This is a genomic window from Aerococcus viridans, assembly GCF_002083135.2.
GTDB lineage: Bacteria > Bacillota > Bacilli > Lactobacillales > Aerococcaceae > Aerococcus > Aerococcus viridans_C.
This window is the reverse complement of record NZ_NBTM02000001.1, coordinates 1499454-1730139: the sequence shown is the minus strand read 5'-3', so window position 1 is coordinate 1730139 and position 230686 is coordinate 1499454. Positions and strand designations below refer to the sequence as shown.

Annotated in this window: 204 protein-coding genes, 1 tRNA gene, 4 pseudogenes and 1 riboswitch (2 of these 210 only partly in view); of the genes and pseudogenes, 47 read left to right on the top strand and 162 right to left on the bottom strand. The window is 39.6% G+C overall.

What is annotated here, in order from left to right; translation table 11 throughout:
* On the bottom strand, positions 1 to 111 hold the start of the coding sequence (locus tag A6J77_RS08065) for an ABC transporter substrate-binding protein (RefSeq protein WP_083069765.1). The gene continues 1101 nt to the left of window position 1, outside the view; only the first 111 of its 1212 coding nucleotides appear in the window; it begins with the start codon at positions 109 to 111; its stop codon lies beyond the left edge, outside the window.
* 361 nt (positions 112 to 472) lie between these two features.
* On the bottom strand, positions 473 to 2620 hold the full coding sequence (locus tag A6J77_RS08060) for a Tex family protein (protein WP_083069764.1): 2148 nt from the start codon (positions 2618 to 2620) through the stop codon (positions 473 to 475).
* Positions 2621 to 2969: 349 nt separating this feature from the next.
* Between A6J77_RS08060 and A6J77_RS08055 the strand changes: the two genes are divergently transcribed.
* The 3 genes from A6J77_RS08055 to A6J77_RS08045 all read left to right on the top strand — a co-directional run bounded on the left by A6J77_RS08055 (position 2970) and on the right by A6J77_RS08045 (position 7520).
* The gene (locus A6J77_RS08055; protein ID WP_083069763.1) at positions 2970 to 5684 is read left to right on the top strand and encodes a cation-translocating P-type ATPase; all 2715 of its coding nucleotides are present in this window, start codon (positions 2970 to 2972) and stop codon (positions 5682 to 5684) included.
* Positions 5685 to 5881: 197 nt separating this feature from the next.
* The gene (locus A6J77_RS08050; RefSeq protein WP_083069762.1) at positions 5882 to 7195 is read left to right on the top strand and encodes a DUF1576 domain-containing protein; all 1314 of its coding nucleotides are present in this window, start codon (positions 5882 to 5884) and stop codon (positions 7193 to 7195) included.
* Positions 7173 to 7520, top strand: a complete 348-nt coding sequence (locus tag A6J77_RS08045) for a hypothetical protein (RefSeq protein WP_083069761.1) — start codon at positions 7173 to 7175, stop codon at positions 7518 to 7520. Before A6J77_RS08050 ends, A6J77_RS08045 begins: the two co-directional genes overlap by 23 nt.
* A gap of 116 nt (positions 7521 to 7636) precedes the next feature.
* Here the strand turns inward: A6J77_RS08045 and gorA are convergent, their stop codons facing one another.
* Both gorA and A6J77_RS08035 read right to left on the bottom strand, forming a co-directional pair.
* The gene (gene gorA, locus A6J77_RS08040) at positions 7637 to 8989 is read right to left on the bottom strand and encodes a glutathione-disulfide reductase (RefSeq protein ID WP_083069760.1); all 1353 of its coding nucleotides are present in this window, start codon (positions 8987 to 8989) and stop codon (positions 7637 to 7639) included.
* Complete coding sequence (locus A6J77_RS08035; protein ID WP_083070286.1) at positions 8968 to 9675, bottom strand: dihydrolipoamide dehydrogenase; 708 nt, start codon at positions 9673 to 9675, stop codon at positions 8968 to 8970. Before A6J77_RS08035 ends, gorA begins: the two co-directional genes overlap by 22 nt.
* Before the next feature lie 205 nt (positions 9676 to 9880).
* Here A6J77_RS08035 and A6J77_RS08030 point away from each other — a divergent pair, with 205 nt between their 5' ends.
* The gene (locus A6J77_RS08030; RefSeq protein ID WP_227645161.1) at positions 9881 to 11092 is read left to right on the top strand and encodes an O-antigen ligase family protein; all 1212 of its coding nucleotides are present in this window, start codon (positions 9881 to 9883) and stop codon (positions 11090 to 11092) included.
* 87 nt (positions 11093 to 11179) lie between these two features.
* Here A6J77_RS08030 and A6J77_RS08025 read toward each other — a convergent pair whose 3' ends face one another.
* The 4 genes from A6J77_RS08025 to A6J77_RS08010 form a co-directional block, all read right to left on the bottom strand.
* The gene (locus tag A6J77_RS08025; protein ID WP_083069758.1) at positions 11180 to 12478 is read right to left on the bottom strand and encodes a uracil-xanthine permease family protein; all 1299 of its coding nucleotides are present in this window, start codon (positions 12476 to 12478) and stop codon (positions 11180 to 11182) included.
* Positions 12479 to 12803: 325 nt separating this feature from the next.
* Positions 12804 to 14504, bottom strand: a complete 1701-nt coding sequence (gene argS, locus A6J77_RS08020; RefSeq protein ID WP_083069756.1) for an arginine--tRNA ligase — start codon at positions 14502 to 14504, stop codon at positions 12804 to 12806.
* Positions 14505 to 14911: 407 nt separating this feature from the next.
* The gene (locus A6J77_RS08015) at positions 14912 to 15253 is read right to left on the bottom strand and encodes an iron-containing alcohol dehydrogenase (RefSeq protein ID WP_193756656.1); all 342 of its coding nucleotides are present in this window, start codon (positions 15251 to 15253) and stop codon (positions 14912 to 14914) included.
* 38 nt (positions 15254 to 15291) lie between these two features.
* The gene (locus tag A6J77_RS08010; protein ID WP_083069753.1) at positions 15292 to 15987 is read right to left on the bottom strand and encodes an iron-containing alcohol dehydrogenase; all 696 of its coding nucleotides are present in this window, start codon (positions 15985 to 15987) and stop codon (positions 15292 to 15294) included.
* Positions 15988 to 16186: 199 nt separating this feature from the next.
* Between A6J77_RS08010 and A6J77_RS08005 the strand changes: the two genes are divergently transcribed.
* Both A6J77_RS08005 and A6J77_RS08000 read left to right on the top strand, forming a co-directional pair.
* Positions 16187 to 16948, top strand: coding sequence for a gamma-glutamyl-gamma-aminobutyrate hydrolase family protein (locus A6J77_RS08005; protein WP_083069751.1), 762 nt, complete (start codon positions 16187 to 16189; stop codon positions 16946 to 16948).
* Between the two features lie 94 nt (positions 16949 to 17042).
* On the top strand, positions 17043 to 17999 hold the full coding sequence (locus A6J77_RS08000) for a MetQ/NlpA family ABC transporter substrate-binding protein (protein ID WP_083069749.1): 957 nt from the start codon (positions 17043 to 17045) through the stop codon (positions 17997 to 17999).
* Positions 18000 to 18102: 103 nt separating this feature from the next.
* Here the strand turns inward: A6J77_RS08000 and A6J77_RS07995 are convergent.
* A pseudogene (locus A6J77_RS07995) lies at positions 18103 to 18884 on the bottom strand (cation transporting ATPase C-terminal domain-containing protein); the annotation flags it as partial.
* A 138-nt stretch (positions 18885 to 19022) separates the two neighbouring features.
* Complete coding sequence (locus tag A6J77_RS07990) at positions 19023 to 21359, bottom strand: ATP-binding cassette domain-containing protein (RefSeq protein WP_083069747.1); 2337 nt, start codon at positions 21357 to 21359, stop codon at positions 19023 to 19025.
* Positions 21360 to 21518: 159 nt separating this feature from the next.
* On the opposite strand from A6J77_RS07990, the gene A6J77_RS07985 reads away from it, so the two are divergent.
* Positions 21519 to 22055, top strand: a complete 537-nt coding sequence (locus tag A6J77_RS07985; RefSeq protein ID WP_083069745.1) for a TetR/AcrR family transcriptional regulator — start codon at positions 21519 to 21521, stop codon at positions 22053 to 22055.
* 118 nt (positions 22056 to 22173) lie between these two features.
* On the opposite strand, the gene A6J77_RS07980 is transcribed toward A6J77_RS07985, so the two are convergent.
* From A6J77_RS07980 to A6J77_RS07965, 4 genes are all read right to left on the bottom strand, one after another.
* Positions 22174 to 22491, bottom strand: a complete 318-nt coding sequence (locus tag A6J77_RS07980) for a glycine cleavage system protein H (protein ID WP_227645160.1) — start codon at positions 22489 to 22491, stop codon at positions 22174 to 22176.
* 28 nt (positions 22492 to 22519) lie between these two features.
* Entirely contained in the window at positions 22520 to 23809 is a 1290-nt protein-coding gene (locus A6J77_RS07975; RefSeq protein WP_227645159.1) for an FtsW/RodA/SpoVE family cell cycle protein, read from the bottom strand.
* Between the two features lie 14 nt (positions 23810 to 23823).
* Positions 23824 to 24804: a YihY/virulence factor BrkB family protein gene (locus tag A6J77_RS07970; protein WP_227645158.1), complete on the bottom strand. Its 981-nt coding sequence runs from the start codon at positions 24802 to 24804 to the stop codon at positions 23824 to 23826.
* Between the two features lie 172 nt (positions 24805 to 24976).
* Positions 24977 to 25705, bottom strand: a complete 729-nt coding sequence (locus A6J77_RS07965; protein ID WP_083069741.1) for a hypothetical protein — start codon at positions 25703 to 25705, stop codon at positions 24977 to 24979.
* Between the two features lie 1115 nt (positions 25706 to 26820).
* On the opposite strand from A6J77_RS07965, the gene A6J77_RS07960 reads away from it, so the two are divergent.
* The gene (locus tag A6J77_RS07960; RefSeq protein ID WP_083069740.1) at positions 26821 to 28161 is read left to right on the top strand and encodes an ISL3 family transposase; all 1341 of its coding nucleotides are present in this window, start codon (positions 26821 to 26823) and stop codon (positions 28159 to 28161) included.
* 251 nt (positions 28162 to 28412) lie between these two features.
* On the opposite strand, the gene A6J77_RS07955 is transcribed toward A6J77_RS07960, so the two are convergent.
* The 9 genes from A6J77_RS07955 to A6J77_RS07915 form a co-directional block, all read right to left on the bottom strand.
* A tRNA-Arg gene (locus tag A6J77_RS07955) sits at positions 28413 to 28486 on the bottom strand.
* Between the two features lie 69 nt (positions 28487 to 28555).
* Positions 28556 to 29788 carry a GTPase HflX gene (hflX, locus tag A6J77_RS07950; RefSeq protein ID WP_083069738.1) on the bottom strand — a complete coding sequence of 411 codons (1233 nt, stop codon included), beginning with the start codon at positions 29786 to 29788 and terminating at the stop codon, positions 28556 to 28558.
* 39 nt (positions 29789 to 29827) lie between these two features.
* Positions 29828 to 30778 carry a tRNA (adenosine(37)-N6)-dimethylallyltransferase MiaA gene (gene miaA, locus A6J77_RS07945; protein WP_083069736.1) on the bottom strand — a complete coding sequence of 317 codons (951 nt, stop codon included), beginning with the start codon at positions 30776 to 30778 and terminating at the stop codon, positions 29828 to 29830.
* A 19-nt stretch (positions 30779 to 30797) separates the two neighbouring features.
* Complete coding sequence (gene recN, locus A6J77_RS07940; RefSeq protein ID WP_083069734.1) at positions 30798 to 32492, bottom strand: DNA repair protein RecN; 1695 nt, start codon at positions 32490 to 32492, stop codon at positions 30798 to 30800.
* Between the two features lie 39 nt (positions 32493 to 32531).
* Positions 32532 to 33347: a TlyA family RNA methyltransferase gene (locus A6J77_RS07935; RefSeq protein ID WP_083069732.1), complete on the bottom strand. Its 816-nt coding sequence runs from the start codon at positions 33345 to 33347 to the stop codon at positions 32532 to 32534.
* Positions 33348 to 33367: 20 nt separating this feature from the next.
* Positions 33368 to 34261, bottom strand: coding sequence for a polyprenyl synthetase family protein (locus tag A6J77_RS07930; protein ID WP_083069730.1), 894 nt, complete (start codon positions 34259 to 34261; stop codon positions 33368 to 33370).
* A 1-nt stretch (position 34262) separates the two neighbouring features.
* A complete protein-coding gene (locus A6J77_RS07925; protein ID WP_069285491.1) occupies positions 34263 to 34508 on the bottom strand; it encodes an exodeoxyribonuclease VII small subunit in 246 nt (81 codons plus the stop codon).
* Positions 34509 to 35870: an exodeoxyribonuclease VII large subunit gene (gene xseA / locus A6J77_RS07920; protein ID WP_083069729.1), complete on the bottom strand. Its 1362-nt coding sequence runs from the start codon at positions 35868 to 35870 to the stop codon at positions 34509 to 34511.
* A complete protein-coding gene (locus A6J77_RS07915; protein WP_083069728.1) occupies positions 35863 to 36714 on the bottom strand; it encodes a bifunctional 5,10-methylenetetrahydrofolate dehydrogenase/5,10-methenyltetrahydrofolate cyclohydrolase in 852 nt (283 codons plus the stop codon). The genes xseA and A6J77_RS07915 overlap by 8 nt, the downstream gene beginning before the upstream one ends.
* 283 nt (positions 36715 to 36997) lie before the next feature.
* On the opposite strand from A6J77_RS07915, the gene A6J77_RS07910 reads away from it, so the two are divergent.
* The gene (locus A6J77_RS07910; RefSeq protein WP_083069727.1) at positions 36998 to 38338 is read left to right on the top strand and encodes an ISL3 family transposase; all 1341 of its coding nucleotides are present in this window, start codon (positions 36998 to 37000) and stop codon (positions 38336 to 38338) included.
* Positions 38339 to 38536: 198 nt separating this feature from the next.
* Here the strand turns inward: A6J77_RS07910 and nusB are convergent, their stop codons facing one another.
* From nusB to comGA, 11 genes are all read right to left on the bottom strand, one after another.
* Positions 38537 to 39184, bottom strand: coding sequence for a transcription antitermination factor NusB (gene nusB / locus A6J77_RS07905; protein WP_083069726.1), 648 nt, complete (start codon positions 39182 to 39184; stop codon positions 38537 to 38539).
* 21 nt (positions 39185 to 39205) lie between these two features.
* Complete coding sequence (locus A6J77_RS07900; protein ID WP_083069725.1) at positions 39206 to 39580, bottom strand: Asp23/Gls24 family envelope stress response protein; 375 nt, start codon at positions 39578 to 39580, stop codon at positions 39206 to 39208.
* Positions 39581 to 39603: 23 nt separating this feature from the next.
* Positions 39604 to 40164 carry an elongation factor P gene (efp, locus tag A6J77_RS07895; protein ID WP_083070283.1) on the bottom strand — a complete coding sequence of 187 codons (561 nt, stop codon included), beginning with the start codon at positions 40162 to 40164 and terminating at the stop codon, positions 39604 to 39606.
* Positions 40165 to 40261: 97 nt separating this feature from the next.
* Positions 40262 to 41341 (bottom strand): M24 family metallopeptidase, encoded by a 1080-nt coding sequence (locus A6J77_RS07890; protein ID WP_102950030.1) that lies wholly within the window; start codon positions 41339 to 41341, stop codon positions 40262 to 40264.
* A gap of 158 nt (positions 41342 to 41499) precedes the next feature.
* Positions 41500 to 42123, bottom strand: a complete 624-nt coding sequence (locus tag A6J77_RS07885; RefSeq protein WP_083069723.1) for a hypothetical protein — start codon at positions 42121 to 42123, stop codon at positions 41500 to 41502.
* Between the two features lie 2 nt (positions 42124 to 42125).
* The gene (locus A6J77_RS07880) at positions 42126 to 42533 is read right to left on the bottom strand and encodes a hypothetical protein (protein ID WP_227645198.1); all 408 of its coding nucleotides are present in this window, start codon (positions 42531 to 42533) and stop codon (positions 42126 to 42128) included.
* 88 nt (positions 42534 to 42621) lie between these two features.
* Positions 42622 to 42876 (bottom strand): hypothetical protein, encoded by a 255-nt coding sequence (locus A6J77_RS07875; protein WP_227645157.1) that lies wholly within the window; start codon positions 42874 to 42876, stop codon positions 42622 to 42624.
* 31 nt (positions 42877 to 42907) lie between these two features.
* Complete coding sequence (locus tag A6J77_RS07870) at positions 42908 to 43357, bottom strand: prepilin-type N-terminal cleavage/methylation domain-containing protein (RefSeq protein WP_083069719.1); 450 nt, start codon at positions 43355 to 43357, stop codon at positions 42908 to 42910.
* Between the two features lie 39 nt (positions 43358 to 43396).
* Positions 43397 to 43714, bottom strand: a complete 318-nt coding sequence (gene comGC / locus A6J77_RS07865; RefSeq protein ID WP_083069717.1) for a competence type IV pilus major pilin ComGC — start codon at positions 43712 to 43714, stop codon at positions 43397 to 43399.
* A gap of 12 nt (positions 43715 to 43726) precedes the next feature.
* On the bottom strand, positions 43727 to 44806 hold the full coding sequence (gene comGB, locus A6J77_RS07860; protein WP_083069715.1) for a competence type IV pilus assembly protein ComGB: 1080 nt from the start codon (positions 44804 to 44806) through the stop codon (positions 43727 to 43729).
* The gene (comGA, locus tag A6J77_RS07855) at positions 44745 to 45764 is read right to left on the bottom strand and encodes a competence type IV pilus ATPase ComGA (protein WP_227645197.1); all 1020 of its coding nucleotides are present in this window, start codon (positions 45762 to 45764) and stop codon (positions 44745 to 44747) included. The genes comGB and comGA overlap by 62 nt, the downstream gene beginning before the upstream one ends.
* 224 nt (positions 45765 to 45988) lie before the next feature.
* Between comGA and A6J77_RS07850 the strand changes: the two genes are divergently transcribed.
* The 9 genes from A6J77_RS07850 to A6J77_RS07810 are packed head-to-tail and all read left to right on the top strand — an operon-like array spanning position 45989 to position 54505.
* Positions 45989 to 46318 (top strand): hypothetical protein, encoded by a 330-nt coding sequence (locus tag A6J77_RS07850; RefSeq protein ID WP_026466164.1) that lies wholly within the window; start codon positions 45989 to 45991, stop codon positions 46316 to 46318.
* Positions 46305 to 47348, top strand: a complete 1044-nt coding sequence (locus A6J77_RS07845) for a V0D/AC39 family V-type ATPase subunit (protein ID WP_083069706.1) — start codon at positions 46305 to 46307, stop codon at positions 47346 to 47348. The genes A6J77_RS07850 and A6J77_RS07845 overlap by 14 nt, the downstream gene beginning before the upstream one ends.
* On the top strand, positions 47345 to 49288 hold the full coding sequence (locus A6J77_RS07840; RefSeq protein ID WP_083069704.1) for a V-type ATP synthase subunit I: 1944 nt from the start codon (positions 47345 to 47347) through the stop codon (positions 49286 to 49288). Before A6J77_RS07845 ends, A6J77_RS07840 begins: the two co-directional genes overlap by 4 nt.
* A 14-nt stretch (positions 49289 to 49302) precedes the next feature.
* Positions 49303 to 49758, top strand: coding sequence for an ATP synthase subunit C (locus A6J77_RS07835; protein WP_083069702.1), 456 nt, complete (start codon positions 49303 to 49305; stop codon positions 49756 to 49758).
* Entirely contained in the window at positions 49758 to 50063 is a 306-nt protein-coding gene (locus A6J77_RS07830) for a V-type ATP synthase subunit F (RefSeq protein ID WP_048729658.1), read from the top strand. The genes A6J77_RS07835 and A6J77_RS07830 overlap by 1 nt, the downstream gene beginning before the upstream one ends.
* Positions 50064 to 50080: 17 nt before the next feature.
* Positions 50081 to 50668 (top strand): V-type ATP synthase subunit E, encoded by a 588-nt coding sequence (locus tag A6J77_RS07825; RefSeq protein ID WP_083069694.1) that lies wholly within the window; start codon positions 50081 to 50083, stop codon positions 50666 to 50668.
* Between the two features lies 1 nt (position 50669).
* Positions 50670 to 52436 (top strand): V-type ATP synthase subunit A, encoded by a 1767-nt coding sequence (locus tag A6J77_RS07820; protein ID WP_083069692.1) that lies wholly within the window; start codon positions 50670 to 50672, stop codon positions 52434 to 52436.
* A gap of 12 nt (positions 52437 to 52448) precedes the next feature.
* Positions 52449 to 53870, top strand: coding sequence for a V-type ATP synthase subunit B (locus tag A6J77_RS07815; RefSeq protein WP_083069690.1), 1422 nt, complete (start codon positions 52449 to 52451; stop codon positions 53868 to 53870).
* 14 nt (positions 53871 to 53884) lie between these two features.
* The gene (locus tag A6J77_RS07810) at positions 53885 to 54505 is read left to right on the top strand and encodes a V-type ATP synthase subunit D (protein ID WP_083069688.1); all 621 of its coding nucleotides are present in this window, start codon (positions 53885 to 53887) and stop codon (positions 54503 to 54505) included.
* Positions 54506 to 54632: 127 nt separating this feature from the next.
* On the opposite strand, the gene A6J77_RS07805 is transcribed toward A6J77_RS07810, so the two are convergent.
* Both A6J77_RS07805 and A6J77_RS07800 read right to left on the bottom strand, forming a co-directional pair.
* Positions 54633 to 55364 (bottom strand): YebC/PmpR family DNA-binding transcriptional regulator, encoded by a 732-nt coding sequence (locus tag A6J77_RS07805; RefSeq protein ID WP_083069686.1) that lies wholly within the window; start codon positions 55362 to 55364, stop codon positions 54633 to 54635.
* 72 nt (positions 55365 to 55436) lie between these two features.
* Positions 55437 to 56342, bottom strand: a complete 906-nt coding sequence (locus A6J77_RS07800) for a diacylglycerol/lipid kinase family protein (protein WP_227645156.1) — start codon at positions 56340 to 56342, stop codon at positions 55437 to 55439.
* Positions 56343 to 56571: 229 nt separating this feature from the next.
* Here A6J77_RS07800 and A6J77_RS07795 point away from each other — a divergent pair, with 229 nt between their 5' ends.
* Positions 56572 to 59103 (top strand): transglycosylase domain-containing protein, encoded by a 2532-nt coding sequence (locus tag A6J77_RS07795; RefSeq protein WP_083069682.1) that lies wholly within the window; start codon positions 56572 to 56574, stop codon positions 59101 to 59103.
* A gap of 415 nt (positions 59104 to 59518) precedes the next feature.
* On the opposite strand, the gene A6J77_RS07790 is transcribed toward A6J77_RS07795, so the two are convergent.
* On the bottom strand, positions 59519 to 60667 hold the full coding sequence (locus tag A6J77_RS07790; RefSeq protein WP_083069680.1) for a zinc-dependent alcohol dehydrogenase: 1149 nt from the start codon (positions 60665 to 60667) through the stop codon (positions 59519 to 59521).
* A 496-nt stretch (positions 60668 to 61163) separates the two neighbouring features.
* Between A6J77_RS07790 and A6J77_RS07785 the strand changes: the two genes are divergently transcribed.
* Entirely contained in the window at positions 61164 to 61985 is an 822-nt protein-coding gene (locus A6J77_RS07785; protein WP_083069678.1) for an aminotransferase class IV, read from the top strand.
* 493 nt (positions 61986 to 62478) lie between these two features.
* Here A6J77_RS07785 and A6J77_RS07780 read toward each other — a convergent pair whose 3' ends face one another.
* From A6J77_RS07780 to A6J77_RS07750, 7 genes are all read right to left on the bottom strand, one after another.
* The gene (locus tag A6J77_RS07780; RefSeq protein ID WP_048729681.1) at positions 62479 to 63309 is read right to left on the bottom strand and encodes an aldo/keto reductase; all 831 of its coding nucleotides are present in this window, start codon (positions 63307 to 63309) and stop codon (positions 62479 to 62481) included.
* 123 nt (positions 63310 to 63432) lie between these two features.
* On the bottom strand, positions 63433 to 64791 hold the full coding sequence (locus A6J77_RS07775) for a PFL family protein (RefSeq protein WP_083069677.1): 1359 nt from the start codon (positions 64789 to 64791) through the stop codon (positions 63433 to 63435).
* Positions 64792 to 64812: 21 nt separating this feature from the next.
* Complete coding sequence (locus A6J77_RS07770) at positions 64813 to 65076, bottom strand: ACT domain-containing protein (RefSeq protein WP_016896993.1); 264 nt, start codon at positions 65074 to 65076, stop codon at positions 64813 to 64815.
* Positions 65077 to 65377: 301 nt separating this feature from the next.
* Positions 65378 to 66742, bottom strand: coding sequence for a CapA family protein (locus A6J77_RS07765; protein WP_083069675.1), 1365 nt, complete (start codon positions 66740 to 66742; stop codon positions 65378 to 65380).
* 111 nt (positions 66743 to 66853) lie between these two features.
* Positions 66854 to 67855, bottom strand: coding sequence for a substrate-binding domain-containing protein (locus tag A6J77_RS07760; RefSeq protein ID WP_048729690.1), 1002 nt, complete (start codon positions 67853 to 67855; stop codon positions 66854 to 66856).
* Positions 67856 to 68131: 276 nt separating this feature from the next.
* Positions 68132 to 68635: a YtxH domain-containing protein gene (locus tag A6J77_RS07755; RefSeq protein WP_083069673.1), complete on the bottom strand. Its 504-nt coding sequence runs from the start codon at positions 68633 to 68635 to the stop codon at positions 68132 to 68134.
* Positions 68636 to 68671: 36 nt separating this feature from the next.
* Positions 68672 to 69214: a DUF948 domain-containing protein gene (locus A6J77_RS07750; RefSeq protein WP_083069672.1), complete on the bottom strand. Its 543-nt coding sequence runs from the start codon at positions 69212 to 69214 to the stop codon at positions 68672 to 68674.
* A gap of 223 nt (positions 69215 to 69437) precedes the next feature.
* On the opposite strand from A6J77_RS07750, the gene A6J77_RS07745 reads away from it, so the two are divergent.
* On the top strand, positions 69438 to 70304 hold the full coding sequence (locus A6J77_RS07745; protein WP_227645155.1) for a mechanosensitive ion channel family protein: 867 nt from the start codon (positions 69438 to 69440) through the stop codon (positions 70302 to 70304).
* A 76-nt stretch (positions 70305 to 70380) separates the two neighbouring features.
* On the opposite strand, the gene A6J77_RS07740 is transcribed toward A6J77_RS07745, so the two are convergent.
* The 3 genes from A6J77_RS07740 to racE are packed head-to-tail and all read right to left on the bottom strand — an operon-like array spanning position 70381 to position 72324.
* Positions 70381 to 70875: a YfcE family phosphodiesterase gene (locus A6J77_RS07740; RefSeq protein ID WP_083069670.1), complete on the bottom strand. Its 495-nt coding sequence runs from the start codon at positions 70873 to 70875 to the stop codon at positions 70381 to 70383.
* Positions 70853 to 71479 (bottom strand): XTP/dITP diphosphatase, encoded by a 627-nt coding sequence (locus A6J77_RS07735; protein WP_083069668.1) that lies wholly within the window; start codon positions 71477 to 71479, stop codon positions 70853 to 70855. The genes A6J77_RS07740 and A6J77_RS07735 overlap by 23 nt, the downstream gene beginning before the upstream one ends.
* Positions 71480 to 71487: 8 nt before the next feature.
* Positions 71488 to 72324, bottom strand: a complete 837-nt coding sequence (gene racE / locus A6J77_RS07730; protein WP_227645154.1) for a glutamate racemase — start codon at positions 72322 to 72324, stop codon at positions 71488 to 71490.
* A gap of 185 nt (positions 72325 to 72509) precedes the next feature.
* On the opposite strand from racE, the gene mgsA reads away from it, so the two are divergent.
* The gene (gene mgsA, locus A6J77_RS07725; RefSeq protein ID WP_083069665.1) at positions 72510 to 72974 is read left to right on the top strand and encodes a methylglyoxal synthase; all 465 of its coding nucleotides are present in this window, start codon (positions 72510 to 72512) and stop codon (positions 72972 to 72974) included.
* A 212-nt stretch (positions 72975 to 73186) separates the two neighbouring features.
* Here mgsA and trxA read toward each other — a convergent pair whose 3' ends face one another.
* The 4 genes from trxA to A6J77_RS07705 form a co-directional block, all read right to left on the bottom strand.
* Positions 73187 to 73498 (bottom strand): thioredoxin, encoded by a 312-nt coding sequence (trxA, locus tag A6J77_RS07720; protein WP_083069664.1) that lies wholly within the window; start codon positions 73496 to 73498, stop codon positions 73187 to 73189.
* 81 nt (positions 73499 to 73579) lie between these two features.
* A complete protein-coding gene (locus A6J77_RS07715) occupies positions 73580 to 75964 on the bottom strand; it encodes an endonuclease MutS2 (protein WP_083069663.1) in 2385 nt (794 codons plus the stop codon).
* Between the two features lie 135 nt (positions 75965 to 76099).
* On the bottom strand, positions 76100 to 76657 hold the full coding sequence (locus A6J77_RS07710; protein ID WP_083069662.1) for a CvpA family protein: 558 nt from the start codon (positions 76655 to 76657) through the stop codon (positions 76100 to 76102).
* 39 nt (positions 76658 to 76696) lie between these two features.
* Positions 76697 to 77260: a cell division protein ZapA gene (locus A6J77_RS07705; RefSeq protein ID WP_083069661.1), complete on the bottom strand. Its 564-nt coding sequence runs from the start codon at positions 77258 to 77260 to the stop codon at positions 76697 to 76699.
* Between the two features lie 263 nt (positions 77261 to 77523).
* A riboswitch (Lysine riboswitch) is annotated at positions 77524 to 77687 on the top strand.
* 103 nt (positions 77688 to 77790) lie between these two features.
* Here A6J77_RS07705 and A6J77_RS07700 point away from each other — a divergent pair.
* Both A6J77_RS07700 and A6J77_RS07695 read left to right on the top strand, forming a co-directional pair.
* Complete coding sequence (locus tag A6J77_RS07700; RefSeq protein WP_083069660.1) at positions 77791 to 79458, top strand: ABC transporter permease subunit; 1668 nt, start codon at positions 77791 to 77793, stop codon at positions 79456 to 79458.
* A gap of 12 nt (positions 79459 to 79470) precedes the next feature.
* On the top strand, positions 79471 to 80229 hold the full coding sequence (locus tag A6J77_RS07695; protein ID WP_083069659.1) for an amino acid ABC transporter ATP-binding protein: 759 nt from the start codon (positions 79471 to 79473) through the stop codon (positions 80227 to 80229).
* Between the two features lie 249 nt (positions 80230 to 80478).
* Here the strand turns inward: A6J77_RS07695 and A6J77_RS07690 are convergent, their stop codons facing one another.
* From A6J77_RS07690 to tsaA, 7 genes are all read right to left on the bottom strand, one after another.
* A complete protein-coding gene (locus A6J77_RS07690; RefSeq protein ID WP_083069657.1) occupies positions 80479 to 81252 on the bottom strand; it encodes a CHAD domain-containing protein in 774 nt (257 codons plus the stop codon).
* Between the two features lie 119 nt (positions 81253 to 81371).
* On the bottom strand, positions 81372 to 82253 hold the full coding sequence (locus tag A6J77_RS07685; RefSeq protein ID WP_083069655.1) for a DUF368 domain-containing protein: 882 nt from the start codon (positions 82251 to 82253) through the stop codon (positions 81372 to 81374).
* A 149-nt stretch (positions 82254 to 82402) separates the two neighbouring features.
* A complete protein-coding gene (locus tag A6J77_RS07680) occupies positions 82403 to 83464 on the bottom strand; it encodes a GGDEF domain-containing protein (RefSeq protein WP_083069653.1) in 1062 nt (353 codons plus the stop codon).
* A 354-nt stretch (positions 83465 to 83818) separates the two neighbouring features.
* The gene (locus A6J77_RS07675) at positions 83819 to 85636 is read right to left on the bottom strand and encodes a DUF2207 family protein (protein ID WP_083069651.1); all 1818 of its coding nucleotides are present in this window, start codon (positions 85634 to 85636) and stop codon (positions 83819 to 83821) included.
* Positions 85630 to 86172, bottom strand: a complete 543-nt coding sequence (locus A6J77_RS07670; RefSeq protein WP_003141927.1) for a LemA family protein — start codon at positions 86170 to 86172, stop codon at positions 85630 to 85632. Before A6J77_RS07670 ends, A6J77_RS07675 begins: the two co-directional genes overlap by 7 nt.
* Positions 86173 to 86317: 145 nt before the next feature.
* Positions 86318 to 87211, bottom strand: coding sequence for a fumarylacetoacetate hydrolase family protein (locus tag A6J77_RS07665; RefSeq protein ID WP_083069649.1), 894 nt, complete (start codon positions 87209 to 87211; stop codon positions 86318 to 86320).
* 10 nt (positions 87212 to 87221) lie between these two features.
* Entirely contained in the window at positions 87222 to 87905 is a 684-nt protein-coding gene (tsaA, locus tag A6J77_RS07660) for a tRNA (N6-threonylcarbamoyladenosine(37)-N6)-methyltransferase TrmO (protein WP_083069647.1), read from the bottom strand.
* Between the two features lie 141 nt (positions 87906 to 88046).
* Between tsaA and A6J77_RS07655 the strand changes: the two genes are divergently transcribed.
* Entirely contained in the window at positions 88047 to 88598 is a 552-nt protein-coding gene (locus A6J77_RS07655) for a hypothetical protein (RefSeq protein ID WP_227645153.1), read from the top strand.
* A gap of 64 nt (positions 88599 to 88662) precedes the next feature.
* Here A6J77_RS07655 and A6J77_RS07650 read toward each other — a convergent pair whose 3' ends face one another.
* Positions 88663 to 89607 (bottom strand): exonuclease domain-containing protein, encoded by a 945-nt coding sequence (locus A6J77_RS07650; protein ID WP_083069643.1) that lies wholly within the window; start codon positions 89605 to 89607, stop codon positions 88663 to 88665.
* Positions 89608 to 89719: 112 nt separating this feature from the next.
* Between A6J77_RS07650 and A6J77_RS07645 the strand changes: the two genes are divergently transcribed.
* Entirely contained in the window at positions 89720 to 90163 is a 444-nt protein-coding gene (locus A6J77_RS07645) for a YaiI/YqxD family protein (RefSeq protein WP_083069642.1), read from the top strand.
* Between the two features lie 4 nt (positions 90164 to 90167).
* On the opposite strand, the gene A6J77_RS07640 is transcribed toward A6J77_RS07645, so the two are convergent.
* Positions 90168 to 90443: a DUF503 domain-containing protein gene (locus A6J77_RS07640; RefSeq protein ID WP_083069640.1), complete on the bottom strand. Its 276-nt coding sequence runs from the start codon at positions 90441 to 90443 to the stop codon at positions 90168 to 90170.
* A 133-nt stretch (positions 90444 to 90576) separates the two neighbouring features.
* On the opposite strand from A6J77_RS07640, the gene A6J77_RS07635 reads away from it, so the two are divergent.
* A complete protein-coding gene (locus A6J77_RS07635) occupies positions 90577 to 91536 on the top strand; it encodes a 2-hydroxyacid dehydrogenase (protein WP_083069638.1) in 960 nt (319 codons plus the stop codon).
* A gap of 94 nt (positions 91537 to 91630) precedes the next feature.
* Here the strand turns inward: A6J77_RS07635 and A6J77_RS07630 are convergent, their stop codons facing one another.
* Positions 91631 to 93814 (bottom strand): amino acid ABC transporter substrate-binding protein/permease, encoded by a 2184-nt coding sequence (locus A6J77_RS07630; protein WP_083070278.1) that lies wholly within the window; start codon positions 93812 to 93814, stop codon positions 91631 to 91633.
* Positions 93815 to 94101: 287 nt separating this feature from the next.
* Between A6J77_RS07630 and ybaK the strand changes: the two genes are divergently transcribed.
* Positions 94102 to 94584: a Cys-tRNA(Pro) deacylase gene (ybaK, locus tag A6J77_RS07625; RefSeq protein WP_083069636.1), complete on the top strand. Its 483-nt coding sequence runs from the start codon at positions 94102 to 94104 to the stop codon at positions 94582 to 94584.
* 48 nt (positions 94585 to 94632) lie between these two features.
* Here the strand turns inward: ybaK and A6J77_RS07620 are convergent, their stop codons facing one another.
* A complete protein-coding gene (locus tag A6J77_RS07620) occupies positions 94633 to 94998 on the bottom strand; it encodes a YccF domain-containing protein (RefSeq protein WP_227645152.1) in 366 nt (121 codons plus the stop codon).
* Between the two features lie 198 nt (positions 94999 to 95196).
* Between A6J77_RS07620 and A6J77_RS07615 the strand changes: the two genes are divergently transcribed.
* Positions 95197 to 96006 carry a Cof-type HAD-IIB family hydrolase gene (locus A6J77_RS07615; protein ID WP_083069634.1) on the top strand — a complete coding sequence of 270 codons (810 nt, stop codon included), beginning with the start codon at positions 95197 to 95199 and terminating at the stop codon, positions 96004 to 96006.
* A 172-nt stretch (positions 96007 to 96178) separates the two neighbouring features.
* On the opposite strand, the gene A6J77_RS07610 is transcribed toward A6J77_RS07615, so the two are convergent.
* The 3 genes from A6J77_RS07610 to A6J77_RS07600 form a co-directional block, all read right to left on the bottom strand.
* The gene (locus A6J77_RS07610; RefSeq protein ID WP_227645151.1) at positions 96179 to 96955 is read right to left on the bottom strand and encodes a Cof-type HAD-IIB family hydrolase; all 777 of its coding nucleotides are present in this window, start codon (positions 96953 to 96955) and stop codon (positions 96179 to 96181) included.
* Positions 96956 to 97030: 75 nt separating this feature from the next.
* Entirely contained in the window at positions 97031 to 97978 is a 948-nt protein-coding gene (locus A6J77_RS07605) for a Gfo/Idh/MocA family protein (protein WP_083069630.1), read from the bottom strand.
* A complete protein-coding gene (locus A6J77_RS07600) occupies positions 97971 to 98834 on the bottom strand; it encodes a MurR/RpiR family transcriptional regulator (RefSeq protein WP_083069628.1) in 864 nt (287 codons plus the stop codon). The genes A6J77_RS07605 and A6J77_RS07600 overlap by 8 nt, the downstream gene beginning before the upstream one ends.
* 214 nt (positions 98835 to 99048) lie before the next feature.
* Between A6J77_RS07600 and A6J77_RS07595 the strand changes: the two genes are divergently transcribed.
* On the top strand, positions 99049 to 100062 hold the full coding sequence (locus A6J77_RS07595) for a Gfo/Idh/MocA family oxidoreductase (RefSeq protein ID WP_083069627.1): 1014 nt from the start codon (positions 99049 to 99051) through the stop codon (positions 100060 to 100062).
* Positions 100063 to 100092: 30 nt separating this feature from the next.
* Complete coding sequence (locus A6J77_RS07590) at positions 100093 to 101067, top strand: Gfo/Idh/MocA family protein (RefSeq protein WP_083069625.1); 975 nt, start codon at positions 100093 to 100095, stop codon at positions 101065 to 101067.
* A 69-nt stretch (positions 101068 to 101136) separates the two neighbouring features.
* Here the strand turns inward: A6J77_RS07590 and A6J77_RS07585 are convergent, their stop codons facing one another.
* The 5 genes from A6J77_RS07585 to A6J77_RS07565 all read right to left on the bottom strand — a co-directional run bounded on the left by A6J77_RS07585 (position 101137) and on the right by A6J77_RS07565 (position 106214).
* Positions 101137 to 101874, bottom strand: coding sequence for a glycerophosphodiester phosphodiesterase (locus A6J77_RS07585; RefSeq protein WP_083069623.1), 738 nt, complete (start codon positions 101872 to 101874; stop codon positions 101137 to 101139).
* Positions 101875 to 101885: 11 nt separating this feature from the next.
* Entirely contained in the window at positions 101886 to 103010 is a 1125-nt protein-coding gene (locus A6J77_RS07580; RefSeq protein ID WP_083069621.1) for an ABC transporter ATP-binding protein, read from the bottom strand.
* A gap of 12 nt (positions 103011 to 103022) precedes the next feature.
* Entirely contained in the window at positions 103023 to 103910 is an 888-nt protein-coding gene (locus A6J77_RS07575; RefSeq protein ID WP_083069620.1) for a carbohydrate ABC transporter permease, read from the bottom strand.
* Complete coding sequence (locus A6J77_RS07570; RefSeq protein ID WP_083069618.1) at positions 103910 to 104803, bottom strand: carbohydrate ABC transporter permease; 894 nt, start codon at positions 104801 to 104803, stop codon at positions 103910 to 103912. The genes A6J77_RS07575 and A6J77_RS07570 overlap by 1 nt, the downstream gene beginning before the upstream one ends.
* Positions 104804 to 104867: 64 nt before the next feature.
* A complete protein-coding gene (locus A6J77_RS07565; protein WP_083069616.1) occupies positions 104868 to 106214 on the bottom strand; it encodes an ABC transporter substrate-binding protein in 1347 nt (448 codons plus the stop codon).
* A gap of 439 nt (positions 106215 to 106653) precedes the next feature.
* Here A6J77_RS07565 and A6J77_RS07560 point away from each other — a divergent pair, with 439 nt between their 5' ends.
* Positions 106654 to 107166, top strand: a complete 513-nt coding sequence (locus A6J77_RS07560; RefSeq protein ID WP_083069614.1) for a GNAT family N-acetyltransferase — start codon at positions 106654 to 106656, stop codon at positions 107164 to 107166.
* A 297-nt stretch (positions 107167 to 107463) separates the two neighbouring features.
* Here A6J77_RS07560 and A6J77_RS07555 read toward each other — a convergent pair whose 3' ends face one another.
* Positions 107464 to 107853, bottom strand: coding sequence for a hypothetical protein (locus tag A6J77_RS07555; RefSeq protein WP_083069612.1), 390 nt, complete (start codon positions 107851 to 107853; stop codon positions 107464 to 107466).
* A gap of 308 nt (positions 107854 to 108161) precedes the next feature.
* The gene (gene guaA / locus A6J77_RS07550) at positions 108162 to 109721 is read right to left on the bottom strand and encodes a glutamine-hydrolyzing GMP synthase (protein WP_083069610.1); all 1560 of its coding nucleotides are present in this window, start codon (positions 109719 to 109721) and stop codon (positions 108162 to 108164) included.
* 203 nt (positions 109722 to 109924) lie between these two features.
* Here guaA and mvk point away from each other — a divergent pair, with 203 nt between their 5' ends.
* The 4 genes from mvk (at position 109925) to fni (ending at position 114219) form a co-directional block, all read left to right on the top strand.
* Positions 109925 to 110923: a mevalonate kinase gene (mvk, locus tag A6J77_RS07545; RefSeq protein ID WP_083069608.1), complete on the top strand. Its 999-nt coding sequence runs from the start codon at positions 109925 to 109927 to the stop codon at positions 110921 to 110923.
* 63 nt (positions 110924 to 110986) lie between these two features.
* Positions 110987 to 112000 carry a diphosphomevalonate decarboxylase gene (gene mvaD / locus A6J77_RS07540; protein WP_083069606.1) on the top strand — a complete coding sequence of 338 codons (1014 nt, stop codon included), beginning with the start codon at positions 110987 to 110989 and terminating at the stop codon, positions 111998 to 112000.
* Positions 111984 to 113168: a phosphomevalonate kinase gene (locus A6J77_RS07535; RefSeq protein ID WP_083069604.1), complete on the top strand. Its 1185-nt coding sequence runs from the start codon at positions 111984 to 111986 to the stop codon at positions 113166 to 113168. Before mvaD ends, A6J77_RS07535 begins: the two co-directional genes overlap by 17 nt.
* Before the next feature lies 1 nt (position 113169).
* Complete coding sequence (gene fni, locus A6J77_RS07530) at positions 113170 to 114219, top strand: type 2 isopentenyl-diphosphate Delta-isomerase (protein WP_193756655.1); 1050 nt, start codon at positions 113170 to 113172, stop codon at positions 114217 to 114219.
* Positions 114220 to 115091: 872 nt separating this feature from the next.
* Here fni and A6J77_RS07525 read toward each other — a convergent pair.
* The 4 genes from A6J77_RS07525 to murB form a co-directional block, all read right to left on the bottom strand.
* Positions 115092 to 115403, bottom strand: coding sequence for an AzlD domain-containing protein (locus A6J77_RS07525; protein WP_083069600.1), 312 nt, complete (start codon positions 115401 to 115403; stop codon positions 115092 to 115094).
* Between the two features lie 10 nt (positions 115404 to 115413).
* Positions 115414 to 116124, bottom strand: coding sequence for an AzlC family ABC transporter permease (locus A6J77_RS07520; protein WP_083069598.1), 711 nt, complete (start codon positions 116122 to 116124; stop codon positions 115414 to 115416).
* A 67-nt stretch (positions 116125 to 116191) separates the two neighbouring features.
* Positions 116192 to 117868, bottom strand: a complete 1677-nt coding sequence (locus A6J77_RS07515) for a DUF3744 domain-containing protein (protein WP_083069596.1) — start codon at positions 117866 to 117868, stop codon at positions 116192 to 116194.
* A 72-nt stretch (positions 117869 to 117940) separates the two neighbouring features.
* On the bottom strand, positions 117941 to 118876 hold the full coding sequence (gene murB, locus A6J77_RS07510) for a UDP-N-acetylmuramate dehydrogenase (RefSeq protein ID WP_083069594.1): 936 nt from the start codon (positions 118874 to 118876) through the stop codon (positions 117941 to 117943).
* Positions 118877 to 119103: 227 nt separating this feature from the next.
* On the opposite strand from murB, the gene A6J77_RS07505 reads away from it, so the two are divergent.
* Complete coding sequence (locus tag A6J77_RS07505; RefSeq protein WP_083069592.1) at positions 119104 to 119343, top strand: TraX protein; 240 nt, start codon at positions 119104 to 119106, stop codon at positions 119341 to 119343.
* A gap of 62 nt (positions 119344 to 119405) precedes the next feature.
* On the opposite strand, the gene A6J77_RS07500 is transcribed toward A6J77_RS07505, so the two are convergent.
* The 19 genes and pseudogenes from A6J77_RS07500 to A6J77_RS09535 form a co-directional block, all read right to left on the bottom strand.
* Positions 119406 to 119945, bottom strand: coding sequence for a GNAT family N-acetyltransferase (locus A6J77_RS07500; protein ID WP_083069590.1), 540 nt, complete (start codon positions 119943 to 119945; stop codon positions 119406 to 119408).
* A 47-nt stretch (positions 119946 to 119992) separates the two neighbouring features.
* Positions 119993 to 120460 (bottom strand): tRNA (adenosine(37)-N6)-threonylcarbamoyltransferase complex ATPase subunit type 1 TsaE, encoded by a 468-nt coding sequence (gene tsaE / locus A6J77_RS07495; protein WP_083069588.1) that lies wholly within the window; start codon positions 120458 to 120460, stop codon positions 119993 to 119995.
* Between the two features lie 472 nt (positions 120461 to 120932).
* Positions 120933 to 121916, bottom strand: a complete 984-nt coding sequence (gene pta / locus A6J77_RS07490) for a phosphate acetyltransferase (protein WP_083069586.1) — start codon at positions 121914 to 121916, stop codon at positions 120933 to 120935.
* Between the two features lie 157 nt (positions 121917 to 122073).
* Positions 122074 to 122838, bottom strand: a complete 765-nt coding sequence (locus A6J77_RS09515) for an FGGY-family carbohydrate kinase (protein ID WP_259799394.1) — start codon at positions 122836 to 122838, stop codon at positions 122074 to 122076.
* Positions 122839 to 123525: pseudogene (locus tag A6J77_RS09510) on the bottom strand (FGGY family carbohydrate kinase); the annotation flags it as partial.
* Positions 123526 to 123744: 219 nt separating this feature from the next.
* Entirely contained in the window at positions 123745 to 126174 is a 2430-nt protein-coding gene (pheT, locus tag A6J77_RS07480) for a phenylalanine--tRNA ligase subunit beta (RefSeq protein ID WP_083069584.1), read from the bottom strand.
* Positions 126175 to 126180: 6 nt separating this feature from the next.
* Positions 126181 to 127227, bottom strand: coding sequence for a phenylalanine--tRNA ligase subunit alpha (gene pheS / locus A6J77_RS07475; protein WP_083069582.1), 1047 nt, complete (start codon positions 127225 to 127227; stop codon positions 126181 to 126183).
* 355 nt (positions 127228 to 127582) lie between these two features.
* The gene (locus tag A6J77_RS07470; protein ID WP_083069580.1) at positions 127583 to 127927 is read right to left on the bottom strand and encodes a winged helix-turn-helix transcriptional regulator; all 345 of its coding nucleotides are present in this window, start codon (positions 127925 to 127927) and stop codon (positions 127583 to 127585) included.
* Positions 127911 to 128567 carry an HD domain-containing protein gene (locus tag A6J77_RS07465; protein ID WP_396122123.1) on the bottom strand — a complete coding sequence of 219 codons (657 nt, stop codon included), beginning with the start codon at positions 128565 to 128567 and terminating at the stop codon, positions 127911 to 127913. The genes A6J77_RS07470 and A6J77_RS07465 overlap by 17 nt, the downstream gene beginning before the upstream one ends.
* Positions 128568 to 128654: 87 nt before the next feature.
* The gene (locus A6J77_RS07460; protein ID WP_083069576.1) at positions 128655 to 129449 is read right to left on the bottom strand and encodes a TrmH family RNA methyltransferase; all 795 of its coding nucleotides are present in this window, start codon (positions 129447 to 129449) and stop codon (positions 128655 to 128657) included.
* Between the two features lie 4 nt (positions 129450 to 129453).
* A complete protein-coding gene (pepV, locus tag A6J77_RS07455; RefSeq protein WP_083069574.1) occupies positions 129454 to 130857 on the bottom strand; it encodes a dipeptidase PepV in 1404 nt (467 codons plus the stop codon).
* 611 nt (positions 130858 to 131468) lie between these two features.
* The gene (locus A6J77_RS07450) at positions 131469 to 132245 is read right to left on the bottom strand and encodes a pseudouridine synthase (protein ID WP_083069573.1); all 777 of its coding nucleotides are present in this window, start codon (positions 132243 to 132245) and stop codon (positions 131469 to 131471) included.
* Positions 132235 to 134055, bottom strand: coding sequence for a polysaccharide biosynthesis protein (locus A6J77_RS07445; protein WP_083069571.1), 1821 nt, complete (start codon positions 134053 to 134055; stop codon positions 132235 to 132237). Before A6J77_RS07445 ends, A6J77_RS07450 begins: the two co-directional genes overlap by 11 nt.
* A 393-nt stretch (positions 134056 to 134448) precedes the next feature.
* The gene (locus tag A6J77_RS07440; RefSeq protein WP_050774136.1) at positions 134449 to 135312 is read right to left on the bottom strand and encodes a pyridoxamine kinase; all 864 of its coding nucleotides are present in this window, start codon (positions 135310 to 135312) and stop codon (positions 134449 to 134451) included.
* A gap of 63 nt (positions 135313 to 135375) precedes the next feature.
* Positions 135376 to 137790: a leucine--tRNA ligase gene (gene leuS / locus A6J77_RS07435; protein ID WP_083069569.1), complete on the bottom strand. Its 2415-nt coding sequence runs from the start codon at positions 137788 to 137790 to the stop codon at positions 135376 to 135378.
* A gap of 329 nt (positions 137791 to 138119) precedes the next feature.
* Positions 138120 to 139022: a shikimate dehydrogenase family protein gene (locus A6J77_RS07430; protein WP_083069567.1), complete on the bottom strand. Its 903-nt coding sequence runs from the start codon at positions 139020 to 139022 to the stop codon at positions 138120 to 138122.
* A gap of 3 nt (positions 139023 to 139025) precedes the next feature.
* Positions 139026 to 140165: a 3-dehydroquinate synthase gene (aroB, locus tag A6J77_RS07425; RefSeq protein ID WP_083069565.1), complete on the bottom strand. Its 1140-nt coding sequence runs from the start codon at positions 140163 to 140165 to the stop codon at positions 139026 to 139028.
* Between the two features lie 55 nt (positions 140166 to 140220).
* The gene (gene aroF / locus A6J77_RS07420; protein ID WP_102950029.1) at positions 140221 to 141090 is read right to left on the bottom strand and encodes a 3-deoxy-7-phosphoheptulonate synthase; all 870 of its coding nucleotides are present in this window, start codon (positions 141088 to 141090) and stop codon (positions 140221 to 140223) included.
* A 425-nt stretch (positions 141091 to 141515) separates the two neighbouring features.
* Positions 141516 to 143957: a LysM peptidoglycan-binding domain-containing protein gene (locus tag A6J77_RS09535; RefSeq protein WP_083069564.1), complete on the bottom strand. Its 2442-nt coding sequence runs from the start codon at positions 143955 to 143957 to the stop codon at positions 141516 to 141518.
* Positions 143958 to 144151: 194 nt separating this feature from the next.
* Between A6J77_RS09535 and A6J77_RS07410 the strand changes: the two genes are divergently transcribed.
* Both A6J77_RS07410 and A6J77_RS07405 read left to right on the top strand, forming a co-directional pair.
* Positions 144152 to 144718 (top strand): tRNA (mnm(5)s(2)U34)-methyltransferase, encoded by a 567-nt coding sequence (locus A6J77_RS07410; protein ID WP_083069562.1) that lies wholly within the window; start codon positions 144152 to 144154, stop codon positions 144716 to 144718.
* Positions 144719 to 145447, top strand: coding sequence for a hypothetical protein (locus A6J77_RS07405; protein ID WP_083069560.1), 729 nt, complete (start codon positions 144719 to 144721; stop codon positions 145445 to 145447).
* 417 nt (positions 145448 to 145864) lie between these two features.
* Here A6J77_RS07405 and cspD read toward each other — a convergent pair whose 3' ends face one another.
* From cspD to A6J77_RS07345, 12 genes are all read right to left on the bottom strand, one after another.
* Positions 145865 to 146065, bottom strand: coding sequence for a cold-shock protein CspD (gene cspD, locus A6J77_RS07400; protein WP_016896897.1), 201 nt, complete (start codon positions 146063 to 146065; stop codon positions 145865 to 145867).
* A 187-nt stretch (positions 146066 to 146252) separates the two neighbouring features.
* Positions 146253 to 146957 (bottom strand): RadC family protein, encoded by a 705-nt coding sequence (gene radC / locus A6J77_RS07395; protein WP_083069558.1) that lies wholly within the window; start codon positions 146955 to 146957, stop codon positions 146253 to 146255.
* 174 nt (positions 146958 to 147131) lie between these two features.
* A complete protein-coding gene (locus A6J77_RS07390; RefSeq protein ID WP_083069556.1) occupies positions 147132 to 148808 on the bottom strand; it encodes a formate--tetrahydrofolate ligase in 1677 nt (558 codons plus the stop codon).
* 219 nt (positions 148809 to 149027) lie between these two features.
* Positions 149028 to 149672: an HAD family hydrolase gene (locus tag A6J77_RS07385; protein WP_083069554.1), complete on the bottom strand. Its 645-nt coding sequence runs from the start codon at positions 149670 to 149672 to the stop codon at positions 149028 to 149030.
* On the bottom strand, positions 149650 to 150894 hold the full coding sequence (locus A6J77_RS07380) for a bifunctional folylpolyglutamate synthase/dihydrofolate synthase (protein ID WP_083070276.1): 1245 nt from the start codon (positions 150892 to 150894) through the stop codon (positions 149650 to 149652). The genes A6J77_RS07385 and A6J77_RS07380 overlap by 23 nt, the downstream gene beginning before the upstream one ends.
* Before the next feature lie 183 nt (positions 150895 to 151077).
* Entirely contained in the window at positions 151078 to 153714 is a 2637-nt protein-coding gene (locus A6J77_RS07375; protein WP_083069552.1) for a valine--tRNA ligase, read from the bottom strand.
* A 1073-nt stretch (positions 153715 to 154787) separates the two neighbouring features.
* Positions 154788 to 155186, bottom strand: a complete 399-nt coding sequence (locus A6J77_RS07370) for a rhodanese-like domain-containing protein (RefSeq protein WP_083069544.1) — start codon at positions 155184 to 155186, stop codon at positions 154788 to 154790.
* Between the two features lie 31 nt (positions 155187 to 155217).
* The gene (locus A6J77_RS07365) at positions 155218 to 156186 is read right to left on the bottom strand and encodes an ROK family glucokinase (RefSeq protein WP_083069543.1); all 969 of its coding nucleotides are present in this window, start codon (positions 156184 to 156186) and stop codon (positions 155218 to 155220) included.
* 103 nt (positions 156187 to 156289) lie between these two features.
* A complete protein-coding gene (locus A6J77_RS07360; RefSeq protein ID WP_083069541.1) occupies positions 156290 to 156862 on the bottom strand; it encodes a 5-formyltetrahydrofolate cyclo-ligase in 573 nt (190 codons plus the stop codon).
* A 10-nt stretch (positions 156863 to 156872) separates the two neighbouring features.
* Positions 156873 to 157544, bottom strand: a complete 672-nt coding sequence (locus A6J77_RS07355; RefSeq protein WP_083069539.1) for a rhomboid family intramembrane serine protease — start codon at positions 157542 to 157544, stop codon at positions 156873 to 156875.
* A gap of 231 nt (positions 157545 to 157775) precedes the next feature.
* Complete coding sequence (rpmG, locus tag A6J77_RS07350) at positions 157776 to 157928, bottom strand: 50S ribosomal protein L33 (protein WP_003141750.1); 153 nt, start codon at positions 157926 to 157928, stop codon at positions 157776 to 157778.
* A gap of 176 nt (positions 157929 to 158104) precedes the next feature.
* Positions 158105 to 160303 carry a peptidoglycan D,D-transpeptidase FtsI family protein gene (locus tag A6J77_RS07345; protein ID WP_227645149.1) on the bottom strand — a complete coding sequence of 733 codons (2199 nt, stop codon included), beginning with the start codon at positions 160301 to 160303 and terminating at the stop codon, positions 158105 to 158107.
* A 243-nt stretch (positions 160304 to 160546) separates the two neighbouring features.
* Here A6J77_RS07345 and A6J77_RS07340 point away from each other — a divergent pair, with 243 nt between their 5' ends.
* Positions 160547 to 163306, top strand: coding sequence for a YfhO family protein (locus A6J77_RS07340; RefSeq protein ID WP_083069535.1), 2760 nt, complete (start codon positions 160547 to 160549; stop codon positions 163304 to 163306).
* Between the two features lie 123 nt (positions 163307 to 163429).
* Here A6J77_RS07340 and A6J77_RS07335 read toward each other — a convergent pair whose 3' ends face one another.
* Positions 163430 to 164035 carry a superoxide dismutase gene (locus A6J77_RS07335; protein WP_016896885.1) on the bottom strand — a complete coding sequence of 202 codons (606 nt, stop codon included), beginning with the start codon at positions 164033 to 164035 and terminating at the stop codon, positions 163430 to 163432.
* Between the two features lie 249 nt (positions 164036 to 164284).
* On the opposite strand from A6J77_RS07335, the gene A6J77_RS07330 reads away from it, so the two are divergent.
* Positions 164285 to 165073, top strand: a complete 789-nt coding sequence (locus tag A6J77_RS07330) for a DUF1189 family protein (protein WP_083069533.1) — start codon at positions 164285 to 164287, stop codon at positions 165071 to 165073.
* A 241-nt stretch (positions 165074 to 165314) separates the two neighbouring features.
* Here A6J77_RS07330 and A6J77_RS07325 read toward each other — a convergent pair whose 3' ends face one another.
* Positions 165315 to 166667: a DEAD/DEAH box helicase gene (locus A6J77_RS07325; RefSeq protein WP_083069531.1), complete on the bottom strand. Its 1353-nt coding sequence runs from the start codon at positions 166665 to 166667 to the stop codon at positions 165315 to 165317.
* 196 nt (positions 166668 to 166863) lie between these two features.
* Between A6J77_RS07325 and zwf the strand changes: the two genes are divergently transcribed.
* Complete coding sequence (zwf, locus tag A6J77_RS07320; protein ID WP_227645148.1) at positions 166864 to 168318, top strand: glucose-6-phosphate dehydrogenase; 1455 nt, start codon at positions 166864 to 166866, stop codon at positions 168316 to 168318.
* A gap of 151 nt (positions 168319 to 168469) precedes the next feature.
* Here the strand turns inward: zwf and A6J77_RS07315 are convergent, their stop codons facing one another.
* The 16 genes from A6J77_RS07315 to A6J77_RS07240 form a co-directional block, all read right to left on the bottom strand.
* Entirely contained in the window at positions 168470 to 169543 is a 1074-nt protein-coding gene (locus tag A6J77_RS07315) for a BMP family lipoprotein (protein ID WP_083069528.1), read from the bottom strand.
* A 260-nt stretch (positions 169544 to 169803) separates the two neighbouring features.
* Positions 169804 to 170766 (bottom strand): DHH family phosphoesterase, encoded by a 963-nt coding sequence (locus tag A6J77_RS07310; RefSeq protein WP_083069526.1) that lies wholly within the window; start codon positions 170764 to 170766, stop codon positions 169804 to 169806.
* 69 nt (positions 170767 to 170835) lie between these two features.
* Positions 170836 to 172155 (bottom strand): DRTGG domain-containing protein, encoded by a 1320-nt coding sequence (locus tag A6J77_RS07305; RefSeq protein WP_227645147.1) that lies wholly within the window; start codon positions 172153 to 172155, stop codon positions 170836 to 170838.
* 39 nt (positions 172156 to 172194) lie between these two features.
* Complete coding sequence (gene dinB, locus A6J77_RS07300; RefSeq protein ID WP_083069522.1) at positions 172195 to 173469, bottom strand: DNA polymerase IV; 1275 nt, start codon at positions 173467 to 173469, stop codon at positions 172195 to 172197.
* Positions 173470 to 173508: 39 nt separating this feature from the next.
* Entirely contained in the window at positions 173509 to 174156 is a 648-nt protein-coding gene (locus A6J77_RS07295) for a metal-dependent transcriptional regulator (protein WP_083069520.1), read from the bottom strand.
* 223 nt (positions 174157 to 174379) lie between these two features.
* The gene (locus tag A6J77_RS07290; protein ID WP_016896876.1) at positions 174380 to 174661 is read right to left on the bottom strand and encodes a post-transcriptional regulator; all 282 of its coding nucleotides are present in this window, start codon (positions 174659 to 174661) and stop codon (positions 174380 to 174382) included.
* A gap of 53 nt (positions 174662 to 174714) precedes the next feature.
* The gene (gene yajC, locus A6J77_RS07285) at positions 174715 to 175098 is read right to left on the bottom strand and encodes a preprotein translocase subunit YajC (RefSeq protein WP_083069518.1); all 384 of its coding nucleotides are present in this window, start codon (positions 175096 to 175098) and stop codon (positions 174715 to 174717) included.
* A 172-nt stretch (positions 175099 to 175270) separates the two neighbouring features.
* Positions 175271 to 176413, bottom strand: coding sequence for a tRNA guanosine(34) transglycosylase Tgt (gene tgt, locus A6J77_RS07280; protein WP_083069516.1), 1143 nt, complete (start codon positions 176411 to 176413; stop codon positions 175271 to 175273).
* A gap of 170 nt (positions 176414 to 176583) precedes the next feature.
* Complete coding sequence (locus A6J77_RS07275) at positions 176584 to 177339, bottom strand: sugar phosphate isomerase/epimerase family protein (RefSeq protein ID WP_083069514.1); 756 nt, start codon at positions 177337 to 177339, stop codon at positions 176584 to 176586.
* A gap of 249 nt (positions 177340 to 177588) precedes the next feature.
* Positions 177589 to 178488, bottom strand: coding sequence for a hypothetical protein (locus tag A6J77_RS07270; RefSeq protein ID WP_083069511.1), 900 nt, complete (start codon positions 178486 to 178488; stop codon positions 177589 to 177591).
* On the bottom strand, positions 178488 to 179495 hold the full coding sequence (floA, locus tag A6J77_RS07265; RefSeq protein ID WP_083069510.1) for a flotillin-like protein FloA: 1008 nt from the start codon (positions 179493 to 179495) through the stop codon (positions 178488 to 178490). Before floA ends, A6J77_RS07270 begins: the two co-directional genes overlap by 1 nt.
* Positions 179488 to 180099, bottom strand: coding sequence for an NfeD family protein (locus tag A6J77_RS07260; protein WP_227645146.1), 612 nt, complete (start codon positions 180097 to 180099; stop codon positions 179488 to 179490). Before A6J77_RS07260 ends, floA begins: the two co-directional genes overlap by 8 nt.
* Before the next feature lie 190 nt (positions 180100 to 180289).
* On the bottom strand, positions 180290 to 182911 hold the full coding sequence (gene clpB, locus A6J77_RS07255) for an ATP-dependent chaperone ClpB (RefSeq protein ID WP_083069506.1): 2622 nt from the start codon (positions 182909 to 182911) through the stop codon (positions 180290 to 180292).
* Positions 182912 to 183060: 149 nt separating this feature from the next.
* Positions 183061 to 183531: a hypothetical protein gene (locus A6J77_RS07250; protein WP_083069504.1), complete on the bottom strand. Its 471-nt coding sequence runs from the start codon at positions 183529 to 183531 to the stop codon at positions 183061 to 183063.
* Positions 183524 to 184885 (bottom strand): Y-family DNA polymerase, encoded by a 1362-nt coding sequence (locus A6J77_RS07245; RefSeq protein WP_083069502.1) that lies wholly within the window; start codon positions 184883 to 184885, stop codon positions 183524 to 183526. The genes A6J77_RS07250 and A6J77_RS07245 overlap by 8 nt, the downstream gene beginning before the upstream one ends.
* A gap of 210 nt (positions 184886 to 185095) precedes the next feature.
* Positions 185096 to 185587: an LURP-one-related/scramblase family protein gene (locus tag A6J77_RS07240; protein WP_083069500.1), complete on the bottom strand. Its 492-nt coding sequence runs from the start codon at positions 185585 to 185587 to the stop codon at positions 185096 to 185098.
* Between the two features lie 139 nt (positions 185588 to 185726).
* Between A6J77_RS07240 and A6J77_RS09375 the strand changes: the two genes are divergently transcribed.
* Positions 185727 to 185894: a hypothetical protein gene (locus A6J77_RS09375; RefSeq protein ID WP_193756654.1), complete on the top strand. Its 168-nt coding sequence runs from the start codon at positions 185727 to 185729 to the stop codon at positions 185892 to 185894.
* Positions 185895 to 186013: 119 nt separating this feature from the next.
* Here A6J77_RS09375 and A6J77_RS07235 read toward each other — a convergent pair whose 3' ends face one another.
* The 11 genes and pseudogenes from A6J77_RS07235 to A6J77_RS07185 form a co-directional block, all read right to left on the bottom strand.
* Positions 186014 to 186442, bottom strand: a complete 429-nt coding sequence (locus A6J77_RS07235; RefSeq protein ID WP_083069498.1) for a hypothetical protein — start codon at positions 186440 to 186442, stop codon at positions 186014 to 186016.
* Between the two features lie 326 nt (positions 186443 to 186768).
* Complete coding sequence (locus A6J77_RS09370; protein ID WP_227645145.1) at positions 186769 to 186939, bottom strand: hypothetical protein; 171 nt, start codon at positions 186937 to 186939, stop codon at positions 186769 to 186771.
* A gap of 23 nt (positions 186940 to 186962) precedes the next feature.
* A pseudogene (gene lgt, locus A6J77_RS07230) lies at positions 186963 to 187808 on the bottom strand (prolipoprotein diacylglyceryl transferase).
* A gap of 71 nt (positions 187809 to 187879) precedes the next feature.
* Positions 187880 to 188500 (bottom strand): adenylate kinase, encoded by a 621-nt coding sequence (locus tag A6J77_RS07225; RefSeq protein ID WP_083069496.1) that lies wholly within the window; start codon positions 188498 to 188500, stop codon positions 187880 to 187882.
* Between the two features lie 131 nt (positions 188501 to 188631).
* Entirely contained in the window at positions 188632 to 190749 is a 2118-nt protein-coding gene (locus tag A6J77_RS07220; RefSeq protein ID WP_083069494.1) for a heavy metal translocating P-type ATPase, read from the bottom strand.
* 138 nt (positions 190750 to 190887) lie between these two features.
* A complete protein-coding gene (gene tcrZ / locus A6J77_RS07215; RefSeq protein ID WP_002294571.1) occupies positions 190888 to 191094 on the bottom strand; it encodes a copper chaperone TcrZ in 207 nt (68 codons plus the stop codon).
* Between the two features lie 84 nt (positions 191095 to 191178).
* Positions 191179 to 193644, bottom strand: a complete 2466-nt coding sequence (locus A6J77_RS07210; protein ID WP_083069492.1) for a heavy metal translocating P-type ATPase — start codon at positions 193642 to 193644, stop codon at positions 191179 to 191181.
* 12 nt (positions 193645 to 193656) lie between these two features.
* Positions 193657 to 194112 carry a copper-responsive transcriptional repressor TcrY gene (tcrY, locus tag A6J77_RS07205; RefSeq protein ID WP_083069490.1) on the bottom strand — a complete coding sequence of 152 codons (456 nt, stop codon included), beginning with the start codon at positions 194110 to 194112 and terminating at the stop codon, positions 193657 to 193659.
* A gap of 394 nt (positions 194113 to 194506) precedes the next feature.
* Positions 194507 to 194965 carry a DUF305 domain-containing protein gene (locus A6J77_RS07200; protein ID WP_083069488.1) on the bottom strand — a complete coding sequence of 153 codons (459 nt, stop codon included), beginning with the start codon at positions 194963 to 194965 and terminating at the stop codon, positions 194507 to 194509.
* Between the two features lie 69 nt (positions 194966 to 195034).
* A complete protein-coding gene (locus tag A6J77_RS09365; protein ID WP_193756653.1) occupies positions 195035 to 196372 on the bottom strand; it encodes a DUF1541 domain-containing protein in 1338 nt (445 codons plus the stop codon).
* Between the two features lie 492 nt (positions 196373 to 196864).
* Positions 196865 to 197089 (bottom strand): hypothetical protein, encoded by a 225-nt coding sequence (locus A6J77_RS07185; protein ID WP_083069486.1) that lies wholly within the window; start codon positions 197087 to 197089, stop codon positions 196865 to 196867.
* Between the two features lie 205 nt (positions 197090 to 197294).
* On the opposite strand from A6J77_RS07185, the gene A6J77_RS07180 reads away from it, so the two are divergent.
* Together A6J77_RS07180 and A6J77_RS09585 are read left to right on the top strand one after the other, a co-directional pair.
* Positions 197295 to 198059, top strand: a complete 765-nt coding sequence (locus A6J77_RS07180) for a (S)-acetoin forming diacetyl reductase (RefSeq protein WP_003141791.1) — start codon at positions 197295 to 197297, stop codon at positions 198057 to 198059.
* A 334-nt stretch (positions 198060 to 198393) separates the two neighbouring features.
* Positions 198394 to 198528, top strand: a pseudogene (locus tag A6J77_RS09585) (hypothetical protein); the annotation flags it as partial.
* A 141-nt stretch (positions 198529 to 198669) separates the two neighbouring features.
* On the opposite strand, the gene A6J77_RS07170 reads toward A6J77_RS09585, so the two are convergent.
* The 16 genes from A6J77_RS07170 to A6J77_RS07095 form a co-directional block, all read right to left on the bottom strand.
* On the bottom strand, positions 198670 to 198930 hold the full coding sequence (locus tag A6J77_RS07170; protein ID WP_083069484.1) for a metal-sensitive transcriptional regulator: 261 nt from the start codon (positions 198928 to 198930) through the stop codon (positions 198670 to 198672).
* Positions 198930 to 199226, bottom strand: a complete 297-nt coding sequence (locus tag A6J77_RS07165) for a rhodanese-like domain-containing protein (RefSeq protein WP_083069482.1) — start codon at positions 199224 to 199226, stop codon at positions 198930 to 198932. The genes A6J77_RS07170 and A6J77_RS07165 overlap by 1 nt, the downstream gene beginning before the upstream one ends.
* A 537-nt stretch (positions 199227 to 199763) precedes the next feature.
* On the bottom strand, positions 199764 to 201527 hold the full coding sequence (locus tag A6J77_RS07160; protein WP_083069480.1) for an ABC transporter ATP-binding protein: 1764 nt from the start codon (positions 201525 to 201527) through the stop codon (positions 199764 to 199766).
* Complete coding sequence (locus A6J77_RS07155) at positions 201520 to 203295, bottom strand: ABC transporter ATP-binding protein (protein WP_083069478.1); 1776 nt, start codon at positions 203293 to 203295, stop codon at positions 201520 to 201522. Before A6J77_RS07155 ends, A6J77_RS07160 begins: the two co-directional genes overlap by 8 nt.
* A gap of 28 nt (positions 203296 to 203323) precedes the next feature.
* Entirely contained in the window at positions 203324 to 203773 is a 450-nt protein-coding gene (locus A6J77_RS07150) for a MarR family winged helix-turn-helix transcriptional regulator (RefSeq protein ID WP_083069476.1), read from the bottom strand.
* A 257-nt stretch (positions 203774 to 204030) separates the two neighbouring features.
* Entirely contained in the window at positions 204031 to 205284 is a 1254-nt protein-coding gene (purD, locus tag A6J77_RS07145; RefSeq protein WP_083069474.1) for a phosphoribosylamine--glycine ligase, read from the bottom strand.
* 30 nt (positions 205285 to 205314) lie between these two features.
* Positions 205315 to 206835: a bifunctional phosphoribosylaminoimidazolecarboxamide formyltransferase/IMP cyclohydrolase gene (gene purH, locus A6J77_RS07140; protein WP_083069472.1), complete on the bottom strand. Its 1521-nt coding sequence runs from the start codon at positions 206833 to 206835 to the stop codon at positions 205315 to 205317.
* 52 nt (positions 206836 to 206887) lie between these two features.
* Positions 206888 to 207451 (bottom strand): phosphoribosylglycinamide formyltransferase, encoded by a 564-nt coding sequence (purN, locus tag A6J77_RS07135; protein ID WP_083069470.1) that lies wholly within the window; start codon positions 207449 to 207451, stop codon positions 206888 to 206890.
* Positions 207448 to 208473 (bottom strand): phosphoribosylformylglycinamidine cyclo-ligase, encoded by a 1026-nt coding sequence (purM, locus tag A6J77_RS07130; RefSeq protein ID WP_083069468.1) that lies wholly within the window; start codon positions 208471 to 208473, stop codon positions 207448 to 207450. Before purM ends, purN begins: the two co-directional genes overlap by 4 nt.
* A 30-nt stretch (positions 208474 to 208503) precedes the next feature.
* The gene (locus tag A6J77_RS07125) at positions 208504 to 209754 is read right to left on the bottom strand and encodes an amidophosphoribosyltransferase (RefSeq protein WP_083069466.1); all 1251 of its coding nucleotides are present in this window, start codon (positions 209752 to 209754) and stop codon (positions 208504 to 208506) included.
* Positions 209755 to 209765: 11 nt separating this feature from the next.
* Entirely contained in the window at positions 209766 to 210245 is a 480-nt protein-coding gene (gene purE / locus A6J77_RS07120) for a 5-(carboxyamino)imidazole ribonucleotide mutase (RefSeq protein ID WP_016896849.1), read from the bottom strand.
* 14 nt (positions 210246 to 210259) lie between these two features.
* Positions 210260 to 213922: a phosphoribosylformylglycinamidine synthase gene (locus tag A6J77_RS07115; RefSeq protein WP_083069464.1), complete on the bottom strand. Its 3663-nt coding sequence runs from the start codon at positions 213920 to 213922 to the stop codon at positions 210260 to 210262.
* Positions 213923 to 213935: 13 nt separating this feature from the next.
* Complete coding sequence (locus A6J77_RS07110) at positions 213936 to 214613, bottom strand: phosphoribosylaminoimidazolesuccinocarboxamide synthase (protein WP_016896847.1); 678 nt, start codon at positions 214611 to 214613, stop codon at positions 213936 to 213938.
* 399 nt (positions 214614 to 215012) lie between these two features.
* Positions 215013 to 215486 (bottom strand): hypothetical protein, encoded by a 474-nt coding sequence (locus A6J77_RS07105; protein ID WP_083069462.1) that lies wholly within the window; start codon positions 215484 to 215486, stop codon positions 215013 to 215015.
* A 232-nt stretch (positions 215487 to 215718) separates the two neighbouring features.
* Positions 215719 to 216750, bottom strand: a complete 1032-nt coding sequence (locus A6J77_RS07100) for an alpha/beta hydrolase (RefSeq protein ID WP_083069460.1) — start codon at positions 216748 to 216750, stop codon at positions 215719 to 215721.
* Between the two features lie 134 nt (positions 216751 to 216884).
* Positions 216885 to 217889: a Gfo/Idh/MocA family protein gene (locus A6J77_RS07095; RefSeq protein WP_083069458.1), complete on the bottom strand. Its 1005-nt coding sequence runs from the start codon at positions 217887 to 217889 to the stop codon at positions 216885 to 216887.
* Between the two features lie 295 nt (positions 217890 to 218184).
* On the opposite strand from A6J77_RS07095, the gene A6J77_RS07090 reads away from it, so the two are divergent.
* Positions 218185 to 219600, top strand: coding sequence for an aldehyde dehydrogenase family protein (locus A6J77_RS07090; RefSeq protein WP_083069456.1), 1416 nt, complete (start codon positions 218185 to 218187; stop codon positions 219598 to 219600).
* Positions 219601 to 219778: 178 nt separating this feature from the next.
* On the opposite strand, the gene A6J77_RS07085 is transcribed toward A6J77_RS07090, so the two are convergent.
* Together A6J77_RS07085 and rplS are read right to left on the bottom strand one after the other, a co-directional pair.
* Positions 219779 to 221071, bottom strand: a complete 1293-nt coding sequence (locus A6J77_RS07085) for a ClC family H(+)/Cl(-) exchange transporter (RefSeq protein ID WP_227645144.1) — start codon at positions 221069 to 221071, stop codon at positions 219779 to 219781.
* Between the two features lie 87 nt (positions 221072 to 221158).
* Positions 221159 to 221515, bottom strand: coding sequence for a 50S ribosomal protein L19 (gene rplS, locus A6J77_RS07080; protein ID WP_004262406.1), 357 nt, complete (start codon positions 221513 to 221515; stop codon positions 221159 to 221161).
* A 348-nt stretch (positions 221516 to 221863) separates the two neighbouring features.
* On the opposite strand from rplS, the gene A6J77_RS07075 reads away from it, so the two are divergent.
* Positions 221864 to 223372, top strand: a complete 1509-nt coding sequence (locus A6J77_RS07075) for a pyruvate kinase (RefSeq protein WP_083069452.1) — start codon at positions 221864 to 221866, stop codon at positions 223370 to 223372.
* A gap of 70 nt (positions 223373 to 223442) precedes the next feature.
* Here the strand turns inward: A6J77_RS07075 and A6J77_RS07070 are convergent, their stop codons facing one another.
* The 8 genes from A6J77_RS07070 to A6J77_RS07035 form a co-directional block, all read right to left on the bottom strand.
* The gene (locus A6J77_RS07070) at positions 223443 to 223880 is read right to left on the bottom strand and encodes a DUF2188 domain-containing protein (protein ID WP_083069450.1); all 438 of its coding nucleotides are present in this window, start codon (positions 223878 to 223880) and stop codon (positions 223443 to 223445) included.
* Between the two features lie 119 nt (positions 223881 to 223999).
* Positions 224000 to 224737: a tRNA (guanosine(37)-N1)-methyltransferase TrmD gene (trmD, locus tag A6J77_RS07065; RefSeq protein ID WP_048729487.1), complete on the bottom strand. Its 738-nt coding sequence runs from the start codon at positions 224735 to 224737 to the stop codon at positions 224000 to 224002.
* The gene (gene rimM, locus A6J77_RS07060; protein ID WP_083069448.1) at positions 224737 to 225312 is read right to left on the bottom strand and encodes a ribosome maturation factor RimM; all 576 of its coding nucleotides are present in this window, start codon (positions 225310 to 225312) and stop codon (positions 224737 to 224739) included. The genes trmD and rimM overlap by 1 nt, the downstream gene beginning before the upstream one ends.
* Before the next feature lie 573 nt (positions 225313 to 225885).
* Complete coding sequence (locus tag A6J77_RS07055; protein ID WP_193756674.1) at positions 225886 to 226131, bottom strand: KH domain-containing protein; 246 nt, start codon at positions 226129 to 226131, stop codon at positions 225886 to 225888.
* Positions 226132 to 226151: 20 nt separating this feature from the next.
* Entirely contained in the window at positions 226152 to 226439 is a 288-nt protein-coding gene (gene rpsP, locus A6J77_RS07050; protein ID WP_048729484.1) for a 30S ribosomal protein S16, read from the bottom strand.
* Between the two features lie 150 nt (positions 226440 to 226589).
* Positions 226590 to 228044, bottom strand: a complete 1455-nt coding sequence (gene ffh, locus A6J77_RS07045; protein ID WP_083069444.1) for a signal recognition particle protein — start codon at positions 228042 to 228044, stop codon at positions 226590 to 226592.
* Positions 228045 to 228104: 60 nt separating this feature from the next.
* Positions 228105 to 228467, bottom strand: a complete 363-nt coding sequence (locus A6J77_RS07040) for a putative DNA-binding protein (protein WP_004262389.1) — start codon at positions 228465 to 228467, stop codon at positions 228105 to 228107.
* A 210-nt stretch (positions 228468 to 228677) separates the two neighbouring features.
* Positions 228678 to 230686, bottom strand: partial view of a cation-translocating P-type ATPase gene (locus A6J77_RS07035; RefSeq protein WP_083069442.1) — the 3' portion only. Its footprint extends 787 nt past the window's final position; the window shows 2009 of its 2796 coding nt (coding positions 788–2796); its start codon lies beyond the right edge, outside the window — the gene reads right to left on this strand; the stop codon is at positions 228678 to 228680.

Sequence of the window (230686 nt, the reverse complement as noted above, 5' to 3'; positions counted from 1 at the left end):
TGACGAATTTGAATTATTAGAAGTGGCAGTAGTTACTTGTGAGCAACCAGCTACTATAATAGAAGCCGCAAAGATAGTTGTTAGCATTTTAGTAAATTTCATATTTTTCATAAAATATTTCTCCCATCTATTTGTAAATATTGTCTACAACCCAAACATAACCCAAGAGCCACATACAACAACATAGCTAAATAAAAAACGCCGACCCGTTCAAACGGGCCGGCGTCTTAGCTAAGAGCCCGTATCTCACGAGAAATAGGACTCTACAATATATGGTAGAATCCTCAGTTAGCTAATAATAATAATAAATTTTGATGTGGGAAAGCAGAAACAAATTCCGCTTGCATATTTAAATGTACAATCATCATCATTTCTACCTTCCTCTCTTTAAGTTAATTTAAATATAACAAATAAAATAGAATAATCAAGAGTTTTTTAATTTAATTTTAATTATTTTATAATTTATGGAAATTTATTTAATTTCAAGCATGCTTAAACCGATGCGACCTTTTTTCTCGTCTACTTCAGATACCCAAACTTCAACAATATCACCTACAGAAGCGATATCACTTGGATTACTTATGAATTTTGTAGACATTCTCGAAATATGAACCAAACCATCTTGTTTAACACCAACATCGACAAAGGCACCAAAATCAACAACATTACGCACTGTACCTTGTAATTTCATCCCTACTTTTAAATCTTTCAATGAAAGAACATCAGATCTTAAAATTGGCGCAGCAACGTCTTCACGTGGGTCACGCCCTGGTGTGAGTAGTGATTTTTGAATATCTACTAAGGTTTCTTTACCAATACCATATGATTGAGATAAGGCATCTAAATTGAAATTGGCAATTTTTTTTCTGACTTCTTCACTTTGAAGTTCTTCTAAAGAAATACCTAAGTCTTTCAGAATTGCCTTAACTTCCTTATAATTTTCAGGGTGAATACCTGTATTGTCTAAAATGTTGTCGCCCCCTGTAATACGGATGAAACCAACTGCTTGTTCATAAGTTTTAGGTCCTAAACGCTTTACCTTACCTAATTGCTTGCGATCAGTAAAGACACCATTTTCATTTCGGTACTCAACGACATTTTTAGCAACTGCCATCGATAAGCCAGCAACATGGCTCAATAATGAAGCAGAAGCTGTATTTAAGTTGACTCCAACCCGGTTAACCACAGTTTCAACAGTGAAATCTAAGCTTTCAGCAAGTTCTTTTTGAGACACATCATGCTGGTACTGACCTACACCGATGGCTTTAGGTTCAATTTTTACCAATTCAGCTAATGGGTCTTGCAAGCGACGCGCGATAGATACGGCTGAACGTTCTTCAACGTTATAGTCAGGGAATTCTTCGCGGGCAATTTTACTAGCTGAATAAACTGAAGCACCAGCTTCATTAACAATGCTATAAACCAAGTCTAAGTCATTATCTTGGATTTGTTCAGCAACAAATTGTTCAGACTCACGACTTGCTGTTCCGTTACCAATCGCAACCATTTCTACCTGGTAAGTTTTGATTAATTCATTGAATTTTTTGCTGGCTTCAGCTTTTTTATTGACTGGTGCATGCGGATAAATCACATCTTTAGCCAAAACTTTACCTGTGGCATCCACTACAGCTAACTTACAACCTGTTCTAAAGGCTGGGTCTAAACCTAAAACAACGCGTCCCTTCAATGGTGGTTGCATTAACAAGTTACCCAAATTCGTTGAAAAAGTAGCAATAGCGTGTTGCTCAGCTGTTTCGGTTAATTTAGAACGCAATTCTCTTTCAATAGAAGGTTTTAAGAAACGATCTAATGAATCTTGAATAGCCGCTTGGATTTCGCGAGTTGACACTGGGTGACCTTTAATGAAGCGATGAACTAAATGTTCAATAATTGGAAACTCGTCTGCCTCAATAGAAACATTTAGAATCTTCAACTTTTCAGCCCGGTTAATTGCTAATGTCTGATAGGGTTTCACGTTTTGGATATTTTGGCTAAAATCGTAATATATTTCGAAGATAGCTTTTTCATCTTCCGCATTTTTACGTTTTAGACTGGTTAATTTACCTTCTTTTAATGTATATTTACGTAACCATAGACGAATATCTGCATCTTCTGCAATCCATTCAGCCATAATTTCGTGTGCCCCATCCAAGGCCATTTTAGTGTCTTTTATTTCGTCATTTAAGAATTTTTCAGCTTCCGCTTGAACATTACCTGTAGTTGGTGATGAAAATAACCATTTGGCAAGATCTTCTAAACCATTCTCTTTGGCAATGGTTGCCTTTGTACGACGTTTTTGTTTATAAGGCGCATAAAGGTCTTCAACCGTTTGTAAAATTGTCGCTTGTTTAATTTTTTTAGCAAGATCATCTGTTAATTTTCCTTGTTCTTCAATATTTGCAAGAACTGATGATTTTCTTTCCTCTAATTGTTTCGTATATTGGTAAGCATGTTCAATTTCTCTAATTTGAACCTCGTCTAATGACTGCGTAACTTCCTTACGATAACGAGCGATAAAAGGTACGGTATTGCCCTCTTCTAGCAATTCCAATACATTTTCAATTTGCTTTTTATTAAATGGTAAGCTTTGGTTAATAATTTGAATGTAAGATGACTTCATATTCAACACCTTTCTTTTTTCACGAACAATCATTATACCCCAAAAATGGTACTTTTGCCATTCAACAAATTTAGACATTTTTTGCGCATTTTAATTTCAGTTAATTATTGCAATTCTATCTTAAATAAAATATAATTATATTAACTTAAACAGTTCCATGAGGGAGTAATCAGCGATTATTGTATCGTGGCGGCGCCAACATATACGGCAGATATCTGCTGGTGCCGTCTTAAAAGATGAGACTTATGGCTACTTCTCTACTTGGAGGGGTAGTCATAGGTCTTTTTTTGAAAGACAATCTCTGGATCTTGCTTTAGGGGTAATAATTTAAAGGATGGAGAGATAATTAATGTCAGAAGAAAAGAACAATCAGTCTTTCTTCACTCAAGATGCTGATCAAGTCTTCACATCATTAAATTCTTCTATTGAAGGTTTATCTGATGCTGAAGCTGCCAGTCGATTAGAGAAGAACGGACCGAACGAAATTAAAGAAGGGGAACGCAAGTCAACCTTACAAAAGTTCTTGGATCAATTTAAAGATTTAATGATTATTATCTTATTAATCGCTGCAGCACTTTCATTAATTTTAGAAGGTACTCACGGATTAGTAGATGCAATTATTATTCTTGCGGTTGTATTAATTAATGCAATCATGGGTGTTGTTCAAGAAAATAAAGCTGAGGATGCTATTGACTCTCTTAGGAATATGTCTTCACCTAAAGCAAACGTTCGTCGTGATGGCGAAGTTAAATCAATCGATTCTAAAGATATCGTTGTTGGTGATATTGTAATCCTTGAAGCTGGTGACGTTGTTCCTGCCGACTTACGTCTATTCAAAGCAAGTTCATTACAAATTGAAGAAGCTGCTTTAACTGGTGAATCTGTACCAGTTACTAAAGATACTGCCACTGTTGAAGGTGATGCTGGTATCGGTGACCGTTTAAATATGGGGTTCTCTTCTACTAACGTAACATACGGTCGTGGTGAAGGTATTGTAACTGCAACTGCTATGGATACTGAAGTTGGTAACATCGCTGAGATGTTAGAAAACGCTGAAGGTAAAACAACACCATTACAAGAAAACATGAACGGGTTAACTCGTTTCCTAACTTACGCAATTGTTATTATTGCCGTTGTTATTTTCTTCCTAGGTTTATTACGTGGATTTGACTGGATCACAATGCTATTAACAGCAATCTCAATTGCCGTTGCTGCCCTTCCAGAAGGTCTACCTGCTATCTCAACTATTATCCTTGCATTAGGTACTCAAAAAATGGCTGACCGTCGTGCCTTAGTACGTAAGTTACCAGCCGTTGAGACACTTGGTGGTACAGAAGTTATCTGTTCAGATAAAACTGGTACCCTAACTCAAAACAAGATGACTATCGAAAAAGTTTACTATAATGGTGAATTACACGATGCATCTGAAGACATTGACCATAATGAACCTGTTTTCCGAGTTATGAATATGGCCAATGACTCTACAATCGCTAAAGATGGTTCATTAGCTGGTGACCCTACTGAAACTGCAATGATTCAATTCGGTTTCGACAAAGGTTACGATGTTCGTGAAACAATCAAAGTTCAACCTCGTGTCGGTGAAATACCATTCGATTCAGATCGTAAAATGTCTACTACTGTTCACGAAACTTTAGGTGAAGAGCAATCACACGGTAAATACGTTTCAATGACTAAAGGGGCGCCTGATGTTATTATTGAAAAATGTACACACTACGTGAATAACGGCGAAATCTTACCATTGGATGAAGCTGCTCGTAAGGAATTATTAGACGCTAACCACGGTATGGCTATCCAAGCATTACGTGTATTAGGTATGTCTTACCGTTACATTGATGATTTACCTGGTGAATTCAACACAGAAACTTTAGAGCATGATCTAATCTTCGCTGGTATGGTTGGGGAAATTGACCCTGAGCGTCCAGAAGCTAAAGACTCTATCGCTACTGCAAAACAAGCGGGTATCCGTACTGTTATGATCACTGGTGACCACAAAGATACCGCCGCAGCTATCGCAGCTCGTTTAGGTATCATTGAAGAAGGCCAAGAAGAAGCAGTTACAACTGGTGCACACTTAAACGAAATGACTGATGAAGAATTAGCAGCAAATGTTGAACAATATTCAGTTTACGCGCGTGTATCTCCTGAACATAAAGTTCGTATCGTATCTGCATGGCAATCACACGATAAAGTTGTTGCGATGACTGGTGACGGTGTTAATGACGCGCCTTCTTTGAAACAAGCTGATATCGGTATTGGTATGGGTATCACTGGTACAGAAGTTTCTAAAGGTGCTTCTGACATGGTACTTGCTGATGACAACTTCGCGACAATCATCACTGCAATCGAAGAGGGACGTAAAGTATTCTCAAATATCCAAAAAGCAGTTCAATTCTTACTATCTGCTAACTTGGGTGAGGTTATGACTTTATTCGTTGCAACAATGCTTGGTTGGACAATCTTAGAACCTATCCATATCTTATGGATCAACTTAGTAACTGATACCTTCCCTGCAATTGCTTTAGGTCTTGAAGCAGCGGAATCTGATGTAATGGAACACAAACCTCGTGGACGTTCTGGTAACTTATTATCAAATGGTGTATTACCATCAATTATTTATCAAGGTATCTATGAAGGTGCTGCAACATTATTTGTATTCTGGTACGGTCGTTACCAAATGGGTGTTCCGTTGGAAGATGCAGAAGCTATGGCCTTCTTAACATTAGCATTCATCCAGTTGTTCCACGCTTACAACTCTAAGTCAGTATTCAAGTCACTATTCGCTTCAAATCCATTCGACAATAAGTGGTTAAACATCGCAGTATTAGCTTCAACAGTATTGATGTTAATTACTGTATTCATACCAGGTCTAAACGACGCCTTCGGTACTGTTCACTTGTTAGGTGACCCAATGGCTATGGAAATGTGGACTGTAATTCTATTAGCTGCTGCTTCTGTAGTACTTTACGTAGAAATCGGTAAATTTATTATCCGTGCTACTGGTTGGGACGAAAAATTTGATGCTGGGTCTGAATTAAACAAATAACAATTTTATCTATTTGCTTTTTAAGCTACAAAGGGCTGTGACACTTCCGTCATAGCCTTTTTATATTTTGTCATATGATCTGTTTTTCTTGAGTTTATCTCATTATATATCTTTGCAATTTTTGCTTGTTTACCTACCAGATTCTTGCTAAGATTAAATAAAAATAAAATATATTATACTATTAAAGGTGGTTTTAGATGCGCAATACAATCAACAATCAACTACAACGATTTTTATTTCTATTCTTTGGTGAAACTGAAATTAAACCCTTATTCTTCTATACAGTAGCTAGCATTTTTATATTATTTGGGTTAATTATGCAATCACCTAGCACTTTAATATCTGGTTATTGGACAATTCTCTTGTCTCCTAGTAATTTAATTACGGATTATTTTGAAGTTGGTGGAATAGGTGCAACTTTTTTTAACGTAGGAACTTTAACTTTAGCCAATACTTTTTTTATACATCGTAACGCCCCTAAAATTACCGGTCCACTTTTAGCTGCAATATTGACAGTCATGGGCTTTTCCTTCTTCGGGAAAAACTTATATAATTCGATACCATTTCTAATTGGTACCTTTCTTTATAGCAAATATTCGCATACGCCGATTGCAAACCTAGTATTGGGTGCTCTTTTTTCTTCAGCTTTAAGTCCTGTAGTGTCTTTAATCACATTTGGGCAGGGGCTACCCATCTATATAGGTATGCCGGTCGGTATCGTGTCCGGGGTAATAATTGGTTTCGTAATTCACCCAGTCTCATCTAGCTTTATACGATTTCATCAGGGATTCAATCTATATAATACTGGTTTCACTGCTGGTGTTATTGGATTACTGATTGCATCTATAATGCGCGTTTTTGAATTGCCGGTATCTTACGATATTGAAATCCAACAATTATTTAGTCCGCTCGTAACATCGTTTTTTATCATTTTTTCACTTGTGTTATTCTTATGTGGATTTATTTTGAATGATTATTCATTTAAGGGTTATATGAAATTACGAAAATCTTCCGGACAACTAATCTCAGATATTGTGATTGAATTTGGAACACCCATTACCTTGATGAATATGGGTATTCTAGGTTTAATAGCTATCTCATATGTGTATATTGTTGGTGGCCAACTAGAGGGTGCAGTTGTTGGCGGAGTCTTGACTGTAATTGGTTTTGCAGCATTTGGTAAAAACCCATTTAATATCATCCCTATTATGGTAGGTATTTATTTGATGCAAATTGCTATGCATATTGACAACCCTAACACAACAAGTGCACTATTAGCTGCATTATTTGGTACTACCCTAGCACCAATCGCTGGGTATTATGGATGGAAGGCTGGTCTTATTGCCGGCGCTTTGCATGCAGCAGTTGTGCAAAACACTGGTTCTGCCCATGCCGGATTGAACCTATACAATAATGGCTTTTCTGGAGGTTTCGTCGCAGCGTTCCTTGTCCCTATACTTGATGTCATAAAGGAGAGAACTAACGAACATGAGAGAATACGCAAAGGTTAATCGTATTGTATCAGAATTTATGAACTTATTTGATGATTATGAAATTAATAAATATCAAATGGAGCTATCCATCGCGACCGATAAGCAATCTACGTCTGTAATTAAATTTGATGGAAAAAAACCTAATCTTCCACACTCTTTTGTAGATCAACTAAATGAGTTAAATGCTAAGAGACAACCAGAAATTGAATATTGTTATGAAGACCTTCTTGGTATCCGTAATGATACCTTTAATACAGAAATTTTAGCTGCCGTTATCGATTATGTTACTTTTGACGTATCTGAGGCCGGCTTCCAAATTTATATCGAGCGCGTTTATCATTAAAAATTGAATCAAAGCAAATCAATCTTTTTGCATCCAGGTCTATTGACATCTATACAAAAAGCGTCCATTAGGATTTCTGATTCCTGATGGACGCTTTATTTTGTATTCTATTAAATCTAGCGCATGGTGACGAACTCTTCTGCGCCTGTTGGATGGATGGCAATTGTTTGGTCGAATTGTTTCTTGGTTAATCCTAAACGAACACCAACCGCAAAACCTTGCATCATTTCTTCTACGGCATAACCAATCCCATGAACACCAACAACCACTTCATCGTCGCCTTGGGTAATCAATTTAAACCGTGCTGGTTGGCGGTTTTCTGAAACTGCTGAATACATTGGCGTGAAGTTTGAAGTATACACTTTCACCTTGTCCGCACCAAATCTTTCTTTAGCTGCCTCTTCTGAATAACCAATCGCCCCTATTGCTGGATGGGTAAAGATGACAGTTGGTACTGTGTCATAGTCTAATAAGTACGGGTCAGCACCATTAAAAATGGTATCGGATAATGTTCTACCCGCCATAATGGCTACCGGTGTTAATTCAACTTTACCTATAACGTCACCAAAGGCATATAAACCTTCCACATTGGTATTATGGTAGCCATCCACTTTGATGTGGCCTGATTTTGTTAATTTAACATCTGTATTTTCCAAACCGATATTATCTGTATTTGGTGTACGTCCGATGGCGTAAATCACTTTTTCAGCGTCAGCATGTTGGCCATTTTTAAAGTTTACGCGAAGTGAACCATCAGCTAATTGTTCAATGGATTCAGGATCACTTTCAGTCAGCAATTCAATACCTGTTTTCTTCATTTCTTCAACTAAAACTTCGATAATCGCTTCATCATAACCTCGTAAAGGACGGTCATGTCGAACAGCTTGGCTTGTTTTGACACCTAGGCCATTTAATACCCCCGCAAATTCGGTTGCCACATAACCTGCACCTATGATTAAGACGCTTTCTGGTAAAGTTTCCCATTCAAAGAAGTCGTCAGAAGTATCCACCAAATCGATTCCTGGTAGGTCGATTAAACGCGGACGACCACCTGGCACAATGGCGATATGTGGGGCTGTGTATTGGACGCCGTCAACTTCTACAGTATGGTTGTCAATGAACTTGGCTTCACCCGCTAAATAATGGGTGCCACGAGATTTAAATCCTGATGCATAGCCACCGTGGATACGGTCAATATAGGCGTCTCTATTGGCTTTTAAAGCTGCATAGTCAACCGGGCCTTCTTCAGTGAAGTTTAGGCCGTATGCAGACCCATATTCATTGATCTGGTCTCTCAGCATAGTCCCATGCCAAGAAATTTTCTTGGGTACACAACCTCTATTTACGCAAGTACCCCCAACGTCTCTTTTCTCAATAATTAACGCTTTAGCTCCATATTCAGCGGCACGGTTTGCTGATGCGATACCGGCACTCCCGCCACCGATACTTATATAATCATATCTTTCCATTCATTCCACTCTTTTCCAAAAATTTGTTTTTTCTTCCGTTCTTCAACTTCTTTAGCTTGCCGTTGTAAAAAGATTTGTCTCGCTTGATTGGTTTCAATCGCAATATCTTGCGTAAAATCGTCCACTTCATTGGTTATTTCGTCAGTAGACGGCTCTGATGTCGTTACTTGGATCGGCTCTAAATATACATAGGCATTCGTTTGTTTAGCTGGAATGACTGCATTGTGTTTACCGTGATTATCGTAAGCTTTAAAATATAAATCATTTTGCTCGTCATAAGCGTAAGCATAGACAAGTAGCCAATGGTTTTTATAAGCAGAACCTAAATATTTTAAGGTACCAACAATGACTGGTGCTTGGTATTGGTCAATTAACTTAGGTACTTCAATATCCGGTAACAAGCCTGATTTCGCACGGTAATTTTCGAAATTGAATACTGAATTTAAGCCTGTTTCCACATTCCAATAAAAAGTCCCACTATGTAGGTGGTAGTCGTCGACAACCTTTTTATAGGCATCAATTAGGTCCTGTTTAGCCATCCTGTGGTTGGTATCCCGAAGCACTGTAAAATGGGTTAATACCGCCGCACAATAGGTGCCACAGATACCCGGACTATCTTTGTTGATCCAAGACTTGTAAGGTTTAAAGGCCTTTTCATCAAGTCCGGTCCAAATGAGTTTTTCCATATCCGTCCCTCCAATCAATATATCTTATTATATCATTATTCCAACAATCTTTTAATTATAGTGCTTATAGACGAGGGTTTCATATCTTACCCGAACCACAAATGAAAGGTCTTAAAAATCTAATAATATTGCGGCCTATCCATGTTTTTTCAGTGAATTGTTGCTATAATGATAACTATGATTACATTAGGGAGGTGTACTTTTGGTGAGTAAACCAGAAGCTCAACTAACCTGGCCAGTTCAATCATTACTGATCTCGATATTATTTATCAGTAACCTATTTCCATTTTATATGACCTTAGTCACTTTCGCTGTCATATTCATATTCTTATTCATGTTAGGCCTACTTGGACCGCGCTACATTAAGCGAGAAGTCCCCACCTCAATATGGATATTTATTGCGTATTCAGCAGTGATTTCATTTATCTTTCAAAACTGGGCAGGATTAGGGATTTCGATTGCCTTTATACCAATCGCCATCTATTTTAACTATTACGAACAAGTCATTCGACCCTATTACGTTGAAGAATTGTTGAACATTGCCTTAATTGGCTCATTTATCATCTTTATATTCGCAACCTTTGAATATTTAAATTGGGTACCAGAATGGGATTACAGTTTTATATCCCCAGAAATTAACCGTATCCATAACGGTCGGGCGGAAGCAACATTTGCCAACCCCAACTACTATGCCATGATGTTAGAATTCTTCTTCTTTATCGGCCTCTACAAAATGATGCGGACGACTAAATACCGGAAGAAATGCGTTTTTCTATTTATATCCTTATGCAACCTATTCGCCATCACCTATACTGGAACCCGTACCTCACTACTCGTGGTGATTGGGACACTCTTCGTATTCTATTTCGTATTGGGTTATAAAAAAATAGCAGTCGGGACATTTATAACTGCTACGATTGGGACACTGATTGCCATCAAATTAGGATTCCTTCCGAGATTTGAGGATTTAGGCTTTGCTTTTGAAGACCGGTTTGTCATCTGGGAAATCGGCTTGAAAGGCTTAAGAGATAACTTCTGGTTTGGACAAGGTCCTTTGACTTATCTCAATGTCTGGCATGACTATGGGGACAAATACACCCAACATGCGCATAATATTGTCTTAGACACGCTTCTTTCTTATGGTGCCATCGGGACAGGTATATTGCTACCTTCACTGATTTCATTAGGTAAGAAAATTCATCAAATGCGGCAATATCCGATTTTACGACGTCGCTTAGCCTTGATTTGTAGTTTTTGCAGTATCGTTATCCTGCACGGCATGTTTGACCTCACCATATTCTGGTTACAAACAGCCTTCCTATTCTTGTTCGTTGTACTGTCTATCCATAACATGTATCACGAAGTTGATACCAACCCAGAATTACAAGGCGAAGATAAAGACTATTCCAGAGACTAATTAACACATTTGAAAAACAATAAACGCTAAAACGGCGGTTGAGATAGCTTAGTCTCAACCGCCGTTTTGCTAACAATTTTTATTTAATTATTTAACATCTCTATCGGCTTGGAAAGTCACCTCTGTAGGTAAGATTAAGTTTAATATAATACCAACGATGGCTGATAAGGAAGTTCCTGAGAAGGTTAAGTAACCAAGGTCTAAGACCGCGCCACCTAATCCAATAACCAACATTGCTGACGCAATAATTAAGTTGCGTACTTGGTTGAAGTCGATTTGCTCTTCAATCATGACTTTCAAACCGTTACTTGCGATAATCCCGTAAAGTAAGATAGACATTCCACCGACTACAGCGTTTGGAATTGTTGAAATCAAGGCAGTAAATTTACCAAAGAAAGCTAAGATAATAGCGATAATAGCGGCGTTTCGGATAACCGATACTGAAGCCACACGTGTTAAACCAATCACCCCAGTGTTTTCACCATATGTTGTATTCGCTGGTCCACCGATGAAGGCTGACACTGCAGTGGCTACCCCGTCACCAATTAAGGTTCTGCTTAGACCTGGTTCTTTCAGGAAGTTTCGGCCAACAACTTTACCTAATACTGTATGGTCACCAATATGTTCTGAAATAGTGACCAAGACAATAGGTACAATCGCCCATGTTTCAGGACCAAAGTATAAATTATATGATTCAAACACAGATGTTTCAAATGGTAGGTATAAAGCAGGTAACTCAAACCATTGCGCTTCTATAACTGGTGTAAAATCTACAATCCCCAATAGGACCGCTACAATATAACCACCGACAATCCCTACTAAGAACGGAATAATTTTGAAAAAGCCTTTCGCTCTAGTTTGAACTAGGGCTGTGATCAAGAAGGTAGCAACAGCTACAACAATGTTACGTACATCCCCCTCTGCTACAAAACCTGCATTGGTTACCGCACTTGATGATAAACCTAAACCAATTACCATGATCATAGGTCCAATAACGATTGGCGGTAATAATTTATCGATCCAGTTAGTACCTGCGAAACGAATCGCAATCGCTACAAGAACGTAGACTATACCAGAAATGAGGACACCAGTTTGGGCTGCTGAAACATCTCCGCCCATTTGTTGAATTGCAATTTGCATCGCCGTAATATAAGCAAATGAAGATCCTAAGTAAACAGGTACTTTCGCTTTAGTTGCAACCTGATAAATTAAAGTCCCAATCCCACTCGCAAAAAGAGCAACAGATACAGGCATCCCTAAAAGAATCGGCACCAATACTGTTGCTCCAAACATTGCAAATACATGTTGAAAACTCAATAATAAACCTTTCGCGAACGACGGTTTTTCCTCTACATCTAATAAAAGTGGTTTCGCTTTAATTGCCATAACTCACATCTCCCTCAAATTTGTTTTACCCTATTTTTTTCCAAAAAAATAAGGCCATTCGCAAATTGACCTAAGAACACAATTGACATTATGTGGTCACACCTTGGGTCCCGCCCTCAATGCTTCACAGGATTTTATGCTTTCATTATTATAATGGTTTGACATTTAAAGTCAAGACACTTGTTAAGATTTTTTAAAGGTGGATGAGAATTCTTGGAAAAATATGAGTTGAAAGTCAATAAAAAGGAGAAAGGCAGTGACTACCTTTCTCCTATGAAAACATATTTTGTTTTAAATTGGTTTTAACAACCTAGCGTCCAAAAAATTACATTTGGCTTGGTGCTTGTACGCCAAGGATAGCTAAACCAGATTCTAACACTTGTGTTAAGGCATATACTAATGCTAAACGGGATTGTAATTGATCATCTTCAGCTAGGATATGTGTATGTGCATAGTATTTGTTGAATTGTTGAGATAAGGCTAATAAGTATTTAGCCACAACAGATGGTTCGTATTTTTCATATGCACTAGCTACAATATCTGGGTAACGGTTCAATTCTTTCAATACTTGGAAAGCTTCATCGCTATCTAGGTTGAAGTTTGTCATTTCGCTGATCTTAGCTGGCTCAAAGTTTCCTTTGCGCAAGATTGAGTGGGCACGAGCATTGGCATATTGTACATATGGGCCAGTCTCCCCTTCAAATTGCACAACTTCTTCTAAGTTGAAGTCGAAGCTATTTAAGCGGTCATTTTTCAAGTCATGGAAAATAACAGCACCAACACCAACTTGGTGGGCAACTTCTTCTTTATTTTCTAAGTCAGGGTTTTTCTCGTTAATTTGTTTGAAGGCCAAGTCAATGGCATCGTTTAATACGTCTTCTAACAATACAACATTCCCTTTACGAGTAGACAATTTCTTACCGTCTTGGGTGATTAAACCAAATGGAATGTGATTAATGTCTGCAGCCCAGTCATAACCCATTAACTCTAACACAGCTTTTAATTGCTTGAAGTGGTTACTTTGTTCGTTACCAACCACGTAAAGTGATTGGTCGAAGTTGTAAGTTCCTTTACGGTATAAAGCTGTTGCTAAATCACGTGTGATGTATAAAGTCGCCCCATCAGATTTTTTAATTAAAGCTGGGTTTAAGTTATAAGCCTCTAAATCAACGATTGTTGCCCCGCGGTCCACTTTTAATAAGCCTTTGTCAGCTAATTCATCGATAACAGCTGGCATTTTATCTGAGTAGAATGCTTCCCCGTTGTAAGAATCAAATTCGATGCCAAGGATATCATAGATGCGTTGGAATTCTTTTAATGACTCGTCTTTGAACCATTTCCATAATTCATAGGCTTCTGGATCGCCATCTTCTAGTTTTTTAAACCATAGGCGCCCTTCATCTTCAAGACTTTCATCATCTTCTGCTTCTTCATGGAATTGTACATAATATTTCAACAATTCTTGAATTGGGTTTTCACGAACAGCTTCTTCAGAACCCCATTTTTTATAACCAACAATCAACTTACCGAATTGTGTTCCCCAGTCACCCAAGTGGTTGATACGTACTGGATTGAACCCAACTTTTGTTGTGATGTTGGCAATGGCATTCCCGATAACAGTTGATCGTAAGTGTCCCATTGACATAGGTTTCGCAATGTTTGGACTAGACATATCGATGGTGATATTTTCACCGTGTCCAATGGCTAATTCACCAAAGCGGTTCCCTGCTTCATAAATCTCAGTTAGGATTGCTTGTGTTACCAATGTTTGATTTAAGAAGAAGTTGATGTATGGGCCAACTGCTTCAACACGGTCTACAATTTCACCCTCAATTTGTGGTGCAATTTCCTGTGCAATGGCTTGAGGCGCTTTACGCAATTCCTTAGCAAAAATAAAACATGGGAAGGCGATATCCCCGTGTCCCTCATGTTTTGGTACTTCTAATAGATTTTGAATTTGTTCCAAAGTCAATTCAGTTTCAATGCTCGATTTAATGACTTGGGCAACTTGATTTTTTAAGTCCATTAAGTGTTCTCCTCTCGAAAAATAAGACAAATCATCAACTTAGTCAGATGCCAACTTGCCTCTTATTTTGATTTATATATTGAAGGCCGATTCATGAATTTATACGTCCCTTGCTAGTCTATTTGATTAATATAAACCACCAATCAAACACATTAAATTCCTACTGGTAAGAACCGGGCACTTTGTAAAAATACTGCTTTACAATTAGTCAATTGTATCACTTTTTCACCAAATATAAAAGACTCTACATGCATAAAGCTTCTTCTTCATCGCTATCATTCTATCATGATTAATGCACCGACTGCAAAAGTTATATTACTAGCCTTCATCAGCTCAAAAATCCAGAAAAAGGACTGCAGCATTTCGCCACAGCCCGCACTCGATTATATAAATGATAATGCATCAAATTATTGGTTTAATTTTTCAACCTCCTGAATAGCATCTTCAACCATTTGACGGTTAATTTCAAATGGTGATGTTTGAATATGGTCTAAGGTAAAGGCCTTATCTAATAGTGTTTTCAAATCTTCGTCACTTTCAATTTCTAAGGCTTTTAATGACGTTGGTAATCCCACTGAAATCATGAAATCACGAATTTTTTTCAATTCGTCATATTTTTTAGCCAATTGTAGGACAATTAATACCCCGTAAGATACGATTTCACCGTGCAAGTGTCTTTCCCCTTGAGGTAAGACAGTTACTCCGTAGTAGAATGAGTGGGCAAAGTGACCATTATAGTCATGATCCACTAATACTGACGTATACGAAGTTGTCCCAAGAATCTCAATTAAATATTATCGATAGCAGGTGATTCCTGGTGGTCTTTGGCAACTTCAAGTGCCGCTAAGCCATTTTTCAAGACACGTTGGTTAGCCCCTTGGACAATATGGACACCAATTGCATTATTGTAGGCTAATTCTCGTCCCTCAGCTGAAAAAGATACTTCCACTTCTTTAGAAATTGCGTCACCGATTCCGGCCCAAATGTCTTGCTCAGGTGCTTCAGCAATAATAGTTGAGTCGGCAAATGAATGGACGGCCGGTGCATGTAACCGGTATGAACCCGCTGATTCATGGTCGTCATTATATAAGACGCAAACGGCTGAAGTTGGCGCACAGTTCGAGGCGATTGTTGGGAAAGTGAAAATTGGTTTTTCAAGTTTAGCTGAAACTGTTTTACCAGTATCAATGGCCCGCCCGCCACCGACCGCAAAAATCATATCTGCTGCTTGAACTTGGTCTAAAGCGACAAGGCGGTCAATGTTTGAATAAGAAGCCTCGCCCCCATACCATTCGATGGTGGTAATGGTTAATCCGGCTGCTTCAATCGCTGGTTTCAATATTGGCAAAGCCTTCTCCAAAGCAGTTTCTCCACCTATGATGGCTGCTTTCTCTCCTGCAAAACCTGCGTATTTTTTAATATCATCATAGGCATCCGGCCCGATCGTAAAACTTGGTAAATTCACTGATATGATCATATTCATTTCCTTATTCCTTAAATCCGCTGCAATTAATATACCATTCAATATTGTAATATTCGAAGAATTGAGCCCTTTTTCAGGGTGTCGATTAGCTATCAATTGTTATCCTTATTCGCTATCATCTTGAAAAAGTAGTCTAAGTTGACCCTACCCCAGTGTTTGTTGGTATAATAAATAGGAAATCAAAGTTTGGAGTGACAGTATGAATAATGAAGTATCCACATATAAACAGGTCATTGGTGTTACCGGAAACCATAACGCCCTTGATCATGACTGGGATGAATTTATGCGTGATTATAGTCCCCACGGTTATAGCAACTCTTTAACCAAAGCTGGGCATATTCCGATTATTATCCCTTTACAAGAAGACTTATCCTTGGCAGAACTGTATGTTGCCAAATTGGACGGTCTTGTATTTACTGGTGGACAAGACGTTTCACCGCTACTTTACGGCCGTGAGCCTTCGCCTAAATTACAAAGTGTCTATCCCCCACGAGATCGTTGGGAACGGGCTCTATTTGAAGCTGCCACCAAAAAGAATATTCCGATATTAGGCATCTGTCGTGGTTTCCAATTGATTAATATCCTACTCAATGGGACAGTTTACCAAGATTTAAGCGAATACCCAATCAGTCAGGCCAATGCCGTTCAACACATTCAGAATTGGAGTCGTATGCACTTCCCGCACCACTCAATCCAATTGGAAAAAGGGTCTATCATCAGCAACCTATTTGATAATCCAAAAACACTGCTTATTAATACCTACCACCACCAAGTGATTGAAGACCTATCACCTCTACTTAAGGCAACAGCCTGGGCCAATGATGGGGTCATTGAATCCTATGAAGTGGACAAGTCCAAATCAACCTATAATATTTTAGGGGTACAGTGGCATCCGGAAATGATGACAGATAACCTTGAAGACAATATGCTACCAATATTTGAGTGGTTCCACAATTTCTAATAATATTAAACGCTTTCTTTTTCTAGTAAGTTCGTTTAGAATGTAATAGATTTATATTCAAACTATAACAGAAATCAGGAGGCGTTTTTTCTTTATGAAGTTTAGAAAACTACTGTGGTTGTTTATCCTACCTTTCCTTGTAGCCTGTGGTTTAACAGCTGGCTCTCGGGAAGCTAGTGAAAGTAGTACAGCAAGCGACAAGGCAACAAGCTCAAGTGAAACTAATGATATAGGAAGTACTAGTGACGAAGTGGTCAACTTAAAAGTAGGTGTAGTGTCCGCCATCACGGAAGACATTTGGCAAAATGTTGCTGACCGTTTAGAAGAAAACGGGACGAATATTAACCTTGAAGTCGTTCTTTTCAGTGATTTTGCCACAGCCAATAAAGCCTTAGTTGAAGGCGATATTGATTTAAATAATTTCCAATATATCCCCTTCATGTATACCTTTAACCAAGAACAAACGCAAGGCCAGGAAATTCGTCCTATTGCTTTTACCTTAGTTTCTCGTTTAGGCCTATTTTCTAGTGATGATGCCATTAATTCGCTTGAAGATATTCCAGACAATGCAGCATTAGGGATGAATGATGATGCTGTCAGCATCGGTTATATCATGAATTTCTTAGATGCTAATGGCGTAATCACCTTAGCTGACGACGCGAGCACTATCCCTACCGAAGATGAAATTGTAGAGAATCCAAAAAATATTCAATTCAACTATATGCCAGCTGCCCAGCTACCACGTGCTTTACCTGATTTAGACTTGGCTGTGTCTGCTGTGTCTTACTTTGTAGACGCTGGTATGACCGTTGATGACGCCATCATTTTAGAAAATCCAGAACAAACACCGCCAGAATACTTCCTATCGATTGCAGTGAGAGAAGATGAGCTAGACGACCCTAACTTACAAACCGTTGTTGATACTTATATGACGCCGGAAACCGATGAATACGCGGCTTCTATTAACCCAATCTACACCCCAGTTTGGCAACTGGGTATAGACGCTAATCAAACCTATGAAGACTATACTGCTAAACTAGAAAATCAATAAAAAAAGTAAATGAATACAACAGCAAGATAAGCTACAAAAAAAGAACTGCCTGCTCTCTCTAATTTAGAGAAAGCGGCAGTTCTTTTATTTAAAATGACTTTTGTTAATTGTTCGCTTTATTTTTACGGAAATATTTATCTAATTCTGTCACCAATAAGACAATAATTCCTGCACCAATGGCAATCAACCAACCGACCAAGGAAATACTTTCAGTTGAGAAAGCCGCTTGCATGAATGGCACAAAGGTCAGTAATAACTGTAAAATGACCATCACGCTGATAATTAGAAAGGCCTTTGGATTGGTAAAAGATGCCTTGGAGAAAGCTGACTCGCTTGTACGAATGTTGAAAAGATAAAATACTTTACTCAAGGCAACCGTATTCACCATAACGGTAGAGGCAACAGTTTCACTAACCCCTTGACCCAGCAACCAGTGAGATGAGAAATTAAAGAAATCACAGTCATCAGAACAGATACATAAGCCATCTGCCAAACGTCATGTCGACTCATCAACTTGTTGCCGGTTTTACGCGGTTTCCGGTTGATAACACCTGGTTCAGCTGGTTCAAAAATGAAGGCAAATTGGATGGTACTGGCAGACACCGAGTTAATCCATAGTAATTGCCTCGCTTGTAGCGGTAATTCCGTTTGCATCATGATTGTAAAGGCAATGATTAACCCTTCAGCAAAAGATGTTGGTAATAGGAAAAGGATACTCTTCTTGATGCTATCGTAGATTCGGTGGCCCTCACGTATAGCTTGAGACATGGTACTAAAATTGTCATCGGTTAAAATCATATCCGCTGATTCCTTGGCCACATCCGTACCAGAAACATCCATAGCTACACCAATATCCGTACGTTTAAGGGCAGGCATAGCATTAAGAAAAAACCACCTAAAGTTAACGGGATTTGCGTCCCTACTTTAGGTGGCTCTTGTGATGTATTTATTTTTTGCAAAATGACGACTGCAGTTTTGCTAACTATTATTTAAGATTAGACATCTAGCATTAAGCAAATAACATCAATCAGCGCGTAAGGCTTCAGCGGCATCTTTCTTCGCTGCCATCCGGGCTGGAATATGCCCACCAATAACTGTTAAAACAGTTGAGATGATCAATAGGACAACTGCATGTACTGGGTCTAAAATGGCTACATTTTTAAGGTCTGTTAAGGATTCAATCAGTATATTGATTGGGAATGTTAATAAGTAAGCAGTCCCAACACCAATTAAACCGGAAAGCACACCTAGGATTAAGGTCTCAGAGTCAAATACACGAGTGATGTCTTTTTTCCGAGCACCTAAGGCTTTAAGGACACCGATTTCTTTAGTACGTTCAAGGACTGACGTATAGGTGATAATCCCAATCATAATCATTGAAGTCACTAATGAGATACCGGCAAAGGCAATTAGAACGTAAGTTGTTGCGTCCATAATACCGCCAGTTAATTCAGTCATGGTACCCGCTAAATCAGTATACAGGATTTTCTCGTCTTCAGATTTACCTTCGTTGTAAGCATCTAAATAGGCAAGAACCTCATCTTTCGTTTCAAAGTTCTTAGGGTAAATCATGATAGATGAGGGGATGGGGTTAGCGCCAAGTGCAGTTAAGACTTGTTCTTTACCAGATTCATCTACACTTTCACCTGTAAGGACTGAATTGTCACTATCATTTTGTGCTTGAACGATAGCTGAATTTTGATTATTTTCAATCACAGTTTCAGTCAAAGCGTTTGAATAGTTAATCCCTTCAGTTAAGATTGCCATAGTGGCGTCTTCTTTTGGCCGAATAACAGCTGATACGCGTAATGTCTGATTGTTCTCGTTATCGTAAACAGCATTTAAATCTTGGTTAGGCACGTATGTACCTGTTGGTAATCCTTGATAGTAAGCATCGTTTGAAGCGACCACTACTTCGGTACCAACGATGTCTTCAAAGGCAATTTCATCGCCGTTTTCATAGTCATACCCTAGATTATTCAAGGCATTTAAGTTGACCTTGTTGTATTCGTCAACTACTAAGACAATATCCGTTTCTTCAGATGGTAAGTCCCCTGCAAGCACGTCGTAGTTTTCCGATAAGAAGTCATTCTCATCGCCAGAAGTAGCCTCTGGGAAGGTGGAAGCTCCAATACCTGATGATGTCGCATAGAAACTTTGGATGTCACTGGTAGCTGAATCTTGAGCGTAATTAGAAAAGGCAACCTGCTCAACTTCCCCATCTACATCGCGTAAAAGGTTCAACTGGGCAGAATAAGTATAGTTTAAAGCCTCAGTCAGGTCTGGGTCGATGTCCTTCACGTACTCAACTAAATCACTGGTAATGTCATTTTCATGTTGACCAGCTGAAGCTGGATCTTCGTTAGCAATGACAGTATTGCCGTTTGGGTATTCCGTTTCTTCTTCAGTTGATAGCGTGAAATTAGAGGCATCTTGGGCAACTTGTGATATGGTTACCGGGAATTGAGCACTCGTTTCGGCCTGGGTTGCATCAATTTGCTTTTGGAAACCGTTTGACAGAGATAGGACAACTGCAATTGAAATAATCCCAATACTTGAAGCGAAGGATGTGATAAATGTCCGCCCTTTTTTGGTCATGATATTTTTGAAGGATAGGTTTAAGGCAGTTAGGTAAGACATACCCGTACGGCGCATATCCAAGACTGCATCCGCGTCCTCGTTGTTGTATGGATTTGAATCGTTAATCACTTCACCATCTTTAAAATTGATGATTCGGTTGGCGTGTTGGTGGGCTAATTCGCTATCATGGGTAACCATAATCACGAGTTTTTCGTTGGCCAATTCTTGGATCAAGGCCATAATTTGTTGACCTGTTTCTGAATCCAAAGCCCCTGTTGGCTCATCACATAAGAGGACATCCGGATCATTAGCTAAGGCACGCGCAATGGCCACACGTTGCATTTGTCCACCCGATAATTGGTTGGGTTGCTTGTGCATATGATCCTTTAGGCCCACACGTATCAAGGCGTTTTTCGCTTTTTCCCGCTTCTCTTCTTTCGCCACACCAGATAAAGTCATCCCTAATTCCACGTTAGATAAGACATCTAAATGGCTGATGATATTATATGACTGGAAGACGAATCCAATTGAATTATTCCTGTATGCATCCCAATCTTGGTCTTCGAAGTTTTTAGTTGACTGGCCGTTAATCACCATGTCACCAGAGTCATACTGGTCTAAACCACCAATCACATTTAAAAGTGTGGTTTTCCCTGATCCAGAAGGACCTAGAATCGCCACAAATTCTTGTTTTCTAAAAGCTAACGACACATCATTTAAGGCATGCGTAATCGTATCGCCAACTTGATAAGTTTTCTTCAGATTTTTTAGTTCAAGCATTTACATAAGACTCCTTTTTTTATTTGCTTTCATAGCATATAGTATATTCATTTTCATGGCTAGCACAAAATAGGACAAAGTGTCTTTTTCTATAAAGATATGATAAAATTGTGATAGTATAAGTATATTTTACCCTAAAGGTTGGCAAAGGACGAACAAATGGCTGTAAGTAATAAATCATTACAAACACGTGAAAACATCAAATCATCCCTTCTAAAATTAATGGAAGACCAGCCCTTCACCACCGTCACTATTCAAGATATCGTAAAAGAAGCTGGCCTAAACCGGTCGTCATTCTACCGGTATTTTGATGATAAATACGCTGTGGTTGAAGAAATCGAAAATGAAATTATCGACAATTTAGAAAATGAGGCCATGGGTCAAGTTGAAGAGTTGTTCGCTCAAACAAGTAAATACGAGGTGCTTTTTCATATTTTGAGCAATTTTTCTAAAGAAACTACCCGGTCAAGTATCCTTTTAGGTGAAAATGGCGACCCCTCTTTCGTTCATAAAATGACCAAGTCTATTAAAGAAAATTTCCCGACCGATGTGAGACAAATGGAAATTCCTAGTAAATATGATGAATTAGCCAATGATTTGAAGGCCTCTGCCGTCATCAATTTCTTGGCTAAATTTGAAGAGTACAATAAGAAATATACCATTGAAGAAATTGCCTACTTCTTTTCATTGATGTAGCAATATAGCAACTATTCCATACTAAAAAACTGGACCTCTTAAAGCCACATGTTTGGCTAAGAGATCCAGTTCTTTTATGTTTATTTAGTTTTCAATCGGTTGATCTTCAGATAAAAAATCAGCCCACTTGATTGCTTTTTGCGACTACTAACCATTTGAGGCTTTCGTCATCTTCATTCAGTAAGTCTGGTTGGTCAGTTAATGATTCATTTTTCGAAACAATATCTGCTGAGATTGGTGCTAGCATGTCTGTGACAGCTTTAGACCCTTCAACTGAGAAAAATGGCTCACCCGCAACTAACTCACGATCATTGAAGAAGGCGAAGTAAGAAACCTCACCAACTGCATCTGAACCGTAAGAAGAAAGGCCGATACGAACTGTGCCGTCAGCTTGCTCTTCAAGGTACAAGCCCTCTTTACTATAAACTTTATGCATGCAATTCACCTCTAAAATTATTCAAAAATTAGGTTAGTTTATCAATCAAATTTTGTGGGATTAAACGATTGACCCAGCGAATGGCTTTCACAACCGGATTCTTGCTTAAGTGCTCATCATCCAAGCCCTCATTGTATTTGATTGACAGTATTAAACCGATACTTAACATACTCGTGATTAAGGCAGTACCACCCGCTGAAATTAGCGGTAATGGAATACCTGTCAGCGGTAAAAGCCCGATAGACATCCCAATATTTTCGACGATATGGAAGGTGAACATCATGACTACCCCTGAAACCATTGACGCATAGAAGGCGTCGTGGGCTCTAAAGGCCACTGAAATCATTTGGAATATTAAGATGAAGTATAATAAGACGACAAAACTTGACCCTAGGAAACCAAAGTTTTCACCGATAGTAGAGAAAATCATATCCGACTCTCGAACTGGGACGTGAACTTGGAATTGACCAAGCCCTTTTCCAAGAAGGCCCCCAGAACCGATGGCCTTCAAACTTTGTGCTAATTGGTAAGACTCATTGGCCGAATTACCGAACGGGTTTAACCATGAATCGATGCGGGCGAATTGATAGTCTTGGAAGCCTAATGCATATAGTAAATCGCGTTGGTAGACCACCAAGATAATCAATATTAAGCCGATAACCGCAAATGATAGGAATGCAGGTAAAATAATATACCAGGTAATTCCTGACACGAATATGACACCGATAAACATCATTAAGAATACCAAGGTTGTCCCCAAGTCATTCTGTGCAATGATTAAAGCAACCGGTGGGATAGTCCATAAAGTAATTTTTAATAAGAATCGCGCATCAAATTTAACTCGTTCCATCATGACCATGTCTTCAATACCAAGACGACGGCCTTCATCATTGTAGCCTTGAACTAAATAAGCCATCATGATGATATAAGCAACCTTCATTAACTCTGAAGGTTGAAGAGATAACGGTCCAATGGTAATCCATGAATGTGCCCCATTGGTCACGGCTAATTCACGGTCATAGAAAATCAATACTAATACGAGTAAAACTAGCCCTAATCCATATGCTACCGGCGCAAAGTGATACAAGGTTTTCCGGTCAAGCTGCATCACTATAGCTGCTGCTACAGCCCCAACCGCAAACCAAGCTATTTGCATAATGGTTTGGGAATAGGACCCTGAATCATATTGTAAATAGGTCGTTGAAAAAATAGTCACGATACTCACCAAAGCTAACAACGTGACGCATATGACGATAGTGATATCGACTCTACTCGTTGGTTTCTTCTTTAATCGCCGATTTGACGAACGTTTTTCCAAAATAATGCGCCCCTTTAATCTCTATTTCCTTGTGGTCGTGCAGGATTATCCGAAATAACGATATCTCCTGGTTGACGCTTTAATGCACCTATTGCGATTGTCTTTTTATCCATAAAAGGGAAACCCGCAGAGGTTGTTGTATGGTAGTTTGGACTTGAATCGATGAATTCTTCCACATTGTTTAAACGGTAGATAATATGGTTAATCATGGCACCTGCAATTAACACGATTGATGTTAACCAAAGGTAGATCATTAATACAATGAATACCCCGATAGTCCCGTTTGAAACTGATGAACCACCAAAATTATTCACATAGAATGAAAATCCACTCGACAGAACAGCTGAAAGCAGTGTCGCTACAACCGCTCCTGGTACCGCGAACTTAAGCGGATACTTGTGATGTGGAATAAATTGGTAAATAAAAGTAAATACCAGAATCAAAACAAGCAATAGAATTGGCCATTTTACACTGGTAAAAATATCAAACAATTGCATTGGCACGTCTATGAATTGGTTTACTGCTTCTAAAAGTGTTTGTCCAAATACGAACAGGACACTTAATGCCACAGCAAATATAACTAAAACGAAGGCAATGGCGAAGGAGAATAAGCGCGAAATAATAAAATTCGGTTTATCTGTAATGCCATAGGTCCTGTTTAAAATATTTTGTACGGTTCCGAAAGCCGTAGATCCAGACCATAGAATCAATATGAAGGAAACAGAAAGCGCACCAGTTGTATCTGATGATAGGTAAGACTCCAATGTAGGCACAATTATAGGCTCCACTTGGTCAGGTAATAACGTTTCAAGTAATCCAACAACTGAATCTGGATCAAACGGTAACATCGGTATAATGTTGGCAATCATCATCAATAGCGGGAACAGAGATAGTAGAAAGTAATAGGACATTTCTGCAGCACTACCAGCAATATTTGCCTGATTAACCGAGGCTAAGGTCATTGGAATAATTCGATCTTTCAATTTGTCTTTCACACTTGCCACCTCAATTCTTTACTCTTAATACTACTTAATTTAGGGCTATTTAACAAGTTTTCTTCCTGATTTAAAGCAAATAAAAACTGGTGGTTGAAATCGAATGCTATATACCCTCTAGCACCAATTAAAAATCACCAGCCTTAAATTTATTTGTATGCACTAAGCGATTCTATTGTCCCGTATTTTGCCAAGTACCACTCACAACATCCATCACCATCAAAGTGCCTGAATAAGCATCATAACGGTAAGTTGCAATCAGATTTGTATGTCCTTGTCCATCAGGAGATTGACGATAAACATCTACTTGTGCTAAATCTTCATTCACCAATGTTGGTAAGAAGAAATATTCGTCAGATTGGTATGCACCTTGCGAATCAGCAGAAATTAAAGGCGCTGCTTCAGCCAACAAGTCACGCGCACGTGTATTGTCGAAAGCGCCTTGGTTACCTTCTGCTTGACTAGAACTTGCGTAAGTCCCTTGATCTTCCACTTCGCTAGATGGTACCACTTCTGAGGATGGTGCAGTTTTTTCAGGTTCTGCTGCAATGATAGAAGATTCAATCTCATCAGTTGTCATGGCTTGTGCAGTTGCAGCTTCACTCGCTACCGATGAATCCGCCACAACTTCTTCCGATGTTTGTGTTGTTTCATCAATTGACGCTCCAGTATCGTCGCTTGAAGATTCTGAATCAGCATCAGCAGATGCTTCACTTGAAGAAGAGCTGTCAGCTTCTACAACATTTAAAGAAGCACTCTCAGACGATGTTGAAGAAGAAGCACTTTCTTCACTTGATGACGTTTCATCTGAATACATACCCAAAGCAGAATCAACATTTTCACAAGCCGCCAATGATAAAGTTAATAAAGAAATACCTAATAATGAATATACTTTTTTCATGGTCCTACCTCCCATTTATCTTATAACTATTTTATCATAACAAATCAAATTGCAAGCCTTAAATGTCGTATCTTTACAAAAGGTTAACTATTTCATGAATAGAAGATTACGCTCTAGTAAAATTTGGCCCACTTTCACACTTTCATTATAGCAAACCACCCGGCATAACCATATTGATGTGACTATGAAAATGAACAAAACAATACAATCTGTAAGAAATGCACGTTGATTCGAATCAATTCCTTACAAATTATTCTATTTTTGAATTTAAATATGGGATTCATCTCTGTATATTTTAAGATCATTTAGAGAGAATATATTTTCATGTTTTATTTTCTAATAAAAAAGATTGTTTCTAATTAGGCAAGTCTTCCATTTTTTGTAAAATACAGTGCATCGAATCATACACCACTCTTTACTTGTCTTTTTCTTTGTATGGGCTGTGGGTATGATATCCGCTTTTTGTAAGGTGTGCGCTTCTGTACTTTTATTTCTTAAACATCACATAAGTAGTCATGCCCACGAGGGTCACGAATCAAAAAAAGATTATCGTTTTAATTAGCTATCAAATTTTTTATCAATTCCATTCGACAGAAATTATTCTTCGGTCTAATCTAGAGGCAGAACGCTTGTTAGAAGAATGAACTTTAATTGAATGAATTTTCTACATACCTATTATCAGTTGACTAATAAATAATTGAGAATTTGATTGCTACGAACTTGATAGTAATGTGTTATTGATATCATAATGAGATTATTTACCATTATGGACACTGTGATTAGCGGAAATAATAAGAGTATCAAAGAGAAAAAAGGCAAAAGTACTAACAAGGTCAAATATCAAAAAATAGAGGAAGCCATTTTCCAAGCTATATTAAATATTTATGCTCATGTAACTAAAAATGAACATAAATACACCTTTAAAAAAATTTAATTCATGCATTTTTAGCCCCACTAGTTGGTAAAAAAAGTTTTCAACAAAAAACGGTTCTATAATAAATAGTGTTGGTGAGATTCAATTGAGTCTCATCGGCACTATTTTTGTGTACGCAAAAAAAGGACATGATATCCTTATTTCAAGTAAACCTCGACGAATACTGAAAGAAGGAAAATTCATGTCCCATATAACTATTATAAAACAACTTTGCGGAATTCTCGACAATAATATTCAAATTGGTGTACCAGAGGGAATGACTCTGCTCCCAACTGAAAAGTATCAAGATGTGAATTATATAGTCGTTGAAGGCTTCTTAACCTACAAGCCTAAGGCTTGTATCCAATGTGGTGTAAAGAATACAGGAAGCCATGATCTGATTAAACATGGGTTTAAGCCTACAATTATAAGATTACCTAATTCAGTTTCAAATCCGATATTGCTAAAACTAAAGAAGCAACGATTTTATTGTAAACATTGCGCGCAAACCTTTATTGCTGAAACACCGTTAGTACAGAAATACTGCTGTATCTCAAACTCAATAAAAAGTCAGATAAGTTCAGAATTAGTTGAAACACAATCCATGCGATTAATCGCTAAACGATATCACGTGTCGTCTCCAACAGTCGCTAGGATTCTACTGAAAGCTGGTAAAGGACTATCACCAAAAGGAAACTATCTGCCTAGTAACCTTGGTATAGATGAGTTTAAATCTACTAATCGAGTAGCCAATGCGATGAGTGCTGTCCTTGTGGACACCCATAATAGAAGGTTGATTGATATTATTGTTGATCGGAAACAAGCTTCTCTAATCGATTACTTTGCTTCCTTTACTTGGGCTGCTAGAAGTAGTGTGAAAACTGTTTCTATCGATTTGTATACACCCTATCTTGAAGTAATACGTACTAGTTTTCCTAATGCTAAGATTGTAATTGATCGATTCCATATCGTGAAGTTACTAAATGAGACAATTAATTCTGTTCGTATTAAAGCTATGAATATCGTGAAAGATAGCCGACCATCTGACTACAGAAAACTTAAAAAACAATGGAAGTTGTTGCTAAAAAATGCTGAAGACTTAAATTTCACTGATACATATTATGTTCGCCAATTTGGTGAAGAAATTTCGGAACAGCGCATTGTTGATTTCTTATTGAATATTTCGCCGGATTTATTAGTAACATATACTCTAATGAATGAGCTTAAGTACGCAATTTCTACGCATAACATTGAGCTATTTGATGAAATATTGAAGAGCACAAGGAAAATAACCTTGCCTCGACGTGCGAGAAGAACTATCAGAACTTTACAGAAGTTTTTACCATATATCCATAATTCATTAACTTATACCGTCTCAAACGGACCTACCGAAGGTATTAATAATAAGATTAAATTAATTAAGCGTACTGGTTTCGGACATGCTAATTTCTTTAATTTACGCGCTAGAATACTAGTCCAATTCAAACTAAAATACAAACATTCAAACCCAGCGCCATCCACTTATGAAGCAATGGCAAGCTAAGGCCTGCCAAACTATTACTATTTTCGTAGACCTTGTTGCTACAACATAATAATCTTCTTGCCTAAGGGCAAAAAAAAGCCATACACATAATCGTGTATAGCTTTTCTCTTTGAAGCTCATTTACATATTAATAAATACTAAATAACGTATTCGCGATATTTGAAATTATTTACCAACACTATTTGTAAAAGAACCCAAAAAACCGCTATACACCAACACTTAAATGTTGATATATAGCGGTTTTCACTTAATGTTAAGAGTGGGATTCGAACCCACGACCTACGGTTTAGAAGACCGTTGCTCTATCCAGCTGAGCTATCCTAACAAAAGCCGTCATGTTTAGATGACAACTATTAAATTTTATACCAAGATAGCAATATCTGTCAAGTGCATTTTACTCAGACTTAGGCAATTGTAAATATTTGGGTTTAAATAAATGCAATTCATATTGCTGAGACACTTCGTCAAATTCCATCTTTTCAAAATAAATATGGTCTTGCAGTCCCATCCAATTACCGATTTGACTCGGTGAAACAGCAATTTCAACTTCATCATATTGGTCTTTCAATTCATTGACGATGGCTGCTAACAGTTCTTCAATGCTTTCTTCAGACTTGGCACTAATCTGCACGTTTGGCTGATTAAAGGCCAAGATTGCTTGGTTGGTATTTGCTACTTTATCCATCTTGTTATAAACGAATAGATGTGGGATATCCAGCATATCTAATTGCTTCAAGGTATCTAGGACGACCGCTTCATGTTCGCTTGCATACGGCGATGACGCATCAATCACAATCAACATCAAATCTACCTGACGACTTTCTTCCAAGGTTGAATGGAATGAATCGATAATTTGTGGGGGTAAATCTTGTATGAATCCTACCGTATCCGTAATGGACATTTGGAAATGATTGTTGAGTGAAAATACCCGTGTTAAGGGAGTTAAGGTGGCGAATAATTGGTTTTCTTCCAAGGTATCCGCGTGGGTCAAGGCGTTTGTAATTGTTGACTTGCCGGCATTGGTATAGCCAATTAAGCCCAATTGGAATATAGCACCCTTTTCCCGGTTCTCACGAGTCCGACTACGGTGCTTCTCTACTTCTTTCAACTCACCCTTGATGCGTTGAATCTCGTTACGAAGCACCCGACGATCTTGCTCAATTTTCGTTTCACCAGGACCTCTCGTCCCAATCCCCCCACCAAGCCTAGATAGGGCATTGTAATTCCCTGCTAAACGCGGTAATAGGTATTCGTTCTGTGCTAAGGCAACTTGCAATTTACCTTCTTTTGATGTTGCCCGCATAGCGAAAATATCCAAAATTAATTGAATCCGGTCAATCACTGGGAAATCTACTGCCTGTTGTAGGTTGTTATTTTGTGACGGCGTTAATTGCTGGTAGAAAATGATTAAATCAGCTTCATTTGCATCTGCATGCATGGCCAATTCTTCCACTTTCCCCTTTCCAATTAGGGTTCTTGTGTCAAATCTTTCCCGTTTTTGTGAAACGAGCCCAACCACTTCTCCCCCTGCCGTATTCACTAACTCCTCTAACTCTTCAATTTGCATATCAAATTGGCGGTCACTAATGTCAGGTGTCTGAACTGCTGCTAATAAAACTTGTTGCATACTTCCTCCTTCTGGACCGAAAATCTGAATAAATACAAATTAAGGCAAACTAGTCACATTTAAAAAATCTTCTACTAGCTTTAATACCTGCTGCAAATTCTCAGGATGCGTCACTAAATCTAGCCAATGCGCATCTGTTAATCGATTTTTGATCCATGTTATTTGTCGTTTGGCATACCTTCTTGAATTTTGCTTTAAATCTTCAAGCGCTAATTCAAGTGGCATTTCACCTCGAATATAAGGGAATAATTCCTTATAGCCGATAGCTTTCATTGATTGTTGATTCTCATCTAAGTTTTGCGCCAACAACCATTTCGTTTCTTCAATAAGCCCTTGGTTAATCATATCATCGACCCGCATATTGATTCTTTCGTATAAGACTTGTCGGTCCGCATTTAAAGCGATAACCAGCAAGTCATAAGGCGACACATGATTCTCATGCGTTTCCGATTGGTCTGAAAATAGCCTGTCCGAAAAAGTCCCAACTTCTAATGCCCGAATGACTCTACGTAAATTATTGGGATGAATTTGGTCTGCAGCTTTAGGGTCTAAATTAACCAATTTCTGGTAGACTGCTTCATTCCCTTCCATTTGCGCTAAGGTTTCCATTTGCGCACGGAATTCAGGATGTTCCAAATCTTTACCACCCAAGGATAAGTCATATATAAAGGATTCTAGGTATAAGCCAGTTCCCCCCACTAATATAGGGACTTTTCCTTTTGCCAAAATAGCCTCCATAGCCGACTTAGCATCCTCTTTAAAGCGGGAAGCTGAGTATTCCTCGTCCACTTTAACATAGGAAACTAAATGATGGACAGCTTGCGCTTGCTCACTTTCAGTCGGTGTTGCTGTCCCGATATCTAGATTTTGGTAGATTTGCATGGAATCACCGTTAATAATTTCGCCATTAAAATTTTTGGCTAATTTTAAAGATAAACTGGTCTTCCCTACACCCGTAGGCCCAGCAATCACTATCATTTTAGGCTTCATCCACCCACTCCTCCTAGTATTAGCGAAGGTTCGCTTTAAATTGTCGGTCCTCTTCAATTTGTTCAGCCGCTGCTTCCTTGGCAACTGCCGTAATATTAGAACCCGTTAGCATTCTTGCGACTTCGTCTATCCGTTCTTCATTTGTTAGTAATCGTACATTTGTATATGTACGGTTGCTGTTTTCCTCTTTAGAGATTAACAATTGGTGGTCAGCCATCGATGCCACTTGAGGTAAATGCGTAATACATAATACCTGAGCCTTAAGAGCAATTTCAAACATCTTGGTTGCAATAGCCTGAGCCACACGCCCAGATACCCCCGTATCCACCTCATCAAAGATAATTGCAGTTACCCCTGATGCATTTTGGAAAATAGTTTTCATTGCTAACATCAACCTAGATAACTCCCCGCCCGATGCGACCTTAACAAGCGGCTTAAATGGCTCACCAAGGTTAGTGGCAATCATAAAAGCGACATCGTCAATCCCATAGGGTCCTAATTCATCCAGGGCAAACATATCCACGCGGAATTTGGCTTTCTCCATATAAAGCGCCCGCATCTGCCCTTCAATGGCCGTCACTAAACCTGATATTGCAGATTTTCTACTCTTAGATAAATCTTCTGCTAAGGCTAATGCATTTGCTTGCGCTTTTTTTACTGCATCCTTTAATTTTTGTTGATTCGACTCACGGTTTTCAATCTGCTTCAACTCTTCTTTCGCCTTGTCCAGATAGATTAGAACGGCTTCAGTATCGTCCCCATATTTACGAGACAGATTTTTATATACCGCTAATCGTTCAATGATATCATCTAAACGATTAGGATCATAGTGCAGTTGATCTACTTGGTCTGAAATACTTGAGGCTAAATCCTGTAAGGCATAATAAGTCCCCGTTGTTTGTTCATAAAAATCACTATAAGTCGTGTCAAAATCACGTATGGTTTCAAGTTCACCAATGACTTGACCAACTAGATCGATAATATTCAAATCAGCATTAGACAGCAAATTATTGCTTGCACCTAAAGCATCAGCAATTTTTTGAAAATTTTGCAATTGGTCACGCTCACTAATTAAAGCTTGGTCTTCGCCCACTTGTAAATTCGCCGATTCAATTTCATTGATTTGGAATTTTAGTAAATCAACGCGTTGGGCAGCTTCTTGCTCGTTTAGGTTTTGACTATCTAATTGCTTTTTCGCAGTTTTATATGCTGCATAAGCTTCTTGGTAGCTAGCTAGTTTAGGCGCAATTTCATGCTTATCAAAATGATCTAGCAAATGAATATGATTGCTTGTGTTCATTAAGGACTGGTGCTCATTTTGCCCATGGATATCTACAATGTGTGTACCTAAAGCTTTGAGCATGCTAACAGTCATGGATACGCCATTAACTTTGATTGTATTTTTACCATTGGTATCTAACTGACGGACAATCATCAATTGGGCATCATCGAAAGGAATATTATTATCCGCCAATATATTGCGGCCTTCTTCAGATAAATCAGGCATGTAAAAGATTCCTCGTAGGTCAAATTTCTCGCTACCATAGCGAATGAAATCTATAGATCCACGACCACCGACTAACAAACCAACAGCATCAATAATAATGGACTTCCCGGCACCTGTTTCACCAGTTAGGACAGTCATGCCTGTATCAAAATCAATTGTTAAATCTTCTATAATTGCAAAATTTTTAATTGTAAGATGCTGAAGCATTTACATCTCTCCCCTTATCTAACTCTATAGATACCCTCGTTAATGAAACACTGAATGGGCCTCTTCGATGACCGCATCAATATTTATTGCGGGATCAATTTGGCCAGGCTCACCTTCTGTATTCGTTAGTAGCATTAAAAATTCAATATTCCCAGTACCACCAGTAATTGGTGAATAAGTTAAACCTGAAACATCGTAACCAAATCCAATTGCTGTTTGCATGGTATGTTCAATCACATCTCTATGGACTTTTTTATCCCGAACGATCCCTTTTTTACCAACTTTATCTTTACCAGCTTCAAATTGTGGTTTTACTAATGCAGCCACTTGCCCATTGAATTTAAGAATCGGGCGTAAAGGTGGTAAAATCAAATCTAAAGAGATGAAGGATACATCAATCGTTGCGATATCTGGTTGTCCGGCTACAAAGTCTTCAGGCTTCGAATAACGGAAATTCGTTTGTTCCATCACCACAACTCTGTCATCAGAACGTAATTTCCAGTCTAGTTGATTGGTTCCAACGTCCAGGGCGTAAGACATACTGGCCCCATTTTGTAAGGCAACATCTGTAAATCCACCAGTTGATGAGCCAATATCTAGCACTTTCTTCTCGGTAAAGTCGATGTCAAAAGACTCCATGGCTTTAATTAATTTAAAGCCTCCACGAGATACATATGGCACATCTTCCCCTTTTAAAGTCAATTGCGTCGTTACCGGTAACTTTTCACCCGGTTTATCCACCCGTAAGGCTTTTTCAGTATAAATTTGTCCCGCCATAATAAATCGTTTGGCCTTTTCACGCGAATCCGCTAATCCTTGGCGAACGACTAAAATATCCGCTCTTTCTTTCTCCATTAATTCACCCCTTTTTGCTGTTAAATTTTTAAGTATTTCAAGAAGCCAGCTAATAATTCTACGTCAAATGCTGGTTCAATTTCTTGAATTTGGTCTAATATACTTTTACATGATTCTATTTTATCAGATAAAGCTGTCAAGGCACCATTAGTACCCATTATTGATGGGTACGTATTTTTATCTAGTTCTGCATCAGAATGGTTTAATTTACCTCGCGCGTCATCCGTCCACATCACTTCTTGTAAGTCATTTTGGATTTGGTAAGCAATCCCATATGTCCAAGCAAAGTCATCTAATAAAGCAGCAACTTCACTAGAAGCCTCAGCGATTTGTCCCCCTGCAAATAAAGCATAGCGGATCAATTCACCAGTTTTGCGCTTATGGATATTTTGCATTGATTGCAAATTAACTTGTTTGCCTTCTGAATTAACGTCCATGATTTGCCCGGCAATCATACCGGTGGAACCGGCTGCTTTTGATAATTCAGCAATCAAATTCACTTTCGTTTGTGGATTTTCGATTTTTGAGTCATTTGCGACTAAAGCAAATGCATCGGTTAGCAGTGAGTCGCCAGCAAGAATAGCTGTCGCTTCATCAAAGGCTTTATGGTTAGTCGGTTTACCCCGGCGGTAATCGTCATTGTCCATCGCTGGTAGGTCATCGTGAATTAAAGAATACGTATGGATATACTCTAAGGCAATAGCTGTATTTAACCCTGTTTGAATGTCAGCGTCCAGCGCTTTTAAAGTAGCCAACAATAACATCGGTCGAATTCGTTTACCGCCTGTATTTAATGAATAAACCATTGATTCTTTCAATTGACCAGGTTGGGCGTGACCAAATTGATCAATAGACTTCAAAATAGCTTCGTCTAAGACTGGTAATTGGTTTTCCATAAAAATAGCTGCATCCATTTTACTGGTCACCTTGACTCGTTGGTTCTTCAAATGCTTCTAATTGACCGTTTTCTGTCATCAATTTTGTCATTGTTTCTTCAGCGTTTTCTAAAGTTTGGCTGCAATATTTGCTTAGAATCATGCCGTCTTGAAAAGCATCCATTGATTCTTCTAATTTGATATCGCCAGATTGTAATTGATTGACGATTGCTTCTAGTTTTTCTAACGCTTCTTCAAACGATAGTTTTGAGGTATCGATAGCCATCTATGATTCTCCTTTTAATTTAGAAAATTGTTTTTTGTCTGTACCAGTAATTTGCGCGGTAATTCGGCCATCCGCCAGCTGAATAGCTAATGGATCACCAATATCCACTTTTGTAATGGTATTTACTGGTTCTTGTTTACTTGTCACATAAGCAAAACCTTTACTCATCCGTTTTAGGGGTGATAAAAGATCCAGTTGAGACATCGCTTTTTGCAATTGATATTCCTTAGACCTTACCTGGTTGCTTTGACTATTGATCAATTGCTGTTGCATGTATTGTAATTTTGTCCGGTAATTGCCTAATGTAATTGCAGGAGATGTTTGGTTTAGCCTTTGGTCTAAGTGCTGTGCGGCAACTTTTTGAGATTTCAAGTAGCTTTCCTGCGACTGAACCAGTTGTGCCTGTAAGTTCTTTAATTTTAATTGGTGGCCTTCATATAACCGCAATGGTTGGCGGAAAATATAAGCATTTTGATATTCTAGTAATTGCTGATTTAAATATTGTATACGATTAACCTGTGCTCGATATAGTTGCGCCTGCAATTCTTGAATGCGAATCAACTCTTCTGATAAAACCGGTGTAGCAATTTCCGCAGCAGCTGTTGGTGTGGCTGCTCTTTGATCGCTGGCAAAGTCAACGAGGGTTGTATCCGTTTCATGGCCGACTGAGGAAATAATAGGGATGTCCATCTTCCGGACCGCACGAACGACCTTCTCCTCGTTGAAAGGCCACAAGTCTTCAATTGATCCACCACCGCGGCCAATAATCACTGTATCATAGTCACCGTGCGCGGACACACGTTCTAAATTCTTCATCAGTTCGTCAGCAGCGTGCTTGCCTTGAACAGCAGTCGGGTACAGGGTCAATTGTACAATTGGGTACCGACGCTTAACGGTTGTAATAATATCTCTAATTACAGCACCTGACGGCGATGTAATAATTGCGATATTTTTTGGATATCTTGGAATCGGCTTAGGGTCAAAATGAAAAAGGCCTTCTTCGGTTAACTGTTTCTTTAATTGCTCATAGCGTTGGTAGAGAGCACCCACACCGTCTGGCTCAAGGTGGTCAATATACAACTGGTAACGACCAGTCGCATTAAAAACACCGATACGACCAATTGCTAAGACTTTCATCCCATCTTCTAAATCAAATTTCAGCTGGTTAAAAGCATTGGCAAACATGACCCCAGATAATACTGCATGGTCATCTTTTAAGGAAAAGTACTGATGTTTAGCGCGTTTTCTAAAGTTTGATACTTCACCTGTTACGTAGACCTGATGTAAATAAGGATCCTTTTCAAACTTAGTGGCGATATATTGCGTTAACTGGCTAACGGTTAAATAATTCTTATCAGACAATACCTGTCACTTCCTCTAATCTATCAATCATCTGTTTAAATACCATTAATTTGGTGACTGGTCCAACACCGCCTGGCACTGGTGTAATGGCATGGGTTTTCTCAGCGACATTTTCAAAATCTACGTCCCCAGTAACTTTACCATTTTCGTCATATGTAGTCCCAATATCAATCACAGTTGTACCTGGTGAAACCATATCTTCTGTTAAAAATTTCGGAATACCAACGGCAACACAAATAATATCAGCAGACCGCGTTAATTCAGCCATATTTTCCGTTTGACTGTGAGCAAGCGTTACCGTAGCCCCACGTTGTAACATCAATTCTGCTAGTGGTTTTCCAACGATTGTAGACCGGCCAATCATCACAGCGCGTTTCCCTCTAAAAGTTGTATTCACTTCGTCCATCAAGGTGATTGCTGAAAGTGGTGTATTCGGTACCCGACTTTGATTACCAGCTAATAGGTTCCCTAAATGCACTGGGTGAATGGCATCTAAATCTTTATCTGGATCAATCGCAATATTAATTTTTTGTACGTCAATTTGTTTTGGTAAAGGCATCTCAATCATTATACCTTGTACTGTTTCATCTTCATTATATTGTTGGATTACAGCCAACAATTCTTCTGTTGTTGTATTGCTTGGGCAAGAAATCAACTCGTTTGTTACGCCAATTTTGTCAGCAAATCTTGTCTTGGTTCGTGCATATGACGCACTCGCTTCATCATCACCACAAAGAATAATGACTATTTTAGGGTGAATGCCGCTATCTTTTAATTCACTTACTCTTTGTTTCAATAACTCAGTTTGAACTTTAACATATTCTTTCGAACGAATTTCTATCATAATAGCCCACCTTATCCATAATGTAATGTAACAAGTATATCGAAAGTTGAGCCATAATAACAGTCTTGTAGTGGCAATATCATTAAATTATACCTATAAACATTTAAAAAAACCGGGACTCAGGTCCCGGTCTCTTGCACTCAACACGATTATTGGTTCTATAATAAATAGTGTTGGTGAGATTCAATTGAGTCTCATCGGCACTATTTTTGTGTACGCAAAAAAAGGACATGATATCCTTATTTCAAGTAAACCTCGACGAATACTGAAAGAAGGAAAATTCATGTCCCATATAACTATTATAAAACAACTTTGCGGAATTCTCGACAATAATATTCAAATTGGTGTACCAGAGGGAATGACTCTGCTTCCAACTGAAAAGTATCAAGATGTGAATTATATAGTCGTTGAAGGCATCTTAACCTACAAGCCTAAGGCTTGTATCCAATGTGGTGTAAAGAATACAGGAAGCCATGATCTGATTAAACATGGGTTTAAGCCTACAATTATAAGATTACCTAATTCAGTTTCAAATCCGATATTGCTAAAACTAAAGAAGCAAAGATTTTATTGTAAACATTGCGCGCAAACCTTTATTGCTGAAACACCGTTAGTACAGAAATACTGCTGTATCTCAAACTCAATAAAAAGTCAGATAAGTTCAGAATTAGTTGAAACACAATCCATGCGATTAATCGCTAAACGATATCACGTGTCGTCTCCAACAGTCGCTAGGATTCTACTGAAAGCTGGTAAAGGACTATCACCAAAAGGAAACTATCTGCCTAGTAACCTTGGTATAGATGAGTTTAAATCTACTAATCGAGTAGCCAATGCGATGAGTGCTGTCCTTGTGGACACCCATAATAGAAGGTTGATTGATATTATTGTTGATCGGAAACAAGCTTCTCTAATCGATTACTTTGCTTCCTTTACTTGGGCTGCTAGAAGTAGTGTGAAAACTGTTTCTATCGATTTGTATACACCCTATCTTGAAGTAATACGTACTAGTTTTCCTAATGCTAAGATTGTAATTGATCGATTCCATATCGTGAAGTTACTAAATGAGACAATTAATTCTGTTCGTATTAAAGCTATGAATATCGTGAAAAATAGCCGACCATCTGACTACAGAAAACTTAAAAAACAATGGAAGTTGTTGCTAAAAAATGCTGAAGACTTAAATTTCACTGATACATATTATGTTCGCCAATTTGGTGAAGAAATTTCGGAACAGCGCATTGTTGATTTCCTATTGAATATTTCGCCGGATTTATTAGTAACATATACTCTAATGAATGAGCTTAAGTACGCAATTTCTACGCATAACATTGAGCTATTTGATGAAATATTGAAGAGCACAAGGAAAATAACCTTGCCTCGACGTGCGAGAAGAACTATCAGAACTTTACAGAAGTTTTTACCATATATCCATAATTCATTAACTTATACCGTCTCAAACGGACCTACCGAAGGTATTAATAATAAGATTAAATTAATTAAGCGTACTGGTTTCGGATATGCTAATTTCTTTAATTTACGCGCTAGAATACTAGTCCAATTCAAACTAAAATACAAACCTTCAAACCCAGCACCATCCACTTATGAAGCAATGGCAAGCTAAGGCCTGCCAAACTATTACTATTTTCGTAGACCTTGTTGCTACAACATAATAATCTTCTTGCCTAAGGGCAAAAAAAAGCCATACACATAATCGTGTATAGCTTTTCTCTTTGAAGCTCATTTACATATTAATAAATACTAAATAACGTATTCGCGATATTTGAAATTATTTACCAACACTATTTGTAAAAGAACCCGATTATTCAGCTGACTGTTCACTACCTAAGTCTGTTTCGCTTTCTTCAATAATATCAATGCCCACAGTTTCTACTGGTTTAACATCGGCATTGGCTTTTAATTCAGCTAAGACGTTTGATAAGATTCCATTAATAAATTTACGTGCACGGTCGTCCGAATATAATTTAGCTAATTCAATCGCTTCATTAACCGCTACTACACGAGGAACCGTCTCTTCATCGGTAAATAGTAACTCGAACACTGCCACTCGTAGAATTTGTAGATTCACTAATTCTAGTCGTTGCACTGACCAATTCCCGTGGATATGTTTATCAATCATTTGGTCAATCTCAAAGCGATTCGTTTTAACACCTTCTACTAATGTACGTAAATAAGCGGGAACAGTCACATCCTCAGTAACATCCGGTAATTTATCAAAATGATTTTTAGCTGAAAAATTCTCAATACTATCCTTCAACTTGATTGCATGATTTTCATACTCAATAAATTCTTCTTCAGTTAATTCCTCAAAATTTACCTTTTGACCCAATTTCTTGTGGTTTTGTAAGATATGATTGAAGGCACTTTCCAAAGAAAGTTGTGGATTGAACTCTTGCTCATAAGATATTAATACAGCGAGCTCTCTAATTTGTGATAACCCTAATTTCATACTTGTTCCCCTTAATACGATTTATTTGCTTGCTTTTTCCATATACAAGTTTGTCACATGAACGTTTACGACATCAATCGTAATATCTGTCATGTACTTCACTTGGTCAATTACCTGTGATTGAATATTTTGTGCAACTGCAATTACAGCAGTTCCAAAATATAATTCTACAGACAGGTCTAATACCATTTCATTTCGATTATTTTGATAAAGAATTACTCCGGCATCGCGTTGGAAAACATCTTGAATTGTCTTGTTAGCACGTTTAATCGCTCGAACACCTTTAATTTGCAAGGCAGTCGTTGCAGCAATATTTTCGATTACTTGAGGAGCAATTTCAATTGCACCGGTAGCTTGCACTTGATTATGCTTGTATGCTTCAATTTTATCAGCCATTGTCGTTCACTCCTTATCTCAAATTACGCGCGTGAAATGTACTCTCCACCGTTAGAAGTATTGATTACTAATTTGTCACCAGCGTTAACAAAGAATGGAACGTTAATAACTACACCAGTTTCCATAGTAGCAGGTTTAGAACCACCTGAAGCAGTATCACCTTTGATACCAGGTTCTGTTTCTTTAACAACTAATTCAACTGTTTTAGGTAATTCAACACCTAATACTTCAGCACCAAAAGTGATGATTTTAACTTCCATATTTTCTAACATAAATTTTAATTCGTCTTGAATTTGGTTTGCTGGAATTTCAGTTTGTTCATACGTTTCATTATCCATAAAGACGTGAGTATCGCCATCAGCGTATAAGTATTGCATGTCACGGTTTTCGATATGAGCAGTTTCTACTTTTTCACCTGCACGCCAGGTCTTATCTAATAATGCACCTGTACGTAAGTTTTTTAATTTTGAACGCACGAAAGCAGACCCTTTACCTGGTTTAACGTGTTGGAATTCTACAACACGGTATAAGTTACCATTATCTTGAATAGTTAAGCCTGTTTTAAAATCGTTTGTTGTAATCATATATACATCTCCTAAAAATTTAATCATACCAAAATTATAACACATTAAAATGCATCCTGGCTCAAAAAGTCGGATGCATTCAATCATCTACGTAAAATCACACGATAATCAAGTGACGAGGAGCATGTGTCAGAACTTTATTCCCATCTTCTGTCAAGATGATGTCATCTTCAATACGAACCCCGCCAATACCTTCCAGGTAGATGCCAGGCTCATTTGTAATAACCGTGTACTCTTTTAGTGGTTGTTTATTATGCATACTTGCATTTGGTGACTCATGAATATCTAAACCAATAGAATGTCCAAGTGAGTGGCCAAAGTCATCACCGTAACCATAGCTAGCAATAAAGTCACGTGCGATAGCATCCATTTCTTCACCAGTCATGCCAGCTTTTGCTTGCTCATTCACTAGTTGGTTCGCTTGGAAAACAATATCATAGATTTCTTTCATCTTACTTGACGGTTCACCAACTGCAATGGTTCTTGTGATGTCAGAAACGTAACCCTTATAGTAGCAACCATAGTCCATAGTCACGATATCGCCCGCTTCAATCACTTTATCAGAGGCCACACCATGTGGCATTGCAGACCGGTAGCCAGATGCAACAATTGTTTCAAAAGAAACACCGCTCGCCCCTTGGCTTCTCATAAAGAAATCTAATTCATTTGCAACTTGGATTTCAGTCATACCAACTTGTATGAAACCTAAGATATGGTCGAAAGCTGCATCAGCAATTTCACATGCACGTTGAATTATCGCAATTTCTTCTTGGTCTTTGGTTTGACGTAAAGCCTCAATCATTCCAGATGCTGGGATTAATCGAGCAGAAACGATATCTTCTAACTCATCAAATTTAGCAACTGTCATATATTCTTCTTCATAACCAAGTTGGCCTATATTTTCGTTGGCCACTACTGATTGAACGAATCTCAAGGGGCTAGTATGCGCTGCAGATCCACCAGCAATGATAATTTCATAGCCAGCACACTGTGCTTTCGCTTGTTCCCGATATCTAAAATCTGTGATGAAGTAAGCATTATTCGCGGTAATCAATGCTGTACCACTTGTTCCAGTAAAACCAGAAATATATCTTAAATTAAATGGGTCAGTGACATAGTAAGCATTAATACCTTCAGCTGCCATGCTTTCTTGCAAAGCACTTATTCTCTTTTCCAAACTTTTCACCTCATATTGACTAATCTATCTCTCTAAATAGAATCACTTTTTATAGCCCAATTAGTATAGCATATATCAGTCTTCAATGAAACTTAGCATTATTCATAGGGCTCTTTATTAATATTCTTGCTCACTTTATACCTATTACCCACAGCTACTTACTCCTGAGTTCTTTGATCATAAGGGACATTATTATATTTATATTGCCGTCCGTTTTCTACAACAAATACAGTCGTGTTAAAGACCTTATTTTTTAATTCAACTGACACATGTCCTTGGCTAAAGACCATAGTCCACTTACCATCTGTCAATGATATTATGGAGTGAGTGGCAGCCTCTACTTCTTTTACTTGATCTGAAGTTACTGAATTAACAGTTGCTTCGGTATTTTCTATATCCTCTTGATTACCCGATTCAGCGTTAGCATCCGGCTCAATCTCTGAAACACCTGGTTGATCAGGTTTATTTAAGATTTCACTGCTTTCATCTAGCAAAGGTTTTTCATCACTTTCTTCTCTAGAATAGGATGTATCTGATTCTTTACTATCTGATGGCCCTGACGGCTGATCCTTTGATCTTATTTGGCTAGATACTTCTTTCTCCTTTTCAGCGATCACTTTCTCCACCGCCAGACGAGACATGATTTGTGCTTGATAGGATATGTTAATCTCTTCATTCATTTTAACTTGGTTACTATACATATTTAAGTTAACTAAATAGATGAAGGTTAAAATCGACATATACATTAATGCGGTAAACAAGACAAAACCACTTTTCTTCATTATTATTTACCCTTCTTTACTAAAGGTAAAAGGATCTTATAATCCCTACCATCGAATAGCCTCACTTCAAACAGGAAGTTCCCATGATCTAATTCTTTTATAGTCAGCCTAGTAGCGTTTGGAATTTGTGGCTCGTACCCACCGTTTAAAGAATATCTGATCCAAAAGTTCCCATTACTATCTTTATAAAATCGGTAAATACCGACCTTATTATTTTCTTTGAGGGAAAGTGTATTTGCAGTATATCCAACCAGTTCGGTTTGCGTATGGTCTGTCAAAAATTGGTTTGAGAAGATATCAAAGTCATCGTAGGCCATTACTTCATATCGGTTATATATATTCATCTCTGTACCCATCACAGCCACAAAGGTAAATTGAATAAGGGCATAGAAAAATAGCCCGTAAATCATTTCCAATAAGGTGAACCCTGATCTTGAGTTAATCATATTTGACATAGTTAGCTTTAACTTAGTCAGCTTTAACTCTCGCCCCTTTAATTTATTCTTGGATCTTAAATTCTGTGAAATGACCCTCACGTTGATCCTCCAGTATCCCTTTATCCAGATTGATTTCTATCCCTTCATGTATGCTTGCCCCAAATTGAATAGCGTTTAATTGATGAAACTGTTCACGACTTTGACTTAAGTCCATTTCACTTCGTCTGAGGTTTTCAAGTTGCATCTGCTGGTTCATGACAAGGAGGAAGACCATAGCCCCCATTAAAGACAGGCCAATAATAGATTCGATGAACATAAACCCTCGCTTCTCCTTTTTACTATTGGAATTATGAATCAATTGGCTCTTTTTCTTCAATAACATAGCGCCCTCCAGAAAATTGATAAACTATTGCATAATCCTTCGTTGGTGTTCTTAAGGTAATCGTTTGTGGCCCAACAGTTCCTGACGTAGAAAATTCAAATCTTTTATAATGCACAAACTTAGCTTCTTTTGGAAATACAAATGTCGTATCTCCTGGTGAAGGGCGTAATAGATCAGCTCGAAATTCCACTGTATTACCTGAGAAAGTCACAAAATGAATACCTTTCCTCACAATTGTCATCTTATGCGCGTATTCAAAGTGTTGCATGACATTACGCATCATTACTTTTGATTCATAGCGGACAATTGCGTCATTTGCATATGGGACCGCAAGTATTAATGATAATGACAGCGCAAATAAAACGAGTATCATTTCTAGAAGAGTAAATCCTGATTTCCTTTTATGTTTTTTCATCAAAATCCACTCCTCTTAAAATGATGACCCTAAAAATCCCTAAGGGGTAACAGTTCCAGCTGGAATAGCATTATATTTTTCTAATTGCTCATCTGTGATATAACCCTGCTCCGCTAGTACTTCCGCCGTGACACTTGCTTCATCATGTTCTAGTAAATATAATTCCTTCTGCGTTTCAACAGTTTCGACTAAAGCAGCGTTAGTTTTAGTCTCTACATTTTTTGTTTGCTTGGACATGTTTGGTATAATTAGCAGTAACAAGGCTGCCACAATAAATAGGACCAAAACCATTTCTATAAGCGTAAAACCTTCTTTTCTACGACCCTTTTGAATGAACCTAACTAATACTTTTTTCATGATAATTCCTCCTTAAATTGTTTCTAACATCGTTAACATTGGTAACATTAAAATTAAGTAGACCATGACCACACAGATTGCGACACTCAAAAACAAAATGGATTGTGCTATCTTTATTTGTTGATCAATCGTTTGATACAGAAGTCTTAAAACCCTCTGACTATATAACCTTGTCTTAATCGCCAATTGATTTAATAATTCTCCCTGAATTACTATTGCTGGAAATTCACGGGTGAACACATCGGCAGCTGTTAAACTATCCGTAAATGACACACCTTGATAATATCTTTCGTCTAAGTACTCACCAAAAGCTTGTAAGAATGCAACTTCATTTTGTTTAATTAACGACTCAGTGATTTGCCGCACTGAATAACCTATTCTAAATAGTTGGCTAAATTCATAAGCAAAAAACTGGGTGTAATATAATCTAAATAATTTTCCAACCACTGGTAATTTGACATATAACCTTGCTCTTGATAATGGGTTAGTCCTCTTCTTCCATATTAGATAGACGATAAGTATAACTAACAGCAGAATTAAAAACCCTATCATTATCCAATGCAGCTCTTGCAAGAAAATCAATAAATAGCTCAGTAACCCCTGTCCCTCACCCACTGACATAGAAGCCAATTGTGGCAAAAGAAATATACGCAGGCCAAATAACATGCCAATCATCAACACAATTAAAGCAATTGGATAAAGCATTACCCCTTTTAGCTTTTGCATCTGTTGATCACGTTCTTGAATGTACATTGCAATCGTTTCTAGCCCTAAACCAAAATTGCCATAAGCTTCTGCCACCTGGATTTGATACGCTACGTTACCCTTAATTTTCATTTCATGTATAACTTGGTAAAAATACTGGCCAGCTGAGAAACCGGCTGCCATTTTGCCAAAGGTCACTTCCTGCTTAGGAAAAATAGTCTTTAAGAAAGCAAATATTTCAAGCATAGGAAACCCTTCTTGAAGCATTTCTGCGATATATAAAAGTACAGTCGCCTGTAATTGTGGTTTCCAAGTGCTAGTAATTTCAGTGTTCGCTAATTGTTTCCAGTTGATATTCTTCCATGCTCGACTGGGCGATGTAACCATGTTCATAAGCCTCCTTTAATAGTCGATTTAGTGATTTAAAATCATTTGGATAGCTTTGATTTAAAATGAAACTACTCAGCTGGTCGCCGTGTAGCAACTCAAATATGGCTAATTTCTCAGTCGCTTCTAAGTCTTGATCAAGGACACGAGGCACCAGCCTTTGGGCAACGACTAATAGTAAGGTCTGAACCAATTGTTCGTTTGTGATCCCTAATTCTTTCAAGCGTCCAATAACACCAAAAGTATTTTTAGCATGAATAGTGGCTAGAACCAGATGACCAGTCAGTGAAGCGCGGATCACCATTTTCGCCGTTTCTTCACTTCTGATTTCACCAATTAGAATAATATCTGGATGATGTCGCAAACTAGCCGTCAACAAACGGTCATAAGTAATATCCGCCTTTTCATTGACTTCAGTTTGTAAGAAAGTGGGTTCTTTAATTTCAATGGGCTCTTCGATGGTAATAATTTGACTGGCTTTTTCTTGATAGGCATTCCTTAGCAACTGGTATATAGTCGTTGTTTTACCTGAAGAAACTGGACCTGAAAATATAATCAAACCACTTTTGCGCTTCATATATTTGTTCATAGTGTCATAAGCTTCTTGATTCAAGTGATTGGCTTTAAAATCACTGGTCACCTTATCATGAAAGACACGAATGACTAATGATTCATGCATGAGATAATTTGAGATTGACGATAATCGCAATTCGATTTTGTCGTCTGCCAGGTCATAGACAATAGCACCGTCTTGGGGCATACGTTTCTCACCTACATCCATATTAGCCATGTATTTTAAAAGCCGTATCAGCTGGCTACCTTTCTCAAATTCAAGGGTTTCCTGCAATATCAATTGGTATCCGTCTCTCAGAAAAATATGATATTGCTGTCCCTCCGGGAGAATGTGGATATCATCGGACCGTTTTAATATCGCCATCGAAATCATCTTGTCTATCATTTCTTTCAACCTATCACCTCCATTTATTTTCAGGTCATATAATTTATACGAAGAATTTTTATAAAATCGCTTACGAAATGAAAATAATATGCAAAAAAAAGCGCATCTCAAAATTTTGCGCACTTTTGCATGATAGGCCCCCGTTTTAATTTTGAAAATTTTCTGAAATGATATACTTTAAGTTAGGCCGCTAAATTGGCACTACAAAAAGGGAGGGAACTGCAATGGATGACATCGTAAATCGTTTATATCAAATCGAAAATACGGCTAAAGATGCGGAGAATACGGTTCAAGATCAAAAAATGAGCATTAAAAGATCATTTGACGATAAGAAACGTGATTTTTTACAAGCGGCTAATGATGCTTATGCTAAAAAAATCGAAGCAACAAGAGAATCGTTTAGTTCTGAGGACTATGAAACTTCTCATAATCTTACTGCCAAATTTTCCCGTAAAATGCAACGCATTCAAGATATTCTTGACAATGAGCACGGTCTTTATGTAGACGAGTTCATGGAAAAAGTAACAAAGCTTGGAGTCGATGAAATTGGATAACTATACTGCTATAGACACAAAAATTCATGGTATGCGAAAGCATTTACTGACCAGTGAGAAAATCGAGGCTCATGGGGATATTCCTACATTAAATGAATTGTACGCATTAATCACCGAAAATCCTTCTTACAAAAAGGCAGCAGACGTTCTAAAAACTGATGTCTCTTCGCGAGAAGATATTGAGTTGATGCTTAATTACGGCAATTTCTTTGAGTTTTTAAAGATATATCGATTTGCCTCTTTGCAACAACGCGCCTTCCTTAAACGATATGCAATGTTTTTTGAAGCTTGGTTTATCAAACATACCTTACGAACGGTAGATAATCGCGGTGAAACAACCGTCATCATGAGTCCAGTAACCCATTATCTTGATGATAATCGCGGATTCAAAACGACAGATTTGATCATGGCAACTGACGTAAAAGCAGTTGTGGATGCACTTGCTGACACCATTTACGGACCTTTTTTCCAACAATATAGTAACTTATTTAGTCAAAATGACTATGACCGCTATGAATTCGAAATTGCCTTTGACCAATTTGTCATTCAACAAATTTGGCAAGGCGGTAAAAAATATCTAACTGGTGAGTCATTAACAGGTTTTAAAAAACTATTCGGCGCCCGCTTTGATATCTTAAATATTTTTACAATTTATCGTTTGAAATTCCTCTACCAATTAAATGACAACGAAGTGACTTCTGCTCTAGTGGATGCTCATTATCGCTTAAATGATGAGTATGTTGATCGATTGCTACAAGCACCTGATATTCGTAATTTTGAAATAACAGTTGCAGAGCTTGGTTATGGTGATATTTTTGAACATTTATCAACTGAGGAATCCCTTCAAAAATATGAAGAAGCATTTTTAAGATCTTTACAAAGTCATCTAGCAAATAGAGCACCAAGATCTATGTTTGCAATTATTAATTATTTAGAAGATAGTCGTCGCGCACTACTAATGTTAGAAGAATTAACCGAACGAATTACATATAAAAACATCTCACCTATAGAAAGGAGTTTAAATCAATGATAACCGAAATGCGCTTAGTCAATATTACCGGTCCTCGTGACGATATTGACCGGATGGCGGATCGTTATTTGACCCACTACCCTATTCATTTAGAAAATGCATTGAAGGAGTTGTCAGAGATTCGAACACTTCGTCCCTATACAAGTCCAAACCCTTACGAACCTTGGGAAGAACGAATTGATAACTTATTAGACTACACAAACGTTGAGCATGGTAAAGACATTCACTTGGACAAACCCATGACCTTTGATGAAGCAAAAGCTTTAGTAAACGAAGTTGAAGAAAGCTTGCAACATGAACGAGAAGCCATTGCTAGGGTGCAAGCAGCACATGATGAAGCAAATGAAAGCTTGTTAATGTTTAGACCCTTCCAATCGATTGATTTCACATTGGATAAAATTTACGAAATGAACCACATTAAATTCCGTTTCGGCCGTTTCACTCGTGACAACTACCGTAAGTTCGAAAAATATGTGGACACAATGGCGCCAGCAATCTTCGTGAAGAGTGAAGAAACTGAAAAATACGTTTATGGTGTCTACTTCACACCAGATGAAGCGCGCCAACGTGTTGATGCTCTTCTATTCTCACTAGCTTGGGAACGAATTTACCTTCCTGAAGAAACTGGTAGCTTCCGTGAAATTACCCATAAATACCAAAACCTAGTGGAAGATACTGAAAGCCAGTTAATCCAATTGAAGCGTAAAATGCGTGCTTTAGTAACGCCAGTTGCACCTAATTTATTAGCTGCTAAGAGTCGTTTAATGGATTTATCTCAAGCCTTTGGTGTTCGTAAATTTGCAGCAATTACGCGTGAGGAATTCGCGCAAAAAGAAACACGTTACTTATTAATCGGTTGGATGTCTCAATCTGATGCGCAAAAATTCAGCGATGAAGTGAAAAACGATCCGAACGTGACTATGTATATCGAAGACGAAGATGACAACAGTCATTTGAATCCACCTACAAAAATGAAGAACAATTTCCTAATCCGCCCTTTTGAGTTACTAACCAAAATGTACGGCGTTCCAAACTACCGTGAAATTGATCCAACAGCGATTGTAGGTATTTCATACTCCCTTCTTTTTGGTGCCATGTTCGGAGACGTGGGTCAGGGGTTAATTCTATTTCTTGTAGGGCTTGTCGGATTCTTCAACAAGAAATTACGCCCTATCGGTATGTTAGCGCCAATTGGATTAAGTTCAACTATCTTTGGTTTCCTTTACGGATCAATCTTTGGATTTGAAGATGCTATCCATGCATTATGGCTACATCCTATGACACACATGACAGACATCCCCTTCTTTGGAAGATTAAATACAGTATTTATTGTTGCAGTCGCCTTTGGTATGTTCATGATCCTCGCAACAATGATCGTCAACATCGTGCAACGCTTTAATGCCGGAGAAAAATGGGAAGCCATTCTTGATAAGAACGGTATTGCCGGATTCATTTTCTACTTTGTATTAGTAGCTATGTTAATCCTCTACATGTCTGGACACACAATTCCAGCAATAGGCATCTTAATCGCTATCCTAGTTTTAGCATTAATCACAATTGCCTTTAAGGAAGAAATCATTCACAAGTTGGAAAACCATAAAGAGAAAAATGGTGACAACATCGTGATTAAAGCATTAACGATCTTCTTTGAGACATTTGAAACCCTATTAACTTACTTCTCTAACTCAATTTCATTCGTCCGTGTGGGTGCATTCGCTATTTCCCATGGTGCAATGATGAGTGTGGTATTAATGTTTGCAGGTGCTGAAAATAGTGGCAACATCAACTGGTTGGTCATTATCTTAGGTAACTTGTTTGTAACTGGTTTTGAAGGATTAGTCGTGGCAATTCAAGTTTTACGTCTTGAATTTTATGAAATTTTCAGTCACTTCTATCGTGGCGACGGTATTGAATTTAAAAATATTTGGATTAAAGATTAAAGGAGAAAATAAAAATGACAACAGAATTATTAATTAAACTGACAATGGTTGCAACTTTCGTATTGGGTTTTGTTTTACCATTTGGTTACTTCTACACAGGAAAAAAAACAAAAAATCGTTACAAAAAATCATTAACTACTAACTTAATATTCGTTGTAGCTGGTATCTTAATTGCTATCGTATTAGCTTACAACCCAGAAGTTGCTTTAGCATCAACTGGTGCTGCTGCAGAAACTGCTGGTGACGCTGCTGGTTTAGCAACAGGTCTTGGTTACATTGCTGCTGCCTTATCAACTGGTTTATCATGTGTTGGTGGTGGTATCGCCGTTGCCTCTGCTGCTTCAGCTGCCCTAGGTGCTATTTCAGAAGATGGTTCAATCTTCGGTCGTTCATTAATCTTCGTTGGTCTTGCTGAAGGGGTTGCCCTTTACGGTTTGATCATCTCATTCATGATTTTAGGTCAACTATAATGAATGCTTACGTAATCTGCGATAACTTAGACACTTTGACTGGATTGCGATTAGTAGGTATTGAAGGTGAAATTGTAAAGCCTGCGGAATTTGAACCTGCCTTTAAACGTGCAGTAGCTAATAAAGGTATTGGTATTCTTTACCTTTCGCCTTCTCTAATTGAAAGCAATCAAGACCTTGTAAATGATGTTCGCTTTAACCAAGCAACACCACTTATCACTTCAGTCTTAGGTGCAAATGAATATCAAAATGCGACCAATACCATTGCAGAAACAATTCAACATGCAATTGGTATCCAATTATAGAATGGGAGTTTTAAGCAATGGATTTAGAAGATAAATTTGCTTATTTTGAAACGCAAGTCAACCAACAAGCGCAAGATATTATTGATGAACAAGTCAATCAATACCGAGCAACTTTGCAAAAAGACTATGATGAATTTGTGAAAAATACAAATCAAGAGTTTGATGCAAAATTTGTAAACGCCAAAAAAGATATGCGTAAAGAGTTAAATAAAAACATTTCTCAAAGTCAAATTCACTTACAACGTGACTTGTACTTATCAGAAGAAAAGTTGAAAAAAACGCTATTCGCTGAATTCAACGATGCGATTCAAAATTACATGCAAACAGATGAATACCGCAACCAATTAGTTGTGATGATTAATAACTTAAAAGACTATGCAGAAAAAAACCGTGAAGAGTTGGTTGTTTACATCAACCATTCAGATCAAGGTATGCTTGAAACTTTATTTGAAGAAACAAATGCAAATATTCAAATTTCAGACCGTGAGTTTTTAGGTGGCGTCCGTGGTGTCTTGAAAGACCGTCAAGTGTTGATTGATTACTCTTTCTCTACCCTATTAGCAAACGTTGAAGATAGCTTTACTATCAAGGAGGTTGATGACTAGAATGGCAAACGAAAATTTAATTTATTCAATTTCGGGTCCAATCGTTAAAATCGCTGGTCCAACCGACTTATCTATGCAAGAGATGGTCCACGTTGGTGAAGACAAATTAGTTGGGGAAGTTATTTCCATCAATGAAAAAGAAACCACTATTCAAGTATACGAAGAAACTGCGGGTATCCGTCCAGGAGAACGCGTTTACGGTACAACAATGCCGATTAAAGTACAGTTAGGCCCTGGTTTAATCAATAATATCTATGATGGTATTGAACGTCCTTTAGTTGAAATTGAAAAACAATCCGGATACATGATCAAACGTGGTGTTCAAGTAGATTCACTTGATAAATCAACCTTATGGCACGTGAAACCAGTTGTTAAAGTCGGTGATCAAGTTTCTGGTGGTGCAATTATCGCCGAAATCCCAGAATCAAATGCCGTTACCCATAAAGTATTGGTACCTCCTACAACTGTTGGTGAAGTCATAGAAGTCGTTACTGAAGGTGACTATACAATCGAGGATATCTTGGTTAAAGTACGCCGCTTCAATGGTGACATTGATGAAATCAAAGCTTATCAAGAATGGCCAATCCGTCAAGCACGTCCTGTTGCTTCTCGATTCGAGTCAACTACTCCACTTGTAACTGGTCAACGGATTATTGACTCAGTCTTTCCTATCGCTAAAGGTGGTACTGCTGCGATTCCTGGTGGTTTCGGTACTGGGAAAACGACTATGCAACATCAGATTGCCAAATATGCTGATGCTGATGTGATTGTCTACATTGGTTGTGGTGAACGTGGGAACGAAATGACCGAAGTACTTGAAGACTTCTCAAAATTGATTGACCCTCGTTCAAATGCGCCTTTGATGGAACGTACAGTTTTAATTGCCAACACTTCTAACATGCCGGTAGCAGCCCGTGAAGCCTCTATTTATACAGGTTTAACAATCGCTGAATACTACCGTGATATGGGTTATGACGTAGCGATCATGGCCGATTCAACTTCTCGTTGGGCCGAAGCTTTACGTGAGTTATCTGGTCGTCTTGAAGAAATGCCCGCTGAAGAAGGTTTCCCTGCATACTTAGCTAGTCGTATTGCTACCTTCTATGAACGTGCTGGTTACATGCGTAACTTAAACCAATCAGAAGGTTCAGTATCGATTATCGGTGCTGTATCTCCTCAAGGTGGGGACTTCTCAGAGCCAGTTACCCAAAACACTAAACGTTTCGTACGTTGTTTCTGGGGGCTAGATTCAGAACTTGCACATAAACGTCACTATCCTGCAATTAACTGGATGAATTCTTATAGTCAATATGTGGATGATTTAGGTGCTTGGTATACTGCCAACATTTCTGAAAAATTCCTAGCTAACCGTGCTGAAATGATGGCTCTTTTACATGAAGAAGATCAATTAATGGAAGTTGTAAAACTAATTGGTTCTGATGTCTTACCGGATCATCAAAAATTAGTCTTACAAACTGCGCGTGTTTTCCGTGAGGGTTTCTTACAACAAAATACCTTCCATAAAATCGACTCTGCGGTTCCTATGGCTAAACAAGAAAAAATGATGGAAGTTATTTTATACTTACATCACCGGGCTAAATCATTGATTCAATGGGGTATGCCAATGTCTTATCTAAACAAATCAAGTATTTTCACGGATGTCATCAATATGAAATATACTACTTCAAACGATAATATAGCTGATTTTGATCACTACTTTGAAGATATTGATGCCTTCTATGAAAAAGCAATGCAAGAGAACGGTTAAGGGGGAATAATGATGGCAATAGAATATCTAGGATTAAACTCCATTAATGGCCCTCTAGTAGTTGTAGATGGTGTTAGAGGCGCTGCATATAACGATATCGTACGCTTTCGCGTGAATAGCAACGAAGAAAAATTAGGTCAAATTATTACAATGGAAGGTGAAAAAGCTATTATCCAAGTATTTGACTCCACTACTTCAATGTCTTTAGATAATACACATACTCAATTTACTGGCCATGGTTTGGAAATCGAATTGGCACCAGAAATTCAAGGTCGCGTATTCGATGGTATCGGTCGTCCAATCGACAATTTAGGACCTGTCCACTCTGGTATCAAACGTGATGTGAATGGTGCCCCGCTTAACCCAGTATCTCGTGTTTACCCACGTGACTATATTGAAACTGGTTTCTCTGCAATTGATGGGTTGATGACTTTGATTCGTGGTCAAAAATTACCAATCTTCTCTGGTGATGGAATGAGCCATAACCAAGTAGCTGCTCAAATTGTTAAACAAGCCAAATTAGGTGAAGATTCTGATGAAGAATTCGCGGTTGTATTTGCTGCAATGGGTGTAAAACATGATATTGCTGACTACTTCCGCCGTTCATTTGAAGAATCTGGTGCCATGGACCACGTAACCATGTTCGTGAATACCGCCGATGATCCCGTTATGGAACGTCTAATCACGCCTCGTGTGGCCCTAACAACGGCTGAATACTTGGCTTATGATTTAGGTAAACATGTGTTAGTTATCTTAACGGATATGACTTCTTTTGCTGAGGCGTTACGTGAAGTATCTTCAGCAAAACAAGAAATCCCTTCTCGTAAAGGTTACCCAGGTTACCTTTACTCTGAATTGGCGACTATTTATGAACGTGCGGGTATCGTTAAAGGTAAACCAGGTTCAGTAACGCAAATTCCTATTTTGACCATGCCTAATGACGATATCACGCACCCTATTCCTGACCTTACTGGTTACATCACTGAAGGGCAAATTGTATTAGACCGTGTGATTGAAGGTAAAAACGTTTATCCACCAGTTGGGATTCTACCCTCACTATCTCGTTTGATGAAAGATGGTATTGGTGAAGGATTTACCCGTGAAGACCACTCTGATGTAGCTAACCAGTTATTCGCTTCTTATTCTGGTGCTAACGAGGCAAAATCTTTAGCTTCTGTTATCGGGGAAGAAGAGTTATCGGATGTTGATAAACTTTACCTTAAATTTGGTGAATTATTCGAACAAAAATTTGTTGGTCAAGGCCAAGATGAAACAAGAACCATCCAAGAGACATTGGACTTAGGTTGGCAATTACTAGGTATTTTCCCACGTGAAGAATTGACACGTATGGATACTGAAGTCCTTGATAAATACTACAAAAACACAGCTGATGAGGTATTAAACCAACAAACAACTGACAAGCCCCTAGTATAAGGTGGTGAAAATTAATGGATATTAATAACACCCCTACCAAGGGGAACTTAATGCAGATTCAAAAGACATTAGATCTTTCGCGTAACGGTTATCTATTGCTGGACCGGAAACGGATTATCTTGATGAATGAGTTGATTGGTTTGCTAAATAAAGCATCCGGCTTACAGGATGACCTTAAAAAGGCTTATGAGTTGGCTTATCATAAATTATCAATTGCTGCTTATGAAAATGGTATTTTAAGTGTACATGATGCATCAACCAACGTGAGTGTTGAAGATGATATCCAATTAAAAGTACGTAGTGTCATGGGTTCAGAGGTGCCAGAAATTAATTACAAACCTCGACCTATGAAGCCCGCCTACTCATTCTATGACAATACAGTGGCTATTGATGAAGCACGAATTGCCTTTCGTCGGGTAAAAGAATTGCTGATTCAAATCGCTGAAGTTGAGAATGCGGCTTATCGTTTAGCGAACAACATGCAGAAAACGCAAAAACGTGTAAATGCCCTTCAAAACGTGACCATTCCTCAATTGGAAGGTGCACAAAAATCTATTTCTTCAGCGCTTGAAGAGAAAGAACGTGAAGAATTTACCCGTCTTAAAGTGGTTAAACGTATCTTAAATAGCAAGTAGTAAAGATAAAGACGACCTATGTAAACTGGTTTCGCACCAGTATACTTAGGTCGTCTTTTTGATTATATAAAAAGTGTTGATGGGAGTTCCTTCGAACCCCTACCAACACTATTTGTATTGAATAACTTTATTCAGCTAATTCTGTATTGTAATGTACGTTTTGTACATCATCATCGTCTTCTAATAAGTCGATCAAGTTTTCAAGTTGGCCAGCTTTATCTTCAGGTAGTTCTAACATTGTTTTAGCTACCATTGTGATTTCAGCTTGTGCTAATTTGAATCCTTGCGCTTCTAAAGCGTCACGAACATCAGTGAAGTCAGAAGCTTCTGTAGAAATTTCAAATACTTCGTCCGAAGTTGTCATGTCTTCCCCACCAGCTTCGATTACGTTCATTAACATTTCATCTTCGTCAAGCTCTAAACCTTCACGTTCAATCACTATGTAACCTTGACGGTCAAACATGTAAGCAACTGAACCTGATTCACCTAATGAACCACCGTTTTTGTTAAAAATAGTACGGATATTGGTTAAAGTACGGTTGGTATTATCAGTTAAGGTTTCAACTAAAATGGCAATACCGCCTGGCCCATAACCTTCGTAAGTGATTTCATCGTAGTCTTCACCAGCGCTGTTACTTGAACCTTTTTCAATCGCACGGTTCACATTGTCATTAGGCATGTTCGCTGCTTTTGCTTTATCCATAACCAAACGTAAAGATGGGTTTGATTCTGGATCAGGTCCACCCGCTTTCGTTGCTACATAAATTTCACGAGAAAGTTTTTGGAATACTTTCGCCCGTTTAGCATCGGTTGCACCTTTTTTGTTTTTGATTTTACTCCATTTATTATGTCCAGCCACGACATATACCCTCTTTCCTGTAATTTTTCACTAGGTTATTATATCAAAGTATTGACATCATAGCAATGAAGCCTATTTATTAGGCACCATTACTTCCACATGTGATGGTAAGACTTCGATATCAATTGGTAGCGCTGGACCAACCTCGCCGTCAATATTCACTTTCACTTCGTCCGCATCTTCATTTATAACAGAGATAGCCACTTTTTTGACGTTATAAGTAATCATGTTACTGGCTTCAGAGATATACCCGCCGTTTAATTCATGAAGCATACCAGGTAATTCAGCTAATAAGTTTTCATCTTTTAAGGTCATGATATGTAATAAACCGTCATCTGGTGTTGCTCCAGCAATCATGTTTTCAAATGAACCTACACTGTTTGTTAAGGCAATCACAAGTACTTTTGTTGAGATTTCAATTTCTTCATCGTCGTCTAAGACTAATTTGTAGGTGTACTGGTCATCTTTTAATACAGCACGCATTGAATCACGCACATAGGCAAAGAAACCAAATTTTGATTTTTCTTCACTTGAGGTTTCCATTACGGCTGTTGGAATTGACCCAATAGCAGCCACGTTGCAGAAGTACTGGTCGTTTATTTTAGCGATATCTATTCTCCGCGTTTTAAAATTAGCCAGGTCTTTAGCAGCTTCTTTAGGTTTTAGACTTATTCCTAAGGCACGTGCTAAATCATTGGCTGTCCCTAGTGGAATAAAACCGAATTTAATGGTTGAATCTGCTTCAGCGATTCCTGAAATTCCTTCGTTAACAGTCCCATCACCACCAACGACGACAACGGCTTCGTAACCTTCACCGCTAGCTTCTCGAGCCCAGTTTTTGGCGTCGCCTTCTCCTTCAGTGAATTTTGTTTCGACGTCATCAAATGAAGCGTACAAGGCCTTTTCTAAATCACTTTGAATCTCTTTACCCGCACCTTTACCAGATGATGGGTTAATAATCAACATTACTTTAGACATTTTCTCTACCTCCATGTGCTTTGTATAACCTTTATTTTACTAGACCCTTGGTGATTTAGCTATGTTTAGCCTTATATTATTTTGAATACGAATGAAAGTTAGCCAGGCCAATTTTACATTCATTTTACAGAGCGGAATTCACATAGCATGTATACAATTGTTTTGATATAATTAATAGCAAATCAAGCTATTTTTACAATAAAATATGTTATAGAAAAGTGTGTGTATAGTGAACAAAAAAAATGAAGAAAAGAAAAAAATTGGGAATGGGCTGTCTGGGACTGAAAAAGTGATGTTCTATGTGAATGTGGCTTTTAAATCCTTGGCTAAAATATTCCTACTCTTATTACTTATCCTCTTTCTTGGTGGATCATTGGGGCTTGGTTTAGGATCAGGCTATTTCATTGGTTTGGTGGAAGATATGCCAATCCCAACTGAAGAGGAACTTGCTAATGCGGTGGGGAATGCCGGTGAGATTTCGACCATGACTTATAGTGATGATACAGAAATTTCTAGTATTCGCGCTGACTTGGTCCGTGAAAACACTGAACTGGAAAATGTGAGTCCATATATTATTAGTGGTTTAGTGGCTACAGAAGATGAAAACTTCTTCGAGCATGATGGTGTTGTCCCTTCAGCCATTATCCGGGCAGGTGCTTCAACCTTCCTTGGTGTAGGCGGATCTTCCGGTGGTTCAACTATTACCCAACAATTGATCAAGCAAAAATTATTAACCAATGAAGTGTCTTTTGAACGTAAAGCGAAAGAAATTTTACTTGCGATGCGGTTAGAAAACCACTATTCAAAAGAGCAAATTCTGCAAGGTTACTTGAATGAATCGCCATACGGACGGAATAATAAAGGGGAGAATATTGCAGGGATTGAAACTGCAGCTCAAGGTGTTTTCGGGGTACCAGCGAGTGAAGTCACTTTAGCGCAAGCAGCTTTCCTAGTGGGCATTCCGCAAAACCCTTATACTTATACCCCATTCTTGCAATCTGGTGAATTAAAAGATGTAGAATATTTAGAAGATGGGATTATTCGTTCGCATGAAGTCTTACAACGGATGCGGTTAACCAACTATATTACTGAAGAAGAATATCAAGAAGCGATTCATTATGATATTACCCAAGACTTCTTAAGTGCTGGAACCAGCGAAGAAGTACCAGATGAACGTAATTCATACATCTATCAAGCGGTTGAACTTGAAACCATTGATATCTTGATGGAACAAAAAGTAGCGGCTGATGGGCTGACTATGGCTGATGTTAACGCCAATGATCAGTTATACAACCAATATTATGATGAGGCTGAAAGTCAAATGCGTAACGGTGGTTTAACCATTAAAGCGACAGTCGATCCCGATATTTACGAAACTATGAACTCAACCGTTCAAGAATTTTCTGCTTCATTCGGTACCACTTATTATTCAGAATCAACAGATGAAAATGGTGACCCAATTGAAGTCGTAGAACCTGTTCAAAATGGAACGGTTTTACTAGATAACGATACGGGCCAAGTCCTTGGATTTGTTGGTGGGATTGACTTTGATATGAGCCAAGTTGACCACGCCTTTAGATCTCGTCGTTCACCTGGTTCATCATTCAAACCTATCTTGACTTACGGTCCGGCCTTGCAAGAGCAAATTGCTGGCGCAAACACGATGCTAGCGGATACTTATACTCGTATTGTTCAACCAGATGGGACCCCTTATGAACCAACCAACTTTGGGACTACTATTTCAAATGACTTTGTAACCGCCCGCTATGCCCTTTCAACGTCTATGAATAACCCGACATTAGCCTTATATAATGAATTATTAAACCAAGGCGTCGATATTCAATCTTATGCATACAAGATGGGCTTAAAGGATGCGATTTCAAGTAATGAATTCAGTAACTTAGCCCTATCACTTGGTGGGACAACTACTGGTCCAACTGTATTAGAAAATGCGGCAGCCTTTGCGACTTTCGCAAATGGTGGGGTTTACGTTGAACCTTACCTAATCGAAACTATCACTGATTCCAATGGTAATGTGGTTTACCAGCATCAAACGCAAAAAGAACGCGTCTTTGATGAAGATGTAGCCTATGTAATTGCTGATATCTTAAAGGATGCGACAAGTGCGGGTGCTATGGCCTCTTATAATTCGCAAATGGATAGTGATTTAGACTGGTTCATGAAGACTGGTACTTCAGAACAATTTAGAGATTTGTGGGCAAACGGGTCGACACCTAATGTAACCCTTACTTCTTGGATTGGTTATGATAACATCACGCAAACTCGTGACCTATATAGCCAAGCTGAAAATACCGTTTACGGAACGCCAGCTCAACGGTCATTACGTTACTGGACAACCTTAGGTACCCGGCTAAACTACTACTACCCGGATACAATGGGGTCTGGTGAAGTCTTAGCAGAACCTGAAGGTGTTCACGAGGAAACAGTTGTAACGGAAACTGGTACGGCCTCTGGTACCTTTGAAGGACCGTATGATACAAGTTATACAATTCCTTCATCAGCAGCAACCAACACTGAGTTGTTCACAGCTGCCATGGATCCAGAAGAACCAAGCTTTACCTTTGGTATCGGTGGTTCGATGGATGACTACATGAACAAACTTGAAAGCTTCCGTTCTAAGACAAATGTTACTGTAAATGCTAAGGTTCAAGAAGTATTAGAATCCTTTAAATTACGTAGTGCAGAAAATGAACAACGTCGTCAAGAACTTGAAGAAGATAATATTCAACAAGATGGTTAGAAAAATAAAAAAGATGGCGCTAGGAAATAACGCTGTCTCCTAACAAAGGAACCCTTCAACTCATTCTAAATTAGAAAGAGTTGAAGGGTTTTTATCCATCTAAAAAACATTGATATGGCTTTATCTGAATAAATTTCAGAAACATCAGAAGGTATTAAAAAAATCATTAATCATTTGGGTGAAAACTGATACAAGTTGAAGCTACAATCAAGGAAGAATCGACAATTCCTAAAGCGCATCTTGTACACGAACGACGTCGTTGCAATCTAAAGAAACATCGCCATAAGTGTCCGAATGATTTCTTATCTCCCACATCCGCTAAAAATAAAAATGCGACGAAACAATCACGTTTTATGATTATCTCATCGCATTTTTTATTTTTAGAGTTAGTTATTTTCTAGCCCCGATATTTCTTTTAAGACATACCTGGTTTCAAAACTACTTTAATATTATTATCTGCTTTTTTGTCAAAAATATCGTATGCTTCAGCGGCTCGTTCCAAAGGCATTGTATGTGTAATGATATCCGATGGGTCGAATTCTCCTTTTTCAATCATATCATAGATTTTCGGCATCAAGTGGATAACCGGGGCTTGTCCCATTTTAATATTCACACTACGAGTAAAGAAGTCTTGGAACGGGAAATTCGTTGCTGGAGTCATATAAACCCCAGTTACCATCAACGTCCCAAATTTCTTCACAGCTTCACTTGCCGTTTGAATTGGTGAGTAGGAACCACTTTGCGGGGTAAGAATTTCTTTAGTTTTTTCTTTGATTGGTGTTACACCATCCATTCCAACACAATCAATTACTACTTCAGCACCGCCCTTAGTCATTTCATATAATTCACTACCAACTTGGGACACATCTGAAAAATTCACGGTCTCTACGCCGTTCATTTTTTTCGCATGCTCCAAACGATGAGCGACGTTGTCTACGGCAATTACACGTTTAGCACCTTTCATTTTGGCAAATTTTTGTACAAATAATCCGATAGGGCCAGAACCCAATACGATCACTGTATCTCCTGGTTTCATGCCACTATGCTCTACACTCCAATATGCTGTTGGCAGTACATCCGATAGAAATAATACCTTTTCATCCGGTAGATTACTTTCAGGAACAACAAAAGAAGTAAAATCTGCAAATGGGACACGTAAGTATTCAGCTTGCCCGCCAGGGTGATTTCCGTTCATTTTACCAAAACCGAACAACCCGCCTTGATCAAACGCTGGATTAGGGTTGGAATTGTCACATTGACTTTCCATATGGTGAGCACAGAAATGACACTCTCCACAACCAATGTTGAAAGGGATAACAACTCGGTCGCCTTTTTTCACTTTCGTCACTGCAGAACCAACTTCTTCTACAATTCCCATAGGCTCATGCCCTACTACATAGTCTTCTTCCATGACCGGTTTCCCGTTATGGTATAAATGCAAATCAGAACCACAAATAGCTGTAGCTGTAATGCGAACGATCATATCGGTGGGTTCTTCAATCGTAGGATCCGGGACCGTTTTGACTTCCATTTTTTCGTTTCCTTGCCATGTTACTGCGCGCATAAAATCTCTCCTTCTTATAAAAGTGATAGTTTCAACTGTAGTAGCAATTTATCATCTTATTTTATATAAGTCAAAAGTTATGTACTCGTTTACATTAAGGAACCTTCTTTATTCTAGCTCCAATCTTTTAGCTATGCCATATGATTTTTCTCAAAAAGCAAGAAATTTCTGCTACTAAAGCTACCCTTGGAAAGTCGCTATCTATCAATAAGCGTTCTATGACCGATACTGAAATATGGGTCAACTAAATAAAGCCATCAACCCTATGTAAATTATATGTCGTTTTCTTCCGCTTTTGGTATTAAAAAAACTTCTCCCAGTACGTATTTTGTATATAATATCACACTATCTATTACACCATAGAACTAGTTATAGCTCTAAAACTCTAAAAAATCACTGCTGTCTTCATTTAGGAAAAGTGATAAACTTATCTAGTATAGAACATTGATACTCTCCTGAATAAATCACCATGATCAAATAAAAGAGGATGAAAAATATGGAACATGTTGAAAAAAAATTTTACTATCATAATGATAAAGAAGTATCCACAGACAACCTGCATCCGTTTGAACAATTAACAGGAAAAAATGTGTATGAAGTGATTCGCGTTAGAGAAGGCATACCGCTATTTTTAGAAGATCATTTGCGACGATTCAGAGCGTTTGCTTTATCTGTCGGTGTTCCTTTAACAGATTCAGATGATATTTTAATCAATCGTTTATACCAACTTATTGATAAGAATGGTGTTTTTGATCAAAATATCAAATTGATATGGAATAAAGACATTGGTTTACTAGCTTTCTTCACTAAAAGCCCTTATCCGCCTGCGAGCTATTATCAAACTGGAATTAAAACAACATTGTTGAATTTGGAAAGAGAAGATCCGAATATCAAGATACAACGTGAAGAGTATCAAAAAACTGTACTAGCGGAACGAGAAAAAACAGGATCATATGAAGTGCTGTTAGTCGACCAAGAGGATAACGTCACAGAAGGCAGTCGTTCAAATTTATTTATTGTTAAGGGTGATAAACTCTATACTTCTCCAGCTAAAAATGTTCTTTCAGGTATTGTCCGTTCTAAAGTTGTAGCTATTTGCCAACAGCAGCAAATTGATATTATTGAGCAAAATATTCCTGTGACTGAATTAAATACTATCGATGGCGCTTTTATTTCAGGAACGGGTAACGATGTATTGCCTATAGCTTCCATCGATTCTATCACATTAGAGTCGATGGAAAAACCGGTCATTTCGTCAATTATGCGCGAATACGATCGCTTAGTGAAACAGTACATTGCCTCTAAAAAAGATACTTAAAAAGGAGATTGCAAAATGACTTAGTCTCCTAACAAAGAAACCCTTCAACTCATTCTAAACTAGAAAGAGTTGAAGGGTTTTTATCCTTTTAAAAAGCATAGTGAGTCAAATATTTTATAAGATATTTGACTCACAAGAATTTAAATGAGTGACTCACCACCTATCAACATTATAACAAAATAGAAAAGTTATCTACGCTAAACGAAAAATTGACGGGGATATTATTTTTGTGCGATTGAACAGTGTATTTAGTATGCGAAAAAACAACGTCAGAGGCAAGTTTGCTGTTCATAATACCGTTGGCCTGTTTCTCATGAGCATGAAACTAACCAATTAGCCCCTCTGGCTAGAAAAAAACGTACGCTTTAAACACAAATCAGTCAAAAATAAAAACCGCAACAAAAAATCATAGTAATAATTATTTCATCGCGATTTTTATTTCTAGAGCGAGGTATCTCCTAGCCCCGTTTTTTTATAAAAGATGACAATCAGGTTATTCAATAATGATTGCATCTAAAGTTGCCATATCAGCTTCAGAAATTTCAAAATCTAATTCAGCATTGGCAAGAATGTATTCTTCGTGAACTGATTTTGGTAGGATGATGTGGCCTTTTTGCAATGGATAACGGTAGCATAATTGCGGTACGGATACACCGTATTTGTCTGCAATTGCCTTGATATCTTCGTTGCCTAATAAGCGGCCTGTACCTAATGAAGAATAGGCTTCAACGATGATGTCGTTGGCTGCACAATAAGATACAATATCGTCTTGGGTATAGCCGATGTGGTACTTGATTTGGTTTACAGCAGGTTTAATATTTGTGTTTTCGATTAAGTTTTGTAAGTCGTCGGCGTTAAAGTTTGAAACCCCGATTGCACGGACTAAGCCTTTATCATACAACTCCTCTAAAGCGCGCCATACTTGGATATTTTCTTCATAGAAGCTTGGACGTTTGTCATCAGTTCTTGAGAAAAAGCGCCAAGGTGTTGGACAGTGGACTAATAATAAGTCTACGTAGTCAGTGTCTAAATCTTTCAACTCTTGGTAAAAGTTGTCCATAGCCGCTTCATAAGTTTTCGATTCTCCACGAACCTTAGTTGTGATAAAGATGTCTTCACGGTTAACACTAGAAGATTTGATCCCTTCTCCAGTCCCTTTAGAGTTTTCGTAAGCATGGGCACCATCAATGTGTTTGTAGCCATTGTCTAGGGCAAAACGGACTGAGCTCACTGCTTCAGCAGTCGGTGTTTGCCAAGTCCCTAATGCGATTTGTGGGACTTCTACCCCATTATTTAAGGTTAATGTTTGATTTAATAAATTCATGTAATTTCCCCTTAATACGTATTCAGTTTCCACTGTATCTACATTATAGTTGGAAAATTTCAGACCACCAAATAAAAGCTCTTACCTTGTGATAAGATAAGAGCTTTAACTTTAAAATCTACTTTAGTTTTTAAGTGATTGAATTGGTGCTGGAATACGGCCACCACGGTGGATAAAGGTATTTGGAGAAGTTCGATTTACTTGCATAACAGAAGCTTCACCGAACAAACCACCAAAGTTTAAAACTTCATCATCACGACGACCGATAGCTGGAATTACTCGAACAGCGGTTGTTTTGGAATTGATCATCCCAATCGCTGCTTCATCGGCAATAATCGCTGAAATAATTTCAGGCGTTGTATCACCAGGAATAACAATCATATCTAAACCAACTGAACATACAGCCGTCATAGACATTAACGTTTCAATATTTAAAGTACCGTTAGCTGCAGCTGCAATCATCCCGGCATCCTCACTTACTGGAATGAAGGCACCTGATAAACCACCAACATTTGATGATGCCATGATCCCGCCTTTTTTAACTGCATCGTTTAGCATGGCTAGAGTCGCTACTGAACCATGGGCACCCACTTGGTCTAAACCAATTTCTTCTAAGATATGAGCAACAGAATCGCCGACAGCTGGCGTAGGCGCTAATGATAAGTCTACAATACCAAAGGGTACACCTAGCATGTTAGAGGCTTCGGTCCCCACTAATTGGCCCATACGAGTGACTTTGAAAGCTGTTTGTTTAATAGTATCCGCAACTGTTTCAAGAGATGCATCTTTTGGCAATTCTGCAAGAGCATTGCGGACAACACCTGGTCCAGAAACCCCAACGTTAATCACAACATCCGGCTCCCCTTGACCGTGGAAGGCACCGGCCATGAACGGATTATCTTCAACTGCATTACAGAAGACGACAATCTTAGAAGCCCCCATGCTTTCATTTTCTTGGGTTAATTCAGCTGCCTTACGGACAACCTCACCCATGATTTTAACAGCATCCATGTTGATACCTGCACGTGTTGACCCAATATTAACGGATGAACAAACGTGGTCTGTTTCAGCCATGGCTTGTGGAATCGATTCGATTAAAGCACGGTCCCCAGCAGAAAATCCTTTATGAACTAATGCTGTATACCCACCGATGTAGTTGACGCCAACTGCATTGGCTGCCTTGTCTAAGATATGGGCATATTTCAATGGGTCGCCACCTGAAGCCGCTAATAATTGCGAAATTGGCGTTACAGCAATACGCTTATTAACAATTGGAATCCCGTATTTTTCTTCAATTTCTTCACCGGTTTTCACCAAGTCTTTAGCAACTGTGGTGATTTTATCGTATACCTTTTGACAGGCACGGTCGATATCTGGATCTGCACAGTCAATCAATGAAATCCCCATTGTAATTGTTCGAATATCTAAATTGTTGTCTTTAATCATTGAAACTGTTTCAATGATATTATTCATTTCTAGCATGTTTGTTTCTCCTTAACTGACTTAAATTTTATGCATGGCATTAAAAATATCTTCGTGCATTACATAAACTTCCATAGCAGTTAATGCATCTTTAATTTCTTTTTTAAAGTCCTCAAATTCAACGTTTAAACCATCAATATTGACAATCATCACCATGGTAAAAAGGTCTTGCATGATTGATTGCTCAACATCTACAATATTTGCGTTTAATTCTGCACATTTAGTGGCTGCTTTCGCTAAAATACCAACCTTATCCTTACCAATTACTGTAATTACTGCTTGCATATTACCCCATCCTTCAATTTATTTATCCTGTTATTAATACAATTCCCACTAACAACTTAAATAAGGTCATTGTTTTATTTATTGCCAAGTACATATGCCTCCTGACCAAAATAAACAAAATCTCATCCTATTATAATCTATGCCATTTGAAAACAACATTAAAAGATAACATTCTCACAAAAAAGCTAACATTTTAAGGGGAATTCGATACAAAATCAATCCCTTATTGCATTTTACTAAAAGTATTTTACTAAAGTTACTGTAAAATCCACGCTTCTCAGCAATCTCCTATCTACTGTTACTATTCGTAGTTAACGCCTTGTGTCCAAGCAGTCTCTAAGTAATCCTCATAGGTAAAATCTTCTGTATAAGTCATCATCCGGTCATGGATGGTCTCAACCCAAGCCGCTTGATCATTATTTTGCCCCTTATAATCCCCTAGTGGGACACTTTCATATGAAGTCTCATTAGCTGTCCCTGAAAAATAAGTCGGCATGAATTTCCCGGCGCGCACTTGTACTTCACCGTTTTCGTCACGTTCAAAAGTCACCTCATGAATGCCCCCAACTTTATTATCATCCGCAACTTGACCAGTCATAAATGACGCTTGCGAATAAATTACATAGGTATCCTTGTCATTCAACCAATTCACTGGCTGTAAATCATGCGGGTGTCCGCCAATTACCAATTTTACCCCAGCATCTGCCAAGGCCTGGGTCACAGTGATTTGTTCATCATCCGGCAACGTCCCGTATTCAGTCCCCAAATGTAAGGACACAACAACCGCATCCACTTGGTCATTCAATGCCGCCACTTCTTCAAGCATCACTGGTAAATCCGCATAGTTGACCACCCACGGCTCATCTTCGGGCGGAACCATGCCGTTGGTCCCATAAGTATAAGCCAGAAAGCCCAACTTAATCCCATTTTTCTCGACAATCCTTGCTGTGTCATGGTCTTCTTGACTACGAAAAGCCCCGTAATACATGAGCCCAGCCTCATCCAAATGGTCCATAGTGATGTAAGCTCCGTTCGCAAACTGGTCCAACGTGTGGTTTGTTGCAGTTGACACGCCGTCAATACCAGCCCGCTTCAAAGACCCCAGAATGGACGAAGGCATATTGAAATTCGGGTAAGTCGCCACCGGCAATTCAGGATAGGCCGCAGGAATCTCCAGGTTGGCCACTGTATAATCTGCATATGATGTAAATGGCGCAATTTTAGCGACCATAGGGTCAAAATTGTAGTCCGAAACACCTAGATCAACCGCCGTGTCCCCACCATTTGAACCATAGGCAATTAAATTGTCGCCAGTCAAGGCACCCGCACCCTGCAGTGAAGCCGTTTGGTCCGCAAACACATCCGCTGTCGTATCAGCCGTTGCTGTCACCTCTGTATGGATCAAAACATCCCCAACCGACCGCAAGACAAAAGTCCCATCCACACCCTGCCACCGGTCCTCAGTTTCCTTAGCAGGCAGATGTGATAAAAAGGACGGCACTTGTATGGCTGGCGTATCGTTTCCCGCTTGTTCATCCCCATTTTCATTGGAGTTACTTGTTGAAACAATCCCATTGTAGGCAAGTGCAATGCCCACTAGACAGAGTAGTCCAATGGCTATAATCATTAGTAATATTCGGTTACCCTGGCTCAACTTATTCTTCATCTAAATCCAACACCTCTCCCAATTCATTACAATAATGATAAAGGAAGAGTTTTCAAACAACAAGGTAAAAAAAGACCTTCAAAGCACTTCGCTTTGAGGGCCTTTCTCACTTTATGCATCTTTAGTTGAATCACGTAAAATAAATTTATGTGGTAAGGTTACATGGTTTTCGATTTCTTCTTCTTTGTTCATTAATTTTGTTAGGATACGCATTGAAACGGCACCAATATCATATAAAGGTGGTTCGATTGACGTTAAAGTTGGTCGAACAACTTCAGTTAAGGCAGTGTTGTTTGACGTTACAACAGCGAATTCCTCTGGTACTTTCACATCGTTATCCACCATATGGTTCGTAACTTTAACCGCTAACTCATCACCAACGACAACGATACCGTCTGCTTTTGAATCACGGATTCGTTGGGCTATGTCTTCACCGTTTTTGAAACGAGAGTCTTGCACTTCAAATAATAATGATTTGTCCAATTCTTTACCAGCTTCTTCCAAAGCTTTTAAGTAACCATTGTAACGGTCTAAGTTATTGGTAAAATATGGTTTAGCAGCGAGAAAACCAATATTTTTGTATCCTTGTGCAAATAGACCTGAAACAGCTTCATAGAAAGCTTGTGTGTAGTCGATATTTACAGAAGGAATTTCGCCTTTATCATCGTTTAAACCTGCTAATACAAACGGTGTGTTTGTACGGTTGATTTCTTCACGAACAGAGTCAGATAATTGGTGCCCCATGTAGATAACACCATCTACTTGTTTTGCTAAGATATTAGAAAGAACTTGTGATTCTTTTTTATTATCTGCATTGTCCAGGATAATGTTGTATTTGTACATTGACGCAATATCATCAATCCCTAAAGCTAAAGCACTAAAGAAATTATTTGTGATATCTGGTAATAATACCCCAACAGTTGTCGTTTTTTTACTTGCTAATCCACGTGCGACCGCATTAGGACGGTAGTCTAGTCGTTTAATTACATCTAATACTTTTGCACGCGTTGAAGGTTTAACATTCGTGTTACCATTTACAACACGAGAAACTGTAGCCATAGATACTTGTGCTTCACGCGCAACATCATAAATCGTAACAGTTTGTTTTTCCATCTTCATCGCTCCTTTAAAATTTTTAAATTTATTTTCATATTTACTTTGCCCAATATAGCACTAAAAAGTTATATTTGCAAACGTTTTCTTTGATACAGTGATTGCTTTCATGCGCATTTTCATATTCTATCAGTATTTGACTTGTTTAACAAGCCATTTTCAGAAAAAAGTGCAAAATTTGCATGGCTTTTACAAAACACAACAAAAATTGCCTACAAGTATTTCAAAACCTCAAATACTTGTAGACAATCCTGTTTCATTTGCTTAAGTCAGCAATTATTTCTCTTTAACTTCTTCCACTTGTTTTTTCACTTTTTCAGCGTCTTCTTTAAGTGGTTGTTCTTTACCTGCTGCTTTATCAGTAGCGACTTTCGCTTCTTCAGTACCTTCCGCAACTTCAGCTTTTGCATCTTCTGTTGCTTGGGTAGTCGTATTTTTGGCATCTGCATAAGCACTTGCCACTTCATCACGAGCTACTTGGTATTGTTTAGTTGCTTCAGTAGTTGCTTCGTTTAATTGCGCTTTTAAAACTTCAGCAGATTCTGATAAGTTCACGCGGATATCTTGCGCAGCGTCGCTAGCAGTTTGATACATTACGTTACCTTTTTCAGTGACGATATCAGCGTAATCTAAAGCTGTATCACGAAGAACGTTTGCTTGTTGATTTAAATCATCACGGAACTCGCGACCTGATTTTGGTGCGAATAATAATGCTGCTACAGCACCTGCAGTACCACCGATGATTGCTCCTAATAAGAATGAACCTGTATTTCTAGACATATATATTTCCCTCTTTCTTTCAATTAATAATATTGATTAATATGGTTTAGATTGTGAATTTTCTTGTGCCTTACGCACTTGGCGTTTTTGGTATAAAGCTTTAGCTGATTGGCCCACTTTTTGAATACCCGTCACATTTGGTTGTCCAGGTTTTACTGCTTGATCAGCGGTTACTGTAGTTGAACTAGCTTCAGTAGCACCTGTTGTTTTATCCTTAATATCATCTACCTTTGTTTGGGCAGTATTGGTAATATTTAGGACCAGGTTACGTGTAGAATCATTCACGTCTGAAACAGTTACCCCGATGTCCCCGATTGCTTTGAACAATGGGTCCACTTGAGCTACTTTTCCATTCACATCATCTAATAACACATTAGACTTATTGAGTAATCCTTGCACCTCAATTGATAATGCATCCACATCCTTGGTGACTACTTTAACTGTTTCGTTCGCTTCATTAACAATACCTGTAACTTCCTTCATGGTTTTTGTTAGTTCACGTAAGAATAGAATAATGTAGATCACTAATGCCGCAAATGCTATTGCTGCGATTAAGCCCGCAATTTGGCCTCCGGTCATGTAAAAATCACTCCTTCTCCATCTCTCATATCATTAAATATAAGATATTTAATATATAACTATAAGAATATTCTACCACACTATGAGAGGGCTTTACAAAATATAACGCACTTAATTTAAGCTAAAAAATCCTATAGCTCAAATATTGGTTAACCCTTTTGCAATTGGCTTTACAATAGTTTCATCATTCGATACCATGAAGAACAAGGATTATATTGAAAGGATGATTTATTTGGATCAAATTAGACAATGGTGGCGCACTTATATCGAATCAATTGACTATGCTAGCCTACTCTCAAGCTTAATTTCTACCGTTTTTGAACTAGTAATTACTGCATTAATCTTTTGGATTGCCAAAAGGACTGTCGACCGGATTGTTGACGTATACTTTGAACGAGACGCTAAACGAATTGAAAACCGCAATGTCGGGTCTATTCAACGAAACAAAACCCTCCATAAATTAGTGGAAAACATTGTTCAATACACTTACTATTTCCTATTAGGTTACTCTATTCTAGCTATTCTAGGTTTACCAGTAGCCACACTAGTAGCCGGTGCTGGGGTTGCCTCTTTAGCCTTAGGTCTCGGTGCACAAGGCTTTATCACTGACGTTGTGAATGGTTTCTTCATTCTATTAGAACACCAATTTGCTGTCGGTGACTATGTAACAATTGCTGGTCTATCTGGTACCATTATCTCAACGGGTATCCGGACAACTATTCTTTCTGGTGACGACGGTTCAAGACACTTTATCCCTAACCGCAACATCGAAAATGTAACCAACTCTTCTAATACCACTCGTCGTATGTACGTAGACTTGTACATTGACCCAAACGCTGATTTAGGTTCAATCGAATCTCTTATTAAAGATGGTTTATCATTAGCTTCTTCTGATGACCGGGTTTTAGGTGAAGCTGAAGTTTGGGGTTACCAACGTGACGCTGTCGGCCGCTTATTCTACCGGGTAGTATTCAATACTAGAGATAGCGATAAGATGGCAGTTCGTTCATACTACTATGAACAACTTACAGACCTACTTGTACGTAATGGCTACAAACAACCTGTTTATGACTCAGGGGCAGAACTATAGTCATTACAATTACATACACAAAAAGCCGCACGATCAAGTCCAAATTAGGACTTGATCGTGCGGCTTTTTTCTATTTTTAACCAACCTCTGTAATAACTTCCCAGTCAGCATTGTAGAAAGTGACTTCTTTCTTGTCACCTTGCCAGTCTAAGAGGGCAAATGATGGGTATGGGTATTTACCTTTTGGCAAGCGGATTGAACCTGGGTTAATAATTTTAATCCCGTCGATTTCTTGGTCATCCATGACATGGGTATGGCCGTACATGATGACATCTGCTTGATTGTCTTTTGCTAAGGCAACCAATTTCTTCAAGTTCTGTTTTACCCCATATAAATGGCCGTGGGTCACGACAATCTTCCCTTCAGGGGTATTTAAGCTAATGGCGTCCTTGTAGTTGCCATAGTCAGTGTTCCCTCTTACAGTATGGAAAATACCCCAGATGGTATCATCTTCTGATAACTCAGAGTCACCACAGTGGATAAATAGATCAATGTCATCCCCTGCTTTTAAGACTAGGTTGACCAGCGCTTCGTGGTCGCCGTGGTTATCACTCGTGATTAGAATCTTCATATAAGTTCAACTCCCCATTTTCTAAATCTTTGGCTAGTAAACGTAAGGCATTCCCTCGGTGACTTAAAGAATCTTTTTTCTCTGCTGACATTTCAGCTGTGGTTAACCCTTCACTTGGTACGTAAAAAATTGGGTCATAGCCGAAGCCATTTTCCCCGCGTTCTTCACGTAAGATCACCCCAGATAAAGTGCCGTGATAGTGGTTGATCACTTTACCTTGTGCGTCAGAAACGACTAGATAGGTATGGAAAGTCGCACCTCTGTCTGCGTCAGGGACGTCAGCAAGCTCGGTTAAGGCCTTTTTACGGTTATTGGCATCTGACTTCTCAGGGCCTGCGTAACGAGCTGAATAAACGCCTGGTGCCCCGTCAAGTGCGTCAATAGCTAGACCGGAATCGTCCGCAATAACTGGAATGTGCAAGTCTTTCGCAGCTGTTGTGGCTTTAATCGTAGCATTTTCAATGAAAGTAGTCCCAGTTTCTGGAATATCTGGATAGTCAGGAAAATCTAGTAATGTTTTAACTTCAATCCCGTATTGGTCGAATAATTGCTTGAATTCCTTGGCTTTACCCTGGTTGGCTGTAGCGATCATTACTTTCTTCATATTAAATGTTAGCCTTCTTTCATCTGTTTTTGAATTGCTTCAAGTGTATCAATAGTGACACGGTCTACTTCAATTGGTTCATCCAACCAGTCGTCCGCAATCTCCTTAAATAGTTCTGGTGATCCGGTGGTGTAAAATTCAGTCACTCTTGGTGATGGATCATCCGACAGTTTGGCAATGTCGTTATAATCCAAAAGGATGGATACGTCTGAGATGGTTTCTTGGCCAGAATCAATGAGTTTGACCGTATGCCCCAATGTTTTTTGAATGGTATCTCTTAGTAAAGGATAGTGGGTACAACCTAAAATAACTGTGTCCAACCCCTTATTTTTAATGGGTGCTAAAGTTTCCGCAATCACCTTTTTGGCTAAAGGTGTGGCATATTGTTGGCTTTCTACTAGTGGTACAAAGGCTGGACAAGCTAATGAAGTCGTGTTCAAGTCTTTATTTTTTTGTAGTAAGTTTTCAAGATACATGCCACTTCTAATGGTCCCTTCTGTACCTAAAACACCAATTTTGCCATTTTTTGTGTATTTATTGGCTGCTCTTGCACCTGGTTGAATCACCCCGATAACTGGAATAGACACCCGCTGTTTAATTTCATCTAAGGCAACCGCAGTCGCTGTATTACAGGCAATGACCAATAATTTAATATCTTTGGTTAAAAGAAAATCGACCATTTGATTAGTAAAAGTTGTTATTTCTTCTACACTTCTTGGTCCATAAGGACAACGGGCATTGTCACCGATATAGATAATCGATTCATTGGGCAATTGTCGCATAGCTTCTTTCACTACTGTCAAGCCACCTACACCAGAATCTAAGAATCCGATAGGTCTGTTCATGTTAACCTCCTCCGTCAAGCAAATCATTCAAAAGTCGCAATGAACAATTTATAATCTATGATACAATTATAACAGAAGAAGACGATCCACTTCACCAATTCGCAATTATTAAACGTAATTTAAGGAAAAAGGTGAATGTCTCGTTTGAAAATCAAATTGCCGATACGAACTGGAGGATATGCTATATGAAAATTGCACTTATTGCCCATGATTCAAAAAAAGATTTGATGGTATTCTTTGCAACTGCCTACAAATTCATACTTGAAAAACATGAATTATTTGCTACAGGAACAACCGGTTTACGTATAATCGAAGCCACTGGTTTAGACGTTCACCGCTTTAAATCAGGCCCACTTGGTGGTGACCAACAAGTCGGTGCAGCTATCTCACAAAACGGAATGGACTTAGTCATCTTTATGCGGGACCCATTAGCAGCTATGCCCCACGAACCAGATGTGACTGCCCTAATCCGTTTATGTGACGTGTATAACATACCACTAGCAACCAATATCGGTACCGCAGAAGTCCTTATTCGCGGGTTAGACGAAGGCTTTATGGACTGGCGTAAACAATACGAAGATGGTTTCTTGAACCAAGACATCTTAGAAAACATCGAAAGAGGCAACGAAGGCCGTAAATTGGTCGAGTAAATTTGAAAAAAGGTAGTGATACGTTCAAGCTAATTGGTCTCACTACCTTTTTTGTTGCGCCAACCGTTCAGTCAACTCTTTATCCGAAATATAAGGTCTATGCTAGAAACGGTGAATTCTCAGTTGAAACCCTATAGTTGCCCAATAACTTGTAATTTAAGCGAATAAAAAAACGGTCGGGAATTTTCCCGGCCGCTTTCTTTATGGTTAGATTATAAGTATTTGTTTAATACTTGTTCTAATTTGTCTTTTGGTGTGTAACCAATTAATTGCTCCACAACTTGACCATCTTTTTTGATCATTAATGTTGGGATTGACATGATACCAAATTCACGTGCTGTTTCTGGATTGTCATCTACATCCATTTTAGTGAATTTAACTTGGTCACCCATTTCATCATCTAAAGTCTCAACGATTGGTGATTGCATGCGACAAGGACCACACCAAGTTGCCCAGAAGTCGATTAATACAACGCCTTCTTCAGTTTCATTTTTAAATTCTGCATCTGTAATAGCTTTAACCATTTATATTACCCCTCTCAGTTTTATTCTTCAACATTATAGCATTGTCTGACCAATTTGAACATTTATCTGCTTGTTAGCAATTTAGCCCTTAAATTTAGCGATTGTCGCCCCGTTACCACCCATATTATAAGGAGCAAATTCAAAGGATTCAACCCGTGGATGGTTCTTCAAGGCCTTTTGAACACCCTGTCTTAATGCACCCGTCCCGTGACCATGAATTATGGTTACCTGACCATGTCCAGCTAATAAGGCTGAATCGATAAAGTTGCTTAGTCGGATCATGGCTTCCTCATACCGTTCACCACGTAAATCTAGGCTGGTATTGACTGATTTAGCTTTACTTGCCTTAAGGCCAGCCCGATGATTTTTTTCTTTTTTCGGTTTCTCATCAACAAGTGATAAGTCTTTTTCAGCCACTTCCATCTTCAGCATACCCATCTGAACAACCCAGTCCTTGTCGCGTTTCTCAACCAAGGTACCACGTTGCCCGTAGGTTAGAACATTCACTTCTTCACCCGCTTCAAAGCTAGCTTTTCGCTCTTTATTTTTCTTGGCTTTTTGAAGGACTTTGTTTTTATTCAGCTGTTCTTCTTCTTGCGTTAAGTTAGATAAGGCACTTTGACGGTCAATCATCTCGTGTTCTTTGATATTACCAATGGTTGGATGGTTGATTTGCCATTCCCGAATCTCCGCCAGAATAGCATCAGCTTTTGCCTTAGTGTCTTCTACCAATCGATTGGCTTCTTTACGGGCCCGGTTCATATAGGTTTGTTTGTCAGCTTCAAGTCTGGCTTGTGCCTTTTTCAAATCATTTAAAAGATTTTCAGCATCGGCTAAGTCTTTGGCGGCTTCGGCTGATAAGTCTTCGTATTCGTGACGTTGGGCTTCTAAATCAAGCAACATTTCGTTCAGATTTTGGCTATCTTCCTGGATATAAGAACGTGCTTCATCCACCATTTCAACTGGTAAACCTAGTCGTTGGGAGATATCAAAGGCGTTAGAGCGACCCGGTACCCCAATCAGCAATTGATAGGTTGGCTCCAAGGTGATTTCGTTAAATTCCATCGAGGCATTAATGGCACCAGGATGGTCGTAAGCGTACGTTTTCAGCTCCGGATAATGAGTGGTGGCCACTACGCGGGCGTTTAGGAATGCAAAACGGTTAAGTACCGCGATGGCAATGGCTGCCCCTTCTTGAGGGTCGGTACCAGATCCCAACTCATCGATTAAGACAAGTGAATGGTCGTCTGCAGCCTCAACAATACGGATAATATTGGTCATATGTCCCGAGAACGTTGATAAACTTTGTTCAATAGACTGTTCGTCACCAATATCCGCAAAAATCTCATTAAAGATTTCTACCCGCGAATCTGCCTTGGCTGTAATATACAAGCCTGATTGAGCCATTAATTGCAGTAGCCCCACCGTTTTCAAGGTAATGGTTTTACCACCAGTATTTGGCCCGGTAATGATGATCATATTGTATTCATGGCTAAAATGAATATCATTTGCGACTACTGATTTGCGGTCTAATAAGGGATGTCTAGCCTCTTTTAAGTCAATACGTTCAGATTCATTTGCTAAAATCGGTCGGTTGGCCCCAATTTCACGGGCAAAGAAGAATTTAGCTTGAATTAGGTCCAAATCCCCAAGACGTTGATTGTTTTCAGCAATTTCACTAGTGTAAGGAGCCAATTCTGCAGATAGCTCTTGGAAAATACGTCTAATTTCTTCGTCTTCTTGGACTTGGAGGGACCGTAAGTGGTTATTCGCATCTAAAACTGTTTGCGGTTCAATATAGAGTGTTTGTCCTGATGATGATTGGTCATGAACTACCCCACCAAAGGCGTTACGGTATTCTTGTTTAACTGGAATAACAAAGCGGTTGTTACGGATAGTAATAATGGCCTCACTTAAATAAGAGGCCTTATTAGACCGGATTATTTGGTCTAGTTTGACACGGATACTCGCTTCTTCACGTTTGATTCCTTGTCTTAAGCCATGTAAAGTTGACGAGGCATTGTCATAGACTGATCCATCATCTGCGATTGCATTTTGCATTTTACGCATCAGATCCCGCATGTCAATAAAGTCATCCGCAATTGCATATAATTGCATTAATTCAACTTGCGCTTCTTTTAGTTTTCTAAAGAAAGTAGAAACTTCGCCGGATGCCCGTAAGACCCGGCCTACTGCAGCTAATTCTTTCCCATTTAAGTCAGCACCAATATCCAATCGTTTTAAGAATGGTTTTACGTTGATTAGTTGGCTGACAGGGATCCGTTTGTCTAATTCAAACAAGCGTTTTACATCGTCAACACTTTGTAAGGCTTGCTCGATTTCTTCCACTTCTGCACTTGGTTTTAAATTTAAAGCTTGGATTTTCCCGATTTCAGTTCTGGTTTCATTTGCTACTTGTTGTTGTATTTTCTCAAATTCTAAGGTTTGAAATATTTTAGGATTCAAAATGTGTCCTCCTTCGATTGTTATCAGGAACGAACAAAAAAGTCGTCTTAAGTAGGAAATAGGCCGTGATCCATTATCACAGCCATATCTATTGCCATGGTCGCACAGTACGCAAAGGCATATATTTGCATGTTGTTAAAATGGTAAGTTGCCTAGTCCTTGTAGTAGGATGTTGAATACTTGGCCAGATAAGATTGGGGTATTCAAGATAATAAAGTTGGCGACTGAAGAATTGGCTAAGACTGTCTGTACCCCTTCAAAGGTTAAAACGGACATAAACATTAAAATAAAGAATGACCAAAACCAAGCTGAGAAAAACCCGAATAGGCCACCCAAAATGCCGTTCCATTGAATATCCATTTCTTTAAATTTTAAGTCTCTTAAGCCAAAAGCAATAAATTTAGTAACAATCCAGACAAGCAAGATAATAGCTAACAAGGCAACTAATCTAAAGTAAATGATATCCATATTTTGTAATAAAGCTACTGGATAATAGACAAAGGTATTTTCAATATCAAAACCTACATAAGGAACCCACAAGGATACAAGGTCAACTAGATTTTGATAGAACAAAACGGCAAACAAATACGCGACCAATAGACCTATAGAATGAATCCCTTGTAGTATTGCCCCTCGATAGACACCAACGCCTATGCTAAGAATAAAAAATAATAAAATCAAAAAACTTGTCATGCTTTCCTCCCGTTGGTACCAATATTTTCTATCAATAGCCTATGATCTAGGTGTTTGACGCAAACGACCCAATTGTTTTGAGGCTGTGTTCACACTAGATTTCAAACTAGGTTGGCTAATTTCAGGAATTTCTTTTTCTAAGTCAGCCTGTGTTGGCGTTTGTTTTCCACTTGCGTTTGTTTGCGCTGGTCTTTTAACTGGCGCCTTAGCTTGACCCTGGTTTGTCTTTCCTTTTGACGGTGTTTGCGATTGTGTTTTTTCTTGTGCTTTACTCATTTTTTCTTTTTCTATTTCAGCAATCTCTTTTACCAATGTACCCATGGTTTGCTCCATTGATTTCACACGGACCATTAAATCGGCATTCTCTCTAGATTTTACAGCCATTTGTGCTTGTAAATCCACATTGTCAGATTGAATGTTTAAAGCTACTAATAAAGCCATCTCTTCCATTGACATATTGGGATTCTTTTTACTGATATCAGCAAGTAGCTGGTTGATATCACGGCTCACTTGTTGAATATGTTCACTTGTTTTATGACTCTTGATGGTGAATTTGTGATAGCCCAATTTCGCTATTACTCTGTTTTTTTCTTCATTCGACATATTTGTCACTCCAACTTTTTATACTGTGCGTTAAATGTTTGTAGATGCAATAGAAAGGTCGAGTCTTAACGACTTTTGTTCCACCTAGCTTTCATAATCTTAGATATTTTACCATTTATCCCAGATAATGGCTAGACTTAGACATTATCTGCTCCCAATGACCAAAAAAGTTAGAAAAAATGCAATGATTTTAGGCCGTCATGAAAGATTTAATCAGATTTTCATGACAAGCCCTTGTTCTTCGTGTATGATGAAATACGATATATTGAGATAGAGGTGCGGAGCTTATCAGTACATACCCGAGCGGGAGCGTTGAAAGTATGGAAAGGAATATTCGCCGAAATATTTTAACCCCAAGTTAAAGTATTGGGCATAAACAAAAAATGTTTATGACTGTCACTTAACCAAGTGATGCGCTATCCTACGAGTGACGACTGGAAGGCTAGTCATAGTCTTATCGCGCACAAAGGGAAGCCTCTATTGCAATTTATTGCTGTAGAGGCTTTTTATTATTTTCGGGAGGTATTATTATGAAAAATCATCAAGTAAGTAACACTTGGCAAAAAGCTTTGATTGCTATTTTGACCATCGTATTTGCCATCGTTGGCCCAACATCATCTTTTGTTGAAGCGAGTGAGTTCGGCACAAAAATCGAGGTGGACCAAGAAGTATTAGCTGAAGGTCTAGACACAGAAGGCGTATTACGAGTTGGGATGGAAGCCAACTATGCGCCCTTCAACTGGTCGCAAACATCTGACGCGGATGGTGCAGTCCCTATTTCAAACTCTGACGGTGAATATGCAAATGGTTATGACGTACAAATTGCTAAACGTCTAGCTGATTCACTAAGCTTAGAACTCGAAATTGTTAAGTTAGAGTGGGACGGTCTACCACCGGCACTTGAATCTGGCATGATTGACGTGATTATTGCCGGTATGTCACCAACACCAGAACGTCTGCAACAAATGGACTTTTCAGATTCTTACTATTCTTCAGATATCGTTCTTGTGACAATGGCTGACGGTGATTACGCAGATGCTACATCGCTAGAAGATTTCGATGGCACAACAGTTACTGGTCAATTAAACACATTCCATTACGATTTAATTCCGCAAATCCCTGACGTAACCCAAGCCACTGCCCTAGATTCATTCCCAACGATGATCACTGCTTTAACTGCTGGTTCGGTTGACGCCTATGTATCTGAAAAACCAGGTGCAATGGCTGCTGTAGCTGCCAACCCTGACCTAACGTACGTGGAATTTGCTGAGGGTCAAGGCTTTGACTTAGGTGAAGTCACTTCAGATATTGCTGTTGCAACCAGAAAAGATTCTCCATTAACAGACATTATGAACCAAGCCTTAGCAACTATTCCAACCGCTGACCGTGACAAATTAATGGAAGATATGGTGAATTTAAACGAGCGCGGTGAAAGTGCTGGTTTCTGGTCTGAAGTTGCGGGCATCTGGAATACTTACGGTTCCCAATTTCTAGTTGGTGCTGGTAACACTATGTTTATCGCGTTAAGCTCGACAATTATGGGATTTGTCATTGGTTTATTGATTGCTATCTACCGTTCATTAATCGTTCGTCGCGATCAAAAACCGGTTGCCTACTTCTTCTATAAATTATTCGACTTTGTGATTGCTGCCTACATTGAAATCTTCCGAGGTACCCCAATGATGGTACAAGCTATGATGATTTTCTATGGTTCAAGACTATTCTTTGATTTCCAAATGTCTACTTTGTTTGCAGCCTTACTAATTGTGTCGATTAATACTGGTGCTTACCTTGCCGAAGTGATCCGTGGTGGGATAACTTCAGTGGATAAAGGCCAAACTGAGGCCGCTCGTGCCATTGGCATGAACCACTACCAAACAATGACGACAATCGTTTTGCCACAAGCTATTCGGTCAATCTTACCAGCTTTAGGTAACGAATTCGTGATCAATATTAAAGATACGTCTGTATTGAATGTTATCGCAGTAACTGAGTTATTCTTTGTAACCAAATCAGCTGCAGGTTCAACTTACCTAACCTTCCAAACATTCCTAATTACAGCGATTATCTACTTCGTCTTAACTTTTACAACAACCCGTGTCTTGAATTTCATCGAAAATCGTATGGCAGGCAAAAAGACTTACCATATCTATGAATCTAGCACGAACACAGTAATCAACGGTCAAAGAGAACAATAGGAGGAAAATGACATGCAAAACCAAGATCAATTAATCTTAAATGTACAACATTTAGAAAAACGTTTTGGGGAAAACTTGGTCCTACGTGATATCGACTTCCAAGTACGCCCAGGGCAAGTAACCTCTATTATTGGTTCATCTGGATCAGGTAAATCTACCCTATTACGTTGCTTAAACCTACTTGAAGAACCAACTGGTGGGGACATTTTATACCACGGTCAATCAATTTTAAACGGGAAGAAAATGAACATTAATAAATACCGTACCCAAGTTGGTATGGTATTCCAATCATTCAACCTATTTAAAAACTTTACAGCCCTTGAAAACTGTACAGTTGGCCAACGCAAAATATTAGGTCGTAGCCAAGCAGAAGCAGAAGCAGTTGCTCTTAAGAACCTTGAAAAAGTTGGTATGGCTCCTTACCGTGACGCCCGCCCTGACCAACTATCTGGAGGACAACAACAGCGTGTCGCTATCGCCCGTGCCCTTTCAATGGATCCAGAAGTCTTATTATTCGATGAGCCTACATCTGCCCTTGACCCAGAAATGGTTGGGGAAGTATTAGAAACAATGACTCAATTAGCAACAGAAGGTCTAACTATGATCGTTGTAACCCACGAAATGGCCTTCGCCCGTGACGTATCAACTAATATCGTCTTCATGGACAAAGGTGTCATCGTCGAACAAGGACCAGCCAAAGAAGTGATCGATACACCGAAACAAGAAAGAACAAAAGCCTTCTTGACAAGATACGCAAACGAAAGATTTTAAACTGGATGGTAAAAATGTCGCTTAGATAGTCGGACTAGAACAAAAACTAAACAATATCTAAAAGATAATGGGGGATTTTGTGAAATGTCAGCAAAGTCTGACATTTTAAACTCGACTATGTATGGTGTGAGTCGCTCGAACCCGATTTTGAATGAGGGTGCAAGGCGCTACCTACTTTCAAATAGCAAAAAATCACAAAAAGCAGTTGGAAAATTCAACTGCTTTTTGTGTATTATCCTATGCTTAAATCTATTCCCCGAATTCGATATCATCACGAATTTGAATCAATAAATCACGCACATTTTCATCTTTTACTTTATCTGCATATTTTGTCAGTAAATCATAATTGACATGCGCATCTGTAATTTCACCGAATTCAGATTGAATGGCCTTGGCGTCTTTTCTGTATTGGTTTAAGTCTTTAGAAACCGTCTCGTTGAAGTAAGTGGCTGCATACCGCACCTTCTTGGCACTCTTTCTAATTTCGTGGACTGCTTCATAGTCAGAAATATCTACTGTCTTAAAGTCATATCTCAATTTTTTATCCTTCTTCTTCAGTCGCTTAAGTGTATACTTTTTCCAGTCTTTCTTATTTTCAAATAGGTCGAGTTCAAGGATTTCTTTCGCATCCTCAATAGCTTGCTGAATGGTGGCGCTATTGCTCTTATTAAAAGTCCGGTTCATTTCTATCCGACGGTCTTTTACGAAGGTGTTAAACATTTGATAATAAGCCTCGCTAGTTTCAGGATGATCTACTGCATAATCTTCGCAATATTCATAGAGCACATCCAATTCACGAAGGGTCCCGAATACACGCGCTGCTGCTCCCAATTGCTGGTTCAACTTATTATAAAGATCTTCGTCCATACGTTTTTTTATAAAGTTAAGTAGACCACGTAATTCTCGAATTGAAACACGCAAATCATGGACTAGTTTATTGGAAAATGGGTTGTTCTGATAATCTAGATATAAGTCCGACACCTTATTTATCTGCTGTTCAAATACTTCATGCCGTTTATTCATTCAAATCACTCCCTTCCCTAGAAATTCGTTTTCTTATAATTTCATTATACAAAATAAATTATTATCCGTAAAACGAAACAGGCACTCCCCACAAAAGGAAGTACCTGTTTTTAGACGATTTAGTCATTTGAATATTTTTCTTCAATTTTAGAGAACCATAATGAGAAGATTGTCCCTAATACAAAGGCAATCACACACCAAATCAATGTGCTCATGAATGATAAACCAGAATTTGCTAAACCTTCAGCTGAGAAACCTGGGAATACTTGTGTTGGGAATAAAGCGATCGATGAACCGATTACAGTCCCTAAAATAAAGTGGTACATTTTAGAGTAATAATGTTTAAAGGCCCATTCAGCAGCCTTAGCTAAACCAATGACACACAGTAAACCACCTAAACCTAATGGAATAATGACTGAAAAATCAAGGGCTGCGATACCAGCGGCCATTTTGTCATATAAACCAAAATAAATTAAGAAGTTTGATGGGCTCATCCCTGGTACAATAACCCCTAAACCAATCAAAGCACCTGATAGTACCCAAGCGATAAATGAAGGTTGTACTTGTGAAATCCCTTGCCCACCAAAGAACATGATTAGGAAAATGATGACTGCAGTCACTGCAAGCAAGGTTAAGTCAGATGTACTGCGCCCTTCTTTTCCAGCAGACTTAAATAGTGATGGTAATGTACCCACTACGAAACCGATAAATAAGGTAATAAAAATAGCTGCGTAAAGTCCAAAAGCTTTTTCAACGAAAATTGAAAATACCAATATTCCTATTAAGAAACCAATCCCAACTGGAATAAAGTAACGCACATTTTTCCAGAAGTTTTCCGTAATGTTAGCTAAAAAGTTAATTATTTGATCGTACAAACCGAAAATCACAGCTAGGACACCACCTGAAAGACCTGGTAGAATGCCTCCTATCCCAACAGCTGCACCCTTCAGAACACGGATAAACCAATCTGCCGAAAAGACGGCATCTTTTTTATTATTCATTTATTCTCCTCTTTCAATTCCATTTTTTACTAGACAGTTCAATAAGACCAGTCCAGTAGACTCTTATCTAATACTTATTGTATCAATCTTTGGGCTGAGAATCATCGTTGAAAGCTAAAAATATGAAAGTTCTAGTTGAAAATAATCAATTAATCAACACTCAACTCACCTATAGCGCTCACCGTCTGGTTCTTCCCTCGGTGTTTCGCTTGATATAAGGCTTGGTCAGCCCGCAATAAGGTAATTTTCATGTCTTCATGCGGTTTTCTATGGGCCACACCAATTGACACCGTAATCTTCAAGGGGTCGCCTTCTTCACTAAATAGTGGCAATTCAGCAACCCTTTCATGGATAGATTCAGCTAAATCCAGCGTCTTTTGTCCCGTCTCGTCAAATACTAAAGCCACGAATTCTTCTCCACCGTACCGGTAATAATCGAATAACTCAGACTTTAAGCTATTCAAAACAATCCCTATTTCTTCCAGTGCCTTATCGCCCACAAGATGACCATAGGTGTCATTTAACTTTTTGAAATTATCAATATCAAGAATTAATAGGGAATAGGAATGATTATTTTCTGAAATTTTCCCAAGGTCTTCATCTAACTTCCGGGCGTTATAGAGGGTCGTTAAACTGTCATGCACTGAGGTTTGGTAGAGTTTGTCTAGATCGTTGGTGAACTGGTAAGAAACGTATATGAATGCCGATGACAAAACAGCTAGCAATAGTAAAGATGAAAATACTTGGGCGGGATCTTCTAATCGAATGATGGATATTGGCGTAGTAATGAAAATAGCCATCATCGCTAACAACCATAGTTGGAAGAACTCTGAATACTTGGCTTTAATACGGTCAAAGACACTTAAACTCAGCAAAATATAGACTAAGAACATCAAGAGGTTTAAACTGGACAAGGTTAAGTCACCAAAGAAAAAACGACCAATCGCAACCAGCACAATTGTCGGATTGGCAATTTCCTTATCCAAATACACCATGGTATAGGCGAATAGTACCGACCTAAAGTCAAAACGAACACCTTCAACGAGAAAGGATGACATCATCAAGCAAAAACCCGCTGCCGTTTGTAAACTAATAAAGAGTTTACGGTTGTTGATGGGATTTCGTCTTTCCTCAATACCATATCGCCAGCGCCAAACTAAATAAATATCCATAAAAACAATTGCCATATTTGCTAAGACATTTACAATCATGCTATCCTCCTGTATTCCATAATCTATATAATATGCCTAATTAAAAATATTTCCTTGAAATTTTTAAAAAGCCCTGTCTTGACATAAAAACTCATTATAATCAATATACCACGATTGATCAGCCAGAAATAACTAAATTAACTTTCAAGAGAAAAATCTTGGAAATTTATCTATTACTTAATTATTAGAATTTCATTTTTTAATTTGGCTAAAACTTTACACATAATTAATAATAATAAGTTATATTGTTGAAAATTCTGGTATGAATGTTTGAAATCATTCGCAAATAAAAAGCCAACTAAAACGAGTCTAGTTGGCTAATACAATTATTGTTTGCATTTATATTGTGCCAGACTAGCGGACACCGCCCCCTCCACCACCACCAAAGGAACCACCACCACCACCAAAGCTGGTACCGCCCCCTCCACCAGATGATGAAGAAGCTGTTGCAGCGCTATGACCGTCTGAATAAGATCTGTTAAGCATTGAACCATAGTATGCATAGTAGAAGAATGGTGCATCTGAGTATGTTGAGATTTCAGCATATTCAGGATAAATCTTGCGAAATTCTTCTTCCACTTCATCAGCAATACCAAAGGCACCCGCATAAATCATTAATTCATCCCATAGGGAAACCTCATTGGTTTGACGCTCATTTAATAATGAGAAGTCTAACAGATAGTTTTTGAATTTCACGATATTATCGCGTAACTCAAAGCCTTTATCCGTATAAGCGACGCCTGCCACTTCATGGGCAATATCTAAATCAGTTTTCTCGCGACGAGATTTTGCTGTTAAACCGACAAAAGTGTAGCCATTTTCTTCCAAATAATCTGATGAATAAGATTTTAAGGCTGCTTCATAGGCCTCAATTTTCTTGTAATTCTTTTCGATATATTTAGAGAAGACTTTTTGTTCAACACGGCCGTCTTTTTGAGCAACGCGTTGCATTAATTTAAACAATCTTGCGGATGGTCCTGTTGGTGCTTTGTCTGATTGAATATAGATAACGGCTTGATCTTTCGATCTTAGGAAGCCATCAATTTCTTCTTCACGCACAGTGATAAAACCATTTTTCACCAGGTATAAAATTCCTGCCGTCATATAGTTTTGCCGCAATTCACTCTTGTTATCGATTAATTGGGATAAAATCACATAAAGTTGGAATACATCTTCAGCTGGCGCTTCACGGTAATATTCTCCTTGCGTACGTTTTTCCATAGTTTTCATGGTTGGATAATACTCTCGGTATTTCCGTTGGTTAGAAGCATATTGAGAGATCCCCCAAATACCCGCACCCAGTCCACCAATACCAGCAGCTGCTGCTAAACCAAGGATGACCTTAGTAGATGTTGAGGTTGAAGTATCGGCTTCACTTGCCCCATCCATTTCTTGAATATCTTCATAAGTGGCATCAGGATTATAGTCTTCATAGTTATACGATGACCCTTCAAATGCTTGCTCTACAAATGAATCAAAGCTTCTATCTTCAATCACGAAGTCAGTTGGATAGGTGCCATCTGGAATACGCAAAAGAATCGTTACATAGTTGTTGGAACCTAATGGCTCTGTAGATGCCGTCTGAACGACACCATCGCTTGTGATATCAATATTACCGTTGAAACCAAATCCCCAAATACGGTTATCATCATAATTCATCGTTTGTACATCTGAGGAAATTTCCACAGACACAGCTTTGGGAGATGGTGACAAGTCGGAGTTAATAAACTGCCAATAGACCATTTGATCCGTTGATGTTTGTGTAACAAAATTTGAGATCTCATATGACAACTCGTATGTATGTTGGCCGTATTCAGTAATCCCCCAATTCAGTTCATTCGTGTTTTGCCCATAGGTACCTGCTTTTTGGTCAAAACTATCATCAATATCCCATGATGACTGTTCTTCCATAGGCTGTCCATCCATTGAAACTGTAAAATTAGAGATATTCTGAACATCTTTAAGATTCAAACCCTTATAAATCTCAGTTCCCTCATCAGTATTCATGTCCCAAGTTTCATGGATTAAGGCTGATCCATCAGATTGTAAAGTTACATCTACATCGATCGAATTAATCTCATTCGCCAATACTGATTGGGGTGCTACCCAAAATAAAACCAACGCACCAAAGGCTATGATTATCTCAATAGCTTTTTGATGTGTTTTTACCATTGTGGCATCTCCGCTTTTTCTGCTGAATTTTCAAAGTATTCTTCTGGTGTAAATCCTGTAAATCCAGCAATAACAGAATTCGGGAAAGTTTTAATTAAACGATTGTATTTAGTAACAGTGTCATTAAAGACCATACGTGACTGACGTACATTGTTTTCATAAGTATTTACAGAATTCATTGTTGATTGGTAAACGTCCGAAGCTTTTAAATTCGGATATTGTTCCACTACTACATCAATTGAACGCAATGCACGGTTGAAAGCTGCATCATCTTTTTCCACATCACTAACAGAGGAGTTGCGTGATACATTCGAACGTGATTCAACGATTTTGGTTAAGGTATCGTGTTCATGTGTTTGATATTGTTTGGTTGCTGAAATCAAATTGGTTAAGGCATCCCAACGAGATTCTACTTGTGCTGCAATTTGCGCCATGGCATTTGATACCATTTCTTTGGAACGTACGAAGTTATTGTAGGCTCCAATCCCCCACACAACTAATATAACGATTATAGCAATGACAATAATCCATACCATAATATCCAACTCCTTCTCTTTTTATATTCTAATTATACTTTAAATGTCATCGTCAATAAAGCGATACCATCGGGCATTGTATAAAAAAGAGAGGTAAAGTACTATATTGACATACTTACATCTCTCAAATTTCTATATATTTCTCTTATCCTTCTATTTCAAAGCTATTGGTTAAACGACCTAATCCTTCAATTTCAATCGAAATTTCATCGCCTGTTTTAAGCCAGTCTTGTTGATCTTCTGGATAACCTAATACTACCCCTGAAGGTGTACCTGTTAGAATGATATCCCCTGCCTGTAAGGTCATGTATTCAGAGATATAAGACACAATCTCAGCTACCTTGAAAATCATTTGCTTGGTACTAGCTGATTGAACTTCTGCACCATTACGGTATGTCTTAATGACTAAATTGTTGATGTCCACTTCATCTTTTGTTGTTAAATAGGGACCAACGGGTGCAGAGAAATCGTTTGTTTTACCAAGTAACCATTGACCTGATTTAAACTGTAAGTCACGAACGGATACATCATTGGCTATAGAATAGCCAAATACGGCATCTAGGGCCTCGGAATGAGAAATGTTTTTAGCTGTATTGCCAATTACGACCACTAATTCCCCTTCATAATCGAATTGCTCGCCATGTTTATTCAATGGGATGACCTGATTATGGCTAGCTAAGGCGTTATTAAATTTTGAAAATAAAACGGGTTCTTCTGGATCATCAGAGATTTTCGATTCACTCACATGGTCATGATAATTTAAGCCCACACAAATTATTTTCTCAGGATTATGGATAACAGGCGCATAGACAATGGTGTCCGCATCCACAAAGTTCACTTCATGGGCGTGGTGGGTATGGTAGTCTAGAATTTGTTGAATACGATCCTTGTAGGCCCCTTCAATAATAGCCTTCAGCTGGTTTGGGACTTGAATACCTAATGTTTCACTTGCTTCTCTGATGTCGATAATCCCTAAGTCACTCAGGATACCGACTTGAATATCATTTGAATTTGCCTGGAAATATTGAATAAATTTCATAGTCAACCTCCTATGATTTTGCCTGTTCAGTGATTTTTACTACCCTTAAAATACCACTTTTGACTGTAAAATGTACATCATAAGCACCAAAACGCATGCCGTAAATTTTATCAGGATTGTCTTGGGTTCTAGGTCTCGGGTCTTGAGCTAAAACGGCTTGCAGTTGGGTAAATAAATATTCTGGTAATCCCGCAGTCACCGCTTCAGGCATCTCGACTGTCAGTGGTCGCCAAGCTACTTCATCTGTAAAACCAGCTCTAGCTTCTTCGTGGATGTCTGTATTGACATAGGGTTTAATATCTAAAATGGGTGTTTTATGCATTAAATCAACACCAGCTACTTCTAAAGACACTTTTCCAGCCCCATCTATATGGACTTTTTCTAATTTCACCGAAGACAGGCCGATAGGATTTGGTCGGTACGGCGACCTAGAGGCAAAGACACCTACCCGTTCATTCCCACCCAAACGAGGCGGTCTGACAGTTGCTTTATTGGCCCGACCCTTTTGTGCTGAAAAATACCAAACTAACCACAAGTAGTCAAAGGATTCAATCCCTTTAAAATACTCAATTTGATTGTAGGGCGGATAAAATTGAATCATGCCCTTTACTTGTGGCACAACCATACTTTGTCTCGGAATGCCGAATTTTTCAACAAAAGCCGTTTCTATCCAACCAATAGGTGCTACTTCCATATACATCCTCCATGCTCTTGCTTATTTCTGCTTTATTTTAATTAGTTACAATAACAGATGGCACTTTCCTCAGTATACTTGTGTAAGTTTCCTTCGCAAACTATACTAAGATTAAAGATAAACATGACAAGAGGAGATTTTATGGCAAACTTAGATACGATAAAAAAACTTTATAAAGATTACCCTGAAATGCCTTATATCAATCCAGATCGTGATTTCGATACCTTTATGGATAAACTGAATGTTCAAAAAGAACACCTAGTCCCTAAACGAAATATGGAACGCACAGAAGAAGGTTTGTTGCCGGGACACATCATTTTATTATGGCGTCTTGACTTAGGAACTTTTTCAACTGAATCCGCTATTCCTCGTTATTTTGAGTATCTTTACGGGATTCATGCCTTAGATGACTTAGACCGTTTTATTGAAGAAGGGCTAGCTTACCAAATGTCAGCCAAGGAAACTTTGTACTTAGTGAATGCCGGGACTTTGAAAAAAATCCTTAAAAATGCTGGCTTATCGGGCTATTCTGCTTTGAAGAAAGATGAATTGGTGAAATATGTGCAAGATCAAATCAGTGAAGAAGATTTAGCGCCGCAAATGCCAATGATTGCTTACCAAACAACTGAACGAGGTCATGAACTGGTTGAAAAATACGACGGTATTATTCAGCGTCATGGACCTAAAGGCTAGCTTGCCATACTAGAGCTGTGACCATGATGTCACAGCTATTTTTTTCATCCTAATTGCGCTAGCCTTACTCCATTTCCAAGAGTTGTTTGAAGATTTTCTCTGAAATAATTTTAATTTTTTCACCACGGTTGGCGTATTCTTCAGCTTTTTTAAATTTACTGGTCTTCTTCTGCTTATTTAAATCAGATTGTGAGACAATAAGGTAATCTGTCTTAAGGGTGACTGATTTACCTAAAATAGCCCCCTTATTCAAACTAGATTGCATGGCTTCTTCACGAGACATATTATCTAAGTCCCCTGAAAAAACAATAGTCTTATTAAATAGCGGATGCATCGGGTTAAAGTCAGTTGTTTCTGCCTTTAAGTCCTCCACTTTAATTTGTTTTGGATAGCTACGACGGTAGAAAGCATTTTTGAAGTCTTGTTCACTTTGATAAACCTGTTTGGCTTGGTTAAAGAGTTGGTTATAGACTTCAATAGTAATATAGCAGTCTGTTAACCCACGGTGAGCGCCTTCGTAAGAGATGCCGTAGAATTGGGCCATAGTCCCCAACTTATGGTTCGGTGTTCCTGTTACTAATTTACGGGCAATGGTTAGCACGTCCAGATAGTCATTTTTCACAGGGAAATTATACAGGTTTACTGCGGTATCATAAATAAAGCCGAGGTCAAAATTGACGTTGTAGCCTAAAATGATATCTTCTTGGATGAAATCTAAGAATTCGGGCATGGCTTGATCAATTCGCGGTGCGGTCATGACCATATTGTTGGTAATACCGGTTAATTTGGTGATAAATCCTGAAATTGGCCGATTGGGTTGGACCAAGGTTGAAAAAGTCTGGTCCATCTGGTGGTCGCGAATCCGAATAGCCGACAACTCTAAAATTTCGTCATTACTTGGTTTTAAACCGGTTGTTTCGATATCAATCATGACATAGTCTTTTGGAAAACCGATGATTGACTTGCCCATATGTGGTCGTTGTTGACCAGATTTTCTATTGTAAGCCATATTACCACTTCCTTATTTACTGGTGATTTTACACCTTAATTGCCCATTATTTTGTATACACTATATTATATGTTTTATTTTCCCATTAGTTAATGATAGAAAGGATGTTTTGATGAAAATCTTTATCGACGGTGACGGTAGTCCCACTAAACAAGAAACTATTCAATTGGCGAAAAAATATGATTTACCAGCCGTTTTAGTAACCTCGATTGACCATTTTTCAAAAAAGCCAGTCGCTGATCATGTGGAAACTGTCTATGTGGAAAGAGGTGCTGACTCGGCCGATCTTAAGATTCTATCCATGATTAGTGCCGGGGATATTGTGGTCACCCAAGATTACGGTCTAGCATCATTAGCCCTGGCAAAAGCGACGGTGATCCACCACTCTGGCATGATTTATACCGACATGAATATCGACCGACTGCTCCGCCAGCGGTACGAAAGTCAACAGATGCGGAACGCCAGGATGCGGACTAAGGGGCCTAAACCCTTTACTGCAGAAGACCGTCAGCATTTTATTCAAGCCCTAGACAAGATTATTCAAGACCGCCTCTAAAAAGCTAATCATACCAATCTTGTTGGATGACTTCAATTGGATAATTGGCTTCACAAAAGTCAACAGCTTGATTGAGCATCTTTTCCGCAAAGCCGTATGAATTTGACACAATACCCATGCCAAGAATAGCCTGGTTGATGACGTCTTGGTCTCCAGTTTCTGCAACTGTAACACCGTATTTGGCGGATACTTTTTTCATCATGCCTTGTAGGATTCGGCGTTTGTCTTTCAGCGAATCGCTAGCAAATGTAAATGTAATTTCCAATCCCAATAAAATCATGTCACACACCTACCCCTTTTTACTAAATTTTCTCATACTATTTCCGGGTGTCAACTGTTTGAATTAAAAGCCTTTATGCCTTATAGTGAAAGTAAGAATCGATTGTATAATTAAATGTTGAAAGGAAGATTCCATGAAGATTGCTTTACTAGAACCATTACGCGTACCAGAAGCCCGCATTAACGAATTGGCCCAACCGCTGATTGACGCTGGTCATGAATTTACCTATTACCCTGACAAAACGACTGATCCAAACGAACTTTATGAACGGTCTAAAGACGCTGATATTGTCATGATTGCCAACAATCCATACCCGGCTGAAGTAATCGAGCGTTTAGAAAATACAAAATTTATCAACGTCGCCTTCACTGGTTTCGACCATGTTAACAGCAAAGCAAGTAAGGATAAAGGGATCGCCATCGCCAATGCTTCAGGATATGCAACAACAGCGGTTGCTGAATTGGCTTTAGGTTTGACTTTAGACCTATTCCGCGCCATCACAAAGGGTAACGACGACATCCGTAATGCCAACTTCCCAGGTCCCTTCCAAGGTCGTGAAATCAAAGGAAAAACGGTTGGTATCGTCGGTACTGGTCATATCGGACTTGAAACGGCCAAATTATTCAAAGCTTTCGGCGCTAATTTAATCGGATACAACCGGTCTGAAAAGCAGGAAGCCAAAGACTTAGGCGTAGAATTAGTTGAACTGGATGAATTATTGCAAAGGACAGATATTGTTTCAGTTCATTTACCTCTAAATGATGAAACAAAACACTTGTTAAATAAAGACAAATTAAGCTTGATGAAAGAATCCGCTGTGATGATTAACGTTGCCCGCGGGCCGATTATTGATGATGCAGCCTTAGCTGACTTATTGAATGATGGTAAAATAGCCGGCGCTGGGATTGACGTCTTTGACGGCGAACCGCCATTGCCTGCTGACTACCCGTTATTATCGGCTAAGAATGCTATTTTGACACCACATGTTGGTTTCTTATCTGACGAAGCCATGGAATTAAGAGCGCAAATTGCTTTTGAAAACACGCAAGCATTTATCAACGGTAAACCCCAAAACATCGTTCAAGAAGCCTAGTTTCTATAAACTTAAATCGATATTCAAATAACAAAAAAATCCAGGCTGCCCGGTTAAGGGTGCCTGGATTTTTCGTATGATTAACGTTTATTTATTAGCGTGTAGTTCTTGAACCTACATAACGTTTTTCAATATAGTTTGATAGTTTAGTTAGAATCGTAATAATGATGATGTACATCAAACCAACAATCAACCACATGCTACCTGATTGGTAAGTACGGGCGATGATGATACGACCTGTTTGCGTCAATTCTACGATACCAATTACGGATAGGATTGACGTATCTTTCAAGGTAATAACGAACTGGTTAATGAATGACGGTACCATCACTTTTACTGCCTGAGGCAAGATGATGTGACGCATTGTTTGGCCGTTTGTTAAACCTAGACTTCTTGCTGCTTCAGTTTGACCAGTGTCGATGGCTTGGATACCACCACGAACGATTTCACCCATGTAGGCTGCTGCATTAAGTGAAAGGGTTAAGATACCCGCCAAGTTACTTGAAATGGTAATATTAAACATTTGTGGAATACCGAAGTAGATGAAGAATGACATTACAATTAGGGGTAACCCACGCATGATGTCAATATAAACTGTCGCAATTCCTGATAGCACAACGTTACCACTTGTACGCATCAATCCTAAGAAAATACCTAAGATTGTTGCAATTACTAATGATATGATAGCTAAGTAAACAGTTGTTCCTAAACCTGATAATAAGGCTGGGAAGTTGTTAGCTAATTGAGTTAAGAAGCCGTTAGAAGAGCTTGTTTCACCTTCTTCAGAATCACCTAAGTATTTACCAACGATTTCGTCGTACTCGCCAGATTCTTGAATAGCTGCTAGTCCGTCATTGAACATTTGTAGTAATTCTTGGTTTTCACCAGCTAAAACAGCGAACCCATAAGAAACTGGTTCTAATTGGTCACCAATAATTTTAAGGTTCAAACCACCAGAGTTAATTGCGTAAGCCATTACTGGATAATCTTCTACTGCTGCCGATGAGTTACCAGAAATAACATCTTGGTACATGTTAGAAGAGTCATCAAATGTCGTTACGGTAAAACCGTATTCGTCGGCCATTGATTGGGCAATTGTTGCCCCTTGCGTACCAGTTTTCACGGCAACATTTTGTCCTTCTAAGTCTTCGTATGATTCAATATCTGAATCCGCTAAAACAGCGAATGTTGTCCCTGAATCAAAATACGGTTCTGAGAAGTCAAATGTTTGTTGACGTTCTTCTGTAATTGACATACCAGCGATTACGGCATCTGCTTGTTGGGTCTCAACCGCTTGAACTGCCGCATCAAACCCTAGTGATTTCAACTCGTATTTGAAACCTTGGTTAGCTGCAATGGCATCCAATAATTCAACATCGATACCAGTAAAGTCACCATTTTCGTCTACGAATTCAAATGGTGCAAAAGTTGTATCTGTTGCAATTGTGTAAGTTTCACCTGAACCAGCTGCTGGTGTTTCTGTTGAAGAAGATGTATCTTCTTGGCCAGCACCATATTCAGCTAAAATTTCATCATATTCGCCAGATGCCTTGATGTTTTTAAGACCAGCGTTGAACATTTCAAGTAATTCAGCATTTTGACCACCTAATACGGCGAAACCATATGGCGCTTCTTCAAAATTGTCACCAATGAATCGTAAGTTTAAACCACCTGATTCGATTGCATAACCCATTACTGGATAATCTTCTACCGCTGCCACTGAGTTACCAGAAATAACATCTTGGTACATGTTTGGCGAGTCATCGAAAGTATTCACTGTAAAACCGTATTGGTCCGCTAGTTCGGCTGCAATGGTTGCCCCTTGCGTACCAGTTTTAACAGCAACAGATTGACCTTCTAAATCTTCCAAAGATTGGTATTCAGAATCGTCTAGGACTGCGAAGGCAGTACCTGATTCATAATATGGTTCTGAGAAATCAAAAGTTTGTTGACGTTCATCTGTAATCGACATACCCGCGATTACCGCATCCGCTTGACCAGTTTCAACAGCTTGAACAGCTGCGTCGAAACCTAATGAACGTAATTCATAATCAAATCCTTGGTCTTCAGCGATTGCTGCTAAAATATCTACATCGATCCCAACAAATTCACCTGAATCATCTACGAATTCAAAAGGTGCAAAAGTTGTATCGGTTGCAATAATATAGGTTTCGCCATTACCTGTTTCAGTTGCCTCAACTTTGCCAGGTGCGATTGAAAATAATAGAGTAAGTAAACTTACAATAAATACGGAAAATGATAGCTTTTTATGCTTCATCATGCCTTTCCCTCACTTCTTTCTTCATATATTTTTAATGCTTTCAAAAGATAGTTACAAGTATACCTTGAAATTTTCAAAAAAGGAAAGGAAATATCACGCAAAATGTCAGATTTTCTCACACACGCAGATAAAACCCGTCTATTTACTCACACGACCCATTTTGTTATACCCAATCACTTTTTTTCACAAAATAAATATAAATGTGTAAAATAGGATTAAATCAAAGGATTAAATCAAAGAATTAAATCGAAAGTTGAAAATAAAAAAGAAAGTGATGTTGAATTATGGCCAAAGCTAAAAAAACCAATGTAATCCGTAAATTAGATCAACAAAAAATTCCCTATACAGAAATGACCCTTCCTGAAGATTTCACGCCCCATTCCAGTGAAGAAGTTGCTGAAGTCCTTGGCATTAATCCAGACCAACAATTTAAAACACTAGTCACACACGGAAAATCAAAAAACCACTATGTCTTCCTAGTCCCTGTTAACCATGAGTTAGACCTAAAATTAGCCGCTGCTGCCGTTGGCGAGAAGAATATTCATATGATTGCTCAGAAAGATCTCGAACCCTTAACTGGCTACATTCACGGTGGGTGTTCTCCCATTAGTATGAAGAAGGCCTTCCCAACCGTTATTGATGCCACCGCTCAAAATTATGAGACTATTATTTTTTCAGCCGGAAAACGCAGTTTCCTAGTTGAAGCACCCGTTAATGACTTGGAAAAAGTGATTGCCCAATTAGACTTTGCCGACATTCTAGCCTAAAAAAACTAGCCAAGAGAAATCTAGCTAGTTTTTCCTATATCTATTCTACTATCTTATATCCATGTAAAGTGTATTTGACGGCACTATCCGTGCACCAAATGGTACAAGCGATAGTAAGGCTAGTTTAAAGTGTTGTTTGGCGAACGGGATACCGATAATGGTAATGGCTAAAATAACCCCCATAAATAGGTGCATGGCTGCTAATTCTAAACCACCAAAGATTAACCATAGGATATTCCATAGCAAGCTCCCAAAGCCACTTTCTTCACGGACAACGTCCTTACCAAATGGCATTAAGGATAATTTGGCCATCTTGAAACATTGTAGGCCTACGGGGATACCAATAACCGTTAAACACCATATACAGCCGATAAAGATCCAAGAGATGGCAGAAATAATACCACCAAAGATCATTCAAATTAAATTTCCTAAACAACCCATGGGCGTTCATCCTTTCATTTTCGTTTTCAATAGTTTATGGTTATAATATAGCACAGATAAGTTTACTAGCCATCCGTCTTACGATGTAATTTTAAGTTAAAAGTAATTGTAAGCGCTATATAACAGTCTACAAAAGCTCGCTAGTAAAAAAATACCAATTGGAGGATTTACATGACAGACATCAAATTAATTGCCATTGATATGGATCACACCTTACTAAATGACAAGGGACAGCTCCCTAAGAACTTTACTGACCAGGTACACGCCTTAAAGGAAAAAGGCATCCAGGTGGCCATCGCATCCGGACGACCACTTTATACCTTGGCAGATATGTTCAGTCATATCGAGGACGATTTGATTTTCGTATCTGATAATGGTGCAGCCATTACCAAACAAGGAGAACAATTATTTAATTCAATCATCGAACCAGATGACTACCGAAAATTGATGGCCTTTACCCTTGAGCAAAATGAAGCTGCTGGCATCCCTATCTTGTGCGCCCTAGATGCTGCCTATATTCCAAAAGCCCATGACCAGTATGACCAAGTCTACCGGACTTTTTATACAAATATTTATTATTATGACGACTTTGCGTCAGTAGAAGCTGTTGCCAACAAGTTTACCGTTTATACACCGAATAACGATGCTGTTGACCAATATGCAGACATTTACGGACCTGCTTTAAACAAACAATTCTCTGCCACAACATCTGGTAAAGAATGGATTGATATTATGAACAAAAATATCAATAAAGGACAAGCTATGTACCAACTGAGTAACTTACTCAATATCACCACTGACCAAATGATGGCTTTTGGTGATAACTATAATGACATTGAAATGTTGGCTGCAGTGAAATATTCATATGCCATGGAAAATGCACATGACGATATTAAAGCACAAGCTAACTTTATCGCCCCATCTAATAACGATCTAGGTGTCTCAAAAATCATTCAAGACTTGTTAGACGGTAACTTCTAAAAATAACATAACCATAAATCAAAAACACAGAAAGTAGTTGAACCTCACTTGATCAGCCATTTTCTGTGTTTTTCCCTCTAGTATGTTCTTCCTTATTTACCATTTCCCCAAGCTAGCCTGTCCTTCTATAGAAAAAACCGCTAGTAAGCTGTTGATTGACCTTTTTCAGGTATTAATCAAACAATCCTAATTGTTCACAGGCTTTATAAATGCCGTCATTCCAAACTTCAGAAGTAATGATATCTGCAGTTTTCTTGACGTTATCGGTCCCATTACCCATTGCAACTGAGGTGCCAACTTTGGCCAACATTTCAAGGTCATTGTCGGCGTCACCGAAGGCATAAGTTTGTGAAATATCCATATTTAATATCTCAAGAACCCTGTCAATCCCATTGGCTTTAGACACATCGAATGGATAGATATCCAAATGAGTCGGACCCGTTTGAACGACTTTCAATTCAGTCAACCAGTCGCTCACAATCTGGATATTTTCAGTGGTCACGAGCATTTGAAGGACGTGTTCAGGATATTCACTATCATGCACAATCTTAAATGGTTCTCCGTAATCCCTGGCATGAAAAACATTTGGTAGTAAATGAAGGCCTTCCTTGGTATCAAAAAAGCCTGGCACATCGCGGAAACGCATCTCGTCAACCGTTCGTTCAACTAGTGCTTGGTCAATATAGTTTTGATAAACAAGGTCATTTTCGATATGAACTGCCTGACCATTTGAAGTGATGAATGAATCAATCTTCAATAAGTCCCCCACGTCCTGGGCACGGTTCTTCCAGCGACCTGTCGCAATAATTGGCAGCACGCCATTGGCTTTTAACTTTTCAATGGCAAGGTAGGTTGACTCTGGGACCTGTTGTTCAATGGGTAAATGGTACTTGTTTGAGTCAAATAAGGTACCGTCAATATCAAAAAATGCCACTCGTTCAATCTTCATAGAAGAGCCTCCTGTAATTTTCTTACTTTCATTATAGCAGTTTACGCTTTCATTTGATCTGAGTGATTGCATTTACTAAAATATTTCTGCTTTCAATTGATCAATAATGGCTGCGAATTTCTTAGTATCCGCCATTGGCATCCGGTTGCTTTCTAATCTACCTGCTTTTAGATTGGCATGGACATGGGTAATTTCACCATAAAAATCATCGACAATATTTAAGATTTCATTGTTGGTGACCCTATCGGCTACAATTAAGTCAAATTTAGTCGGTCGGTGGAAGACATAAAGCACAATTTCCCCTTTACTTCCTGAAATCACTGCTTTTGCGTCTGTAAATCGGTCAAAACCTGATTCTAGCACAGCTTCCTTACCGTTCACGTCAAATACCGCATTCACGTAAACTTCTACTTGACTTTCATGTAACTTGTAATCCAAGTTTTTCAAGACAAATTCACCTGGCAAGAAGTCTTCTAGTAAGGCCACGTTATAGACACCCATATCTAGTAAACAGCCACCTTGACCTTTTTCAAAATGGTAAGAAGCATTGGACTCATCGAATTTTCGGCATAAAGAAGTGGTTACCGTATGGACTTCCCCAATTTCACCTTGTGCGACCAGCTCTTTCACCGTTTGATAAGCAGGTGTAAAGCGACTCTTCATGGCTTCCATAAAGAAAACGGGTTTAGCATCTAAAGCTGTTTCAATTTTTGAAACTTCAGCTTGATTCATAGTCGCTGGTTTTTCACAAAGAATGGCTTTGCCTGCTTGGATGGCTTTCAAGACCCATTCCAAATGGTATTTATGCGGTAAGGCTATGTAGACCGCGTCCACTTGGTCGTCGTCCAATAATTCTTGGTAAGACCCATAAGCCTCTTCACATGGATGGTTAGCTTTGAAAGCTTCAGCCTTTTCAATCGTCCGGTTGGCAACCGCGTATAATTCACCGTCAGTTACCTCCTCTAGACTATTCGCAAATCGGTTGGCAATATTTCCTGCGCCTATAATTCCCCACTTAATCATCTAAAGCTCCTCTCTGAATTCGCGTAAACTTCTTGGCAATTTGTTCGTTATTTTCTTGGTAATTGGTCATATAAATCATGGCATATAGAACGTTGAAAATATATTCAATGGCAATTTGCGAGGAGAAAGTCCCTATTTTCAAGGAGTCTGACCTCTCCAAATCAATAGTTGTCAGCCAATGGTCAGTCATCCCCGCTAAAATTTTAGCATCTAGGGACGAAATCAAAATAGTTGGCACACTTTCAGCTTTCAAAATGTTAATAAATTGCTGGTACTTGACTGAATCCGCCCGGTAAGAGGTAAAAATGGCACAGTCAGTCTTTAAAATATTGGATGCTACCCAGGCCTCATCCGCGTATTCTTCCGCAATCACAATGAAAATCCCTAATTTAGCCAGCTTATTTTGAAAAGATCGGGCTGAAATTTGCGTGTCGCCTTTGGCAAAAATAAATATCCGCTTAGCATCTAGCAGAGTTTTCACACAGGCTTCAAAAGTCCTTTCATCCAAATTGGCTTGCATAGCTTCAATCGTTTGCTTGGTCAAACTAGCCATTTTGTCGGCAATATCACTAGTCGAATCTTCCGGTACGAAGGGAAAATTGGCATCCACTGCCCCTTCTTTGAACCGCTCCTGCTGGGCATAGGCAATTAAAGCCACCCGAAAATCCCTGAAACCTTCAAAACCTAACTTTTGGGTAAATCGAACAATCGCTGAATGCGAAGTATAGGTTTTGGTTGCTAAATCCGTCAGATTAAACTGGCTGGTCGCTAAGGGATTGCTCAAGATATAAGCCGCAATTCGCTTTTCATTGGGCGTAAATTTTTGGTCATTTTTAAGTGCTTGCACTAAATTCATTTTCTCACCTTCTCCTGAAAGGGTTTTATACTCATAACATTGTACGCTATCTGCCTGAAAATTGGTATGGAGGATATCTTTTTGGTCAAAATGTTCAAAAGCCCCCTTTAATTTAACCCCTTCCTGGCAGTTACTACCAGAATAGCCAAATCGCTATCATTTTCCCATCAATACCGCTATATTTAAGACAAATACATTTATGGAGGTTATATTCATGTTAAATATTGCTTATATCGGAAACGGTAAATCCACCAACCGCTACCACCTACCCTTCTCTAGTCGCCTACCGGAAATTGTCAACGTGCAAACGATTTACTCGCGGTCTGGGAAAAGTGCTTGGCCAACCCTTGACGGTGTTCATTACACGAGTAACCTAGATGATATCTACAAGGATGAAGCCATCAACCTAGTTGTCATTACAACACCTAACCCTACCCACTATGATTTAGCCAAACAAACTCTTGAAGCCGGTAAAAATGTATTGGTTGAAAAACCGTTTGCGGAAACTCGTGACCAAGCCAAAGAGTTATTCGACTTAGCCAAAGAAAAAGGCCTGTTCATCCAATGCTACCAAAATCGTCGCTACGATTCTGACTTCCTAACTACGCAAAAAGTCATCGAATCTGGCGTCCTTGGTGATTTGATCGAGGTTGAAATTCACTACGATCGCTATAACCCTGAATTTTCAGAAAATTCAACTTATAGTTTAATCGATTCCTATACATACGGACTAGGGTCTCATTCCCTTGACCAAGCCATTTCTTACTTCGGTATGCCTGACGATGTCCACTTCGACACCCGTCAAATTCTTGGTTCCGGCAAATTAAACGACTACTTCGACTTTGATTTAAACTACGGCAATTTAAAAGTGGCTGTTTCGGGATCATTAATGCGGTTTGAAGCCAGACCATCTTTTGCCATTTACGGAAAAAAAGGTGTCTTCATCAAGCAAACAAAAGACCGTCAAGAAGACCATTTGAAACTAAACTACACCCCTGACCAACCTGGTTTTGGCCAAGACTTGCCTGAACACTACGGCACTTTAACCTATCTCGATGACAATGGTGTCTACCACAAAGAAGCGGTTGTTACTGAAGTTGGCGACTATCGTCAAGTTTACCGCGATATCTATGAAACCATTATTAACGGCAAAGAGAAAGTCGTGAAAGATGAAGAAACCTTGTTAGTCATGCAAATTATGGAAGACGGTCAAGTCAACTTACATTAATTTAGACCCTACTAAAGAAAGGAAATATATATGAAATTAGGAATATTGGGTGCTGGTAAGATTGTCGTAGATTTCCTATCAATGGTCCACGATATCCCAGCTATAGAATTGGTTGCCCTTTTGTCATCTGAAAGATCTTTGGCTAAAAACCAAGCGATGGCGGACGACCACGGAATCAACCAAGTTTTCACGGACCTAGACGTCTTATTAGCTAGCGATATCGATACCATCTATGTGGCCTTGCCCAACCATCTGCATTATGAATTTGCAAAAAAGGCACTATTGGCCAATAAAAACGTGATTTGTGAGAAGCCATTCACCTTAAACTTGGCAGAGCTAGAAGAACTGGAAGGAATCGCTCTGGAAAAAGATTTGGTATTAGTAGAGGCGATTACCAACCAACACTTCCAAAACTTCAAAGCACTAAAAGCAGATTTGGCTAAACTAGGAACTATTAAAATTGTTGAAGCCAACTACTCACAATATTCAAGCCGGTATGATGCTTTTATGGATGGTGAGATTTTACCAGCCTTTGATCCCAAAAAAGCTGGTGGTGCCTTAATGGACATCAATATTTACAACGTCCATTTACTGGTCGGCTTATTTGGTGCACCAAAATCAGCTACATATTATGCCAATGTAGACCGGGGAATCGATACTTCCGGCATGTTGATTATGGATTTTGAAGATTTTAAAGCGGTCTGCATCGGGTCAAAAGATACCGACGCCCCAATTAGATCAACTATTCAAGGACGAAACGGTGCCTTAATTATCGATGGCCCAACCAATTCATTGGCTTCTTATGATTTAGCCTTGCGCGGAGAGTCTTCACAAACAACCGACAAACGAATTCACAACCACCGCATGTATGAAGAATTTGTTGAATTTGAAGACATCATCCGTACTCACGATATGGACCGGGTCAAAGCAAACTTAGCCCACTCTAAAGCGGTTATGGCAGTTATTGACCAAGCCCTTGCTTCAGCAGATTTACAATTAGGATAAGCACCACTAAAGTATATGACAAAAGCCTATGGCATCCACAATTGGGACTATAGGCTTTTCCTTTGTAAATTATTTTAATGCGTTCAATGTTTCTAGTCCTAAGACCACATCATCGGTAATAATATTGGTTACTTTAGCAGTAATTAGTTTTTCCATATCTTCAGCTCGGTTTACAGTATAGGTGTTAATCCCGATATTGTTGGCTGCAAGACTATCAAAATCTTCTGACTCTAAAGTCATGAAGAATGGATGGTAAAATTCATGCCCTTGACTAGCGGTATAATCACCTGGGTTCAAAATGCCACTCATCGTTAAAAGACCCGTTTTTAAGGCCGGATTTACCTTTTTGGCATCATTCATGGTGTGGTGTTGGAAAGAAGATAAGACTACTCGATCAATTAAGTCATATTGTTGAATCAAGTCATTCACCTTTTCAACTAGACCATCATAACGGAAAATATTGGTTTTTAATTCAATATTGACCATGATGTCCAAGGCCTGGAACCACTTGAAAAATTCTTCGAGTGTTGGTATTTGAATGTCTTCATTTTCTTCAACTCGACCTTGGAATTTGCCATAGAAATAGAAGGTTTTTAATTCCGCTAAGGTCATGTCCTTGATAAAACCCGTGCCATTTGACGTCCGGTCAATGGTTTCATCGTGACAAATCACGACCTGTTCATCGCTCGTTAATTGTACATCAAGCTCAATACCCGTGATATCAAACTTAGCTGCTTCTTTAAAAGCCAGCATGGTATTTTCAGGGAATAACTTTGAAAAGCCTCGGTGTGCAATAATGCCAGTCATAAGTTCACTCCTTATTCTTCGTGGTAACGACGGTTTAAAATTGAATTACCTGTTGTTTTATCAAATAAATATGCTTTATTTATATCAATTTGTAAATACACATCAGAATGTGTTGGCACTCTTCTCGCTGGACTTAAGCGCGCTGTCATTTCACGTTCTGAAGAATGGAAATCAAAGTAGACGAAGGTATCTGCACCTACTTGTTCAACATTTTTAGTTTGAACTAAAATAGTCTGGCTATCAAAACGATCATTCTTATATTCAAAGTGCTCTGGGCGTAAACCAATTTGAATTTCCTGACCAGTTGCTTCTACTAAAATGTTATCCTGCATCTCTTGAGGTAATGGGAAGATTTCCGCGCTTGATTCAATTGCCGTACCATTTTCAGTTTTCACTAAACGACCGTCTATCAAGTTCATTTGTGGACTGCCAATGAATTCCGCAACAAAACGGTTCACTGGATTATTGTATAAGTTTTCTGGTGTATCAAATTGTTCAACACGACCAGCATTTAAGACTGCAATACGCGTCCCCATTGTCATCGCTTCGGTTTGGTCATGTGTGACATAAATGAAGGTAGTTTGTAATTGACGGTGCAATTCAACGATTTCAGAACGCATCGATACACGTAATTTCGCATCCAAGTTTGATAATGGTTCATCTAACAAGAATACTTTTGGATTACGTACCATCGCACGACCTAAAGCCACACGTTGACGTTGTCCACCAGATAAGGCACCTGGCTTCTTGTCTAAGTATTCTGTTAGTTGTAGTGGTTTCGCTACTTCCTCAACTTTTGCATAACGTTCTTTTTTAGAAATACCTTCCATTTTCATTGCGAAGGCAATATTATCACGAACATTCATATGTGGGTATAAGGCGTATGATTGGAAAACCATTGCGATGTCACGGTCTTTTGCAGGTACGTTGTTGACAACATCATCACCAATACGTAATTCCCCTTCAGAAATAGTTTCTAATCCTGCGATCATTCGTAGAGTAGTCGATTTGCCGCAACCAGATGGTCCCACAAATACGATAAATTCTTTATCTTCGATGTCTAAATCGATATTATGGATTGCTTTAAATCCATCTTCATAAATTTTGCCAACTTTATTTAATTGAACTTTTGCCATTCTATCCTCCTATTAACCTTTCACTGCCCCTGCAGTTAAACCTTTAACCATGTTCTTAGATCCGATAACAAAGATGGCTAGACTAGGTATCATTGAAATAATAACACCCGCTACCATTAAAACTAATGATTGTGAATCTACACTATTCAACATTGAAATCCCGATTTGAACAGTTCGCGCATTATCGTTATTCGTTACTAGTAACGGCCACATGTACATGTTCCAACCTGCAAGGAATGACTGAACGGCCATTGAACCAAGCGTTGGTCTCAGTAATGGAAACATAATTTCAAATACAAATCGTAAATCTTTACACCCATCCATTTTAGCTGCTTCATAAATTTCATAAGGGAAGTTTTGTAGCGCTTGTGTACATAAAAAGATGTTAAATGCTGAAGCCATAAATGGCAGGATCAATACAATAATTGAATCATTTAAGCCCCAGCCAGATACCATCAAGAATTGAGAGATAATTACCGCTTCACCTGGTACCATCATGGTAGAAAGGATTAAGGCATACACTAATTTACTGCCCTTAAAGTTTACAAATCTGAAAGCAAAACCGGCTAATAAAGATGTCAGAATCTGCAATAAGGTAACAGATGTTGCTACGATAATTGAGTTGACGATATAACGACCTAAAGGGGCGATATCAAAAACTTGAACGAAGTTTGTTAACGTTGGGTTTTGCGGGAATAGAATTGAATTTGGATCATATAATTCAGCTGATGGTTTCAAGGCCATTAATACGGCATAAATTAAAGGAAACATCATAAAAAGCCACATGATAACGTTAAGGACAATTACGCCTACTTGTTGAACTCTTTGCTGCATCAAATATTTCTGATCCTGTTTATTACGGTTTGTAACTGCTATTGAATTTGCTTGCGTGCTAGCCATTATTTATTGCTCCTTCCTCGAATGATAAACATGATAATTGTTAAAATCATAATGATGACGAATAAAACAACTGATTCTGCTGAGGCAAATCCATACCGGTAATTCATAAAGGCATTCTTGTAAATATCGTAAACAATTACGTTCGTCGCTTCACCTGGACCACCTTTAGTCAAGATATTGATTTGACCGAAACCTTGGAAGGCGTTAATCACGTTAGTTACAATAACAAAGAAGAAAGTTGGGCCTAATGAAGGAATGGTAATATTGATAAATTTTTGAAAACCGTTGGCTCCATCAATTGAGGCACTTTCATATAAAGAATCCTCAATACTCGCTAATCCAGAAGAGAAATATAAAAAGTTCATCCCTGAATTTAACCAGCCAGTTAAAATCCCTATAACTACCAGAGACCATGTTGGATGCGTTAGAAGGTTCTGATTAGTGCCGATTAACTTGTTTATAATTCCTACTGTCGGGTTTAACATGACTTGGAAAATCATGGCCATACCTGCAGATGCAATAGCCATTGGCATCGCATAAGAGGTAGAGAAAAATCTAATCCCAGGAAATGACCGTTGACATAGAATAGCCGCTATTAGTCCAACTGTCACACCAAAAAGTACAACAATCAAAACAAACTGGAATGATACCATCATAGAGTTCCAGAATGATTTACTGGCAAATAATTCAACATAGTTTCTCAAACCAAGAAACTGGGACATTTGACCGAAAGAATCTGTTAGATATAGCGAACGGAAAATCGTTTGGATAAAAGGCCAAAACATAAATACTGTTAAAACTAACAAAGCTGGTAACAAGTACATATAAGGTTGGATTCGTTCACCCAAGGTCTTCTTCGCTTTAATGATTACAATTTCATCTGTACGTTCCAAAATTGTGCTCCTTTCAAAATATAAAACAGCCGGAAAAAGCTTCCGGCTGTACAAAGTCTAAATCTTATTGATTCGTCGCATTGTAGTTTTCAAGCGCTGCATTTGTTTGATCAGCCATATTTTGAACTGCCTCTTCTGCAGTGATTTCATCATTTAATAGGCGCTCTAATTCTGCTTCGAAGTACATACGAGCTTCTTGATTTACACCAGATAAAGCACCTTGATCTTCAGGTGTCGCATCATGTAATTGGTCAATCGCCGTTTGGAATTGAGGGAATTCTGCTAAGTTATCTTTGAATACTTGTTCGTCATGGGCATTTTTGTTTACAGGGAAGTAACCTGTATCTGCATTCCATTGCGCTTGAACCTCAGGTGTTACTAGGTATTGCATGAAGTCCCAAGTAGCATCTTTCTTAGCTTCGTCTTCAGATTCGATCATCCATAGAGACGCACCACCGATTGAAACGCCACCTTCATCTTCCGAAGATAATGCTGGGAAGTAAGCAGTACCTACTTCGAATCGGCCGTCAACTTCTGTTAAGATTTGACGTAATGTTGCTGTTGAAGCTAAAGTGATTGCTGATTGACCTGAAACGAACTCAGCTTGTCCACCAGTACGTCCCACGTTGGGTGCTACACCTTCGTCTTGTGCTTTTTTCCAAGTTTCTAAGGCACGTAGCATGCTACCGTTTTGGTCGAATACAACTTCTGTTGGTGCAGCATCACGGCCGTTACCATTGTTGTACATGTCTTCTTCAGTTTTGTTGATAAATTGCTCAATGTACCAACCATAGATAGTTAATGACATTGGCATTTCAACGCCTGCTTCAGTTAATTGTGGTGAAATTTCAATAATTTCTTCAAATGTAGTTGGTGCTTCTTCGATACCAGCTTGCTCAAATAGGTCCGCATTGTAGTACATTAACGGTGTAGATGAGTTGAATGGCATAGAGTATAAAGTGTCATCCTTCGTATAGTAAGCTAATAAGTTTTCTTCTAAGTCGCCTAATTCAAATCCAGATTCGTCAACGTAATCTTGAACAGGTACTGTTAAACCTGAGTCGATCATGAATGTCATCCCTTGTTCAAATACTTGAACTAAGTCGGCACCGACATCAGAACCAGAGGCAGATGACCGTAATTTTGTTAATGTTTCATCATAAGTTCCTTGATATTGCGCATTGACGAAAACTTCATCTTGCGACTCGTTATATTGGTCAACGATTTTTTGTAGTGCTTCACCAGTAGACCCACCCATACCATGCCAGAATACTAATTCAGTTTCGCCCTCTGCAGCACCAGTAGATGAGTTAGATGATTCAGAACCTGCACTAGCATTACCACATGCAGCTAATAATGCAGCTGATAATAACCCCACACCAAAGCGCATAATATTCTTGTTAAATTTCATTGTCCTTATTTCCTCCCGAAAATTAATCTCAAATTTTTAACTCCGCTATTTATCTTAAACTACTAATATTAACTTCCAATCAAGTTTCAGTATTAGTTTTGAAAATAATCAGTAAAGTCTTTAATCCGAATTTTTTACACTTAATTGATTTTATTCATCATATAAAAACGAATAAATCCCTATCACATCAAGCACGTAACTGTATTCAAGGGTTGCTGATTCCTAAATCTAGATGTGATTTTTGTAAATATTAAGTGAATTATTTACAATTTCCCGGTATTAACGTCCCATATTCGTTTATTATGGATACTTCGATTAGAATATTCATAGCTATTCTCAGTTAATCCCTATTTTCCATTTCGTTCTATATATGATTTAAGTTTTCTAGACTTTTAGGTTATGATATAAGGAATTCATTTTGTAAGGAGGATGGTCATTTATGACACAATTACATCAATGTAGTGTGGCCGATGTGGATGAGCTAAGAGCTGTCTCTATCGAAACCTATACGGATACTTTTGGAGAATTTAATTCAGATGAAAATATGCGTATTTACTTGGAGGATGCCTACAACCGCGATAAGTTGCTAGCTGAATTAGCAGAAACCAACAGCCAGTTCTTTTTTATGAAGGAGAATAATGAAACAGTTGGCTACTTGAAACTCAATCTTGGGGATGCCCAGACTGAATACATAGGTGACAACTTACTTGAGGTTGAACGGATTTATGTGCGGACAGCCTTTCTACGTAATGGTTACGGAACCAAACTAATTCAAACGGCTGAAGAAATCGCACGTGAACTTGGTGTAAACGGTATGTGGCTTGGCGTTTGGGAACATAACCAACGTGCCCTAAATTTCTATAGCAAAATGGGCTTGCGTCACATAAGCCAACATTCTTTCTTCATGGCTGACGATGAACAAATTGATTTAATATACTATAAAGACCTATAGGAAAAATGATTTAATTATATAGAAAATCCCTGAACATGGTGTAAAGCCCCCCAAAAGTTAGATTTTTGGTCTAACTTTAGGGAGGCTCTACAATTATCCTTCCAAAATATTCTTTGTAATGAATCTTTATAAGCAATTTTAGTTTAAAAATACACTTTAACAGCAAATTGATCAACTTGAAGGTCATGTACTACAAAAGCACCCTTACGCTTAACGGATAAGAGGTGCTTCTTTTCATCTACTTAATGTGATTAATATGAAATTTATCATACTTATGGAAAATGCTTGTATCAAGACTCAGAGGTTGAGAATAATATAAGCCCCCGTCCCAACGATTCCAGCTATAAGAATACCCGCAAATGTCTGAATACAAGCTTCTAGAATTTTTTTAGCACAATAATTAGGAAACGTATCTTTAGCATAATATTTAGCAATGGCGATACTAGCTGATAGCATCACTATAAGTAAGACCCAAAGAAATAAAAATGTTAAAAATGCTACATTCCATATAACATTATCCCCATTTTCTGTTAGATCTACGCACACTTTTATTACAAACAGCGATAAGAAGAATAGAACAATACCAACAACAATAATACGTATAAACGTCAATGCTAGATTCGTCTGTTCTACTGCTTTCTCTCGAATTTTTGTTTTTTCTTTTAAAGGATTATTCTCATTTTTCATTCTAAATTTCCCTTTCTTCAAACATTAACAATTTTTTGTTTCTAAGATTTTGAAATCTTTCTTTAATGATACGCTTAATTTACCACCCTAAACTAAATTTTTCATATTTAACAATTTCACCACTATTTATCTACTATATGAAATCAGTCTATTTTAAGTAATCCAAATCGTATCTTTCTTAATACAGTATATAATTGAAAAACTGAAGTATCTGACCTACTAAACATTTTAAGTTGGTTTTAAGTGGTTTAAACAAAAATAAGACCCTACAAACACTGTTAAAACAATGATTGTAAGGTCTTTTGTTTTTATTCCCACTCTATTGTTGCAGGTGGCTTGCTCGTAATGTCTAAGACTACGCGGTTGATGTGTGCACATTCGTTTACGATACGTTTAGAAATGGTGTCTAATACGTCGTAAGGGATGCGTGCCCATTCAGATGTCATACCGTCGATTGAGGTTACGGCACGGATACCAATTGTGTATTCGTAAGTACGCTCGTCACCCATTACCCCTACTGATTTGAAACCAGGTAGGACTGTAAAGTATTGCCAGATGTCGCCTTCTAGACCGTGTTTTCTAATTTCATCACGTAGGATAAAGTCAGATTCACGAACGACTTCTAGTTTTTCAGGGGTTACTTCACCGATGATACGGATAGCTAAACCTGGTCCTGGGAATGGTTGGCGCCAAACGATCTTATCTGGCATGCCAAGTTCTGTCCCTACTGCACGGACTTCATCTTTAAATAAGGTATTTAAAGGTTCGATCAATGAGAAGGTCATGTCTTCTGGTAAGCCACCAACGTTATGGTGAGACTTAATGGTTTGCGCTGTATCTGTACCTGACTCAATAACGTCAGTATATAAAGTACCTTGCGCTAAGTAATCAACGTCTTTAATTTTTTGTGCTTCGTCATCGAATACATAAACGAATTCGTTACCGATAATTTTACGTTTACGTTCTGGATCAGATACGCCTGCTAATTTGCTTAGGAAACGGTCTTCAGCATCTACTTTGATGATGTTTAAACCAAATTTACCACCTAGTGTTTCCATTACCTCTTCTGCTTCGTTTTTACGTAATAAACCGTGGTCTACGAAGATACAAGTTAATTGGTCACCAATGGCTTTTTGTAATAATACACCAACAACAGATGAGTCTACCCCACCAGAAAGGCCAAGCAATACTTTACCATCGCCCACTAATTCACGAATTTCTTGGATTTTAATATCGATGAATTTTTCCATCGTCCATGACCCTTGTGCGCCACAAATGTCGAAGACGAAGTTACGTAACATGTCGTTACCGTGAACTGATGCACGAACTTCTGGGTGGAATTGGAAACCGTAGAATTGTTTTTCTGTGTTTTCAAAGGCTGCTACTGGACTATGTTCACCGCGTGCAGTGACTTCAAAGCCTTCGGGAATTTCTTCAATACGGTCAGAATGGCTCATTAACACTAATTCTTCTGCTTCTAACCCTTTAAAAATGGCTGAATCTGCCTTGTCGATGAATAATGGTTGTTGACCGTATTCACGTTTGTCAGAGCGGGCAACTACCCCACCATTTTTGAATGTCATTAATTGCATACCATAGCAAATCCCTAAAACTGGGATACCTAAATCAAATACGGCTTCATCGATTGAAAAAGCACCGTCTGCATACACTGACATTGGACCACCAGATAAGATGATTCCTTTAACATTACCTTTCGCCATGATTTCGTCAGCAGTTAGTTTATGTGATAGTAGTTCTGAATAAACGCCTAGCTCACGAATACGACGGGTAATCAATTGGTTATATTGACTACCGTAATCAAGTACAATGATTTTTTCAATATCTTGCATTGATTGTTGGACACTCATGTTTTCACTTCCTTTTTCGAATTTCATCTTTATTCTAGCATTTAATATTTGTGATTACTAGGGATTTATCAAGGTTAATAAAATATTGTTCGGAATCTACTCGTACAACCTTTAATAATTTGCTAAATTTACATTTAATTCGTTTTCAAAGTTGTTGGCACCTGTAAATATTGTATATAATAGAACAGAATAGGAGTGAAAGTATGAAAAAAGCGACTGGTAAAGCCAACGGGAAAATCATTATTATTGGTGAACATGCCGTGGTTCATGGGTATCCATCTGTAGCCCTACCCTTTCATGCGGTAGAAATGACAGTCACCATTGAACAGATTCAAACCAATGCTTATTTGGTGAGTGACTTATATGAAGGACCACTCCACCAAGCACCATCAGATTTACAGAACTTGCTAGCTGTTTATGACCAATTGCGGGCCGATTTAATGACCCAGACCCAGAGTCACTGGCTGATTAATATCCACTCATCTATACCCGCTGAGCGAGGTATGGGTTCTTCAGCAGCTATGGCAACAGCTTTGGTCCGCGCTTTCTACAATTACTATGACCTTCCCCTTACAGAAGACAAACTATTAAAATACGTAGACTTATCTGAAAAAATTAGTCACGGCAATCCGTCTGGTTTGGATGCACGTGTGGCCGGCCTTGGCGTTCCTTTGATTTATCAAAAAAATCAACCAATGACGATTGTACATTTCGACACCCCTTATTGGTTGGTGGTTGCGGATACTGGCATTCACGGCAATACCAAAAATGCGGTAGCTGATGTGGCAGCTGGTTTGAATTCAGCTTTTATTACCCGTCGTCAAGCTGTTGAATGTAATTTACGTCAGCTTGGTGAGGCAGCGAATCAATTTATTGATTTAGTTGAATTAAATTCTGATAAAATGGCCAATGACCAGTGGTTTACGGCTATTTGTCGCACGTTTAAGGATGCCCATCAGCACTTGCGGGCTTTACAAGTATCCAGTCCTGAACTTGAGGCGGGCGTTTCTTTTGCGGAAGCGAATGGGGCCGGCGCAGCCAAGCTAACTGGTGGTGGCCGTGGTGGTTGCTATTTCGCCTTGTGCGACAGCAAGGACAAGGCTACCCTTTTGGCTAAAGCTTTAAAAACAGAAAATATGGCGGTGGCGAGCTGGGTGGTGCCTTTTAAATCATCACCTTTAGATGATAATGCCGGCGAATAGTGGGCGTAATCTGCAGAAATCAGTTATAATAAGGGAAAGAAAATTTTTTGAGGGAGAATCGAGATGTCAGTTTTTCAAGGCGCTTACCGGGCGCACACCAATATTGCATTAATTAAATATTGGGGTAAGGCGAATAAGGACTTATTTATCCCCACTACATCTAGTTTGTCGCTCACTTTAGACGCCTTGTATACAGACACGCGCGTGACTTTTTCGAGCGATTTTGACGTGGATGTTTTTTATTTAAACAATCAATTAGGCAATGAAGCGGATACGACGAAAATTAGCAAGTTTTTAGATATGTTTAGAGCAGAAGCTGGCGTGGACTTGCGGGCTAAAGTAGAAAGCGTCAATCATGTGCCCACTGCGGCAGGCTTGGCTTCTTCGTCGTCGGCATTTTCGGCCCTAGCGGCGGCTACTAGACAGGCTTTAAAGTTAGAAAATCAAATTTCTGACCAGGCACTATCGACATTTGCGCGACGGGGATCTGGATCAGCAACACGGTCCATTTTCGGTGGCTTTGTTGAATGGCAAAAAGGGACCACCAATGAAAACTCTATGGCAGTTGAAATTGACGACGCCTCTTGGGATGTGGGCATGGTCATTATGGCCATTAACACCGCTGAGAAACGCATATCTTCTCGTGAAGGGATGGCCCATACCTTGCGGACGTCGCCTTTCTACCCTGAATGGGTTCGGCAAAATATGATTGATTTAGAGCGAATTAAAGCGGCCATTGCCAAGCACGATTTCCAATTGATGGGTGAAATCGCTGAAGCCAATGCCATGCGGATGCATGCAACAACTATGGCTTCTGATCCTTCTTTCACCTATTTTGAACCTGATACCATTAAAGCCATTCAAGCAGTCCAAGATATACGCGCGACTGGCGTTTTGGCTTACTATACAATTGATGCTGGGCCAAACGTGAAAGTTTTATGTAAAGCGAGCCAGATGGACGAGGTGGAAGCCTTTTTTGCAGAACGATTTAAAGGTATGAACTTTATCCAAACGACTGCTGGACCGGGGATTAAACCCTTAGATAGATGGGAGTATGACGATGGCGCAATCTTATAATGATAGCACGATAATCCATACGAATAACGATACAGATGCCATCAAGGTGGCCGTGCCGGGGAAATTATTCCTTGCGGGCGAATATGCAGTGGTGAGTTCTGGTCAAGCTGCCTTATTAACCACAGTTGACGCCTTCTTACACCTCACTTTAGAGGTGAATTCTGGGCAGAATGGTTACTTAATCACCAACCAGGCTGACCATCCAATTGCTTGGACCTACGACGTCAATGGCCAAGTTGTTTCTAACGACCCAGAAGCTGGCGAATTCCCATTAATTTGGCAAGCTATGCAAACTGTAATAGCATATGCTGAAGCAGTCGGCATGAAATCGGCAGCGACACCAGATTACTTTGATTTGAAAATTCAGTCTGACTTGGATGCGGCTGACGGGACTAAATATGGTTTAGGATCATCTGGTGCCATCTCAGTGGCTGTCGTTTCAGCCTTATTGAAATTCTACAAATTAGACCAAGATATTACGGAATCGCAGTGGGTCTACCGGGTCTTTAAATTAGTTGCCATCGCTCAAGCACAATTGGGCATGGTAGGCTCACTTGGAGATGTTGCAGCCAGCACCCAAACAGGTGTCATCTACTACCAAAACTTCGACCGTTCCTGGTTTGACCAACAAGCCAAATCGACCGGGCAAGAAATTCATGCCTTAACCGAAGAATTTTGGCCGGAATTGATCATTGAACAATTACCGATTGATCCAGACTGGACTTTATCGTTAGTTTGGTCTAAAGAAAAAGCATCGACTGAAGACTTATTAAAAATGGTGGCCCACCATATTTCTGAACGAGAACTAGAAGAAGTCATGGCCAGTTTTAAACAATTGGCCAAACGCCAAGTTTTAATGGCTAAGGCAGCCATCCAAATGAATGAATGGTCTTTATTCAAATCAGCGATTAAAGATAATTTCGACAATATTTTAACCTATACCCAAACATTGAATAAGCCTTATTTGACCAAGTCCTTTAAGAAAGCATTGAAGTTAGTCACATCAGAAAAAACCGTCGCCAAAATTTCTGGTGCGGGGGCTGGAGACTGTGCCTACGCGATTTCTAGTCACGCTGATGAGGCCAAAGCCATCCAAGGCTTATGGCGAGAAAATGACCTAGTCGTGCTCCCCTTCGCTTTCTGGCAAAGAAATGAACAGGAGAGATAGTATGAACCGTAAAGATGCCCACGTGCACAATGCTGAAATGCAATACCAAACAGCGCCAACTGATTTTGAATCTGTTCGCTTTGTCCACCCATCCCTGTCCCACCAAGAATTCAATAATATCGACTTGTCGACCACTTTGTTTAAACAACAGTTTGACCGCCCTTTCTATATTAATGCCATGACTGGTGGGTCTGAATGGACCAAGAAAATTAATGGTATGTTCGCTGAAGTTGCTCGTGAATGTCATTTACCAATGGCTTCAGGATCCGTTTCTGCAGCCTTAAAAGACCCTTCTGTAGCGGATTCTTTTACCATTATTCGTGACCTGAATCCCAATGGTTTCTTGATGGCCAATGTCGGCGCTGATAAGACCTTAGAGGATGCCAAAAGAGCAGTCGATTTATTAGACGCAGATGCCCTACAAATTCACTTGAATACAGCTCAAGAAATTGTCATGCCTGAAGGCGACCGAGATTTCAGAAAATTAGAAGACAATATTGTGGCTATCGTCGAAAACGTAGATCGGCCGGTAATGGTTAAGGAAGTTGGCTTTGGTATGTCTTACCAAACCATGCACCATCTACAAAGTTTAGGCGTTAATACCATCGATGTTTCAGGTACAGGTGGAACGAATTTCGCCAAAATCGAAAACGCTCGCCGTGAACACCAAGAGTTCGCCTACATGGCTGACTGGGGGCAATCAACCGTTATTTCATTATTAGAAGCACAGCCATTGATGAGTCAGACCACCATCGTTGCTTCTGGTGGGATTAAAGACCCAATGCAAATGATGAAGGCCCTTGCCCTAGGCGCATCTGCCGTTGGTATGTCAGGTCAGTTCTTGCATTCGGTCCTTGGAGAAGGCGTAGACGCAACCATTGAAATGGTCAAGTCTTACGACGAACAATTACGCTTGTTGATGATGGTATTAGACTGCCAAGACCTGAATGAACTGCGTAACACAGACTTGATGATCACCGGGAAACCAGCCGAATGGTCAAGACTCCGCCGAATCAATATCGAGTATTTCGCATCAAGAAGCCAGAATTAAGATAAGGATGTGAAAAATGTCGTTTAGACTCGTAACAGTGGAAGAAATAAATGTAGTGATGGCACATCACGCAACTTATTTCTGAAGTGGCACGAGTCTGACATTTTGAACTCGACTACAAGGTGCGACACAAACCGTTCAGAAATGAACGTTGGAAGGTTGGAGCAGAGATGATGCAATCAGCCATAATCTAATCTGAAACGCAGTCATTTCTGGTTTGTGGAGCCCGATTATAAGGATGTGAAAAATGTCGTTTAGACTCGTAACAGTGGAAGAAATAAATGTAGTGATGGCACATCACGCAACTTATTTCTGAAGTGGCACGAGTCTGACATTTTGAACTCGACTACAAGGTGCGACACAAACCGTTCAGAAATGAACGTTGAAAGATTAGCGCAGAGATGATGCAATCAGCTATAAGCTAATCTGAAACGCAGTCATTTCTGGTTTGTGGAGCCCGATTGTAAGGATGTGAAAAATGTCGTTTAGACTCGTAACAGTGGAAGAAATAAATGTAGTGATGGTACATCACGCAACTTATTTCTGAAGTGGCACGAGTCTGACATTTTGAGCTCGACTACAAGGTGCGAGAGCCCCTTTATAAAAATGTGACGCAAATATCTCTTTAACTTAAATATTCACCAAAAAGTGCCCCTTCAACATGAAGAAGGCACTTTTTTTGCATGCCCTTTTTATTAGGACTGCCACATGTTTATATCAGCCGAGCCGAAACAAAAGAGCTATTTCCACGCCCTACAATTTTAGACAAAGGATTGTTGATTCTAACCAAATGACGACAGTAAAAAAAGACCATGGCCCTCGAGTCACGGTCTGAGGTCTAGCTCGAAATCGCTATACCCTTTTTCAAAAAATTATAGGAAAATGTATAAAATGGCGATGGTGCCGACGCCAGCGATGATGGTTTTGATGATGTCTTTATACCGGTAGGCGACGAACAAGGACACGAGTGCTGGTATCAGTTTGATATTCTCCAGTAGGTTGAGGTTGAATTGGCTTTTCCAGAAAAATATGTCGGTAAAAATCATTGCGGTAAAAATTATAACGGGTAGGTAAGCCATTGTTTTGTATACCATTGGAGAAATTTTGCTGTTACGCATAACGAGTGCTGGTACGACGCGCATGGCGATGCACAGTAAGCCGAGTGTTACTACGAATAATGTCATGATAGCCCTCCTATGCTACACGGTTATTTTCTTGACGTTTTAAGAAATAGAATACGACCGCTAAGGCGATGGCTGTGGCCATAATAATCACGTAGGATGATTGGAAAATAGTCATCAAGATGACGGCAATCACACCTGTCAATAACATGGTATTGAGCATCATGCGGTTATTTAGATTCGGGACAAGAATGCCGATAAACATAGCGACCATGACAAAGTTTGATATGACATCAGGAATTTGAATGAAGGTACCAAACAAGGCACCTGATGCAGTAAATAGGATCCAGGAAAGCCATGTTGCAGTGGCGACGAATAAGGCGTCGTTAATAGCCCATGGTTTCTGTCGACTGTTATCCTGCAGTTTTAGGACATTGATAGCGTAAGATTCGTCTGCTGTCATGTAGCCTAACCAAGCGACCTTAAAATTAGGAGCTTGTTTTAAGTATGGGCCGAAAGACACACTATACAAGGCCTGACGGGAACTTAATAGTAAGACTGAGATAAAGACTTCGAATACACTAGCGTTTTGTGCAATCAGGGCTGCTGCCACAAATTGTGCGGAGCCCCCAAATACTAGACTGGACATCAGCACAACCTGCCACCAGGTTAAGCCGGCATCAGCAAGCAGTAAACCACAAGCTAAACCAACTGGTAGATAACCCACGATAATGGGGATTGATAACTTGATACGTTCGGACTTGGCGTCCACAATTTCTGCCATTAAACATCCTCCCTTATGTTTATTATTATTTCGTCATCCGCTAGCACCTGACTAGCAATTTACCTATCTAACGATTCACTTCTCTATGGTAATCCATGAATTTCTTGATGAAATTGTAAGGATCGATTAAGCCAATTTGACGGGCAAAGATATATAAATTTGATTCCCGTAAGAAGGCTCTCTGGATTAAACGATAATCTGTAGCGATTCTAATAGGTTGGGTATCAGCGATTAATTCGCCCTCAGATAATACCCAAGCGTGACGGGTAAATTCTAATACTAGGTCCGTGTTATGGGTATTGATGATAATCGCAATTTCCTGTTCTTGGTTAATTTGATATAGATACTGCATGAATTCATTGTAATGATGGTAGTCTTGGCCTTCAGAAGGCTCGTCAATAATTAATAGTGACGGCTTGTTGATTAAGGCAGACGACAACATAATTCGTTTTTGTTGGCCAAAGGATAACTGGCCAATTCGTAGTTCAGCAGCATAAATCAAACCCGTTCGTTTCAAAGAATCACGGATGACATCTTCTGCTACTTCCGCGGAGTAATTACAATTAGCGGCAATCCCATTCAGATAGTCTTTCACAGTGAAATCTAGGATGGATTGGTCGATATTTTGTTGGATATAGACTGTTTCCTGCTTCATTTGACATAGGTTATCGTCAGTGACTTCTTCACCTAACCAAGTCATCGTGCCCGAATCTGGGCGGATGTTTCCGTCCATCATCTGACCAAGTGTGGACTTGCCCGACCCATTTTTCCCGACAATGGCAATCATGTCACCCTTGAAAACTTGGGTCGAAATATTGCGCAAGGTGGCTTGGTCCCGCCATGGATAAGTGTAGGATACATTATCAAGGGTCAAAACAGGTTGGTCACTACGTTTTTGAACGAAATTTGGCACGGTCATCAGCCAGGATTCGATGGTTCGTTTTAGGTTAGGACCGTGTAAATAATTGACGTTTGATATGTTACGGACCTTGTCTAAAGGATAGCCAGTATAGCGAATAGCCGATACATAGGATGGCTCGCCAACACCTAAACTGTTTAGAATATTCCGCTTTAATAATTTCTCTGAATCCCCGTCAAAAATAACCCGACCTTCGGAAAGGACGATGACGCGGTCAACTGGACGGTATAAGACTTCTTCAATCCGGTAATCAACCATGACAATCGTAGCGTCAGTATTATGGTGAATGTCATCTACTAAATCGATGAAAATTTGCCCAGCGCGGGGTGCTAAATTGGCTAAAGGCTCATCAAAAATAAAGACGGATTGCTCATAGTTGACGTTGTTGACGAAATTTTGAATGTCTCTTTGCCCTTCTGAAAGGCGCTCTAAACTAGTATCCGCTTCGGTTGGATGTTCAAGAATACGGTACTTTAACTCTTCCGAAAAATTAGGGATATAATCACTTGACCGCTTGCGCTTGCCGTTTTCTTCTAGGGTTTCCTCCAAGTGATGGTCCACTGCGTCAGCCATAGCTGTTGCGTCCATGGTTTCCATTTCTAGGTCGTAATTGATAACCTCTCCTTCAATAGTCCCTTGAAATTCGTCGCTGGCTAATTTTCCGCGTAGGGCGCGTACTAGGGTAGATTTACCTGAGGCATTAGCCCCGATGATCAACACTTTTTCACCGCGATAGAATGTTAGATTGATATTTTTTAATGCCCGTCTACCTGCACCCTCATAGGTAAACGACATATTTTTAAATTGTATCCAAGGATTGGACATAAATCCATGCCCCTTTCAATAATATTTACGTGCGAATGGTTATATGAATCCTATCTAATAGCTGGCGAATCCCTAATTGCCGAAAGCAGCATCCACTGTATCGTATTTAGACCGTTTACCTAAAATACGCACTTCTGGTTCTAGGGCTACCTTATTCAGGTCCCAAATCACTTCTTGAATATGGTGGATCATGTTAATATAGTCAGTTGCCGTAGCACCACCCACGTTGATAATGAAACCAGCATGTTTTTTTGAAATTTGTGCACCACCAATAGTGTAGCCCTGTAATTCAGCTTCTTGGATCAGTTTCCCTGTAAAATGGCCTTCTGGTCGTTTAAAAACAGATCCGCATGATGGATACTCTAAAGGTTGCTTCGATTCACGAAGGTAAGTTAATTCATCCATTTTAGCTAAGATTGACTGTAGGTCGCCCTTTTTCAATTTAAAACGGGCTTCAACTACAATATCACCAGTTTCTTGTAGGTCAGAATGGCGGTAAGCGAGATTTAGGTCTTCGTTCTTCAGCGTATACATACGGCCAGCTTTTGTGACTACGTCCACTTCCACTAGGACTTCAGAAATTTCGCCGCCATATGCACCTGCGTTCATGTAAACAGCGCCACCAGTGGATCCTGGAATACCACAAGCGAATTCAAAACCAGTCAAGCCTTCAGCACCTGCCGAACGACTCACGTCGATGATTTTAGAGCCAGCGCCAGCTTTAATGTGTGTACCATCAATTTGGATATAATCCATTTCAGTCAGCATCAAGACCACGCCTGATACACCTTCATCTGAAATAATCACGTTTGATGAGTTACCAAGGACTAAGATTGGTTCGTGGGCTTTATTGGCAAAACGAACAAGTGCTTGGATTTCTTCTGGTGTCTCTGGGAAAATTAAAACATCCGCTGGTCCACCAGTTTTTGTATAAGTATAGTTATTTAATGGTTCGTTGAATTTTATCGTTGATTGGGGAAATGCTTTACGCAAATCATTTAAAAACATGGTAAATTACCCTTCCTGGTAATATATTTAGCAGTAATAAAAAAACAGCAAAAATTGCTGATAAACTGCTAGTTAAATCTAATTCATAATAACACATTTTAACGCATTTTTACATTGTGTTAAAGGGTTTGTGTGGCAGATTCGTTAACAATTTCTTAAAAACATGTTATAGTATTATTCTAATTAGTGACAAATTGTCACAACTTGTAATATGAAAGGACCACTCCATGAATAAAATCAGACAAAATGCCTTAATGATGCTCGCTTTAACCTTTATCTACGCAGGTTTGCAAATTGCCCGTCCTGCAGCGGATCTAGCTTGGACAAACATCTCACTATCAATCATTATTCCAATCATTGCCATGATTTTCGCCTTTAATGAAAAAGACAATAAATGGCGTTGGTCCCTTGTAACAATTGAAGTCATTTTATTGATTGTGATGATCGCTATGGCAATTCTTAAGTAGTATTTGTATTTTAAAAGGTCGAGACTGAAAATGGTCCCGACCTTTTTATATTTTCGATATGCTTATGCCTGATCTTGATTTTCGACAGCTAAGCCCATCATGACTAAATCATGGAAGGCGTCGTCATGATACATCCCTTTAGGTGTTACCCCAATTTCTTCAAAACCAAATTTCTCATATAGGCTAATGGCCCGCAAATTATCTTTAGATACTTCTAAACGTAAATAACGTAAGATATCATTTTCTGTTGCCCAGTCAATCATATCTTCCATCATAACACGCGATAAACCCAGTCCCCAGAATCGACGTAGAATGGAAATGCCTAGTTCACCCATATGCGCCACTTTAGCATATTGTTCTGCGCCAATGCTTGCAACACCAATAATATCATCCCCTAATCGTGCAATTAATACACGGTTATTCAACGCTTCTTGTAAAGATTTCAAATAACGGGTTTCTTGTTCTTGGTTGATCCCTAAACCTTCTTCACCGAATGAAAGGAAATCTGTTTCACTACCCACTTCTTTATAGAAGTCTAATAAGGCTTTCGCATCTTTAGGCATAGCGTCTGCTAGGGTAATTTCTAATTGTTCTTTTTTCATATTGTCTCAATCCTTCTATGTGACTATTCGTAAAATTGGCTGTTTGCTTAAGTGAGGTCAGCCACTACCCCATCATACAACGCTTGTCCGCGCGGCCCTTCATAGGTTAAGGTTACCTCACGACTGGTTTCAGAAGATGCTGTTAAGGTTAACCAAATATAATCTTTAGGTAAATCTTGAACAACAAATTGAGGCCATTCGATAATGGTTACCCCCTCGCCATTAAGGTAATCTTCTAAACCTACACTATCTGAACCTGTTTCTTCTAATCGATACGCATCCATGTGGTATAAAGGGATGTCGTTGTCTTCATATTCGCGAATAATCGTGTAAGTTGGGCTTTTAATGGCTTGATCAATACCTAAAGCCTTGGCAAAATACTTGGTGAAAGTTGTTTTTCCCGCACCTAAATTTCCTTCCAAGCAAATAATGTCCCCTGCTTGCACTTGGGTCGCTAATTTTTGGGCAAAAGCATCTGTATCAGCCTCACTCGCCCATTCAAGTCTATAAGTCATATGACACCCTCTCTCCCTTATATTATCTCTATTTACTTTACTAAAAAATCGAAAAGACTACAAGGTTCAAGCATTCTTTCATCATTAGTATGAGCCGAATTATAATTAACGCCCTGTCACTTTAAGTTCTCTTTTCGAATGATTTAACTCTATGTAGTCAATGTATTCTTCATTTTGTAACCTGCCCACGACGATATCACTAGACACTTTAATGCGATTTGAAAAACGTATAATCGCTCCTTCAGAAAAGTTCTATACTTTTAAAAAGGATTCATATTCACCTAAAGTAAATGCTCGTAAAGTATCTAGATTGCGATTCAATTTAGCTAGCCATCTCATCACCATGCACGGAGGTTGTCTTAGAAAATCGAAATATTTTAACCTATTAGGTAAAAAACATTTTCACCTTCCTAACAAAAAGAGAAACAGCAAAATTGCCATTCCTCTTTCACTATTGTTTTATTTATTTGCTTTAGTCTTCTAAGATGGCTTGGTTAGCTGTGATGATAGCTAACTTGTAAACATCTTCTTCTACACAACCACGTGAAAGGTCTGAAATAGGTTTCGCCATACCTTGTAAGATTGGACCAATTGCTTCAAAGTTACCGAAACGTTGTGCAATCTTGTAGCCAATGTTACCTGATTGGATTTCTGGGAATACGAATACTGTTGCTCGACCAGCAACGTTTGAATCTGGTGCTTTTTGTTTTGCTACTGCATCTACAAAAGCCGCATCAAATTGTAATTCACCGTCAATTTCAAATTGTGGTGCTTTTTCTTTCGCAAGACGCGTTGCTTCAGCAACTTTTTCTTGCTCTGGAGATTTTGCTGACCCTTTAGTTGAGAAGCTTAATAAAGCAACTTTTGGATCAATGTCAAACATCGCTGCTGTTTTAGCAGATTCAACTGCAATTTCAGCTAAACCTTCTGCATCTGGGTTGATGTTGATCGCACAGTCAGAGAATAAGTATTTCTCTTGGTCGCGGCCACGCAACATGATGAAGGCACCTGATGTAGACTTAACGCCTGGTTTTGTTTTAATAATTTGTAAGGCTGGACGGACTGTGTCACCTGTTGAATGACGGGCACCTGATACTAAGGCATCACATAGACCTTGGTATACCAACATCGTACCGAAGTAGTTTTCATCACGTAAAATTTTACGTGCTTGCTCTTCCGTAGCTTTACCTTTACGCCGTTCAACAAAGGCTTCAACCATTTCGTCGAATGCATCGTAGTTGTTTGGATCAATAACATCAATTTTATTGATATCAAAGCCACGATCATGCGCGATTGTTTTTAATTCTTCTGGGTTACCTAATAAAACCGGTTCAAGAACCCCTTCAGCTTTCAAACGCACAACAGCACCTAGAATACGCTCATCGTACCCTTCTGGGAAAACGACACGCACATTTTTATCTTGGATCTTGGCCTTTAAGCTATCAAACATATCCATTTTTAACATTCCTCCTCAGAAATTTAAAACGCTTACTATCCTTATTTTACACGATTTCAAAACATTTGTCATAACAATTACTGCAAAGATGTGCTGACATTAAATTGCAGACGCTCAATCAATTATTCGCCCAATTTTGAGCGCAAATCTGTTGATTTTAATACAAAATTGCTTTTGATTCTTGGTCAGCAGAATCTGCGAATTTTTGATACATCAAAAATTTTTCTTTGTATTTGTCAGCCATTTTCCCCTCTGGCGCTATAGTGGAAAATGAAAAGTCTTGCCTTAAGCTAGGCCCTTCCACAAGGACACCGGCCCCAACCAAGCTCGCGTCGTCACCTGACACATATTGCAAGGTTATACCCATAATATTTGCAATCCATTGGCCAATTTTTGGGTCCGTGAATATTTTTCCGTTTACCTGAATCATTTTTTGTTCTAAATCAACGGTCTCAAAGACCATATCCACCACTTGGCGAATTTCAAAAAAGACCCCTTCAAAGACAGCTTTAGCCATATCTAGCTGGCTAGTGTGCCCTTGAATCCCTTTAAATTCAGCTTGTAAGTAGGCATTCCAATATGGGGCTCTTTCTCCGTTTAAGAATGGTAAGAAGTATGGACCGCTAGCTGAAAAATCATGCGCCAAAAGGGTGGCTAACATATCTGAAAAAGATTGCCCTTTTGCCATAAAGCCCAAGTGTTGATAACACCAATCCAATGCGTTCCCGGCGTTATTAACTGGCCCACCGACGATATAATGGGGCTGGTCGTCCGCGATATAGGTGAAAATCCGACCACTTTCATGCAAGAATAATTGGTCAGTTAAGGTCCGGACAGCTGCTGAGGTCCCAAAAGATAGGACGAATGGGCTAAGTTCCCGGTCCCCTTGAATAGCGTAGGCTAAATTAGATAGGTTGGCCAAGGCACCGTCAGTTGATCCTGCCAGTATGTGGAAGTTGTCAGCTAATCCTAAGGCCTTGATAAAGTCAGATTTTACAGACAATGCTTTGGTTGAATCGACTAATGCTGGCAATTGGTTTTCAGTCAAACCGACCACCTTTAGTAAGTCTTTTGACCAAGTATTTTGGACTATATCCAACAGTCCCATAGAAGATGCCGTTGCCCGGTCAATTACAAACTCTCCCGTTAACTGGCGGATAATATAGGCTTTGATGTCCATAAATACCACGGTTTCATCTGTAAATAATTCCGGACGGGCCTGGTTTAGATAAGCCAATTTCACAAAGGGGTTCATGGCATGGATTGGCGTCCCTGATTGAGCGAAAAAGGCGACCGCTAGACCTGATGCCTGCATTTCCTGCGCCACATGCTTAGTCCGCAAATCTGCCCAAGTCATGGTATTTTGCACAATATCTCCCTCTTCGTTCATTGCAAGCAAGGCATGCATCTGGCTTGAAAATATCAAGATGTTGACCTCAGGATACTTGGCTTGCATTGCACTGAGTAAGTCCACGAATTGTTGGAAAACGACTAGCGGATCACTTTCATGCTTACCCTCGCTATCTTGTTGAATGTGATTGCGCGCTTCCATTGTATCCAATACCCGGTATGGGGTTTCCATCAAGGCAAATTTTAAGTTGGTTGTGCCAAGGTCGGCGACGAAATATTAAAAGTGTTGCATGATGATTCCTGCTTTCTAAATGCATTTATTTTCTCCTGGGAAAAACAGCTTGATTATCGAAAGCCATTTTTCAATAGGAATATGTTACCTCTATTTAACCACAAAAAAACGCAATGAAGCCACGATAAATGATTACCGGACGCCATTGCGCTTGTGCTAGTTTATTAAAGTGTTCTCAGCCAAATATTAACGGATTTCAGCTGCTAATTCATTTGTTAGTGCTTCAGTGATACGAGCAACATCTTTGGTCACTTCTTCATCTGTTAAAGTAGCTTGGGGGTTCAAGTATTTCAAACTGTAAGCAAGTGATTTCTTACCGTCTTCAATATTTTCACCTTGGTAAACATCGAAGATTTCGATATCGACTAAGATGCCACCTTTAGAAGCTTTTTGAATAGTTTTCACTACATCCGCATTCGACACTTGGTCTGACACAAGGATAGCGATATCCCGGTCAGAACCTGGGAATTTAGGGATTGCTGATTGTTTCACTTCTACTTTTGGTAAGGCATAAATTTCATCTAATGAAATTTCAAATACTAGGGTATCTTTCAAGTCATGTTTGTCAGCAACACTTGGGTGTAATTGCCCGATATAACCTAATTCAATACGTTCGTCAGATTGACCCACTGCATAAATTTTGGCAGTACGGCCTGGATGCATATCTGCTAATTCTGACGTTGCTTCAAATGCAACTGCCACATCAAGATTAAATGAATCTAAGATGCTTTCAACTACACCCTTCATGTCGTAGAAATCAACAGCTTTCGCTTGGTGGCTCCACGTTTTCGCTTGCGCGTTACCTGTCCAAACAGCCGCTAAATGTGTTTCATCCAGTGGTAGGTCAGCATCGGCCCATTTGAAGACACGGCCCGATTCAAAGATGGCTACATCAGAAGTTTTACGGGCTACATTGTATTGAACAATTTCAAGTAAGGCACTTAAAAGATTTGTCCGCATGAAACGACGGTCATCTGACATTGGTAAGTCAAGAGCAACTGGTTTCGCGTTCGCCATTTCCAATACCGTTTGATTGTCCCCAATTAATGAGTAAGCAATCACTTGGTTAAATCCTTCTGCCAACATTTGGTTATTGGTACGACGTTTGAAAGCTTGCCAGTCAGTAAGACCCATATTTTGCGCATTTACTGAAGGCAAGCGAGAAGGAATTTTATCATAACCATAAATTCGTGCAATTTCTTCAACTAAGTCCGCTTGAATAAGTATATCCCAACGACGCGCAGGTACGGAAACCGTGAACTCATCGGCATCACCAGATAGTTCAAACTGTAGCTGATCAAAGATTTGTTGAACTTCCGCGAAAGTTAGGTCCATACCTATACGTTTATTTACATAAGCAAGACTCGATGTTACTAGAATTGGTGTTAAATCAATAGCAGATACACGTTCAAAGCCTTCTACCAATTCACCATTAGCCAAGTCAGCAATCATTTCAGCTGCAAATGCACCTGATTCAGCAATTGTCGCCTTGTTAATGCCACGTTCGTTACGCATAGATGATTCAGAATGCAAGCCGTTACGACGAGCAGTTTTACGGATGTGGATTGGTTCAAAGTTGGCTGCTTCAATCAATACATTTGTTGTATTTTCATCGATTTCAGTATCTAACCCACCCATAACACCAGCTAATGCAATTGGTTTTTCACCATCAGTAATGACGATATCAGAATCTAGTAAGGGACGGTCCACTTCATCAAGCGTGACGATTCGTTCGCCCTCTTTAGCTAGACGCGTCTCGATTACCTTGTGATCTAATTTATCATAGTCAAAGGCATGTAATGGTTGGCCATTTGCAAGTAAAACGTAATTAGTAATGTCCACTACGTTATTAATTGGACGGATGCCAGCAGCCATCAATCGTAATTGTAGCCATAATGGTGATGGTTCAACAGTGACATTTTTCACCAAGAAAGCATTGTATTCAGGTACTAATTCAGTGTCTGCAACTTTCAAGTCAATCGCGCCTGCTAAATCTTTACCGTCATATTTAGTGATATCTGTGTAGTCAAATTTTGGTTGACGGTTGTATACAGCCGCTAATTCCCAAGCTACACCACGCATAGAGAAGGCATCTGCACGGTTTGGTGTAATATCTAATTCAATGATTGGGTCATCTAATTTTAGGTATTCTACAATATCCATACCAGCTGGTGCTTCTTCAGGTAAGACCATAATGCCGTCAGCGTATTCTTTCGGAACGACACTGTTTGAGAAACCAATTTCTTCAAGTGAACAAATCATCCCTTGAGAAACAACGCCACGCATTTTACCTTTTTTAATTTTCACATTGCCCGCAATACGAGAGTTTGGTAAGGCAACGATAACTTTTTGACCTGCAGCCACATTTGGAGCGCCGCAGACAATTTGGAAAGGCTCATCTTCGCCCACATCAACAGTCGTAATTGACAGGTGGTCAGAATCTGGATGTGGTTCGCAAGTTAATACGTGGCCCACAACAATTTTCTTCAATCCAGTACCTAGGGCATTTACGCCATCAACCTCAATACCAGTACGTGACATACGTTCCCCAATATCTTGCGGATTCAAGTCAGCAAGATCGATAAATTCATTTAACCAATTATATGATACTTTCATTAATTGCTACCCCTCTTCCGTAAATTGTTTTAAGAATCGTAAATCATTTTGGTAGAAATGACGAATATCATCAATACCATACTTCAACATGGCTACACGGTCTGGCCCTAATCCAAAAGCAAAACCTGTATATTCGGTAGAACTAATCCCAGCCATCTCAAGGACTGAAGGGTGAACCATACCGCCACCTAAGATTTCAATCCAGCCAGATTGTTTACAGATGTTACAGCCTGCCCCACCACATTTGAAACAAGTAACGTCAATTTCAACAGATGGCTCAGTGAATGGGAAATAAGAGGGACGTAAACGTACTTCAGTTTCTTCCCCAAACATATGACGGGCAAATAATTCTAAGGTACCTTTTAAGTCAGCAAGTGACACATTACGGTCAACAACCAATCCTTCAATTTGATGGAATTGTTGTGAATGTGTCGCGTCATCATCATCACGGCGGTAAACTTTACCCGGTGAGATCATTTTTAATGGGCCCGCTTCAAAGTCGTGGGCATCCATTGCACGCGCTTGTACGGGTGATGTATGGGTACGTAATAAGACCTCGTCGTTGATGTAGAAAGTATCTTGCATGTCACGCGCTGGGTGGTCCTTCGGTAAGTTCATCCGTTCGAAGTTGTAGAAATCAGACTCAATTTCTGGCCCTTCAACCACCTCGTAACCCATAGAAATAAACAAGTCTTCAATTTCTTCCATGACTTGTGTCAAAACGTGTTTGGTACCTGTTGCTGGTTTTTCACCAGGTAAAGTAACGTCAATCGCTTCTGCTTGTAATTGTGCTTCAAGCGCTGCTGCAGAAAGTAATGTTTCTTTTTCACTTAACTTGCCGTCAGCTTTTGCTTTCAATTCATTGGCGTAAGCACCAACTTTTGGACGCTCTTCTGCTGATAAATCACGCATACCACGTAGGGCTTCCGTAATGGGACCCTTTTTCCCTAAATATCTCACACGAACAGCTTTAATATCAGCTAGTGATTGTGCTGCATCAATTTCATCCATGATTTGATTTTCAATGGCTTTTAAATCATCAATAATTTGCATTTTTCCATCTCCTGACTTTTATCCTTTTATGAGTGTTTCTTACTGTGAGTATCAAGACCAATAAAAAAAAGGTCCTCCATCCCCTAAAAAAGGGACGAAAGACCGTGGTACCACCCTGATTCCGGTATAGTTAGTCCATACCAGCACTCATTGATCGTTTTAACGGGGCGACCGGACCTGCTTTCAAATAGCACAGCTATTCTCCCGCAAGCCTACTCAAGAAGTGAAAATGTTTTAACTATGTAGGTAAGATTCCCAGCAGCACTTACTCTCTAGACTACATCTTTGTTAAAAATTGTCTTCTGTTAATGTAATTTCTCTTTATATTTTAGCGATTTTACTTGGTTTGTCAACCTTATTCGGCTGGATCAACCCATTCATCTGCCCAAAGATGTAAATTGTTGAAGATTTTTTGTAGGTCTTGTCCTTTTTCAGTCAATGTATAAACGGTAATGTTGTGACCGTTTGATTCTGATTCTTCTTTTCGGACGATACCTTCTTCTGTCAACTCACGTAGGCGTTCAATTAAAACACGATCAGAAATACCGTTGATTGAGTCACGTAATTGACCAAATCGTAAAGGTGTTGCCAGCAATACTTCAATAATTAAGCTGTTCCATTTTTTACCAATCACTTTGCAAGCATGTTCCATCTTGCCACACATTACCGGTAAGTCTGGTTGTTTAATGGTAATTTCCATCTTGATCAATCTCCTCTTGCGTTTCTACTAATTCTTCTTTTTCTTCTAAAGAGACATCTTTACTACTTGTGCTAGCAAGCGCTGGAATAACCAATTTACCGACGAAGTTCCTAAAGGATTTCATTATTTGTCTCTGTGATAAGTTGGCTAAACTCGGTTTTACAAAATCTTCAGTTGCAATATATTTATCCACGAAAGTGACCAGATAGGACTCTTTGTAGCGAGGAAAATGTGGGGTTGCGAGCCACATATGTTTTAAAATGATATCTTCTTCAACAGATGATAAATCCGTCACCACAAGAGCATTCATTAAGGCAATTTTAGGATGGTTCCTTAAGTGAGATCCTTTAGAAAAAGTAACCTCACCCGGCACATAATAAAATAAATCATGCAATAAACCCGCCCGCGCACAGGCCTTGTAATCCCATCCTAGTGACCTAGCTACTTTATATGACATATAAGAAACTAGATAGGAGTGGGTTAAGCGATTGCCGTGGACATGTTGCTTAAAATAAGCCAAGTCCGTAACGAAGGGATGATCCTTAATATCCGCTATAATCTGCATATACTCTGAATCGTCTTCCCAAAAATAATGTTCTTGTTCCGTCACGATAATCACCCTTTTTTCCAACGAATCCATACATCAACTGATTTCTACATGCTAACTTAATTCATTGCAAGGCTTGCGGCAAATACTGTCATGTCTTGCGATTGAGAAGAAAATGATTTAGTCATGGATAGGAAATTGATACATGACTATCGCACCAGCAACCGCTACATTCAAGGATTCTGCTGAACCAGACATGGGGATATATAAAGCCATATCCGCTAATTGACTAGTCGCCTGGCTCACGCCATTTCCTTCATTTCCCATAACCAAGGCCCATTTCCCTTTAGCTTTTAAGTCAAAAGCGTTGCTCGCTTGAGCTTGGTTGTTTAGTTCTGTTGTTGTAATAAAATAGCCAGCCTCTTGTAATTGTGGAATGACTTCTACTAAGTCAACCTCATAAGTATTCACGGCAAAATGGCTACCTTGCATCGATCTAAGTACCTTGTCATTATACAAGTCCACTGTTCCAGACCCTAGTAAGACATCACGGTAACCAAAGGCGTCCGCAGTACGGATTAAGGTGCCTAGGTTTCCAGGATCTTGCACATGGTCTAAAATCAGTAATCCTTTTGATAATTGGTCAATGTCCAATGACTTAGCTTGCGGTAAGCTGGCTACTGCGAAGATATCTTGGTGGTGATCTGTCTGGCTTAGTGCCTTCGCCACCTCAGGCGTTACCTGTGTCAGCGGCAAATCAGCTTTTAAAGCTTGAACTTGCATCACATTTTGATGGCTACTCTCAGGCACGTAGTAAATCATTTGAATCTCTGCATCCGCCTTGATGGCCATCTCTACAAGATGTGGCCCTTCAAGCAAATACTGGCCTGCTTTTTTGCGGCCTTTACGAGTAAAAAGTTTCTTTAATTCTTTAATCTGTTGATTTTGAACAGATGAAATTAAGCGTTCTACCATAGGCTTATGTGTTTTCTGGCTTAATCAATTCGTAAATGGCTTCAGCGTAGATAGCTGCTGATTTCATTAAGTCACGAACCGCAAAGAATTCATTGGCTTGGTGCATAGTGTCTACTGAATCTGGGAATAATGCACCAAAGGCTACACCACGTTTGAGTAAACGGCCATAGGTTCCCCCACCGATTGAACGTTCTTGCCCTTTTTCGCCTGTTTGATTTTCATAAACAGCTAGTAAAGTTTGCACCAAAGGATCATCTGCTGGTACGTAATGCGGTACTTTATTGGTTTTCGTACCGTCTACAAAGTTGTAGTGGTAAGTTTCTCCGTGGGCCGCAAATGTTGCATCAATTTCACTATATTCTTTACCACGTGGTACACGAATATTTAAGACAGTGTATAATTTGCCGTCTTCTTCGCCAACCAAACCTGGGTTTACAGTCACTTTACCCATAATTTCATCTTCATGGGCAATACCTAATTTTTCACCATTAAAGTCTAAATGTAATAGGTCACCTAAGAATTTCAATAGATCATCTTGGGCTAAATCATCGTCTAATTGTAATAATAATTTAGATAAATATGTTGCCGCATTATATCCAACACTTGGATTCATTGCGTGAACGCCTTTACCTTCAACAGTAATTGCCGTTGCATCAGCGTCTGGACTTACAATGATTGTGATTTCTGGATTAGCTGCTTGGAAATCGGCAACGATTTGGTTGACATCAGAGGTCAATCCAGTCACAACTGCATGTGCTTCACCCGGTACCATATTTTCACGAAGACCACTTTCAAATGAAAGTAATTTTTCAGAACGACGGTCGAATATTAGCTTAGCTGAGTACATCCCTTTTTCCCCATTAATAATTGGGAAATCGGCGTCTGGTGAGAATCCAAAATCAGGTTCATCTTCAACTTCAAAGTAGCGTGTGACACCTTGCCATTCGCTTTCTTCGTCTGTACCAACGATGAAACGAACACGTTTCTCAACTGGTAATCCTAATTCTTTGATGACTTTCAAACCGTAGTAGGCAGCCATTAAAGGACCTTTATCGTCTGAAGCACCACGGGCATAGATGCGGTCGTTGATAATTTCGGGTTTGAATGGATCAGTATCCCATTTATCGTCTACTGGAACAACGTCTACGTGGGCTAAAACACCAAGCGTTTCATCGCCTGTACCGAATTCAGCATGACCTGCAAGGTTATCGACGTTTTTAGCTGTGAAGCCATCGCGTTCAGCAATCTTCAAGAAAGTTTCTAATGCCTCTTTAGGGCCAGGTCCAACAGGTGCCTCTGCACTTGCTTTACTGTCGTCACGCACACTGTTTACGCTTAATAATGTAAATAAGTCATTGATTAAGTCATCTTTACGATTGTTGATTTCTTCTTGCCAATTAATTGTCATTTAGAATCCTCCTAGAATTTTATACATATCTATATTTTAGCACAGATTTGACGATAACTCACATAATACAACTAACAAATTGTAAGGGTGCGAGCTTTGGCGCTCAGGCAGGTAACACTGGAAGGAATATGCCGTAGCAAGTTTACTTGCTGCAAATATTCCTGAAGTGGAGACCGGACTGCCAAAGCGAACCCAACTAAAAAGGGTGTGAGCGTCGACGCCGAGAAAGGAACCGTTGGAAGATGAAAGCAGTAGATGATACAGTCAGCTACAACTTCATCTGAAACGCAGTTGTTTCTGGAGACTCGAACCCGACTAAAAAGCGTGCGCGCTAGATTGCTCAGCTCAACAACACTGGAAGAATAGTGTCTTATCACACAAAGTGTGATGCAAACTATTTTGAAGTGGACTTGAGATGATCTAGTGAACCCGACGATAGTACAAAGTTAAAAAGGTATTGAGTTTATAGACTGCTTGTAGTTAGCCTTCTGCTAAAAAATAATTCGGCAAGTTTCGATAGTTAAGTCTAGGCACTTTTGAAGTCAGATATATGCAGACAAGAACTCACCCCCATCAAAAAAGCTAGGTGCATGACCTAGCTTCTTGAGTGATTATTCTGTGATGTTTAATGCTTTACCTTCGAAGATGGCGTCGTAGAGATCTTGATAGTCTACTTGAACGAATTCACCTTCTGTTAGGGCATCCGGTAGTATCAATTGCCCAATGCGTTGGCGGTGTAGTTGAACGACTTCACAATCAACTGCATGGAACATGCGCTTAACTTGGTGGTACTTGCCTTCTGCTATGACCACACGGGCTATGGATTGGCCAGCTTCTTCGTCTACTTGGTCGATGAAGAGTTGTGCTGGCTTTGTTTTTTCACCTTGGCCAATGTCCAAGCCTTTTTCAAATTGGTCAATATGCTTGTCTGATAATAAACCGTCAACAAGAACAGCGTATTCCTTTTCCACGTGTTTCTTAGGGGCCATTAAGGCATGATTGAATTGGCCATCGTTGGTGATCAGTAGCAGGCCTGTTGTGTCCTTGTCTAGGCGTCCAACTGGAAATGGTTGGTAGGTTAAGACCAAGTCTTCTGGTAAAAGGTCAATCACTGTCTCCCAACGGTTGTCCTCGGTTGCGGATATAACGCCGTCTGGCTTGTGCATCATGATATAAACGTAAGGTTCATAGACGATTACTTGACCATCCACTTCCACCTTGTCCTCTGTTACATTGACTGGGTGATTGGGCTTCTTGGCTACAGAACCATTGACATAAATAGCGGATTTTTTGATTAAGGTCTTCACGTCACTTCGGCTATAAGGAGTCATGCTAGAGACAAATTTATCTAAACGTTGGGTGTTCTTCCCTGCCTTTTTATTTGTCATAGCGGCCCATTCCTAATTTCGCACGAAGCATTTTGGCCTTGTCGCCAAGTAGTGTATCTAATAGTTTAAAGCGTAAACCACCAATGACATAAACCGCTACCCCAACACCAGCTACAATCACAATTTGAGCTACTTGGTGCACAAGTGATATTTCAGGTGATAAGATAGTGCGTCGTAAGAATTGGTTGACTAACCAAGTGGCAATACCCATAGCACCTGATAACAAAGCAATGCCCTTGATTTGGCCTAGAACTTCAACTACTGATAAGTTGATACGGACTTTTAGGCGCCACAAGTAGAATACAGCAATTCCGATAAAGGCTGTTCCTGTAGCTAATAAGGCACCTGAAGTGCTAAACATCGCTAGGAAAGGTGCTTGTAGGACCAATTTAAGTGTTACCCCAAGTAACATACCCATAATAGCGTCTTTAAAGAAGGACATGGCTTGCAGCATGGCAACCAATACTGAAAAAAGCCCCATAGTCACAGCTACTGCTGCTGATAATTGTAATAGTGAGGTACCTAGTGGATCGTGGGTAAAGATGATCGCGTACAAGGGCTCAGCTAAAACCGCCATCCCGATTGCAGATGGGAACATGACTAGGGAGAATAATTTCAAGTTGTGGCCGATTAACCCTTTTGTTTCTGGAAAATCTTGTGTGGTATGTCGGTCAATACGTTTTGGCTGTGCTTTATTTGCCAGCTTGGCCTCGATACCCCTTTTCTCTTCTGAATAGGTAGCTGAAATAACAGCGATGGATGTCGAACCGATGGCAACCGCTAGGGAAACGATGATGGTCACGAGTTTATTGGCGTTGGCACCGAAAATGGCGTATTCATTGATTAATTGATCATGTGAAAGATGAGAAACCCTTTCCATTATCGGCATATAGGTGTTGGTATCGACTAAACGGGATAGTTCGATTGCTGAACCGGAAACGATGAATGGAATAGCAATCATCACGATTTCGAGTAATAGATTTTTGGAAGAGACGTAGGTTTCTTCCTTAACCGCGTACAATTCTTCTTCCTTATTGTAACCTTTGCGGTAGCGCATAAAGAAGAATACCAATGTGGCTAAGGCTGCTAGTGCCCCAAGGAAGGCCGCAAATGTTGAGTGAGTTACAGCTTTGACCATTTCACCGTTATTGATCACACGGATGATGTAAACCGCCCCTAACATGTATAGGACACGTAAGATTTGTTCAGTAATTTGTGAAATCGCGGATGGCTTCATATCTTGGTGCCCTTGGAAGTAACCACGGATAACTGAAATTGTTGGTAGAACAACTAAAGCTGGCACCAAGGACCGAATAACTAATACTACTGAATCGAAATCACGGGCTGGTGTTGATTGGGCCAAAATGGGTGCGAATGTCCAAAGTAGGACACCACCTACTAAACCAGTAACCGTCATCAAGGCTAGACCCGCCTTGAACAAGCGGTTGGCTGTTTTATAGTAGCCTCGTGCATTATAATAAGCCATTTGTTTAGCGATTGAATCTGGTACCCCGGCGATTGTAATGGACAAGAAAATCGCGTAGTAACTATACCCAATATTGAACAAGGAATTGGCTTCATTGGCGATGTGCGGTTCACCCATCCATTTGTACCAAGGCATGATGTAAAGGACCCCTAAGATCCGTGACACCATTGAGGCAATGGTCATCCAAGATGCCCCAGCATTCATTTTTTCTTGTGCGCTGGCACTTGGTTTTCTAGGTGGCAGATCAAGTGGATCCACTTCTTCAGGTTGAATCACTTCTTCCACTTCATCAGTCCGATTTAAATTCGGATCGTCTATACCCATATTTATTTAGCTCCTTATACAATAAATTTGATTTATTTCAATTTTTTATATTTATTTATCTTTGAAAAATACTTAGCTTTCATTTTATATAATACCTACCGTCATTTCAATCATCATCAGATTAAAAAGACCTTAAATTTTAAAAGAAAGGCTGTAAAATTTGGCCTTTTGGCAACTATATAGTAGGCCTATTATATCAGAAAATCTGAAGTTGAATTCACCAACTCGCCAACAATAGTGGCATGCGATATTACTAACAACTAACAGCTTCGACTACCTTCAATTTAAAAGGTAATGATAAGTAAAACTTTAGTCGCAACAAATTAAACTTTCCAAATAAAAACTGACAGTTATGTCGTCTACACAACTGCCAGTTTATGATTTGTCTGAATGTTATTGTTGGTTAGCTTTTAATTTTGATACGAAGTTAGATAAGTCGCCTAAGAATAGTTCAAATTGTAAACCATTCATCATAACATCTGGATCATCTAATGATTTTTCGATAATTTTTGGAATGTAGTCCACAGCTAATTGGCTAGCCACTTTAACAGAAGCACCATTTGCTAATGCACCAACAAAGATTGAACCGAAGATATCACCAGTACCGTGGAATTTACCACCGATAAATGGTCCAGTCGCTAAACCTTTTTCACCAGTCTCTACGTCCAAGTAGTAAGCACCAGTTTGACTTTCACCGTCATATCCTGCACCAGTTAATACAACTGAAGCATTGGTTTGTTTACGAACTAATGTTAAGAATTCGTCAATTTTTTCTTGTGGCCAGATACCTTCAGTGTAGTCCACACCATACAAGAAGCTCGCTTCTGTTTGGTTAGGCATAATCACATCTGCCATCGCACATAAATTCAACATTTCTTTAGCATATTCTTCGTCAAAACCGTAGTAGAAGCTACCATTGTCAGCCATAACAGGATCAAGATAGAATTTTGCATCATCTTTTAATAATTTTGGCAATTCTTTCTCTAAAAACTTGATTTGGCGAACGCTACCTAAGTAACCTACATATGCTGCATCAAATTTTAAGTCAAATGAGTGCCAATGATCCACGATTTTTTCCATTTCATCAGTTAAATCTAGAAATGTGAATCCTTCAAATCCAGGCCCCGTATGTGTTGACAACAAGGCTGTTGGTAAAATAGTTCCTTGCAGGTGCATACTTGATAGAATAGGTAATGCCACTGTTGTAGAACATTTACCGAAACTAGAAGCATCGTGAATAATTAAAATATTTTTCATGTAAAATTCATCTCCCATTAATTAAAACTAACCATACTATACACAAGACAGCTATGATGTCTACTAATTTGCCACAATATTGACTAGTTTGTTTGGTACTACGATTTCTTTGCGAATTGTTTTACCAGCAATTGCTTCTTGCACTTTCTCGTTTGCATGGGCAATTTCTAACAATGCTTCTTTGGCACTATCATTAGGCACTTGTAATTTCGCTTTGATTTTACCATTCACTTGAACAACAATTTCGATTTCATCGTCAACGATCATCGCTGGATCAAATGTTGGCCAGTCTACGTATGAAATACCAGGTTCGTTTCCAACAATTACCCACATTTCTTCTGCTAAATGCGGCGCGATTGGAGCAATCAATTGAATAAAGCCTTTCACGTATTCATAGTATAGGCTTTCAGCCTTATTGGCTTCATTTACAAATACCATCATTTGAGAAATGGCTGTATTAAAGTGTAGGTTGTCAAAGTCTTCCGTAACTTTTTGAACAGTTTGGTGGTAAACTTTGTCTAATTCACCAGTGTTCATTGTCGTAATACGGTCACGCATTTTGCCATTTTCATCAACTAGTAAACGCCATACACGTTCTAGGAAACGACGAGAACCTTCAAGACCATTCTCAGACCAAGCGATTGACGCATCTAGAGGACCCATGAACATTTCGTATAGACGTAAGGTATCTGCCCCGTATTGGTTGACTACATCGTCAGGATTTACAACGTTCCCTTTAGATTTAGACATTTTCTCATTACCTTCACCAAGAATCATCCCTTGGTTATAAAGTTTTTGGAATGGTTCTTCATTTGGTACTACACCTAAATCATACAAGAACATATTCCAAAAACGTGCATATAGTAAATGCAATACCGCATGCTCAGCCCCACCTATATACAAGTCCACATTGTACCAGTAGTCTAAAGCTTCTTTGGAAGCAAATTCATTTGAATTTTTAGGGTCGATATAACGTAGGAAGTACCATGATGAACCTGCCCATTGTGGCATTGTGTTTGTTTCACGGCGGCCTTTCATACCTGTTTCAGGATCAGTGACATATAACCACTCTTCAATATTGGCTAATGGAGATTCACCTGTACCTGATGGTTTAATGTTGTCAGTTTTTGGTAAACGAACTGGTAGCTCATCTTCTGGAACTGCAGTTGTTGTGCCATCTTCCCAATGGATAATTGGAATTGGTTCACCCCAGTAACGTTGACGAGAGAAGACCCAGTCACGTAAACGGTATGTTGTTTGACGTTCACCGCGACCTGAAGCTGTTAACATTTCAATCGCTTTTTCAGTAGCTTCTGCAGTTTCTAAACCGTTTAATTCACCTGAATTAATGTGAGGACCGTCTCCAGTATATGCTTCAACAGCAACATCGCCACCTTCAATTACCGGTCGAATGGGTAGGTTGAATTGTTTAGCGAATTCGTAGTCACGGCTATCATGGGCAGGAACCGCCATAACAGCACCCGTACCATATGAAGCTAAAACATAGTCTGCAACCCAGATTTCAAATGGTTCACCAGTTAATGGGTGGATACCGTAAGCACCGGTGAATACCCCAGTTTTTTCTTTGGCTAAATCTGTACGGTCTAAGTCAGATTTCATTGAAGCTGCAAGTAAATAAGCTTCCACTTCTTCACGTTGCGCTTCTGTCACGATTTGACGCACCAAGTCATGTTCAGGCGCTAAAACAGCGAAAGTTAAGCCGTAAATTGTGTCTGGACGCGTCGTAAAGGCATCAAAAGTTAAGTCATGATCTTTAATATCGAAAGTTAATTGCGCACCTTCTGATTTACCAATCCAGTGACGTTGCATTTCAACAACTGAATTTGGCCAGTCAACATTTTCCAAACCTTCTAATAAACGGTCAGCGTAAGCAGTAATCCGTAATACCCATTGTTTCATTGGTTTACGAACCACTGGGTAGCCACCACGTTCAGACTTACCGTCGATAACTTCTTCATTGGCTAATACTGTACCTAAAGCTTCACACCAGTTAACCAAAATTTCGTCTTCATAGGCTAAACCTTTTTCATATAATTTAGTGAAAATCCATTGTGTCCATTTATAAAATTTCGGATCGGTTGTATTGATTTCACGGTCCCAATCATAAGAAAATCCTAGTGATTTGATTTGACGTTTGAATGTGGCAATATTTTTCGCAGTGAAATCAACCGGGTCATTCCCTGTATCTAAGGCGTATTGCTCAGCAGGCAAACCAAAAGCATCCCATCCCATTGGGTGTAAGACGTTATACCCTTGTGCACGTTTGTAACGCGACATGATATCTGTTGCTGTATACCCTTCTGGATGTCCTACATGTAGTCCAGCCCCTGATGGGTAAGGGAACATGTCTAGTGCGTAATATTTAGGTTTTGAATAATCCTCTAAAGTTTTAAACTCTTTATTCTCGTCCCAATATTTTTGCCATTTCTTCTCAATTACTTTATGATTAAAAGCCATTGTTTTCTGTCTCTCCTTTAATTGTGAAAATAAAAAAAGCCCTACACACGTCAAAAAAACGTATATAGGACGAAATGATTTCGTGGTACCACCTATGATTTGTACTCTTCATACCGATAACGTTGGCGCGACGTGGTAACGGATGCTTCTCATCGTCACCAACTTATAATCCAGCCTAATTCACAAGTGGTTCAAATATACTTCCACCAACCGTATACTCGCTTCATTGAACACAACTTGTTACTACCTCTGAAAAAGTTCAAATATTGCCTTTATTCTAGCACTTTCACCCAGTAAAAGCAAACCCACACAATCCAGATTTTCCGGGCTTATTTGGCTTTTCTAGCAGCTAATTGACCCTTAATGGTATCAAAAACTACTTGTACTGGCATTTCTTTATGGGCAAATAATTGGTAGTTTAATTTAGCTTGGTAAACTAACATATCTAAACCACCAATGACCACACAATTTCTTGCTTTTGCTTGTTGCATAAATCGGGTTTCCATAGGATCGTAAATCACGTCCATGACCACTGTCCCCTCTTGTAACCAGTTTTCGTCCGCCAAAATGGATTGGCCCTGGCTTGATCCCATCCCTAGGCTCGTTGATTGAATCACGATTTCAGCATGCTTGACAGCTTGACCAACTTGGTCTTGATCTGAAAGGTCAATCAGTTTTAAGTCAATTTGTGGGTAATCCGCTCTTAAAGCATCGCACACCTTAATCAACAGGTCTTTTTCTTCGATATTTCGTGCCACCACAGAAATATCTCTCATGCCCTCCATTACGGCCTGGGCAATAATGATCCTAGACGTTGCGCCAGATCCGTAAACGACTAACCGCTTGCCAACTAGGTCAACGCCCCTGTTTTTTACGGCAAGCCATAAGCCGGCACCATCAGTATTGTAGCCTACCCATTGCCCCTTGTCATCTCGGGTAATCATGTTGACAGCGTTGACATATTGACTAGCAGCATCTAAGCGGTCAACCGTCTGCATAGCATTGAATTTCCCTGGCATGGTAATGTTAATCCCTTGAACGTCTAGGGCTTTCAAATGCTCAATCCGTTCAATTGTGTCATCTTCGCTCGTTTCAAAAGCGATGTAGACCATATTCAGGTCTTGAGCTTTAAAAGATGTATTGTAAATAATTGGTGAAAGCGAGTGGCTCAAGGGTTGGCCAATCACCGCTGCAAACTTCGTTGTCCCGTTAATATCTGTAATTGAATCCACGCATTAAGCCCCCGCTTCTACGATTGTAATAGGTAATTTATCAGCTTTTAGGTCAGTAAAAATGGTCTCTAACCAGCCAGCATATTGGTCAAAAGTAATAGTTTTAAGTTCACATTTACCGAATGATTCAGGAAAGATTTCTGTAATTTCCCCACCCCGACGTTTCTTGTCGTTGGTCATGGCGCCAAGAATATGCTCAAAGGTATACTCTTTTGCCACATGCACTTGGTCTAATAGATGGTATTGGTTGAGTAAATTGTTAAAACGGTCAGCCAAACTTAACGCTGTCTGCCCTTCTTTTTCAGCCATTAATTGGGTCAAAATCATACCCGTTGCAACGCCTCGACCATGTGAAACTTTGTAATGTGATACTTGTTCAATCGCGTGTCCAATCGTATGGCCAAAGTTCAATAATTGACGCAAGCCTAAATCTAGTTCGTCTTCTAACACAACGCTCCGTTTAATCTCAACACAACGTTTAACAACAGCTGCCAAGTCTTCGCTCAAGGCATTTAAAGGTTGGTCGCGGGTCATTAAGTTGTTCAGTAAATCACTGTCTAAAATCATGCCGTATTTAATTAGTTCTGCACACCCATCTTCGAAAATACTTTGCGATAAAGTATGGAAGGTAGTTAAGTCACAAAGGACGCGTGCTGGCTGATAAAAAGCGCCAACTAAGTTTTTACCCTGGGGTAAGTCGATGGCCGTTTTGCCGCCTACTGAAGAATCAATAGCTGAAAGTAAGGTCGTCGGAATTTGAATGTAGGGAATGCCGCGCAAATAAGTCGCTGCTGTAAAGCCAACTAAGTCACCAATTACCCCACCTCCCAAGGCAATCAGGATGTCTGAACGTGAATAATTCAAAGTGGCCAACTCTTCTTGCAAGCGGATGTAGTTTGCAGATGATTTCTGGGCCTCTCCAGCTGGCAACGTAATGGTGTTCACCTCAGTCGTAATTGGGCTAATCGCCTCTTGTAGGGTCCCTAGGTAACCATATGAAGCCACGTTCTCGTCAGTAACGATCATGACCTTACGTTGTTGGACCAGATCTTCCAGATAATGTCCGGCATTTTTAATCAAATCGTTGTCAATGATCACATCATAGGGATTGGCAACTGCTACATTTACTTTTTCCAATTTCATTCCTCAATTCTTTTAAATACGCTTGTCGATAAGTGGTTTAACCGGTGGTTGTAGATTAATTTAAATCCGCTAAGAATGTGTGTAATGCTTGCACTTTCTTAGTTAACGCCTTGTACTCATCTAAGTATAACGATTGTCGGCCGTCTGACCAAGCCTCATCTGGATTTTGATGAATTTCAATGATCAAACCGTCAGCGCCAGCAGCCACCGCAGCCATAGCCATTGATTCAACCCACTCACGTTTCCCTACAGCATGACTCGGGTCAACCACAATTGGTAAGTGCGTTTTTGAACGTAAAACAGGAATTGCTGATAAATCTAAAGTGTTTCGCGTACTTGTCTCGTAAGTACGAATACCACGTTCACATAAGATCACATTCGGATTACCTTGGGCTAATATGTATTCAGCCGCCATTAATAAGTCTTCGATTGAAGCAGCCATACCGCGTTTTAACAAGACTGGTTTTGTCGTTTGACCAATTGCCTTTAATAAATCAAAATTTTGCATGTTTCGTGCACCCACTTGGTACATATCGATCCCATCGAATAAATGCACTTGATCAACAGCCATCACTTCTGTCACCACTGGTAAGTCGTACTTCTTACCAACAGCCTCTAACATGTCTAAACCTTCTTGCCCTAACCCTTGGAATGCGTATGGAGATGTACGTGGTTTGAACGCCCCACCGCGTAACATATTGGCACCTGAATCTTTCACCGCTGCAGCCACTTCGTCCAATTTATCCAAGCCCTCGATTGAACATGGGCCACCGATCATGGCAAAATGACCGTTACCAATTTGGATATTGCCTACTTGTACAACTGATGGCGCCGACTTGTATGATAAGCTCGCTCGTTTGTATGGCTCTTTAATATTAGCTAAAATCGTTACTTCCGTTCCTGCAGTCATTACTTGTGTATTCATTTTATTTTCTCCTTTTTTTAAAACGCAGTATCATCATTCATTTTCCAAGGTTGGTATTTAAGCAAGAAAAAAAGCCCTTTACAACAAAACCACCCTTGAGTGATTTTTGCTGTAAAGGACTTTCTTGTGTAACTAGCACCTACGCTAGTTACTTAAGAACTAAAGCCATATCCTTTTTCAAGTACAACAAAATCACCTTTACCAAAACCGTAAAAGTAAAAGTAAAAGTTGAAAAAGTTATAGAATGTTGTACTTAGTAATGATTTCATGGCTGTAGTCCTCCTCTCGCTATTTAATAATGCAACTTTAACAGTCTTTTTTAACCTTGTCAACAAATTTCTAATTCAATTCTAATTTTATCTAAAAAAACACCTCAGCTTGTAAAGGGGGAGCTAAACAAGCTGAGGTATCATAATTTGATCAAATTAGTTTAGTTTTAAGACTTGGCCAATGTACAAGTTGTAGTTTGATAAGCCGTTCAATGTCATTAACTCATCTAAGCTTAGACCGTTGTTTTTAGCGATACGGTATAAAGTTTCACCAGATTTAACTGTATGTGTCTTCGCGCTTGAAGTAGCTGAAGAAGATGCAGTTGATGTAGATGAACTTGTGCTAGCTTGACTAGATGAACTTGTTGACGCTTGACTAGATGAAGCTTGGCTAGATCCACCAGTTGTAAATACTTTACCTGGGTGAATTAAGTCAGAACCACCATTTAAGGCCCGGGCTTCCGCTAATGAAATACCTAAGGCACGTGCTACAGTGTAAATACCGTCACCAGATTTAACAGTGTAAGAGTTACCTGACGCTGATGATGTACTTGTAGATGTACTTGCAGCTGATTGACTAGTTGAAGCACTTGAAGTTGATGAAACTGAACTAGAAGACGCTTGACTAGATGAACCTTGGCTAGATGAACCTGCAGTAAATACTTTACCTGGATGGATTAAGTCAGAACCACCATTTAAGGCACGGGCTTCTGATACTGAAATACCTAAAGCACGCGCAACGGTGTATAAGCCATCACCAGATTTAACTGTGTATGATTTACTTGATGTTGATGCTGAAGATGAACCAGTATTAGCACTTGTACTTGATGAAGAGGACGAACTTGATGTAGAAGTTGTCGACTGACCAGCTTTAAATACTTGGCCTGGGTGGATCAAGTCAGAACCGCCATTTAAGGCACGTGCTTCTGATACTGAAATACCTAAGGCTTTCGCTACCCTGTATAAGCCATCACCAGATTTAACTGTGTATGATTTGCCTGATGTTGATGCTGAAGATGAACCAGTATTAGCACTTGAACTTGATGAAGAAGACGAACTTGATGTAGAAGTTGTCGACTGACCAGCTTTAAATACTTTACCTGGGTGGATCAAGTCAGAACCGCCATTTAAGGCACGGGCTTCTGATACTGAAATACCTAAGGCTTTCGCTACACTATATAAACCGTCACCAGATTTAACTGTGTATGATTTACCAGTTGATGTAGACGCTGAAGATGAACCAGTATTAGCACTTGTGCTTGATGAAGAAGACGAACTTGATGTAGAAGTTGTCGACTGACCAGCTTTAAATACTTGGCCTGGGTGGATCAAGTCAGAACCGCCATTTAAGGTACGTGCTTCTGATACTGAGATACCTAAGGCTTTCGCTACCCTGTATAAGCCATCACCAGATTTAACTGTGTATGATTTGCCTAATGTTGACGCAGATGAACCAGTATTAGCACTTGTGCTTGATGAAGAAGACGAACTTGATGTAGAAGTTGTCGACTGACCAGCTTTAAATACTTGGCCTGGGTGAATCAAGTCAGAACCGCCATTTAAGGCACGGGCTTCTGATACTGAAATACCTAAGGCTTTCGCTACCCTGTATAAGCCATCACCAGATTTAACTGTATAAGATTTACCTGATGTTGATGCTGAAGAACCAGTGTTAGTAACTGTTCCTGTGCTTGCTGAGCTAGACGATGAAGATGCGCTAGATGAAGCTACAGATAAGACTTGGCCTGGGTGAATCAAGTTAGAAGTTAAGCCATTTTGTGCCTTAACCTCTGCAACAGCTACACCTAAAGCGCGTGCTACAGTATATAAACCATCACCAGCTTTAACTGTATAAGACTTCCCACCATTAGTAGATGATGTTGTCCCTTGTGCAGATAAGTTTGTAGTTGCACCAGAAACTGATGCAGATGTACTTGAGGTTGAACCAGCAGGTGTATCATATTGTGTTAAACTATGTGTCGTAATTAAGTTGTTTAATTTACCACCATAGCGGGTATCAGTTGCGTAAGTACCAGTTAAGGCAGCAGTCGCATCTTTGTATGAACTTGTATTTGATTTCCAAGTACCTGAATAAAATTCAGAATCCCAAGAAACACCGTTAACCATTTTATTCGCGTAGTCATTTAATGACTCTTTGTATGATGGGTAATCACGGAATGAATCTCTGATTTGGTAGTAGTTACCAGAACCATCATCTTCAAGTGTGTAGAAAGTTACACCCTTGCCGTTATAAGTCCCTTTAATCCCGAATAAGTTGTAGTATGGTGCTGCTGATAGTCCTGATACACCCCAGTTAGACTCTAAAATCGCTTGAGCAATCATTACCGAAGCATATAAGTCGTTATCATTTGCTAGCTTATAAGCATCTGGAATGATGCTATCTAAGAAAGCATTATTAGTTGATGCAAAAGTAACTGTCGTCCCTTCGCTCGCTTCTACTGTTGGAATATCGATATTTGCACTTAAACTTGATACAGCAAAAGCAGATCCTAAAACGATAGCCCCTAAAGTTGCTGATTTTTTGGAAATTGACGCAATTGATTTGCGCGATACTACTTTATTCTCCTCAATAACCAATTATACTCCCCCTTGTAATTTTTTAATTGTCAAAAAAGCAAAACTTTCACAACCTAAATTCTATCTAAAATGATTTTATTAAGAAAGACTTAATTTATGTTGATGTTATTATTTAATATTTGTAATATTAGTGTAATATTGTTTACCGAAAACCCACGGTAGATTAAGCTATTAATATAGAAAGAAGGAATGGTATGTTTCAAAATATTGTCACTGTGTCGCATCAAATAATGAAAGAAAAAATTCACAAAGGCGACCATGTATTAGATGCGACAGTAGGTAAAGGGAATGATACCCTGCTACTTTCACAACTAGTTGGTCCTGAAGGTATCGTTTACGGATTAGACATACAAGCAGAGGCGATTGCATTCGCTGAAAAACGCCTTTCTGAGGAGGCAAAATTTAAAAATACAAAGTTATTTTTAAAAGACCATAGCGAATTAGACCAAGTCATTCCAGTCGATGAGAAATTGCAATTAGCCATCTTCAACCTCGGATATTTGCCTAGTGGTGATAAAGAAATCATCACCCAATCAGAGACCACTATCAAAGCCATTCAAACGGTCCTTGAACGTTTAGATAAGATGGGTGTGTTACTGATTGCTTCATACGTTGGTCATCCGGGTGGTATGGAAGAATTTGAAGCGGTTCAATCTTATCTCGAAAAATGCGACCAAAAAAGTTATAATGTAGCTATGTTCAATTTTTTGAATCAAAAAAACCTACCTCCACGATTGTTTATCGTTGAAAGGAGACAATAAATGGCAGCAATCAAATCCATGGCCGGTAGCAAAAACCGCCAAATCCTTGTCCCAGCAATTTTCCATGTCCTACTCGTATGTCTCATGGCAGTCCCTGCCTTCATGACATTACAAGCAGTCAACACGATTAACTGGACAAATTTTCTACTATTAATTTTCTGGCAATTTTTACTTACACAGGTCTACTTATTATTTTCTAAGCAAAAAGGACTCACACTCATTAAGAATATGATCATCTTAGGTGTGGTCGAAGTTGTCCTAATCGCCATTTTAATTTTTAGTCCCGTAACTATTTTGGCAAAAGGATTACTCTTCCTACAATGGTTATTGATTCATTTAGTGATTGGTACGCATAACTTACTGCCAGTATTGCCCCCATTATTCATCGCAATGGAAATGGTCATCATGCAAAATATTGTAGAAATGGCCAACGCGCAAGTCTTATTAACCGGTTTAGGCCTTATCAAATTCCTATTCTACCTAGCAGTATTCTCCTGGTTATCTAGCTTATTCATGGATTACCGTTCTGAAGGCGTAGAAATCGCTGGTAAAAAATCAAATTCAGCAAGAATGATGAAATTACTGGCTAGCTTTGCGATTGTCGTGTTGATCATCGCTATCGCTGCAAGCTTCATTATTCCGGAATTGTTAAATGGTCAAACAATCGCTTTATTCATCATTTCATTAGTGATTATGATTTACAGTTTATTCCTTAAAAAGAGACAATAATAATAGACAAAGCCCGCTTTGAATGGTTGTAAGCACCAGATCAAAGCGGGTTTTGTTATGTTGTTAGCGTACTTGATAGTGAAAGTAAAGAAAAAGGAGACTATTGAGACAGCCTTTATAATATGCTCAATAATATCCACAATATATAGTCGCAAAAAAATTGATTTTATAGTTAGATGATTGATGCTTAAAATAAATTTTCGATAATTTATGCCCTACATAAGAAGCTAATAGAGCTACGAATAGGTCGAATAAAAGAGAGCCTATTTTTGAAACATCGAATGATACTTCAATACAAATGAGAGCTTTTTGCTATTTCTATATCTTTCAAATTTAAAGCAAAAAAAAAGACTAGCTAAACTGATGTTTAACTAGTCTGGTGGGCTGTTGCCCTAACTGTTAAAATTTAAATTAGATTTACGCTTTAACAACGTTAGCTGCTTGTGGTCCACGGTTTCCATCTTCGATTTCGAAAGAAACTTCTTGACCTTCTTCTAAAGATTTGAACCCGTCACCTTGAATAGCTGTGAAGTGAACGAATACGTCGTCAGCGCCGTCGCGTTCGATAAATCCAAAACCTTTTTCTGCGTTAAACCATTTAACTTTACCTTGTTCCATAATAATAGAATCCTCCTCGTGCTCATGCACATATTTCTTTAGTAATTCTTGCACGGCTCGAGTAAAACTTTTAAGTGCTTAGCACTTTTAAAAATGTATAACTTTTTACCTATCCAAAAATTCTTACTTTAGTATAACATGGATAAATCTTTTTAGCAATGATTATTAATAAGTAAAGTTATTTTTATCATTCAAAAACACCATATTCCTGTAAACTTAAGAAAGCATCGCCACCTACAATGATGTGATCCAGTATTTCTATGCCAATCAATTCCCCCACTTCAGCCAACCGTCTAGTAAAGTCGATATCCGCTTGAGAAGGCGACGGATTACTCGACGGATGATTATGGGCGACAATAATTCGCGCAGCAGACGCCCGAACCCCTTCTTTAAAGATTTCCCTTGGATGTGCAACTGAAGCATTTAAACTTCCAACGAATATGGTCTTCTCTTTAACGATTTGATTTTTTGTATTTAGATATAAGGCCATCACATTTTCCTGCTGCAGGTCTTTCAACTTCTCAATACAATAATTCCCCGCATCTTTCGTCGACATAATAACGCCCAATTTTTCCTGGTTAGATTGGTATAAGCGCCGACCAAACTCTATAGCAGCCTGTATTTCAACCGCCTTAGCTGGTCCAACACCTGGCAACTGGATCAAATCATGGTAAGATGCCGTACGCAAATCATACCTCGTCCCGAAATGCTGAATAATTTTCATAGCCAATTGAATGGCGTTCAAACTCCGGTTCCCCGTCCGTAATACAATAGCCAATAGCTCATACATAGTCAATGATTCTGCCCCGTGGGTCATCAACCGTTCCCTCGGCCTAATTTCCTCTGGCAGCTCATGTATCGTTGTCTTTAATAACACTTGATTTTCAGTCATCCCTTCACACCCCTCTACCATATTTATACGTGGTAAAAGTGCTAACTTGACCAATCTAATTATGGATAGAAATCAGGTTTCGCTTTATTTTTTTGGCAAAAAGAAAAACGTGCAACTTTCGCTACACGCTCTCTCATAAATCCACTTATATTTTTAGCTGATGCCACAGAAAACCTAGAACAAACCAGTGATTTCGCCATCTTTTTTAATATCCATATCCAATGCTGCTGGATGTTTTGGCAAGCCAGGCATCGTTAACACATCACCCGTCAAGGCCACAATAAAGCCAGCCCCAATTTTGGGCACCAATTCACGTACTGTCACATCAAAGTCTTCTGGTCGACCCAAAGATTTTGGATCATCGGATAGTGAATATTGGGTTTTCGCCATACAGATTGGTAAATTACCCCAGCCATTTTTCTCGAAACGACGCATTTGATTTTGAGCTTTCTTAGAAAAGACAACATCACGTCCGCCATATACCTTTTGTACAATAGCACGGGCTTTCTCTTCTAAATTCGTTGCTTCATAATCATAAGTCGCTTTAAATTCCTGGTCATTACCATCAATTGCCGCTACGACAGCGTCCGCCAAGTCCAAACCACCCTGGCCACCATTAGCCCATACAGATGATTTCACACACACCACACCAAGCTGAGCACATTTGTCTAAGACAACCTGTTCTTCAGCTTCTGTATCCGTTACGAATTCATTCACACAAACAACCACTGGCACTTGGAAATTTTGCATGGTTTCAATATGTTTTTGCAGATTGGCAAAACCAGCCGCTACCGCTTCAACATTTTCCCCTGCATTCAAGTCTTTCACTAAAACGCCACCGTGCATTTTCAATGAACGAATGGTCGCCACAACAACGACTGCATCCGGTGCTTTTCCAAGCACGGGCACTTTAATGTCCATGAATTTTTCGGCCCCTAAATCAGCCCCAAACCCAGCTTCAGTCACCACATAATCCGCCAACTTCAAGGCTGCATGTGTCGCCACAACTGAGTTACAACCGTGGGCGATATTAGCAAAAGGCCCCCCATGCACAAATGCTGGTGTATGCTCTAAAGTCTGCACTAAATTCGGCGCAATAGCATCCTTCATGACCAAGGTTAAAGCACCTTCAGCCCCCAAATCAGCTACAGTAATTGGCTGACGGTCGCGGTTTTCCCCAATCACAATCCGGGCAAAACGCGCACGCATGTCTTCTAGATCAGTCGCTAAACATAGAATCGCCATAATTTCTGACGCCACAGTAATATCAAAGCCGTCTTGACGCGGGAAGCCGTTCCCAACACCACCTAAGCCCACTGTAACCTCACGTAAGGCCCGGTCATTCAAGTCAACTGCCCGCTTCCAAGTCACCCGGCGAACATCAATATCCAATTCATTCCCTTGGTGGATGTGGTTGTCGATTAAGGCGGATAAGGTATTATTGGCCGTTGTAATGGCATGCATATCGCCTGTGAAATGCAGGTTAATATCTTCCATCGGTTGAATTTGTGCGTAACCACCACCGGCAGCACCACCCTTAACGCCCATAGTTGGCCCTAAAGACGGTTCACGCAAGGCAATCATGGTTGACTTACCGCGCTGACTCAATGCGTCCCCTAAACCAACTGTTGTTGTCGATTTCCCTTCACCTGCAGGCGTCGGGTTAATGGCTGTCACCAAAATCAACTTGCCATTTTCATTCGATTCAATTTTTTCCAAGGTTTTTGCAGGTACCTTGGCCTTATATTTTCCATATAAATCGATATCGTCCACATTAAAACCAATTTTTTCAGCAATTTCACTTATCGGCGCCAACGCATTTTGTTGGGCAATTTGAATATCTGTTAACATGACAAAACCTCTTTCTATGACATCATTTTCTCATTATATTCTAGCATACTTTTAAGCCCATCTAATACTTTCTTGAAAAAGGACGATTCTTGTCCTGAATAGCGAAACCGCCATAGGTAGAGGTGCCAGCAAGCTGACGTCTACCTCTACCACTTTTGCAAAAAAAGAACTTCCACACTAAAAAAAAGACTGGCCCACGAGGGTACCAGTCAAATTTGCTTAGTCTATAAATGGTAAGGCGTCACCAAGACGGCCAACGACTGCTAAAACGCGGTCGTAAGTTTCGTCGTCCGGGGCTACCAAATCAGGAACCATAATCACGTCTAAACCTGCTTGATAAGCAGCATTAACGCCATGAATAGAGTCCTCTAATACGATTGTTTTCTCTTTGTCTAAGTTGAAATCAGCCACAACTTTTAGATAGATTTCTGGGTCTGGCTTAGCGTTTTCTACTTGGTCACCACCAAGCACACCTTTGAAGTATTTACGGATGCCTGTTGCCTCCAGTAAGTACTCTACTGTTTCAATATTTGTTGATGACGCTACGTAGCAATCAACTTTTTTAGCTGCTAACGTATCCAACACTTTGATTAAGTCGTCTTTTAAATCAGGGGCTTTATCTTTGATGATTTCAAGGTAACGTTTATCTTCGCGGGCCAATAAAGCTTCTGCCGCTTCTCTGTCACCAATGGCTTCCTCATACATTTGAAGGGTTTCTTTCTCGCCAACCCCAACATATTTTAGGTAGTCATCCAAGGTGAATTCAATGCCTAACGATTCGAATCCTTCTTGGTTTACTTGGGCGTAGACCTTCTCAGTGTCTAGCATTAACCCGTCCATATCAAAAATTACTGCTGTTTTCATAGATATCCTCACTTTGTAGTTTTTCTCGCACTTCAGAGATAAAGTAGAAAGAGCCACAGAACACTACTACGGCATCTACATTTGCTGGTGCGGATTGCTTATAATCATCATACCAATTATTCACAAATTTCGCATCTGTAGTGGCTAAATAATCATCTTCTTTTCTCGCTTCTTCATAATCAAAAGTGGTGACATATAATTCAATGTCCGAATGTGCTTGGATATAGTCCAGTGAGTTGTTAATTTCCTTACGGTCTAAACTTGAAAAATACATAATAATTCTTTTATCCGCAAAATTTGTCTTTAATGCTTCCACCAATACCTTAATGGCTGAAATATTGTGGGCGCCATCAATATAAGTGGCTGGCTGGTTAGCAATCAATTCCATCCGACCTGGTAAAGCCGTCACTTGAATGGCTGCAATGGCTGTTTGTTGGTTAAAATACAAGCCATTTTCCTTTGTAAAAGCCGCAAAAGCAGCGTAAGCAGTCCGCGCATTCCATACTTGGTAAAAACCAAGTTGCGGAATGTCCACCTGCGGTTGCAATTTATAAGAAATCAATTGACCTTCTTTTTGAGTCACTTTGTCTTGGATAATAGCCAAGTATTCTGGGGCAATTTCCCCAACAACCATGGTATCCCCTTGGTACATAATGCCGGCTTTTTGCTTGGTAATGGCGAATTCATCCTTACCTAAACTAGGAATGTGGTCTTTACCAATAGAGGTGATGACCCGGACGGCATGTGGAAGAATATTGGTGTAGTCTTTTTTGCCACCAATCCCTACTTCAACGATCAGGATGTCGACGTCCACCTGGCCCGCATAGATAAAGAAGGCTAAAGTGAGGACTTCGAAATAGGACATGGCTTCGATTTTTAGGGCTTCGATATGGTGACGGACTTCGTTCATCAATTGAATAAAGGCTTGGTCGTCGATATTTTCTTTATTGTGGCGAATACGTTCGGTTAAGGACGTCAAATGTGGTGACGTGAATAGGAGAGTCGAGTAACCGTGATCTGTCGCCATCTGCTCGATATAACGACAGGTTGACCCCTTGCCGTTGGTACCAGTCACGTGGATTGCGGGTGTTTTTAATTCTGGGTGGTCGTAGCGGTCAAGCACGCTTGCCATCCGCGAAAAATCTTTTGGCGTCGACTTGGTGTACATTGCCAACCATTGTTCGATTTGCGCCATATTATGCATTAAAATAGCCAATTTCATGCCCCCATTTTTTTCAATTATCATCTTGCCAGACATCATTCTAGCACGGAAAGTCCTTTAAAAGTATGTTATTTGTGTAAATCACTGGGTATATTTTTGCTAAATGGCCTAAGTATTTAATTCGAAAAAAGAAGCCGACTATTTAAGTTAAGTCGGCTTCTTAAATGGTTATTTTGGGTCAAATTAGCCTTGTAATTCAGCGATTCTTTCTTTAGTAGAAACTAATTTGTCTCGGTAATCTTGACCTTTTTGGCGTTCTTCTTCAACGACAGCTTCAGGGGCATTGGCCACAAAGCGTTCGTTAGATAATTTCTTCTCAACCCGGTCTACTTCAGATTGCCATTTGGCTAATTCTTTCTCCAGACGGGCAATTTCTTCTTCGATGTTAATGAAACCAGCTAATGGTAAGTAAATATCTCCACCGTCAAAGAATAAGGTTACGGCTTGATCTGGCGCTGCAGCACTTGTATCAATCGTAAAGCTTTCTGGGTTGGTAAAGCGGTTAATGAAAGCAATGTTGTTTTCAAGGGCTTGACCAATTTCAGCGTTCCGTGGTTTCACAATGATTTCGATTGGTTTAGATAAGGCCACGTTTTGTTTGTTACGGGCGTTACGGATCGCTTTAACCAGTGAAATCACGTAGTTCATATCAGAAGCAGCTTTTGTATTAGATAAGTTTTCATCTACCGTTGGGTACGCAGCTGTAACGATTGACGCCTCTTTATGTGGAATATGCGCCCAGATTTCTTCTGTTACAAATGGCATGATTGGATGCATTAAACGTAGAATGTTGTTTAATGTGTAGGCCAATACTGAACGAGTTGTCGCTTTCGCAGCTTCGTCCTCACCTTGTAAAGTTTCTTTAGCCATTTCAATATACCAGTTACAGAATTCATCCCAGATGAAGTGGTACAATGAACGACCTGCTTCACCAAACTCAAACTTATCAAAGTTTGCAGTAACTGAAGCGATGGTTTCATTTAGACGTGTTAAAATCCATTGGTCTTTGATTTCAGTCACGTTTGATAAATCAATTTCATCATAAGTTAAGTCATCAAGATTCATGATGGCATAACGAGAAGCATTCCAGATTTTGTTAATAAAGTTCCAAGCAGCTTCCAGTTTCTCTTCGTTGAAACGGATATCTTGACCAGGCGTTGAACCAGTTGCTAGGAACCAACGTAAAGCGTCAGCACCATACTCGTTAACAACATCCATTGGGTCAACCCCGTTACCTAGAGATTTAGACATCTTACGCCCTTGGCTATCACGGATTAAACCGTGGATTAAAACATTCTTGAATGGACGACGACCAGTGAATTCCAACCCTTGGAAAATCATACGCGCGACCCAGAAGAAGATAATGTCATACCCTGTTACCAATGTTGATGTTGGGTAATAACGTTTAAAGTCTTCTGCATCAGTATCTGGCCACCCCATAGTTGAAAACGGCCATAAGGCAGATGAAAACCAAGTATCTAAAACATCTGGATCTTGCTCCCAGTTTTCGCTGTCAGCAGGTGCTTCCATACCGACATACATTTCACCAGTTTCTTTGTGGTACCAAGCTGGAATTTGGTGACCCCACCATAATTGACGTGAGATAACCCAGTCGTGGGCATTTTCCATCCAGGTCTTAAAGGTATTTTCAAAACGAGGTGGGTAGAAATCAACACGGTCTTCAGTGTCTTGGTTTTCTAATGAATCATCCGCTAATGGACGCATTTTAACAAACCATTGTGTTGAAAGACGTGGTTCAACAACGACACCAGTACGTTCAGAGTGACCAACTGAATGGACCATTTCCTCAACACATATTAAGAAACCTTGTTCATCTAAGGCAGCAACGACTGCTTTACGGGCTTCTTCACGGGACATACCTTTAAATTCGCCTGCATTTTCGTTCATAGTTGCGTCAGCGTTCATCACGTTGATACGTGGTAAATCATGACGGTTCCCTACTGCAAAGTCGTTAGGATCATGGGCAGGGGTAATTTTTACAATACCAGTCCCAAATTCACGTTCTACGTAATCGTCCGCAACGATTGGAATTTCACGGCCAACAAGCGGTAAAGTAATGGTTTTACCAACTAAGTGGGTGTAACGGTCGTCATCTGGGTGAACTGCAACCGCCGTATCCCCTAACATGGTTTCTGGACGTGTTGTAGCGATTTCTAACGAACCTGATCCATCTGTTAATGGGTATGAAATGTGGTAGAAAGCACCATTATCATCAGAGTAAATCACTTCCATATCAGATAAGGCAGTTTGTGCTTTTGGATCCCAGTTGATAATGTATTCACCGCGGTATATTAAGTCTTTATTGTATAAATCAACGAAGACCTTACGCACAGCTTCACTTAAACCCTCGTCTAAGGTAAAACGTTCGCGAGAATAATCAACAGAAATACCCATTTTACCCCATTGTTGACGGATTGTTTCAGCATATTCTTCTTTCCAATCCCACACTTGGTCAATGAATTTTTCACGGCCTAAGTCATAACGAGAAATGCCTTCTTCGGCTAATTTAGCTTCAACCTTAGCTTGCGTTGCGATACCCGCATGGTCCATACCTGGTAACCATAAAGTATCGTAGCCTTGCATCCGTTTTTGACGGATAGACATATCTTGTAGAGTCACATCCCAAGCATGACCTAAATGTAATTTACCTGTTACATTGGGAGGTGGAATAACGATTGAATATGGTTCAGCAGTTTTATCTTCATTAGGGGCGAATACACCTGACGCTACCCATTGATCATAGCGACCTTCTTCAACCGCATTCGGTTGGTATTTAGTAGACATATTAGTCTCTTTCATGAAAGCTTCCCTCTTTCTTTGATTCATATTTTTGGCAAAATAAAAGCCCTATACTATAACAATCTATGGTTAGACAATTATAGTATAGGGCGCAAATTTCATTGCTCGGTACCACCTACATTTTTACTTCATTGTAAGGACATGATAACGGTATGCACCGAAGTAAAGCGACACTTTGCCTACTGCGCAACCATTATTGACTGTCTTACCTGTTCACACCAACCACAAGCTCGCTTAAAGACAAACACAATAAACCTCACAGCAATTACTTAAATTATTTGCATAGCCAATAATAGCATGGAAAAAAACAGAAAGCAAGAATAGGATGTGAGACAGGGCGTTTAGACAGGAGACGATGGAAGAATAGTGCCGTGTCACACAAAGTGTGAAACAAACTATTCTGAAGCGGACACTTGTCTGCCCTGGCGAGCTCAACTTCATAGGGTGCGAGGGTCGACGCTAAGAAAAGAACCGTTGGAAGATTAGTGCAGTAAATGACGCGGTCAGTTACAAACTAATCTGAAACGCAGTCTTTTCTGGAGACCCTAACCCGACTATAGGATGTGAGACAGGGCGTTTAGACAGGAGACGATGGAAGAATTGTGCCGTGTCACACAAAGTGTGAAACAAACTATTCTGAAGCGGACACCTGTCTGCCCTGGCGAGCTCAACTTCATAGGGTGCGAGGGCCGACGCTAAGAAACTAATCTGAAACGCAGTCTTTTCTGGAGACCCGAACCCGACTATAGGGTGAGAGCTTTGGCGCTCAGTCAGATACCACTGGAAGGAATATACCGTAGCAAGTTCACTTGCTTCAAATATTCCTGAAGTGGAGACCGGACTGCCAAAGCGAACCCGACTATAGGATGTGAGACAGGACGTTTAGACAGGCTCCGCTTCACAGGGTGCGAGGGCCGACGCTATAAAGGACTTGGCTATGGGTGTGACAGAAAGCATCAGCCTCTAGCGCACCCTTAATATTGGTTATACCCTAATACATTGCGTACGCATTTTAAAGATAAACAACATTCAGAAAAAGCCAGGAGCGCTAACTCCTGACTTTTCCAAAACTATTAAGCTTGACGTTTTGTTTTACCTTCCCAATCAGAAAGGCCGCCTTTTAAAATATAAATTTTATCGTAACCAGCGTCTTTTAATTTTTTCGCTGCACGACCAGTTAAATTATGTACATCAGCGTATAAATAAATTGGACGTGATTTACTGAAGCCCGGCACACCTTGTTGTAATGTAGAATACGGTACATTACGGGCACCAAAAATGTGGGCAGAGTTGAATTCATTTGCTTCTCGAATATCAATAATTTGTGCTGATTGCATGGTTTGTTGGAAATCTTCTTGAGAAATCATGGTTGCGTTGTTACGACGCAATAAGTAGCTGTATAACCAGAAGCCTCCCCAAACCAATAATACGACAATTAAAATAATCCAAGTAATAGTACCAAAGTTGATCATAAGTATTGTTTTTCCCTTCTAACGACAAAGACTAAACGTTTTTCATAACTAGTGATGCAGCACCATACACACCTGCATCATTTCCCAAAGTAGCTAGACGAATACTTGTTGTCTCTCCAACACCAGGATATACCGATTTGTGGAAGTGGTCTGTTACTTTATCTAGTAAGTATTGACCAGCATTGGCAACCCCACCACCAATTAAAATATATTGTGGGTTCGTTACGGCAGCCACTTGGCCTAAAGCACGGCCTAAATGCCCCATCGTGTCGTCAACAACAGCTTCCGCAAAACGGTCACCCGCTTCTGCCGCTCTAAAGATATCTTCAGACGTTACAGGGTCCCCGTTAAAAATACGGCCTTGAATAATAGAACCCGTATCATCCATAGTATAAGCTAATTCACCAGCAGTCCATACGATACCTGAAGCAGATGCCACAGTTTCTAAACAACCATGTTGACCACAAGTACATTTACGACCACCATCTTTAGAGAACATATGCCCAATCTCACCAGCAGCACCTTGTCCAACGACCAATTGGTCATTGACAATAACACCACCACCAACACCAGTACCTAAAGTAACCAAGATAACATTATCCGCGTGGTCACCAGCACCCTTCCATTGCTCACCTAAAGCCGCAACGTTAGCGTCGTTTTCGATTAAAATTGGCCAATCTGCATTGAAGTGGCTACGAATCAGATCTGCAACGGGCTGTTCTTCAACCCAAGCTAAGTTATACGCACCAGTCACAGTACCTTTTTCCCGATTCACAAAGCCTGGAGACCCCATACCAATGCCTAGAATATCTTCGTTAGTCCAATTGTTTTCTAGCATTTTTTCTTGAACAGCTAGAATTAAATCTGGAATAATGTGTTGGCCGTCTTCTTTAGTATCTGTAGGCACTGACCATTTATCAATAATTTCGCCTTCAATTGAAACAACTGATAATTTAATTGATGTACCACCAAGGTCGATACCGAATATTTTCTTAGTCATTATCATAACTCCCTCTTATCTATTAGTTATATAACTCTATTTTATCAGACTTTCGCAAAAAAATTAGGTTTTTAAGCAAAAAATGATACCGGTTGCATCATATTTATATTTCCCCAACAATAATTTGATCCACTGGAATATCAAAATCATCAATTTCAAAGGTCACTTTATCAGAGACCATGCCTGGAAAGGCTAAGGCAATCTTGTTTCCTGGGTAATCCGCTAGGAAAATATCGTAGAAACCGCCCCCATGCCCAACCCGATACCCGTCCGGTCTAAAAAACAAACCTGGTACAAGCATCAAATCAATTGCCTCTTTATCGATAAAATCAGCGTCTGCTGTGGGTTCATAGATACCAAATTTAGTCTTCTCCAAGGCATTCAACCCTTGATATTTAGCAAATGCCATTTGGCGTTTAGGATAGGTTTTAGGCACATATACCTTCTTACCAATTGTTAAGGCATAATCAATAATGGGTTTCGTATCAATTTCGCCTGGATGGGCAATTGTTATGGTAATGGTATCGGCTTGAATAAAGGTTTCATTGGTAAATAATTGGGCATAAATATCTGCCTGCAAAGCAATTCGTTCAACCTCTGGTAAGGCTGCCCAGTATTTAAAAGTTCGGTCGCGAATGGCCTTCTTGTCTAAAATTGTTTTCATCTCTTCTGTCAAATAAACACTCCTAACCACCAATTAAAGTATTGAAAATGCCGTGGTTGATTAAAATAAATCCAGCAATCACCACGAAGGTAGCAGCTGAACTAATCCGTTGGGTGTAACGTTGATCTGGCCCTTCTCCGCTAAGTAGCGCCATGGTCATTAAGAAACCACCTACTAATCCGCCCACATGGCCCCAAATATCAATCCCTGTACCCATAATACCAAAGACCAAGTTAATCACCACGAGGGTTAAATATTGCGAACCAATGCTTTGGATATGGCGATTTCTCGGGAAGAGATTTTTAAGCGCTAGGAAAACAGCAAACAAACCAAACAATGCAGTCGATGCCCCAGCTGAAATATTTTCTGAAAATTGGTAAGAGAACAAGTTCCCCATCAAGCCAGAAGCCATGTAAATCACCAAGTAGCGCCAGTGGCCCACAATATTTTCAACCATACTACCTAAATAATACAGGGTAATAGAATTAATCAATAAATGAATAATTCCAATATGTAAGAACACGGGGGCAATTAACCGCCAATACTCCCCTGCAGCAATTAAAGGATTGAATTTAGCCCCGAATAATAATAAGGTGGCATAACTTTCGGAACTGCCCATAAATTCCATCATAATAAATAAAATAATTTGAATACCTAGCAAGGTATACGTCACAAAAGGTTTTCTCGTAGACATGATTAGCTCCTTTTAAAATAGCGAATGTACTTTCACATATTATACCCTAGTTTTCAGGATAATCACAAAATGGCAGTTACTTACAAGAAAACTTTAGAATTCTTCCACAAGATACAACAAACAAAGGCAAAAAAGACCCACACCAACGCGAACGCCAATGTAGGTCTCCCAATAGTAAATACGTATTTATTATTTGTGTGTTACCGAGCCAGCTATCTAATTTACATTAGATTATTTTACCTCTTTGAAGACACAAACTTTACGTAATTTTGGACTATATTTTTTTAATTCTAAACGGTCTGGATTATTACGACGGTTTTTCTCTGTTAAGTAAACACGTTCGCCTTTTAATTCAGTGTTTTCTAAAATAATGTTCACACGCATGTGATACCCCTCCAATACAATAAAATTATTAACTGATATACAGTAACCATACTCGAGTATTGTACCATAATCTTAACCTATATGCCAAATATTTTTTAGCCTTGTGAAAAAGATGGTCGACCACTTAAAACAATCAGCATGGGGCTGTGAATTTAGTGTCACAGCCCCACATGCAATTATTGTGCACCTGTTTCTTCTAAAGCTTCCGCCTCTTCTGCTGATGCTTCTGCGTTTTCTGCCAATTGGTCAGCTACTTTATTTTGATATTCTTCAATATCATAGTATAAACCTAAGACATTTGGTGCAGCTGCTTGGGCAGATACAGACACATTTGGTGTTGTTCCTGGGATAACGATAGAAACCGCAATTTCAGGATCATCATACGGTGCCCATCCGGCCCAAGTTGAATTTTCAAGCGTATCAGATACTGTCGCAGTACCTGATTTACCCGCTACTTCAATTGGGAAATTAGCAAAAATAGCGTTCCCCAAACCAGTTGAAGTATGGATAACAGACCAGATACCCTCTTGCACTTCCGCAAGCATTTCATCTGTAATCGACAATTCATTCAATACAGTTGGTTGATATTCGTAAACCGTTGCCCCATCGCCAGCAGTCTCCTCGTCTTCGGTAGGTGCCAAAATCTTATCTAGCACATGTAAAGCATAGCGGGTACCACCATTCGCAATGGTTGAGATATATTGGTTTAATTGAATTGGTGAGTAGGTATCAAACTGACCAAAAGACAAGTCAAGTGCGTTACCTGGGTCACCAGTATCGGCTCCGATTAGACCAGTTGATTCATTTTCCAAGTCAATACCAGTCGATACACCTAAACCAAATTCTACATAGTAGCTACGTAAGGTATCATAAACGGCATCTGTATCCAGTTCTGACAAGTCCATGTATGGTTCGTAATAGTTTACACCACCCATTGCCATGGCCAATTTAATCATGTAGACGTTGGATGATTGAGCTAAGGCTTGTTTATCTGTTAATATCCTTGGCGTTGAATCGTTACCTGATGTAAACCACCAAGAAGCTTTAACTGGCGTACCAGAGAAGTATAGGGGTTCATCGGTAATTTCATTGTCTGAACCAACTTCAAGCAATCCTTCTCCGTAAGCAGCGGAAATCGTTGCAGGTTTCACGACAGATCCTGATACAAAGACATTATTAATCGTACCTAAGGCATCATCCACGATTTCGCCATCTGAATTTTTCTTCTTACCAACTAAGGCGTAAATAGCCCCCGTATCAGGATCAGACGCTACAATATAGATAGAATTGTTGTCTTCAGTTGTCGCATCTTCTAAATACTGAGTTGCATAAGCTTCTAATTCCGCTTGGTATTCAGAATCAATGGTCAACTGAACCGTATTCCCCATTTCTCCAGCATAAGTCTGTTCAGAGTGGATAATTTCTCCGTCTTGACTCACTTCTGTTTCATAGGTCGTTTTTGAACCACGTAAATCCGCTTCATACTGTTCTTCAATATAAGACACTCCTACCCGATCATTTAGGGCATAACCCTTAGCTAGGTAGAAATCTTGTTGGTCACTTGGAATCCCTTCTTCTGTAGAAGACACACTACCAAGCAATGAACGTAGTAATGAATCTTGTGGGTAAGTCCGTTTCCAGTCGGTTGTCACATTGACACCTGGTAACTCAGCTGAATGCTCTGCCACAACGGCCGTTTCTTTAGTGGTTACCCCATCATTTTTAATCATGACAGTTGAAAGTGACGATGCTGCATTCATTTTGGCAAAAATAACTGCTGCTTCCTTATCTTGGTCACTTAGACCATTCAAGTCGTCGTCAGTCACCTTACTCACTTGGATGGCGTATATTTCATCATCCGCTGCAGAGACCTCATCGTCCGTTAACCGGTCATTGATGATATCTGTATTGGCTGCCACAAAATAATCCTGCAGGTCGCGATCGGATACATCCTCGAAATCTACAGCTATGTATTTAGCTAGATTCTGCGCCGTTTGGACCATATCCTCACCGGAAGTGTCCTGGCCACGCGTATAAGAAATTGCTGGTAAAGCCTCATTAGACACCATCAATTCTCCTTCAGAATCGATAATCAAACCACGAGGGACCGATGCCTCGACAATAGTTGTTTCTGTCGCATTCACCAAATCAGAGAACATATCCCCTTGAACTAGTTGCAGATAAGATAAACGTAAAATAAGCATTGCAAACAGGACAAAAATCCCTATCAGCATCACGTTCAAACGGTTTAAAAAGGAGCCCCATATGGGTGCACGTCTTTTTGGTTGGTCTTGATCATCAGAACCCATTTTATTCAACTTTTCCTCGGCATCCTCATATTGCTTCGGTTGTTTATTTTGATCACCTTGATCCAACTTGTCACCTACTTTCAAATAAAACACTTATATGCAGCCAAAATAGGTCAGTCCACTCAGGCTAGCATCATCTTTTTTAATTATACACAAAAAATGGTCATAAGACTCGTGTAAATTATTAAGAATCCCTATATCCATCTAAAAATCCCAGAAGTTTTTATTTTTGTTAAAGATCTTTAAACAAGGCAATCAATCTGCTAAATATGATATGCTAAAAGCAATTATCAAAAAGGAGTTCGTGTCATGACGCAATACATAAAAACGATTCAACAGAAAAGTCAGAAACACCCACTCAAAGCTTCAATGATTGGCTTGTTTCTAGCAGTCTTTGTCCTGATGGGACTCTTCTTTATCTTTGGCCTAAAAATATTTCCATTCGGCAATGGCACCATCATGACTGTCGACCTAGGCCAACAATATATCGACTTCTATCAATACTACCGAGACATCATCCATGGTAATTGGGATCAGATTTTCTATTCCTTCTCAAAAGCCACCGGAGGCGAAATGGTTGGGACCTGGTCTTACTACCTCATGTCCCCCTACTTAATTTTATTACTATTTTTCCCGCAATCCTGGCTGTCCTTTGCCGTCGCCTTGATTGTCTTACTCAAACTCGCCACCGCAGCATCCGCCTTCCAGTTCATGTTAGGCCGGTTGTATAACGAAGTGACGTGGCAATCACTCACATTTTCCTTCGCCTACGCCTTCATCGGCTACCTGTCCGCCAACCAACTAAACGTCATGTGGCTAGACGGCGTCATCTTCCTACCCTTTCTCATTTGGGGTTTAGAAAAGGTCATGCGCGGTCAATCTGGCTGGACCTATGTAGGCTGGCTAGCCCTTATCCTAATCTCGAATTACTATATCGGCTACATGATTTGTTTATTCTTAATCCTATTTTTCTGCTACCGGATGGTCGCTCACGGACGAGCTGACTTGCATAGTCAAGACCAGATGGAAAGCTTGAACCAGAATTTGGCACCAACAGCGCAATATCAAGCAAGCTACTTTACCAATTTGAAAACCTATTTCATGCAAACAATTGGTAAATTTACCGGTTGGTCACTCGCAAGTGGTGGTTTAGCTGCCTTTATTTTAATGCCAACATTCTATGCATTAACAACCAGTAAAGGGCAACAATCGTCACCCGAACTTGAATTAACCACCGATTATCCTTTATACGATATTGTGTCAAAATTCATCCTAGGGGCCTTTAACTTCGACCAAATGCCAGAAGGATTGCCCAATATTTTCGTAGGTAGTCTAGCTCTTATCATGGCCATCCTTTACTTTTTCAATAAGAGGATTCCTTGGCAAGAACGATTAGCCGCCGGTGGATTGATGACGGTCTTATTATTATCCATGAATATTTCAGGGCTGAACTTGATTTGGCACGGGTTCCAATACCCAATCTGGTACCCATACCGTTTTTCATTCGTCTTTTCATTTTTCCTATTATTTATCGGCTACCAGCTCTACCGACAAAAAACGGTCTTATCCATTGAAAGCGCAGTAGCCTTGCTGATACCTTTTGCCATTGCCTACGGTTACTTGCTCTATAGGATTGAAGAATTTGACTATATTTCAGTCACAACTGTCCTAGTCTCCTTCATCTTATTCGTTGGGGTCACTGCCCTACTGATGATGGCTGTTGACTTCGACCGGTTGATTTACATCCTATTATTGTTCATCACCATGAGTGAAGTGTTTGCCAACTCAGTGATCACTATTTCCTCTATTTCTTACTTGAAACAAGATGACTTTGCGGATTATATCGCTGAAATCAAACCAGAAATCGCAGCCTATGCGCCCGGAGAAAACGAATTCTACCGGATGACCAAGACCTTCCAGCGGACAAAAAATGATGCCATGCAGCTGGGTTACTACGACTTGAACCATTTCAACTCAACAATGGAACGAAACACCACCCAATTGTTCAAGCAATTAGGGCAACCTATGTCAGATGGCTTTACCAACTATACAACAGGGACTCTACTGACAGATGCCCTGTTTGGTGTCCAATATTACTTTGACGTCACACCGTTTGAAGATGATCAAGGCGCCTTAAAAAACCGGATCATGTCAACGCGAGCTGACTTGAGTGAATACCCTGTTACAGAAGTCACAGACCAATTAATCATCCATGAAAATCCCAATGCCTTGTCGCTTGCCTATATGGTCAGCCAAGACATCCAAGACGTCGCCATTGATGACGTCAACCCAGTTTACCTACAAGATGAATTGTTGAATGTCTTAAGCAGAAACGGCACAACAGACGGCATTGACCTTTCACAATTTGAGATTGCCAACTTTGCCAGCGTGGACCTTTTCCATGTGGATTCACAAGATGCTTCAGTGGTAAACACAGCTTATACCCGTGATGACACTGGAGAAGATTCATTTATTGATATCCATATCAATGTGAAAACCAACCAAGCTTATTACATTACTGTCCCTTCATTCTTGAACGATGAAGAAGTCAAATACTACTTAGACGGCGAGCCATTGGACTACGATTCTTCCTACCAGTCGATTCAATTATTTAATATTGCCAACGACGAACAAGGCGCAGAGAAAGTATTTACCATCCAATTGCTAGATGATGAAACAACCCTAGCGGATATCAACCTCTATTCCCTTGATCAGGAAAAAGTATCTACCATGGCAGAAGACTTGAAGCAAAACCAGTTGGAACTGACTGACTTCTCGAATGGGGCTTTCTCAGGCACCGTAACAGTAGACGATCCAAGTGAATACTTGATGGTCACTGTCCCATACGCAAAAGGCTGGCACGCCAAAGTCGACGGCGAAAAAGTCGATACCATACCCCTATTAAACGGTAGCTTTATGGGCATCCAATTCCAAGAAGCCGGTGATTATGAAGTCACCTTCTACTACATCCCACAAGGCTTGATATTAGGTGTAGCCATTACAGGAGCAACCGGACTCGTACTAGTAGGTGTATATTTCTTTAACAGGAAAAAAGTGAAAACGAAATAAATACAAAACGTCTGCTGATAATTGTCGGTAGGCGTTTTTTAGAGGCATTTTTATGCAATTAGCCGTAAAAAAGAGAGGTTAGCCTAAGCTAACCCCTCTATTACTATTTTAATAGATGTTAAATTATTTTGCTGCGTCGAAACGTTTTGCAACTTCATCCCAATTTACAATGTTCCAGAATGCTGCAATGTAGTCTGGACGAACGTTTTTATATTTCAAGTAGTATGCATGTTCCCAAACATCGATACCTAATAATGGTGTTTGACCATCCATTAATGGTGAGTCTTGGTTTGGTGTAGAAGTGATTTCTACTTCACCGTTAGCTAAAACTAGCCAAGCCCAACCAGATCCGAAACGACCAGTTGCTGCAGTTTTGAATGCTTCTTGGAAGTCTGCAAATGAACCGAATTTAGCGTCGATAGCTTCTTTCAAAGCGCCTGTAGGTTCACCGCCAGCGTTTGCTGCGAATTGTTCCCAGAATAATGTGTGGTTAGCGTGTCCACCAACATTGTTACGAACAGCAGTTTTTTTGTCTTCAGGTACAGCGTCAAAGTTAGATAAGATTTCTTCAGCAGATTTGTCTGCTAAATCAGTACCTTCTAAAGCTGCGTTTGCATTTGTTACATAAGTATTATGGTGCTTGTCGTGATGCAAGTGCATTGTTTCCTCATCGAAATACGGTTCTAATGCATCATAAGCGTATGGTAATTCTGGTAATTCAAAAGCCATGTAAAATTCCTCCTATAAAACTTATCATTATTTTCTTACTAAAATTACTATAACAAGCCACACCCTAAAATTCAAAGGAATCGACTTAAAGCGCTCACTTATTTTTAAGAAAAGTTTTTCCTTTTCCAATCATCCGCTCATTATTTTTGACCAATCTTTGTTATAATGAATGTTAATGTGAGAATGCTTAGTCATTTTCCAAGTCCACCAGCTAAGCGTGAGAATATGCGAACAGAAAAGAGCGAATGTATGAAAGAAAGCAATATCCTCGTCATCTTATACGATGCCCTATTGAATTATCCAAAAATTATCCGTGTCATTTCCTATAGTTTTAAAAGAATGTTGGTCTATGCCCTATTAATTGCAGGTATATCAGCAATTCCGACCTTCTTTGATACCTTGAAAGTATTTGATTTATTAGAAACCAACGCGACATCGATCGTTAATCAAATCCCTGACTATCAAGTGACAGATGGCAAAATAGCCACCAGCGATGACCAAGCGGCCTTTATTTTTGAAACAGACCTGATGACCTATGCCTTTGATCCAAATGATGAAATCGCCAGTCAAGACGTGACGACTAGTCAAAACAATCTGATTACTGTTGAAAACAACTCAGATAACCTAACCTTATCATTCATAGGCCAACCTATCGCCTTCACCTACACACAATTAGGTGACTCTGCCAATAGCGATGGTGTCAAAGGTATTATCCAATCAATGACTAGCCTAACTTGGGCCTACTACCCGATTATCTTCATCATTGTGGCCCTATCTAGCCTATTAAATCTAATGCTAGCAAGCCTGATGATTGCCCTAGTAATTGGTGTGCTACCTGATTCAACCCGGTTAAGACTAACCTTTAAAATGCGGTTATCTTTAGCCCTTGCGTCATTAACTATGCCACTAATGGTCATTACCCTCTTTAACCTATTTGGCTTCTATGTCGTCTATCAATTAGAAATCATGTATGTATTCGCCTTGATTCGTTTATGGCGACTATTGAAAAAAGTACAAGTCATAAAAATGCAGAAATAATATAAGGCCGTGTGTGAGACCGCTCAGCTCAATAACACTTCGGAATAGTGCCGTATCACACAAAGTGTGATGCAAACTATTCTGAAGTGTGGACCTGACTGCCAAAGCGAACCCGATTACATAGGTGCGAATCCGACTAGAGTGTGAGCGCTGAAAAATAATTTACCATTAAACCAAAAAATCCGAGGAATTGATCAAGTCAATCTTTCCTCGGATTTTTATTTTGAAGATGCTAGTGAATTTAGAAATCCACTTGGTTGTCTTCTTTGTTTTTACGACGTTGGTCACGACGTTTTTTACGTTGATCAGCCATGCGGTTGTCTTTGTTATGTTTAGAAATTTGACGGCTTAATTTTTTCTTGTAACCTGGTTTGACTTTACGACGTTTGTTTCGTTCAATCATCCCAACTACAGTATGGTCAACTTCAGGTGCTTTTTGACGGGCAGCACGGGCATCGTGGTCTTTACCGTCGATTAATTGATGGTCTTTGATATCTTTATTTTCAAAGATGATCCCTTTGTTCTCCAACCATTCAATATCTTTTAATTCATCCGGAATATAGAAGGTAATGGCAGTACCTGGTTTACCTTGACGACCAGTACGGCCTACACGGTGGATGAAGAATTCTAATTCATTCGGTACTTCGTAGTTGATTACGTGAGACACACCATCAATATCGATCCCACGAGCAGCTAAGTCAGTTGCCACCACGTATTGGAAGTCCAAGTTTTGTACTTGTTTCATTGCACGGCGACGTTCGCGAGCTGGTAAATCACCATGAATTTGGCCGACATTTAAGCCTTGAGATTTCAAGTATTTGTACAATTCTTGTACAGTTTCCTTGGTGTTGGCGAAGATTAAAGCTAAATAAGGTTGACCAATTGTTAAGGTATCGAATAACAATGCTTTACGGTCGCGCCCTTTAACAGGTACCAAGTAGTTATCAATGGTATCTGAAATTTTGTGACGGGCTTCTATTGTTATCCATTCAGGATTGCTTAGGTATTTTCTCAAGAACGGTTTCAATTTGTCCGGAATAGTTGCTGAGAAAACGTACATGTTCAATGATTTTGGCATACGGCCTGCAATTTGGTCGACTTCATTTAAGAAACCTAAATCAAGGGTCATGTCTGCTTCATCGACAACGAAATCTGTTACTTGGTGTACAGAAATCAATTGGTTGTTAATCAAGTCTAATAGACGTCCTGGTGTCGCCACAACGACTTGTGGTACGGCATTTTCTAAACGGTTGGCCTGTTTAACAGTATCTGTCCCACCAAAAGCGCGCTCAATATGTAAATCTTCATCTGAAAATGACAAGATTTGACGGCCAGCTTGGTATAACTGCTCCGCAAGTTCACGACTAGGTGCTGTAATAACCAACTGCGTGTGGTTTTCAGCTGTAATCTTATTTAATAGTGGTAATAAGAAGGCGTGAGTTTTCCCTGATCCGGTTTGGCTTTGGGCAATGACATCGCGGCCTGATTGAATCACTGGAATAACTGTTGCTTGAATTGGAGACGGCTCATAGAAATTTAAATCTGCGAGTGCGTCGTTAATAAATGGTTTTAAATTAAATTGTGTAAAAGACATGGTCTCCCACCTTTCTCTGCTTGCCAGCTTAGGCAAGTACGGTTCTTTTTGCTCATCCGTATTATTGTACCATTATATTTCTTAAATCTAAAATAATAGAATATTAAAAAATACTAAGAATAGTCAGGACTAATTCTTGTGTAAGTGATGAAAGTTCGTATATAATTGATGATGAACTATGAAAGGATGTAGCATAATGACTAACAAACAAGTTGGTGGGCTTATCGTTATGTTTGGTGCAGCAGGAGATTTAGCGCGCCGTAAACTATACCCATCTTTATTCCGCTTATATCAGCGTCAATTATTATCTGAAAACTTTGCTTTGCTAGGAAACTCCAGACGCGAATGGACTGACGATTATTTCCGTGATATCGTCTTGGATTCAATTTCTGACCAAGAAGCAGACGAAGAAACAATCAACAACTTTATCAAACATTTCTTTTACACATCTCATGACGCCACTCAAGCTGATGATTATGAGAATTTGAACAATGAAATGGCAAGATTAAGAAATGAATTTAATACCGGTGAGAAAAATTTATACTACCTATCGACTTCACCAGCCTTATTCCCTGAAATTACCCAAGGATTGAAGGATGCTGAAATTGTGACAGATGGCGGTACACACCGCGTAATCTTAGAAAAACCATTCGGTACTGACCTATCTTCAGCCAAAGAATTAAATGATGCCTTAGCAATTTCTTTCGATGAAAAAGATATCTACCGTATTGACCACTATCTTGGTAAAGAAATGGTGCAAAATATCTTAGCGACACGTTTCTTTAACCCTGCAGTTGAAGCTTTATTAAACCAGGAATTCGTTTCAAATATTCAAATCACCCTAGCAGAAGACATGCCAGTTGGTAGCCGCGGTGGTTACTACGACAAATCAGGTGCTATACGCGACATGCTACAAAACCATATCCTACAAGTGGCGACATTACTAGGTATGGACCTACCTGCTTCACCTGAACAAGACGATGTACATGCCAATAAGCTAACTTTCTTGAAACAAATCGATTCATTAACAGCTAAACAAACTGTTCGTGCCCAATACCTTGCAAGTGAAGATGGTGAATTCATCAACTACTTAGAGGAAAATGAGGTCGCGCCTGATTCTGTGACTGAAACTTATTTAGCAGGCTACTTCCAAGTCAATAACGACCGTTGGGGCCAAGTACCCTTCTACTTCAAAACAGGTAAAGCCTTGGATGACAAACGGACGACCGTTGAAATCGTCTTAAAAGATGCCGGTGATAAAACAGATATCGATAAGGGGTGCAACCCAAGTCAAAGTCGCATCACCTTCAACATCCAACCAGAAACTGGTTTAGCCTTTAACCTAAATCAAAAATTACCTGGTGAAGAATTATTGCCAACAATGGTGTCTATTAACTCTAATGTAGGCGAATTAAACGTTGCCTATGTACCAGATGCTTATGAAAAATTGATTTACGATGCCTTAATTGGTGACCAAACCAACTTCTCTACATGGGATGAATTGGCTGAACAATGGCGTATCGTTGATTCAATCATTGCCAACTGGAAAAAAGCAGGCACTAGAACCTTACCTACTTATATTGGTAAAACACGTGGTCCTAAAGAAGCGGATGAATTACTGCGCCAAAACGGCCATGTTTGGGTGAAATAGTTTTATTGAAAATTTCCTTATAAAAGAAACGGCGTATTTTACACAACCTAATCCATATAAACAAAACCAGGAACTAATATTAAAATCGCGGTTCCTGGTTTTTCGTGTTCACTATTTTAACGCACTTGGTTTCAATTGCCTTATAAGCAAACTAACTTTCAGAGTAAGTGAACTCTGGAACTTGAATATCACCAGCGATGATCGCAGCTTTGGCTTCTTCAATTTGCGCCCATTCTTCATCTAGCAATTGTCCTTGAGTTAGCGAAACGCCGCCATTTTCCAAGCCATAAGCTAAGCTTTCACCTGCAGGAAAGCTACTGTCTCTAGTTTGCTCGGCTAAGGCAATAATGGCTGCCCCGGTATCTTTAAGGGTCGACGCTAAGGTGAAGTTACCGCCAGTCCACTCGCCCTCGTCAGTTTGATCTCGGTCAACGCCAATCACCCATAATTGTGTTTCTGCATCTGCTTCCAGACGGTTACGGGTCTCAGTGAAAACACCATTACCAGACCCACCAGCAGCTGTATAAATCACGTCAACACCATTGGTATACATAGCGTTAGCAATTTGTTGTCCTTTAGAGGCATCGCTAAATGATTCCGTATATTGACTTTCCACTTCAATATTTTCGTCAATATAGGCAACACCCGCTTTAAAACCTGTTTCAAAACGGTCAATCACTGGAATTCTAGTCCCACCAATAAAACCAACTTGATTCGTTTCCGTATTTAAAGCAGCCGCAACGCCCGCTAAGAAGGCAGCTTCTTGGTCTTTAAAGGCGATAGATACCGCATTGTCTAGGTCAACTTCCCCATCAATCAAAGCGTAATTTTGGTCAGGATTTTGCGCTGCCACCTCATTTAAGGCTTCTGCCGTTGTATAACCGAGACCAACGATAATGTCGTACTGGTCTGCAACCGCAACATTTAAATTAGGGATCAATTCAGATTGATCAGGTGACTCATAGTATCGGACTTTGGCCCCAGTTTCCGCTTGCCATGCTTGCAACCCTTCCCAGGCAGATTGGTTGAACGAACGGTCATCAATGCCCCCTTCATTTGTTACCATACCGATTGATAAAGCATCAGTAGTCGCTGATTCACTGGCTTGTAAACTGGATGATGACGCTGTGTCGGCATTGGCATCCGTACCGGCATTTTGCCCTTGGCAGGCCACCAGTAGTAAGGCAGCACTTGAAATAAGGATTGATTTTAATAATGAAGACATGACTTGATTTTCCTCCCAACGAAAACCCTAAATGTTCGTTTATTCGCATTGTTATTTTCTTTACCTCATTACTTTAGCACAATTATATTTCTAAAGCCATATGAATTTATTATTTTTACTTATTATTGTTCGTTATATGTCGCATTTACACTCAATAATCTCTCTAAAACAGCCAACTTACTTTGTAAAGCCGAACGAAAAAGACCACAACTGAATTTTACATACAGGTTGCGGTCTTGAAAGCTATATTCCTTTTTCAATTAGTCATAAAAATGGTCGCGACGGTATTTCATAGCGACTTCACCTAGTTGAGCTAATAATTCATCTTTCTCTTCTGAAGAATAAACGTTAGCGCCTGAGGCTTTCTCGTGACCGCCACCATCATGTTGTGCAGCAATATGATTGATTACTGGGCCTTTAGAACGGATTCGGCAACGTACTTTACCATCTGGTTGCTCGATAAAGGTTACCCAAGTAATGACCCCTTCAATAGTTCCTGGAATTTGAACGATTTGGTAGGTTTCATTGGCGGTTAAATCGAGTGACTGCAGTAGGTCTTGTGAAATATAAACTGAATTCACGGTCCCTTGTGCTGACAATTTCATGTTTTGTAGGACATAAGCTTGCAAGCGGGCTTGAGAAATAGTTTGCGTATTCGATTCTTGCATCAAGTCAGAAGCTGGGAAGTCGTAGTCCAACAATTCACCGGCAATTTGCATGGTATCACGGGTCGTATTGTCATATAAGAAACGACCAGTATCCCCTACAATTCCTAAGAAGAAGCATTTAGCTGCTTCATCATTCATTTGTAAGTTATTGTCATCACGCAAGACGATAGATGCCCATAATTCTGAGGTAGATGAGATACTTGGTTCAACAATCATAAAGTCCCCGTATGGATCTTCATTTGGATGGTGGTCAACTTTGATCAGTGTGGCACCCTTTTTATATCGTTGATCATCAATTCTTGGTCGATTAGCTGAATCATTCACGATAACAAGTGCATTCTTGTAAGTATCATCCGAAATATCATCCATGTCCCCAAATTCCGCTAATGAGTCATCATCTTGACCAACTGCATAGATATCTTTATGCGGGTAAGTTTCTTCCAAAACAGCTTTCAACCCCATCTGCGAACCTAATGCATCTGGATCTGGGCGAACGTGGCGGTGAATAATGATGATATCGTGTGCCTCAATTGCCGCTAATATTTTATCTAACATATTGACCTCTTTCTAAGACCTAAAAAATTTTCTATATTTAAATTATACCCATGTTTGGTAGATTCGTCATTAATTTGTCAGAGTTTTCACACTTGCCAAAGCTTTCGTCATGACTTGTTTACCATGGTAGACGGTGATATCAATTTCCATTGAACGTCTAGAGACATCTAGGAATTCTAGCACAATATCGATGGTAGATTGTAAGGGTACTAATTTTAAATAATATGCACTTACCTTATCAACAACGATTGATTTACCTTGTAGCTTCTTGACAAATTGTTTTACCGATAGTTGGATAATACTATGTTGTAAGGCATTAGATAAGGCGCCAAAATCATTCGTTAATGAAACATCACTCAGGAATCGGTAACGCGCTTTTGTCATATCCTCATTTTGATCAACGAATTTCAACTTATCAGCTAATAGCATCTCAATACGGTTTTCACTCTGTTCTGTCTGTTGCGTATACTGTAATGTTCGTAAGACATCTTGTCTAGATAGGATTCCTTGTAAATAATCCTCCTCATCCACAACAGGTAGTATTTCTAAGCCATCCCAAATCATCATATGTGTAATTGAGGCCACACTCATTGGCTTCTTAGCCGAAATTGGCGTTGGCGTCATGGCTTTGGCTAAATGGGTATCCGGTGCAAAATCTAGGATATCCTTAGCCGTTAAAATCCCCGCCAACTTACCATCTCTTTCACAAATTGGAAAACGGGTATGCCCCGAGTTTTCTGACAATTGTCGGTAGGCCGTAATCGTATCATCCGTGTATAAAAATTGCGTTTGCTCAAGCGGAATGTAGATATCTTCAACAAGTAGAATATCCTTCTGCATAGACCGCTCAATCATCGCTTTATTGATTAAAGTAGCCGTCGCATAGGTATCGAAGTTGACACTTAAAAGTGGTACTTCTCGCTTGTTAGCCAAGTCCACAATGGCATCTGACGGCTTAAAACCACCCGAGATTAGAACAGCGACGTCATTTTCCAAGGCAATCCGTTGAATTTCATCACGGTTACCAACGATAATCAAGGAATCTGGTTCGATATAACGACGCATCCCGTCCGCTTCCATGGCGCCGATAATAAATTTACGAACCTGACGACTCAAACCTAAAGCCCCGCCTAAAACCTGGCAATCCGTCACCTTGATAATTTCTTCAATCGTTAAATGGTGCATGCGGCGGTTTTCGTTCTCTTCAATCCGGACGGTTCCCACCCGCTCTTTGGTCGCCACTAAATGCAAGTTTTCAGCCGATTTAATCGCTCGATAGGCAGTTCCCTCTGACACCTTCAAATTGCGTGCGATAGACCTAACCGAAATTTTGGAATCAATGGGGAGATTTTGAATATATTGTATGATTTGTTCGTGTTTAGTTGCCATTGGCATTGCTCCTCCGTTTAAAATCTGACCCATTCGGTTTTACGCGTCACCATCCTCATGTTCAGATGGCGCTTGGTCTGGGGCAGGTTGGATTGTTGAATCTTCTTTTATATTTTTATTTTCATTTATTTCTTCATTCTCTGATAATAATGTGTTGGATTTGTAGGCCAGCGTTTCCGCTTCTTTAGCTTGATGTTCATATAAATTCAAGCGGATATTTTCAAAGGCCAACTGAGACAAATCACTCACCGTAATCCCCAGCAAGCGAATCCCCTGACTGACATCCCCATAAGTTTGCCATAAGTCCAAGGCGTAAAAATAAATATCTTGGCTATTTGAAATTGCGTCAACAAGCGACGTCTGCCGTGTAACCGTCTCAAAATCCACATTCCGAAACTTCAAGGTCACCACCTTTCCGTGCATGTCCTTTTTACCCAGGGCCTCAGACACTGAATTGGCTAGCTTACGCAAAGTTTCTTCCACCTCATTATCGTGGTAAAGGAAAGGATAAAAGGTCCGCTCCTTCCCAATCGATTTACGGATGCGGGTGACTTTCACCGGCCGGTCGTCAACTCCGCGGACCCGTTCATACAAGGCTAGCCCTGCCTTACCGAAATATTGAATGCATTCATCTTGGGATAATTTTTTCAAGTCTGCACCCGTATAAATATCCAATTCATGCATTTTTTCAGCCGACCTAGTCCCAACTCCATAAAAATCTTCAATCGGTAATTGCTCCAAAAAGGGAATCGCTCGTTTAGGGGTAATCACAGTCATACCAAATGGTTTTTGGTAGTCAGATGCCAACTTGGCAATGAATTTATTATAAGAAACCCCAATCGAACAAGTTAAATTCAATTCCTTATAAATGGTTTCTTGAATTTCCTTGGCCACATCCATGGCATAAGGAATCCCCTTCTTATTATCCGTCACATCTAAAAAGGCCTCATCTATAGAAAGAGGTTCGATAATATCCGTATACCGCTTGAAAATTTCTCGTACTTGTTCTGAAACTTCGCGGTATAAGGCATAGTTACCCGACACAAAAATCCCTTGCGGACATAAGCGGTAAGCTTCAGCTGCAGACATGGCTGAATGGACACCATATTTACGCGCTTCATAAGAAGCCGTTGATACAACACCCTTACCCGAATTCTCTTTTGGATGGCGGGCAATGATCACCGGTTTTCCCCGATAAGCAGGATTATCCCTTTGTTCAACAGAGGCGAAGAAAGCATCCATATCGACATGTAATATTTTCCTAGACCCATCAATTTTTGGATCATCAAATGATAATATCCCAATCGTGCGCATGACACTTACCCCCTTTAAACACTGGGTTACTTGTGATGATTAATCTTCGTCGACAAAAATATTTAAAGTCGCCTTAGGATTCAATACAATTGATTCCCCTTTACGTGAAATCGTAAATGATTTGTCAAAAGCTTCAATTTCATCAATCGTATATTTTTTATCTAGTTTGATATCTAACTTATCTAGGTAGTTTAATAAATCTTTATCATCTGTTACACGTTGGATTTTAAACTTATCACCAACCGCTAAATCAGCTAAAGGCATCGTAGCCTCTTTAGCCATCACGCCATCTTTATCAGGAATAGCCCCACCGTGCGGACAGTATACAGGTTTACCTAAGAATTCATCTAATTGGTCAATGAAGAATTCTGTCCCAGTATGTTCTAACTGTTCAGCTTCTTCATGAACTTGATCCCAGTTGTAACCTAATTTTTCATATAAGAACATTTCCCATAAACGGTGACGACGTACTAAAGAAGCACCCATTTTGGTTCCTTCTTCAGTTAATTGGACACCTTGGTAAGGAATGTAAGTGATCCAACCCTCTTCTTGTAATTTTGAAATCATTTCAGTTACAGAGGCAGCGGAAATATTTAAGGCTTCGCTAATTGCTTTGTTGCCTACACGATCCATCTTGCCACCGAATTCAAAAATGACTTTCATATAATCTTCTCTACTTTTAGACATGGTTAATCACCTTTCTTTAATGCTTACGCTCATTAGTACTATTATACCTTATTTTTAGGTGTATTTGGAAATTACCTACTTTGTTTTTATAGATATACCTAAAAAAAATGTCATTTTCTTTACGATGACTCTTAAGAAAATAAGCAATACATAAATCTAGCACAACCAAAAAGAGCATGACACATAGTCATACCCCTCTGAATTTTTCATTTTTGAAATTATACTATTTTAACAAATCGTCGATATTCATTTCATCTAGCGGATGAACATCATATACTGTCGCCTGCAATTTTGCATAATCTAAATAGTCATTCGCGTGTAACTTCTTGATTTCTTGAATACGGGCACTAAATTTCTTTGGTGCCTGACGTTTCCACGCAAAATCTTTAAAATATTCTTCAATGTCTTGCCATTCTATCCCATTATACCCTTGTTTTTTAATACTTTGAGATTTTGAAAGAAACCATGGACGAAGACAGAGGAATTCAAAGTTCGAAACTTTCATAATGGCCTCCGTAACGAAAGGTTCAATCATTCTGAATCAAGCGGTTGCTGTGACTAGATTTGATCGTCCTCTTGTTGGTCGCCTGCTTCTACATCTTCAATGACTACATCATTTTCGCGAGCTTCTTCTTCAGCAGCATCGCTCATGATATCGTTAGCCATTTCAGTATTCATTGGGTCAGCTTTTTGCGTACGCGCAATTGCACGACGATCAAATACTAAGTAGACACCTTCACAATCTAAAGTGATAGTGTTTTTAGTTTCATCGATTTCAGCAATGACACCGTGTAACCCACCGATTGTTACTGCTGAATCACCAACTGCCATTGCAGCCATCATTTCTTGTGTTTCTTTTTGACGTTTTTGTTGTGGTCTAATTAACATGAAGTACATTAAAGCCACTAAAACAACGATATATAATATTGTTCCCATTCCCATAATAAGAATAACCTCCTGTTTGATTATTTGTTCACATATGAACCGTTCATTTTTTTCATTATTAGCATAATCGTACCATAAAGTGCCGATAAATTATATAGGTTAACCCTTGTAAGCCAAAAGATTTAGCAAGACCTCGCCTAGCCCTTTTTCAAAAAGAAAAGGTCTTGACCTAAAAGGCGGTTTTTTGAACCTTACCGTAGTATTGCAAGAAGAATTCGTCTCTAAAGTCCAATAGACGGTCTTCGCGAATGGCGTCTTTAATTTGCTCCATCAAATTGATTAAGAAATGCAAGTTGTGGATTGACGTTAATCGTAGTGCAAATGTTTCGTTGGCTTTCAATAGGTGACGAATGTAAGCACGTGTATAGTTACGGCAAGTGTAGCAGTCACAATTTGGATCTAATGGCGTAAAATCGCGTGCATATTGCGCATTTTTGATGACTACACGGCCTTGACTGGTCATGGTAGTCCCGTTACGTGCAATACGTGTTGGCAATACACAATCAAACATATCGATACCACGGATAACCCCTTCAATCAAGGCATCAGGACTGCCGACACCCATTAGGTAACGCGGTTTGTCTTCAGGCATGACAGGTGTCAGATAATCTAAAACCTTGTACATATCTTCTTTCGATTCACCAACTGATAAACCCCCGATTGAGTAACCTGGGAAGTCCAAACCGATCATATCTTTGGCGTGTTGTAGACGTAAGTCTTTATAGCCAGCACCTTGTAAAATCCCAAATAAGGCTTGGTCATTTGGTCGTTGGTGGGCGTTTAAACCACGTTCAGCCCAACGTGTTGTACGATGAATCGATTTTTCAACGTAGCTGTGGTCGTGGTTGAAGTCTGGACATTCGTCAAATGACATAATGATGTCCGCACCCAAGTTGTTTTCGATATGGATGGCTTTTTCCGGTGATAAGAATAATTTCTTTCCGTCTAAATGAGACTTGAAGGTGACTCCTTCTTCCTCAATTTTTCTAGAATCAGCCAGCGAGAATACTTGGAAACCACCTGAATCGGTTAGAATTGGTTTGTCCCAATTCATGAATTGATGTAAGCCACCTGCTTCTTTGACTAGGTCATCACCTGGACGTAACCATAAATGATAGGTGTTAGACAGAATGATTTGGGCATTCATATCCGTTAACTCTTCAGGAGACACAGCCTTTACAGATGCTTGCGTACCAACAGGCATAAACACCGGTGTTTCAATCGTACCATGTGGGGTTTCCACTTGGCCTAAACGCGCACCTGTATGCTTTTCTTTTTTATGTAATGTATATTTTAATGCACTACTCGTCATTAGAATTCCTTTCTTTCTACCACACATGCTACTTTTTGAATCAAAATAATTGATGTGTGTACGACTAGGTTTCTACCTAGTCCAACATATTGACAACCAAACAATGTTACCATGCATCCGGCCTGCAAGCAAGGGATATAGGCCATTCCATAGGCATTTCTAGCTGTTTTCTAATTTAAGCCAGATAGGATATTTTCGATATCGTTTTTGATCTGCCCTTCAACTTCCGCAATATCAGAAGCTTTATATTGGCACTCAATCGCAATAGGGATGGCTGGGTCTATCTCTTTCAAGACAGCAACAAAGTCCACGTCCCCTACCGATAAGCCTGCTAAACTAGTATTGGTCGCTTGTTCCACTTGTTTTAGGTGGACATAATGTACCAATGGTAAGACATTTTTAACCTCTGTTACTGGATCTTCATCGAAGTATAAAAAATTACCCACATCGAAGCACATGCCCACTTTATCGTTACCATTGTCTTGTAAAAAGGCTTTAAAATAGTCGCTAGCGCCTGTTGCTTTCGTGATGTCATTTTCCAAGGTTAGGGAAATGCTGAACCGGTCAATTAGTTTATTGACCAACGTCATATCTGCAACCACTGTTTCTGGGTTATAGGCACCTAAGTTGACCTTCAATTGTATAGCACCAACCGCTTGGGCTAATTCAAAGTAGTTTTCTAATTCAGGATTTAATAGGCCCTCTTCAAATAAAGGTGCTGGCACAGAAAGGAAAACAGTTAAGCCCGCTTTTTGGTTTGCAGCTTTTAGGTCCACCAATTCTTGGTCTGAACCGTCAAAGTATTCACTTCTTAATTCAATATAGTCAAAACCTAACCCTTTAACAGAATCAATCATATCTAATTGGCCAAAACTTTCTTGTGCCATCAAGTCACCATAAGCAATTGTATTTAAAACCCAGTTCATTATTGATACATCCTCTCTGATTTAAAAATCGGATAAACTAAAAGGGGCTGTCTCACAGCCCCTTTTGTATGCTAAGAAAGTCGTGATATCAGGTTCCCATAGTCGGAATTGTCCGACACTTCACAAAATACGCTGAACACTTGCAGTGTTTAGCCGCCTTTTGTTCTAGTTTATGGGCGAGTTAGTGCTTTAGCATTTACTCACCTAGATGCGTTAGAAGCGGTTAATTCTAAGCGACTATCATCACACCTATCTTTTAGCTACTGGTTTGTCCAGTATTTCTTTTAATAATATACCACGTTTTAGGTTATCTTGATTAGATAAAGCTAATATTTCGCGCGGATTTCGTGATTTTTTCTTGCTTTCAGTCGTCACATGTAAATCTTTACCTGGATCTTCCATTTCATTAAACAATTGGCCTACTTCTCTATCAAAACGGTCCGCTTCACGGTCATACATTTCATCCATTTGCTGCAATTCTTTCCCTAATTCAAGGACATTGGCAGCCATTTCTTGGTCAAAATAATCACCATTCAACATTGCATTTTCAGGTACAGAACCTTCATTAAAGCGACTACCTTCTGCAGAATAGCCACGACCCTCAGCATATACATCTGACTCATCCCAACCCGTTCCTTCACCAACAAGCGCGGTGCTTTGACCGCCCTCAGCTTGGTTTAAGGTTGCATGTTGGTTTTGACGGTTCTGTGCCCGCATAGCCTGGTTTTGTTTAGCATACTGCTGACCACGATTTTGTTGGTTTGCATTTCGTCCTTGCTTATTCTGCTTTTTAGCTTGAATCTTTTCAGTCTGCCCTTCTTCAAAAGACTTTTGCGCATCCGCATCCACTTCATCTAAATACGCTTGGGCTTTAGCTAGATAATCTGCCAAGGTTTTTGGCTCCTTATCTTCTTGGTGTCTACCGCGACTGGTACTTTGACGATTTAAAGTTTGTCGAGTCTGTCGGGTTTGGGTTTGGCGCGTGTTTCTTTGCCGATTCACGCCGTTTTCACTCATCCGCGAAGGTTGATTAGAAGCATCAAATCGTTTCGCTTTCGCCTTCTCTTCTGCTTCTAGCTTCTTCTGGTGATCCTTGTAAAAGCTGTGCGCTAGCCCAAACGCGAAGATCAGAATTCCAATCAGTTCCATTATTGATCACCTGAATTGTATTCAGAATCTCCTTCAGAAAGACTTTCGCGCATCTTCGTATCTGCTTGAATATTTTGCATATTGTAGTAGTCCATTACCCCGATTTTACCGTTTCTAAAGGCCTCAGCTAAGGCTTCTGGTACTTGAGACTGTGCTTCCACAACTTTCGCACGCATTTCTTGCGTTTTCGCAATATTTTCTTGCTCTTGGGCAACGGCCATCGCACGACGCTCTTCAGCCTTGGCTTGGGCAATTCGTTTGTCCGCTTCCGCTTGCTCTGCTTGTAGTTTAGCCCCAATATTACGACCTACATCAACGTCCGCAATATCAATCGATAGAATTTCAAATGCTGTACCGGAATCTAAACCTTTTCGCAAAATAGTTTGTGAAATGGCATCTGGGTTTTCCAAGACTTCTGAGTGTGTCACTGCTGAACCAACAGTTGTGACAATACCTTCACCAACACGGGCGATAATAGTAGATTCACCAGCACCCCCAACTAAACGTTCAATATTAGCGCGAACAGTTACTTTAGCTTTCGCGCGCACTTCAATACCGTTCATCGCAACCGCTGAAATAATCGGTGTTTCAATCACTTTAGGATTAACAGACACTTGAACGGCCTCAAACACGTCACGACCTGCTAAGTCAATAGCCGCAGCTTGTTCAAATTCTAGGTCAATATTGGCACGTTGGGCTGCGATTAAGGCATCCACGACCATATTGATATCCCCACCTGCTAAATAGTGGGCTTCTAAATCATTTAAATCAATGGATAATCCGGCTTTTGTCGCCTTAATCAAAGGTTTAATAATGTTATTTGGATTTACACGACGTAGACGCATACCGACTAAATCGCCAATCCCAACTTTTACCCCTGAGAAATAAGCTGTTACCCAAAGGCCAACTGGCACAAAGGTAAAGAACAGCGTTAAAACGACTAGAATAATGATGGCTAAAATCAAAATTCCCCAAATACTTGTATCATTTCCATACGAACTACTCATGGTTCACTCTCCTTACTAATAATTGATTGTTACGAATCCTCACAACAACCACCCTTTCATTACTACCAATCACTTCATTGTCACTCATCACTTCCAAGATATTCCCGTCCGAGAAAGTTGCTTTCCCAGTCGGTCTCAGTGGCGTGAGCGTCACAGCCTCTTGCGAAACATAATCCGCAACAGACACACTTTGCGATTGATAACCTCGCTCCCGATTCAAAGATGTATTCAGTACAATTTGATCATTAAAAGGAATCCGGTAACCCAACTTGACTAAAATATAAAAGGCCACGATACCCACAACAACACCAATCGTTAAATCTACCACCGCGTCGCCGATATCTGCAGTCTGTCCCATCAATCCCCAGGCACCGATCAACAAACCTACGACACCCAATATCCCGTAAGTAGGTAAAAATACTTCGGAAATAATCAAGACTGTCCCTAAAGCAAAAAGCATCAGTGACAACCAAGACCCATTGTCATACAAACCAAAATACAATAAGAAAGATCCCGCACCCATAATGCCTCCAAGCATATAATGACGCGTCATCATTCCAGCGATAATGGCTAGGATACCAATGGAAAATAATACTGTCTCCATTTCTCCACCTCCACCCATCTTCTATACTATATATTTTACCATATTGAAATACCGCTTTCACAATGATAGCCTAGGTCCAACAGTTTCTCCTTCCTGAAATTAGACGTATGCAATAAAAAATTCTCCACAAACTAGGCATACTACTTGCTAGCTTGTGGAGAATTAATCAACCACTTATTTTTATATAGATTTAATTTTGGACTAAGGGTGTCACATCAAACTTGATCTCATGATTTTCATCAATTGAGATGTTCACTGCATGCTGCTTACTAATAGTACCTGCAATAATCGCACGTGCTACTGGTGTTTCCACTTGGTTGGTGATGAAACGACGCAATGGTCGTGCACCAAATTGTGGATCATAAGCAGTGTCACCAATCCAGCTCACCAATTCATCACTGAATGTTACCGCAATTTCTTGGCTAGCTAAGCGGTCGCTTAATTGTGCTAACATCTTGCGTACGATACCGTCCATATCATTGTGTGATAATGGTCTGAATAAAATAGTGTCATCGATACGGTTTAAGAATTCAGGTCTAAAGTGCATTTTCAAAGCACTTTGAACAGCTTCTCTTGCTTCATCATCGATTTCCCCGTTTTCATCAGTACCGTCTAACAAGGCATCTGATCCTAAGTTACTTGTCATAATGATGATGGTATTTTTAAAGTCTACAATCCGACCTTGTGAGTCAGTTAGGCGACCATCATCTAAGATTTGTAATAGGATATTGAAGACATCTGGATGGGCTTTTTCAACCTCATCTAGTAAGACCACTGTATATGGATTACGACGTACAGCTTCAGTTAATTGGCCACCTTCTTCGTAACCAACATAACCAGGCGCTGCCCCTATTAAACGGGTCACATTGATTTTATCCATGTATTCACTCATATCAAGACGGACCATGTTATTTTCTGAATCAAACATGGCTTCAGCTAAGGCTTTAGCCAACTCAGTTTTACCAACACCAGTCGGTCCTAAGAATAAGAATGAACCTAACGGACGGTTTGGATCTTGAACACCGGCACGTGAACGTAATACCGCATTTGTCACGCTATCAACTGCTTCATCTTGACCTACTACACGTGTATGCAAGGTGTCATCTAAGTGTAGTAATTTTTCACGTTCCCCTTCGACTAACTTAGTTACTGGGATACCAGTCACCCTTGAAACCACTGCTGCGATAGAGTCTTCAGTTACAGATTCTTCTACCAAACGGTCAGCGCTCTTGTCTGCGTGCTCGTGGTAGGCTTTTTCCATATCTGCCAATTCTTGTTCCAAGGTTGGAATAGTCGCATGTTGCAATTTGGCTGCTTCTTCAAGATTGTAGTCATTTTCCGCTTGCTCCAAAGCATGTTTGGCATTGTCAATTTCTTGACGTTTAGCGTTAATATCAGACATACCGCCTTTTTCAACTTGCCATTGCATGGTTAATTGGTTAGTTTTTTCACGGACATCGGCTAACTCTTCTTGAAGGTCAGCTAACCGGCGTTTACTTGCCTCATCTTTTTCTTCTTGTAAGGCTTTTTCTTCAATTTCTAGTTGAATTAAACGACGACGTTCTTGGTCTAATTCTGTTGGTAATGAATTCATTTGCACGCGGATTTCAGCACTAGCTTCATCCACCAAATCAAGGGCCTTATCTGGTAAGTACCGGTCAGTGATGTAGCGGTCTGACAATTCAGCAGCTGCTACTAAAGCTTGGTCATGAATCGTTACTTCATGGTGCAATTCATAACGTTCTTTCAAACCACGTAAGATTGAAATAGTATCTTCAACACTTGGTTCTTTGACTAAGACACGTTGGAAACGACGTTCCAAAGCCTTGTCTTTCTCCATGTATTGACGGTATTCATCTAAGGTTGTGGCACCAATGCAGTGCAATTCGCCACGAGCCAACATCGGTTTAAGTAAGTTCCCAGCGTCCATTGACCCTTCAGTCTTACCGGCACCTACAATGTTGTGGATTTCATCGATAAATAAGATAATCCGTCCGTCTGCCTTTTTCACTTCGTTTAAGACAGCTTTCAACCGTTCTTCAAATTCACCCCGGTATTTAGCCCCTGAAATCAAGGCACCCATATCTAATGAGAAGACTGTTTTGTCTTTTAAGTTGTCAGGGACATCTTTTTTCACAATACGTTGGGCTAAACCTTCGACGATAGCGGTTTTACCTACACCAGGTTCACCAATTAGGACCGGGTTGTTTTTAGATTTACGAGACAAGATACGGACCACATCACGAATTTCTTCATCACGTCCGATGATAGGATCCATTTTACCTGCTTTAACTTGTTCGACTAAGTCGACGCCATATTTCTCTAAAGCTTCGTAATTTTCTTCTGCTTGTTTACTTGTCACACGATCACCCTGTCTCAAATCTTCAATTTTTTCTTCTACTGCTTTGGCGGTAATTTGATGTTTTTTAAACCATTTTGCAAGGTCTGTATAAGCTACATCATTCAGTGCCGCTAGCACCATTTCGGTGGCTAAGAATTCGTCACCTTGTTTTTCTGCACGCGCTTGGGCTTTTTGAATCAATTCACCCAAACCACGTGATATTCCTTGGCCATATTGTACATTTGTACCTTGGACCACTGGTACCGCATCTAATTCACGGTTTAATTCTTCTGTAAGTTCTGCCATTGGCACATTTAAATCTTCATAAAAGTCATAAGCAAAGTTTCCAGGTTGCACCAACGCTGTAAACATATGGGGAATCCCAATTTCTTGATGTTTACGTGTCATAGCAATTTGTTGGGCATTTGCGATGGCCTCTTGTAAGGTTGTAGTCATTTCCATGTTTGCCATTTCACATCTCTCCTTTTCACTTTATGTATATAGTATAACAAATTAGTCAGTAAAGGTCAAACATTTATTAGTGATATTTTTGACCTTTTTTAACCATCTAAATCCTTGATATATCAATATTATACAAACATTTGACTACAAACATCAAACTAAAGGTCAATATGTGACCACTTACTTTCTTTGACCAATTCAATATGGCGCACATCATCCCATAAAATCTTCTGACTACCGATCAAAAAATAGAAATAATTACTCTCCCCATTAAACCAACCGAGGATATGGTCAAGGTAGCGACCTAAATGATCCTTCAAAGACAATTGAATAGAAACAGGATAGTGGTTTAACCAAGCTTCCTGCAAGACTTGGTCAACCTCTTCCCTAGTCATCTCAGGCAGTGGTGTAGATACTTTAGCTGCATCCTTATGGTTGGATTGAATGCCTTTGACCAATTCATCCATGGCATAAGCAGTAGCCCACTTCATACCAAAGGTCCGGTCCTCATATTCATTATAAGGCGCGAAGTGTTTACGGGTCCTTGGGTGTCGTTGCTTTTTTAACCATGACAATTGGGCCCGTCTTGTAGTGTTCGGTAGTTCCCAAGGTTCAAGCCGCTTAGCCATGGGCCTCACCTTCGATACCCGCCATACCACCAGCGTGACCGCCAACTAAACTAGACCGGTCAATCGCCCGACCGCCAGCTTTAAGAGACGAGGCATAGACCAGACTCTTAAAGCCATATTTCTTGCGGATGGTATCCACAATCACATCTGTTTTCATTTCCGCTACTTGGTTATTTTCACTTTCAAATAAATTTAATTGAACTGCTTGGTGGTAAACAAGGTTGCCGCTATATAAAGAAATATGCCGAATTACTTGGTTGTCATAGAGTAAGGACAGCAGGTACAAGGCCACTTCAGCAATCACCTTACTTTGATTGGTCGGTGTTACCTTGATTTGCTTATGAATACCCCTTTTACCACTTGCATCAAAGTAGCCCATGGAATAGCCTAAGCCAAGACCGACGACTTGGGTTTGCGCGCCAGCCCGTCTTAAACGGGTACCAATTTGGTCAGCCATTTCCTTGACGACGACAGCAATTTCATCCTTATCGGTGTAGTCTCTTGGTAGCACTTGACTGTTGCCGATGGACTTGTCCTTTGTGGTATAAGGGGTGCCGAGAAAAGACCGGTCTATGCCCCACGAATGGGCATAAAGTTGGGCACCCATGACCCCTAATTTATCTTTTAATACGTGATAAGAAGAATGGGCGAGGTCGTAGACATTATTAATACCCATCCCATTTAGCCGGCGGGCCATTCGGTGGCCAATACCGCAGACTTCTGTTAAATCAGCAATCTGCCATAGGGTATCCGGGACATCCTCATACCGCCATTCAGCAATCATGTCGCCCTCCTTTTTCGCGCCAATATCTAGGGCTACTTTAGCTAGAAACGGGTTATCGCCAATACCAATCGTTGTATAAATACCGGTCTGGTCATGGACATCCTTTTGAATTTTCTGCGCCATTTCGTAGGCACTACTAACCTTAAATAGTTTGAATGAATCCGTCACATCTAAGAAACTCTCATCTATTGAAAATACGTGATGGTTGGCTTCGTCCACGTAGCTTTTATAGATCCGATTAATCTCTTGGTTCTTCTCCATATAAAACCGCATGCGCGGTTGAGCAATTACCAAATCTTCTGGATAGGGATAAGGTAAATCACGGGCCCGTGTCACGTTGGAAATATTAAAGGCTTTCTTAGCGGCTGGTGAACTAGCCAAAATAAGCCCCGAACCCCTACTCTGACCGCCAGCCTCATCAGAGTAGGACATGACGACTAATTTGGTCGTTAACGGGTCTAAACCGAGTTCTACTGCCTCCACTGAGGCATAAAATGACTTACAATCAATACACAAAATATCGCGGCTAGGTTCCTTTGAATAGTCAAACGTTACATTATTCGCAAACATCTTTAGCCCTCCTTCGCTTAGACATTTAAATTTACGCCCTTAGAAATAGAACGTATGTTCCCATCAATAATAGAACGTACGTTCGGTAAACACAAGTGGTTTCGAAGGGAATTTTGAAACGAAAATAAAAAGGCCACGATCCATACGGTCGCAGCCTCCTCAGTTAACTATTTAAGTACAATTTTAGTCTTCCATTTTAATATTCTTTTTTTAATCTTCTTCGCGCTCAACTACTAAGTCAATCGCCATCACCACACCTAAAATAATTGGCACCACATCAGCTGGCACATGGTCTTCAATATCAATCACAAAAGTATCGCGAATTGAAATCAACTTGCGGTCGATGCGGGCAATCCGGTCGCCATTTTCATCCGTGATACGGAAATCAAAATCAAGGATATTCCCCTTCACATCCCAATCCAAGGACGTTACCTTGTAGTTATCTCTAAATAAAGAAATCTTCTTGCGGATTTCAGCTACCTTGTCATTATTTTCATCATACACATCGACCGTTGGCATCAAATCAATGATTTGCTCTTTAACTTGTGCCACTTCTTTATCCTGGGCTAGGTCAATAATGCGAAATTGTTGGCCAATTGATAGCCATTTATTCTTGATTTTATAAACAGGATCGCCATCTTCATTCTTCAGATTAAAGTCACGTTTCAACGATAGTAATTGGTTTTTCATATATAATTTCATGGTTTATCAACCTTTCTCTTCATAACTTATAGTTAATTATACCTTTATACTAGTAGAAATTCACACCGTAACCCTCATACCAAAGTCCGAAATCTAAGGTATAATTGAAAAAAGAATCCACCATCGTAAAGGAGTTATTATGTATTTAACCATTTTTGCTATCTTGCTCGTTGTCGCCGGTTTCGTTAACGGGTATATCTTCTTATTTAAATACCCCAAAGAATTTCAATCGACAAAAATTATCCATGGTTTCTTAACCCTATCCTTACTTCTTATCGGCCTATATTTATTGATTAAAAATATATAAACCAAAAATGCCAGCAGTTGCAATTTACAAAACGGCTGGCATTTTCGGTTATAAGTCTTAAGTTTTGACTACGAAAATAGACCAAAGTAAAAACTTCGGTCTATTTATTCTCTATTAAATTAATTTGCTGATTTTATATTCCTAATTTCAGTTTTAAAATTTATCGAAATTACATTGTCAGCGATCTTCTCATTCCTGTTTAAATCTTTAACTTTTTCAGCATATTTTTCTGCTTTTAATTTTGCATTTTCTTTAGCAAGTATCTCTATTTCTTCTTTTGATTTTTTATGTCGATTCCATAGTTTACCTACACCATAAGTACTTAAAGCAGCTAATGGGATTCCTATTGCCGCAATTTTTATAAGCACTTCAGTTTTTCCATCTAATGTACCTTCTGAATACCCATCTGTGAATCCATCTGTATATCCATCTGCATAAATATCTTTTATTAATTGTTCAGGATTAACATGATCTTTTGCTAGTTGTGCTAAAGCTGCCCAATCAAAATTAATTGCTTTTTCCTGAAATTCAATCAACGTCTTATTCATAATCTTATCCCCCTTTTCTTCTTAAAACTGATTTGATAATTTGATTATTTCACATGATACTTGAGAATTTAATTCTATGATTAGTTCTAAACATTTTAATCATAGCGGATTGGTGTTCTTTTTACACTCAGTGAGTAGATAAATAAACAAAAAAATACTTCCAAAAATTATTTTTAAATCGACACTTCTAGACTACATAAAGAAGACCACAAATCAAGCGTACTTCTTGTGTCGATTTTGAGTACACTCATAATCGACAAAAAAGCTGAATCAAAAAGTCGTAAACTTTTTCTGATTCAGCTTTTGTATTTAACCTAAAAAGAGCTTTATTCATTGACTCTTCTTTTTTCATGATCTCCTGTGGAGTGATTTTGAGGTTTCGTTAGTGTGTATTGATCTGAAATCTCTTCAGGAGAGGGCACATCCAATTCTTCCAGAATCTCTTGCAATGCTCCTTCCATTTCCACTTTGTCGGTCTCTCTGTTAATTAACTCCATCTGTCTAGCATATCTTCACCTTCTTAATTTGCTGCTTTGGACAGTTTAGGCTCATCCTTATAATAGGGTACTGGCGGATAGGTATAGTACCTGCGATACATCAAAACACCCAGTGCTGCTACGAACAAAACGAGGGACAAGCCTTGTGAAACTCGTAAGAAATCGCCTATCCATAAGCTGTCTGTCCGCATGCCTTCAATAAAAAACCTTCCTGCTGAATACCAAATGACATAGCTGAGCGCCACTTCTCCTTGGCGAAGGAATTGATTCTTGTTCCGCAAAAGGAGCAACAAGGCGAAACCAACTAAACTCCATAAAGACTCATAAAGAAAAGTGGGATGGTAATAGGTTCCGTTGATATTCATTTGGTTAATGATGAATTCCGGTAAGTACAAGTTTTCTAAAAATTGTCGGGTGACTGGACCGCCATGTGCCTCTTGATTGATGAAATTTCCCCAGCGACCAATCGATTGAGCTAGGAGGACACTAGGTGCCAGTATGTCTAGTAAAAGAGTTAGCGTCATTTTCTTTCTTCTTGCAAACCAGTATACTGCGAGACCACCCGCAATTAGCCCCCCATAAATGGCAATTCCACCATTCCAAATTGCGATGATTTCACTCGGATTCTGTATATAGTAGTCCCATTTGAATAAAACGTAATAAAGTCAGGCACCGATAAAGCCAATTGGTATGGCCCATAATGCCATATCTACCGTGGTATCTTCTTCAAGTCCCAGTTTTTGAGCTTCCTTTGTAGCTAATGAAATGCCGATCAGCATCGCTAGAGCAATAATAATTCCGTACCAATAAATCTTTATCGGGCCAATTGAAATAGCAACTGGATCGATTACACTAAGTAAAACATTCATTCTTCAATCCCCTTCATAGCTTACATTAGTTAATTGTTTTAAATCACATAATTTAAGTTCAATTTGTGTAGTTATTTGTTTACAGACAATAAACCCTCATTTATATTGTCAAACACATTGTCAAAATCCCCTTCACCATTGATAACGTAAAGCAGATTTCGCTCCTTGTAGAAGTGAATAAGTGATTCCATTAATTCCTTATTAATGTGTAGCCTATTTTCAATCACTACTGGTTTGTCATCCAGTCGAATTTTTCCCCTTTTTGATTCGATTTGGGAATTTCCTTGTTTTTCTTTTGAACGAAGATTCCCTCGTTGCGCTAACCGATGTCTTAACGTATCCTGACTTACATCTAAAAAGAAAACAGCGTCTAAATTCTGATTCTGACTTTGTAGGTAAGCTTCGAGCATTTTTGCTTGCTGTAGGGTACGTGGGTAACCATCCAGAACAAAGCCATTTTCAACATCTTTTGCTTGTAAGCGACTCTTAACCAATGAGTTTATCCACTCATCTGGAACTAGCTCTCCTTTATTCATATATTCTTGCACTCTGAGTCCGAATGTATCTTTCTCCTTGGTTGCTTCTCGTAACATTTCACCAGTTGAAATAGCCGTCAGGTGGTACTCTTCTGCGATTCTTTTAGCTTGGGTGCCTTTCCCAGCACCAGGTAACCCTAAAAGGACCAGCCTCATAATTTTTCCTCCTTATAAACTAAAAAAGGAAGAGATGATTTTTTAAATCATTTCATCTCTTCCTTAACTGTGAAACTATTGTATTTTTACACGATAAGGTCATTCAATTATTTAATGTACCAAATAACTGTTTATTTTGGCTCTAATTTCAATGTCATAGCATTGATGGCAACAATAACGGTCGATAAGGACATGAGGACGGCGCCGAAGGCCGGACCCAAGGTAATGCCGATAGGAGCGAGGAGCCCAGCAGCGATTGGAATCGCGATAAAATTGTAACCTGCTCCCCACACCAAGTTTTCTTTCATCTTACGTGTCGTCTTATTCGCTAACTCGATAAAGGATTCAATGTCGCCAGGGTCTGACTGTGTCAAGATAACATCGGCTGAATCCAATGCTACTTGAGTTCCGGCACCAACAGCTATACCAACGTCTGCTAATGCAAGAGAAGGTGCATCGTTGACCCCGTCACCGACCATGATAACTTTCTTTCCTTCTGCTTTAAGTTTTTCAACTAATTCATATTTGTCTTGAGGAGATTGATTAGCTAGATAATCAATACCTAAAATTTCTGCAGCTCCTTGAGCCGCTTTTTCATTGTCACCCGTTGCCATAATCGGCTGAATCTTGTTCTTTTTAAGGGCTTGTATTAAGGCTTTACTTGTCGGTTTTAATTCATCCCCTAAAGCTACAGCACCGATTGCTTCGTCGTTTTCTACTAAGACACTAAGGGTTGCTCCTTTTGGAATATCCATATCCAGATTACGTCTATATGCTTTTTGACTGATTAATTGATAACGATGTCCGTTAGCTTGACCTTCTACACCAGCGCCAGAAATAACATCAATCGAATCAAAACTTACTGGACGTATCCCTTGCTGTTCTGCGTAACTAATTATTGACTGAGCGATAGGGTGACTAGATCCACCTTCGATACCTGACAATAAGGCAACGATTTCATCTTTCGTATATTTATCATTAAAGAGTTCAACATCTAATACTTTAAACTCACCAGTTGTTAAAGTACCTGTTTTATCCAATACCATAACATCCGCTTTAGTAGTTAATTCCAAAGCTTCTCTATTTTTAACCAGTAATCCTCGGCTTGCACCCAAACTAGTACTACGTGATACTACCAAGGGAATAGCAAGACCCAAAGCATGTGGGCAGGCAATAACTAACGCAGTCACAGTAAAGATAACGGCTGTAGGCAGATCCGCAATGATCGTCCAGATTAGTAGGGCGATTAAAGCTACTACAACCGCAATGTAGAACAACCAGCTAGCTACTTTTTGAGCCACATTCTCTGCACGAGAAGGTTGGCTTTGTGCTTGGCTAATTAATGATTGTACTTGTGAGATAAAGGACTTATCCCCTGTTTCTGTTACTTCTACATATAGGACACCACTACCATTTGTTGATCCACCAATGACTTGATCTTTAACATTCTTTTCGATTGGCTTAGATTCACCTGTTAAGAGGGCCTCGTTTACACGGGATTCTCCGCGAATAATGATACCATCTGCTGGAACATTTTCTCCTGCTTGAACACGGATAACATCTCCAATCTGAAGTTCAGATACAGGGCGAGTCTCAATCGAATCGTCTTCTAAAACAACATGAGCATCTTTCGGCACCAACTCAGCCAATGCTTTTTGCGCGTCCCCTGCTTCACCCAATGCCTTCATTTCAATCCAGTGTCCTAATAACATGATTAAAATTAACGTTGTAAACTCAAAGAAGAAGTCCATGACATGTTCTCCAGTTACATATCGAGCGGCCACTGCGTAAACACTATAGGCATAAGAAACCGTTATTCCCAAAGTAATCAAGGACATCATGCCTGGAGCTTTTGAATTAAACTCATCTTTCGCACCCATGTAGAATGGTTTTCCGCCATAAATGTATAGAATTGTTGCCAATACAGTTGCTACAACGTCTGCATAAGGAAAGATAATTTGGAAAGGCAACTGAATATCCATAAAAGGAGTAATGAGTAAGATTGCAATTCCTAATGGGAGTGACTTCAAGAAAATCTCCTTAAAGCTACCGTGATGGTGGTGGGCATGCCCTCCCATTGCGCCATGATCCATTTGACTGTGATCCATCGCACTATGATTCATCTTGCTGTGATCCATCTGACTATGGTCCATCTTGCTGTGATCCATCTGACTATGGTCCATCTTGCTGTGATCCATGTCGCCGTGATTATGATGACTATGTGACGAATGTTTTTTGTTATTACTCATTTTTAATTCCTCCTTATTATATTAGAGACTGATTTTAAAGTTTTATAACTTTCTCATCTAACACTGCATATAATTCTCATGAAAAGGGTTCTATACTTTATCTCTATCTACTATCTATGAATAAATGGTATTCGCACTTTATGCACTTAATACTGAATAGTTAGTTTCTGCTAAAGCAGCATTGAGCGTTTCGGTATCAATCTCTGTTTGACTTTCAAGTACTGCTTTTTTAGTCGCTAAATCAACCTCTACAGATTCAACCCCTTCAATAGCTGAAAATCTTTCTTGTACCGTGTTCGCACAACCTGCACATTTTACGCCATCTAATAAGACTTCTTTTTTCATTATTTTATTCCCCTTTTTTTTTTTTATCTTCTCCTATTATATAGAATAGGAAGAAGTTTAAATCCCAGATAAGCTACGTGTTTTCTAAACAACTGCTGGTTTGAATCGTCTTAACCGTAAAGCATTGAGCAAGACCGATACGGAGCTGAAACTCATGGCGACTGCCGCAAACATTGGATTCATCAATGGTCCGCCAAAAATATACAAGAGACCCATCGCAACTGGAATACCTACAAGGTTGTAAGCAAAAGCCCAGAACAAGTTTTGTTTAATGTTTCGTAGCGTTGCATGACTTAAATCAATCGCAGTCAATACAGCGGTTAAATCATTACGCATAAGGACAATATCAGCCGATTCAATCGCCACGTCTGTACCTGATCCAACTGCAATTCCGACATCTGCTTGAGCTAATGCGGGTGCATCGTTAATGCCGTCTCCAACCATCGCTACCTTCTTGCCTGCCTCTTGTAGTTTTTTGACTTCCTCTGCTTTATCTTCAGGTAATACTTCACTTAATACACTGTCTATACCCACTTGCTTAGCAATCGCTTTGGCTGTACGTTTGTTATCTCCAGTAATCATGATTACTTCAACACCGCGTCTTCTAAGTTCTTTAACAGCCTTCATACTATTTTCCTTGAGTGTGTCAGCTACTGCGATAATTCCAGCTAGTTCTCCATCAACAGAGAGATACATCGGTGTTTTTCCTTCGTCTGCTAAACGATCGGATTCTATTTCCATGCTTGATAAATCAATCTTTTGCTCTAGCATCAGTTTACGGTTTCCAATGTACATATCTTTGCCCTCAATTTCAACTCGAATCCCGTGTCCAGGAATCGCTTCAAAATGATCTGGTTTAGCTAATGTCATGTTCTCTTCTTTTGATTTTTGTACGATGGCTTCGCCTAATGGGTGTTCAGAACCTGTTTCACCGGAAGCTGCATAATATAAAAGATTTTCTTTAGTAATAAGAGGAGTTACCAAAATATCCGTCACGATAGGTTTACCTTCTGTCAGTGTCCCTGTTTTATCAAATACAATCGTGTCTAAATTATGAGTGGTTTCTAACGCCTCACCACTTTTTATCAAGACACCATGTTCTGCCCCTTTTCCGGTTCCAACCATAATACTTGTTGGAGTCGCCAAACCTAAGGCACATGGACAAGCAATGACAAGGGTTGTTATGATAACGGATAAAGCAAATATTCCAGATTGACCTGCAATTAACCAAGCAATCCCTGCTAAAACGGCTAATGCTATAACAATCGGTACGAAATATCTGGTAATGATATCGGCCATTCGAGCAATAGGTGCTTTAGACCCTTGAGCATCTTCTACTAATTTTATGATTTGAGATAGAGTTGTATCACTTCCCACTCGAGTCGCGCGGTAATCAATGGAACCATTTTTATTGATACTAGCCCCAATAACCTCGTCTCCACTTTCCTTTTCCACGGGGATACTTTCTCCTGTCAGCATTGATTCATCGACTGAAGTGCGTCCCTCAACAACAACACCATCTACAGGCATACTTTCTCCCGGACGAACTCGAATAACATCTCCTAAAGCGACTTCGTCCACAGTAATCTCTTGTTCCACACCATTACGTATCACTCGAGCTGTTTTAGGAACCAAGTTGACTAATTTTTCAATCGCTGAGGACATTTGCCCCTTTGATCGCTCTTCTAAAAATAACCCTAACGTATGAAGAGTTAAGATAACTCCAGTCACTTCATAGTAAAGTAAATCTGAAAAGTTCCCGTAACCTAAGCCAGCCCCGATCGTCGCTGCCAGACTGTATACAAAAGCGGCCGCGGTACCAAGGGCAATCAGGGAATCCATATTTGGGTGACCTTTAAATAAGGTTTTGAATCCCTTCTGGAAATATTCCCAGCTTACTACCATTATCGGAAAAGTCAGAATAAGTTGTAAAAGAGAAAAATTAAGTGCATTTATCATTGGGTCAACGATATTTGGTAGAGGCATACCGACCATATGACCCATGGATATAATTAGTAAAGGGATTGTAAATATAATGGATATCCCAAAACGATTTGAAAGTTGCTTCATTCTTTTTTCTTTTTTCTCACGCTTCTCTGCTCGTGAATTATCTTGAGTCTCAGTTGTTTCTAATACGGCTGCATAACCACTATTGGATACAGCACCAGTCACATCAGATACTGAAATTGCTGACGGGTTATAAGAAACTTGCATTTTTTCTGTCGCTAAATTGACGGAAGCTTTATCTACGCCCGACAACTTTCCGACGGCTTTTTCAATTGTCTGTGCACAGGATGCGCAGGTCATCCCTTCAATTGCAAAGGTTTGCGTCGTTCCTTCTTGGGCAATCAGTTCATACCCTGAATTATCCACTGCTTTTTGTAGATTTTCTACCGAAAAAGTTGGTTCATCGTACTCTATACTTAACTTCTCTGTTGCTAGGTTCACGGAAGCCTGTGTGACCCCACGTACTTTTTTTGCCGCTTTTTCTACTGTCTGCGCACAAGACGCACAAGTCATGCCTTCTATGGCAAACGATTTATTCTCCAATTTTTTCGCTCCTTATTCTCCATGATGATGTAAATGGCAATCGCATTGCCCTTCTGTACACTGACAATCCACTTCTTCTACTGCGAAAGCTTTTTTCATCTCTAATATTTCTTCTAGTCGCTGGATATCATCGAAGCTTAAGACATGATCTTCAATGATACTCCCTACTACATTCCCGACATTCTTTCGACAAATACGATCGAAAATATTGTTTGTAAAACTTCTTACCGCTTCTTTCTCTTCGATATTTGCCGAATAAATATATTTTCTACCTTCTTGTTCTGTATACAGTGCGCCTTTTTCCACGAGTCGACCTAAGAGCGTTTTGGTTGTCGCTTCTTTCCAGTCCATTTTCTCTCCCAATGTAGAAATGACTTCTTTACTAGTCACTCGACCATTCGCCCAGACTACACGCATAACTTCCCATTCAGCATCTGTGATATGAGGGTTAACTACTATTGTACTCATTCACTTTCCCTCCTTATTGTCTACATTCGTAAACGTAAATGTTTGAGATAAGTTTACTATTGTAAACCATTCTTGTCAAGTCTTTTTTAAATAAATGTAACCAGCTTGTTTTTTTAATAAATATAACCAGCTATTATTGCCTTTGTTTTCCTATCTTTACCCAATACTAATTATAAGGTTACCATTGATTTACTTTTATTGATTTTAGAATTCCTTATTTTTAAAATTATATTTTCTAAATATGATGAACACTATTGAGCAATTTAATTGTTTATCGTATTTAGGAAATCAAGAATTGAGAAAAAGCGGAAAAATAGAAAAACCTATACACACGGAAGTTATCATAGACTTCTTGTGTATAGGGATTTTTTTACTTTTTAAATTTATTGAATGTTTATTCTTCTCCGTTTTCTTCTATATCTTCAATTAATTGTTCCATCTTAGCAATTTCTTCTTCTTGTGCTTGTATAATTTCTTCGCTTAATTGCTGTACTCGTGGATCTGTGAGATTGGCATTTTCACTAGTCATAATAGCGGTAGAGTGGTGTGGAATCATGGCTCTCATCCAAGCAGTATCGTCTATGCCAACTTGGTTTTGAATAAGCCCAAACGATCCCAGCACGAGTAAGACTGAAAGCCCCATTATAACGGCGTTTAATTTTTTATTATCATACATTTTCCACATAAAACCCATCATAATGATAGCCATGACTGCGCCCATCAAAATAGCCATATAAACACGGGTTTGACTAAAGTAAATGTGCGCAAATTCATTGACATTCACAAACATTAGAAAGTACATAATGATTGTTGAAATTAAAATCATGAGGGCAAATTTTAGGTATTTATTCATAAGTATCCGTCCTTTTTTAGTATTTCTTAAACTTTAAGTTTGGTAGGTATTTTAATGTATCACTAGTGATTATTGAGCTAATTCTTCTTCAACAAACCATTTATGATTACGAACAACTGCTCCGCCATCTGTTGGTTGGTAATCCACCATATAAACATTCGTAGTTACAGCGTCATCAATTATTGCAGTTGCTCCTTCCATACCTTCCATATGGTCGGCTTCTAATGTCACTTCTTCTCCAGGTTCAAATGCGCCTTTGGTTGACTCAGAAATGTCTTCGTGGATAACCCAGCGATGATTTTCCACTCGTTCTCCACCATTGGTTGGATTGAAAGAAACCTCATAAGCCGTCGTAGCAAATACGCCAGAAACAGTTGCTTCGGCACCTTCCATTCCAGGCATATGATCGCGCTGAAGAATAACAGATTCTCCTACTTCGTACATCGGATTTTCAGCTTCTTCCAAGCCTTCTGGAATTTCTCCCGACTCATCATGCTTCATATCTCCCATATTATCCATATCTCTTGTTTTTTTGGACTCGCTAATTATCTGGTTCTCATAGCTATCTTCTAATGATGGTTGATTTTCAAGTGTGTAGTTAGCAAATATTAAATCAGCGTTTTTAATATTAAATACTTCAGTTAAATCGTCTACTGAAAAATTAGTACTTTGAGAAATCGCCCAGAGAGTATCTCCCCAAACCACTTCGTAATTTTGAAGTTCTTCTAATGTATCGTATTGGGAAACATCTGCTTGTACTTCTTCTACTGTACGCGCTCTCCAAAATTGGCTTGAGTCTTGTACTTCTTCCCCTAATTCTTCTTCTACTAGCCATTTATGATTTTCAACAGTATCGCCTGTTTCTGTATCCGTGTACGTGACCATATAAACAGTGGTGTCTTCTACCGAATCAATAGTTGCGGTCACCCCTTGCATACCGGGCATATGGGAAGCTTCTAGAACGACTTCGTCACCTGCTTGGTAAGGCTCGTCTTGGGCATTTTCAACTTCCTCGTGTACAACCCATTTGTGATTGGCGATTTCCTCTCCTGTTTTGGTATCGTTATAGGTGATTTCATAGGCAATTGAATCAAAGGCACCCACAACCTCACCTGTAGCTCCCATCATTCCTGGCATGTGATCGGTTTGAATCGTTACTTCGCTTCCTTCTGGATAAGTTGGATTTTCTGCCTCTGCCAATCCTTCTGGAATTGCCCCAGATTCATCATGTTCCATACCTTCGTGGCCTGTTTGAGATTTATCCGTTGTTTCGCTAGCCACCGTTTTCGAGCCAGTTTGAGCAGCATTATCTGCATCATCAAGTGTATTCGCGCCTACCTTATTCACTAGTGGATAAGAACTTAATAATGCTACAGATAAAAGACTACTTATAATTGTTTTTTTCATACAATTTCTCTCCTTTTGGTAATACCACCTTTGTCTACAAATGTAGTTGAATGAACTTACATATAGTTTATAATTACCCCTTATCATTGTCAAACACTTTGATTTTTATCAATTACAAATGAAGACTTATCGTTGTTTTTATTATCTCATCAATATTTAAAAAGCGATTCCATAATAAACACGTAGATTAATTTAGAAACCAAAGACAACAAATTATCCCTTAGATCACCTATAAATCCCTTATTAATGCCCACTAATTTTAATTGTTTTTAAAGTGCTTCTTTTACAAGTTCAGTCAAGCCCATATCTTTCGTTAAGGTTTATGTTGCAACCTATAGTTATAAGAAATGAATATGGCAAAAAGTGATTAGGTAATGTTTATTAATCCATAGTCATTAGTCTTAACTTTTGAATACAAGATAACAGAAAAAAGGAAGCTTTTACTGATATTCTATCAGTGCTGCTTTCTTTTTTTATGTTGAATATATAAATTTAATTTTCTTCTTGAACATACATGTATTCAAACAATTCAAAACTATATTTTTTAACTAAATCTCTGCTTACTCGTTTACCTACAATCTCAATTAATTCATAAGACTGGTCAGAGTCATCTCCATTTAGGATTTCTTTTACTTCTGCGGCAGTCTTATCAACGTCATACTCATACCGCCACTCCTTGATTAAGGCCGTATAAGAATGTAGTTTTGGAATTTCCATGATACTTACACTGCTTTTACTTGCCATCAATGAAATTATACAAAAATGTTTGTTTAAAAGGATCTTTATTGTTATAAAAAATGATTTTATCTGAAAATTAAGAAAACGGTTGTAATCAATGTAGAAATGATTGAATACGGTTTCAATAATAGTTATACTTTGTTTATGAATATGTTAAAAAATTCACAAAGGAAGAGGTTATATTATGGTAAAAGTTGCGATTGTTACAGGTGCTGGTCAAGGGATTGGGTTAGCGATTGCTAAACGTCTACATGCAGATGGCTTTAAAATTGGTATTGTTGATTATAATCCCGAAACAGCTGAAGCTGCTGTAGCCGAATTCCCAGAAGGTGATGCTATTGCTGCAGGCGCAGATGTGTCTAAACGTGAACAGGTATTTGAAGCATTTGATAAAATTGCAGCACATTTTGGTGATTTAAATGTAGTTGTCAATAATGCGGGTGTTGCACCGACAACACCATTAGAAACAATTACCCAAGAAATGTTCGACCAAGTATATGGTATCAACGTAGCAGGTGTAATCTGGGGTGCACAAGCTGCTCAAAAACACTTCAAAGCCTTCGGTCACGGTGGTCGAATCATCAATGCTACGTCACAAGCAGGGGTATTGGGTAACCCTGAATTAGCTTTATACTCAGGCTCAAAATTTGCAGTCCGCGGTATTACACAAGTATTAGCCCGTGACCTAGCTCAAGATGATATTACTGTGACAGCATACGCACCTGGTATCGTGAAGACACCAATGATGTTTGGTATCGCTCACGAAGTAGGAGTCAATGCAGGTAAAGACGATGAGTGGGGTATGAATCAATTCGCACAAAACATTACCCTTAAACGTCTATCAGAACCAGAAGATGTAGCCAACGTAGTAGCATTCCTAGCTGGGCCAGACTCAACATATATTACAGGTCAAACAATCGTTGTTGATGGTGGTATGGTCTTCCACTAAGCTAAATGATTTGATGAATTTTGATAACACCCTTCGAGAAATCGGGGGTGTTTTTGTTGAATACACTAATCAAACGTTTATCTAATCTTGGATCACGTTGATTTAAGATCAATATACATGTATTCCCCGTATGTATATAACTATATTTTTAGGAGATAAATCATAAATAGCTAGAAGAGAATAATTGATTAAATTCATGTTTATTTTCATTTCATAGTAAAATTTCATTATGACAGTAATGAATAATTAAGGATATTAATTGTCTGACTGAAAATTTAGGTTTAAGAAAGGAGTCATAATGGCAAACTAGTTCTATTCCAACAGTCAAAACTATCCTGAAATTGAACAAAATGTTTTAGATTATATTGCCAGTTATCAAACTGATTTAAAAGATTTGACCATACAAAAATTAGCCTATGAAACTTTAACTTCAAAATCAACAATTTTTAGATTAACGAAAAAGCTATGAAAGTTGATTGCTCTAGAAGTAAAAAATAAGAGAACAGGCATCTTAGCAACCTGTTCTCTTATTATTTATTTTCAATACTATACGTCTATATTCATTTAAAATATTGTTATATATTGATGTAGCATAAGCCACAACAGATGGCTAGCGACTCTTCATTAGTAACTGAATTGCTTGTTGAATACGCTCTTCACCAGTACTGCCATCTTTAATATTTTCTTGCACACATTCTACTAAATTTTCAGCAACAATTAAACTAATCGTACGATCGATACTAGAGCGAACGGCTGATAATTGAGTCACAATATCCACGCAATCTTTTCCTTCTTCCATCATATTCAAAACGCCATGCAATTGACCGTCAGAACGGTTCAAACGGTTCACAATTTTTTTATCGTATTCCATTAAACAATTTCTCCGTTCCATGCAGAAATTCCGCCCATTACATTTATCACGTTGTATCCTTCTTGTGCTAATTGTTGACAAGCCTTTGCAGAACGTGCTCCAGAGTGACACATTACATAGTACTCTTGTTTTTTATCCAATTTATTTTTTTCAGCTGAAAGATTACTTAAAGGAATATGGATTGCACCATCCAGGTGACCATCTTCCCATTCGTTGATTTCTCTAACATCTACTAAAGGAAGTTTCTCTTTTTTCCACTTTTGTTCAAATTTTGACATTGATATTGAATGATACATTATTTTATCCCCTTTTCTAGTTTCACAGTTGAGTAAAGAGCAAATGCGCCATCTAAATTTTTAGCTTGGTAGCCATTTTGTTTCAGCATTCTTTCTGCTGTTTAGCTAGGCAGTCCACTGTGACAGCTGACAATAATCGGTTGATTTTTCGGAAATTTCGCCTGCTACACCACCAATAACGACAATTCTCATTAATTTTCACCGACTTATTTTTATTTGTTCAGGACGTCATACCGCCGCAGACGTTAATAACATCATGCCCTTACGGCTTCTTTATACCCCCACCCGTATTTTTCTATTATACCCATGCTGGTATTTGTTGTAAAGTTTTTCGTAGCGAATAATGCACATTGCAACATAATATTTTTTATATTTTATTTCTTACCTAGATACAATACTACAAAGCAGCGTTCAATAGTCTTGAATAGGATAGGTAACTTAAGTACATCTTATGATTTAGAAAGACATTAATTAAAAAAATAAGAGAACAGACATTTTAACAACCTGTTCTCTTATTTTTAAATTTAAACTTACATGCTATTTTGCAAACTGACTGTTATAAAGGTCTGCATAGAAGCCACCCTTGGTCATTAAAGCCTCATGGTTTCCTTGTTCGATAATGTTTCCTTTGTCCATAACTAAGATAATATCAGCATTACGGATAGTGGATAAACGGTGGGCGATCACGAATGATGTTCTACCTTCCATCAATTTGTCCATGGCTTCTTGTAATAAGACTTCTGTACGAGTATCCACTGAAGATGTGGCTTCATCTAGAATCAATAAAGGTGCATCTTTCAATAAGGCACGTGCAATGGTAAACAATTGTTTTTGCCCTACTGATAAGGTTACAGAGTCGTCTAATACAGTATCATAGCCTTTCGGTAATGTATTGATAAAGTGGTCAATACCTACTGCAGCGGCTGCTGATTCAACCATTTCATCGGTAATGTGGTCTTGGTTGAAAATTAAGTTCTCACGAATGGTGCCTTCAAATAGCCAAGTATCCTGTAATACCATTGAGAATTGGTCGTGGACGGCTGCACGTGAGATTTCACTGGTTGGTATCCCATCAATGTAAATTTCACCTGAGTCGATTGGATAGAATTTCATTAGCAAGTTGACGATTGTCGTCTTCCCAGCACCGGTAGGTCCTACGATAGCAATCTTCTGACCTGATTTAGCGGCTACTGAGAAGTCTTTGATAATCGGTTGATCTGCTTCATAACCGAAGTTTACGTGTTCAAAAGTCACGTCACCATGGACATCCGGCAATTCGCTCAATAGGTTTGTTTCTTCAACCATTTCCTCTTCATTTAGGAACTCAAATACACGATTTAAGGCTGCTGACGCAGATTGGAATGAGGCGAATGATTGTGATAATTGACCTAGTGGTTGAGTGAACATGCGGACATAAACCATGAATGATACAACGACCCCGAAGCTAATGTCGCCATTTAAGGTCATAATTGACCCCACAACAGAGACCGCTACATAACCAAAGTTTCCGATGAATTGCATCAAGGGTTGCATGATACCTGACAAGAATTGGGCATGCCAAACACTGTCATATAAAGCTTCGTTCGCTTCATTGAATGTTTCTGTCACTTGGTTGCGGCCATTAATAGTGGTTAAAACACTTTGACCTGTGTAAGATTCTTCAGCAATACTGTTCACATTGGCTAGATTTTTTTGCTGTGAAACGAAATAACCTTGAGAACGGCCTAGAATGAGGACAATTCCTACAAAACCAATAACCACGGAAGCCAAGGCTACTAGGGTTAGAATTGCATTGTTGTAGAGCATCATAGCCAAAGTACCAATTAATAAAGTCACTGATGGTACAAATGACGGCATGGTTTGGTTAAGTGATTGCCCAACCAAGTCCAAGTCGTTGGTTACCCGACTTAAGGTGTCCCCGTGACTATGGCTATCAAAATAACGTAGCGTCAAACGGTCAATTTTGTCGGAAACATTCTTCCGTAATTTTCTTGAAAAGTTTTGAATAATTGTTGCCATCACGAAAGTTTGAATATAAGTGAAGACAGCCCCAATGACATAGATAACCACTAAAGTAATTGCAATTTGTGAAATACGCTCTAGGTCAATCCCATCTGGTGACATCAAGCCTTCCGTGATTTTATCCGTCATATCCCCTAACCGGTCGGGACCGATAATAGACGATACAGAACCAATCATGGCTAGGACAACCGCTGCAACGAACGGCCATTTGTATTCACGCGCATATGTCATAATATTCGCCATCAATGAAGGTTTATTTGCATCTTTTTTGTTAGTCATTTGCTAATTCCTCCTCTGATAATTGTGAATAAGCAATTTCTTGATATACCTTGTTGTCCGCTAATAAATCTTGGTGTTTACCGCGACCAACAATTTCCCCTCTATCTAGTACTAAAATCTCGTCCGCATCCATAATAGTTGAAATACGTTGGGCCACAATGATTTTAGTGGTGTCAGCCATACGTTCAGCTAAAACGCCACGCAAGGTCTTATCTGTCTGGTAGTCCAAAGCAGAGAATGAGTCATCAAAGATTAGAATCTCTGGCTTACGAGCAAGCACGCGGGCAATCCCTAAACGTTGTTTTTGACCACCGGAGAAGTTGTTACCACCTTGGGCAACATGGGTATCCAATTGGTCTGGTTCTCCTTCAACAAAGTCTCTTGCTTGTGCAGTGTCTAAGGCCGCCCAGATTGCTTCGTCTGATAGTAACTGGTGTTCTAAGTGTTCGTTACTTTCACCAAGGTTCATGTTTGAACGAATTGTGCCTGAAAACAGGACTGGTTTTTGTGGCATGTAGCCGACAATATTATTCAAGCGAGCGTGGTCAAAGTCTTTGACATTTTGCCCGTCGACAAGTACTTGTCCTTCAGATACGTCGTATAGACGTGGAATCATTTGGATTAAAGTCGATTTACCTGAACCAGTTGATCCGATAATGGCTAAGGTTTCACCCTTGTTAATTTTGAAATTGATATCTTTAAGGGCTGGTTTGGCATCATCACCGTATTTAAAAGTGACGTTTTTGAATTCAACAGATCCTTGTTCCCTTGTTTGAATCGCATCTTCTTTAAAATCAATGGATGGTACTAGATCAAGCACTTCGTTGATCCGTTTTGCCGAAACGATGGCACGCGGTAGAATCATGAAGATCATGACCATCAACAGGAATCCGATGATGACTTGCATGGCGTAAGATGAGAAGACAACCATGTCTGAAAATAGGTTAATTTGCTCTGTCCCTTGTGCCGCATCGGCGATTAAGTAAGCACCTGACCAGTAAACTACTAGGGTTAAACCACTTGATACGAGAGTCATACCGGGTTGCATGATCCCCATTACACGGTTAACAAAGAGTTGTGTATTGGTTAAGTCATCATTAGCTTTTGCGAATTTTTTATTTTGATATTCTTCTGCATTATAAGCTCTAATAACGCGTAAACCAGTTAAGTTTTCACGAGTCACGGCATTTAGACTATCGGTCAAGGTTTGGATTTTGCTGAAACGAGGGACAGCGAAGTACATGATAAATCCAATCATCACTAATAAAACACCCACAGCGACGGCAGTTGTCATTGACCATTGCCAGTTTTGACCGGAAATTTTCGCAATCGCCCAAATAGACATGATTGGTCCCCGTAAAACGACTTGTAGTCCTAAAGCAATCAACATTTGGATTTGGGTCAAGTCATTGGTAGAACGTGTCACTAAACTTGGCACTGAAAATTGGTTGATTTCATTGGCAGAATAGCTCATGACTTTATCAAACACTTCCCCACGAATACGGGCAGTTAAACTTGCAGCAATACGTGCAGCAAAAAATCCTACCAATATAGCAGAGGCAAAAGATGCTAGTGATAAACCAACCATGATTAAACCTGGTTCCCAAATATCCGCTGTCACGGTATCTGGCATTTGTAGTAATTCTGTAATTTCTGACATGTAGTCAGGGATTTCTAACTCTAAGTAAACTTGCAGCATAATCAGCAGCACACTTAGTAAAGCGAAAAATTTTTCCTTTTTATTTGCTTTCGCTAATATTTTTAGCACCTTTCATTACCTCCTAATACTCACCTTTTTAAGGCAGCATGTTCTGAATTAGTCTATTTAACAAGTTGACGAAAGTATCGACCTCTTCCTTTGAGAGACCTTCAACTAGTCTGTCATCTATCTCTTGTAAAAGTTGGAGAATCCGGTCATGGACTTCATGTCCTTCCTCTGTAACAATTAGCCTCTTTAATCGACCATCTTTTTGCGATTTCTCCGTCTTCACATACCCATTCTTCTCTAATCGGCTGACCAATTCAGATGCAGTAGATTTACGAATCTTCATATATTTTTCCAGGTCTTTCACATAGATTTCATCTTGTGCTGACGCATGGATTAGATAACCCAATGCCATCGATTGTGGACCCTTCATATCTCCCAATTCGTGCTCACTAAGTTCTACACCAATATTTCGATGGACTGCAATTGTTAACTCCCGTAGCAGACCACCTATATATAATGGACGATCCTCATGTATCACTTCTTCACCTTCCTTGCATGTCTATTTTTGATTAGTTCGCACCCGAACCTTATAGTTCGCATACTAACTATTTTACTTAGGAATTCACCAATGTCAACGGATCAGGTCCAGAAAAATATGGATTTTTTTGAAAACGTTTTTTATTTTTTAGTAACGTTTTCGCCATAACTTAGCCATTTTGCCAATAAAAAAGCTAGTATACTGAGCTAACCCATTGGAATAGCTGTCGCATACTAGCTTTGGAAAAAAATTTACATTTATAACTTGGCAATATCGGTCCGGTAAGTCAATGATGCGCCGCGAATCTGGCCCACAAGCTTGTAGGCTGCCTGGCGGGCGCTTTGAATGTCGTCTGCTAAGGCAACTGGCGTTAGGACACGACCACCGTTTGTAATCAATTGCCCTGCTTCATCTGTCGTCGTACCGTTGTGGAAAATCAAGGCGTTTTCAGGTAAGGATTCAATCGCAACATGGTTGTCGTAAAAACCAGGATAGCCTTTTGAATATAAGACCACGCCGACTGCTGCTTGCTTAGACCAAATTAAATCCGTCGGTTTTAAAGTGCCAGCTAGGGTTTTTTCAAAAACTGTCAGCAAGTCACTTTCCAGTCTTGGTAAAAGGACTTCCGTCTCAGGATCCCCAAAGCGGACATTAAATTCCAAGACTTTCGCTTGGCCATCTTGAATCATAAAGCCAATAAACAAGATCCCATAGAAAGAAAATTTTTCAGCGATTAACCCACGTTCAATTTGCCCCAAAATAGCTTTGATCTGTGCATCCAAGGCCGGATCTGTGGTTTCAGGCGTTTTTGGTAAAGAATAAACACCTACGCCACCCGTATTGGGTCCTAAATCGCCATCAAATGCCTTCTTATAATCTTGGGCCGTCTCCATGGGTACCAATTGGTTATTGGACACGAAACATAAAAGTGACTGCTCATAGCCATCTAAATAGTCTTCAATAACGACTTGGCTAGCGGAATCTCCGAAACTTTGATCAAGCAACATGTCTTTTAAAGTGGCCTCTGCCTCTTCAAGACTGTGACAAATCACGACGCCCTTACCTTTGCATAAACCGTCCGCCTTAATAACGATTGGCAGGTCAGCTTGGTTGATATAGTCCTTAGCTTGGTCAAAGTCAGCTGTGGTAAAAGAGTTGGCAGTTGGAATTTGATATTTATTCAAAAATTGCTTGGTCAAATCCTTGCTAGCTTCTAGTTGGGCACTCATTTTGTCAGGGCCAAAAACAGCAATACCAGCATCTTTAAAGACATCCACAATACCGGCACAAAGAGGATCTTCTGGCCCTACAATCACCAGATCGATGGCCTCAGTTAAGGCAAAATCAAGTAAGCGGTCAAAGTCCATCACCTCGATTGGGACATTGGTATAATCACTTGCCGTACCTGCATTTCCAGGTGCTAGAAAAATATCAACTGGTCGGTTGGACTGGGCCAATTTCCAAGCAATGGCATGTTCTCTACCACCAGCACCAATAATTAGAATTTTCATGATTTCTCCTTAGGAATGAACAGCTCGTCATTAGTGTTTGAAATGACGCATGCCAGTGAACACAACTGAAATATCGTAAGCTTTTGCTGCTTGAATCACTTTCTCATCTTGGACAGAACCACCTGGTTGTACGATGGCTTTAATACCATATTCATGTAAACTGTCGATGGTATCTGGGAAGAAGAAGCCGTCTGAAGCGACAACTGCCCCTTCTAATGGGAATTCAGACCGATGTAAGGCATCTTCAAGCGCCCATACGCGACGCACTTCCCCGTGACCTAAAGCGTAGGTTTGTTTGTCCTTTGCAATGACCATAGCGTTTGACGCACAGTGTTTAGCCACTTTCCAAGCGAAGTCCATATCTTCTAACTCTTTGTCCGTTACTTGACGGTCTGTTTTAAGTTCAAGACCTGTTTCAGCGTAGATTGGTAAGTCTTTATCTTGGATTAACAAGCCGCCCACTGTTTCCTTATAAGTTTTCCCTTTACCCTTGAATTCACCTAATTTCGTTGATTTCACTAAACGTAGATTTTTCTTTTTGGCCAAAATGGCAAAAGCTTCTTCCGTAAAGTCAGGCGCCACGATAATTTCTAGGAAAATTTTCGACAATTCTTCAGCCGTTTCAGCATCAACCGTACGGTTAAAACCAATAATCCCACCGAAAATAGACACTGGGTCCCCAGCAAATGCTTTTCTGTAGGCGTCTGCCGGTGTATCAGCAACCGCTACTCCACATGGATTAGCATGTTTGACTGCCACACAAACTGGCTCGTCAAACTCTTGGACAAGGTCCATATTAGCCCGCATGTCATTGTAGTTGTTATAAGAAATTTGTTTCCCATGTAATTGTTCTAGGTCAAAGTCTTCTTCAAGCGGACTTTCATAGTAAACAGCCGCTTGGTGGGGATTTTCACCGTAACGTAATTCTTCCTTATAACGGAAGGCTTTTGTCAATAATTCTGGGAATTTCTCATCAACTAGGCCAGTAAAGTACTCAGCGATCATGGCATCATAGAAAGCCGTTAATCTGAAGGCTTTTGCAGCTAATTTTTCCCGTAATTCAAGGGTATTGTGATCATTTTCCAAAGCATCAGCAACTAAATCATAATCCGCTGCGTCTGTGACAATTAAGACGTCTTTGTAGTTTTTAGCTGCTGCACGGATCATTGAAGGACCACCAACATCGATTTTTTCGATAATTTCTGCCTTAGATGAGGCCGTATTTTTTACGGTTTCTTCAAATGGATATAAGCTGTTGATCACCATATCAATGGCATGAATCCCCAATTCGTCAACTGTTTCTTGATGTTCAGGAATGTCACGGTTGAATAAGATCCCACCATGAATATGTGGATGTAAGGTCTTCACACGCCCCTGTAAAATTTCAGGTGAATTGGTTACTTCTTCAACAGAAATCACCTTGATGCCAGCTTCTTCTAATAAAGATTTTGTCCCACCTGTAGAGATGATTTCCCAACCTAATTGGTCTAATTTGGTCGCAAATTCAACAATACCAGTCTTATCGTAAACAGAAATTAAAGCTCTTTTCATTTTTGTCTCCTTATGTCTCCGTAATATTTTTTTCTTCGCTTAATCGCTAAACCTAGCCGTCTAGACCGCTAATGACCTCAGCAATAGCTGTGACTAATATACTGTGTTCTACTGCTAAAACGCGTGCCTGCAAGGTTTCTGCAGTGTCTGTCGGCAAGATGGCAACCACCTCTTGAATCAGAATTTTCCCCTCATCAAAATTTTCGTCCACTAAATGAACGGTCGCTCCAGTCACTTTAACCCCACGATCAATAGCTGCTTGATGGACTTTTAACCCATAATACCCCTTACCTGAAAATGCCGGAATAAGTGACGGATGAATATTCAACATCCGGCCATCAAAAGCTTGGACCAGGTCTTTGGCAATCAATTTCAAGTATCCTGCTAAAACCACAATATCCACATCATAGGCCTGTAAAGTCGCTAAAATACGCTCATCATCATTGGTATATAATTGGTCAATCCCAGCCTTTTTGGCCCGTTCTAGACCATAAGCATCCGCCTTATTTGAAATGACCACTGACACTTCAGCTGGTAAGTCGCCTAACCGACAAGCATCTATAATGGCCTGCAGATTGGTCCCACCGCCAGAAATTAAAACGCCAATTTTGATCATACAAAAGTCACTCCGTCAGCTTGCGTCGTCACCTGCCCTAATTTAAAGGCGCCGCTGTCATTAGCCACTAAAACTTGTAAGGCTGTGTCAACATCCGCTGGGTCTAGGAAAATGACCATACCAACCCCCATGTTAAAGGTCCCAAACATTTCATCCTCTGCCACCTGGCCTAGATCTTGTAAATAGTCAAAAATATCTAGCGTCGGGATTTGGTCACGGTTAACCGCTAACCCAAGGCCTTCAGGTAAAGTACGCGGTACGTTTTCAAATAAACCACCGCCTGTAATATGGGCTAGCCCTTTGACAGTCACGGCCTCGATTAAAGCTAGCACATCTTTAGCATAGATTTTTGTGGGTGTCAGTAAAACTTCGCCCACCGTCCTATTAGTATCTCGATATTGATCATTAAAAGAAATATTATTTTTTTCTAATATTGCTCTAACTAATGAAAATCCATTAGAATGGACGCCAGAGGACGGCAAGGCAATAGCAATATCGCCCGCTTTGATGTCTTTTCCTGAAATGATTTTTTCTTTATCGACAAGACCGACGGCAAATCCGGCCAAATCATAGTCATCTTCGCCGTACATACCTGGCATTTCAGCAGTTTCACCACCAATTAAGGCAGCACCAGCTTGTTTACAACCATCAGCTACCCCTTGGACGATGCTGGCCATTTTCTCAGGAACTAGTTTACCTGTTGCAATATAGTCAAGGAAAAATAAGGGCTTGGCACCTTGACAGATAATGTCATTGACACACATCGCGACAAGGTCCATCCCAACGGTATCATGGATACCAACTTCTTGGGCCACCATTAATTTGGTCCCCACCCCGTCAGTTCCAGAAACTAAGACGGGCGCCTTCATATCAGACGCACCTAGTTCAACCATACCTGAAAAGCCACCTGTTTCAGTCATCACCTGATCTGTATAAGTGGCTTTCATCATGTCTTTAATTAATTGCACCTGCTGGTAGCCGGCTTCTTTGTTGACCCCAGCAGACTTATAATCTAATCCCATTTCGCTCTCCTATTATCTTCTATTTGTCGCTTATTCTTCAGTAAAATAAGGTTCATAAAGTTTACTGCGCCCGATGGCACGGTGGAACCCATCTAAAGAAATATATTTCAAGCTATCACAGCCAATCAAATCTCTCACTTCTTCAATAGTCCGGTTGTAAGCCACAAGTTGGTGCTTGTCTGGAATATCCACGGTCATCGATTCACCCTTCACAACTGGCGGCGCAGCAATGCGCACATGAATCTTACTTGCGCCTGCTTCTTTTAAGGTGTTGACTGTTCGTTTAATAGTTGAACCCCGCACAATGGAATCATCGATTAAAATGACTTCACGATTGGCCACAATACTTTTAATTGGGGTCAATTTGATTTCAATATTTCGTTCACGAATGGTTTTCGATGACTGGATAAAGGTCCGTCCAATATAACGGTTACGGACAAATCCTTGCTCATAGGGTAATCCTGACGCCTTAGCATAACCCATAGACGAAATCACACCCGATTCTGGTGCCCCAATCACAATTCCTTTGTGCAATTGGTCTTCTTGCCATAAGGTTTCTCCTAAACGATAACGCGCATCATAGACAGAAATCCCGTCTAGAATGGAGTCCGGACGCGCCGTATAAATAAACTCGAAGGCATCCAGGCTTTCAGTTGCTTCCATGTTGGCTGATAGGTAGTAAGAAATGCATTGTGTTTTTGTTTGAATAAACAATTCACCCGGTTGGATTTCACGAATTACGTGCCCAGCGATCGAATCAATAGCTGCCGTTTCTGAACTCGCAATGATGGTATCATCCATCTTCCCAATGGCTAAAGGTTTAATCCCGTCCAAATGTTTATAGGCGATAAACCGGTCATTGTTCATATAAATCAATGTAAATTTACCGATTAAAGCTTCAAAATAAGCCTTAATTGTTTCAATATCTTGCCCAAGCACTTCAATACAAGCCTGGTAGGTGAAATCTTCATTTTCAATTTCCCCATCAATCGCCATTAAAGCCCCCTCATGGTAAAAAGGCATAGGCTCACTTTCCCGGTTCTCAAAGGGGTATTGGACAAATCCAATCCCCTTATTCCCCGGCATATGTTCAATCAAACCGTCACCAAAATGTTCACTGATTAACCCTTTTTCACGGATCAATTGACTGTCACCATCTGGCGTAATTGTTCCAATACCGACAGCCGCTTGCCCTCGGTGTTGCAAAGCATAGAGACCGTAATATAAATGCGGAAATGCTTCAATATTATCGAAAGAGTAAACGCCTAAAATACCACTCATTTAGCCACCTGCTACAACGCTTGAATCGCTGCTTCGTTGTTCATGTCGCGAACACCCGCGCTTAATTCTTTTTTATAGTCGTTTAATTTTTCTGTTAAAGCTTGGTCTGCCACCGCTAAAACTTGTACGGCTAAAATAGCCGCGTTTTCGCCGCCATCAAGGGCCACTGTCGCAACTGGGACACCTTTAGGCATTTGAACGATAGATAACAAGGCATCTAAACCTGACAAGGTTGAAGATTTTACCGGTACACCGATTACTGGTTTAACAGTCATACCAGCAATCACCCCTGGTAAATGCGCTGCTTTACCGGCAATACCGATATAAAGGTCAGCGTCATTTTGACCAACTAAGGCTTGTAGATCATCTAAAGCGCGGTGAGCAGAAATCACAGATACTTGGTAAGGAATTTCAAATTTACTTAGGTTACTAGTTACTTTGCGGGCGATTTCAACATCACTTGAACTACCCATAATAATTCTAACGAACATAATATAATATCCTCCTATTTGGCGTTTAAATATGCAAAAGCTTCAGTTAAGAATGGATTTTCACCTTGACTTGGCACGTTTTGGTAGAGGTCTTGCCCACTTCTTTCAAATGAAGAGATGGTCCCAAAGACTAAACCATTTGGACTAGCTAAGCCGTCAATATTTTCTTCTGCAAAATAAGTATCGAAAGCGGCAATCACTTGACCATTGGCTTTGATTTTTTCTTCTGCTTCACCTAATACGACGCGACCAAATGCTGTTGCAAGCGGTGCGGTATAGGTTTTGTTAGCTCGACCAGTGGTAAAGGCTGATTTTTCAGCAACCACACGACCAGTAGTCAAATCAGACACGAACTTGCCGTTTTGATTTGGTAAAACACGAATCGCTGAATGACCAGTCACTTGGCCAAATTCAATTAAACCAGTGCGGATTAAGGCTGAGAAAGCAGATCCAGACCCGATAATTAAGCGGTCGGCTTGTAAATGAGCGTCAATAGCTTGGCTGACATCCGGTCTGTTAAGGATCAATTCCCAAGCACGACCTTGTTCATCCGTTTGGTTACCAAAGATTGACCCATTAGGTATAGCCAGTAATTGTGTATCTTTTAAGTTTTCAAGTAACGTTTGAATTGATTGCTCGAATTTGGCATTTGATGAGTCGGCGATAACCATCACTTGACAGTCAAATCCAGCTTCTTCAAGGGCAAATTGTAAGTCATATTCACCATTGGTTCCGTATAAAACAGGGATTAAGGCTTTAACAGGGGTTGCTGTCTGGCCAAGAGAACTATTAGGACATGCAAAACTATTGCCTGCGACAATTTCAGGTGTTTGGCGGTCAGCATGTTCAATCTGATCAAATACAGAAGCAAAAACTTCATTTGAGGCAGCTTCAATCGCCTTAACAGCGTAGTCTTGACCAGCAATTTGAATGGTATCCGCTTGCGTTTGGCCAACAACTTGGTAAGGAATATCCCCAAGTAGGTCCTTAGGATCGCCGGCTAATTCTAAAAGGAAAGCCCCCATCATCGGTTCAGCCAAGCGGTTGGTGAAGTCTTCTGAAACAGCCACAGAAATCCCATTTCCATAAGACATTTCGATTAAATCTTTCAACATCCCGTTAAAACCAACAGTCGAAGCAGCTAATAAAGCCTCCCCTTTAGCCAATTGATGGATCGTTTCATAAATGGCTTTTTCTTGGTCTAAATCGATAGTCCAGTCACGGTTTAATGGATTTTCCATTAAGACAACTGTTGAACCTACTTGCTTGAAGGCACGAGAAACCACTTGGTCCACACGACCTTGCGCAACGGCGAATGACAATAAAGTTGGCGGTACGTCGATATCATCAAAGGTTCCTGACATGGAATCCTTCCCACCGATACTCGCTAAATCAAGTCCAGACATGGCTAAGTTGGCTCCTAATAGAGATAAAACTGGCTTACCCCATCGTTCTGGATCATTTTGTAAGTTTTCAAAGAATTCTTGGAAGGATAGACGTAAATCTTTGTAGTCAAATCCTAAGGCCACCATGCGGCTGACTGATTCGATGACTGAGTAGAAAGCCCCGTGGAATGGCGATTGTTCTGATAAGTAAGGGTCAAATCCATAGGCCATACCAGACGTTGTGATCGTTTTACCGCCAGCAACTGGTAATTTTGAGACCATACCTAATTCAGGCGTTGCTCGGTATTTACCACCGAATGGGAAGAGTACAGACGCACGCCCAATCGAACCGTCAAACTGTTCCGCCATAGCCTTTTGGCTCGCTCTATTTAAGGTTGACATATAAGCTTTTAATGACGCTTCATCCCAGACTGTCCCTGCTTTCACATCATTTTGGAAAAGGGTTTTCGGTTGTAGTAAGGTTGCATTCGCGTGTTTAGTCGCCCCGTTTGAATCTAAGAAGGCTCTTGACAAATCAATAATTTGCTTACCTGACCAAGTCATTTGCATCCGGTCATTATCGGTCACTTCAGCAATAATAGTCGACTCAACATCTTCCTCTTCGCAGTATTGTAAAAAGGCTTCAATGTCTTTCTCAGCAACCACAACTGCCATACGTTCTTGCGATTCAGAAAGCGCAATTTCACCACCATGCATACCTGGGTATTTCACCGGTACATCATCCAGTTGAATGTCCAAGCCATCTGCAAGCTCACCAACAGCAACAGAAATCCCACCAGCACCAAAGTCGTTACAACGTTTGATTAAACGTGTTGCTTCACCGCGTCTAAATAAACGGGTAATTTTTCTTTCAATGGCTGCGGCTCCTTTTTGTACTTCAGCTCCTGCATTTTCAAGGGATTGTTCCGTTTGAATTTGCGAAGACCCAACGGCTGCACCTAAACCGTCACGACCAGTCCGACCACCTAATAAGATGATTTTGTCTGTTGCGACTGGTATTTCGCGGACGATATTTTCTTTTGGTGCCGCTGAAATTAAAGCCCCTGTTTCCAAACGTTTAGCTTCATAACCAGGATGGTAAATTTCTTCAGCGTAACCACCCGTTAAACCGATTTGATTGGCGTAATCGCTATTACCTTCTAAGGCACGTTTCGTGATGGTTCTTTGCGGTAACTTTTCAGGATGGGTAGCATCAAGTGGTAGATTAGGGTCTTTAGCCCCCGAAATTCGCATTCCTTGGTATACCCAACTTCTACCAGATAATGGATCACGAACCCCACCACCAACACAAGTAGACGCACCACCAAATGGTTCGATTTCTGTCGGGTGGTTATGGGTTTCGTTTTTAAAGTAAAGGATCCAATCTTCTTCAGTGCCATCAACGTCTACCTTAATTTCTAAAGCACAAGCGTTCACTTCAGGTGAAATCTCAACATTGTCAAGGATGCCATTTTCCCGTAAGTAACGGCTTTGAATTGTACCTAGGTCCATCAGGGTGATAGGACGTTCAGATCGGCCAAGTTGCGCTCTTTTCTCTAAATAATCATTTAAAGCTGCCTTGAATAAGGGCTCGTAGCGACCGGCATCGATGGTCACAATATCGATTTGGGTGTTGAAAGTGGTGTGACGGCAGTGGTCTGACCAGTATGTATCAATGACTTTCAACTCAGTTAAATTAGGATTACGGTTTTCAGATTTAAAATATTTTTGGCAAAATAGCAAGTCGTCTAAATCCATGGAGAATTTTTGAGCTAGGTTGATTAAATCAGCTTCAGTCATTTCGGTGAAACCAACAACTTCCTCAAGCTCTTCTGTAGATGAAGGGTAAATTTCAAATGGGGGTTCATCCATGGCAATGACGGTATTTTCAACAGGATTGATGAAATAATTTTCAAAAATTTGCCCTTGGTCTGGTGTGACATTGTTTAAAGTCACAACTTTAGAATGAAAGACTTTTACTTCTTCAAAACCAAGCATATGTTGGATCATTTCCGTCATCATTTGCTCATGTTCATTGTATTGACCAGTCACTTGGCGGTAGCGGAAAGTGTAGTCAGCGCTCGGGATTGCTTCGATAAAAGTTAACTTTTCAGTATCGAATAAGGCTTTTTGGACCACTTCCAGGGTAGCTTCAGAAGCACCCTCAAATTGGTAAAGATTGTAGAAAGCAACTTCAGTATCCGCAGCAAAATTTAAAAATTCTAAGGCTTCTTTAGTATATTTTTGACCTTCAACATCGAATTGAGCATTATTTTTTGTAATGACTTGCATTTTGGGCCTCCAATTATTCAAAGTAATGCACAAGTGCTAAAGGTTCGATGTATTCATCACCTTTATAGACACGCATGTTGCCACCTGCAACTTCATCGATTAAGACAATGACATCAGAATTGTCTAAGCGACCAAATTCTAATTTAATGTCATATAGTTCTAAGCCTTTTTCGGCTAAAGCTTCTTTGATAACTAGGGAAATATCTTGGGTTAATTTTTTTAATTGGTCATATTCGCCAGCTTTTAAAATATCTAATTGCTCTAAGGCATCTTGGGTAATCAAGGGATCTTGGCGGTCATCATCTTTTAAAGTGAACTCTACGTAGGCATCAAGTGGTGTACCTGATTCAATGTAAGCTCCGTAGCGTCTGATAAAGCTACCAACAGCTTTAAAACGACAAATCACTTCTAACCCTTCACCAAATACAGAAGCTTTTTCAATCTGCATGGTGTTTTCTTCAGTATTTGAAGAAATATAATGCGTTGGAATATTCTTTTCTTTAAATAATTCAAAAAAGTATGTTGAAAGCACAACATTGGAGTGGCCTGACCCTTCAATCGTCGCCCCTACTTGGTTTTCACCTGGGTCAAATACCCCATCTTTACCCGTAACATCGTCTTTAAATTGGAAATAATATTGGCCGTTATCATCTTGGCATAAGTTTTTCGTCTTACCTGAATAAATAAGCATTGCTAAAAATCGCTCCTTTTTTAAACACATACGTTTCCACTGAACTATTTATGAATATTCGTTTTCCGGATAATCATGTGCTTACCTTAACGAACTTTATGAGTAAAGACAAGTCAAAACTGAACATTTTAATAAAAAAGGTTAATTTTTGTTTGGAAATAGCCTGTATAAACGAACATTCGACTTTACATATGCGTTTAACGTTAAGAATTTAATGTTATTGATAAAAATTGTGCAACTTTTGTATTTTGGCAAATTTTGCTAGCGAAACTGGAAAAATGGGCAAAAAAAGACCGCCATAAGTCCGGTGAGTTGCGCACTTATGACGGCCTATCTGCCCTTGCATGTAATATTAGAGATACATTTTAAGGGTGGATTAGCTTTTATATATTCGAATTTTTATTCAGCTTTTGGTTGGGTTTTGAGTACTTCAACCTTTTTGCCATTAATTTTCTCTTCTAATTCAGGGTACACAAGACGTGCAGTCGCTGAACCAAAGACCATTAATTCATACAATAATTGTGGGTCTTCAGTGGTTCTTGATAATAAACGTAGGTAAATTTCCCCGTCACCAGTCAGGATTAAAGTGTAGTAGCCTGCACGTTTTAAGTTGATTTCATTGATCACTGCTAGGGCTTTCGTTTGGTTATTGAAGTCCTCTACTTGGACTAATTTACGATAAGTGATTTGGTATTCTGTAACCGACGAACCTTCCTTAAATTCACGCGCTACCACGTTAAATGGGATTGTTTTATCTTCAGCAATGCGGTAAGCACCAGAGAAAACAACTTGATCTTCGTTGAATTTATTCTTCTTAACGGGTACTTTCTTATCGTTAAACATTTTCTCTAAAATTGGTTGAATTGATGGCATGGTATTCCTCCGTTTATCTTCTAAATTCATTACTATCATCATTGTAACATAAGCTTGTCAGAAACCGAGAACAAGGTTGGTCAAAAGTTGCATAGATTTATCACTTTCAATTCATTAGGCGATCAAAGACCACAGCGTAATCTCCCCTGTAAGCTAGACTAAAATCGGGTTCGAGCCTCCAAAAAAAACTGCGTTTCAGTTTAAGTTGTTGCTGACGTTGTCAGCCACTGCCTTAAACTTCCAACGTTTCCTTTCTTGGCGTCGGCTCTCGCACCTTAGCTACAAATTCCGCCATCATTTCTAGTGCCTCATCTGCTTCAGGAATCGGGTAAATTGGGAAAATATGGGCCATGTGCTGGTGGGTATCGAAATAAATCGGTAATCTCTCAGCTTCAACTTTTTCTTTCAAGGCAAGTGTATAAGTCAAGGTTAAATCTCTCGTTCCACTCACGACTAATATAGGTGGTAAGTCATTAAATGATCCGTACCATGGCGAAACTAAAGGACTAATTGCCGGGAAGGGTTTTGCGAAAGTTTCTGTTTCAAGCGCGATTAATTTCGGTTGTAAAAAGGGTTCGTACTCCACATGGTCATATGCCACCAGGAAATTCTGCAAGGTGCCATCCAAAATGGGTGCGATAAGTATTGCCGAATCCGGCAATGGTAAATCATGGTCTCGCAATTGCTGCATAAAAGAAACTGCCAACGCTCCGCCCGTAGAATCACCAAGAATCGCAATATTTTCTGGCGCAATTCCCTTCTCCTCGATTAAATATATATAGCGCTTTAAAATCATTTTGTGCGCATCAACGACGTTGTAGGTTGGTCCTTTTGGATACATGGGCATCACTACTTGTCGATTAGTTAGTTCCGCCAATTTACGGGCCATATTAAAGTGCAATAAAGTTGGTTGTAACCAATAGCCACCACCTGCAAGATAGAAAATAATTTTTTCTGGCTGATCTGAACTTGGCGCCAATAAGTCATTTTGCACTGTAAAAGTATCTGTAAAGTCATCAAAATAGTCAAATCCCATTGAACGTTTGGTCCAGCTAAGGGCTAATGGTAGCTCATTACGGTTGTAAGCGAGCGTGTACAGACGATCATAATTAGATTTTTGACCAGGAAGAATACTGGAAGCCAGGGTCAGACTATCCTCGACTAATTGCGCAGCGTAAGAAATATTCACCTTACGGGCTCTGATTATTTGACTAGCAACAATACCTGTTAATGCGCCTAGTGCGACCTTTGTCCAAGTTTTCATAGCGACCTCCTAAATCACTTTCTTGCAATCATCATATCATGATAAGCTGTACATAAACATCTATCTGTATTAACCAACTCAATATTTTTAAGAATAGAAAAAAGCCCGAATAAAATATCCGGACTTAAATAATCTTAAAATGTCAATTTTGGTTCCCAAAACGGTTCTTCTATTAAGTTTGAATCAGCAATAGCCATATCTAGTATTTCCATAACTGTTAAACTTTGGGCTAGGTGTTCTTCTGCATACATGGTATCCTCATGATCAATCCAATTTGCAAAAATCTTAAATTCTGCACCCATTTTATGCTCGCATGCATTCAATTCAAAATGATCCATATAGCCATCATTTGTCCAAATATCAAATGATGTGACCCTGTTAGTAGCGCTATTGACTCTAATAGTACCTTTAGTACCTTGAATAGTTGCGCCATTTTCCCCTGTAGAATCCTTTGAAGCCATGCATACGGCTTTTGTGTATCCATAGTCCATGATTAAAACGCCAGAGGTATCGATAGCATTTTCGATGTTAGGGTAGTAAGCAACTTTCTTTGGTTTCCCAATTAAGCCAACAACGAAATGTATATTGGATGAATTTAAATCCATTAAGGCACCGCCACCATTTTTGATATTAAAGGCCGGTAAAACGTTACCTGCTGTGAAGGAGTCATACTTACTCGAATATTTTGAGAAATTGCATTCAATTAACTTAATATCTCCAAGAAGTGGTAAAAGTTCGCGGATTTTACCATAATTTTCAACGAACTGGCCTGTTACAGCCTCAGCCAATACTAAATCGTAATCAATGGATAGACGTTCTAATTCGATTAATTCCTTTTGTGACATCGTAAAAGGTTTCTCACATATAACATGCTTACCATGAAGTAAGGCTTCCTTAGCAAAAGGAAAATGTAAGTTATTAATGACCGCAACATACACTGTATCAATATCTGCTTCTGTCAAAAATTGATTGTAATCACTATATACTTGATCAATGCCATATTGTTTTTGAAAGGCGATTGCCTTGTCAACGCTTTTAGGTGTTGAGTTAATTGCAGTTACTTGTACTTCTGGCAACTCGGCAAGTACCGGCAAAAATTGCGCAACCACTTTTCCAGTCCCCACTATCCCTAATTTCAAATCTACCCCTCCATTAACCTAAAATACCGCCAAATTAGGTGTTAACATTGTTTTCTGATAGCTAATTATAAGCCTCTAAATCCACAAATTCTAGCCCCTTTTGACACAAATTTAATTTTTTATTCAATTTTATACAAAGTAACTGAAATGTCGCTGTTTTAGAATAAAGAGGCTCTTTCAAACTCCCCGCAAACGATCAAAAACAAGCTAACGCCGATTCGTTTTACTGGCCAGCTATTCAAATGTCCTTTATCATATAAGATAGTTAGGCAAAAGATTTAAAGGAGGATTTCTCATGAAAAAGTATAACAATTTCATTAACGGTGAGTGGACAGCCCCTACCAATAATGAATACAAAGAAGTAGAAAACCCGACAACTGAAGAAACGATTGCCCAAGTTGCATACTCTGCAAATGAAGATGTTGACCAAGCAGTTGAAGCAGCTAAGACAGCCTTTCCTGCTTGGAATAATCTATCTCTTGAAGAAAGAACCGGTTATGTAGAAAAATTATTAGCTGAAATCAAAGCCCACAAAGAAGAAATTCGTGACATTATTGTTGAAGAATTTGGTGCCGCCAAGACCTTCTCCGAGTCAGGACAAGTTGGTTTAGCCATTGATGAGATGTCAGCTACAGTTGAGGCCATTAAAGACTACAATTTAACGCAACAAATTGGTGATACTAAAGTCATTAAAGAAGGTTATGGCGTAGTTGCTGCAATTACACCTTGGAACTATCCATTAAATCAAATTCAACGTAAAATCACACCTGCTTTATTAGCTGGGAATACCGTAGTTGTTAAACCAGCATCTGATACACCACTCACTGCAGTCAAACTATTTGAATTAGCTGAAAAAGTAGGCTTCCCAAAAGGTGTATTCAACCTGATCCTTGGAAGCGGTAGTGGTGCTGGTAACTATCTAGCAGAACATGAAGATGTCGCCGTTGTTTCCTTTACTGGGTCAACTGAAGTTGGTCAAGGACTATATGAAAATGCTGCAAAAGGCATCAAACATATCATTCTTGAACTAGGTGGTAAATCTGCGTTAGTTTACTTACCTGGTGGCGATTTATCCTTTGCGGTTAAAAAAGCAATGGGCACTATTTTAAACAACCAAGGGCAAACTTGTACTGCACTTACAAGACTATTAGTGCCTAAAGACGAATTAGCTGATGTAGAAGCTGAAGTAAAATCTTTCTATGAAAAGAACGTCGTTATAGGTGATCCTGCTGATCCAAATACGCTTGTTGGTCCAATGGTATCTGCTAATCAAAAGAAAACAGTACTCGAATATATTGAGAAAGGTAAAGCAGAAGGAGCTAAAGTTTTAGTCGGTGATAAAAAACCAGCCAGTGAAACTGGTCATTTTGTAACACCTACTGTCTTTACGAATGTCACTAATGATATGACGATTGCCCAAGAAGAAATTTTTGGTCCTGTACTTGTCATCATCACATATGACACAGAAGAAGAAGCGGTTGAAATCGCAAATGACTCAATTTACGGCCTTTCAGGGGCAGTAGTTGGTCCTACTGAAGATGCATATAAAGTGGCTAAGCAATTACGAACTGGTAATATCTTTGTAAACAAAGCAGAGCGTAACCCACTTGCACCATTTGGTGGCTACAAACAATCCGGACTAGGTCGCGAAAACGGTCTCTTTGGTGTGGAAGACTACTTAGAAACTAAAGCGATCTTCTTAGAAGATTAGATGATAGTATCTTAGAAAATAAATAAGCAAATTTTCGATACATAAAAAAAACAGCTACTAGGTGATATCAACCACCTAGTAGCTATTTTTGTATTTTTAATAATCAACCTTTGATAAATATAAGACCGTCTATGCCATGTTCTGTGAATAAACCACTACACCACCCAAGAAGCCATTCTCAATCACTCACCATCAACCCTAATAACGATTCGTATATAGGCTCAGATTGGCAGACTTCTGCCACGAAATAAGCGATATAAGTGACGATGGCAATTGGGAGTAAATACTGGATAGATCCCCCTGTCATTTCTAATATTAGAAAAATACCCGTTAATGGTGCGCGGACAATCGCTGCGAAGTGGGCTGACATGGCAATGACCGTGAAAACCGTGATTGTGTATGCGTCCACCAGTCCCAATTCATACAAGCCACTGGTGTACAAGTTGCCGACCAGCGCCCCAATTGATAATAATGGGAAAAAGATACCGCCTGGTATGCCTGACCCGAATGCCACACCGAGCAGAACTAGTTTTGCCAGGAATAGATAGAGCAAGGTCAACAGACCCGGATTATCTAAAAATGGTAGCAAAATGAGTTCTTCGCCTGACCCGATTAACCGCACATCCATCAAAAGTACAAGTGCCGTTAGCACAAAGGGAAAAACCATTTTCCAAAAAGTAGGTGCAGTCCATTTACCATATATAGCTTTAGACCATAAGATAACTTTATTAAAAAGTACACCTGATAAACCTAACAAGGCCCCTAAAATAAGTAGATACGGGTAAGTAGCCATTTCCACATGTAAAGCTTGAGGAATAGTGATAGCAGCATCATCTCCAATCAGTGCTATCGATACTAAAGATGCTGTAATTATCGTTAGAGTGGCAGACAAAAATCCACGACGGGTAACCTTCTTTAATAATTCCTCTAAGCAGAAAATAATACCTGAAACAGGGGCATTAAAAGCAGTGGATAAACCGGCACCTGCTGCGCCAACAATCAAGTATTTCGTAGACGCTTTAGAAGATTTGCTTACTTCTGCCACCCCTTGCCCGATTGAAGCACCGATTTGAACAGAAGGACCTTCACGCCCAAGCGTCAAACCTGATCCGATAGCCAATAAACCACCTAATAATTTATAAAATAAGACCGATGCCCATGAAAAATTGAGCTTACCGCTTAATTTCCCGGCAATTTGTGGAATACCTGACCCACCAATCATAGGTTCCTGCTTAGCTGTCCAAGCCACAATGCAGCCGATAACCGCAAACAACAAAACAAAGCCGATGCTGTGCCAAATCGAAGTCTGTCCCCAGACCAAAACACCCTCAACCACATGCATGATTGCTGGAATAGCCAGTCGAAATCCAGACAACACAATTCCCACGATAACCCCAGTTACGACCGACAATAAACCCAAACGATAATTCAATCGTCCTTCATGCATCAATATCATACCCTTCTTTGACAAGTTTGACTCTTTAAATATATCTAAATAAAAAAATCCCAACCAAGAAAAAGCTCGATTGGGATTCTCTGTATAGCTACTGTAGTAGCATTATTTTTGTTTACGGCGACGTTCTGGGATACGTGCAGCTTTACCATGTAAGTCACGTAAGTAGAACAATTTAGCACGACGAACTTTACCTTCACGTAATACTTCAATTTTAGCTACGCGTGGCGTGTGTACTGGGAAAGTACGTTCAACACCAACACCGTTTGAAATTTTACGAACTGTGTAAGTTTCGCTGATACCAGCACCACGACGTTGGATAACAACACCGTCAAATAACTGGATACGTTCGCGTTCACCCTCAACAACTTTCGCGTGTACACGAACAGTGTCACCAGGACGGAAGTCAGGTACATCGTTACGTAGTTGTTCTGAAGTGATTTGATCAATTAAATTACTCATTTAGATTCTCTCCTTCCAACAACACTCATATGGCAGTTTTGCCACAGCGGAATATCATAAAGTATGTGTTGAAACAACACCTTTAATAGTATATCAAATTTATCACTTATTGTAAATAGAAATTTGAAAGTTTCTTGTTATAAATAGTGGACGTCCTATATAAGGGTTTGCGATCACTCGTCTGCTTTATTCTAAAGTAACATCTTCAGACTAAGTATCCTTAATAGGAATCGTTTCAATAAATCATCCCAATCACACTGTACAAATATTTGTTAGTTACTCGTGTTCACGATACAATGATAGGTGAATAGGAAACGGTTACAAATCAGTGATAAAGGAGACAAAGTGATGACAAACCAGAAAACGCAAATAAATAATATTTACAAAGATTTATATTTAGAAGTATCAGATTTACGTAAAAACGTCTATAAGGATGGCCAACAAATTTATGCCTCTTGGGATCCTTCCACCCTCCGTGAAGATTTTAAAGAAGCAGCCTTAAATTTTGCTTATTATGTTGCCCTTCGTCGCCGAGATATCCGCAGCCTACAATTAAAACTGGGAAATCTTGGTCTTTCTTCACTTGGTCGTCTCGAAGGCCATGTATTAGCTACCCTTGATTTAGTCGTTTATCATCTCGCCAAAAGTGCGAATATGCCTGCAGTTGACATTCCTGAACATATGACAAAAACCAGTCAAGGACACGGGTCTACACTTGACCAACTCACCAATGATTTCTTTGGCTCAGGTGCTGAGGATCGTTATTCCCGCATTATGGTGACTATGCCCAATGAAGCCGCCACTGACCAAGACCTAGTTGATCAAATGGTAGAGGCAGGTTTAGACGTAGCCCGTATTAACTGTGCCCATGATGATGTATCTACTTGGCGGAAAATGGTTGAAAATATTCATCAAGCTGGCAAGAAATACGAGCGTGACATTAAAATTTTTACCGACATTGCTGGTCCTAAAGTACGAATTCAAGCCATCTATACCACCCTGCAAAACCCCAAGCTCTATGAGGGAGATAGTTTTTTCCTCACAAGCGATACGGTATTAAAGGATTTGTATGATTGTGAAATTGTCTTATCTTGTCCAATTCCAGAAATTATTAAAGATTTAAAGGTTGATGAGGCGGTGTCACTTGATGATGGTAAAATTCTAGGTAAAGTCCAAAAAACTTACCCTGAAGGAGTAAAAATTCGCATCACCCAAATGGCATCAAACGGTAAGAAAGTGAAAGCCACGAAAGGCATCAACTTCCCTGATCGTGAGTTAAATATCCCTGTATTAACCGATAAAGATATCGATGATTTGGCTTTTTCTAAAGAAGCTGCTGACGTTATCGGCTTCTCCTTCGTCCACGACTTGGACGACGTTCGTCATATCAATCAAGTAATGGCAGAAAAAGTAACCGAAGACCAAGATAAACTGGCGACGATCAAACTAGAAACCGTCTCTGGTTTTGAGAACCTCATCAATATTATTATCGAAGCAAACCGCTACCGACCAACAGGCATTATGATCGCTAGAGGAGACTTAGCTGTGGAAGTTGGCTATCTACGACTATCTGTTGTCCAAGAAGAAATTCTTTGGTTCTGCGAGGCTGCACAAATCCCTGTAATTTGGGCCACTCAGGTCCTGGAATCCTTGGTAAAATCAGGTGTACCTTCACGTGCTGAAATTTCGGATGTATCTATGGGGGCACGAGCTGAATGTGTCATGTTAAATAAAGGTGAGCATATCCTCGAAGGGATCAATCTCTTACGGTCAATTTTAGAAGACATTGATGAACACCAATTCAAAAAGACAGCCTTAATGAAGCAACTAAACGTAGCCAAAACCATTTTCGAATAAAAAATAAACACCTACCTCTAATAACCTAAAGGTAGGTGTTTTATAATGGCTAACTACAATAGCTTGCATGCTATTGTCGCTTACCATCCTTGGTATAAGCAATTACTTTTGTCCCCTTGTTATCAGCAATTTCCTTAGCCCGCTTCATAGCATCCTCTTTTAAATCAAAAGTACCCGCAGCGCGTTTTGCCTTCACGGTAATCACTTGCCATTGCGCATTCTCGTGATCAAATTTCACTTGAACGTCCTCATCCATCAAATCAGGATTGGCTGATTCAGTATCATGCTTATCGCTCTTTTTGGGTTTGGTTGCCTGTTTAACTTCCGAAATCTCTGTATCAGAAGCATTCTGGTACCACTCTTTCCCTTGCTGGATTGCAATGGGTATTAAATCTTCTTCTTTGTAACCCGCAGCTTCCATAGCATTCATGATCTCAATGATCTTCTTTCGTTCAACCTCATCAAAGTTTTTTAAGTTATCAGGATAATCTTGCATATTCCATGGCATAAAATCACTCCCCATTCTTGACTCATATTATATCAGGGATAGTGAATAAATAAAAAAGATATCCATGTTAAAGCTAGTTTGAAACTGTGGTCCACACAATAGACCCACTCATAACAGTCCTACTCAGTTTCTGCTTTAATTTCTTCTAACCATTTAGCTTGTTGATCTGTTAAGGGGTAATTTTCTAACATATCCGGCCGGCGTTCATAGGTCCGGCGTAAGGATTCTTTCCCCTTCCAGTCAGCAATCTTAGCATGGTTACCAGACATCAATACATCCGGCACAGTCATTCCTTTGTATTCAGCCGGGCGGGTATATTGTGGATACTCTAACAAACCAGTAGAGAAGGAGTCTCCCGTAATCGATTCCTCGTTACCCACCGCATCTTCAAGCAAGCGGACAGTAGCGTCAATCACAATCATAGCCCCTAATTCGCCACCAGTAAGTACATAGTCTCCAACCGAAATTTCATCGGTCACATATGACCGAATACGCTCGTCATAGCCTTCGTAGTGGCCACAAATAAAAATTAAATGGTCATCTTCAGCAAATGATTCCGCATGTTTCTGCGTAAAAGTTTCACCAGCCGGGTCCATCAAAATCACCCGTTTTTTAGTATCAGGGTGTTTACCCTCAATTTCTTCTAAGGCATCATTGATGGGGTCAACCCGCAATAACATACCAGCACCACCGCCATAAGGATAATCGTCCACATGCCCGTGCTTATTGACCGCAAATTTACGAAAGTCCGTCACATCAATATTGGCCACTCCTTTTTCCTGGGCCTTCCCAATAATCGACGTGTTCATTGGACCTTCAAACATCTCTGGAAAAAGGCTTAATACATCAATCTGCATTAGGCGTCACCCTTTTCCGCGTCCACATCATCAATCAGACCGTCCATCGGGTCAATCACAACTCGGTTATCATCCAGATCAATCTCTAACACAATATCTTCAATATAAGGAATCAAGATATCCTTCCCTTTATTTGGACGTTGAATAGCCCAAACATCATTAGACGGTAGTGACGTAATCTCCCGGACCTTGCCTAGATAAGTCTCATCAGTCGTATAGACTTCTAGACCAATAATATCATCATAATAAAACTCATTCTCATCCAATTCGTCCGCCTCGCGCTCAGTGCCCGCAACCTTCAAATCAAATCCTTTGAATTTTTCTACATCATTAATATTGTCCTTGCCCTTAAAATGCAACAAATTGAAATTCTTATGCAGACGGTGACCATCCACCTCAACCATTTCAACCAACTTGTCGCCATTAAAAATCGCCAAAGTCGCGCCTATTTTAAAGCGCTCTTCCGGGAAATCAGTTGTCGCCATCACACGCACTTCACCGCGTAAAGCCTGTGTATTCACGATTTTTCCGACCAAATAATACTGCTCTTCAGCCATGCCCTCAATCTTCACCATATCTATTGCCTTCCCTTCTTATGTGCCTATCTTCCAACCTTCAAACCACTTCTTAGAATAGGACACACCTCACATTTCTAGCGACCACTGTAATTAAAAATAACATGGTCAAACGTCAGTCTTATTTTACATCAATACACTTTAAAAACCAAGATAACACGACGAATCCCAAAAGTGCCCCATCCAAAAGTTGTTTAAAGATATCAAAAAAAGACGCAGACATTTCTGTCTACGCCCTTAAAAAGCGAATTGCTTTGTTGCAAACTTTGTCTAAACCAATTATAGGGTGAGCTCGACTATCGCACTTTGTGAAGTTGAGCTCGCCAGGACAGGCAGGTGTCCGCTTCAGAATAGTTTGCATCACACTTTGGGTGATACGGCACCATTCTTCCATCGTCTCCTATCTATACGCCCTGTCTCACATCCTTTAGTTGAGCTCGACTATCGCACCCTGTTTAGTCGGGTTCGAGTCTCCAGAAAGAACTGCGTTTCAGATTAGATTGTAACTGACTTTGTCAGCTACAATCTAATCTTCCAACGTTTTCTTTCTGAACGTCGACTCTTACACCCTGTTTAATTTTCTCTATCAATTACCAAGCGAATTCTCTTTGGTCCTTCTACTCGAACTGAATAGATAATGGTGCGGATTGCATTTGCAACGCGGCCACCCTTGCCAATCACCCGGCCAACATCATCAGGATGTAGCAACAAATGGTATTCTAAAAATTCATCTCCATCAACAATGTGCAATTGGATTTCATCAGGATGATTCACCAATGGCTTTACAATTGTTAACAATAAATCTTCAATATTTGGCATATCATTCATAGTGTCTACGCTTATTTGTTAGCTGCTTTAGCTTCTAATTTGTTTTCGTGGTGTTTTTTCATAACGCCTTGACGAGATAAAATGTCACGAACTGTATCAGTTGGTTGCGCACCATCTTTTAACCATTTTAAAGCTAACGCTTCATCTAACTCAATAGTTTCTGGTTGAGTTGTTGGGTTATAAGTACCAATTTTTTCAATGATACGACCATCACGTGGTGAACGTGCGTCTGCTGCAACGATACGGTAGAATGGGTTACGTTTAGATCCCATACGTTTTAAACGAATTTTTACTGCCATGAGTAAGTTCCTCCTAAAAATTAAGTGTTTTTATATATTTAAAGCCTTAAAAGCTCATCACAAGTAAACATGATAACAAGTTTTTGTCAGCTTGTAAAGTATTTTCTCTTTACAGGGCCAATTTATTTTTCCCTGAGGTCGAAAAAAGGTTTATTTCCCTTTTTTCTTAGCTTTTTTCAGCTTGCGGGCCATTTGTTTGGCTTGTAATTCAGCAACGCGATTCTGGTTACGGTTGCCACCGCCACCAAATCCCCCGAAGCCACCGCCTCCTAGGCCACCCAACATGTTTTGAAGAGCGCCCATGTTGCCGTTAGACATTGCGGACATGATTTTACGTGACTCATTAAATTGTTTAATTAAACGGTTCACTTCTTGCAGTGTAGTCGCTGAACCTTTAGCGATACGACGACGGCGTGATTGGTTGATTGAATCTGGATTTTCACGCTCATACGGGGTCATAGATTGGATCATCGCTCTAGTTTGTGCCATTTGTTTCGGATCAATATTTAAGTCGTCCAAATTCCCCATTTTATTCATACCTGGAATCATCTTCAAGATATCTTTCATAGAACCCATCTTGTTCATCTGGTCCATGTTTTTCATGAAATCATTGAAATCGTAGGTATTTTCCCGCATCTTAGCAGCCATCGCTTCTGCTTCATTTTCATCAAACTCAGCTTGGGCTTTCTCGATAAGGGTTAACATATCCCCCATACCCAAAATTCGGTTAGACATACGGTCTGGGTAGAAGCGCTCAATCTCGTTTAATTTCTCACCAGTACCCGTAAATTTAATCGGTTTACCAGTTACAGAAACGATAGATAAGGCCGCACCACCACGGGTGTCACCATCTAATTTCGTTAAGACAACCCCTGTGATATCCAACTCTTCGTCAAAGGCCTTAGCAACGTTGGCTGCCTCTTGACCAGTCATCGAGTCAACAGTTAATAAGATTTCATCCGGATTAACGGCTGCTTTAATATCTTTTAACTCAGTCATTAACCGTTCGTCAATTTGTAGACGACCGGCCGTATCGATGAAGACTAGGTCATGGCCATTCATTTTAGCATGTTCAATCGCTTGAGTCGCAATCTCAACTGGACTTACTTGGTCACCCAAAGTAAAGACTGGTAAGTCTAATTGTTGACCGATTGTTTGTAACTGGTTGATAGCAGCTGGACGGTAAATATCGCCGGCTACCAGCAAGGGTTTCTTATGGTCATTTTTCTTCAAGAAGGCCGCTAACTTACCAACAGTAGTCGTTTTACCGGCACCTTGAAGACCCGCCATCATAATCACGGTTGGTGGTGCAGTAGCAAATTGAATATCTTCGTGTTCTCCACCCATTAAGTCAGTTAATTCGTCGTTAACAATCTTCACGACTTGTTGCGCTGGCGATAGTGACTGCAATACCTCACTGTTTAGCGCACGTTCATTGACACGTTTCACAAAGTCTTTCACGACTTTGAAGTTCACGTCAGCTTCTAGTAAAGCCAGACGCACTTCACGCATCATTTCTTTTAAATCGCCCTCGGTAATTTTACCCTTCTTACCCATCGTTTGGACAGCGCCTTGTAGCCTATCCGATAAACTTTCGAAAGCCATTCTTGGTAACACTCCTTATTTATTCATTCATCTTAAGCATTCAATTCGGATGCTTATTTGTTAAAATTCTTCACTTGCTTCATCACGGTTGTCGATCGCAATTAATTGCTTCATATAGTCTGCTAGTTGCGTATCATCTGGGTATTTTTTCGCTACATAGGCAGCCATCTTTTCCCCTACCGCTTCACGCGCATAATAATCACGCGCCAAGTGCAAATGATTCTCATACTTCAACAAACTCTTCTCAGTCCGCCGAATGTTATCATAAACTGCTTGTCTTGACACATCAAAATGTTCAGCAATTTCCCCTAACGAAAAATCCTCAGCATAGTACAATTCAATATAAACACGTTGCTTTTCAGTTAACAAATCCCCATAAAAAATCAACAGGGTATTCATTTCATTTGTTTTTTGAATCTCCATCTAAGCCTCTTCTATCTGTCTAAAATTTGTCAAGCAGTTTTCCTTTACAAGTGTTTAGTATACACTATCAAACCCCTAGAATCAACGATATGGCCCAAATCCTTTAGTCGTTTTTATCAGCTATCACTTCAAGTATTTGATATACTTTATCCACAATATAAAAAGATCGGAGGCTAAATTTAGCCCCCGATTACGTACTTGCCTTAATTATTAAGCTTCTGGATCTTTTAATCCAGCTAATTTCTTCACTAAGTATACAATAATGGTCACAACTAGAACGATAGCTAGGATAATACCCCAAGTAGCTAATGTCAATGGTTCTGTACCAAATACATTGTTTAAGAAAGGTACATAAACAACCAATAATTGTAGGACTACTGAGAAGGCCATTGCGGCTAATAGTAGTTTGTTTTGGAAGAAGGTCTTATCTAGTCCAAATCCTGATAAACGACGAACGTTTAAGATATGGAACAATTGCGCAATTGCCATGTAAGTAAATGTCGCAGTTTGTGCATAAGTCAAGCTCATACCAAAGATATTATGGAATAGGTAGAATACCCCGAAGGCACCTAAACCAATAATCACACCTGAGATGATAATCCGACTTAAGAATGTCTTATTGACTAAACCAGATTCCGGATTTCTTGGCGGATGTTCCATGACATTTGCTTCTGCTTTTTCATAGGCTAAAGCAATCGCTGGACCAATATCTACTAATAGGTTTAAGAATAAGATGTGTAGTGGTTGAATTGGCATTGGTAACATGAAGACAATCGTCGTTAGGATTGCCACAATCTCTACCATGTTACATGCGAATAAGAAGGAAATGTATTTTTTGATATTTTCAAAAATGATACGCCCTTCACGAACCGCGTCCACAATCGTACCAAAAGCATCATCGGTTAAAATCATGTCAGAAGCTTCTTTAGCAACCTCAGTACCACGAATACCCATAGCGACACCGATATCAGCACCGTTTAAGGCCGGCGCATCGTTAACCCCGTCACCTGTCATCGCCACAACGTCCCCTTCTTCTTGGAAGGCACGAACAATTTGTAACTTGTTTTCTGGTGATACGCGGGCAAATACGGCCACATCGCGGATTTTGTCGATAAAGTCTTTATCCTCATGGATCGCATCCAATTCTTTACCAGTCATGGTATTTTCATGGTTTTCAATCCCAATATCGCGGGCAATAGCAGATGCGGTTCTTGGGTGGTCACCGGTAATCATTTTCACCTGGATACCAGCCGCTTGTGTTTGGGCAATAGCATCTTTCACGTCTTGACGTGGCGGGTCAATGATACCGAATAATCCGTCCATAGTTAACTTATCTGTATTGTTGTCCAACCAAGCTTCCATTTCGTCAGCGACTTTATCCGCGTCCCCTTGGTCTTTAAGGGTATATGAAGCCAAGGCAATTACACGGTTACCGTCTGCTGTCAGGTCCTCATTCTTCTCTTTCCAGAAGTCTTCTTCACCGTTTTCAGTCGCCACTAACTCTAGAACAACATCCATAGCACCTTTTACGACTAAACGGTGAATGTCATTTGGAAAATGATAAAGTGCTGCCATATATTTCTTCTCAGAATCAAATGGAATTTCTTGGACAAGTTTGTAGCCGTTGTCTTCTTCCCACTGCGGTGATAGACCGACTTTATGGCCTAATACCGTTAAGGCACCATCTGTTGGGTCACCTTTAATGGTATATGGGTCTTGATTATCTTCGTCTTCAGCATCGTCTTCTAATTCAGCTGCTTCTTCATCATCTAGTTGACCACGTTCGATTAAACGGGCATCAGATGACAAGTAACCATCCGTAATCAATTTCAATAAGACAGCCTTGTTGTCGCTTAAATCGTCAATATCTTCAATTGCATCAATATCAAAAGTTACTTTTTCCGCATCTTTTGTAATATCGCCTTCAGGTGTATAGCCTGAACCTGAAACTTCATATTGGACATCATTTTTAATAATGATACTTTCAACCATCATTTGATTTTCTGTTAATGTACCCGTCTTATCTGACGCTATGATCGACGTAGCACCTAAGGTTTCAACTGCAGAAAGTGACTTAACTAAAGCTTGGTGCTTTGCCATTGTCTGCATACCATTTGATAAGGTAATGGTTTGAACAGCTGGCATAGCTTCAGGGATTGCCGCTACCGCAAGGATTACTGCAATATGTAAGATTTCACTTGGCGGGTTGCCGTTGAATA

Coding starts and splice junctions, on each gene's coding strand:
- A6J77_RS08060 (WP_083069764.1), bottom strand. CDS start 2,620: ATGAAGTCATCTTACATTCAAATTATTAACCAAAGCTTACCATTTAAT.
- A6J77_RS08055 (WP_083069763.1), top strand. CDS start 2,970: ATGTCAGAAGAAAAGAACAATCAGTCTTTCTTCACTCAAGATGCTGAT.
- A6J77_RS08050 (WP_083069762.1), top strand. CDS start 5,882: ATGCGCAATACAATCAACAATCAACTACAACGATTTTTATTTCTATTC.
- A6J77_RS08045 (WP_083069761.1), top strand. CDS start 7,173: ATGAGAGAATACGCAAAGGTTAATCGTATTGTATCAGAATTTATGAAC.
- gorA (WP_083069760.1), bottom strand. CDS start 8,989: ATGGAAAGATATGATTATATAAGTATCGGTGGCGGGAGTGCCGGTATC.
- A6J77_RS08035 (WP_083070286.1), bottom strand. CDS start 9,675: ATGGAAAAACTCATTTGGACCGGACTTGATGAAAAGGCCTTTAAACCT.
- A6J77_RS08025 (WP_083069758.1), bottom strand. CDS start 12,478: ATGGCAATTAAAGCGAAACCACTTTTATTAGATGTAGAGGAAAAACCG.
- argS (WP_083069756.1), bottom strand. CDS start 14,504: ATGGACTTAAAAAATCAAGTTGCCCAAGTCATTAAATCGAGCATTGAA.
- A6J77_RS08010 (WP_083069753.1), bottom strand. CDS start 15,987: ATGAATATGATCATATCAGTGAATTTACCAAGTTTTACGATCGGGCCG.
- A6J77_RS08005 (WP_083069751.1), top strand. CDS start 16,187: ATGAATAATGAAGTATCCACATATAAACAGGTCATTGGTGTTACCGGA.
- A6J77_RS08000 (WP_083069749.1), top strand. CDS start 17,043: ATGAAGTTTAGAAAACTACTGTGGTTGTTTATCCTACCTTTCCTTGTA.
- A6J77_RS07990 (WP_083069747.1), bottom strand. CDS start 21,359: ATGCTTGAACTAAAAAATCTGAAGAAAACTTATCAAGTTGGCGATACG.
- A6J77_RS07985 (WP_083069745.1), top strand. CDS start 21,519: ATGGCTGTAAGTAATAAATCATTACAAACACGTGAAAACATCAAATCA.
- A6J77_RS07980 (WP_227645160.1), bottom strand. CDS start 22,491: ATGCATAAAGTTTATAGTAAAGAGGGCTTGTACCTTGAAGAGCAAGCT.
- A6J77_RS07965 (WP_083069741.1), bottom strand. CDS start 25,705: ATGAAAAAAGTATATTCATTATTAGGTATTTCTTTATTAACTTTATCA.
- A6J77_RS07960 (WP_083069740.1), top strand. CDS start 26,821: ATGTCCCATATAACTATTATAAAACAACTTTGCGGAATTCTCGACAAT.
- hflX (WP_083069738.1), bottom strand. CDS start 29,788: ATGCAACAAGTTTTATTAGCAGCAGTTCAGACACCTGACATTAGTGAC.
- miaA (WP_083069736.1), bottom strand. CDS start 30,778: ATGAAGCCTAAAATGATAGTGATTGCTGGGCCTACGGGTGTAGGGAAG.
- recN (WP_083069734.1), bottom strand. CDS start 32,492: ATGCTTCAGCATCTTACAATTAAAAATTTTGCAATTATAGAAGATTTA.
- A6J77_RS07935 (WP_083069732.1), bottom strand. CDS start 33,347: ATGGAGAAAGAAAGAGCGGATATTTTAGTCGTTCGCCAAGGATTAGCG.
- A6J77_RS07930 (WP_083069730.1), bottom strand. CDS start 34,261: ATGGATGCAGCTATTTTTATGGAAAACCAATTACCAGTCTTAGACGAA.
- A6J77_RS07925 (WP_069285491.1), bottom strand. CDS start 34,508: ATGGCTATCGATACCTCAAAACTATCGTTTGAAGAAGCGTTAGAAAAA.
- A6J77_RS07915 (WP_083069728.1), bottom strand. CDS start 36,714: ATGATAGAAATTCGTTCGAAAGAATATGTTAAAGTTCAAACTGAGTTA.
- A6J77_RS07910 (WP_083069727.1), top strand. CDS start 36,998: ATGTCCCATATAACTATTATAAAACAACTTTGCGGAATTCTCGACAAT.
- nusB (WP_083069726.1), bottom strand. CDS start 39,184: ATGAAATTAGGGTTATCACAAATTAGAGAGCTCGCTGTATTAATATCT.
- A6J77_RS07900 (WP_083069725.1), bottom strand. CDS start 39,580: ATGGCTGATAAAATTGAAGCATACAAGCATAATCAAGTGCAAGCTACC.
- efp (WP_083070283.1), bottom strand. CDS start 40,164: ATGATTACAACAAACGATTTTAAAACAGGCTTAACTATTCAAGATAAT.
- A6J77_RS07885 (WP_083069723.1), bottom strand. CDS start 42,123: ATGAAGAAAAGTGGTTTTGTCTTGTTTACCGCATTAATGTATATGTCG.
- A6J77_RS07880 (WP_227645198.1), bottom strand. CDS start 42,533: ATGATTTACGGGCTATTTTTCTATGCCCTTATTCAATTTACCTTTGTG.
- A6J77_RS07875 (WP_227645157.1), bottom strand. CDS start 42,876: ATGTTCATCGAATCTATTATTGGCCTGTCTTTAATGGGGGCTATGGTC.
- A6J77_RS07870 (WP_083069719.1), bottom strand. CDS start 43,357: ATGAAAAAACATAAAAGGAAATCAGGATTTACTCTTCTAGAAATGATA.
- comGC (WP_083069717.1), bottom strand. CDS start 43,714: ATGAAAAAAGTATTAGTTAGGTTCATTCAAAAGGGTCGTAGAAAAGAA.
- comGB (WP_083069715.1), bottom strand. CDS start 44,806: ATGGTTACATCGCCCAGTCGAGCATGGAAGAATATCAACTGGAAACAA.
- comGA (WP_227645197.1), bottom strand. CDS start 45,764: ATGATAGACAAGATGATTTCGATGGCGATATTAAAACGGTCCGATGAT.
- A6J77_RS07850 (WP_026466164.1), top strand. CDS start 45,989: ATGGATGACATCGTAAATCGTTTATATCAAATCGAAAATACGGCTAAA.
- A6J77_RS07845 (WP_083069706.1), top strand. CDS start 46,305: ATGAAATTGGATAACTATACTGCTATAGACACAAAAATTCATGGTATG.
- A6J77_RS07840 (WP_083069704.1), top strand. CDS start 47,345: ATGATAACCGAAATGCGCTTAGTCAATATTACCGGTCCTCGTGACGAT.
- A6J77_RS07835 (WP_083069702.1), top strand. CDS start 49,303: ATGACAACAGAATTATTAATTAAACTGACAATGGTTGCAACTTTCGTA.
- A6J77_RS07830 (WP_048729658.1), top strand. CDS start 49,758: ATGAATGCTTACGTAATCTGCGATAACTTAGACACTTTGACTGGATTG.
- A6J77_RS07825 (WP_083069694.1), top strand. CDS start 50,081: ATGGATTTAGAAGATAAATTTGCTTATTTTGAAACGCAAGTCAACCAA.
- A6J77_RS07820 (WP_083069692.1), top strand. CDS start 50,670: ATGGCAAACGAAAATTTAATTTATTCAATTTCGGGTCCAATCGTTAAA.
- A6J77_RS07815 (WP_083069690.1), top strand. CDS start 52,449: ATGGCAATAGAATATCTAGGATTAAACTCCATTAATGGCCCTCTAGTA.
- A6J77_RS07810 (WP_083069688.1), top strand. CDS start 53,885: ATGGATATTAATAACACCCCTACCAAGGGGAACTTAATGCAGATTCAA.
- A6J77_RS07800 (WP_227645156.1), bottom strand. CDS start 56,342: ATGTCTAAAGTAATGTTGATTATTAACCCATCATCTGGTAAAGGTGCG.
- A6J77_RS07790 (WP_083069680.1), bottom strand. CDS start 60,667: ATGCGCGCAGTAACATGGCAAGGAAACGAAAAAATGGAAGTCAAAACG.
- A6J77_RS07785 (WP_083069678.1), top strand. CDS start 61,164: ATGGAACATGTTGAAAAAAAATTTTACTATCATAATGATAAAGAAGTA.
- A6J77_RS07780 (WP_048729681.1), bottom strand. CDS start 63,309: ATGAATTTATTAAATCAAACATTAACCTTAAATAATGGGGTAGAAGTC.
- A6J77_RS07775 (WP_083069677.1), bottom strand. CDS start 64,791: ATGCTAGAAATGAATAATATCATTGAAACAGTTTCAATGATTAAAGAC.
- A6J77_RS07770 (WP_016896993.1), bottom strand. CDS start 65,076: ATGCAAGCAGTAATTACAGTAATTGGTAAGGATAAGGTTGGTATTTTA.
- A6J77_RS07765 (WP_083069675.1), bottom strand. CDS start 66,742: ATGAAGAATAAGTTGAGCCAGGGTAACCGAATATTACTAATGATTATA.
- A6J77_RS07760 (WP_048729690.1), bottom strand. CDS start 67,855: ATGGAAAAACAAACTGTTACGATTTATGATGTTGCGCGTGAAGCACAA.
- A6J77_RS07755 (WP_083069673.1), bottom strand. CDS start 68,635: ATGTCTAGAAATACAGGTTCATTCTTATTAGGAGCAATCATCGGTGGT.
- A6J77_RS07750 (WP_083069672.1), bottom strand. CDS start 69,214: ATGACCGGAGGCCAAATTGCGGGCTTAATCGCAGCAATAGCATTTGCG.
- A6J77_RS07745 (WP_227645155.1), top strand. CDS start 69,438: ATGATTTATTTGGATCAAATTAGACAATGGTGGCGCACTTATATCGAA.
- A6J77_RS07740 (WP_083069670.1), bottom strand. CDS start 70,875: ATGAAGATTCTAATCACGAGTGATAACCACGGCGACCACGAAGCGCTG.
- A6J77_RS07735 (WP_083069668.1), bottom strand. CDS start 71,479: ATGAAGAAAGTAATGATCGCTACAGCCAACCAGGGTAAAGCCAAGGAA.
- racE (WP_227645154.1), bottom strand. CDS start 72,324: ATGAACAGACCTATCGGATTCTTAGATTCTGGTGTAGGTGGCTTGACA.
- mgsA (WP_083069665.1), top strand. CDS start 72,510: ATGAAAATTGCACTTATTGCCCATGATTCAAAAAAAGATTTGATGGTA.
- trxA (WP_083069664.1), bottom strand. CDS start 73,498: ATGGTTAAAGCTATTACAGATGCAGAATTTAAAAATGAAACTGAAGAA.
- A6J77_RS07710 (WP_083069662.1), bottom strand. CDS start 76,657: ATGACAAGTTTTTTGATTTTATTATTTTTTATTCTTAGCATAGGCGTT.
- A6J77_RS07705 (WP_083069661.1), bottom strand. CDS start 77,260: ATGTCGAATGAAGAAAAAAACAGAGTAATAGCGAAATTGGGCTATCAC.
- A6J77_RS07700 (WP_083069660.1), top strand. CDS start 77,791: ATGAAAAATCATCAAGTAAGTAACACTTGGCAAAAAGCTTTGATTGCT.
- A6J77_RS07695 (WP_083069659.1), top strand. CDS start 79,471: ATGCAAAACCAAGATCAATTAATCTTAAATGTACAACATTTAGAAAAA.
- A6J77_RS07690 (WP_083069657.1), bottom strand. CDS start 81,252: ATGAATAAACGGCATGAAGTATTTGAACAGCAGATAAATAAGGTGTCG.
- A6J77_RS07685 (WP_083069655.1), bottom strand. CDS start 82,253: ATGAATAATAAAAAAGATGCCGTCTTTTCGGCAGATTGGTTTATCCGT.
- A6J77_RS07680 (WP_083069653.1), bottom strand. CDS start 83,464: ATGATTGTAAATGTCTTAGCAAATATGGCAATTGTTTTTATGGATATT.
- A6J77_RS07675 (WP_083069651.1), bottom strand. CDS start 85,636: ATGGTAAAAACACATCAAAAAGCTATTGAGATAATCATAGCCTTTGGT.
- A6J77_RS07670 (WP_003141927.1), bottom strand. CDS start 86,172: ATGGTATGGATTATTGTCATTGCTATAATCGTTATATTAGTTGTGTGG.
- A6J77_RS07665 (WP_083069649.1), bottom strand. CDS start 87,211: ATGAAATTTATTCAATATTTCCAGGCAAATTCAAATGATATTCAAGTC.
- tsaA (WP_083069647.1), bottom strand. CDS start 87,905: ATGGAAGTAGCACCTATTGGTTGGATAGAAACGGCTTTTGTTGAAAAA.
- A6J77_RS07655 (WP_227645153.1), top strand. CDS start 88,047: ATGGCAAACTTAGATACGATAAAAAAACTTTATAAAGATTACCCTGAA.
- A6J77_RS07650 (WP_083069643.1), bottom strand. CDS start 89,607: ATGGCTTACAATAGAAAATCTGGTCAACAACGACCACATATGGGCAAG.
- A6J77_RS07645 (WP_083069642.1), top strand. CDS start 89,720: ATGAAAATCTTTATCGACGGTGACGGTAGTCCCACTAAACAAGAAACT.
- A6J77_RS07640 (WP_083069640.1), bottom strand. CDS start 90,443: ATGATTTTATTGGGATTGGAAATTACATTTACATTTGCTAGCGATTCG.
- A6J77_RS07635 (WP_083069638.1), top strand. CDS start 90,577: ATGAAGATTGCTTTACTAGAACCATTACGCGTACCAGAAGCCCGCATT.
- A6J77_RS07630 (WP_083070278.1), bottom strand. CDS start 93,814: ATGAAGCATAAAAAGCTATCATTTTCCGTATTTATTGTAAGTTTACTT.
- ybaK (WP_083069636.1), top strand. CDS start 94,102: ATGGCCAAAGCTAAAAAAACCAATGTAATCCGTAAATTAGATCAACAA.
- A6J77_RS07620 (WP_227645152.1), bottom strand. CDS start 94,998: ATGATCTTTGGTGGTATTATTTCTGCCATCTCTTGGATCTTTATCGGC.
- A6J77_RS07615 (WP_083069634.1), top strand. CDS start 95,197: ATGACAGACATCAAATTAATTGCCATTGATATGGATCACACCTTACTA.
- A6J77_RS07610 (WP_227645151.1), bottom strand. CDS start 96,955: ATGAAGATTGAACGAGTGGCATTTTTTGATATTGACGGTACCTTATTT.
- A6J77_RS07605 (WP_083069630.1), bottom strand. CDS start 97,978: ATGATTAAGTGGGGAATTATAGGCGCAGGAAATATTGCCAACCGATTT.
- A6J77_RS07600 (WP_083069628.1), bottom strand. CDS start 98,834: ATGAATTTAGTGCAAGCACTTAAAAATGACCAAAAATTTACGCCCAAT.
- A6J77_RS07595 (WP_083069627.1), top strand. CDS start 99,049: ATGTTAAATATTGCTTATATCGGAAACGGTAAATCCACCAACCGCTAC.
- A6J77_RS07590 (WP_083069625.1), top strand. CDS start 100,093: ATGAAATTAGGAATATTGGGTGCTGGTAAGATTGTCGTAGATTTCCTA.
- A6J77_RS07585 (WP_083069623.1), bottom strand. CDS start 101,874: ATGACTGGCATTATTGCACACCGAGGCTTTTCAAAGTTATTCCCTGAA.
- A6J77_RS07580 (WP_083069621.1), bottom strand. CDS start 103,010: ATGGCAAAAGTTCAATTAAATAAAGTTGGCAAAATTTATGAAGATGGA.
- A6J77_RS07575 (WP_083069620.1), bottom strand. CDS start 103,910: ATGGCTAGCACGCAAGCAAATTCAATAGCAGTTACAAACCGTAATAAA.
- A6J77_RS07565 (WP_083069616.1), bottom strand. CDS start 106,214: ATGAAATTTAACAAGAATATTATGCGCTTTGGTGTGGGGTTATTATCA.
- A6J77_RS07560 (WP_083069614.1), top strand. CDS start 106,654: ATGACACAATTACATCAATGTAGTGTGGCCGATGTGGATGAGCTAAGA.
- A6J77_RS07555 (WP_083069612.1), bottom strand. CDS start 107,853: ATGAAAAATGAGAATAATCCTTTAAAAGAAAAAACAAAAATTCGAGAG.
- guaA (WP_083069610.1), bottom strand. CDS start 109,721: ATGAGTGTCCAACAATCAATGCAAGATATTGAAAAAATCATTGTACTT.
- mvk (WP_083069608.1), top strand. CDS start 109,925: ATGAAAAAAGCGACTGGTAAAGCCAACGGGAAAATCATTATTATTGGT.
- mvaD (WP_083069606.1), top strand. CDS start 110,987: ATGTCAGTTTTTCAAGGCGCTTACCGGGCGCACACCAATATTGCATTA.
- A6J77_RS07535 (WP_083069604.1), top strand. CDS start 111,984: ATGGCGCAATCTTATAATGATAGCACGATAATCCATACGAATAACGAT.
- fni (WP_193756655.1), top strand. CDS start 113,170: ATGAACCGTAAAGATGCCCACGTGCACAATGCTGAAATGCAATACCAA.
- A6J77_RS07525 (WP_083069600.1), bottom strand. CDS start 115,403: ATGACATTATTCGTAGTAACACTCGGCTTACTGTGCATCGCCATGCGC.
- A6J77_RS07520 (WP_083069598.1), bottom strand. CDS start 116,124: ATGGCAGAAATTGTGGACGCCAAGTCCGAACGTATCAAGTTATCAATC.
- A6J77_RS07515 (WP_083069596.1), bottom strand. CDS start 117,868: ATGTCCAATCCTTGGATACAATTTAAAAATATGTCGTTTACCTATGAG.
- murB (WP_083069594.1), bottom strand. CDS start 118,876: ATGTTTTTAAATGATTTGCGTAAAGCATTTCCCCAATCAACGATAAAA.
- A6J77_RS07505 (WP_083069592.1), top strand. CDS start 119,104: ATGAATAAAATCAGACAAAATGCCTTAATGATGCTCGCTTTAACCTTT.
- A6J77_RS07500 (WP_083069590.1), bottom strand. CDS start 119,945: ATGAAAAAAGAACAATTAGAAATTACCCTAGCAGACGCTATGCCTAAA.
- tsaE (WP_083069588.1), bottom strand. CDS start 120,460: ATGACTTATAGACTTGAATGGGCGAGTGAGGCTGATACAGATGCTTTT.
- pta (WP_083069586.1), bottom strand. CDS start 121,916: ATGGATATGTTTGATAGCTTAAAGGCCAAGATCCAAGATAAAAATGTG.
- pheT (WP_083069584.1), bottom strand. CDS start 126,174: ATGAAAGTATCATATAATTGGTTAAATGAATTTATCGATCTTGCTGAC.
- pheS (WP_083069582.1), bottom strand. CDS start 127,227: ATGCAAATTATTGATGATTTAAAAGCCATTGAAAATCAAATCATGGAT.
- A6J77_RS07470 (WP_083069580.1), bottom strand. CDS start 127,927: ATGGAAATTACCATTAAACAACCAGACTTACCGGTAATGTGTGGCAAG.
- A6J77_RS07465 (WP_396122123.1), bottom strand. CDS start 128,567: ATGGATTCGTTGGAAAAAAGGGTGATTATCGTGACGGAACAAGAACAT.
- A6J77_RS07460 (WP_083069576.1), bottom strand. CDS start 129,449: ATGGTAGAACGCTTAATTTCATCTGTTCAAAATCAACAGATTAAAGAA.
- pepV (WP_083069574.1), bottom strand. CDS start 130,857: ATGACAATTAATTGGCAAGAAGAAATCAACAATCGTAAAGATGACTTA.
- A6J77_RS07450 (WP_083069573.1), bottom strand. CDS start 132,245: ATGACAAATAAAAAGGCAGGGAAGAACACCCAACGTTTAGATAAATTT.
- A6J77_RS07445 (WP_083069571.1), bottom strand. CDS start 134,055: ATGGGTATAGACGATCCGAATTTAAATCGGACTGATGAAGTGGAAGAA.
- A6J77_RS07440 (WP_050774136.1), bottom strand. CDS start 135,312: ATGAAAAATATTTTAATTATTCACGATGCTTCTAGTTTCGGTAAATGT.
- leuS (WP_083069569.1), bottom strand. CDS start 137,790: ATGGCTTTTAATCATAAAGTAATTGAGAAGAAATGGCAAAAATATTGG.
- aroB (WP_083069565.1), bottom strand. CDS start 140,165: ATGAAATTGGAAAAAGTAAATGTAGCAGTTGCCAATCCCTATGATGTG.
- aroF (WP_102950029.1), bottom strand. CDS start 141,090: ATGAATACACAAGTAATGACTGCAGGAACGGAAGTAACGATTTTAGCT.
- A6J77_RS07410 (WP_083069562.1), top strand. CDS start 144,152: ATGTTTCAAAATATTGTCACTGTGTCGCATCAAATAATGAAAGAAAAA.
- A6J77_RS07405 (WP_083069560.1), top strand. CDS start 144,719: ATGGCAGCAATCAAATCCATGGCCGGTAGCAAAAACCGCCAAATCCTT.
- cspD (WP_016896897.1), bottom strand. CDS start 146,065: ATGGAACAAGGTAAAGTTAAATGGTTTAACGCAGAAAAAGGTTTTGGA.
- radC (WP_083069558.1), bottom strand. CDS start 146,957: ATGACTGAAAATCAAGTGTTATTAAAGACAACGATACATGAGCTGCCA.
- A6J77_RS07390 (WP_083069556.1), bottom strand. CDS start 148,808: ATGTTAACAGATATTCAAATTGCCCAACAAAATGCGTTGGCGCCGATA.
- A6J77_RS07385 (WP_083069554.1), bottom strand. CDS start 149,672: ATGAAAACAGCAGTAATTTTTGATATGGACGGGTTAATGCTAGACACT.
- A6J77_RS07380 (WP_083070276.1), bottom strand. CDS start 150,894: ATGAAATTGGCTATTTTAATGCATAATATGGCGCAAATCGAACAATGG.
- A6J77_RS07375 (WP_083069552.1), bottom strand. CDS start 153,714: ATGAAAGAGACTAATATGTCTACTAAATACCAACCGAATGCGGTTGAA.
- A6J77_RS07370 (WP_083069544.1), bottom strand. CDS start 155,186: ATGATCAACTTTGGTACTATTACTTGGATTATTTTAATTGTCGTATTA.
- A6J77_RS07365 (WP_083069543.1), bottom strand. CDS start 156,186: ATGACTAAGAAAATATTCGGTATCGACCTTGGTGGTACATCAATTAAA.
- A6J77_RS07355 (WP_083069539.1), bottom strand. CDS start 157,544: ATGTCTACGAGAAAACCTTTTGTGACGTATACCTTGCTAGGTATTCAA.
- rpmG (WP_003141750.1), bottom strand. CDS start 157,928: ATGCGTGTGAACATTATTTTAGAAAACACTGAATTAAAAGGCGAACGT.
- A6J77_RS07340 (WP_083069535.1), top strand. CDS start 160,547: ATGACGCAATACATAAAAACGATTCAACAGAAAAGTCAGAAACACCCA.
- A6J77_RS07335 (WP_016896885.1), bottom strand. CDS start 164,035: ATGGCTTTTGAATTACCAGAATTACCATACGCTTATGATGCATTAGAA.
- A6J77_RS07330 (WP_083069533.1), top strand. CDS start 164,285: ATGAAAGAAAGCAATATCCTCGTCATCTTATACGATGCCCTATTGAAT.
- A6J77_RS07325 (WP_083069531.1), bottom strand. CDS start 166,667: ATGTCTTTTACACAATTTAATTTAAAACCATTTATTAACGACGCACTC.
- zwf (WP_227645148.1), top strand. CDS start 166,864: ATGACTAACAAACAAGTTGGTGGGCTTATCGTTATGTTTGGTGCAGCA.
- A6J77_RS07315 (WP_083069528.1), bottom strand. CDS start 169,543: ATGTCTTCATTATTAAAATCAATCCTTATTTCAAGTGCTGCCTTACTA.
- A6J77_RS07310 (WP_083069526.1), bottom strand. CDS start 170,766: ATGTTAGATAAAATATTAGCGGCAATTGAGGCACACGATATCATCATT.
- A6J77_RS07305 (WP_227645147.1), bottom strand. CDS start 172,155: ATGGCAACTAAACACGAACAAATCATACAATATATTCAAAATCTCCCC.
- dinB (WP_083069522.1), bottom strand. CDS start 173,469: ATGCGCACGATTGGGATATTATCATTTGATGATCCAAAAATTGATGGG.
- A6J77_RS07295 (WP_083069520.1), bottom strand. CDS start 174,156: ATGTCTAAAAGTAGAGAAGATTATATGAAAGTCATTTTTGAATTCGGT.
- A6J77_RS07290 (WP_016896876.1), bottom strand. CDS start 174,661: ATGAAAGTTTCGAACTTTGAATTCCTCTGTCTTCGTCCATGGTTTCTT.
- yajC (WP_083069518.1), bottom strand. CDS start 175,098: ATGGGAATGGGAACAATATTATATATCGTTGTTTTAGTGGCTTTAATG.
- tgt (WP_083069516.1), bottom strand. CDS start 176,413: ATGACGAGTAGTGCATTAAAATATACATTACATAAAAAAGAAAAGCAT.
- A6J77_RS07275 (WP_083069514.1), bottom strand. CDS start 177,339: ATGAACTGGGTTTTAAATACAATTGCTTATGGTGACTTGATGGCACAA.
- A6J77_RS07270 (WP_083069511.1), bottom strand. CDS start 178,488: ATGGAACTGATTGGAATTCTGATCTTCGCGTTTGGGCTAGCGCACAGC.
- floA (WP_083069510.1), bottom strand. CDS start 179,495: ATGAGTAGTTCGTATGGAAATGATACAAGTATTTGGGGAATTTTGATT.
- A6J77_RS07260 (WP_227645146.1), bottom strand. CDS start 180,099: ATGGAGACAGTATTATTTTCCATTGGTATCCTAGCCATTATCGCTGGA.
- clpB (WP_083069506.1), bottom strand. CDS start 182,911: ATGGCAAACATGGAAATGACTACAACCTTACAAGAGGCCATCGCAAAT.
- A6J77_RS07250 (WP_083069504.1), bottom strand. CDS start 183,531: ATGGCTAAGCGGCTTGAACCTTGGGAACTACCGAACACTACAAGACGG.
- A6J77_RS07245 (WP_083069502.1), bottom strand. CDS start 184,885: ATGTTTGCGAATAATGTAACGTTTGACTATTCAAAGGAACCTAGCCGC.
- A6J77_RS07240 (WP_083069500.1), bottom strand. CDS start 185,587: ATGAAATTATATATGAAAAACCAATTACTATCGTTGAAACGTGACTTT.
- A6J77_RS09375 (WP_193756654.1), top strand. CDS start 185,727: ATGTATTTAACCATTTTTGCTATCTTGCTCGTTGTCGCCGGTTTCGTT.
- A6J77_RS07235 (WP_083069498.1), bottom strand. CDS start 186,442: ATGAATAAGACGTTGATTGAATTTCAGGAAAAAGCAATTAATTTTGAT.
- A6J77_RS09370 (WP_227645145.1), bottom strand. CDS start 186,939: ATGGAGTTAATTAACAGAGAGACCGACAAAGTGGAAATGGAAGGAGCA.
- A6J77_RS07225 (WP_083069496.1), bottom strand. CDS start 188,500: ATGAGGCTGGTCCTTTTAGGGTTACCTGGTGCTGGGAAAGGCACCCAA.
- A6J77_RS07220 (WP_083069494.1), bottom strand. CDS start 190,749: ATGAGTAATAACAAAAAACATTCGTCACATAGTCATCATAATCACGGC.
- tcrZ (WP_002294571.1), bottom strand. CDS start 191,094: ATGAAAAAAGAAGTCTTATTAGATGGCGTAAAATGTGCAGGTTGTGCG.
- tcrY (WP_083069490.1), bottom strand. CDS start 194,112: ATGAGTACAATAGTAGTTAACCCTCATATCACAGATGCTGAATGGGAA.
- A6J77_RS07200 (WP_083069488.1), bottom strand. CDS start 194,965: ATGAATAAATACCTAAAATTTGCCCTCATGATTTTAATTTCAACAATC.
- A6J77_RS09365 (WP_193756653.1), bottom strand. CDS start 196,372: ATGAAAAAAACAATTATAAGTAGTCTTTTATCTGTAGCATTATTAAGT.
- A6J77_RS07185 (WP_083069486.1), bottom strand. CDS start 197,089: ATGGAAATTCCAAAACTACATTCTTATACGGCCTTAATCAAGGAGTGG.
- A6J77_RS07180 (WP_003141791.1), top strand. CDS start 197,295: ATGGTAAAAGTTGCGATTGTTACAGGTGCTGGTCAAGGGATTGGGTTA.
- A6J77_RS07170 (WP_083069484.1), bottom strand. CDS start 198,930: ATGGAATACGATAAAAAAATTGTGAACCGTTTGAACCGTTCTGACGGT.
- A6J77_RS07165 (WP_083069482.1), bottom strand. CDS start 199,226: ATGTATCATTCAATATCAATGTCAAAATTTGAACAAAAGTGGAAAAAA.
- A6J77_RS07160 (WP_083069480.1), bottom strand. CDS start 201,527: ATGACTAACAAAAAAGATGCAAATAAACCTTCATTGATGGCGAATATT.
- purD (WP_083069474.1), bottom strand. CDS start 205,284: ATGAAAATTCTAATTATTGGTGCTGGTGGTAGAGAACATGCCATTGCT.
- purH (WP_083069472.1), bottom strand. CDS start 206,835: ATGAAAAGAGCTTTAATTTCTGTTTACGATAAGACTGGTATTGTTGAA.
- purN (WP_083069470.1), bottom strand. CDS start 207,451: ATGATCAAAATTGGCGTTTTAATTTCTGGCGGTGGGACCAATCTGCAG.
- purM (WP_083069468.1), bottom strand. CDS start 208,473: ATGGGATTAGATTATAAGTCTGCTGGGGTCAACAAAGAAGCCGGCTAC.
- A6J77_RS07125 (WP_083069466.1), bottom strand. CDS start 209,754: ATGAGTGGTATTTTAGGCGTTTACTCTTTCGATAATATTGAAGCATTT.
- purE (WP_016896849.1), bottom strand. CDS start 210,245: ATGTTCGTTAGAATTATTATGGGTAGTTCAAGTGATGTTGAAATCGCC.
- A6J77_RS07115 (WP_083069464.1), bottom strand. CDS start 213,922: ATGCAAGTCATTACAAAAAATAATGCTCAATTCGATGTTGAAGGTCAA.
- A6J77_RS07110 (WP_016896847.1), bottom strand. CDS start 214,613: ATGCTTATTTATTCAGGTAAGACGAAAAACTTATGCCAAGATGATAAC.
- A6J77_RS07105 (WP_083069462.1), bottom strand. CDS start 215,486: ATGCCATCAATTCAACCAATTTTAGAGAAAATGTTTAACGATAAGAAA.
- A6J77_RS07100 (WP_083069460.1), bottom strand. CDS start 216,750: ATGAAAACTTGGACAAAGGTCGCACTAGGCGCATTAACAGGTATTGTT.
- A6J77_RS07090 (WP_083069456.1), top strand. CDS start 218,185: ATGAAAAAGTATAACAATTTCATTAACGGTGAGTGGACAGCCCCTACC.
- rplS (WP_004262406.1), bottom strand. CDS start 221,515: ATGAGTAATTTAATTGATCAAATCACTTCAGAACAACTACGTAACGAT.
- A6J77_RS07075 (WP_083069452.1), top strand. CDS start 221,864: ATGACAAACCAGAAAACGCAAATAAATAATATTTACAAAGATTTATAT.
- A6J77_RS07070 (WP_083069450.1), bottom strand. CDS start 223,880: ATGCCATGGAATATGCAAGATTATCCTGATAACTTAAAAAACTTTGAT.
- trmD (WP_048729487.1), bottom strand. CDS start 224,737: ATGCAGATTGATGTATTAAGCCTTTTTCCAGAGATGTTTGAAGGTCCA.
- rimM (WP_083069448.1), bottom strand. CDS start 225,312: ATGGTGAAGATTGAGGGCATGGCTGAAGAGCAGTATTATTTGGTCGGA.
- A6J77_RS07055 (WP_193756674.1), bottom strand. CDS start 226,131: ATGCCAAATATTGAAGATTTATTGTTAACAATTGTAAAGCCATTGGTG.
- rpsP (WP_048729484.1), bottom strand. CDS start 226,439: ATGGCAGTAAAAATTCGTTTAAAACGTATGGGATCTAAACGTAACCCA.
- ffh (WP_083069444.1), bottom strand. CDS start 228,044: ATGGCTTTCGAAAGTTTATCGGATAGGCTACAAGGCGCTGTCCAAACG.
- A6J77_RS07040 (WP_004262389.1), bottom strand. CDS start 228,467: ATGGAGATTCAAAAAACAAATGAAATGAATACCCTGTTGATTTTTTAT.